This window comes from Bacillus sp. FJAT-27225, from assembly GCF_001685025.1.
Classification (GTDB): domain Bacteria; phylum Bacillota; class Bacilli; order Bacillales; family Cytobacillaceae; genus Bacillus_D.
Genome location: NZ_MAYU01000023.1, coordinates 1 through 230,686 on the forward strand (window position 1 = coordinate 1; position 230,686 = coordinate 230,686).

A 230,686-nucleotide genomic window follows, 5' to 3' on the forward strand; every position below is an offset into this window, starting at 1 on the left:
GGTAGTTGGGGTGCAAACCCCTGTGAGAGTAGGACGCTGCCGGGCAACAATGAAGGGCAACCCAATCTGGGTTGCCCTTTTTGTTTCGCGAAGATGTTTAAATTTGGTTGTATAGTGGCTTCAATATAATTCCTTTTTGCTTTGATACTTTAAAGAGACAGATACTAAGCCAATCCTTGAAGGGGTTAAAATTAAGTAATACTACAAATGACTGCCCTGCCTGACCGCATCTCTACTCCTTCCTGACCATGAAATTATAAATTCCCTTTTATCCATCTGGCCTGTTCCTCTAATCACACAAACTGCTTACTTTTATGAAAATCTCATCTTTTGTGCCAAAAGAAGGAATCTTAATCTTTTCTGGAAATGGGTAAATGGACAGAAAGAGATTGGGGGATGCCTTATGTTATACGCAACAATTGCATTAAAACTTGTAGTAGGATTTTTTGCCCTCGTGGCCATAACAAGAGTTCTAGGGAAGAAGGAAATGTCCCAAGTAACCCCATATGATTTTGTCTATGCGATTATTTTGGGTGGTATTATTGAAGAATCCATATATGATGATAAAGTATCCATATTTCACGTCCTATTTGGGGTTTTAGTATGGGGAATCGTTATATTCTCAGTAGAAAAACTCACAGAAAAATACGATAAAATACGCAAGCCTTTAAAGGGTACAGTATCTGTCCTGGTTAAGGATGGAGAAATTGACCATAAAGAAATGAGAAAAAACTCTCTTGAAATGGAACAGCTTCGCTCCATGCTTCGTACTCAAGGGTTATTTTCATTAAAAGAAGTAAAATATGTCTTTATGGAGACTGGCGGACAAATTAGTGTGATGAAGCATGCGAACGCAGACCCAGTTACACCTGAAACGCTAAACGTTGATGCAAAGGACGATCATCCGTCCTTAATGCTCGTAGATGAGGGAAAGATTAATGAAGATGCTTTAAGAACGGCCGGAAAGGATGAGAACTGGCTTCTGGAAGAATTAAGTAAAGAAGGCCATAATGATATTAGTAAAATTTATTATGCTGAATGGTCTGAGCAGCAAGGCTTTTATATTAAAGAATTTGAATTTGAAAAAGACAGCGAGTGAGGTACACATCACTGGGAACAATAGTATGTAAGATGAATGAAAGGGAAGGGCTCTATGGGGAAAAAGCAAATGTTTGAAGTGCTTGAAAATGAAAGCATTGATGAATGTCTCAACCGGATGAAAGCACAAGGGTTTCGTCCAGTAAGGAGAATTGAAAAGCCCATTTTCAAAGAAGAAGGTTCGGATATCGTTCCGGCTGGCCGACAAATTGTATTTGAAGGTAAGCCCTTGGATAACGAGTAGATTAATCCGGAGGATACCCCTAAAAGGCGAACGTTTAAATATCATTTTTTTTAATTGTTCGCTTATTCGTTTGACTAGCATCAGTATGGTTGTTAAGATGGAGATGGATTATTGCTGAGAGGTTTTCTTGGCATCATACTTATTGAAAAACGGGGGAGAAGGAATGATAGACCGTTATACCAGACCTGAAATGGGTAAAGTTTGGAATGAACAAAACAGATTTGGCGCATGGCTTGAAGTTGAAATTTTGGCATGCGAAGCTTGGGCTGAACTAGGTGAGATTCCCCATGAAGATGTACGTAAAATCCGCAAAAACGCTGGATTTGACGTAAACCGGATAAAGGAAATCGAAGAGGAAACTCGTCATGACGTTGTCGCTTTTACAAGAGCTGTTTCGGAAACACTAGGTGATGAGCGAAAATGGGTTCATTATGGCCTCACCTCTACGGATGTTGTTGACACAGCTCTATCTTATCTTCTTAAACAGGCAAATGAAATTATCAGGGAGGATCTCAAGAGGTTTATCATCATTTTGAAGGAAAAGGCCCAGGAGCATAAATACACTGTCATGATGGGCAGGACGCATGGGGTTCACGCTGAACCTACCACGTTTGGGCTCAAGCTAGCATTGTGGCATGAGGAAATGAAGCGTAACCTGGAAAGATTTAATGAGGCAGCAAAAGGTGTGGAAGCCGGAAAGATTTCGGGTGCTGTTGGTACGTATGCCAATATTGATCCCTTTGTGGAGAAATATGTTTGCGAAAAGCTAGGTCTTGAACCAGCCCCGATTTCAACGCAGACCCTTCAGCGGGATCGACATGCCCATTATGTTTCCGTATTGGCTTTGATTGCTACTTCTATTGAAAAATTCGCTGTGGAAATCCGCGGACTTCAAAAAAGTGAAACGCGGGAAGTAGAGGAATTTTTTGCAAAAGGCCAAAAAGGGTCATCGGCAATGCCGCATAAACGCAATCCGATTGGTTCAGAAAATATGGCTGGCTTGTCACGAGTGGTTCGCGGCCATATGCTGACGGCCTATGAAAATGTACCGCTCTGGCATGAAAGGGATATTTCCCATTCTTCCGCTGAAAGGATTATCCTTCCTGATGCGACAATTCTCCTAAATTACATGTTAAACCGATTTGCGAACATAGTGAAGAACCTGACTGTCTATCCGGAGAACATGAAGAGGAATATGGGGAAGACACTTGGGCTGATTTACTCTCAAAGGGTTCTGCTTGCACTTATCGATAAGGGGCTTTCCCGTGAGAAGGCATACGATACAGTCCAGCCGAGGGCAATGGAGGCGTGGGAAAAGCAAGTTCCATTCCGAAGCTTGTTGGAAGAAGATGAAACGATTACATCATTTTTAACAAAAGGAGATTTGGATAACTGTTTCGATTACAACTACCATCTTCAGCATGTTGATACAATCTTCAATAGGCTTGGCTTATAGCCGAAAAAGGAGCATCCACTACCGAGTGGATGCTCCTTCTCTTCTGTATTTTAAAGTGGAATGTTTGTCCTCATAGGAAGACGCGTCCCGATTGTTATTTTTGGAATTCTCCCCCCTGTTTCCCGGTTCCTTCTTTTTCTTGGCTTTGGCCGCTGCCCTCTTTCTGTTTATCCCCGCTTCTTTGAATGATATCTGTAATCGGGCAATACCTTACAATTCCCTCAGCAACTTTCATGGCTGATAGGAAGGCAAGGATAAGATAGGAGTCGCGCCACGGTTTTTTGACCATTTTGGACGTGCACCAGGAGAGGATAGTCAACCCTGCAGTAATTCGGATTAAAGCATTAACGATGCCAATGTTTTGTTTTACCTTCACTTTGTTCACTCCCTCACAATTTTGTTATTTAATACTTTTAAACACTACTGTACGAAAGAAAATTATGTGTTATTATTAAATGAAAGGGCTTTCTTTTTATTGAAATTTCAGAAAGAATATAGATATGACCTACTCAAGGGGGCGGGAATATGCTTGAACATCGCTATCGCTGGAAAAATAAGCAGCTGCGTGAACATGTTGAAGTGTTGGATGGCAAACGTGCCCCAACTATGGTATTACAAAATGCAACCTATCTAAACCAGGCGTTTAATAAATGGCTAACAGCTAATATCTGGATATACGATGACAGGATTGTCTATGTGGGGAATAAAATGCCGGCCAATCTTGTGAATTGCAGCACAATGGATTGTTCCGGCCGCTATCTTGTCCCTGGTTATATTGAGCCGCACGCCCACCCATTCCAGTTATATAATCCCCACTCGTTTGCGGCCTATGCATCACATCGGGGAACAACGACGATCATGAACGACAATCTTTCGCTCATTCTTCATTTGGATAAAAAACAGTCATTTTCATTAATGAAGGATATGCGCAGCCTGCCAGCGAGTATTTTTTGGTGGTGCCGATTCGATTCACAAACAGAAATCCGCAATGAGCAGGAGGTTTTTTCCCATGGGGCAATCAAGTCCTGGCTCGAGCATGACGCAGTCCTTCAAGGCGGGGAGTTAACAGGCTGGCCGAAGCTGTTGGCCGGAGATGACATGATGCTTCACTGGATTCAGGAAGCGAAGCGGATGCGGAAGCAAATTGAAGGGCATTTTCCTGGAGCGTCTGAAAAGACATTGGCGAAAATGATGCTGCTTGGCGCAGATTGTGACCATGAAGCGATGACAGGCGAGGAAGTATACGACCGGCTCCTTCAAGGCTACACTGTGTCCTTGAGGCACTCCTCAATCAGGCCGGATCTTCCTATGCTATTGGACGAAATGAAAGACTTGGGCATAGATGCCTATGACCGGTTAATTTTTACAACAGACGGCTCATCTTCACGGTTTCATCGGGATGGGGTCATTGACATGATGATTAAGATTGCCATCGAAAAAGGTATCCCTCCTATTGATGCCTATAATATGGCAACCATTAACCCGGCTAGGTATTACAATATTGGCCATATCCATGGAAATATTGGGACCGGGAGAGTCGCCAATATCAATTTCCTTGAAAGTATTGAAGAACCTTGTCCGGTATCGGTTCTCGCTAAAGGAAAATGGGTGAAAAAGGACGGGGAGGTTGTAGATTATTTCCCTGAACTGGATTGGGAAGGTTATGGCTTAACTTCTCTTGATCTGAATTGGGAATTATCAATGGATGATCTGCAATTCTCCATGCCATTCGGTATTAAGTTGGAAAATGCTGTTATTACTAAGCCTTACTCGATTAGTCTTGAGGTTTCGAGAGATACGCTTTCCGATAATCACGATGAATGTTTTTTTATGCTTATAGACCGGAACGGAAAGTGGCGAATAAATACAATCCTTAAAGGATTTGCAAATAAGCTCCAAGGTATGGCAAGTTCCTACTCTAATACAGGTGATATTTTGTTAATTGGGAAAAGCAAGGCCGATCTCCTTCACGCATTCAGGAGAATGAAGGAAATCGGCGGAGGAATTGTTGTTGCTGAAGGCGGGGAGACCATTTGCGAATTGCCTTTGGAACTTGGCGGGTTAATGACTAAACTGCCACTTGAAAAGTTAATTGAAAAAGAACAGATCCTTCATGATGTTTTAAAGGAGAGAGGTTATTCGTTTGGGGACCCTGTTTACAGTCTGCTATTCTTTTCGTCAACACATCTTCCCTATGTAAGGATTACACAGCAGGGGATCTATGATGTGATGAATAAAAATATACTCTTTCCGTCAATAATGCGTTAAAATGATAAAGTAAAGAGAAACTAGTTGCGATAGAGAGACAGACAAAAATTTGAGGTGTGGAAATGAGAAAATGGGCTGTGGCATTAGTGGCATGTTTGCTGCTCTTATCAGCATGCAGCAAGGACGCACCCCAGACTGCGGAGGAAGGTAAAAGAAAGGCTGTTGCTTCTGAAAAGCAAGGAAAGGTTCTCCCTTATACATTTCCGTTAACAGGCATTGGGTCAGAAACGCCTGCCGATAGCAGAGCGTTTGCTGTCATGATTAACAATTTTCCAAAAGCAAGGCCTCAGTCCGGGCTCCACAAGGCAGATATTGTGTATGAAATGCTTGCTGAAGGGGAAATCACCCGCTTCCTTGCAGTCTTTCAAAGTGAAAAGCCTGAAAATATAGGACCGGTTAGAAGCGCTCGGGATTATTATCTTCATCTTGCTAAAGGTATGGACAGTATTTTTATCGCCCACGGCTACAGCGAAGAAGCAAAACAGATGATTAGCAGCGGTTTCATTGATAATATTAATGGAATTTCCTATGATGGTACATTGTTTAAGCGAGCGAATTTTAGGGTTGCTCCCCATAATTCGTACATCACATATGAGAATATGATAAAGGGATCCAACAAGCTCGGGTTTGACCTTACTAAGCCACCAAAGCCATTTGCGTTTTTGAATGAAAACGAAGTGAAGGGCCTGCCGGGCCAGGAAGCCCTATATGCGAGCGTTGCCTATTTTTCAAATGATATTTACACCTCAATTTATGAATACGATTCTGCACTTGAAAAATACACGCGATATAGCAATGGCGAACTTACGATTGACATGGATACTAAACAGCCTGTCCTCCTGGACAATGTTTTTATAGCAGAAATGAACCATACTCCAGCGGGAGAGGGAGGCTTGCGTGATATTGATTTGGTGAGCGGAGGCAAAGGCCTTCTTTTGCAAAAAGGAAAAGCCATCGAGGTTGAGTGGAGGAACAGCGATGGAAGAATTCTGCCTTATTTGAACGGAGCTGAGGCAGGGTTTGTACCGGGCAAAACATGGGTCAATATTATTCCAAACAATCCGGGCATTGCAGGAAGCGTATCGTTCGAAGCAAACTAGGAACAAGAATAATAAATTATGTCTCAAAAAGGGGTAATATACATGCAAATTAATAAACTAAGAGGAAAAGAACTTGACCAGCTGTTTAATGCAATCCTATCCCTGGAAGATCTAGAGGAATGCTATCGGTTTTTCGATGATTTATGCACTGTGAATGAAATCCAATCACTTGCCCAGCGGCTTGAAGTGGCAAGGATGCTTCGTGAAGGCAAGACATACCATAAGATTGAAGGCGAAACCGGCGCCAGTACGGCGACTATTTCAAGGGTGAAGCGCTGCTTGAATTATGGGAACGATGCGTATGAAATGGTGCTTGAACGGGTGAAGGAACCAACAGGGGCAGGAGCAGAAGAATAAAGGGAATGATGGCCGGTGCGGAAAAGCTCCGGTTTTTCTGTTTTTGAGAATATTTAGCTCTCGCGACAGTGCATAAATTTTTATAGAGTATGTATACGTCTAGCTCCAGCGCCTATCGCCTAGCAAACTTCAGGCCTCCTCCCTACGATAAGTCATCATCGAATCGCTATGGCTCTTCGTGATTCCTTTATCTCAGTCGAAGTCCCTCCAGTTTGTACGGCGATGACCAAGGCGCTTCCGCTTTTGTATGCTGGTTATCATTTCTAAATCTGTTTTCCCTGTTTTGTTTTTTTATCGTTTTACCAGATGATATAATGGACTAATGAGTAGTGAATGGAGGATTCATGAATGTACGATTACCGCGAATGGCGCCATGTATTCAAGCTAGACCCGGCCAAGGAACTGTCTGATGCGGACCTAGAATTAATATGTGAATCAGGGACGGATGCTGTCATGATTGGCGGGTCTGACGGAGTCACCCTTGAAAAGGTGCTTGACTTGATGGCAAGAGTTCGCCGCTATACAGTGCCATGTGTCCTCGAGATTTCGAATCTTGAGGCTGTTTCACCAGGCTTTGATCTTTATTTTGTTCCGTCAGTCCTGAATAGCCGTGACCCAAAGTGGATCAATGGCCTTCACTTTGAGGCGGTTCGGGAATTCGGGCACATGATTGATTGGGACGAATTCGCCATGGAAGCGTATATTATACTAAATGAGGACTGCAAGGCTGCAAAACTGACAGAGGCCACTTCAAATCTTTCAACTGAAGATGTACAAGCCTATGCGATGATGGCCGAAAAAATGTTTGGCATGCCGATTGTCTATCTTGAATATAGCGGGGCCTATGGTGACCCGGAGCTCGTATCTGCTGCCAAAACAACCCTGGAGAATTCGATCCTTTTTTACGGCGGAGGAATCCGTACAAAGGAGCAGGCCGAAGAAATGGCCAATCATGCAGATGTGATTGTCGTTGGCAATATCCTATATGAAAACTTGAAACAAGCACTTGAAACAGTTAGTGCAGTTCGTTCTGGAAAATAAGTGCACTTTGTTCATGTATAGATTAAAATGAAATAAGAACATATGTTTGTTATGGTGGTGGAGAGATGCAATATCTTAAAGATAAACTGCTTGGCGGGCTTAACCCCCAGCAGCAAGAAGCTGTTAAGGCAACAGATGGCCCTCTGTTAATTATGGCGGGGGCGGGAAGTGGAAAAACCCGGGTGCTGACACACCGAATCGGGTATCTCATGCTGGAAAAAGCGGTTAATCCCTATAACATTCTGGCAATCACGTTTACGAATAAAGCTGCCCGTGAGATGAAGGAACGTATTTCAAGAATGATGGGTGGTGTAGCCGAGGAAATCTGGATTTCCACATTCCACTCGATGTGCGTGCGGATTCTGCGGCGCGATATAGACAGAATCGGTTTTAACCGGAACTTTACCATACTCGATACGACTGACCAGCAATCGGTCATCAAGGGTATCCTGAAGGAGCAAAATCTTGATCCGAAAAAATTTGATCCCCGCGCGATCCTCGGTTCAATTTCTTCAGCAAAAAACGAATTGACAGGCCCCGAGGAATATGAAAGTCTGGCCGGCGATTACTTCCAGAGGCAGGTTGCCAAAGTATATCAGGAATACCAAAAGAAACTGCGCAAGAACCAGGCGTTGGATTTTGACGACTTGATTATGATGACGATCAAGCTGTTTGACCAGGTCCCGGAAGTTCTCGAAAGGTATCAGCGCAAATTCCAGTACATCCATGTTGACGAGTACCAGGATACAAACCGGGCCCAGTATACGCTTGTTAAGAAGCTTTCGGCACGATTCAAGAATTTATGCGTTGTTGGTGATTCCGATCAGTCCATTTATAAATGGCGCGGTGCCGACATCGCCAACATCCTTTCGTTTGAAAAAGACTATCCGAATGCAAGAGTGATTTTGCTGGAACAAAATTACCGCTCGACAAAACGAATTCTTCTTGCGGCAAATGAAGTGATTGCAAAGAATTTAAATCGTAAACCGAAAAATTTATGGACAGAGAACCCAGAAGGCAATAAGCTCGTCTATTACAGAGCGGACAGCGAGCAAGGCGAAGCCCAATTTGTAGCAGGGAAGATAAAAGAGTTAATTGATTCAGGAGAGTATAGTGCTTCCGATATCGCGATTTTATACCGCACCAATGCACAATCGCGTGTAATGGAGGAAGTATTGCTGAAATCGATTATTGATTACCACATCGTTGGCGGCACCAAGTTCTATGATCGCAAGGAAATCAAGGATATTCTAGCTTACTTAAGACTCATTTCCAATCCTGATGACGATATAAGCCTTCTTCGGGTAATCAATGTCCCAAAACGCTCCCTTGGAGCTACTTCAGTAGACAAAATAATAGATTTTGCTGCCCTGCATGATTTGACACTATACCAGGCGCTCGAGTCTGTCGAACTGATTGGGCTTAGTCCAAGGGCGGTAAAAGCAGCAGCAGAATTCCGTGATTTGATAGGCAATTATAACCGGATGCAGGAATTCCTGTCCGTTACTGAAATCGTCGAGGACCTGCTTGATAAATCAGGATACAGGGAGATGCTTCGCGCCGAAAAATCAATTGAAGCTCAGAGCAGGCTTGAAAACCTGGAAGAATTGCTGTCTGTAACGAAAAATTTTGAGGAAACGAGTGAGGACAAGAGCCTGGTGTCATTTCTGACAGATTTGGCGCTTGTGGCTGATATCGACTCGATGGAAGAAGGACAGGAAAAGTCCGAAAAAGTAACGTTAATGACTCTTCACTCGGCGAAAGGCCTTGAGTTTCCGGTTGTTTTCTTAATCGGGCTTGAAGAAGGCGTGTTCCCGCACAGCCGCTCACTGATGGATGAAGGGGAAATGGAAGAAGAGCGCAGGCTTGCCTATGTTGGGATTACAAGGGCAGAAAAAATCCTGTTTATGACGAACGCCCAGATGAGGACGCTATTTGGCCGGACGAACATGAACCCTTCTTCCAGGTTTATAAAAGAAATTCCATCTGACCTGATTGATGAGGTAGAACCAGCTGAGCGGCAATATGGTTCGAGCCCTTTTGGGGGCAATAGAGCAGGTTTCGCCGGCGGCTGGCAGCCAGCCCGCCAAAATCAGCCAGCTCAGCCTGTTATTAGGAAGCCGGTAGCACGGCCTCAAGCAACCGGCGGCGAAGGAGTTGCCTGGCGTGCCGGAGACAAGGCAGAGCATGGCAAATGGGGAATCGGCACTGTTGTCGGCGTAAAAGGAGAAGGCGATGGAATGGAACTTGATATTGCCTTCCCAAGCCCGGTTGGAATTAAACGCTTATTGGCTAAATTCGCTCCAATTAAGAAAGTATAACGATGAATAACGCCATTTGTGGAAAGAGGGATTGTTGAATGGATTTGCAAGCAGCCGAATCGAAAATAAGGGAACTTCAGACCCTGCTGCACCAATATGGATATGAATATTATGTTCTGGACAAACCATCGGTTCCGGATGCCGAATTTGACAGACTGCTCCGGGAATTGATTGAGCTTGAAGAGGCGTATCCCCAATTTAAAACGCCCGACTCCCCGACTGTCCGGGTAGGCGGCGCTGTTCTTGATATGTTTGAAAAGGTCCGCCATACGAGTCCAATGCTAAGCCTTGCAAATGCATTCAACGAAGCAGACCTTCGTGATTTTGACAGAAAGGTCCGTCAGGTTGCAGGGAACAATTTTTCATACGTATGTGAGTTGAAGATCGATGGGCTGGCTGTATCACTAAGATATGAGGAAGGCCGCTTCGTGCAAGGGGCAACCAGGGGCGACGGTACGACGGGTGAGGATATTACAGAAAATCTCCGGACAATCAGGTCGATTCCGCTTAGGCTAAGGGAGCCTGTCTCATTAGAAGTGCGCGGTGAGGCCTATATGCCAAAGCGTTCTTTTGAAAAATTGAATGAACTTAAGGCGGAGCGTGGCGAAGAACCATTCGCGAATCCAAGGAACGCGGCAGCTGGCTCTCTCCGCCAGCTTGACACAAGCATAGCGGCATCGAGAAATCTTGATATTTTCCTGTATTCGCTCGCGGATGCACAGGCTCTCGGTATTGAATCGCATAGCGAATCCCTTGATTATATTGAAAAAATTGGATTTAAGACAAATAAGGAAAGACGCAAATGTGAAACCATAGAAGAGGTTCTTGAATATATCAATGCATGGGGTGAAGAACGGCCGAACCTTGATTATGACATCGACGGTATCGTCATTAAGGTTGATTCATATGACCACCAGGAGGAACTCGGATATACAGCAAAAAGCCCGCGCTGGGCAATTGCTTATAAATTCCCTGCTGAGGAAGTTGTCACAACCCTTCTCGATATTGAGCTGAGCGTTGGGCGAACCGGGGTTATTACACCGACTGCAATTCTCGAACCAGTCCGTGTCGCCGGAACCACAGTCGGGCGAGCTTCCTTGCATAACGAAGATTTGATTCGCGAAAAGGATGTAAAGATTGGCGACAAGGTTGTTGTCAAAAAGGCAGGCGATATTATCCCAGAGGTTGTCAATGTCCTTCCTGAACAAAGGACTGGCAGTGAGAAGGACTTTTTTATGCCTACCCATTGTCCCGAGTGCGAAAATGAGTTGATCAGGATTGAGGGGGAAGTAGCGCTGCGCTGCTTGAACCCAAAATGCCCCGCGCAGATCAGGGAAGGGTTAATTCACTTTGTTTCCCGAAATGCAATGAATATAGAAGGACTTGGCGAGAAGGTCATTTCACAATTATTTTCCCATAAATTGATTGAAGATGTCGCCGATATTTATAAACTGGACCGAGAGCAGTTATTGGCACTTGAAAGAATGGGTGAAAAAAGTGTCAACAACCTCCTGAACGCAATTGAAGCTTCCAAGGACAATTCGCTTGAGCGGCTTTTGTTTGGGCTGGGCATCCGCCATGTCGGTGAAAAGGCTGCGAAAACGCTGGCCCAGGAGTTCGAAGCAATGGACAAGCTTGCTGCTGCGACGGAGGAGGAACTGACGGCCATTAATGAAATCGGTGAAAAAATGGCCAGCTCAATTGCAGCATTTTTCGCTGAGGATGAGGTTAAAGACCTGATTAGCGAATTGAGGGAAATCGGCGTTAATATGGAGTATAAGGGTCCGCGAAAATCCTTAGTGGCGGCTGACTCTTTATTTGCCGGCAAGACGGTTGTGCTGACCGGGAAGCTGGAAAGACTGACGAGAAACGAAGCGAAGGAAAAGCTTGAGGCACTGGGGGCAAATGTGGCCGGAAGTGTCAGCAAGAAGACAGATCTTCTTGTCGCCGGAGCGGATGCTGGCTCAAAGCTTACGAAGGCACAGGAACTAGGGATAGAAATATGGGACGAAGAGAGGCTGCTTGAGGAAATCGAACAGTAAGAGGTGCAGGAAACGTGAGAAAGCTATCAATCGCGCTTATATCCCTGGCACTCCTGCTCGGGGCTTGTGCCCCTAACTTTGAACGGCAGGAGCAAGTTGTAGACAATACAAATAAATCCAAGGAAAAGGCGATTATCCCAAAATATCAGATATCGGACAAATTCTATAGGACCTTGCTTCCCTTTGAACCAAGTGAAGCAAGAGGCTTGACGGTTAATAATTTGAACACGCGCTACGACATCAATGAATTTGAAATGGGCCTGATGCGAATCGCTCAAAATACCTTTGACCCAGATACGTATGTTTTCCGGGAAGGGCAACACTTGAAGAAAAGAACCGTTCAGGCCTGGCTTCAGCGAAAATATACGAAAAAGCAGCTAGAGGAACGGAAGCTGAAAGAAGAGCAAAATCTTGGGCTGAATCCAATCGACCCGGGGACGGGATCAATCGAAGATCGAAATGAAAGAGCTCCTATTTACTTGGCGCATATCCTTGAACACAATTATTTGATCAAGGGTGAAGATGATAAAATGAAGCTTGCCGGTGTAACGATCGGGCTTGCCCTTAATTCGGTTCATTATTACCAAAAAGAACAATATGGTGATGTTTTTGAGGTAGATATTAAGAAGGCCGATATGGAGCGGGAAGGCAAGAAAATCGCCCAGGAAGTGCTGAAAAGGCTTCGGGACATGAACCAGCTTAAGAACATCCCAATTACCATTGCCCTTTTTGAACAGGCAAGCAGCAGTTCAGTTGTCCCGGGCAATTTTATCGCTTATACAACTGTCAAACAGGGAGATACAATTGGCAGTTGGGAGGCGGTAGACGAGAAATATTATCTCTTCCCAACAGATGATGAAGCAAAGAAGCTGCACCGTGAAGATGTTGTTGCCTTTGAAAACTTTAAAATGGACGTGGAAGAGTACTTTCCTAATTACAATGGCGTCGTCGGCAAGGCCCATTATCTCGAAGGCCAGCTGCAGGAATTGAGCATCACGATCCCGATTCAATTTTACGGGAAAGCAGAGGGAATTGGCTTTACCCAGTATGTAACAGGACTTGTGATGGAACATTTTCCTGAATACATTTCTGTGTCTGTTGATATCAATTCGGTAAATGGACCCGAGGCGTTGATTGTAAGAAAGGCAGACCAAAAGGAGCCTTTTGTCCATATTTATGAATAAGCATGTTCGTATCCAGGCGTTTAACGGCCTGGATATTTTTTATGGAAAAGAATTATAGTAGTCCGCGTTTTGAGTCTTATTTCCTATTTTTTAAAAAATGGAAAAAAACCACTCTTAACAGTTTCCTTTTATAAAACGCTGTTATATAATACTATTAGTTTTATAAATTTGTATTATAACAGTATTGAACAGGAGGAAATAGGGATGAGTGATTTGCGTGTAAAGCAATTGGAGGAAAGCTGGCAGCTGGACAGCCGCTGGAATGGAGTCGAAAGAACTTACACTGCACAGGATGTTGTCAAGCTGCGGGGGTCACTTGACGTTGAACATACACTTGCAAGAAGGGGTGCTGAAAAGCTTTGGAACCTTCTTCGAGAGGAAGAGTATATTAATGCTTTAGGAGCTTTGACTGGTAATCAAGCGATTCAGCAGGTCAAAGCAGGCCTTAAGGCAATTTACTTAAGCGGCTGGCAGGTAGCGGCTGACGCAAACCTGTCGGGGCATATGTATCCGGACCAGAGCCTTTACCCTGCCAACAGCGTGCCAAGCGTCGTCAAACGCATCAATCAGGCGCTTCAACGGGCTGACCAGATACATTTTAGTGAAGGAGACACATCAATTGATTGGTTTGTACCGATTGTCGCTGACGCTGAAGCGGGTTTTGGCGGCCAGCTGAATGTATTCGAACTGATGAAGGGCATGATTGAAGCAGGTGCGGCAGGCGTCCACTTTGAAGACCAGCTTTCTTCTGAAAAAAAATGTGGCCATTTGGGTGGCAAAGTTCTTCTCCCAACCCAGACTGCAGTCAAGAACCTGATTGCTGCCAGGCTTGCCGCAGATGTAATGGGTGTACCAACTGTTATCGTAGCGCGCACTGATGCCAATGCGGCTGATTTAATTACAAGCGACATCGATCCATATGATCATGAATTCCTGACTGGTGAACGGACACCTGAGGGATTTTTCAAAACAAAGGCAGGCCTTGACCAGGCGATTGCACGTGGGCTTGCTTATGCACCTTATGCAGACCTCGTCTGGTGTGAAACATCCGAGCCGGATCTTGAGGAAGCGAGGCGTTTTGCTGAAGCGATTCATGAAAAATATCCTGGCAAGCTGCTCGCCTATAACTGCTCTCCGTCCTTTAACTGGAAAAAAAAGCTCGACCAGGAGACAATTGAAAAGTTCCAGGTTGAGCTTGGAAAGATGGGTTACAAGTTCCAATTCGTGACGTTAGCCGGCTTCCACGCCCTCAACCACAGCATGTTCGAGCTAGCACGCGGGTACAAGGATCGCGGAATGGCAGCCTATTCTGATCTGCAGCAGGCTGAGTTTGCTAGCGAACAATATGGCTATACAGCGACAAGGCATCAGCGTGAAGTGGGGACTGGATACTTCGATGAGGTTGCAATGGTGATTTCGGGAGGAACATCTTCAACTGTTGCACTTAAGGGTTCCACAGAAGCGGAACAATTTACGGTAATAAAATAAAGCATAGGCGGCCCCTGATGGCGGGGGCTGCTTTTTTCATAGAAATTCGGGGAATGAACCGCAAAGCTAGCCGAAGTTGAGTTTTTTTACTAAGATGAAGTGGTTGCACCGTTTTTAGGGAACAATCATACATAGGTAGAAAAAGGAGACGGGGTGAAGCAGTGGGAAAGCCAACGGTGGAGGATGTATTGCAGCAAGGAATACATGGGCAAAAGCAGCTGAAGCCCGAGGAAAGGCGCAAATTTCTCGGAACGATAAGGGAGCGCGTCCTTATTGCGCTCAAAAAAGGCCAGGTTCTTGAGAAAGGAATATATCCACAAGTCGAACAGTTAATGAAAGAGCACCACGATTCTCATTTATACATGAACGGTACTCTCTCTTATGAGGATTTTTCCAAATATCTTAAAATCGCAAGGGAAAACAATATTGACTATACAATTGTAACCAATAAAGAGTACGATACGCACCTTGGCCTAGTTTTGGCCTGCCCCTATGCGGTTGATAAAGAAGAAATCTATGTTAAAGCCAAAGTCCTGCCGGAAGAAGCTCAGCCTGCAGCGAAAAAGGGACTCCTGGGAAAATTATTTGGCTGGATACGGAAATAATTGTGAACCCTGCAATGGGTTCTTTTCATTTGTATAGCCATTTTTGCAGGATTTGGCAAAAATTGCTCAGAAACCCCCCTTTTCTTTTTAGATAAAAGAGATTAGTATATGGTTTAAAAGATTCAAAGAAAAGGGGCCAAATCCATGAACATGGCGGAATTACGGCCAAAAGAGCGTTCTGAGTTAAGAATCAAGCTTGGTAAGACTTTTTATACATGGAAACGATATTTTGAGTGGTTGATAGACGGAAATAACTATGCAAACGAACGAGACAGGGTTCTTCTGCCTCATTCGGCCTTCGGGCATCAAACGCCTTTGATAAGAAAGCTCCAGGGTGTTGATATAAGTTACCAGCAAAATAAAATTACGAACCTCAAGCTTGCAGTAGAGAAGATAAACGGCATTATTATTAAGCCGGGTGAGACATTTTCCTATTGGAAACTGATTGGCAGCCCCACAAAAAGAAAGGGCTATGTGGACGGAATGGTCCTTCATTATGGCCGCTTCATGAAGGGTATCGGGGGCGGGCTCTGCCAGCTTTCTAATTTGATCTACTGGATGACGCTCCATACGCCTCTCACGGTGACGGAACGGCATCGCCATAGTTTCGATGTATTTCCTGACTCTAACCGGACACAGCCCTTTGGAAGCGGAGCAACCTGTTCCTATAATTATCTTGATTTGCGGATCAAAAATGAAACAGATGTGCCTTACCAGCTTCATGTCCGCCTAACCGATACACACTTGGTCGGAGAATGGCGATGCGAGGAACCACAGCTTTATGTGTATCATATTTTTGAAAAAGACCATAGCATCCTACCTGCGTATTGGGGTGGTTATATAAGGCATAATGAGCTTTGGCGAAAAGCATACAACCGTCAGCATAAGCTTGTCAGCGAAGAGTTTATTACCGAAAACAATGCGATCATGATGTATGAACCACTGCTTGAGCAGAAGGTGAAGTAAAGGGTGCCCGCCAATGTTTATGGTGGGTACCCTTCTTCATTAATTGGCCCTTCAAATCTTGTGCATAAGAGGGAGATTAATCTGATAAAGGATCCTAAATAGATTAATCTTAAGAACGTGCAAGCAGATTAATCTAATAGGGGGTTCAAAAAAATTAATACAGGAGATTACTCTAGTAGACCCCAATTGCCAAACCGTCTAAGGAAAGTGGCGGCTGTTTCTTAACTATATTAGCTATTCCAGAAATTCCAACTTGCCGTTATTTTAATCCTAATCGAATTTCTGTTATTATCAATAGTATTATGATTGAACGGGAGGAATGAAGGTGACGAGAATTTCATTAGATCAGGTCCGGCATGTGGCGAACCTTGCTCGGCTCGAGATTAACGATAATGAGGCGGAAAGGTTCTCGCAGCAGTTGGGAGCAATCATTACGTTTGCAGAACAGCTGAATGAGCTGGATACAGAAGGTGTTGAGCCAACTTCCCATGTGCTTATGATGACCAATGTCCTAAGGGAGGACAAAGCCGAAAGCGGGCTGCCGCGCGAACAGGTATTGAAAAATGCACCTGACAGGCAAGATGGCTATTTTCGGGTGCCATCAATTTTAGAGGAATAAGGAGGAACGTCTGTGAGTTTATTTGATCATTCTCTAGAGGATTTGAGAGAGTTAGTGCAAAAAAGGGAAATATCCTCCTTGGACCTTGTCGAGGAGTCGTATAAGAGGATTGGCGAGGTGGATGGGAAGGTACAAGCTTTCCTTACACTAAATGAGGAAGCTGCACGTGCCAGGGCACAAGAGCAGCAAACCCATAAAGGGATTCTTTCTGGGATGCCGATTGGCATTAAGGATAATATTGTCACAAAGGGGCTCAGGACAACGTGCGCAAGCCAAATCCTTGAAAATTTCGACCCAATATACAATGCCACTGTCATGGACAAGCTTGAAGCTGCAGGGACCGTTACAATCGGGAAACTCAATATGGATGAGTTTGCAATGGGTTCTTCAAATGAAAACTCATCGTATCAAAAGACTAGAAACCCTTGGGATCTTGACCGGGTTCCCGGCGGTTCATCTGGCGGTTCTGCGGCATCGGTTGCTGCAGGCGAAGTGTTGTTTTCACTTGGCTCTGATACAGGCGGATCCATACGGCAGCCTGCGTCTTTTTGCGGGGTTGTCGGCATGAAACCTACATATGGGCGTGTTTCGCGCTATGGCCTTGTTGCTTTCGCATCATCGCTTGACCAAATTGGCCCGATTACAAGGAATGTGAAGGACAATGCCTATCTCTTGAACACAATTTGCGGACTTGACCCGATGGACTCAACATCCGCAAACGTTGAAGTTCCGGATTTCACTAAAGGCCTAACCGGTGATGTTAAAGGCATGAAAATTGGGATTCCAAAAGAGTACTTAGGCGAAGGGGTTCAAGAAGAAGTTAAAAACTCCATAAAAGCAGCGTTAAAGGTACTTGAGAGTGAAGGGGCTATCATTGAAGAAGTATCCCTGCCACATTCGAAGTATGCTTTAGCTGCCTATTATATTTTGTCTTCATCAGAAGCTTCTGCGAATCTTGCCCGCTTTGATGGGGTGCGGTATGGGCACCGGACAGAGCATGCCGACGATCTGCTTAGCATGTACAAAAAGACGCGTGCCGAAGGATTTGGGGACGAAGTGAAGCGCCGAATTATGCTTGGGACGTTCGCCCTAAGCTCGGGCTATTATGATGCGTATTATAAAAAGGCACAAAGAGTCAGGACTCTAATTAAGAAAGACTTTGAAGATGTTTTTCAGAACTATGATCTGATTGTAGGGCCAACCACTCCAACACCAGCATTCAAAATTGGCGAGAACATTGATGACCCGCTGACAATGTATGCGAACGATATTCTGACCATTCCAGTCAATCTGGCCGGAGTGCCTGCCATATCAATACCGTGCGGATTTGACAACAATGGACTCCCGCTCGGCATGCAGATAATTGGCAAGCATTTTGATGAAGCAGCAATTTATCGTGCAGCATACGCGTTTGAACAGGGAACCAACTATCATAAACAGCGGCCGGCGCTTTAAGGGGGGAAAGAAATGAAATTTGAAACAGTCATCGGTCTTGAGGTCCACGTAGAATTAAAAACTGAATCAAAGATTTTTTCAACTAGCCCCAACCACTTTGGTGCCGAAGCAAACTCGAATACGAGTGTTATTGATCTTGGCTACCCGGGTGTGCTGCCCGTCCTGAACAAGAAGGCTGTTGAATATGCAATAAAAGCTGCAATGGCTTTAAACTGTGAAATCGCCCCGATTACAAAGTTCGACCGGAAGAATTATTTTTATCCGGATAATCCAAAAGCCTATCAAATTTCACAATTTGATAAACCGATTGGCGAAAACGGCTGGATTGAAATTGAAGTGAACGGCTATAAGAAAAAAATCGGTATTACACGGCTTCACCTGGAAGAAGATGCGGGGAAATTGAATCATGTTTCAGGTGCTTCGCTTGTCGATTACAACCGGCAGGGAACACCGCTAGTAGAAATTGTATCCGAGCCAGACATCCGTACTCCGGACGAGGCGTATGCCTATCTTGAAAAATTAAAGTCCATTATTTTGTATACAGGAGTGTCTGATGTCAAGATGGAGGAAGGCTCGCTTCGCTGTGATGCGAATATCTCCATCCGTCCTGTTGGACAGAAAGAGTTCGGAACAAAGACGGAATTGAAGAACCTTAATTCATTCAATTTTGTAAGAAGAGGCCTTGAACATGAAGAAAAACGCCAGCGGGAAATTGTGAGTGCAGGCGGAGAAATTCGCCAGGAAACGCGCCGCTATGATGAAGCGACCGGATCGACAATCCTAATGAGGGTAAAAGAAGGTTCGGACGATTATCGCTACTTCCCAGAGCCTGACCTGCTTGATGTGGTCATCGACGAGGAGTGGAAAGCAAGAATCCAGGCAGAGATACCAGAACTTCCGGATTCCCGGATTGAGCGGTATGTATCTAAGCTTGGACTGCCGGAGTATGATGCAAAGGTGCTTACGGCAACCAGGGAAATGGCAGATTTCTTCGAAGCCACAGTAGATGCAGGGGCCGATGCCAAACAAGCATCCAACTGGCTGATGGGCGACGTTTCGGCTTATTTGAAGTCCGAGCAGAAGGAACTCACGGAAACGAAGCTGACTCCAGACAATCTGTCAGGTTTGATTAAACTGATTGGCGATGGAACAATTTCATCCAAGATTGCCAAGACTGTCTTCAAGGAATTGGTTGAAAACGGCGGAAATCCGGAAGAAATCGTGAAGGCAAAGGGACTGGTCCAGATATCCGATGAAGGGGCCCTATTGAAGATCGTTACCGAGACACTTGATGCCAATCCGCAGTCGATTGAGGATTTTAAAAATGGTAAGAGCAAAGCAACAGGCTATCTTGTCGGCCAGATCATGAAAGCAACAAAAGGCCAGGCAAATCCACAGCTAGTCAATAAAATCCTCGTAGAGGAACTAACAAAACGGTAAGGGCAGGCGGGGGATCCCGCCTGTTTTTGTGACAATTCCTGCAGGCCGGGTTTTGCTAAAAAGCAACTCCCGCAGTCTTTTTGAGAAATTTAATCAAACGTTTGATTAAATCGACATTGTCGAAAAACAATTGAAAAGACTGCTAGATATTAGTGAAGTGAAAAGCTATACTAATGTTGAAGCGGGATGTAGCTCAGCTTGGTAGAGCACTAGCATGGGGTGCTAGGGGTCGCAGGTTCGATTCCTGTCATCCCGATCTATGGTTAAAATAAAGAAGGAGCCAGGCACTGTGAATGCCCGGCTCCTCTTTTCATTACTCATATTTCAATAATTGGATGCTTTCGTCAAACTCTTTCTCTATTTCTGGGTTCTTCTTATAGGTTGCCATGCTTACTGCCCAGGTAACCAGGAGGTTCAGCAAGAAGCCTGGGACAATTTCATAAAGTGTTTCACCGAACAATACTTTGCCAAGGTTAAGCTCTGCCCAGACAATGACCGTTACGGCACCGACAATCATACCAGCAATTGCACCCGAGCCTGTCATCTTCCTCCAGAACAAGCTGAGAAGAATGATTGGACCAAAGGAAGCGCCGAACCCAGCCCATGCATAGGCTACCAGATCCAAGATCGTGTTGTCAGGGTTCCAGGCAAGAACGGCCGCAACAAGTGCAACAACGAGGACTGCCATTCTGCCAAGAAAGACGAGTTGCTTATCAGAAGCGTCCTGTTTGATAAGGACTTTATAAAGGTCCTCAACCAATGCACTTGATGTAACAATGAGCTGAGAAGAGACGGTACTCATAATAGCAGCCAGAACCGCTGCAAGCATGAAGCCTGCAAGAAGGGGATGGAACAGAATCTGTCCTAACACAAGAAAAACAGCTTCCGGATTGCCTAGTTCAACGTCAGGATTTTGTTTAAAGTACGCAATACCGACCAGAGCAGTTAGGATTGTCCCAATTAACGAGAAAATCATCCAGCCCATTCCAATTCTTCGGGCGTTTTTCATTTCTTTTACATTTGTGATTGCCATAAAGCGGACGATGATATGCGGCTGGCCAAAATAGCCAAGCCCCCAGGCCAGCGCGGAAATCACACCAATTATTGTTGCGCCCTTAAAGAGGCTCATGAATTCAGGATTTACTGTACGGACTGTCTCAAATGTTTCAGATGGACCGCCTGTTGCAAAAAAGCCGATGGCTGGAACGAGCAGCAAGGCGATCAGCATCATCAGCCCCTGGATGAAGTCGGTATAGCTGACAGCGAGGAAACCTCCAAACAGGGTATAGGCAACAACAACACCTCCAACAATAAAGAGGCCTGTTATATAACTTGTATCAAAAGAGCTTTGAAAAAATACAGCTCCGGAAACAAGCCCGGATGAGACATAGAAGGTAAAGAAGATAAGAATAACAATTCCGGAAACAATCCTTAACAGTTTTGTGTTATCCTTGAATCTGTTTTCAAGATAGCTTGGAATCGTAATCGAATTATTCGACACCTGCGTATAAGTACGAAGTCGCGGGGCAACGAAAAGCCAGTTGATATAAGCTCCAATTGTCAAGCCTACCGCAATCCATGCACTAGCTAAACCACTTACATAAATTCCACCGGGCAGCCCCATCAATAGCCATCCGCTCATATCGGCAGCTCCAGCGCTTAAAGCTGTTACGGCCGGACCCAATGAACGTCCCCCAAGCATATAGTCGGTCAAGTTGGTTGTCTTTCGATAGGCATACCAGCCAATCCATAACATCGCGGCCATATAAATACCGATTGAGATAAGTTGTAACACCTCATTTGACATAAATTATCCCCCTTTGTAAATTCAGGAAATACTTTTTAAATATTCTTTATATAAAAAATATTCTCCACCTACTTTATAATATATTTCTATATACCCGTCAAATGTAAAAATATATCAGTATAGTAAAAGTAATGAAATGGTAAACTTTTAAATCAGGAATTTTGCTATATCCGACGAGTAAGGTATGATGGAAGAAAACAGGAAGGGATGGGTAAAATGGATTTGAATAGCTGGTTTGAAAAAGGACTTACTTTTGAAGAATACAGTGAAGGCATGGAGAAAAATAAGGAAAGCATGCTAAAGATTTTGGAACAGTTTGAATTGGCTCAGCCTCAGAAATCCAGGCTTGAATCGGTGAAGGAAAAAGCCTTAAGAGTGATTGCCCTGACCGAAGACTGGTGCGGGGATGCAATGCTAAACAATCCAATCCTTATGAAGATTGCAGAAGCAGGTGGGATGGAAGTACGCTTTCTTCTGCGGGACCAAAATCTTGAACTCATGGACCAATACCTTACAAATGGAACTGCACGAGCAATACCAATTTACATCTTCATTGACGTAAATGGGGATGAATACGCAGTATGGGGTCCGCGCGCCCAGCAGGTACAGGAACTGGTTGTTCGCGGAAGGGCCGGGCTGCCTGCCAAGGAAGAGCCTGATTTTGAAGAAAAACAAAGGGAATTTTATAAAAACCTGACAGACTCCTATGTAACAGATAAAGGAATCTGGCAGACGGTTTCGGAAAGTATCATTGAAAAAATTGGTTAATGAAAAAAAGCAGCCATTGGGGCTGCTTTTTCCGTTCTTAGCTAAAAGGCAAGGAGCCTCCTCCAGGGGGAGGGATCCGGTCTTTCTTCAAGTTCTTGTCATTGACTTTCGGTTCAATTCCAAGGATCAAATTCCGAATGTTTGAGCGGTGAAGATAAAACAGGAATAGGGTGAATCCGCCGAACAGCAGGGTAAATCCTTTGTTTGGCAAAAAGAAGGAATAAATGAATAAAGACAGCCCTACAGAAATTGAACCGAGAAAGACAAATTTTGTGACAAAAATGACGAGGAAGAACGATACATATGCAACCGCCAGCATCGGCAAGCTTGCAATAATGAGTGTACCAGCCGTCGTTGCAATTGCCTTTCCGCCGCGAAATCCTGCAAATACCGGAAAGCAGTGGCCGATTACGGCAACTAGTCCAAAATAAAGAGGATCGACTGGAATCGAAAACAGAAGCGGCAGAGCCGCAGCCAATGCCCCCTTGCCAAGATCGACTAGCAGTACGAAAATAGCCGCTGTTTTTCCGAAAACCCTTAAAGTGTTAGTTGCACCAGGATTGTTGCTTCCATGTTCACGGATATCCACTCCGTAAACCAGCTTGCCGATAATTAGTGCGGTAGGAAAAGAGCCGATAAGATAGGCTGCTAGAAAAGAAATTACAAACATATAATCATTCCTTTGCAAACCGGTTTGGGGTTTATTTTACCATAATTATCACAAAGAAATTGCCTTTTTTGGAAAAATAAAGGACTTTTATACTGATAGTCATTTTAACTATATTCATGGCTGGTCCGAATCAGAAGAATCTAGAACATGTAGAGACGAGAAAAAATATTTCCTTGTACCTGTAGTGATTATTATTTCTGTCACGTCTAATAGTATGGGAGAAGGGGGGAGAGAGAGATCGGTGATACTGTATTAATAGAAAAAGTGCTGGCAGGGAGTGATCATGCTTTCAGGCTTCTGGTTGAAAAATACCGCAATGACGTGTTCCGGACCGTCTATGCAGTTCTTCGCGACCAGAAGGAAGCAGAGGATGCCGCACAGGAAGTGTTCATTAAAATCTATCGGTCTCTCCCCCGCTATCAGCACCAGGGCTTCAAAACCTGGATAACCCGGATCGCTGTCAACCATGCGATTGATTGCAAACGGAAAATGGCCAGGAGGAAGGAAGAGGCAATTGACCAGCCAGGACTTGAGGTGTTATTGACCGAAAAGGACGGCGTGGAGCAAAACGTGTTTAGAAATGAAAGAAAACGCCTTGTCAGGGAAAGGCTTAACGATCTTCCGGAAAACTATAGAGATGTTATTTACGGTTATTACATAGAGGAGAAATCGTACCAAGAAATGGCCGAGGAGCAAAATGTCAAACCTAAATCAATAGAGGTAAAACTTTACCGGGCCAGAAATTGGATCAGAAAGCATTGGGAGGAGGAAGATTTTTCATGAAGCATTACGAACTGGCAGACTGGCAGTTGTACACATCTGGCAAGGTTAGCAGGAGCTATGAGGCTGAAATGGAAGACCATCTTTACTCCTGCAGCCAATGCCTTAATCTTTACATGCAGGCAATTGAACTCGCTGAAGGAAATTTACCAATAGTAGAAGACTCACGATTTACAGAAAAAGTTATGAACCAGCTTGGGAATGAGCAGGGCTTCTATAAAAGCAAAAACGGCAATTCAAAGGCAAATCAGTATAGTTATAAAAAACAGCTGGTCCATTATATTCTTGCAGCGGTTGCTACTCTAGTGCTGACGTTTTCCGGTGTCTTTCAATCGATAACCGGTCTTGCAGGGACCACTGGCAGTATAAAACCACAAACAAACAAACCATCCTACACCGAAGAGTTCATTGCAAAAACGTTTGCCTGGAAAGACTCACTGGAGAAAAACAAGGAGGAAGATAAATGAAAAATCCAATGGCAGCCTTAACTCTATCCGTTTTTCCGGGTTTGGGCCATATTTATATCGGCAAAATCTTTAAGGGGCTCTTTTACTTAATCGTTGTACTTGGATTAGAGCTTTTTTCCCTGCTGATGTTCATGGACTATGCTCCGGAAGTGGGATTCTTATCATTCTTTGCAGGCCTTGTCCTCTATATTATCAGCTTCATCGACATTGGCTTGCAAATATCGAAGTATAAAGCACGGAAGGCACAGGAGGCTTCTTCGGACGGTAGTCACCAGCAATCTAGCCAGGAGTCTGAGAGGTTTTACACGATTATCCTGTCACTCATCCCGGGTTTAGGCCACTTTCAGCTTGGGTTGATGAACCGTGGAGTAACTCTCCTTGCATCGTTTATCGGGCTTGCGGTTATGGTCATGTTTGTCACAGGACTTACCGGCCGTGGGGAGTTTCTTGTTTTCCTAGCAGTTTTGCCAATCATTTGGGTGTACGGCTTTTTTGATGCAACTCTACTGTTGTCTAAAAAGCAGCGAGGAGAAGAGCTTGTCGACCGAACTATATTTGAAGAGTTTGAACTGAGGCGCGAAGATGGTAAAAAGAGCAGGGCAATTGCAACGTTCCTGTCCATTTTCCCGGGAGCAGGGCATTTGTACCTTGGCCTTCAGAAGCGCGGCATTCAGCTAATGGCAGCGTTTCTGTTTGCAATTTATATCCTTGACATCCTTAGGCTCGGGATATTCCTATTTCTGATTCCAATTATTTGGTTCTACAGCTTCTTTGACGGCCTTCAAAAGGCTTCTCGTACAGGAGAGGATGAACGGTTGGAGGATATCCCCGTCATCACAAATTTTGTTAACCATCAAAAATGGGTCGGCATTGGGCTGATTGCACTTGGGGTGTATTATCTGGCAATGAATATTTTTCTGCCAGTCTTCCAGCCGATCATTTCGAGATTTGTGCACGTTGATTTGTATATGCTTGGTAGTTATCTTCAAACTGCACTTGTTTGTATCCTCTTGATTGGGGGAGGCATAAAGCTGTGGACAGGAAGCAAAGAGAAAAAGGGGGAACGCATATATGAACATAAATTGGATTAAAGTCCTGACAGGTATGGCGATGCTCACGGGAGCGCTCATGACGCTCCTTTTTCAAAGAAGAGGAAGGTCCACCGGGAAATGAGAACAACCGTTACCGTGTTTCCTCTAATGGTGATTAGGAATGTTTAAATATTTTTCCTGGATGTCGTCGGTACTTGCCATCCTGCTTGTCTTTACCAATCCTCTCCCCTTTTCTGACTGGTTTGCATTTGCAACGATCCTTTTCGGCTGTGGGTATGGCTTAATCAGTATTGTAAAGGAACGGGATGGCTTGGGAAAAATAGCATTCCGGTTAAATGTCATCATTAGTATCCTGATCTCTTTTCAGTTGGTTTAAAAGGATTTTTCGCTTATAATGGCGGGAATCCTTTTTTGCTTGCAGAGGGTTGGCAGCTATGCTGTGCAAGATATTCTTTTGCAAAAGAATTTCCATGAGAGTATGATAGGTATCGGACTTCCTGCTGATTGCGAAAAGGAGAGTTTTGGGATATGATGGTAAATGGTGGAATATGCTGCTGCGGTTCACTCTACTCTTAACAGTCAAGATTTTAGAGGATAAAGAAGAATTGTAAGGAATCAACTGCCCGTAAAGGTCCGATTGGTTCACCTAATCACCAGATAGGGTGTATAAACCCTCGCTGATGAAAGGTTCACTTTACTATAAGGATGATTTCGATATGAAAAGAGCACGAATTATTTATAATCCGACATCCGGAAGGGAAGTATTCAGAAGGCATCTCCCAGAGGTTCTTGAAAAGCTGGAAAGGGCTGGATATGAAACTTCCTGCCACGCAACAACCGGTGAAGGCGATGCGACGCTTGCTGCGAAGTTAGCTGTTGAACGGAAGTATGACATCGTGATCGCTGCCGGAGGAGACGGAACAATCAATGAAGTTGTAAATGGGCTGGCCCAGCAGGAATACCGTCCGAAACTGGGAATCATTCCAATGGGAACGACAAATGATTTTGCACGTGCCCTCCATATACCAAGGGATATTGAGGGAGCGACTGATATAATCGTAAAAGGTGGCCGAATCCCGGTTGATATCGGCAGAATGAATGAAAAGTATTTTATCAATATTGCCGGAGGCGGCCGGCTGACCGAGCTGACTTATGAAGTTCCAAGCAAGCTAAAGACTGTTCTCGGCCAATTGGCTTATTATTTAAAAGGAATGGAGATGCTTCCTTCCATCAATGCCAGCCATGTTTGCATCGAATATGATGGAAAGCTATTTGAAGGGGAAGCAATGCTGTTCCTGATTGGCCTTACCAATTCAATTGGCGGCTTTGAAAAAATAGCTCCTGATTCGTCAATCAACGATGGCATGTTTTCGCTGATCATTTTGAAAAAGGTAAACCTGGCCGAATTCATTCGGGTAGCAACTCTAGCATTGCGAGGCGACCATCTCAAAGATGAGAATGTCATTTATACGAAAGCAAATCGGATTAAAGTCCACTCGAAGGATAAAGTGCTTCTGAACCTCGATGGAGAGTATGGCGGCCTGCTGCCTGCCGAGTTTGAAAATCTGTACAGGCACATTGAAGTATTCGCTCCCTTGGATGAACTCCGTCCCGAAGATATCCCAGCCGACTGGGTACCTGGAAAAATCTATAGCTGAATTGAATCCTGCCCAAACGGCAGGATTTTTCTCTATGATGGAGAAAGGCTAACCTGAAAAATATGAAAATAGCTTTACTTTTATGGAATTGATAAAATGGTTAAAAGGATTCAAAATTTGCGAAACGGGGTGGCAAAATGTCAAAGAGAGCTTTACTTAATATCGATTATACATATGATTTCGTTGCAGATGCAGGGGCATTGACATGCGGTGAGCCGGGACGGGCAATTGAGAAAAAAATAACCGATTTGACCGAAGAGTTTATTAAGAATGGCGATTATACTGTTTTTGCCATTGATGTACATGATGAGGGAGATGAATATCATCCTGAGACGAAGCTGTTTCCTCCCCATAATATCCGCGGAACACGTGGACGAGACCTTTATGGGGCCCTTCAGTCCGTTTATGAAGCGAATAAGGATGCGGAGAATGTATATTATATCGATAAAACAAGATATTCTGCTTTTGCGGGAACAGACCTTGAAATCAAGCTAAGGGAGCGGGGAATAACCGAGGTTCATCTGGTCGGTGTATGTACGGATATTTGTGTTTTGCATACCGCCGTTGATGCTTACAATAAAGGCTTTAAAATTGTCGTATATAAAGATGCGGTGGCATCGTTCAATCAGGCTGGCCACGAGTGGGCATTGGGCCATTTTACCGGCTCGCTGGGTGCGGAAGTTAAATAACAGAAAAGCATGTTGCGGAGGTTTTGAGATGAATCACATATATATGGACGACAGCTATACCCTTCACACTGACCTGTACCAAATTAATATGGTCGAAACATATTGGAGGGACGGTGTCCATAACAGGAAAGCTGTATTTGAGCTTTTTTTCCGAAAGCTGCCGTTTGGGAATGGCTATGCGGTTTTTGCAGGGCTTGAAAGAATAATTGAATATGTAAAGGGCTTCCGATTTACCGAAGAGGATATCGACTATTTGCGAAATGAAGTTGGGTATGCCGAGGATTTCCTTGATTACCTGAAGGGGCTGCGCTTTACTGGCAGAATCAGGGCTATGAATGAAGGGGAGCTTGTTTTTGGCAGCCAGCCGCTTGTTAGAGTGGACACGACACTTGCAGAGGCTCAGCTGCTTGAAACTGCACTCCTGAATATCGTTAACTACCAGACCTTGATTGCGACGAAAGCATCCCGAATTAAGCAGGTCATCAAGGATGAAGTGGCGATGGAGTTTGGGACGCGCCGGGCTCATGAGTTTGATGCCGCCATCTGGGGTACCAGGGCTGCCTATATTGCCGGCTTTGACGGAACAAGCAATGTCCGGGCCGGGAAGAAGTTTGGTATCCCGGTCGCCGGTACACACGCCCATGCGATGGTCCAGGCTTACAGGGATGATTATATAGCTTTTAAAAAGTACGCGGAAACCCATAAGGATTGCACATTTCTTGTGGATACGTATGATACGCTCCGGTCCGGGGTCCCTGCCGCCATCCGTGTGGCGAGGGAGATGGGTGACAAGATTAACTTTAGCGGAATCCGTCTCGACTCAGGCGATCTTGCCTACTTGTCCAAAGAGGCAAGAAAGATGCTTGACGATGCTGGGTTTAAGGATGCGAAAATATTTGCTTCGAGCGACCTTGATGAGAACACAATTTTGCATCTGAAGGCACAGGGGGCGCGAATTGACAGCTGGGGAATCGGTACAAAATTGATTACAGCTTTTGACCAGGCCGCACTTGGAGCCGTATACAAAATTGTTTCAATTGAAGATGAGAACGGCGTGATGAAGGATACAATTAAGATTTCCTCCAATCCGGAAAAGGTTACAACCCCTGGTCTGAAGAGGGTTTACCGAATCATCAATAATACGAATGGCTATTCTGAGGGTGACTATATTGCGATGGAAGATGAAAATCCACAAGAAGAGGCAAGACTGAAAATGTTCCACCCAACCCATACTTATATTAGTAAGTTTGTCACCAACTATACAGCGCGTGAGCTGCATGCCGATGTTTTTGTAAACGGGGAACTTGTCTATGAGGTCCCATGCCTGGAAGAGACGAGGGAATTCCTCCGGTCCAACCTTGCTGAAATATGGGACGAATACAAGCGGACTGCCAACCCTGAGGAATATCCGGTTGACCTTAGCCAAAAATGCTGGGACAACAAAATGCGCAATATCGAGGAAGTAAAGGAAAAGGTCGAAGCGATGAAACAATAGAATAAACTTTCGGGGCGTTCCGTTGGACGCCTCTTTTGTCTTTGGAAAAGTAGAGGCTATGGAGATTCTCCTGCTAAAAAGGCCCAGAAAGTTTTTGTCTGGGCCATCCTTTTATTCATTGCTTTGTAATTCATATTGCACAACATCTGAAAGTTCCGGGTTTTGTCCTTGTACATACATGTCTGCAAACAGGAAATCAGCTGGCACTTCAAATCGTGTAATCGTAAAAAAATGCAAGCCAACTGTGTCTTTAAGCAAGCCGCTCTGTTTCCAGGGGACAGTGTAAAACAGGGAAAAGGTGGAGCTATTGTCAAAGAAGGCAAACTCATCATTCATGACAGGAGGTTGCCCGTCCTGGACTGCTTCTGTACTAGATGTGATTGTATGAGAAAACCTTGGTACAGTCCAAGAGATTTGCCGGGCCATGTGATCAATGACTGTATACTCGGGGCGTAATTGCAACTCGATGCCGAGAGGTTTACCGGAGGCCGGGTTATAATCGAAATGGTGCTCGGTAATCGCTGTAACTCTCCTGTTACCCTCGTCAATCAGTTTTAGATGGACTTGCTGCAGTGCCGAGAATTTGGGCAGAACAGATTCCGAAACCTCCTTGAGACGTTTCTCATAATTCTCTTTTGATAGATGTTCCGTGTCATTATTCCAGACTTCCCTATAGATATCCCTCTCTGCCACAACTTCTCCTTTTATTGCCTCAAATCGTTCAATCTCCCCGTCGCTCATATGGGAAATGGCCATTTCGGAAAAGCCGAGCTGTTTTAGATGCTGAGTGCTTTTATCCATCCTTTTAGGCTTTGAGAGATTGCTATAATCTGTGACAACTGATGTTTGGTAAACCTGATCCAGATACGTAACACCAGTAAAAACAAAAAGAAGAATTGTGGCGGCACTGGCAATACGGAGAAAGCTCAATTTATTTTTCAATAGCACCCCTGCTCTCCTGGAAAGGTAGTATAATGATACCAATATTATACAGTATGGATAGACCTGTATGTTAGGGGGAAGTTGATGAATTTCGGCACGCTGATAGCAGCTTATTTCTTTCTCTTTTTCAATTTCAATCTTGGCCCAATCAATATCTTTCCGGATTTTATAGGGTATATCCTGCTATGCCTGGGTGCTGTTGAGGTGAGCAGAAGGGGAAACAACAGCTATTTTTCCGTATTGCAAAAAACAAGCCTTTTGTTGCTGGCTCTAAGCTTGCTTGATTTATTCATTAGGCATTCTTCGATAGTCGATGGAATTCTTCGGGGACCATCTATTCAAGGAAGATTGTTTACGATGATCCTACTGATGACGATGGTGTCTTTATTGCTTTATTTTTTCTTCAAGCTAACAAGGGGGATAAAGGAAGAGGCGTTAAAGATAGAGGAAGCCACCCTGGCATGGAAGGCCGATAAGGTTTTTAAGCTATACTTCTGGTTTCAGGTGATTTATGCAGTTATCTTTAGTTTATCAATTTTATTTATTGAACATAATACCACGTATGAACTAGGTGGTGCAGGATTTTTTGTCGTCATCCCATTGTTCATTCTGTTTATATACCTCTTTGTCCAGGTAAGGGGTTTGATGAAGCTTGCAAATCGTAAACTGAAAACTCAACTTCCCGCAGGTTCGGGGAATAACTCTTATAGTTGAAGGGAAGGCCTTGTTTTGAGATAAACAAGGCCTTTCGCATTCCCTCGCCGGTTATGGTAAAATCCAACTAACACATTGTAGAGGACGTTAGTATGAACAAACAAATCCCTGTAAAGAAAAATGACGATCTAAATGTACGATTTGAAGATTTAACCCACGATGGGGCAGGAGTAGCAAAGGTCGACGGCTTTCCAATATTTGTGGCTGGAGCCCTGCCGGAGGAAACGGCAAAAATAAAAATAATCAAAACACAAAAAAATTATTCGATTGGCAAGCTGATCGAGCTTATTGAAACTAGCCCTTACCGAGTTGTAATACAGCCCGAGGAGACCCATAAATATGGCGGCTGTCAGCTGGAGCATATGTCATATGAAGGGCAGCTGAAATTCAAGGAAAACCAAGTGAAACAGGTTTTGGCGAGAATAGGAAAGCTTGAAGATGTAGTGGTCCATCCTGTTCTAGGCATGGAAGAGCCATGGCATTACCGCAATAAGGCCCAGGTGCCTGTCGGTGAAAAGGATGGCAGGATGGTTGCGGGTTTTTTTAAGCCAAGAAGCCATGAAATCGTTGATACAGATGAGAGCTTGATTCAGCTTCCTGAGGTGAATGAAGCAATCAATACTGTGAAGGATATCTGTGGCCAGCTTGGAATCCGACCATACGATGAGCAGGCCCATAAAGGCGATCTTCGGCACATTATGGCCCGATATGGAAAGAAAACCGGCGAACTCATGATTGTTTTAATCACTAGGACAGCCGACCTGCCCCATAAAAGCAAGCTCATTGAAGAAATTACAGCAAGGCTTCCGAAGTTGAAATCAATCGTCCATAACGTCAATTCAATGCGGACAAACGTGATCATGGGACCGAAGACCACGGTCATTTGGGGCAATGAGTTTATTTATGACTATATAGGTGATGTGAAGTTTGCCATTTCGGCATTATCGTTTTACCAGGTGAACCCTGACCAAACCAGGGTGCTGTACGAAAAGGCACTTGAATATGCGGACCTAAAGGGCGGCGAATCAGTCATTGATGCATATTGCGGCATTGGGACCATTTCATTGTTCCTTGCTCAAAGAGCAGGCAAAGTTTTCGGTGTCGAAGTCGTCCCGCAGGCAATTGAAGATGCAAAGAGGAATGCAGAATTGAACGGAATCATCAATGCCGAATTTGAGGCGGGGCCGGCGGAGGAAGTAATTCCGCGTTGGTATAAAGCGGGCAATGAAGCCGATGTGCTGGTGGTCGACCCGCCACGGAAGGGCTGTGATGAAGCCTTGCTCAACACTATTATCGAGATGAAGCCGAAGAAGGTTGTGTATGTATCGTGCAATCCGGGGACACTCGCACGTGACTTAAGGATACTGGAGGATGGAGGCTATAAGACTCTTGAAGTCCAGCCTGTCGATATGTTCCCGCAGACGGTCCACTGTGAAGCGGTAGCGAAAATAGTCTTAAAGAATGGCAACTGACCCATAGGGCGTTGCCATTTTTCTTTTTATTTATTGATTTTTTAATAATCCACGCTAGGCATTACTATGGAAACGGCGATTGCTTAGTGTTGAAACAAGGCAGGATATACCTTTACAGTAGAAGTCTCTTGCCTTCTGTTCACTCTAATTGGACAACTTCCGGGTAAAACTGTATAGGCAAACTTTTCATTATTGCTATCCACTTTAAAAATCCACGATTGTGGTCGAACCTAACTGTCTTCAATCCATATACTATTGAGAAAATGGTTCAGGAGAGTGGATATGAAGAAGACAACCTATTTAATCCCGCATTTGGTTCGGGCATTTTTGCTGAAACTTTAGGATTGGGCTTTTATCTACCAAACCACAATGCTGGACAAAAGATTTCTATGTCCAAGTATGCATAAGCACCATACAGCTGAATGTATAAAGGCATTGAAATAATTGAACCCATAAAAGAAAGAGGTTCCGTTATATGAGTGAAACTATTACAATCATTTATCCGCCGGCTATAGACTATAAGTTCATGCATCAAAGGCCTCAGCAAATGATGAAGGCGCTTGCCGAGCTTGGGGCTAATATCCTGTTTATTAACCCGCAAACTTTTTTTGATCAAAAAGAGCCGATAGAAACGCCTTTTCCTCATTTGCCAAACTTTAAAGTAATAAAAACAGATGTTGACATCGAGCCATTTATTAAAGGAAAGGTCGTCCTTTGGTGTGCTGTGAATCAAGAAAAGGCGATTGAACAGTATAAGCATGATTTAGCTATTTTGGACTCTTGCGACTTACCTAGTGATGAATTTTCTGTTTGGAATAAACTTATTCCTATCATGGAAGAGAAATGCGATTTAATTTTCGCTACAGCTCCTCCGATTTTCAATGAACACAAAAAGAATGGGAGAAATGTATATCTAATCCCCAATGGTGCTGACTTTGATCATTTTAAATCAGCCTCAAGCCCAATTGGAAAGCGGCCTGCAGATCTTCCTGTTACAAATGGGCTCCCCCTTATTGGCTATTATGGTGCTGTCTATTCCTGGCTGGATTTAGAGCTAATAGATACAATTGCTTCACACTATCCTGTTGTCCTTATCGGGGCTCAGACCATAAAAATAACGAATCCGAAGGTCAGTGCACTCGAAATGAGATTTTATGAGGACTTGCCTCATTATTTAAGCTGGTTTGATGTCGCAATCATCCCCTTTAAAATGACAGAAATGATTAAGGCTACAAATCCTATAAAATTTTACGAGTATATATCAGCAGGAAAGCCTGTAGTCAGTGTACCATTGCCAGAATTGAAAAATTTTCGGGATATTTGCACGTTTGCAACCAATGAGAACGTTCTTGGCAAAATTGAAGAGGCCCTTCTGACAAACACTGCAGAAAAAGTTAATAAAAGACGAATCGTTGCACAACAACATTCCTGGAAAAGCCGGGCTATGGTTGCTTTGAATATTATAAATAAAACTTTACGAATAGACTAAAGCGCATAAAAGGAGAGAGACATCCAAGTTGGCGACTGAAAAATGGGGAAGATATAGTGTTAATTTGACCCAGGAAGGTTATGGCGGGTCAGGAATCGTTCTGTTCGGTTATGACCCTGTTTTAAATAGAAAGGTAGCGATTAAACAAACGCATACGATTGTACGAGGACTAAGAGAAGCATGGATCATGAATGTATATGGAAAAAGTGAACATGTTGTAGAATTTTATGACTTTTTGATTCATGATGGAAAAGCATGCATTGTAATGGAACACATCGAGGGAAGACTCCTAACAGGAAATTATCCTATTGAAGATGCCCTGCAAATCACGATTAATCTCCTTAAGGCCTTAGAGCATATCCATTCTCAAGGGGTATTTCATGGAGACATAAGTCCTCGAAATGCGATTTTATGTAACAGGCATACTCTTGAGGTTAAATTATTTGATTTTGGGCGGGGGGCAATTAAGGATACACATGGAGTTTATAGAGGGCAGGTAAAGGCGTGGAAGGCTCCCAAGGTAGAAGAGATAAGTGATAATTATGATCTGTATGGAGCAGCCGCAGTCTGCACGTATATGTTAACTAAACATGTTAACCCAAAAAGAATAGAAAATGAGGAACTTAAACGAATATTAATAAAAGCGATGAATAAAGATCCGAATAAACGTTACCAAATAGCAAGGGAGTTTATTGATGATTTGAAAACTTTAAAACGACTTATAGAAGCTGAGAAACCAGCTGAAGCTGCTGTTCCTATTGATAAACTTATGGTTGTCGCACATCCGGATGATGAAATGTTGTTTGCAGGTGGTGAGCTCCTAAAGGAAAAAGGATGGAAGATCATTTCCGTGACCAATGGGGATAACTCTTATAGGGCTTCGGAATTCGCTAATATTATGAATAAAATACATGCAGAGTACGAAATATGGGATTTCCCAGACAGGTGGAATGGCGATTTTGATAGACCGGCACTAGTGAAACGATTAAAAAAAATATTAAAGGAACGGGATTACAAGAAAATCGTAACCCATAGCTTGATAGGGGAATACGGACATACACAGCACAAAGCTCTCTCTGAAGTCATGCATTCTTTGGTAAAGGACAATTTATATGTGTTTGGGTTTGGGGATAAAGAGCTGCCGCAGGATATTTATGATAAGAAACTCGAGCTTCTGGACCAGTATGAGGGTTTTGTATTCCAAAAAGATTTTTTTCTAAACCAGAAAGAATTGCGTTATGAAAAACTAGTGAAAGTAAACTAAACAAAATAAAATCCTTCAAAAGGATTGGTGATTCCTATAAAAATACTCATGATGGCTGATCATCTGGTCCAGGGAGGACTCGAAACTCATATTATTACAAATGTAAACCAATTGACGAGTCTTGGACACGAAGTTCTTCTGTATACCGCATCATGTAATGAGTCCATTCTAAAACAAATCAACCCGACGCGATTTCAGTTTCTTCCCTGGACAGATGACCACCAAAGAATAATAGATCAATTCAAACCTGATATATTACACTCCCATCCGTTTACAGCCATTGTGAAGGCCGCAGAGCTTGCCGAGCGCAATCAGCTCCCTCTTGTTGTAACGATGCATGGGTTATACGATTTTGGTTTTGATGATTCCCCGCTTGGCAATTCAGTAAGTAAGAAGGTAAAGCGAATTATTGCAGTTGATTTCAGGGTGGCAATTGTCTTGCTAAATAACGTGGTTGAACCTGAAAAAGTATCAGTAATCAGGAATGGAATAGATTTCAACAAGTTTTATCCAAAGAAAAAAAATAACGATAAACTAAAAAAACTGGGTCTTGATCCAAGTAAATTAACCATATCGATTGTAAGCAGATTTGCTGACGATAAGGAAATACCGATTATACAGTTCTTAAAATGTGCTCCTGATATTGCTAAAAATATTAAGGGCCTCAATGTTCTATTAATTGGCGATGGAGGGAAGATGAAGGACGTTCAAGATGCGATTCCCAATCAGAATCATGGTGATTTAAAAGTTAAGGTTTTGGGGTGGCAAGAGGATGTCGCAGAGTTTTACCGTATGTCGGATTTGGTTCTCGGAAGCGGCAGGGTTGCCCTGGAGGCGCTATCTTGCAAAATCCCTGTTTACTCCATGTGGGACGGATTTGGCGGCCTTATAACAAAAGAAAATCACGATTCAGTCATGATGGGTAATGCCTTTCGTAAGCTAAGTGACCATGAGCTAACAATGGAAATGGTGAATGTTTTAATGAACGAAAGCCTGTTAACTAAATCAGCCAAAGAATCCTTTAACTTTGTGCGGAAGATTTATGATATTAATAAATGCACAAATCAATTGGTACGGATTTACGAGCAATATATATAGGATCTGCAGAGAGGAGGAGAGCATCAGTGCTCTTCTCTTATTATTAGGAAACCTTTATGGAAGTCGGCTTTTATTACTGAGAACATTGAATTATTAATGTAAAATCGTCATAACAAGAGAGTCCATAAACGGAAGGAATCTTCTATATATTTCCTTCAGGAATTGAAGGACTCCCTCGATTCATCACTCGCACCAAGGAACATGCGATGCATTCCCGAGGAGACTTCGTGCCTTCTGTCCAATCAATAAAGTACCTGCTATTTGTTTAAGATAATAGAAAAGGCTTCCCCAAAGTTCAGATAATGGTCGCTTTGGGAAAGGTCTATTTTTTATCTAAGGACAACTGTCTTTAGCTCGGGTTATGGTATTTAGATAATATTTAGCCAAATAATTCCAGTCCTGTGAAAATAAAGGCCACAAGTTGGGGCGCCGTCTTACCGCAAGGGGGTGATAGGCTACAAATGTCCTAAATCCATTGACGTCATGTACCTTGCCGCGCAAAGATTTTACATCTGCCTCTTGATTTTGAAAAAAGGATTGGACTGAAATATTGCCAAGGCAGACAACCAATTGAGGCTGTTTGGAAAGCAGTTGCTGTTTTAAGTGATTTATACATATTTTCCGTGTTAATTCTTTATCGTATGCTTTAACAGGTCTCCTTTTTAACACATAGGTTACGTACAAGTCTTCTTCCTTTAATCCCGCTCCAAGCACGGCTTGCTGAAGGGTTTGCCTTGTCCCGCATACAAAGGGCTTGTTCTCCCTGTCCTCGCGTGCTCCGGGATTGTCCAATATAACCATGATAGGGGCGCTTGGATTCCCTTCGCCCCAGACCATACGTGTGCCGTGATGTACAAGTCCGCATTCACTGCAATCCTTTAGATCTTCAGGTGTTGGTTCTTCAGGCCATAACGAGGCGCAAAAGTTTCCCATATAATTGTCCGCTCATTCTTTTTTGCTTTTACTATACCCTTAAACTATGCTAGGAATTTCCTGCAGGCAGAATAATCGGGTTTGAGGTATAAATTGGTTACAATAATGTCATACCTTCTTAAAGAGAGGAGACGATTTTTTGTCTAATTTAAATATACCTGTTTCTGTTCTGAACCTTGCTCCAATTCGTCAAGGGGAGGGACCGAAGGAAGCGATTGAAGCAGTGATAGAACTTGCCCAGGCAACTGAAAGGTTGGGGTATGCCCGTTACTGGATCGCCGAGCATCATAATACACCAAACCTAGTTAGTTCTGCTACAGCAATTTTAATAAACCATACGCTTGAACATACAGAGCGCATTCGTGTTGGCTCAGGGGGAATCATGCTCCCGAATCATTCTCCTTTAGTTGTTGCCGAGCAATTCGGAACAATGGCGACCATTTATGGTGACCGTCTGGACCTTGGGCTTGGCCGTGCTCCCGGTACCGATATGCTGACCGCAAGCGCTTTGAGAAGGTCCAAGCATGACTCTGTCTATACATTCCCTGATGATGTGAAAAGCCTTCTGGGCTATTTTGGGCCTGCAGAGCAGCAGGGCTATGTGAAGGCATATCCGGGAGCGGGTACGAATATCCCGCTTTATATTTTGGGCTCGTCAACTGACTCTGCTTATTTGGCAGCAAATCTGGGTCTTCCGTATGTATTCGCATCACATTTTGCTCCCCGCCACATGGCTGAAGCAATTCAAATATATCGTAGCCGGTTTCAGCCGTCAGCTTATCTGGATAAACCGTATATGATGGTATGTTTGAATGTTATTGCCGCTGAAAGTGATGAGGAGGCGGAGCGTGAGTCAACTACGTTACAGCAGTTTTTCCTTAATGTCGTCCGCGGGTCCCAAACGCCGCTTCAGCCCCCTATTGAAAATATGGATGGACTCTGGAGTCCACAAGAGAAGGAAATGGCCATGTCAATGACCAGTGTTTCGCTTGTAGGGGCTAAAGAGACCATACGCAGCCAGTTACAGGAATTTCAGGATAAATACAATGTTGATGAGATAATGGCAGTAACGTATATGTTTGATCGGGAAAAGCAAATCCGATCATACGAGATATTAAAGCAAGTAGTAGATGGAAAATAAGTGTGATAGAACCCCTGCCGCGGCTGGGGTTTTTTCATTTTAGGGAAGCCGGGTTGCGTTTTAGGTCGATTTGCGTTATATCTGAAAGGATTCGAGTGGTTAGAGGGGAAAAACGCCTAGTAATTTTTTCATTTAGCCAACTTTCCTCTTTCATTTCGGAGCAGTAGTAGTATAGTAGTAGATTGAAGGAGAGTGTCGATTGCTCACCTTCTTTTGAATACTAGCGTAATGCCATTATATAAACACGGGTAAAAAGGAGGTTTCTGATGAAATCAACGATTATTCAATTCAAGAATGTGACGAAGCAATATGACAATGATCCGCCAGTCCTTGACGATGTCAGCTTTGAAATTGAACGCGGCAAGTTTTACACACTGCTCGGACCTTCGGGTTGCGGGAAGACAACTATCCTTAGACTGATTGCTGGATTTACGGAAGCATCACAAGGGGATATTTTTTTCAATGAAAAACGCGTAAATGACGTTCCTGCCAATAAGCGGCAGGTAAATACTGTTTTCCAGGACTATGCTCTATTTCCACATTTGAATGTCTTTGAAAATGTGGCATTTGGACTTCGGATTAAAAAGATGAAAAATGCCGAAATTACGGCAAAGGTGAAGGAAGCACTGGAGTTTGTGAACCTTGCGGGTTATGAAAATAGAGTAATCAGAGAGATGTCCGGCGGCCAGCGGCAGCGTGTGGCCATCGCGCGGGCAATTGTAAATGAGCCGGAGGTTATCCTTCTGGATGAACCATTGTCCGCGCTGGACCTTAAGCTGAGAACAGAAATGCAATACGAGCTGCGTGAGTTGCAAAGACGGCTTGGGATTACGTTTATTTTTGTTACTCACGACCAGGAAGAAGCGCTGGCAATGTCTGACGAAATATTCGTTATCAATAAGGGGAAAATCCAGCAAAGCGGCACACCTACCGATATTTATGATGAGCCTATAAATCAGTTTGTCGCAGACTTTATCGGCGAATCAAATATTGTCCAGGGTACGATGATAAAAGATTATCTCGTCGAATTTACGGGAAGGAAGTTTGACTGTGTTGACCAGGGCTTACATCCAAATGAGCCAGTCGAGATTGTCATCCGTCCGGAGGACCTCGAAATTACGTCAACAGAAAAAGGCAAACTACAGGTCCGTGTTGATTCTCAATTGTTTCGGGGTGTCCATTATGAGTTAAGCTGCTATGACAAGGATGGCAATGAGTGGCTGGTCCACTCGACGAAAAAGGCGGCGGTTGGCGATGAAATCGGGCTGTACTTCGACCCCGAAGCTATTCACGTCATGAGGCTGGGTGAAACAGAAGAAGAATTTGACCGCAGGCTGGAAAGCTACAAGGATGGGGAAGAGCGATGAACCAAAAGCTGAATCGCCAGTTGTACCTGCTTCCTTACTCGCTTTGGATGATTTTCTTTGTCATTGCACCAATCGTACTGGTTGTTTATTATTCTTTTTTGAATGTTGATGGAGATTTCTCGCTGGCAAATTACCAAAAGTTCTTCACACCTGTCTATTTGAAGATGACGTTGAACTCCTTTTGGTATGCATTTTTAATTACGTTTTTCTCATTGCTGGTATCGTACCCAACAGCCTATTTGCTAACCAAAACAAGGCATAAACAGCTCTGGCTTTTGCTGATTATTGTTCCGTCATGGATTAACCTTCTTTTGAAAGCATATGCATTCCTCGGCATTTTTGGGACATATGGTATGACAAATGCCTTTCTTGAAGCAATCGGAATCGGAACGCAGCAAATTTTGTTTACGGACTTCAGCTTCGTTTTTGTTTCCGTGTATATTTTCATTCCGTTCATGATTTTGCCGATTTTCAATTCCTTAAATGAATTGAATCCGACCTTAATCGATGCGGCCAATGACCTCGGCGCCTCCAAATGGACAACGTTCAGAAGGGTTATTTTTCCGCTTTCAATTGAGGGTGTGAAATCGGGCTGCCAGGTTGTCTTTATTCCTGCCCTTTCCTTATTCATGCTGACAAGACTGATTGCAGGAAATCGGGTTATTACACTTGGAACGGCGATTGAACAGCATTTCCTTGTTACGCAGGACTGGGGAATGGGATCAGTCATTGCAGTATTCCTGATTATTGCCATGTTTGCATTTATGGCCCTGACAGGTAAAAGTAAGCGGGGTGTGTTGAATGGAAAATAAATCATCTGTTCTGACGAAGTCATTCCTCGTTCTTGTATTTGCTGTACTTTATGCGCCAATTTTCTTTTTAATTTTTTATTCGTTTAACAGTGGCGGAACCATGTATGATTTCGAAGGATTCACACTTGATTGGTATAAGGAATTATTTGGTGACACAAGACTATTGATTATTGTGTTAAACACGTTGGTAGTTGCACTCCTATCGGCCCTTTTTGCGACAATCATTGGCGTCGTGGGTGCACTTGGCATCCATGCAATGCGAAAGCGTTCCGCAAAAAACACGATACTTTCCCTGAACAATGTCCTGATTGTCAGCCCAGATGTCATCATCGGGGCATCATTCCTGATATTGTTCACAATTTCCGGTTACAAGCTTGGGTTTTACTCAGTTTTGCTTTCTCATATTGCTTTCAGTGTGCCAATCGTCGTACTGATGGTCCTTCCAAAGCTATCCGAGATGAGTCCATCACTTGTCGATGCTGCAAGAGACTTGGGAGCAAGCAGCCGGGATGTTCTCGTGAAGGTTATCCTGCCATATATTGCTCCAGGAATCATGGCTGGTTTCTTCATGGCATTGACGTATTCCCTGGATGACTTTGCTGTAACCTTCTTTGTGACAGGTAATGGTTTTAGTACACTTTCCGTTGAGATATACTCTTTGGCACGCCGTGGGGTTTCCCTTAACATCAATGCTCTATCGACGCTTTTATTCTTGTTTACCACATTACTTGTTGTTATTTATTACTTCATCAACCAGCGCCAAAGGCCGAATTCAATGGGGGTGAAGAAATGAAGCAGTTAGCAAGAGTCTTTATTGGAGTCATTGCTGCTTCAGCAATATTGCTAACCATTATTACCCGGCTGAATGCAACTGAAGGCTATTCAGGAGATAATACATTGACTGTCTATAACTGGGGCGATTACATTGACCCTGACCTGATTGACCGTTTTGAAGAGGAAACTGGAATCAGTGTCGTCTATGAAACATTTGACTCAAACGAGGCAATGATGACAAAAGTCCAACAGGGCGGGACTTCCTATGATATAGCGGTCCCATCTGAGTATATGATTGCCAAAATGCGCCAGGAGGATTTGCTGATTCCGCTTGACCACAGCAAACTCCCGAACCTTAAAAATATTGATGAGCGGTTTATGGACCTTCCATTCGATCCGGAGAATAAGTATTCCGTTCCATATTTCTGGGGTACAGTTGGTATTGTTTACAATCCTTCAATGCTTGACGGGAGAACATTTACAAGCTGGAACGATCTTTGGGACCCTGATTTGAAGAATGAAATCCTGCTTGTTGACGGTGCACGCGAGGTCATGGGAATGGGGTTAAATAGCCTCGGGTATTCACTGAACGATACAAATAAGGAACATTTACAGGCCGCCAAGGAAAAGCTAGATAAACTGACTCCAAACATAAAAGCGATTGTTGGTGACGAAATCAAAATCCTTCTTGCAAATGAGGAAGCCAGCATTGGCCTTGTATGGTCGGGTGATGCGGCTGATATCATGTCCGAGAATGAAAATCTCGATTATGTAGTCCCGAGTGAAGGGTCAAATTTATGGTTTGACAATATGGTTATTCCGAAAACGGCTAAAAATATTGATGGAGCCCACCAATTTATCAATTTTATGCTTGATGCTGAAGTGTCGGCACAAAATACAGAGTGGGTAAGCTACTCAACGCCAAACAAAGAGGCAATCAAGCTGCTGCCAGAAGAGATAACAGGTGATGAACGCTTTTATCCTCCTGCCGAACTGACCGAAAAGCTCGAGGTATATGAGAACTTGGGGCAAAGGAATCTAGCCTATTATAATGAGCTGTTTTTGTTATTTAAAATGCATCGGAAATAAATCCTAAGTGAGAAAATATAAATTGTTTTTTGCAGTCTTGTTGATTTACGTTCCAGGCGTGAAGCTCGTTCGAAAATGCAAAAAATGCATTTTCTCCTGCGGTGCTTTTTCAGAGAAGATTATTCAACGTCCTGCGGGAGCAAGGGGCAGGTGAGACCCCCCAGACGCCATGGGCGACGAGGAGAAAGAAATGCGGAGGCGACTGCCCAGCTCCAACAAGCGCTGAAGGACCGAAGCGACCTAGAGGAGCTTGGGCCAGCTCACCGCACGCCCCTTAGGTCCGCGAAACGCCTCGCGACAGGCAAAAGGCGCCTGTCTCTGCGATGATTATTCATGGGAGCATTCCTTTGTGTCCCTTGCGATGAAAACTCTAAGAAGCTTCCCTTAGTGTAACGGAAATCAACAGACCACTTAGAAAATTTTATTTTCAATATATATAGTTGTATTCTAAGAAGTAAAACTCATACAGATTGGAATCAATGAACAGGAGGAAAAGGACATAATGCCTTTTCTTCTTTTTTTGAATCCAGGCAATTTGTTTGTAAATTATTCTGAAATAATATAAAATATAACATATATGAACTATATATTTTATCTCTTACATATAACGGGGGAGAATCATGGATGTAGTTGAATTTAAAAACCTCTTGTGGGACTACACGAGAAAAATTAATGAAAGCACGAACATCCTTATAACTTCTCTTTGCGGCCACCATGAATTGACTATTGTTCAAGTTAGAATTTTGGTTGAAATAAAGAAGGATGGTACCCATACAATTGGAAGCCTGGCACAGCGTTTAAATATGGCTGGCACCAATATTTCTACCATGTGCAAAAAGCTTGAAAGTATGGGTTACATGGAGCGAATCAGGGATCGTATCGATGAAAGAGTCGTCAAAGTAGCCCTAACCAATAAAGGGAAGATGGTAGTGGAGGAAATCGACAAAATGTTAGTGGAAAAAATATCTTCTTCAACTAGAGATGTTCCAGAGGAGAAACTCCAGGTCATTATCACAGGAATGATGAAACTAAATGAAATTCTTGAGAGTGCCAATAACAGTGAAAGTAAAAGAATTTGAATGAAATTGACATGCTATTTTTAAAAACAGTATAATTTTAATTAAAAATACTCTAAATAAAGATAGATAATAAATTTTCATTAGGGAGTTTGGTATATATGGTTAATTTGTATACATCACCTAGTTGTACTTCTTGCAGGAAAGCGAAAGCCTGGCTTGAGGAACACAATGTTCAATATATTGAACGAAACATTTTCTCCGAACCATTAACTATAGATGAGATAAAAGGAATTCTTTCAATGACGGAAGAAGGAACGGACGAAATCATCTCATTAAATTCAAAAACCTATAAAAACCTTAATGTAAATTTGGAATCTCTCCAGCTTAAGGAATTGTACACCATTATTAAGGAAAACCCCGGCATGCTGCGAAGGCCGATTATTAAGGACGAAAATAAGATGAATGTCGGCTATAACGAGGAAGAAATTCGCAGGTTCCTTCCACGGAGTGTTCGCACAATTATTCGCTATGAAACCCATCAAATGGCTGATGAATTGGAAAGCCAAAGTATTGGGGTATAACGGAAAAAACGAAAGTGTAAGGCTGGCCAAGTGCCAGTCTTTTTCCTCTTAATAAAGGTCTAGCTTGAGGCTTGGGGGACTCGAATCATTTATCCTTTTGAAGCAAATAATAAACCCTGACACTTAAAGAGTTGGGGGACAAACAATGCAAAATACGCAAAAAGGGCTTTCAGCGGTTCAGCTCACAATGATGGCACTGGGAAGTGTCATAGGAGGCTCCTTTTTCCTTGGGTCTTCGGTAGCAATTAATGCGGCTGGCCCTTCCATTTTACTATCTTATATCTTTGCGGGTATTTTGATATTTTTGATTTTGTACGCATTATCGGAAATGACTGTAGCCGCTCCAACAGTTGGATCGTTCAGTACATTTGCCGCACGGGAACTCGGGCCGGGAACAGGTTTCGTGGTCGGGTGGCTGTATTGGACAGGAACAGTCCTCTCCATGTCCAGTGAGGCAACAGCGATTTCAATCCTGGTTCGTGAATGGTACCCAAACGTGTCAATTGGGCTTTTGGGAGGAGCCATCATCATTGGTGTTACCCTAGTTAATCTTTTGGGGGCGGATAAGATAGGAAAGCTGCAAAGCGGGCTTTCTTCAATTAAATTATTGGCAATTGTCTTTTTTATTGTAACCGCCTTAGTACTGATTTTTGGCCTCTTCCCTGGAACTCCAGCAGTAGGAGCCGGAGAGCTTGCCCGAGAGCCGCTAATGCCGGGAGGGCTAGGAGGTTTGGCCGGCAGCATGCTTCTCGTCGTTTTTGCTTATGCCGGATTTGAAGTCATTGGTTTGGCGGCATCTGAAACCAGGGACCCAGTGAAAACAATTCCGAAAGCCATCCGCTACACCGTCTTCTCGCTTGTTGGCCTGTATATACTATATGCCGCAGTGCTATTGCCGCTTATTCCGACTTCTGCCTTGAATGAGAACGTCTCACCAATGGTTGCTTCCCTTGAGCGCTGGGGGATTGGCTGGGCTGGCAGAGTGCTTAATATCGTCCTAATTACGGCAATCCTTTCAGCGATGCTTGCCGCAATCTTTGGGCTTGGGAGAATGATTCGTTCTCTAACTGATGAAGGGCACGCACCGAATTTCCTAAGAGATAAAAGGGATGTGCCCTACCGCGGAATCCTGTTTTCAGGGGTGGCCATGCTGGTTGGGCTAGGCTTTGGCCTGCTTTTTCCAAGGGTGTATCTTGTCTTAATTACGACTGGGGGATTTGCCCTCATTTTTACGTATGGAGTCATCATGGCCAGTCATATCAAATTCAGAAAACGGAACGGATGCCCGCCGGAGGGGAAATGCCAAATGCCTGGTTTTCCCTATACTTCATGGATTGCTTTAGTTGCTATAGTGATTGTCCTCCTTTGCATGCCGTTTATTCCGGGCCAGGAAACGGGGCTTATCTCAGGTTTAGTCATGGTTGTTTTCTATATAGCCATCTATGTACTAGTATCGAGGACTAGGGCTCGTACCAATCAAACCGAGCGAACGGACAAAGGCAGACGAAATATTCGGGGGGAATTGCTGACGGAAGCTTCAACAGAATTGACAGGAAAAATAGATAGGGACGATGAATAAAGGCTTTCTCCTGATGGAGGAGGCTTCTTTTTTTTGAAAAAAGTGCTGAATCCCCTGAAATAATAGGACGACAAACGGCCCTATTTATAGCGCTCGGTTAAATGAACATATTGAGTCGGGCGTAAGGGCAACCGTATTATCAACTTATGGTTAACTTGATGCCCTTGGCCAAATCATTAGCGGGCCTATCATAGGATTTATTGCCTACAAGACTTCAATGGAGCTGTCCCTCAATGTATCAGGCTTGTTGCTTCCTCTTTGCTTACTTACTAAAGAAGGCGAGCAAGGGGAATCTTACTGAATAATAAAATGGCCGGCTCCTCAAGGCTGGATTGTCCGTGTATGGGGGGGTGGTTTTTTTCTGAAATCTAGCTGATAAAAAGGTTCGTGGACAATTCCTGTTCCTCAAACCGCCAATTCATCCACTAAATGCGGTTCGTGGACAAATCCCGTCTCCCGGACAATCGATTCATCCACCAAATGGGGTTTCGTGGACAAATCCCGTCTTCCGGAAAATCGATTAATCCACCAAATATCGTTTCGAGGACAAATCCCGTCTCCCGGACAATCGATTAATCCACCAAATACGGTTTCGTGGACAAATCCCGTCTGTCGGACAATCGATTCATCCACTAAATGCAGTTTCGTGGACAAATTCCGTTTCTCGGACTGCCAAATAATCCACCAAATGGGGTTTCGTGGACAATTTCCGTCTCCCAGACTAACAAATTAATCGACAAAATCTGGTTTAGCGTATTTTCCCGGACCATAAAGTGAAAATGGGTAAGAAAAACCCAGGGGGAATCAATTAAATTGGGAATTTTATGAACATTTTCATGGATATTGTCCATCTAATCTTTTAGTGTTATAATCTGATAGTGTGATAATATGGTAACGCACTAAAGGATTTTAAACTAATTCACTAAAAGGATGGGAATAGATAATGAAACGAACAGCTATGATGATGCTTCTCGTTACAGCACTAATGACAGTATTGGCAGCATGCTCGGGTAACTCTACCTCCGGGAAGGGATCCGACGATGCATTGATTATTGGTATAGATGATAAATTTGCTCCTATGGGATTCCGTGATGAAAACAATGAGATTGTTGGTTTTGATATTGATTATGCAAAGGCTGCAGCGGAAAAAATGGGAGTTGACGTAAAATTCCAGCCAATCGACTGGAAAACAAAAGAATCTGAGCTTTCAAGTGGCAGGATTGACCTGATTTGGAATGGGTATACTATCACAGATGATCGAAAGAAAAAGGTTCTTTTTACGAAGCCTTATCTAGAAAATGCACAAGTGGTTGTAACGCTTGCGGATTCAAACATTAAAAAGCTTTCTGACCTGGAAGGAAAGGTTGTAGGCCTGCAATCCCTTTCTTCGGCGGCAGATGCATTGAATAGCAACCCAATTAAGGACAAGCTTAAAGAAGTAACTGAGTTCTCGGATAATGTCATGGCTCTCAATGATTTGAAGAGTGGACGTCTGGATGCGGTGATTATTGATGAAGTTGTAATCAATTACTATATGGCAAAAGAGAAAGAGGCGTTCAAGGTGCTTGATGAATCGCTTTCACCTGAGGAGTATGGGGTTGGCGTGAAAAAAGGCAATGAAGAACTGCTTGAAAAATTGCAAAAAGCCCTCGATGAGTTGAACGAAGATGGTACAGCCGCCGAGATTTCAACAAAATGGTTCGGGGAAGATAAAATACTAAAATAATAGTCATATGTGGCAAAACAGGATTTCCTAGGGAAACCCTGTTTTGTTACGCTTGGCTAGGCTCACATACAAACGGAGGAAATTTCTATGTCACTTGACTATATTTTTAATATCCTCGGCCCAATGCTTGAAGGCGCCCAAATGACAATGTTGCTGTTTTTTATTGCCATTATCCTGTCGATTCCACTTGGTTTCCTGCTGACATTAGCCGTAAGAAGCAGCATCAGGCCGTTATCCTGGCTAGCCCAGGGATATATATATATCATGCGCGGAACACCGCTGCTCTTGCAGCTGTTATTTATCTGTTTCGGCCTGCCAATGATTCCTGTTGTGGGAGAATACCTGGTACTTGACCGTTTTGTAGCAGCAAGCCTTGGATTCGTTCTGAACTATGCTGCCTATTTTGCTGAAATTTTTCGCGGCGGACTGATTGCGATTGACAAGGGCCAATACGAGGCTGCACAGGTGCTGGGATTGAGCAAGTGGCAGACAACAACCCGAGTAGTGCTTCCGCAAATGTTCAGGATTGCCCTGCCTGCTGTAGCAAACGAATCCGTTACATTAGTAAAGGATACGGCCCTTCTTTATGCAGTTGCAGTCCCGGAATTGCTTCACTTTGCCCAGACTGCGGTCAATCGCGATTTTACAATTGTACCGTTCTTTGTGGCGGGTGTTATCTACCTGATTATGACTCTGGTGCTTACGATTTTCTTTAAATGGGTCGAGCGCCGCTTTAAGTTTGAATAGGAGGGCTAGTATGGCCATCATAGAAGTTTCCAACCTAAAAAAATCTTTTGGATCGCTTGAGGTTCTCAAACAAATCTCATTCGGGGTGAATAAAAACGACGTAGTAGCCATAATTGGCCCTTCCGGTTCGGGAAAGAGCACCATGCTCAGAAGCTTGGTTCATCTTGAAAAAATTGATGGAGGATCCATTCAGGTAGATGGCGAATATCTGGTTAAGGACGGTGCCTATCCGAAACCACAGGAAACAAAGAGGATCACCTCAAAAATGGGTATGGTCTTCCAACACTTCAACCTGTTTCCACATTTACCGGTAAGGGAAAATCTTGAGCTGGCACCGAGGCTTGTTAAAGGGGAACAGTCGGCTGATTTACAGCAGAGAAGTATCGAACTTTTGGAAAAAATCGGTCTTAAAAGCCATGCAAATGCATACCCCGCTAATTTGTCAGGCGGCCAAAAACAAAGGGTTGCGATTGCACGGGCCCTGATGATGGATCCCGACATTCTCCTCTTTGATGAGCCGACATCGGCCCTTGACCCAGAGTTAACAGGCGAGGTCCTGCAGGTTATGAAAAAGCTGGCCGAAGAACATATGACGATGATTGTCGTTACTCATGAGATGGGCTTTGCCCGGGAAGTTGCCAACAGGGTAATTTTTATGGATAACGGTGAAATTATTGAATCGGGCCATCCCTCTGAAATTTTTACAAACCCGCGCAATGAACGTACAAAGGCATTCTTGACTCGTACGTTGAAATAAATCACCCTGCTTGGAGAAAAGTTCGGAGCAATTTGGAAAATATTATGGCAGTGACGCTCTTGAGCCGCACTGCCTTTTCTAATAGGAAGGATTGAAGCCCCGTTGAATAATGAACATTACAAAGATGCCATGTTGAATATCAAGACAATTGGAAACCAAAAGGGCTTTTTAAAATCAATCCATTACCACCCTTATGAGCCTACGCCGTATAGTGCACTGGAGATTCTTTTTTCAGAATATGAGTTGAAGAAGTCTGATATACTCGTTGACTTTGGAAGCGGGAAGGGCAGGCTGCCGTTCTATGCAAACTACTTATTCAACGTCAATACAGTCGGGGTCGAGTTCAATGAACCCTTTTTTCACGAGGCCATTAATAATTTAAACGGATATCTTGCAAAATACAAAAAGCGTAGTGAAAAAATCAAGTTTCATTGTGGGCTTGCTGAAGAATACCAAATTCAGCCGGATGAGAATCGATTTTATTTTTTCAATCCGTTTACAGATTCGATTTTCGCGACGGTGGTAACTGGGATTCTGGAGTCCTATGAAAAGGCCCCCCGTACCATTGATATAATCTTATATTATCCATCAGGTGATTATGTGTTCTTCCTGGAGAATCAGACCCCCTTTAATCTCGTTCAAGACATCCCGATCCCCTGGCTGGCCGAAAAAAATATTAATGAGCGCTTTCTGATTTATCGTTTATAAAAATTGGACTTTCACCTTGCTATGGTGTACCGGATTAAAAACAGAGTTCTCCTGGATTGCTTAATTTTGATGTTTTAAGCCTTTATCTATTGATAGTTCCACCAGAAGATATGGTAAGATACACTGGAGGGAAGGTATACCAAACTAGTAGCAAAGAGGAGTTTGATAAGATGAAAAGACGCAGCCTATATATTGGCTTTTGTATGTTAATGGCGGTTGCTTTTGCGTTGGCTGGCTGCTCGGGGAATAAAGCTATTCTGGATGACCAGGGGAGAGAAGTTTCGTTTGACAATAAGGACAAACCTTCACTCGTGTTCTTTTTCACAGGTAATACCTGAGACTATTGTAAATCGCAGCTGGTCCAGCTGCAAAAGAACAAGGATTTATTCGCACAGTTCCCGGGTGAGGTGTATGCTTTAAGTGCCTCATCCCCTGAAGACCATAATGAAATGAAGAAAGAACTTGGATTGGACTATACGCTCCTTTCAGATAAATACTTAACGTTAATTGAAAAGGCCGAGCTAAAAGATCCAAGTGGGCCTAAATCTCTTAGAGGCTTCGCTATCCTTGATAAGGATGGAAACGTAATCGAGTCCCAGCAATTGGACCCATTCGGTGACCAAAGTACTGAAATTATCCCATATGCTGCCAGCAAGGCGGGCGGACATTAACTCTAGTAACTGCATGTCGATAAGGGCATGCAGTTACTTTTCGTAAACTTTCATAAGAAGATGAAAACCTCATTGTGATGTCACGTTAGATTTGGTATGTTAAAAATATAGGGAAAAATGTCGTTAATTGACAATCGAGGGAATCAAATGAGGTTAAAAAGACAGCTTTTCAAAGATAAAAGGCAAATCATACTTATTACTGCATTGGTAGTCGGCTTTATTGCGGAAGCTAGCACCTTACTTTTGCCGATGAATGAGAAGTTCGTTCATAGCTTTCTCTTAGTTGTAGCGGTTGTTATGATCCTAGTGGCCATGAATGGGATTGATCTGACCGCAAAAGAGCTTAAAGAAAGCAGGCAAAGGCTGAAAAACATCTTTGATACCCTGGATGTTGCCATCTGGTCGCATGATTTAAAGTCAAATCATTTAATGATCACGCCAGGTATTGAGAAGCTATATGGATATTCTTTAAATGAGTTTTATCTGGATTATGAACTTTGGAAAAAGGTCATCCATCCCGATGACGTGTATCTGTTAAAGGAGAGGGAGCGAGCGCTTGCTGAAGGCAGGGCTATAACGAGCATTTATCGGATTATCCGCTCTGACGGAGAAATCCGCTGGATACAGGATAGAGGCATTCCTACTTTAGAAAATGGGAAACTCATCGATTTTAGTTCGGTCCTATTCGACATTACTGATAGGGAAGAAAGTGAGAACCGCTACAGGACTCTTGTCGAAATGTCTCCGGACATCATAGCAGTATATAGCAGGGGACATATTGATTATATAAATGAGACGGGAGCCCGTGCTTTTGGATTCGACTCGCCAAAACAACTCATCGGCATCCCGCTCGCCAGGCTGATTCCGGAGGCTGTCCTGAATGAAATGCGAATTCGCGAATTGTCGATTGATGAAGAGGACAATAAAATTAGTATGGAATTTCAGTCCGAACGCCTGGATGGCGGACAAGTAAGTATTGAGATGGTCTCAATGCCGATATTTTTTGAGGGCAGGGCTGCACGGCAAATAGTTGGGCGGGATATCTCCAAACGGAAGAAGACGGAGGAAATGATTCAGCATATGGCCTTCTTTGACAGTCTTACCGGGCTTCCGAATCGGAATAAATTCAGGCGGCAGCTCACGGAAGTGTTAGAACGGAATCCAACCAGGACTTTGTCTGTCCTTTTTCTTGACTTGGACAGATTTAAAATGATTAATGATACAAAAGGCCATTCAGTTGGGGATATGGTCCTTCGGGCGGCGGCTTCCAGGCTCGCTTCGATTATTTTGGAGCCGGGAGTTGTTTCCAGGCAGGGGGGAGATGAATTTACCATCTTTCTAACAAACACTACCAGGGAAGAAACTGCCCAGGCAGCCCGGAGAATTCTTAATGAATTTTCAGCACCTTTCATTGTAAATGGAGAGGAGTTTTATATTACACCAAGCATCGGAATAAGTATGTATCCTGAAGATGGCTCTGATGGCGAATCATTAATAAAAAATGCGGACACAGCCATGTACTTGGCCAAAGATCAGGGGAAGAACAACTATCAATTTTATACATCCTTTCTTAATGGGGTATCCTCCCGTAAAATGGAGCTTGAAACAGGGCTTAGGAAAGCGTTGGAGCAAGAACAGCTGGCTTTGTTTTTTCAGCCGCAGGTAGAATTGAGAACGAACAATATAATAGGTGTGGAAGCATTGATTCGGTGGAAGCACCCTCTGAGAGGGATGGTCTCTCCGGCAGAGTTCATTCCTTTAGCCGAGGAAACCGGACTAATTGTTCCTATAGGCAATTGGGTACTCCGAAAAGCATGTGAACAGTATATGGATTGGCAGAAACTTGGTATTGGGCCAATCTCGATTTCGGTTAATATTTCCGTCAGGCAATTCCAGGATGACAATTTTCTGGAGTCAGTAAAAAAAATCCTTGAAAAAACCGAGATGGATCCCGCCTCTTTGGAACTTGAAATAACGGAAAGTGTCATGCGAAATTTTGAACGTTCCAGTTTTATTCTTAACCAGCTTCATAAACTAGGTGTAAGGCTAGCCCTTGATGATTTCGGAACAGGCTATTCATCCCTAAGCAATCTTAAGCATCTTCCCATTGATACGGTGAAAATTGACAAGTCGTTTATAGATGATATATCTGCCGACAATGCTCATCAGGGGGGTGCAATGGTGAAAACCATCCTTGATATGGGCCTGAATATGGGCTTTCATGTCATTGCGGAAGGGATTGAAAAGCCCTGCCAGGTTGAGTACCTTCTCGAAAAGGGTTGTAGAGTTGGACAAGGTTATTTATTCAGCCCTCCCCAGCCGGTCGATAAAATTGAAAAGCTGCTTCAACAAAAAAGCATGCCTGTTCTATAATGAACGGCATGTTTTTTTTGTTGGTTAAAAGATTAAATTAAACTGAGAATTGGATTGTGTCATCTTCAAAACTTTTTAGAAAACCCAGTTGATTGGAGCGGTAGGTGTGTAGCTCGTTCGAAAATGCAAAAAACGCATTTTCTCCTGCGATTTTAGCGACGAGGAGGCTCACCGCACGCCCCGCGGAAAGCGAGCATCCTCGTGACAGGCAAAGAGCGCCTGTCCCTGCGATGAATATTCTAAGAAGCTTCCCTTTGTGGAGCGGAAATCAACTACTACAAAAACAACAATCTTTTAGAAAACATCCTTATTAAAAGAATAGAATTTGAGAGTAATTAAGCATGATAAGTAGAAAAGGAGGTATAAAGTATAAGCCGCGCTGCCAATGGTCCTGAAAAACAAAACTAGACTTGTTATAAAAGGAAAACTTTTTGTAATTAGTATATGATGAGGGTACAAGGCCTCGGCTTCACATCATTTTTATGGGGAAAGATTACTAGGATACAACGATAATATGTGACAAAGGAGACTTGCGGAATGGAAATTACAAAACGGGTTTTTGGCGAAATAGATGGGCAGGCGGTTCATGCATATACAATAACCAACAGTAATGGGATGAAGGTGACCTGCCTTGACTATGGTTGTATTGTAAGTGAGCTATATGTTCCGGATAGTCAGGGAAATGCTGAAAATGTTGTACTCGGCTTTCATTCTGTTGAAGAATATGCGGAGCATTCCCCTTATTTTGGTTCAATTGTCGGACGAGTTGCCGGAAGGATTACGAAAGGCCGGTTCACACTTGATGGAAAGGACTATCAGCTTGCCCAAAATGATGGAGAGAACCATTTGCACGGGGGATTTAAGGGGCTTGACAGGGTGGTGTGGAAAGCGGAGCCACAAAATAATGGAGAGAATGTTCAGCTGGTATTTACATATGATAGCCCGGACGGTGAGGAGAATTATCCTGGGGCGGTTTCGTTTAGGGTGGTCTATACATTCACCGAGAACAACGAATGGATTCTTGAATATTTTGCAACCACTGACCAAAAGACAATCGTCAATCTTACCAATCATAGCTACTTTAATTTAAGCGGCAATTTTAAGACAACAGTTCTTGAGCATACACTTCAAATTGATAGTGATGGCTTCCTTGAACTGGGCAACGATTTAATGCCAACAGGACAGATTATTCCTGTTGAAGGGACAGTTTTTGACTTTAAAAACGGCAGAAAAATCGCTGAAGGTTCCAAATCGGACTATAAGCAAAATCTTCTTGCTGGCGGGGGCTATGACCATCCATTTGTTCTTTCCGGTGAAAGAGGGGGTGTTGTTTCCCTGGCATGTCCAGAGAACGGCCGTGTTCTCGAGATGGAAACCAACCAGCCAGCTGTCGTGGTTTACACCTCTAACCAATTGGAAGGGGATTTTGTCCTAAATGGCGGTGTAAAACCGGAGCCTTATCTCGCAGTATGCCTTGAGACACAGAAGCATCCAGATGCAATCAATCATCCGGAGTTCCCTTCAGTTGTGTTGGAAAAAGGAGAAGAGTATTACTCCCGGACAAAATACTCTTTTAAAACGAGATCATACTAAAGAAAGGGAAACAATGTGATGCAAGGGGGGCGATGGCTATTTTTAAAAAAACAGTCCGGCTGCTTTTCATTCCAGCCGGTTTTCTTTCACTCGGCCTTGGAATTGTAGGCATCTTCCTGCCGGTTATCCCGACCACCCCTTTGCTCTTATTGGCATCCTACTGCTTTATGAAGGGTTCGGAAAGGTTTGAGATTTGGTTTAAGGGCACCAAGATATATAAGGAACATCTTGAAGGTTTTGTCCAGAAGCGGGAGATGACAGCAAAACAAAAGGCAGTCCTGTTAATCTTTGCGGATAGCATGATTGCGATTCCTTTTATCCTGACTGACAGTTTGTTTTTAAGGATATTTCTTGCTGCAGTTGTTGTCTATAAATACTATTACTTCATTGCGAGAATTAAAACGATACAACCGAGAAAATCCCATCAAGGCTGATCATTATCAACCCGAGCTCCCCTTTCCAGGATGAAGAAAGGGGAGCTTTACTGCTTTAAGAGTCCGAGCAAACGGCTAGGAAGCTGGCATGTCCCTAGCTGCGATACCGGTCTCTTCATCATCCCCGATCTTCCCTACATAGTCTATTAAAAAGTGTAGTAAAATGAGTGGAATAACCGATCCCAGGCTGATATATAAAAGAGCAAAAAAGAGGCCAATCAAAGATGTCTTTATTACATTCCCATATCCTTGATAGGTATGGGCAAGGCCGAAGAGAACGGAACCTGCAATTAATACGAGCCATAGTGGCCATCCAGGAAATAACTGACCGAGTGCGAAGACCAGGAATCCGCGATAAATCAATTCTTCCGTTATTCCAGCTGTCCAGGAAACGAGTGTCCAGGCCTTTTTATCTTCTTTTGTAACAGGCATGATATCGGAAAAAGACGTTGTCGCGAGTGTCTTTTTCTTTGCTTTTTGAATATCTGTTCTTATCTTTTCACTGTATTTATAGCCAGCCCAATAATACATGAGGACCAGGATATAAAGAAGTGCCATGCCGATCACCGCATACGTCATCCCCTTGCCAAGCGGTGCCGTATTGATTTCAATCCACTTTAAACCAATATCACCCGCCGTGAGCGGACCGAATACCGCTGCAGCCAAAATGGCCAATGTTGGCAGCCAGAGCCCGGCCATAACCTTTTTATAGTAGGAAATTCTAACAGCCTGGTCGGTTTGTACCCTTCTTTTAAACGTTTGATAATCAAAGTAACCATAAACAGGCTCATAGGATAGCAGGAAAACAATCATCAACCAATAGAAAAGCTCCATCCCCAATTCCTCCATGTTAAGTTATTTCCAGCTTATTGCTAATTAACGTGCGAAATTGATCTTTATCATCTACAGAGAAAAAAACTCGGGAAATGTCTCTTTCTCCTCCTAGAATACTTTTTCTTTTCAGAGGCTTGGTTAACACCAGCTCAAATGCTGGCTCTTCAAAGCCCATCAAGGACAGGTCAAGCACATCTTTGCTTTTGCGATCATTTTCATAGTTTAGTTTGCCGCACCGAATTTCCTTAATATTGGATGTATCGAGGGATATACGGGGGCGGATGCCGACCTTAATGGTTAACTCATGCTCAATCACCATAATGGGATTTTTTTTCACTGCGTTTAGGTCAGCAAGAAGGAACACAACTACGGAAATTGAGAAAGCCAGATGCAGCCAGTGGAGAAAGGGGTTCCAATTGTAGAGTAAATAGGAAACCCCGGCTGCTTCGACGATCATGATAACGACCATGGCCCATGTAAAACCTATATAACCGGATTGGATATGATAGGTGAACATGTGAAAACCATGGTGTTTTGGGAAAAAATCCTCATTTTTCATATAAAAATTTCCCTCTTTATTCGGTATCCTCTTTAAGAACAATCCCATGCAGCTTCTTCAAAATGGAGTGGTAGGTAAGAATATCTTCTTCGGAAAGCTGCATAAAATATTTTTCAAAAACCTTCTCATCGACTTCATTCATTTCTTTGAAAAATTTTTCTCCTGTTTCGTCCAGGGTTACAAAAACCTCCCTTCTGTTTTCCTTATTCACCTCCCGCTTGACGTACTTCCGGCCTTCAAGTTTTTTAATAAATTGGCTAGCTGCACTCGGGGTTGCACTGATTAACTCGGCAACCTCATTCATTGTGAGCTTTCCTTTCATATCAAGCATGCTTAATACAACGGACTGCTTTCCGGACAAATCGTTTTCATCGAGGATTTTTTTATATTCTTTTATAAAAATCGCCTGTATTTCTTGGGTGTATCGGTTAGCTTCGATTAATACGCGTTTCAAATCCATTAGAGAACTCCTTTAGTTGAAGTTAAATTAATAGTTAACATTACTTAATAATTAAGTTAACTTAATAATAGCTGGAATTGTGAAAATAATCAACCCTAAAGAAAAAATAAAAAAACCAAACCGCGCAAGCGATTTGGCTCAAATTTCTATCCTATTAGTTTTTCAAGGTTGACACGTTTATGGATGGCATACATGATAGGTGCGCCAACGGCAAGAACGACAAATTCACCGATAGCCACCGTTAGCCATGTGTAAAAAAATGGGAATCCCAACGCGATGTTCAATTCCCAGGCAATCAGGAACATGGTTACCGTAAAGACTGTTGTGTTAATCGCCATTCGTGCCCAAATCCCTTTCACATAGCGGGAAGCAAAAATGGTAATCAGAAGTGCAATCACAGATTGGCCAAAGCCGAATATAAGGTCAAGTACACCGAGCGTTGAAAAGAACAAATTCGCCAGGAAAACACCGAGGGCGATTCCAAAAAAGTACTTTTTATTAAATACAATGAGATGATTAAACATCTCAGAAACACGGAATTGAACGGCTGAAAAAGCTAGCGGCTGGATTAGCATCGTCACCGCAATATAAAGAGCAGCAATAATTCCGTTTACTGCAAGTGTTCGAATATTCATTTCTTCTCTCTCCTTAGTTTTTTATCGTGGGAGGTTCTCGAACCACGCGGGCTTAACCCAAAGACATTATTATAGATCCAAATCAATTTCCCGTCAATGGATTCCGTTGGCATTTACGGTGCACCTTTTTCATATCGATAATATAGCAGAGGGGGGATTCAATGGTTTCTGTTATTGCCTGCTCAAAGCGCCCTGATTTTTTGGTTAACCTTTACAGAAATTTTGACCAGCAGCAAATTCCGGAAAAGCAGCTTGTCCTTGCCTTACATGGACTGGATGGGAGTGTTCCTGATGAAATCGGAAACGACCCCCGTTGCCTTGTATTGCATCTGCCAACAGAAATGCCGCTTGGGATGTGTTTAAATAAGGCCGTCAAACATTCGAAATTTGATGTAATAGCGAAGTTTGATGATGATGACTATTATGCCCCACATTATCTTTTTGAAGCGGTGGCTGTTTTGGAAAAGCGCCAGGCGGAGGTCGTTGGGAAGCAATCGTATTTGGTTTATTTTAAAGAAGAGCAGTTATTGGCCATGCTCAACCCAGGTAAGGGAGATAAACAAATAAGAGATGATAGTGATACTCTTGCTGGAGCAACGCTCGTATTTAAAAAGGGAGTTTTTGAAAAGGTGGAATTTCCTCGAATCAACATTGGAGAGGATTTAGCCTTTCTGGATGAGTGCAGAAAGCAATCAATACCCATCTATGCTTCGTCACCGCTTCACTATATTTATATCCGATATTCAAACACACACCATACCTCCGACTCGGGTAACAACCGGCTGCGGAAGCAATGTGTCCCATTATTAAGAACCAAAAACATTGCTAAATATGCCAGTGTCATATGGAAAGGGGAATAAGGATGGGGAATGGAGAACAGTTAAAGAAAAATCTAGAGTATAGGAAAAGGCTGCGTAAGACAAAAAATGTGATAGCAAAAACTATCCTTGAAGAATTGGAGCGAATTATTGGGAATCAGAGTGAGAAGATCATCATTGTTTTTCCTTCCTTGCTTGACTGGAATATCCCCCTTTTTCAACGCCCGCAGCATATTGCATTAAACCTTGCAAAAGAAGGGGTCATCTACTTATACGGAACAGTAAATATAAAAGACCAAATTGGGACTGTGAAAGAAATATTCCCACAATGTTATCTTGTGAATATGAAGGAACCAGAGATTGAGGAAGCGATACTCTCATTCTTACAGACGCTGAAAAATCGAATTGTTATCCATTTATATTCAGGGGATCTTTCAAGGGGAAAGGAATTTGTAAAGGCATGTTTAGGAAAAGGATTTGACATTCTTTACGAATATGTCGATGAACTGTCTTCGGAAATAGCAGGGATATCAATACCACGGTATGCAATCGAAAGGCATTCCTTTTTGCTATCAAATCCAGTATGTTATGTAGTTGCAACTGCAGATAAGTTATATACAGATATTTTACAAGCTAGACCCCCCGAACGATGTGCTCTTATAACCAATGGAGTGGATTATGATCATTTTAGCCAGGTATCTACTAAGATACCTGGCATAATGGCAGATTTGAAAAAAAACGGCACGCCAATCATTGGATACTTTGGTGCCCTTGCAAGCTGGTTCGATTACGAGCTTGTAAAAAAGCTTGCTGAGCAAAATCCCTCCTATAAAATAGTTTTAATAGGAGTCGACTATGATGGCAGCTTGAAGGAAAGCGGGCTTTTAATGTATGAAAATATTTTTTATCCTGGCTGCATAGCTTATTCTGAGCTTCCGTCCTATGCACAGCACTTCGATGTTTCAATCATCCCCTTTCTTGTAAATGAAGTAACGATTTCGACTTCCCCTATTAAATTGTTTGAGTACATGGCCGCAGGGATGCCTGTTGTTACAACTGCCCTTCCTGAATGCAGGAAATATGAAAATATATTTGTAGCAGTTAATCACTTGGATTTTCTAATGAAAGTTCAAGTGGCCATTACCATGAAGGATGATCGTGAATACAGGAATACATTAAAAAAAGAGGCTCTTAGGAATAAATGGGGGGATAAAGCGAAGGAGATTTTAAATCTTCTTAAAACCAAATAATCGTCCGCTTTTGTGTCTAAATACCAAAAGAAGGACGATTATTAGTGAGTCATTGGCTCTTGCTTGGCTACTAGATTATAACTGGTTTAACGATGTTTTATTTCAAATGAAATGCTCTCAATATCGGTACAGGAAATGATTGTTGCAACGGCTGGCAGCTTAGGCGAAATCATTTCTGGCTGAATAATGATGACACATCCGGTACACTTATCAAAGCATTTAATCATCCCTGTAATTTCATCTCCGGACTTTGTTCTAAAGATGAATGTTTTATGGGTCTTCTCCAGCTTTTTTAGAATGATACAAACACAATTATTTAGGTGCTTACAATGGCAATCCTCAGAGCAAATATCGTCTTTTTCATGGCATTCATGGTGATGATGTTCGTCTCTCACATGTTGAAATCCGCAGCATTCCTCCCATACTTCTTCCAGCAAATCATCATGGCGTTTATGGTTAAATTCCAATGGTCTAACTCCTTTCCCCCTAATCTGGGTAAGTATACACATTATCTTATTCCCAATGGAGAAAGGTGGTTGGGCAGATTCACTGCTTTTAGACATGGGACGGGTCTTTTTAATTTATTTTATAATGCATTTATCGCCTAGCTTATTTAGTCAAAATACAAACCTATACTCCTGATTGGTTGGAAAAGCTGTCATTATCCGCAGCCTTATTTTGTTATTCCTTATATTTGCCCCTATCCCAAAACGAGGCACTTACATATCTTAGCAGAGACAGCCTGGAAATGATTCTCATTCAGTAGCGGGTATCAATCATTTCTTGGAGTGGTATAGGATAAGGCTCAATTTTGGATAGAAGTTCGGAAGGTATTGTATATAACATGCAATAAGAAGAAGGCAGCAATAAGGTGAAGCTTTGGAGCCGCTTGCTTAATTTATCATACTTACCAAATACAGAAAGCAGGGATATAGTGAAAATTTTACTAACAGGAGGAGGGGGCTTTATTGGTTCTCATGTAGTTGATCTGCTGTTGAACGAAAAACATCAAGTGGTTGTAGTTGATGATTTCTCCTCGGGAAAAGTTGAGAATATATCCAAGGGCGCTGCCTGTTATTCGATTAATATGAATGATACAAATTTAGAGAATGTCTTTTTGGCAGAAAATCCGGATATCGTGATTCATCTTGCTGAGCAGGTATCAGTAACTAAATCGATGGACAATCCACTTAGTGATTGTGTGCAAACTATTAATGGAACAATCAATCTTTTGGAATGCTGCATAAAATACAAGGTAAAAAAAATCATCTATTCATCATCCGCAGCTGTGTATGGAAAACCAACCTATGTACCGATAGATGAAAATCATGTACTGGCTCCAAAGTCGTTTTATGGGCTTTCCAAATTGACTGGTGAGGCTTATGTTCAGCTTTACTCAAAGCTATATAACCTGAACTATACAATTTTACGATATGCGAATGTATATGGGCCGAGGCAAAGTAATATAGGAGAAGCTGGGGTGATTCGGAGGTTTTTGGATAGTTTTATGCTGAACCAGCCATTGACAGTATATGGTGATGGAAATCAGCGAAGGGATTTTGTTTACGTAAAGGATGTGGCTGAAGCCACTCTTCAGGCAATCCATCACGGGGATTATGAGACATTTAATATAAGTTCAAATACAACTAAATCCATCAATGACCTTATTTTTCTGCTATCGCTATTTATGGATACCAAACCGGAAATCATTCATTTGCCAGAGCCACTTGGTGATATACGGATTAGCTGTCTCTCGAATGAAAAGGCGAACAAGCTCCTTCATTGGCAGCCCAAAATTACACTAATTGAAGGAATTGAGGAGACCATCCTCTCACTGCAATCATAGGATAAAAGGCAGAGTGGAGGGAATGATTATGAAAAAAATCTTATTTACAAATCCTCCTCCCATTATCAAGTACGGTATACAACCTGGATTTGAAAAAAATGGGTGGGAGACAGCCAGGCTAGAAGTGCCAGAACAGTCAGTTGATGGGTTACTAAAGAAAATCGATGAATTTAAGCCGGATTATTTGTTTACAGAAGGCGGCGTTGATACAAAACGATTTGTTTTCCCGGTATTGGAAAAGGTGGATATCCCACATATTTATTGGGCCATTGAGGATCCAGTTGCCGAAGGATTAGCAATGGAATGGGCCGGAAAATCTGTCCTAACACTCACTCCCTGTGTAGAAATGCTCGATAACTATAAAAAGAAAGGCCACAAGGCTATTTGCATTCCGTTCGCAATGGATCCTGATTATTACAATCCAAAGCCTGCAAAAAAGGAATATATCGGGCTTGATGCTGTTCATATAGGCAATAACTATGATTGGTTTGAGGAAAGACGGAAAGCTTATGGTTATATCATTCAGCCTTTCATTGATAAAGGAAAGAACATTGCAGTTTATGGAATGGATTGGCAAAACCCAACACATCGCTTCAACGTTCCTGATTCCTTTTTAAAAGGTTACCTCGCACATGAAGAATCAGTCTATGCTTACTCGGCAGCCAAGATTACCCTCGGAGTTCATTCTATTACCGATTCAAAAACGATGCAGTCAATGAGGACATTTGAAGTTCTCGGTTGTGCCGGCTTTTTTTTAACCCAGCATACAGCGGCAATTGAATCAATGTTTAAAAACCATAAGCATCTGGTCTGGTCGAAAGGCTATGATGAAACCGTTGAACTCATGGACTTTTATTTAAAAAATGACTCAGCAAGGGAAAAAGTCGCCAAAAAAGGACAGCGGTATGTTTATAAATACCATACGTATGAACAACGCGCAGCCGAGATTATAAGCGCGTTAAAAGAATCATAAAGAACAGGTTCCGATATAATTGCGTACCTGGTTGTTAAAGGGTATTGAAGTCAAAAAAACAATTAAAAGTCAGGGATAGAATGGAAACTGGTCCAAGATGGTACCAGTTTTATTTTTATACAATGAGATTCCAAAAATGCTTTTCATCCAAGGAAAGTTTAGTATATAGAAATAGTCTTTTGTAATGGTGAAGCTTTAGAGCATCTTTTTGTCCTTTGGCATACACTGACAGAAACAAGAGACCGTGCCATCCTTACATAAAGGTGTGAAAGAAGTGGGGTTATACCGGAAACTGGCTCAAAGCGTACACTATACAATACGGGGAACAAAGGTAACGGTGTTGAAGCAAGATGCCAGTCTTAAAGTTGTGGGAGCAGGCCGAAGCGCATATGTGTTTAAAATAGGCGGAACAAACAAGGTGCTGAAGGTATATTACCCTTCCCATGCCTACCTTGCCCAGGAGGAGGCGGAAATTTATAACAGGCTTGAAGGACTGTCAGCATACCCAAAGCTCCATGAGTCGGGATCGAATTATATCGTTATAGATTATATAGACGGGAACACACTTTTTGATTGTCTTGTAAAAGGAATACCTATAAACGGGGGTAAGCTTGCGGAGATAGATGAAGCACTGACGAAGGCACGTTACCGCGGACTAAATCCTTCCGATATCCACTTGAAGAATATTTTCATTACCCTTGGCGGAAACATAAAGATAATTGATGTTGCCCGGTTCAGACAGGCAAAGCAATGCCGGCAATGGAAAGACTTGAAGAAGGGGTATCAGCTGTTTTATAAACATCGATGGTGTCCGAAGAAATGGCCCCCAGCCTTGCTCAATTTCGTTGCAATAATTTATAAGAGACGGTTCGTCCCGAATAGTTTAAGGAGCCATTCCGGCATTGCAAAGATTGGAAAGGCTGAAGAAATGTAAGTGCGATTCTCTTGACGGTTTAACAAGACTATTCATGCAAAATACGATACAATATAAAAATAAATTCATACTTATAATTGGTTTCTTTTCTTTCGGAACCATTATCCACCAATTTGGGAGCTGGTCTTGTTGTTAACGGAAATATTAGTGCTTTTGATTCTGATCGTTCTGAATGCGTTTTTTGCTGCTTCAGAAATAGCATTGATTTCACTGAATGATAATAAAATTAAACTGATGGCTGAAAGCGGCCATAAAAAAGCAAAAGCACTCGAAAAGCTATTGTCAGAGCCGAGCAGGTTTTTGGCTACAATTCAAATTGGAATTACGCTTGCCGGTTTCCTGGCGAGTGCGTTCGCCGGACAAAGCTTTGCCGGCGGGTTTGCGGATTGGCTATATGAAGTCGGGGTCCCGCTCAACCGGGGGGTTTTGGCATCCTTGTCCCTGATTGTTATTACACTTGTTATTTCGTATTTTACACTTGTCCTTGGTGAACTTGTACCAAAGCAAATAGCCATGCAGAAAGCTGAGCCGATCGCATTTTTTGCTGTGGCTCCACTTACGTTTCTCTCAAAGATAACAAAGCCGTTTGTAAAATTCCTGACACTATCCATGAATGCGGTCGTTCGTTTGTTTGGGATTGATCCAAATGCGGAAGAAGAAAATGTTACCGAAGAGGAAATCCGGATGATGGTTGATGTCGGCAAGGAGAAGGGGACAATCCAGGAAGGCGAAGGGTTAATGATTAATAATATTTTTGAACTGGACAACAAAACAGTTTCGGATATTATGACACATCGAACCAATATTATTGCCCTCCCGATTGACTCAACACTGCTTGAAACAGTCCGGCTTGTAAATGAAGAAGGATATACCCGTTTCCCTGTTTATGAGGAACATATTGATAACATCGTGGGAATCCTCCATGCAAAAGACTTAATTCAATTTATTGAAAAACGCGGGGAAGATGCTTTTAACATGAAGAATTTGCTACGTGATCCGTTTTATGTGCTGGAATCACAGCGTATCGACCATCTATTCAAGGATATGCAGACAAATAACGTCCACCTGGCAATTGCAATTGATGAATACGGCGGAACCGATGGAATTGTAACAATTGAAGATGTGATTGAAGAGATCGTCGGGAACATCTTTGACGAATATGATGAACCTGGTGTGGAAGAGGAAGAAATAAAGCAACTTGATGAGCGAACATACATGATTGACGGTACAACCAATCTTTATGAGGTTGAAAATCTGTTGAAAATAGACCTTCCAATCCATGAATATGATACACTCAGTGGATTTATCATTGGCCATCTTGGTTATATCCCGAGTGAACTTGAACAGCACACGGTCTTGCATGGCAATGTCCTCTTTACTGTCGAGGATATGAACGACAGGCGGATTACAAAAGTTCGTGCGGAAGTGCAGGAAGCTGAACAAGAAGATAGAGATTAAATAATAAGGGCTTGTCAGGAACAACTATCCTGACAGGCCCTTGCTTTTTGTTTTTCTAAAAATTTAACGGCTACATGTTACTTATTGTCACCGCGAAACTATTTGAAGTTTTTGACGGAGTGATCTTAACCTGGGTTTAGCTCATTCGGACTATCTGGTGCAAAGATAAGAAAAAATGTTTCCTTCCCCGGTAAACTATTTGTTTTGCCGGGCGAGGAGGAGCTTGGGCGCTGGCGCATTCAGGGTTTTGGAAGGTATAGAGGAACCTAGGAAATACTAATAAAGCAGGGGCTTTGCGGCAATTAAGCTGCAAAGCCCTTTAGTATGTAGCCATTTATCTATGGGCTATTATAAAAATTCACGGCTTTTTTAATACAGCTTCGTAAACATACTGTTTAGTGCTGCTTATTTGGCAGCTGGCGGCTTGGATTTCCTTTTCCCTGGCGTTTTTTATTTTGTTCATCTTTCCGTTGCTTTTCATGAATCTTTTCAACAAACTCGTGTGTGTTTTCCATATTAGAATTCCCTCCAGTTTAGTGGCATGGAGTTATTTTTGGCAGAAAGGAAAGGAACAATACACGGTTGTGTGTAATTAAGTACTATACGAATGCTACCATATTATTATCCGGAATCGAAGTAGTTTAACATTCGGGTACTAACTTGTGTGAATAAGGATAGCAATAACTACCGAACAGGAATTATCAATGAAGCCGCTAATCAGGCTGTTTCTGGAAATCCTTATCACAGCTGCTTTTATAGCTATTTAATCAAACGTTTGATTAATAAAATTTTACTAAAATTTTACTGACTTTTTCCTAAAAAAAGTCTTTCCTGAAAAATAGGAAAGACCATTTGAACATGCTATTTCACTTCTATCACAAACGCATATCCGGAAGAACCTTTCTCCCAGCTTCCATAAATACTGTAGATGTAAACTCCTTTTTCAAGGGGAGCGATTAGGATATTGCCGTTCAGGGAGGCGGCTTTTGCATCTATCTCACTGACCCAGCGGCTGACACCGACTGTATCTGTGAGCGGAACCTTTTTAAAGGCAATATTCACTTCTTCTCCAGGAGAGACGACGATTGGCTTGAGATTATGAACCTTTACCAATTCTGGAGGGGATAGTGTATCCTCACACTTCGAACTAATGTAGCCCTCCCAGCAAAAGGACCCACGTGCTGCTGACACACTTTGTTCTCCCGCTGTTACGGAAAGTGCAGGCGGTCCGAACGGAATTAACGATAATCCACCATATATAGCTGCCATCAGTGACAGCACCACCGTTACATTTTTTAAAAGCTGATCCATGTCCATCCCTCCGGATGAATTGTTCTTACCTATTAGACGTGGCAGGCATATGCAAGGTTGCTGCGAGTAGAATCAATTTTTTATATTTTCTTTTAAAAAGGCCCCCTTCCCATTAAGGGAAGAGGGCCACACGGAAGGAGAAGAAAATAAACTATAAGCTTAGCATTCAGCCGCCATTGCATTAGTTGGTCATTGGTCAAGAGTGACAGAGTAAGCGGGCATCGGTCATTGGTTTGCCATTGCCATTACTTAGGTCCAATTAAATGGGGAGACTCCTTCCGCGCCTTGAAGAAGAGTCTCACCTCTTCAAGGTCAGAAATATTTATCTGCATCAAAAGCAAGTTCAATTGAGTAGTTCTTCCCATTAATTAGGTTGGAAAGCCTGTTGGCCTGCCGCTCTGCCTCAATGCCTTTTTGCCTGTAATCCTCGGGATCAAAAAGGGCTACCTTGATAATCGAGTTATTTTCAGCATAGGAATAAGGAAACTCTTCCTTCTGGGCCGAGCCAAACTCCTTGTATTTCCTTGCTTTAGCCCTTAACTGTGTGGCAAGTTCAATCGCTTCAACAATTGGAAGCTCCTCACCGTTAAAGTTGACAGCATGCCCAATATTGGCTGCATATACCAGTCGGTCAAGGACTCGCATGTCTTTTCGGATATCCTCAAGGTCTTGCTCGACTTCCTGAAGCGACCTCGGTTGCTTTGGCGGCTTTGAACCTTTTTCGATTTCTGCAAATGCAACCCGGTCCATTTCCATTTCAAGCTCATGTACGCGTTTATTAAGGATACTTTTTAGTTTAACCGCTTCCGCAAGTGTCAGGTTCGCCATTCTCCCTCAAACTCTCCTTTAAAGTAAGTCAAAATAAGATTAGCATTTTCCTGCCGCATCTTCAAATATAATCCAAATTGCCAGCTGCTTTGTTATGATAGGAGAAAAAATAGGCTATTTTGTGAATCTGCAAAGTCATTTAGTTTTTTAAATCATCGAAACAAGATTTGCGAAACTGCTAAAAAATATTTAAATAAGCGAAAACTTTTTCTTAAATCGTGTGTCTAATGTGTAGGAAAAGGGGGCGGGAGTAATGGACGGCATTGAACAAACAGCGAAGAAGGCAATCAAAGGGGATGATGATGCTTTTCTTCATTTGATGAATGTATATAAATTGGATTTATATAAAACAGCGCTGGCTTTTTTACGTAATGACGAGGAAGCGCTTGAGGCAGTGCAGGAAGTCACGTTTCGTGCGTATAAAGGGATTAGAAAGCTTCGGGATGCAACCTATGTCAAGACATGGCTTATCCGGATCATGATCAATTATTGCAATGATGTTTTGAGAAAGAAAAAGCGTTTCGTGCTTGATGAAGAGTTTATCCTGGCACAAGGGAAAGCAGAGAACAAGGAAAGTCTTGAACTCTGGGATGCGATGCAAAGCCTTGATCCTCGATCACAGGAAATATTGGCCCTAAAATATTTCCAGGATTTGAAGATTAAAGAGATAGCTGCTGCACTTAATTACCCGGAAGGAACGATTAAAACGTGGCTAAACAAGGCATTGAAGTCTCTCAAGGGAAAACTCGAAGATAAGGGAGGAAGATATCATGCGTAATCTTGAGGAAGAAAAGCTCGCTAACTATAAAAAGTATGTCGATGAAACCGCCGTCCCGGTTAACCGATTGGATGCTGCAATCCTTGCTGGGTTTGAAAAGGCAAAGCGAGAGGATGGAAAACGGCGTTCACTAAGGAAAAAAAGCTGGTTCACGGTTGCTGCTGCTGCAGTCATACTAATAGGGTTTTTTACATCAATTAGGTTGTCTCCGGCCTTTGCAGGATATGTATCGGATATTCCAGGCATCGGCAAAATTGTCGAATTGATTCACCAGGATAAAGGGTTGATTGCGGCCTTTGAGTCTGAATATGACCAGGAAGTAGGGGTAACGAGTAAAAATGGCGGTGTTACATTTACAATTGACAGGGTCATTGCCGATGAAAGCGGGCTTGCTTTATTTTACTCAATCGAAACGGAAGAGAAACAGGAGAATTTGCTAATTGATAAGCCAAAGCTAGTCAGTACAGACGGTTCGAAGCTCCTTGTTGGCAGTATCGGCTCCAGCTCACCGGCGAATGAAGATGTAGGTATTTCCTATACCGGGATATTGGATATCCAATACCAGGAACCAACGAAGGCAAGGTCATATAAACTGGATGTAGAGGTTGGAGGGACAACGCATACTCTTAACTTTACGCTTAAGGAAAAAATTCATGGCAAAAAGGACTATGCTCTAAACAAAACAATCACAGTTGATGGGCAAGAAATCACAATAAAAAATATTGAAGTCTATCCATTGAGGGCAGCCATCCATGTTGAAATGGGGGATGCAAACAGTAAAAAGATACTGAACTTTGATAACATGCGCCTGATTGATGGATATGGCGAAGTGTGGGGGAAAATTACTAACGGAACGTCGATGGCTAGCTTTACAGACAATCCTGATAAGAAAATTGTATATCTGCAAAGTAACTATTTCCGGGAGCCCAAGGAACTGTATTTGGTTATTGGGAACGTACAGGCGGTTAACAAAGATGAAGCTGAAGTTGTCATCGATACAAGCGTACCTTCAATTGTAAAACAGCCTGCTTCTAAGAAGTTCAGTGAGGTAAAGGTAGAGGACGGAAACTTATTGATTCAGATCGATCATGAAAAGCCGTTTCACTACTTCCCTTTCAGTACAATTAAAGATGCTGATGGGAAAGAAGTGAAACAAGATTTCAGCTTTTCTCAAAATGATAACCAGTATGGGTTCAGCATTCCCCAAATGGGGAGTTATGGCAACCTGCTGACATTAGAACTAAACTTTTATCCAGAGTGGATTAAGTCGAATAAAAAAATCCGGATAAAGTGAAACTTCAACCAGTGGGGGCTTTTCCCCCACTGGTTGTTAGTCCCGTTCTAGTGCCGCTAATCCGCCAAAGTACAGCGAATAAGCGGCACTACGAACCCGATTGGTTCAACTATGCCGCTGAAAAAGCACAGCGGCAAGTTTCACTGTATTTCACCAATCGGGCTCATGCGGCTGTTGTCCCACGTGTACTTCTTCGATTATGCCTAGGACTTAAGGTGGGATTTACAGCCCGTTAATGCGGGATAAAATAAAAATTGGCAGAATCACAAGTTGATTCTGCCAATTTTTATAGCAGGTGTTTCGTACAATTATACAGCCCGCACTCCCAGGCCTCGTTTGAATGAGTAATAATCGTGACCGCTGTGTTATTCAGCGGGCCTTCTTCCTTTAGGGAAGGAACGAGCTCTGAGAGAACCCTTCTGATTAAAGCACCATGGCTGACAATCAGAATGTTTTTGCCAGGATGTGCAGATTGTATGTCTTCCAGAGCTGCAAAGCCCCGTTCCAAGACATGTTCATTGCTTTCGAATCCAAGGTCAAGCTTGCGCCAGCCGCTTCCCCACTTGGCGACTCGTTCAGCTTCTGTAGTGCCTTCGATCTGGCCGCCGCTAACTTCGCGCAGCCGGGAATCAAATTGGATTTCTTTAATACCAAGCTGTTCTGCGATCACTTCGGCTGTCTGTCGGGCACGCATGAGAGGGCTTGAGTAAATGATGTCCCATTCTTCACTGGAAAGTCTTTCGGCAAGCAGCCGTGCCTCGTTTAGTCCGTCCTGATCAAGCGGGATGTCCGAACTGCCCTGCGCACGGCCTTCTTTATTCCACGATGTGCTTCCGTGGCGGATAAATCCTAATTTCGTCATATTTCCCTCCATAATAAAGTCGTAAGGTAGATGATTCGCCACTAACAGTCCGAACTCCTGCAGTTTATTTCCATTTGATTTAAAAGTTGTTTTTCCCATGTACGAGTCTTGGAAGAGTTTTCGGCGTTAATAAAAATGTCCTCATCCTTTGTTTTGATATGGAGGTACGGAGGGACTCCTTTTTGAATGAACAGCAGGCTTGTTCCATAGCCGGTCACCTTGAATTTCCCCTTTGAGACGGTTTCAAGCCCAAAGCCGTTCACCCTCCAGGTAACTTCGGGCATTTTATCGAGAAGCTTGATTTCCTCAATGTCCGAATATTTCCAGGTACTCCCGTACATGCCGGTTACTTCAAAACTTTCTTCTTTTAAAACAAGCTGAGCATCCTGGTATCCAAGAAACAGGAGAATCCCAATTGGAATAAATGTTACCGCCGCAATGCTTATGCTGATGATATAGCTCTTTTTCCGCTTTTTTGGAACCTCATACCGTGAAAGGTACATGATGCCGCCCAACAGATAAACAAGCATAAATCCGAAAATCATTTCAATGGCATATTGGAATGATGAAAACATGAGGGGGAGCAGAAGGATTATTCCGGCTGCAGTACTGATCAATAAATTCCCCATCTTTTGCGGGTACTCATTTTCAATCAATAGCTTCTGTTCCTCTTCAGGCCGTGTTGAAAAACCGGAAATTAGCCAAAAGGCTCCTCTTTTTATAGCCCAGCCAAGAAGAAGGAATAAAAACGCTGTACCGAGCTGAATAGCGAAAAGCAGCCACATTTATAACCCTCCTTATATATGTTTGTCCTTGCACTCATCATACTACAAACCTGCAAAATGGGGTCGTAACTTATGGGGTAAAGAAAGGGAAATAAAATACAGAGCGAATACGAAAATGCCGGGTTCCCTTTTAGAACCCGGCATCTCGCTTACTTTCCTATTTACCGATAAACATTTGTGTCCAGTGGTTGCCGTATTGTTCAAACCCAACTCCAATATGGGTAAACTCCCGGTTCAATATGTTACGGCGGTGTCCTTCAGAATTCATCCAGGCCTGGACAACTTCCTGCGCAGAACGCTGCCCTACTGCAATATTTTCTCCAGCAGTCCGATATGAAACACCGAAATCGCGCATCATATCAAACGGTGAGCCATACGTAGGGCTTGTATGTGAAAAGTAGTTGTATTGAGCCATATCCACGGATTTCCATTGGGCAACCCCGCTTAACTGTGTATCTGCCTGTAATGGCGGCAGGCCGTTTTGCTGGCGCTGTATATTGGTTAAGTCTATTACCTGCTGGGCCATTTGGCTAATTCCAGGAGCTGCAACAGGCTGTTGCCGGTTCGTTGTCCGCTGCTCGGGGGCAAGTTGTTGTGCTCCACCCTGGGCCTGGCCAAGCTGAGGATAAAAATCCTGACCTTGTTGCCCGGTGCCTGGCAGTTGTCCTTGATTCGATACTGGAGGCATTGCTCCGGAGTTTTGAGGAACCGAAATTTGCTGGCGGCCCTGATTTGGTTGTCCGTTTTGGCGGTCCGTCCGGATAAACTGATACTGAGCTGGCTGGACTAGTATTGGCTGTGTATGAGGGTAATTTTTGCTGGACATGGATGTTTGAATGCTGGAAAGGTGATTTCGGCCGAACCAGTTTCCATTATTGTCACGATTCCTGTCTTCCCTGTCATTTCTAAATGTTCCGGTCCGTCCATCACGGTCATCATCGTTATGCCCTGGGTCCCATTCTTCGGTTAATAGCCCCTCATTATCCATTCCGATAAAATCGTTGTTATGATCCCTGTTCCCGTTGTCACGGACATTGTACGCGCCGGTTCCGTGATCGGTTGCATTGTCGTTCCCATTATTGTTGCAGGCTGCGAGGCCGAATAGGAGTACGCTGGCCATAGCTATGCCTATCGTTTTCTTTATCAAGTAAATTCCCTCCCTTTTGGTGGTGTGGTACCTCTATATTTTTTGGCTCTCATGCCCAAATATGAATGGTAATAACTTCGAGAAGTGCAACTGGCTAAAAGAGAAATGAATGTGATTGAAAGTTTTAATCCTATGTACAAGGGAATCGGAATGATGTGCCTTATCGGAAAGTGGACAAACTAATGCTATACTGAAAATTTCAGGCTTAACTAAGAGGTGGGCCTTTTATAAAAACTGGCTGGAAGAGGAGTCAATTTTATGAAAAAGAGGGTAAAAGGGTATGCAATACAGTCAAGATAAGATATGATAACAAAATGGCGTTTTAGTGCATAAAAGCATAAAAGCGCAAAAGTGTTTAAGGGGTGCAATAATGAACGGAACGAACAACATGAATAACCCTTCGAGTCCGCCAGGGAAAAATACAGATCAATTGAAGAGGGGTTTAAGCAATCGCCACATTCAGCTAATCGCTCTTGGTGGTGCAATTGGGGTCGGGCTTTTCTACGGCTCCAGCTCGACAATCCAACTAGGCGGCCCTGCCATCCTGCTTTCCTATGCTTTGGGTGGTCTTGTGATCTTCCTGATTATGAGGGCGCTCGGAGAAATGGCGATTACCAATCCGGTTTCGGGATCATTTAGTGAATATGCAAACAAGTATCTTGGAAATTTCGCCGGATATGTCACTGGCTGGACATACTGGTTTAACTGGGTAGTTGTCGGCATGGCTGAAATCACGGTTGTGGGGGCGTATATCCAGTATTGGTTCCCCCAAATTCCTTCATGGGTGACTGCGCTTGCAGCGCTTGCAGTCATGACAGCAATTAACCTGATAAATGTAAAAGCATTTGGCGAGTTTGAGTTTTGGTTTGCGATGATCAAAGTTCTTGCGATTATCGGATTAATTGTTGCCGGCCTCGGAATCATCTTCTTTGGTTTTGGGAATGGGGGCAATCCAGTCGGCTTTGAAAACCTATGGGCCAATGGAGGCTTTATGCCAAACGGCATAACAGGTGTCATTCTGTCATTAGTCATGGTCATGTTCTCTTTTGGCGGAATTGAATTGATCGGGCTTACCGCAGGAGAAGCAGATAATCCGAAAAAGACTATTCCATCGGCCATTAATACGGTCATCTGGAGAATTTTAATATTTTACGTGGGTGCCCTTGGTGTAATCATGACTTTATATCCATGGAACAAAATCGGCACTGAAGGCAGCCCATTCGTTCTGATTTTTGATAAAATCGGCATGCCTGCCGCAGCTGATATTATAAATTTCGTTGTCCTGACCGCAGCACTTTCCGCATTCAACAGTGGTATGTATGGGACAGGCAGGATGCTATTCAGCCTTGCCGATCAGGGAAATGGTCCAAGATTTTTTGGGAAGCTTAATAAACAAGGTATACCTGCAAGAGGAATCCTGTTTACAGCCGCCATTCTCCTTATCGCTGTCTACCTTAATTATGTTGTCCCTGAAAAAGTGTTTTCCTATATCATGTCGATTGCAACCATTTCTGCTGTGACAAGCTGGACCATCATCCTTCTGACCCATATTAAATTCAGGAAAGTGACAGGAGGAAGCAGCTTTTTCAGAATGCCGCTCCATCCATTTACATCGTATTTTGCGCTAGCCGTGCTGGCTGTTGTTGTAATATCGATGGCTTTCATTGAAGATACTTTTGTAGCTTTGCTGATTGCGCCGGTTTGGTTTGCACTATTGACAGTTGGATATTTCATAAAAAAATCATGACTAGTCGTTTGATGTCCTTGCTGTAGTTCCTGGCAACAGAACATTCAGCAAGGATTTTTTTATAAAATTGACAAACTTTTCTGGGAGTCATTGATCAACTTTGAGTGGCTTAAGTAGAATCAGGATGGGCTTGATAGAGGAAAGATCGAGGCTATTGCAAGAAAAATGAATAGTGGAGAGAAAAAAGGCTGGCACTTTTCAGTAAGGTGCCAGCCTTCAACGCTTTTTACGAAACTTTAAGGTTTTTTGGAAGTGAGGCAGGCTCTTTCTTTCCGCTAAAGGTAAGGCCAATCAGCGCACCTGCAAGAGCCGGAACAACCCAATCCATGCCTGCTGAAGCAAATGGCAGCAAGTTCCTAAACGTTACCAATGGGCCAAGGTCAAGGCCAAATGTCGTTAAACCGCTAATTGCTGCAAATACCCCTGTAAACAGTATTGTCGTCCCATACACCATGCGCGGATTTCGGAAGTACCGATGGAAGAAGCTCAGTGTTACAAGAACAATTGTTAATGGGTAGGCAGTAACCAAAAATGGTACAGATACCTTCAGGATTTGAGCAAGGCCAGCATTGGAAAGAGTAAACCCGATTAATGTAATAGCTGTTACGACTGCTTTGTAGCTTGCCTTTGGAATGACGTTTGAGAAATATTCACCGCATGCAGATGTCAGGCCGACCACGGTTGTAAAGCAAGCAAGTGTGAAAATAAGCCCAAGCAGTGCTGTCCCCGGTGTTCCCAGTACAAGAGTCGAAACGGCAGCTAGCAGCTCAGCTCCGGATTCAAACGGGCCAGCAGCCCCCATTCTGGCACCAACCCAGCCAATTGATACATACACAAGAGCTAGCAGGGAACCAGCAATTACAGCGGCTTTCATCAAATAACCTGTAAGCTGCTTCTCTTCTTTAACACCTTGCTGTTTGACAGCGGAAATGATAACAATTCCAAATGTGAGTGCAGCAAGTGCGTCCATTGTGTTATACCCTTCAATGAAGCCTTTAAAAAATGCTCCAGCTTCGTACCCACCTGTTGGAGCAAGCAGGGAACCATCCAGCTTGACAAAGCCGACCACACATAGAACGACGATGGATACAAGCAATACAGGAGTAATCCAACGGCCCATATATTTTTGCATTTTGTCTTTGTTTAAAGCTGTGTAAAAGGCAACCAGGAAAAATAATGCCGAATAAACAAACAATGCAACATTTTGATTCATAGATTCAGGTGCGAATGGCATGATGCCCATTTCAAATGCAACAGATGCATTCCTTGGAATAGCCAGGAATGGCCCGATTGAAAGATATACAACTGCCATAAAAACAGCACTGAATATAGGATGAACCCGATTTCCGAGTTCGGCCGTTCCGCCTTTGATACGCGCAACGGCAAGGATGACCAGCAGTGGCAGCCCAACAGCGGTCAGAATGAATCCTGCCATTGCAAGCCAGTACGATGTACCGGAAAGAGCTCCGAGGAAAGGAGGGAAAATAAGGTTTCCTGCTCCAAAAAACATTGAAAATAACATAAAGCCAATAAACAAAGTATCTAACTTTTTCATCTCTTCAGTTCTCCTTTACTTTTTAGAATGAACAGATTTGTGTCAATCTGTTAAATTATTATTTTAAAATAAAAAAACTCGTCCCTGTTAAACAGGGACGAGTTTATAGACTCGCGTTACCACCCTAATTCCGCGACGCTAAAAAGCGTGCAGCACTCAGCAAACGTACAACCATACGTCTTCCTTGTAACGGCGGAAAACCCCGTCAAAGCTTACTCTTATTTCAGCTTTGCATCTCGGAGATGATTTTCGGACAGGCACTGGACACCGGCTTGCACCACTTGCCGGCTCTCTGGGGAACAGTCTTCCTGACGTACTCTTCTCGTCATCAATTTTTATTTTTTAAAATAATGTAAACATAATTTATCAGAGAATTCGGGAAGGGTCAACAGCTTTTTTAGACAATTTGAAAAATTGATTCCCTTTTGAAGAACGATAGAAGTGGAAGATTGCTGATATATCAATTATGTAAGCGCTGCGCAAAAGGCTGTATTTTCCAATTAAAAAATTAGTCGAAATAGAACTTTTTATTGTTAGAGACCTTTAAAGCCAATTTGGCATTGAGTAGGCCTTGAATCATTTTCTTGAGGATGTCTTTATAAACATGATCAACGGGTTTTGTATGAAGAATAAAGCTACCTTTGCTTCCATAGATAGCTAAACCTCCTTAAAGAACAAAAAGATATACGCTTAAGAAGTGAGCAAGGCTTCCGAGCAGGATGAAAATGTGGAATATTTCATGAAACCCCATATGCTTAGTCCTCAGGAAATCAGGCTTTGCTCCATAAATGACTCCCCCAATCGTATACAAAATCCCGCCAAGAATAAGAAGTAACATGCCTCCCCAGTGAAGATTTCCTGAAAGCAGCGGAGCAACAAATACAACCATCCATCCTAGGATGATGTAAAGAGAGGTAGAAAGCCAGCGGGGACAGTGGAACCAAACCATTTTGAACAAAATGCCTCCTGCCGCTGCTCCTGCCACAATGCCGAATAATATCCAGCCAATCGTACCGTTCAATGAAATAAGGCAATAAGGTGCATAGGTTCCGGCGATTAATACAAAAATCATGGAATGGTCGATTTTGCGCAGAAATCCAATGACTGAATCCCTGGCAATAACCAGATGGTATGTGGCAGAAGCTGAATAGAGCAGAATCATGCTAAGTCCAAAAATGGCAACTGCCGTAATGGCCAATACAGAAAGACCGGCCTGGACTGCTTTGATAATCATGGCCGCTAGCCCTGCAAAGGAAAGAATCGCCCCAGCAAGATGTGTAAACCCATTAATAGGCTCTCTTACGTATCTATTCATTTTAAACACCTCTTTATATAGTTTCAATAACTACTTATCATGATATAATTATAGCATGAAGTAGTCAATGTTTAATATGGAGGTTATTTCTTGTATACTAAAAAGAAGAAACTTGTGTACTGGAGGATCTGAATGGACGAACTTAAGAAATTGATGGATAGTCTTGGCCTGGAAAAACAGCTAAGCGTGAATGAGATGCCCGGTGTAGATTTGTACATGGACCAAGTCATCCAGCTATTTGAAAATAAATACGGAGATACGAAGCGGTATGAGGATGAAAAAATACTTACCAAGACAATGATTAACAACTACGCCAAAGGAAAGCTGTTTTTTCCGGTGAAGAAAAAAAAATATACGAGAGACCATTTGATTATGATTAGCCTGATTTATCAGCTAAAGGGTGCCCTTTCAATCAATGATATTAAAGGCGTCCTTGATGGAGTCAACACTCAGGCAGTCAGTGGAGAGCTGGATTTAGAAGCATTCTATTCGGCTTATTTGGAAATCTGCACCAAGAATAATGCCGGTTTTACAAATGAACTGGAAAAGCGTGCTGAAGTGGTTGATCTACTATGCGATTCGGGGAATTCTGAAGAGGATAACCGGATTGTCCTGTTGATTGCATCCCTCGTTCATATGAGCAATATGTATAGGAGAGTTGCTGAGAAGCTTGCAGACCAGCTGCGGGAGAACACTCATTCTGAAGAAAATGAATAAAAGGACCCGGAAAATTCCGGGTCCTTCCTGTCTTTATCATCACCCAGTTTTGGATTGAGTGACAGGGTGGTGTTTCTCGGTTGGCAGTTCAATTTGAACCTTGGTGCCTTTATTTACCTCACTTGCAAATGTCATTTTTCCACGATGGAATTCAATGATTTTATAGCTGACAGTCAGGCCAAGTCCAGTTCCTTTTTCCTTGGAGGAATAAAACGGCTGGCCGATTTTTTCAAGCCTTTCTTTTGGGATCCCGACTCCCTTATCTTTTATTGATACAGCAACCGTTCCATGTCCTGTATTTGTTGCCGATACGCTTACCTTGCCGCCGGGATTTGAGGCTTCGATAGCGTTTTTAATTACATTAATAAACAATTGTTTTAGCTGGTTCGGCTCACAGTCAAGGAATAAATCCTGTTTTTCGATTCTTGTTTCAAGCTGTACATTATTAAAAGCAGCTTCTGTTTCAAGTAATGTGATCACATCGAGAAGGATAACCGATAAATCTGAATGGAGAAATTTCACTTCCTGCGGCTTGGCCAGCAGGAGCAGTTCACCGACAATGGAGTTAATCCTATTTAATTCGTTTTTCATAATTTTATAATAGGACCGATGTTTTTCATCCTCTGAATCGAGGAGTTGTACAAACCCGAGCAGGGAAGTCAATGGGTTCCGTATCTCATGGGCTACGCTCGCTGACATTTCCCCGACAACCGATAGTTTCTCGGAGCGCCGAAGCTGCTCTTCTGTTTCTCTTAGCTTTGTAACATCCTTGCCATATCCGATTAGGCCTGTTATAGTCCCGTTAATGATAATAGGCATTGAGGTACACTCTACTATAATCGAAGCACCCTGGCTTGTTTTCAATCCAAGCTCAATCGTCTGGGGTGTTTTGTCATTCACAACAGCAGATAGGTATCGCCCAAGTAGTTTTCTATCTAAATTGGGCATTAAGTCGAAAATGCGTTTGCCAATAATGGTAGATGGTTCATAGCCAGTTACTTCCTTGAGGCGGGCATTCACATTGGTAAATACCCCCGTTAAATCGGTCATATATACGATATCCGGATTGTATTCAAACAGGGATTTGTATTGCTGCTGGCTCTCCTCGAGGAGATTGATAAGCTTCCGGTTCTCTGTAATATCTCGGCCGATAACGACGAGTCCTTTCCGGCTCCCGTCAGAGTGAAAAAGAGGGATTTTAAAGGTGTCAAAAATCCTCCTGTCCCCTGAGGGTGTCTCAAGAATTTCTTCAACTCTAGTAACCTTTCCATTCTCCCATGCTTCTTCATCAGAAATCTCACAATATCGAAGCGCCTCTGCATAGTCCCTGGAAAACTCGGCAAGCTCTGAGTCCTTTTTTTCTCGATAATCGAATCCTTTAAGTTGAAAGAGTTCAAGGCCGTATTCATTTACCTCAATCCATCTTCCGTTGCCATCCTTGAAGTTAACGAAATCTACCATCGAATTAATTAGCGTAGAAAGGCGCTGCTCTCCCAATTTGGCCTGACTTAATTCTTTTGACTTTTTTATTAAAAACCAAATAAGAATTCCTATAGCTGAAATATAAATAGAATCTTTTAGAATACTGATTGAGAGAATTGGAATTGAAGCCCCATGTTGGGCAAGTACATAGTTTGTTCCCAAAGCCAAAACGACAATACTGATCAAACTGAGGACAAGGGAAATTTTACTATTCATGAGTCACCCCCTGTGAAATATGTATGCCTGCCTGCTTTAAAGGCATACATTCTAATACTACCATAGGGGAATACCTTGGGGAAAAGGTAGTTGGAAAAGAGTTCATTAGGCAAAGGGGAGGCCCGCCAAGCAGGAGCCTAAAAGAAGAGGGGTGGATGCCCAGCACCCACCCATCTCCCAAGATAGATTAGCCTCTTTTTCTGTCTGGAGTGTGCCTCTCGCCAAGTGCAAGCACTTTTCCAACGCGTGCCTGCTTGACCCCTTTTCCAATCTGGACGGCCTGCCGTGCTGAATCCCGCACTGTTAAATTTCGGACTGCAACCCAATCTGCACAGTTGTCACCGCCAAACACTTTGACATCAGCTCCGGCAGTACGGAAGTTGCTAACCGAAATATTATCGAAGACGACATTTCGGGATCTGTACTGAATCGCCATTACTGGTTCCCTACCGTAATCATAATCAGGGTCACCGATTGCAGTGAAATGGTTTATCACTACATTTCGATATGCGGAAACTACGAGTGCCCGCGGTTTTGAACCGACATATAACTCTGAATAAACAGGTGCTACCGAAATAAGGTTTGTTGCCTGTATATCAAAGGCTGTTCTTGATACGGGGTCGGTACTTTTATGATGGCCGATATGGCGGAAATTAAAGGAACGGTTATCATTGATCGATAAGTGGCCGATAATATGGACGTTTGATGCAGCGGAGGAATTATGGTGCGCTTTAATTTCTACTCCCCCGAAACAGCGTGTTGATGAATTGTTGACGAGCCATACGTTTCTCGAACCATCGTCTGCTTCAAAACCGTTCGAATTTGAAAACCCTTTTTTATGCGACCGCCCGCTTGGATCACACATATGGCAGTTGGAAATCAGGATATTGTCACTATGGTGGGTCGTGACCCCATCATCTCCAAAGCCATAACCGTTCAAGCCATCAAGCCAAATATAGTTGCTTCCGCCCCGTGCCCGGTAACCGTCGCCTGAATAATTGTAAATGGTTGACGAAACATCAAAACAATGAAGGCCAGGGTTGATTGCCTCTACATCTTTTACCCAGCCAAACGTTACATTTGCAAACAGCAGGCAGCTGGACAGGTTATTGCCTGCGGCTGTTTTTGGAACATTGCCCAGCCTTTCAACATTCCAGTCAAGGGTCATTCCTTTTACAAGGATATTGCGATTCCCTTTCCAGTGAGACAAGTTCGTTACAAGTTGGGATGATTTAGCGGCCTTATCATGAAGCCTAAGGATGGTTTTACCTTTTCCTTCGCCAATTAAGCATGTCCAGGATGGCAGGCGGATTTCCTTTGTCATAAAGGTGCCTTCTGGAATACGGACGATCACCCGCCCGCTGCCAATTGCCTTTTTGAAGGCTTCTGTGTCATCTGTAAGACCGTCACCTACTGCACCGAAGTCCTTGACATTCACTTCATTCGCAGCTACGGACAGCAGGTGTGCGTATTCCTCATCCAGGATCGGTTTCCAGGAAGGATACACATTTCCAAGTGCATCGACCTGGGTGGATGATTCCTGCAAGTTTCGTCTCGATCTTTTTGCCAAAAAGAAGGAAGGCATTCTATGAAAGATTTGCCAAAGGCTAGAGGATATTGATTTTTTTCTGACAATGTCCCTTCCGCCTTTGTTCAAATTTTGAAAAAGGTATTCGGTATGGGCGACAGCCTCCTGAATATCAGGTTTGCCCGCCGATATCTTGTCAATTAATTGTTTATTTTTTCGAGGGTCATGGTATTTATCTAGATAAAGCAACCTTCCACCTCCTCCTGAAGAGTTTCCACCTCTATTATTCCCCGTCTGAAGGTTGGTAATCTTTTAAATACATGCAGCCCGGGCTTAGAAAAAGAAGGCCCGGGCGAAATGTTTAAAATTCCCCATCAAATGGGGTGAACGGGATGTTGAACCTGTTCTCAAGGGCGCGGAGACGCTGATTAACGCGCTGAAGCCTGCGCTGGGTTCGGTCAAGCTGATTATTAAGCCTGGTGATTTCTCTGGATTGGCGAGTGTTTTCCTGTTCAATTAATGATGTCCGTCTTTCCAGTTGAGCAATTCTTCTCTCAAGCTCTTGGGGGCGCTGGCGGTCAGGATCGTCTTGCTGGGTTTCAAACTGCATAAATTCCTGTGGCTGCTGAATAAATTGGTCATATTGATAGAAAGGCTGTGTTGCAAAGTCAGGTTGTTGGGGGACAAACTGTGGAACGTAACCATAAGGGTACATAGGGCATTTCTCCTTTGTTTGTAATGGGCAAAGTCCCTATACACTATGCCGGATGGCCGCTCTTGGCACGGCATTTGCCTATTCTTTTTCCAATACGGAATATCAAGGCGGTCGTGGCATGGTTGCCAATAAACTGCCCTATATCTTTGCCCCGATATGGTACGGGCAAAAAGGCTTATCTATTTTCGTACTTCTATTGGGTAGAAAAGGGTACTCCTTTTAAGACTCTGGTAGAATAGGATTGAAGAGTACAAAAGTAGTTAATGAATAATTCAGTACCAAATAAAAACGCACGTATTCAGGGGGCTGCTATGAATCTTGAAAAAATGCTGATTGAAAAGACGTACTATGAGAGTTTAATGGAAGGACAGGACGGCTATCCTGCAGCCGTTCTGGCGGAAGCGTATCATGCCGCAGTACAGAAGGGGGACGCGGGGCTTCAGGAAATCCGCTTTGCCCAAGGTGAGGTGTATTTTGGATTCCGTGACTATGAATCTGCCATATATAAATGGCAAGGTATAGAAGGTTCGCTAGTACAATGGGCCATCAAAAATACAGGTGATGCCTATTACGAGCTTGGCGAGCTTGCTAAAGCAGAGGATCTTTACAAATCAGTTAGCTCCGAGAATCTTTCTTTGAGGGCAGAAGTGGCCCTGCAGCTTTTCTCTCTCTATATAGAAAGAGGGAAAGAAGACTCTGCATCCCAAACCATCAAAGGCTTAATTGCGGAAAACCCGGGCTATCCGGATGCATCTGTTCTGGCCCGAAAGTTTTTTGAGGGAAGGAAGGATTGGGTAAGCGCTACGGAGCTTGCCGCGAATGAAACAGTAAGGACAAAAGATGGGGAATGGGCCGACATCCTTATTTCCTACGTTGAGCAAGGGGTAACCGTAAACCGTGAACCATCCTATTTCAATCAAGTATTGAAAGCTCTTTATGAAGTTGATAAGGAACGATTTGGTAAACTTGCGGCCGCGCTTTGGAACAGCTACAAGGAGCAAACAGGGTATTTTGCGTGGATCTCCAACTGGAACGCGCTGCTTGGAGAATTAAGAGATGTGCCTTCAGGTATTTGGCCTGAATTATCGGCCTTATACAAAGAGGCTTATCTTGATTTCACAACTTCCGGAAACTATTCAATTTTATCTTTGTCATCCATCATGCCGCCGCTTTTAACGAACTGGCTTATGATTGCGGACGAAGCGACGCTAAGTCTTGCTGCTTCAGCATTGCTGGCTTGGAGTGGCAAATTTCCGGCAGGCATCTCCGGGAGTTCAATTGAAGCGGCCGAGCTTGCCCTGACAAACTCCAAACGCTCTGAGAATGATTTTGTTGAAGGCCTCGCCCTTCTCTCCGAAATAGCCTCATGGACAGAAATGAGAGGATTACAGATTGGTCCAAGGCTTGAATGGATTGCAGAGGAGCTTGCCAATTTCAGGACAAGACATATCGTGACTGCCGGTATGAAAGGAAGTGGAAAGGCTTGGGCTCTTCGCCTAATACTGGGGGATGCTTATCCGGAGGAAACTGAAGCCTCTCGGAATGCTCTTGCTTTTCAGTATCAGGATGAAGCAGCCATTGGCCTTGTAACGGATAAGGAAATCGTTGTAACGGAGGAACTGGAAAGGATACAGGAAGAGGATCTGGAAAACGGAATATTTACATTCTCCCTTCCTATCCCATTCCTTCGGGATGCTGGTTTGTCGCTCATTGACCTTCCTGAGTTTGAGGAGGAATCAATCGGACAGGAAGACCTGAGCTATATTCATTTGGCAGACAGCCTGTTCTTTGCAGTTAATTCTGCTTTGCCACTGACAACTCATGAACAAGTTGTGATTTCCCGTATTCGTGAACTTGTGCCGGGACTTCCAATTCACTTCTTGCTCACACAGCAGGGCGAGCCAGACCCAAATGAATTTGAGCAGGCGGCTATCATGCTGAAGAGTGTTTTCCCTGAATCGGAAGTCATTAAAGCGGGTCCTATGCCGAACAAAGAAAGACTCTTTGAGAGCATTGTCAAAGCGGCAGTCATTGGTACGCCCGAACGAAGCATTATTGGCAGCCGCACAGATAAATTGCTCCTTTTGATCAGGAAGACGCTTGACCATCTTCTGCTGCAGCGGATGGAGCAGGAGAAGGGAATTCACGATACGATTGAAAATCGTGAGCAGATGGCGGCCAAGCTGACAGGCGCCATGAATCAACTGGATGATATAGAGGTGGAACGGATAGAAAAGGTTCAAAAGTCCTATCGGGAAATACTTGATGAAGCAAGAGCAGAGGCAATGGCAGACATTCCTGCTTTGCTGAGGGAGACATCCGACTTCCTGAAGGAAACAAGCGACTTCCGTACCATCCATCTCGATATGAATGATGAGATGAACAGAAGGCTGAATACCTATTTAAATGAAAAGCTTCTGCCAAAACTGAAAGCCTCACTTGCTGAATGGATTGAAGAGACTGGCAGGGAATTGTCTACAATCCAGGAGTTTCTCGATGAAATGGCTGAAAGTTTCAATTCCCTTTACGGTAAAAATTGGATTCAGCTTGATTGTGATTTCAGGGTCCTTGAGGACTGGAAGCGTGATATTGACCGGTTGACGAACCGTTATCAATTGGAAAAAGTAAATGTCCTGTTGCGCCGTACCCCATCCCAGATTCTTTTGAAGGGAGCGGGCAAGCTGCTCGGGGCACTTCCCCAAAACAATGCCATGCTGTATAACAGGTATAAGTCCTTTGTTGAAGGCGAGGATTATTCCGATACTGTAAAAATTGTAAATAGCCGGTTTTTCCTGCAATTTGACGTGTTTGAAAATGCGATTGCCCATGATATCTCTATATTCTTTAAGAATCCGCGTGAGGTATTGGCTGAAACTCTCGCTGATACGGAAGTGAAATTGGCGGAAACAAGGGAACGCGCAGCAGACATGAAGAAAAATCCTGAAAAGTTCCACGATCCAATGTCACTGTTCACGATTAGGCTAAGACAACTTGAATGGCTTGAAATGACAGGAAAGAATCTAGTTTAATTCTGCATTCCCTCCGGATATCCGGGGGGATGCTTTTTTTTGAAAAAGGGTATATAGTGTTATCATCTGAGAATGGAAATGTCTGTTTCATTTCTTTCTCCGGAAAAAATATGTCATATCAAATGCAAGAGGGTTTTCTATGAAAACGAAATTCGACCAAGTAACCGCCAGGCTCACATCTGTCCAAATTATTGTCCTTTACTATTTGACGGCAATTATTATTTCGACCTTTTTACTGATGATGCCGATTACGTTGAAGGAGTCTGCAGAGCTTTCTTTCATTGATGCTCTTTTTACAGCAGTCAGTGCTGTCAGTGTCACTGGACTGGCAACAGTGCCAATTCATGAAGTATTAAGTTATCCTGGTACATTTATCCTTGCACTCATCTTGCAAATAGGTGGAGTTGGGGTGATGACACTCGGAACCTTTATTTGGCTAATTCTCGGTAAAAAAATTGGCTTGAGGGAACGGATGCTCATCATGACTGACCAGAACCAATCTGCACTTTCCGGGATTGTGTATCTGATGCGGGAGATCGGGCTTTTAATCATTGTTATTGAAATCATAGGTGCATTTGTGCTAGGGATCCACTTTTTAGATTATTTCCCTACATGGCAGGAAGCGTTCAGGCAGGGCTTCTTTGCATCTGTCAGCGCGACAACAAACGCAGGATTTGATATTACCGGGCAATCTTTGATTCCGTTTGCGAATGATTATTTTGTCCAGACCGTCAATATGCTGTTAATTGTTGTTGGGGCTATAGGGTTTCCTGTCTTGCTTGAGTTCAGGGAGTATCTGACCTATAAAGGCAAATACCCATTCCGATTTACGCTATTTACAAAAATCGCTGTTTCAACGTTTGCTGCATTGCTTGTTTTCGGTACATTGTTAATCTATCTGTTTGAATATAACCATCTCTTTAAAAGCATGACCTGGCATGAGTCGTTCTTTTATTCCGCCTTCCATTCATCAACGACAAGAAGTGCGGGCCTGGCGACCATTGATATTAATGAGTTTTCACATCCGACCCACTTGCTTCTCTGCCTGCTTATGTTTATTGGTGCTTCTCCAAGCAGTACCGGCGGGGGGATTCGGACAACTACCTTTGCAATTGCGATTTTAGCAATTATTTCGTATGCAAAAGGCCACACAAATATCAAAGTTTTCAAGCGGGAAATCATGCCTGAAGACGTCGTAAAGTCATTTATTATCATTATGACAGCTTTCCTGATTTGTGGATTCTCGATTATTTTGCTCTCATTTATAGAGCCGGCTTTTAGTTTAATGCAAATTGTGTTTGAGGTGTCCTCGGCTTTCGGGACGACAGGGCTATCGCTTGGAATTACACCTGAGCTGAGTACAGCTGGGAAATGGATTATTATGATTCTTATGTTTATTGGGCGGATTGGAATCTTTTCGTTCCTGTTCATCGTGAGGGGAAAACCGAAAAAAGAGAAATTCCATTATGCGAAGGAACGGATTATTATCGGGTAACTAAAAATAGGCAGGGCCTTTGTGGCTCCTGCCTATTTTTCTTCTTCTTCATATTCTGAGATGAACGGTTTGTTTACGTAATAATACATCCCGGCCATAAAAACGGCTCCGCCAATTAAGTTTCCAATTGTGACTGGAACTAGGTTATGGATGACCCCATCCCAGGAAATCGTGCCAGGATGATTCAGAACTAGTGCAATCGCGAACGTACACATATTGGCAATGCTATGTTCGTAGCCGGAAATGAAGAAGCAAAAGACAAACAGCATCATCGTAAATAATTTCGGGCCATCACCTTTTAAAGTAGTCGGAATGAAAAAAGCAAGACAAACCAGCCAGTTACAAAGAATAGCCCGAAAAAACAATTCGTCGGTTGGAACGTGCATCTTTTTCTCAACAACGTCCAGCAAATATTGATTAACTGAAGACTCGGCAAACAGGCCGGTTGACCAAATTAGGAACGCGAAGGAAACGGCTCCCAGTATATTGCCCGCATAACTGAAAATCCAGAGCTTGATTACGTCCAACCAGGCCATCCTACTCCGAAGGGCTGCATACGTATAATAAAAGGTATTGCCAGTAAATAAGTCTCCACCGCCATAGGCGATCAAAATAATCGCAGATCCGAACGTAATCGCAGCCATTGGGTAAGTAAGCGGTGAGTGCTCCATGTAGAAGTAATTCCCTGTTTTAAAGGCAACAATAACGCCAAACCCAATAAACATGCTGGCGAGCATGGCTCGAAGTATGTAACGTATTATACTCTGCTTATAGATTTTAAGCTTTTTCAGTGCAAGGTTTTCAATTTCAATTAGAGATTTAACTTCCAACGTGCATCCTCCCAACTCGAATCGTTCTATTTTTTGCTGGGCACCAAATGATATGTATTTGGACATTTTACCCTTCCTGGTAACCGGTAAACGACATCAATATGAAAAAACCGGAGGCTTGGACTAGCGCCTCCGGTTTCTTTAATGTGCATTCTTGTTGGAATATATCTTATTCTTCTTGTAACGGCAAGCAAGGCGAAACCGCTTAAAAGGAGCAGGATGCTCGTAACGAGGAACACCGATGGAAAGCCATAGCTGCCTGCCAGAACTCCGCCAAGGACCGGGCCAATGATGTTGCCAAGAAAACGCAAGCTTTGATTATATCCCAGCACCTCACCTTGAATAGCAACAGGTGCTTCCTGCCGGATAAAAGCCATTCTGACCGGTATGATCCCTCCTATAGTAATCCCGAGGCCAAATCGGATTAGTACAAGCTGCCAGACTTCTTGAACAAACATTCCTGGGATGTACAAGATGCCACCGGCAAGCAGAAGCAGAATCAAGATTTTAATGTACCCTTTCTTGTCGGCCAATTCTCCCCATTTTCTCGCCATCATTAAATTTCCGAAGCCTGCCGCTGAAAAAGCCAAACCGGAAAAGAATGCAAGATTTTCAGGGCCGTGAATTTCGCTGACGAAAAGGGCTAGGATCGGCTGGATGCTGAATAAAGCGATCTGGATAAACATCGAGATTAAGAGGACAGTTGTTAGAGTTGGGTTGCGTAAGATTAACTGGACAACATCAAGCCGGCTGTAATTGGCCTTTTTTCCTCGCTTCATATCAACTCTGAACTCTTTCACCATTGTAATCAGCAAAACCGAAATCAGGATAATGCTTGAGGTTCCTTTAAATGTATCTGCATAGCCTATTGAATCGGCTAGAAATCCACCAATTAATGGACCGAGTAATGTCCCGGTAATGTTCCCGGTCTGCAGGGTGCCTAATACCTTTCCTGCCATTTCCTTTGGGGTTTGGGTCGAAATAAAAGCCTGGGTGACAGGAATGCTTCCAGCGAAAAATCCCATGAATAACCGTAGCAGTAGAAGCTGCCAAACAGTAGTAACCATACCCATCAGGAAGAGGGATAACGACATCCCAAGACCAAGGAAAATCAGAATTTTTTTCCGCCCGTATTTATCGCCCAGCCTGCCAAGGATCGGCGAGAACAGGAAGGCAGTCACGAATGTAGCAGCAAAGGTTATTCCTGCCCAGCGTTGGACATACTCCTCAGAAAAGGTTCCGAAGCTTTCAATATAAAGAGAAATGAATGGCATGACCATCGTCAAGCTGCCGCCAATGAAGAAGTTGGAAAACCACATGATGGCTAAATTCCGTTTTAACATTGATTGTTCATTCAAGCTCATCACTCTTTCAGATCCATGCTTTTATCCCGCTTTAACGGGCTGTAAAGTCTGTTGATTGAAATTCTAGTTTATTTCGTTACCCTAAATATCATATCAGAATTGCCACGGGATGGAAAAAGAACGGGCTTATAACAGAGAGGGCATCTAAAAAGATCTTTTGGAAAATGACGATCGAAAGGAGTGTGTGGACAACTTATATAAGGAAATTCACAATTCAGCCACCTTGTTTTGTCCTTGAAACTCAAATTACACTTGCCCATGTCAAGATTGTCCTTCCAAACATGCTTAATAAAAATTAGCAAACTGGAATTGCTGCGAACGTAAAAAAACCCCCTCTCGACTAGAGAGGGGGTTGGTTAAAATGTATATTACGCTGCTTTCTGGGCTGAGACTGCGTCTTTTCTCTGATAATAGTACCAATTCAAAGCAAGTGATACAACATAGAATGCAATGAAGAAGTAGAAAGCTGTTGCATAAGAACCAGTTGACTCAATAGACCAGCCAAACAATTTTGGAATTAAGAACGAGCCGTATGCCGCGAATGCAGCCGTAAATCCAAGAACAGGTGCCGCCTCCTTAGGGATGAAAATGGCCGGTATCATTTGGAACGTTGAACCCGAACCAATCCCTGCTGCCACGAAAAGGACTAGAAATGATGCCAGGAATCCTGAAAATTGATTTGTACCCAGGAAGTAAATAACACCCCCGGCACCGATAGTTTGAACAACGAGTACATAAGCTGTTACTCGTGCTCCGCCAAGTTTATCGGCGATCCAGCCGCCGACCGGACGGGCAGATGCCGCAAGCAATGCACCTAAAAAGGCGAGTGAAACATGCTCAGGGAACTGCGTTTTCAGCAACAGCGGGAACGCTGCGGAATTTCCAATGAATGAACCAAATGTTGCAACATATAGGATAGTCATAATCCATGTATGTTTACGTTTAACAATAACAAACTGATCAGAAACCGATTGCTTTGCTGTTGGGAGATTATCCATCCCGAAATAAGCAGCAATTGTCATGATTACAATCGGAATGACCCAGATAAAGGCAGCATTTTGTAAATATACCTTTGTGCCATCTGCCATTACCTGATTGTCACCAACAAGGGCAAAAGTACCGGAAGCGATAATAAGCGGTGTTACGAATTGGACGACGGAAACCCCCATATTGCCAAGGCCGCCGTTAATTCCAAGTGCTGTTCCTTTTTCTTTTTTAGGAAAGAAAAATGAAATATTGGCATTTGAGGACGAAAAGCTACCGCCTCCAAGTCCGCACAACGCTGCCAAGAGCAGCATGATACTGTATGGTGTTTCAGGATTCTGGACAGCAAACCCGATTCCGACCGCCGGGATAACAAGAACGCCTGTTGAGATAACGGTCCAGTTTCTTCCTCCAATTGAGCCTACTGCAAACGTATAGATAAAACGCAGAGTAGCCCCAACTAATCCAGGCATTGCCGCGAGTGTAAATAATTGTTCTGGCGTAAAAGTAAAACCAACATCGTTAAGGCGAACTGCAACAACTGACCAGATTTGCCAGACGATGAACGCGAGCATAAGAGACGGTACTGATATCCATAAATTTCGGGTTGCGTGTTTCTTTCCTTCTTTTTTCCAGAACTGTTCGTCCTCGGGATTCCAATTCGTAATTCTTGCCATGAAAATCTCCCTCCATCCAAGACGAGTTATCACTACGTCTGTATTAACAATCTTAATGATAGTGAGATAGTAGCACGAAAAATGTGACTAACATCACACTAGTTTTGGATGATTTGTGAAAATGGGGGTCAGTTCATAAAGTTGTAACTTTTAGGCTTTCCGGGAAGGTGTAACAAGAATTTTTAAAGAGCGGAGGGTATGAAGAAAAAAATTAAAATGAAATTCACACGATTCATTTTTGGAATGCGGCTAAAAGGATTATAATGATGTGTAATCTTTTTAAACAGCTTGAGAGGGAAATTAATATGGAAAACCAACAGCATAAAGAAGTGTATAAAGTGATGGACCTTTGTCTTCAAGCCGGGCGTATCATGCTGCAAAGCGGAGCTGAGACGTACAGGGTTGAAGATACAATGACAAGGATTGCTTTGTCGTTTGGCGTAAGCAAATCTCATTCATATGTCACGCCAACCGGGATTATTTTTACGGTTGAAGGTACTGAATCCGGAATAACTAAGCTGATTAGGATATCGGATCGATCGACAGACTTGAATAAGGTGGCCTTGGTCAATTCGATTTCGAGAAGTATACATGAAGGAAACTTAAACCTTGATCAAGCAGAGAAACGGCTGGAGGAAATCGAAATAGTAGGGCATACGTTTCCATTATCTATTCAGGTGGCTGCTGCTTCACTGGCAAGCGGATGTTTTATGATAATGTTCAAGGGAGTCTGGTTCGACTTTTTTGCGGCAATGGTAGCCGGAGGGTTTGGCTTATTAACAACCCATTTTCTTCATAAAATTGTGCCGATAAAGTTTTTCGCTGAATTCTCTGCATCATTTGTGATTGGACTTATTTCTCTTTTATTTGTATCAACGGGCCTTGGGCTCGAGCTGGATAAGATTATAATCGGTTCGGTTATGCCGCTCGTACCGGGGCTGCTTTTAACGAATGCGGTACGTGACCTAATTTCCGGACACCTTGTGGCAGGCCTGTCAAAAGGAGCAGAGGCTTTTCTGACAGCCTTTGCGATAGGAGCGGGGATTGCGGTCGTCCTAATTTACTTATCTTAAAAATAGGACAACAAATGCTACTAAAGGAGAACGAAAAAATTGGAAGTATTCGAACAGCTTATTACAAGTTTTGTAGCCACGGCAGCGTTTGGCATCCTGTTTAATGCTCCGCGAAACTCTTTGATTAAGTGCGGCATGGTCGGAATGATTGGCTGGTTAATTTATTTTCTTATTGAATTGAATACAGGAGATGCCGCCGGTGCTACGTTTGCCGCAGCGTTTATAGTTGGTGTTATCAGCCATACACTTGCAAAGGTGTACCGCACTCCCGTTATTGTTTTTAGCGTGGCTGGAATTATTCCGCTCGTACCAGGCGGAATATCCTATGATGCGATGCGCCATTTTGTTGAAATTGACTATTACAATGCAATGAACTTGGCGGGGAGAGCATTCCTGCTTTCCGGTGCGATTGCAATGGGACTCGTTTTTTCCGAAGCATTGAACTTAATCCACCGACGAATATATTTAATAAAACCTTCGACACGGGTAAAACCCTAATAAATCATAGTTTCAAGGGAGTTTAATCAAACGTTTGATTAATAAAAATTTGATAAAATTCGACTTTAGCTGGCATCTCCAAACGGGTGCCAGTTTTCTGTCTGTATACGATTAAAGGGGCAGCTGAATTCCAATAAATGTATAAATGCTCATATCCACATTAAAATGGATCATATATGTTGCATGAATTGGCTCATAAATTTGTGCGGTATTAAAAAAGGCTTCACGTTAGGAAAGAAAAGTTGCGAAATCGAGCCTGTCAGCATCCTTTTTTCATAATGCTGGGATTAAGCAGCAAACTAACTTTAAATGGCAATTTGAAATATATTTGTAATTTTATGGAGGATTAGTGGACAGGGCTGGCGGGTATCTAATCCTTGTATCAACCTTTAAAGGAGGAAGATCAATGGATAAACGAATTGTTGGTGTTTATGACACTGGAGATGAAGCTGTACAAGCCATCGAAGAGTTAAAATCACACGGTTATGACAGGGATTCAATTTCGGTTATTGCAAAAGACAGAGATGACGTCGAAGATATACACGATGAAACTGGTACGAAAACGGAAGAAGGAATGGCGACAGGCGCAGCAACAGGCGGGGTTCTGGGTGGACTAGCCGGATTCCTTGCCGGTGTCGGGGCGTTAGCAATTCCTGGAGTGGGCCCAATTCTTGCAGCTGGACCGATTGCGGCCACACTCACCGGGGCAGCGGTTGGAGCAGGTGCCGGTGGTTTGGCTGGTGCCCTAATTGGGATGGGCATCCCTGAAGATGAAGCAAATCGCTATGAAAGTGATGTCAAGTCGGGTAAAATTCTTGTCCTTGTAGATGAGGAGGGAAGGAATTTTGACACGACGGATGGTGCTGTTACCCGGAACACAAATGATTGGTCGGGAAGCACAACAATGGATGAACCAATAGGTCGTAATCGAAGCGGCCTGGAAGCAGGAACAGTCGATGCCAATTACGACACCCTTGGCGGAAACCTTCATTCAATCCATGATGCAAATCTGGACGATTCAACTCGTAAAAACCAGGGTCCAATGAACAGCTCGGATGCATCCAGAAGTGGCCTGCTGCATGGCGGTGCAACGATGGGCGGTTCACGCCAAACGGACACAGGTGACACTGGAATGATGAATGGATTTGAAGGCGGCCTAAATACTGGGGGTTCTCTCCAAAATGATCAGCATCATGATTATGGTACAGGAGGTTCTGGCAAAAACGACTTCATGGCCGGCAATTCATCATTGGATAATGCAGATACAGGTTCATCGGACCCATCCGCCATCAACCAGAATACCGCCGGAGCGGCTTTTGGCACTGATGAAGATACAATCGTCGGTGGAGCTGGCGGTCCTGGCGGAAACTCGTCAATCGGCAATAACACTGGATTGGATGTTGGCTATAACGCAGGGCTTGGCGGTGACCCGTCGCTTTCAAACACCCCAAATGCCAATCCAGATTCCAGTTTCGGGGACTCATTAATTAGCAATGACCCGTTTAAAGGAACCGATGATACCCTGAGGGAAACAAATAAGAATCGGGATAGCTTTGATGACCGTTTCGACGGTGAAGGCCGCGATAGGTCAAAACGCTAATCAACGCATTGAAAAAGGCAGGGGGACCATATCCCCCTGCCTTTTGTATGTGATAGGCTCTTCCTATCAGGTATCGTGCTTCGTTTTTTTAGAACGAAGCTTCTCTAAAGTAACTTGCAGCATATCGCAAGGTAATAAGTTTTCATTTAATTGATTGTTTAACGTGAACAATCATAAGCCGCGGTTCAATATCCCACCTGGTTGTTTAAACCTAAACGACGTAAGCCCTACCTCTCTTACATCCTTACGGCTCCGAAGCCGCGCCAGTGTGAATAAGTCCCTTTATAAAAACAAAAGCAGAATGCCAGTCTATATTACATTGCAATCCGCATATATTTCAAGTTACTTTTGCGTTGACAAATTATTATTATATACCTTAGAACATATAAAGTCAAATGTATTTTTTAGAAAAGAATATAGCAAATCAATTTATTAAATAACGAAAGTAAAGTATGATGTTAATCAAGAATATTTAGATAATCGAAGGAATGCCGGCGCAACGTGGGTGCTTATGCAGCCAAGACTTAAGAAATCAGGCAGGTGTGGGACAGTGTCGAAACTATTCAGCTTTCTAATGCCGTACCGTTTACATATGGCGATTGCAATTTTGCTAATGCTTGTTGAACTGATTGTTGAGCTATGGCAGCCGCTCTTGATGGCAAAAATCATCGACGATGGCATCATGAAACAGGATATGGGAGTTGTTACAAAATGGGGATTTGTCATGCTTGGGGTATCTGCGCTTGCTTTCATTGCGGGGATTGTCAATTCCTTTTATGCAGGGCATGCGAGCCAAAGTTACGGCTATGATCTCCGTAAGGCACTTTTTGAAAAGGTTCAGTCTTTTTCGTTCTCCAATTTTGACAGATTCTCAACATCCTCACTCGTTACGAGGATGACGAATGATGTTACGATGATTCAAAACACTGTTTTCATGAGCCTGAGAATCATGATGAGGGCACCTTTGCTTATATTTGGTGGGCTTATTATGGCTCTTGTTGTCGATTTGAAACTCGGTCTTATTCTTTGTGCAGTCACCCCGTTTTTAGTTGTCTTTCTTGCCTGGGCGATGACAAAAGCACGAGGTTATTTTCTGGATATGCAGAAGAACCTTGACCGGGTCAATTCGGTTCTTCGGGAGAATTTAACCGCTATGCGTTTAATTAAGGCATTCTTACGCGGGAAACATGAAGTCGGCCGCTTTACGGAAGCAAATGATCGATTAAAGCAAAAAACCGTATCAGCCTTCCGGTTAATTGAATATACAACCCCAGTGCTGATGCTGTTCATGAATGCGGGCATCCTTGCCGTCCTCTGGTTTGGAAGCTTTGAGGTGAACGATGGAGAAACAAAGGTCGGCGAAGTGGTTGCAATTATTAATTATGGAACACGAATTACCGGGGCTCTTGGAGTTGTTTCGATGATCGTCATGATTTTTTCCAGGGCAAGAGCATCAGCACAGCGGGTTGTGGAAGTGTTTGATACGGAAGTAGACCTGTATGATGCTGTAGATGCAAGGAGCCTTAAAAAGGAAGCAGCCACAGGCGAGATTAAATTTGAAACAGTTTCCTTTCAATACCCCGGCACCCAAAGCCCGGCCATTGAGAATATTTCTTTTACAGCAGAAGCGGGATCGACTGTCGCTATCCTTGGTGCTACAGGGTCGGGGAAAACAACGATTTTTCAGCTGATTCCAAGGCTCTATGATGTTACTGCCGGGAAAATCCTCCTTGATGGAACCGATATCCGAGAATTAAAGCTCGAGGACCTAAGGCGGCAAATCGGCTATGTACCCCAGGATGTCCTATTGTTTACCGGGACTGTTGCCGAAAATATTTCATGGGGAAAAGAAGGAGCAACGAAGCAGGAAATCATTGAGGCCGCTTCCAATGCACAAATCCATGAATCGATACAAAAATTCCCTCATGGCTATCAGTCGTTGATCGGCCAGAAGGGTGTAAATCTGTCCGGAGGCCAGAAACAGAGAATTTCAATTGCGAGGGCGCTCGTCCGCAAGCCCCGGATTCTGCTTCTTGATGACAGTACAAGTGCACTTGATTTAAATACGGAGACAAAGCTTCTTAAAGCGCTAAAGAATTATCGATGCACGACATTCATTATTACACAAAAAATATCAACAGCTCTTAATGCAGATTCCATCCTTCTTGTTGAAGAAGGAAAAATAAGGGCCGTTGGTACTCATGCCGACCTGCTTAAGGCAGAACCGCTCTATAGGAAAATTTACGAAACACAGCGGGAAGAGGAGAAAGAAGTATATGCTGAAGGGATTAACTAAGCCATTCATGTATCCAAAGCCTGTAATCGAGGCAAAAGGGACTGCCAGGAAAAAGGCTGAAAAGGCGAAGAATTGGACTTCAACTGTCAAAAAGCTTTGGGATTATCTTTCGGTCCAAAAAGGCGGCATTGCCGCTGTGCTATTCCTGGTCATCCTAAGTACCGGCCTGTCGCTTCTTGGCCCTGTGCTTATCGGTAGAACAGTTGATCAGTATATTGTTACGAAAGAAATAGATGGCCTGCTTACTCTGCTCCTGTTCATTCTCATTGTATACGTCCTATATTCAGTTGCTGTGTTCCTGCAGGGATATATCATGATTGGAATCGCCCAGAATACAGTTTCTAGGATGAGAACCGATTTGTTTACTCACTTGCATCGGCTGCCAATTTCCTTTTTTGATAAACGGCAATCGGGTGAATTAATGAGCAGAGTCACCAATGATATTGAAAATGTCAGTTCAACACTGAATAGCTCGGTCATCCAGGTGTTTTCAAGTATTCTCATGCTTGTCGGAACAATTTCGGTCATGGTGTGGCTAAGCCCGCTGCTCACCCTCATTTCCTTGATTATCGTTCCACTTATGTTTTTAGGAATGAAATGGATTACAAACCGGACAGGGGTGCTTTTCAAAGCCCAGCAGCGCAACTTGGGAGAGTTGAATGGTTTTATTGAAGAAACGATTTCCGGACAGAGGATTGTCAAGACGTTCTCCCAGGAGCATAAGGTAATTGATGAATTTATTAAAAAAAACGGCCGTCTACGGGAATCAGGCTTTTGGGCCCAAACATTTTCGGGCTTCATTCCTAAATTAATGAACGGTCTGAACAATGTCAGCTTTACCATCATAGCAGCAATCGGAGGAATCTTTGCTCTTAACGGTATGATAACGATCGGTGTGATTATTGTATTTGCAGAATACTCCCGTCAGTTTACACGCCCGCTGAATGATTTGGCCAACCAATTCAATACTCTTCTTTCAGCAGTTGCAGGGGCTGAGCGTGTCTTTGAAATTCTAGCCGAGGATTCTGAATCATTGGACGAAACCGATGCGATTGAACTTGAAAAGGTCAAGGGCAAGGTTGAGTTCCGGGAAGTATCCTTCTCTTACAATAAAGGTGGCGACACAGTCCGGAATATTACCTTCATAGCCGAGCCTGGCCAAATGGTTGCGCTTGTCGGGCCAACAGGAGCCGGGAAATCGACCGTTATTAATTTATTGTCTCGTTTTTATGATCCTGACAACGGATTGATTCTTCTTGACGGACATAATACCGCGCTTGTTAAAAGAAAAAGCCTTAGAAGCCATATGGGTTTTGTACTGCAGGATTCGTTCCTGTTTGAAGGGCCAATTATCGAAAACATCCGTTATGGCAGGCTGGACGCTACAGACGAAGAGGTGGTTGAAGCGGCAAAGATGGCCAATGCCCATTCCTTTATCACAAAATTGCCTAACGGATATCAGACTCTGTTAAAACAAGATGGAGGCGGCATTTCGCAAGGGCAGAAACAGCTCCTGTCGATTGCGAGGGCGATTCTGGCAAACCCATCGGTCCTGATTCTTGATGAAGCGACAAGTTCAATCGACACGATTACCGAATTAAGTATACAGGAGGCCCTTGGGCGGCTGATGGAAGGAAGAACCAGCTTTGTCATTGCCCATCGGCTGAACACCATCCGCAATGCTGATGCCATACTTGTCTTAAACGATGGGCAAATTGTTGAACAAGGAAGCCATGAGTCGCTTCTTAAACAAAAAGGCTATTATTACACTTTGCAAAATAGTAAAGAATAGCAAACTGCCAGGGTTTCCCGGCAGTTTTTTTGTGATGGAAGCCGTCGGGTTAGCGGCAGGGGAGTTTTCTATTGAATAGCAGCATGTTTATGGCATGATAATTAGATTGATTCTCATCCTTGCGGTAAGTTGATTCCTTCATTCGGGAAACCATGTCGTTTTTTGCTGGAAATAGCTGTTAATTGTCGTACGAAAGAGGTATGAAAACGTTTCGAAGAGTTGGGGAGTTGTCGTAAAATAATGGTAGAGAGGAAACTTACCGAAGGGATTAGGTGCATAAGATGGTTGCAGAAAAATTACTGCTTCAAATGCTAATAATAGTAGCGCCTATCCTTCTTTACAGCATGTTGTCAGACGGAAATAGATTTAAGAAGGATAATTTGGTGTTTACCCTGCTCCAGTGCGGAGCTGTGTTTTTAAGTGTGGCTTTTACGTATCAAGCTCATGGATTTTACTGGGATTTGAGATTTGTACCATTAGTTTTAACTGCCTTATACGCCGGCCCTGTGTCCGGGTTTGCTGTGTTTAGTGTGCTATTACTGACAAGTGGCTATATCGGCGGCGAAACGGCTATTTACGGCTATCTTTCAAGTATATGTGTATTACTGGTGTCGATTGTGTTCTCAAAGAGGTTCTGGCTATTAAAGCGGGAAAATAGAGTAAAATATACAATGGTTACAGGAATCAGCTCTATTGCTGCGGCTTTTATGACTCTTTTTTTGTTTGACGTTCTCGTTGTAAATAGTTTAGCTGGAAACAGGATTCTTCGTACCCAAGATTTTGTGATTGATGCCTTGATCCATATTATTGCCCTGGGTGTAGCAGCCAGGCTGATGGAGGAAATCATAGAAAAGCACCAAATGAGAGTAGAGATACTTAGAGCTGAAAAATTGAATACGATGGCAGATTTGGCTGGGTCGTTTGCGCACGAAGTTAGGAATCCCCTCACAGTCGTCAAAGGGTTCATCCAACTCTTGCATAAGGATGCAAAAGGAAAAGAACATGACTATCTAACCCTGGCATTAAGCGAAGTAGGCCGCGCAGAAATGATCATTAACGACTATCTGAGCTTCGCCAAGCCCGAATTTAATAAAATTGATGAATTTAATTACAAAAAGTTGCTTGCGGAAATTGTTTCCTTGCTCGATCCGCTGGCTGCAAAAGGCGGAATCACGCTGGAAGCACAGTTGAAGGAAGAGGATTTATATGTAGTTACTGATCGGAATCAATTAAAGCAGGCAATTGTCAACCTGGTTAAAAATGGGATTGAGGCTACCCCTTCAGGAGGGAAGGTGATCCTATCGCTTGGAATTCATGATGGGCAAGCTGATATTAGGATTCGTGATAACGGAAGAGGCATGACAGAGGAACAGCTTTCAAGGATTGGCACACTCTTTTACACAACGAAGGAAAGAGGGACAGGCCTTGGAACAACCGTGGCAATACGGATTATTCATGTCATGAAAGGTGAAATTCAATTTAAAAGTGAACTGGGGAAGGGAACGGAAGTGGCGGTTAGGCTGCCAGCCAGCAAGAAACAGGCGTATTCCCCCCAAAGCCAAAGCAATGTATTGAGTGTCGCCAAAGGATAAAGGAAAGATTCTGTGGAAATCACAGGGTCTTTTTTTATAGATGATTGATTTCAAGGCTGGATATACGAAATATACTAAATTATTTTTGTTTTTTGTGACTATCGGCACAGCAAAACGTTTTAATAGATGTTGGGAAAATGTCGAAAAAGAGAGTTTTTTGCAGAACTTCATAGAATATTCTTTAAAAGGTGGTAAAATAAAGGAGAAGACTATTGATTAAACAAGGAGTACTTGTATGCCTCAATCTATCCGGTCCTTTGGGAGAATGGAAAAAGAAGAAATTAAAGCCCTGAAACTTTCAATTTGGCTGTTTTATATTATCTTTCTTGGGTATGATGCATTTTATTATCTTATCTTTTATCCTATGAAAGCTGGAAAGCCGGACATTTCTTTTGGGGATGGACTAGGTATTTGGTACCATATTATCGGTATTTTGTTTTTGCCGATATCCTTGTTCCTTTTTCATAAGGGAAAGCTATATGCGATAAAATATTTTTTCTTTATAGGTCATAGTTTGCTTGACTTGGTGAATAATCTCCTAATCTTTTACAACACGAATGAACAATTTCGTGCAGGAAATTTTACTGAAGTAGTTTTTCTTTTTTTTGCACCGATTTTTATAAATAAAAAGTATTTTTGGACAGTTTCCATAGGCTTGTCAATTAAGTATTTAGTTACGGGTGTTGCCCTGCAATCAACAGATGTGATTCTTCCTATAGCTTTAATGCTTATTATTTCAGTTATTTCCTATATCACCCTTATACGGTTTAATTCGTATATCAATGCTTTGATTGCGGTAAATAATGAAATGAACCAGAAGGATAAATTAATAAATATTGGGCAAATGGCAACGGGAATTGCCCACGAAATTCGGAATCCATTAACATCTCTTAAAGGTTTTATTCAGCTCCAACACGAGGTCCAGGGAAATAATAAAAAATATACGTCTATAATGAAGAAGGAAATCGACCGTATTGCGACAATTGCTGATGATTTAATGATTCTCGGAAAACCAAAACCTGAAATTGGCTCCTGGGTCAATGTGGCGGAGATCGTTGATTATGCTCTTTCAATTTGTGAGCAATATACGCTAGGCTCAGATATCAACCTGATAAAGGAATATGAAAGGTCTTCATATCCTATCAAGGGTGATGAGAAGCAATTAAAGCAACTAGCAATAAATCTCATAAAAAACGCTGTAGAGTCTATGCCCGGATTCGGAGAGGTCCGGATTTTGATTAAGGAACAAGAAAAGAACTGGGTTATACTTTCGGTTTCCGACCAAGGTAACGGAATTCCCCAGGAACATATGGACAAATTATTTGATCCTTTCTTCACTACAAAAAAAGATGGTACTGGACTGGGGTTAATGGTAACCAAACAAATCGTTCAAGACCATAACGGAAAAATCGACATCGAAAGTAAATTAAACGAAGGTACAACTATTAACATTTTTCTTCCAAAAGAGTGAAAAAGGCAAAAAATTGATGAAGCATAGCTTATTTTCTCTTAATATACATAAATTAATAGACTTGACCTATGTATTGAAAGAAAGAATTGATTTATAATGTAGAAGGATGTCTTAATTTTTACCAAAAACCCTAAAAGTTAACAGGTAGACACCCAATAAGTTGGTGAGGTATTGGAATGCAGAAACAAGTGTACAGAAGCATTTTAAATGAAGAAGAGAGATCACTAAAGTGGTTTATTGCCCTGTTTTATATAATATCTTTAGGGTTTGACCTGTTTTATGATTTTGTTATGCCAAAATTGAGTCAGGATATAAATATAGATGATGTAATGGGGTATACGGTATATATAATTCTGTTATTGCTTATACCGATTGCGTGGTATCTTTTTAGGACTGGGCGTTCCTACTATGTTAAGTATATATATTTTATAACATATACAGTCCTGAGTCTTTTAAATGATGTTCTAACCTTTTTTGGTAACGATGCTGAACTGAGAAGCGGAAATCCTGTCGAAATTTTCTGGTTGCTGTTAGCTCCTATTTTTGTAAGCAGTCCGTTCTTTTTTACTGTATTGCTGGGGCTGACGGCTAAATACCTTCTTCTGGGGATTATTCTCCAAGAAGCAAATGCAATTTTTGGGCTTGCAATGGTTGGTGTAATTGCGATTTTTTCTTTTATAATTATGAGCAGGTTTCAGGCCTATGTAAATGCTGTTAAATCATCCTATGACATTCAGCTTATTGGTATTGTTAAAGGTGTTATATCTACACTTGAATTAAAGGACCCGTATACAAGGGGCCACAGTGAAAGAGTAGCAAGTTATGCTCAAATACTAGCAAAAGAGCTGGGGAAATTCTCCAAAGATGAACTAAAAATGTTCAATTATGCATGCTTGCTCCATGATATTGGAAAGGTTCATATTCCAGACAATATCTTGATGAAACCAACAGCACTTACAAAAGAAGAATATGAAATAATAAAAACACATCCCGTTGTTGGTGAAAAGGCAGTTGCAAATGTCGAGGGATTAAGTTCCAGTATATCGGTTATCCGTTCCCATCATGAAAGATGGGATGGAAAGGGCTATCCAGATCAATTGAAAGGGAAGGAAATTCCTTATTTAGCCCGGATCTCCTCCATAGCAGATGCGTTTGATGCAATGACCAGTTCAAGGTCTTATCGCGCTGCCTTATCAACTGAAGAGGCGTATAATTCGATAATTCAAGGTAGTGGGTCGCAATTTGACCCCGAATTAGTAGAGGCCTTTAAAAGAGTATACCCTTTATGGAAAAAGGTCCACGAAGAATGGAATAGTAAGCCTATGAGTCAATTTTCAAATTTTAATATAAGCTAGGATAAGGAGGTGATATGATTGAAAATCCGCAAGCTTAACAAAGTAAAAGCAACGGGAATTCCATGCTGGTGGTGCTGGTGGCTAGGTTAATAATATTGTAGGATGAGGGGTGCTTAGTTGCATCCCTTTCCTTTTAGGCTGGTGAACGAATAGGAATGAATTTAAATAAATTATCAAAATTGGTATTAGTGCCGTTTGAAATCCGAAATGACAAAAAGAATTATATAATAGAAGACTTAGAATCTGGCGATTTTTACGAGATGCCCCATATGGCAGTTGAGGCTATTCAAAGAATCAGTCAATGCCATGATTTAGGTTCTATCGAGAAAGACTTGCAAGCCATGTATCCAGAAGAAGAGGTTGATATTCTTGATTTTGCCAACCAGTTAGTAAAGTTAGGATTGGTTATTAAAATTGATGGACAGGAGATAACCCTTAATAAAGAGAAATCTTCAGGGGCCCAAGGTTTTTTGTGGATACCGCAATCACTGGGGAAACTGATTTTTAATAGATTTAGCAATTTTATATATGTACTCTTGTTTATTGTAAATATATCATTCTTCATCATAAATCCTGAATTATTTCCTACTTATAAGGATTATTTTGTTTTTGACTGGATGTCATTGAATATACTTCTTTGGATGGGAATAGGGACGGTTCTATTAATAATCCATGAGTTGGGCCATATATTATCTGTTCGATCCAAAGGATTGCCAGCCAAGTTAAGCCTTGGCCACAGATTGATGTTCATTGTGTTGGAAACGGACCTTACTGCGGCATGGAAGCTGCCATCCAGAAGCAGGAATGTTTTATACCTAGGTGGTCTGGCTTTGGATATGGTGATTTTAGCGGCAGCGTTAACTATACAAGTGCTATTTCCTGCGGGCCCTGAGCTTTTACTTTCTATTTCAAAGATTATTGTGATTGATATCTTTATACGTTTTGTTTTCCAGTGCGGGATCTATATGAAAACAGATCTGTATTATGTCCTTGAGAATGTAACAGGCAGTTATAATTTAATGGAAAATGCCCATTACCACATAAGGAACATGTTCAGAAAGAAAGAGCGAAACATTGGAGAAGTCTCATATAAAGAGGAAAAACAGACAATAGCCCTGTATAGTATCTTTTACTTTATTGGCGTATGTTTGACAGTGGCGATTTTTGTATTTTATTCTCTGCCACAAATGGCATATGTCATGGCAGAATCGATACAAAGGTTGAGCAGCCCACTCCTTTCAAAACCTTTTATAGATGGGACACTCATTATACTTGAAACACTCATTAGTATAGGAATTCTTGTTTTCTCCTGGTCAAGAAATTACTATCGGAAAGAAAAGAACAACTAAATAAATGTACTTATAACAAAGCCATTCAGAATTATTTTTCTGAATGGCTTTATTTTGCCTAATTTTGAGGTTTGTGTCTAAAGTTTGTCAAAACGGCGGGAAGTAGGGGAATTTTCCACCAAGGATAGGGGAAAACCCCGATACAGGCGAAGAGGCGTTTTTTCTTACAATAAGAGTAACCAATAAGACAGTGTTTAATTCGGGGAGGAATTCTCATGCAAGTAAATCTTAATACGGCCAAAAAGCCTGGCAAGTCAGTAAATGATGCGTTTGCATCTCACTTTGCGAAATCAATGTTTTTAACAGTAAGCGGTATTGTCATCTTATCGTTTATTGCAACCAGGATGTTTACTCATGTTGACTTGAACCTATATGGATATATGGTCGGAACAGTGGTTTTTCTTGGAGGATTCTTTTACCGGTTCATTTCGTGGGGAGAGCGGCCGCCAACAAAGCTTTTTATTAAAAAGGGCCTGAAACTTCTATTTAGAAAAACGACTCCCAAGACAGCAACAGAACAGCTCGTTACGTACCGGTTCATCTGGAACCGGGGCCTGTACCGCTGGACACAGCACATCATGATGGGCTGGGGCTGTGTGCTTGCACTGATGGTAACATTCCCGCTCGTATTTGGCTGGATGTACTTCACGATGGCAGACAACGGTATGTACACCATCGTCTTTATGGGAATGAATTTAATGACAGTCCCTGCCGACGGCTTTATTGCTTTCTTGTCCTATAACGCATTGAATATTTCTGCGGTCATGGTCATTACTGGTGTATGCATGGCATTGTACCGCCGTTTGAAAAATATGCAGGCAAGAGCGGAACAGACGTTCATGTATGATTTCATGCCGCTTTATCTGCTCCTTTTCGTCTCGATAACTGGCCTGGCATTGACATTCATCAATATCTTCCTGCACGGTTTTGGCCACCAGGCAATGTCATTGATTCACCAGTACTCAGTCATTATCACATTAATTTATATGCCATTTGGAAAATTGGCGCATATCCCGTTCCGCCCGATGAGTGTCCTGGCACGGAACTATCGTGAGCATTACAGCGAACAGGCGATGAAAGAATGCAAGGTGTGCGGAACCGAATTTGTATCAGTTGAACAATCGAACGATGTAATAGATGTATTGGGAACAAACGATATCGAATTTGCTTCCAAGGAAGGCTTCCATCTTGCTGAGCTTTGCCTGCCTTGCCGCCGCAAATATCGGATTGCCCAATTCTCGGGGTTTGCTACCCACCAAGTGAAAGTCAAGGAGGCCAACCAGAATGCAAAAGGTTGAGTTCAGGAACGAACGCGATAAATATTTCAAAGAAGTAGAAAATGTCATTCATCCAAATGAAACTCTTGTTCCTACACACTGCAGCTATTGTGCAATGCAATGCGGAATGAACCTTCGCGTTAATACTGTAACCAATAAGATTATTGGAGTTGAACCTCGGTACGACTGGCCGGTGACACTCGGGAAGATGTGTCCGAAAGGCGTAACTGCATACCAGCAGGTTAACCACCAAGACCGAATCCTGAAGCCGCTCATCCGTGACGATGCTTCCTTGAAAGGAACAAAAGAGGGGTTCCGTGAAGCTACATGGGAAGAAGCATACGACCTGATTGTGAAAAACTTTAAGAAACTCCAGGGTGAGTATGGAAAGGATAGCGTTTCTGTGTATGGCGGGGTTTCAATGACAAACGAGAAGTGCTACTTAACTGGAAAATTCGCACGTGTTGGCCTTCAAACAAGATACATCGACTATAATGGCCGTTTCTGTATGTCCAGTGCGGCTGGCGGATTGAACCGTTCTTTGGGAATCGACCGCGGCTCGACTGTGCCTTGGACTGATGTCCATGAAACGGACTTACTGTTTATTGCTGGAAGCAACACGGCTGAATGCCACCCGACTTCGATGTTTCGTGTATGGAACGTTCAGGAGCGAGGAGGCTACTTGATCATTGCCGACCCGCGCGAAACTCCAATTGCAAGAAGGGCGGATGTCCATCTTGATCTAAGGCCGGGAACTGACCTTGCACTGGCAAATGGAATTGTAAACCTGCTCATCCAAAATGGCTATGCTGATAGTGATTTTGTCAATCACCATACAAATGGCTTTGAAGAGCTGAAAGAACTAGTAAAAGAATTTACTCCTGAATATACAAGCTTGATCACAGGCGTTTCACCTGAAAAAATTATCCGTGCAGCCGAGCTGTTCGGAAAGGCGCCAAATGCGATTGTCATGTTCGCCCGCGGAATTGAACAGCAGCAAAAAGGCGTTGATAATGTTTCCGCTTATGTGAATATGTCTCTTGTTACTGGTAAAATCGGCCGTCCGAAAGCAGGGGTTGCAACAATTACAGGACAGGGTAATGGACAGGGAGGACGCGAACATGGCCAGAAGGCTGACGCGCTTCCAGGCTATCGTAAAATTGCCTATCCGGAGCATGTCCGAGAGATTGCCGAAGTGTGGGGGATTCAGCCGGAAGAAATGCCGCAGGCCGGAGTTTCCGCATACGAAATGTTTGGGCTGATGGAACAAAAAACAATCCGCGCCCTCTATCTGCTCTGTTCAAACCCTGCTGTATCGGCGCCAAACCTGAACTATGTCAGGGAACAAATGAAGAATCTCGATTTCATGGTCTGCGTTGACTTCTACATGTCTGAATCAGCCGAGTTTGCGGATGTAATCTTGCCTACAACAACATGGGCCGAGGATGAAGGAACAACAACGAACGTAGAAGGACGGATTATAAAAATCAACCAGGCTCAAAAGCCTCTTGGAGAATCAAAGCCAGATTGGAAAATTCAGATTGAGATTGCTGAGAGGATGGGCCGCGGGCAGTATTTCTCTCATTTAAAAACGCCGCTTGATATATTCAATGAGCTTCGCCGTGCCTCTAAAGGCGGAATCGCGGATTATTCCGGTGTAACATGGGAAAAGATTGAGAAACAGGATGGCGTCTTCTGGCCTTGCAAGAGCGAAGATGACCCGGGAACACCACATTTGTTCCTAGATAAGAAATTTTATCATCCAGATGGAAAAGCGAAATTATTTGCGCTTCCATATACACCACCGGCGGAGGAGCCAGATGAAGAGTTCCCGCTTCGACTGACAACTGGCCGTGTTGTGTATCATTATCTATCAGGCAACCAAACTCGCAGGATACAATTCTTGCATGATATGTGTCCGGAGCCTTTTGTAGAGGTTCACCCTGAAACTGCTGCAAAATACGGCATTGAACATGAAGAAAGAGTGCGCCTATACACACGCCGTGGTGAAGCGGAATACCCGGTTAAAATTACCGAAGCAATCAGAAAAGATACAGTATTTGTCCCATATTCATGGGGACATGAGAAGGCAGTTAACCTGCTGACAATACCAGCCCTGGACCCAATCAGCCGCATGCCGGAATTCAAGGCTTGCGCCGCGCAAATTGAGAAGATAGAAAAACGTAAAGTGGAGAAGGTGCACTAAATGGATAAAAGGTTATATCTAGAACTTGAAAACTGCATAGGGTGCCGTTCGTGCCTTGCCGCCTGTACACAGTGCGGCGGGCACGAAGAAAAAAACCGGAATTACGTTTATGACGTAAATCCGTTGGTTGACCGCCAGACGATGCCTCTTATGTGCCTTCATTGCGTGAATCCGGCATGTGCAAGAAGCTGTCCGGCACAAGCAATCCAAATCCATGAAACAGGCGCAGTTCTTTCCGCACTCGTTGAAAAATGCATTGGCTGCCAAAACTGTACGATTGCCTGCCCTTATGGAATCCCGAAATTTGATACCGAGCAGAACTTAATGTATAAATGCGACCTCTGCATTGACCGCTCAAAAGATGGCATCCCGCCAATGTGCGCGAGTGTCTGCCCGACAAACACGCTTCAATGGCTAACTGATGAGGAAATTGATGCAAAACGAAAGCAATTCAATCTGGATAACGGCGGAAAATGGGTAACAAGCCTTCCGTATCTAGAGGGAGAAACAAATGTAAAAGTGAACCTGCCTGGCATTCTGCAGGGCGTTACGAAATTGTTTTAAGGAGGGATTGGCATGTCAGAGAAAAATAATATAATCCCGTTCGAAGAAGATAATTATACCCATAATATAAATCGCAACAACGAACGAAAGCTCGACCGTCGCGGCTTCATGAAAACCCTTGTCGGGGCGGCTGGCGTTTTCGCAGTCTCTTCCCTGCCTTGGGGAGCGATGGCTGCCAAGGAACTGATCGGACTTGGCGAAAAAGAATACCCGCGCCAGAAAATTGCTGACCTTGATTCTGTGGCAATCGGTGATGCTGTGGAATTCAATTTTCCTGGTGAACACGATAGTGCAATTATGATAAGGCTATCGGAAAAAAAGTTTGTTGCGTATCAAAATGCATGTACCCATCTTCGCTGCCCGGTTTTTTGGAATAAGGAAGAAAATGATTTGCTTTGCCCATGCCATCACGGCAAATTCAATGTTGAAACCGGTGCGCCAACAGCCGGCCCGCCAAGAAGGCCGCTTCCGGAAATATTCGTGCAGGTGGATAAAGGTGCAATTTATGCAACAGGGGTGAAACGCTATGAAGCCTAGCAAAGTTAACTTTTTCATCCTTTGTGCAATTTTAATGCTGAATATCATTTGTACCCATTACATGGTCCAGCAATACTTTTTCGAAAACTATGCCAACTCCCTCATATTTGGCACACTCAATGTTTTGCTTTTTCCAGTTGCCCTATTCGTGTATAAGCGTGACCGCAAGAAGGAGCGTGAAAGCAGATGATGAACAGCGAAACGTACATCGACTTTATTTTTGCCAGGAAAGCAGCAGACAGCGGGTTTTCACAGGAAATCGATTCATTGCTGGCCGAGTTGTTTCCAAGCAAGCGGATCTCCTGGTACTTGGATGAGAAGGTTTCCGAAGGTGCGGATGTAGTGATCGCTGAAATCAAAGGGATGAGTCCGTTCCAAAATGAAGATGAGGCAATTGAATTTATTGAACAGAGGGCTGGAGACACATTCTGGGAGTATCTCCAAGGCTATAAAATCTTCATTTATCCAAATAAAAGAGGGTGTGGCAGCTGTGGAACCCACTAGATTGAAACAGTTAAAACGATTTGAAGGCCGAACGGTTGAACTGGCTATTAAAGATTCCGAGGGCGATGACCAGGCCCCTGCAATCCGCAAGACAATCAAGTATGTCCTTATGTGTCCGGACGGGACCCATATCCGCTTTTATTTTGATTCCAATAAATTCCTTGCGATTCCGTATTCCAGTGAGTTTGCGGGCAGCGAGAATGAATTGACCGCCTATGATGCGGAAAGCTCATTATTATATGTAGTAAGGACGATTTAGCGTTACACTTCTGGGAGGTAGGAAGCATGATGGAGCTTTCAGCAGGAAGCAAGGAAATCAGCTCATATATTATTCAGGCTCAGGAGGATGAGCTAAAGCGAATTGCACTTGATCTTCATGAAGGGGTCGGGCAAAACCTATATAGTGTTTTTAATGGGCTTCAGCTGATCCAAAATGCTGTCCAGGACCCTTCGATGAAGGCCTACGTAAAGGAAATGTCCCAGCTAATGGAAAGAACGATTCAGGAAATCCGCCTGCTGTCCGTCGAGCTGCACCCGCCGACATTGGGAACTCTCGGCCTTGTTCCTGCAATTAAGAGCTATATTAAGCTTTATACCTCCACTTACGGTATCGTTGTCAATGTAATGGTGGATGGAGACGAAAAGCCCGTATATGAAATGGGCAGGGTTGCAGTCTTCAGAGTATGCCAGGAAGCACTTGCAAACATTGCCCAATATGCCGATGCCTGCCATGTTGATATGAAAATCAGTTGGGCTTCTGACGAGCTTTTAATTGAAATAAAGGATTTTGGCAAAGGATTTGAATTTAATCAAGGTGTCCATCCTTTTAAAACATCTGGCCTTGCTGCGATGAAGGAAAGGATGCTTCTGGCTGGCGGGGATTGCAGGATTTCCTCTACAATAGGGGAAGGTACACGGATCGAATTAGCCTTGCCGCTTGCGTAAGTCCAGAATAGGTACGATGTAAAGGGGAGTTTGTCTTGATTAATATCCTGCTTGTCGATGACCATGCTGTCGTAAGAATGGGGTTATCCATGCTGCTCAATTCCCATCCTGATATGAGGGTGGTTGGAGAAGCATCAGAAGGAAACGAGGGAATCCGAAAGGCACTTGACCTAAAACCAAATGTTATCATTATGGATCTCAGCATGCCGCATGGAAAAGACGGTCTGTCGGCGACAACAGAGTTGAAAAAGCTGATGCCTAATGTAAATATCCTGATTCTCACCATGCATGACGATGAAGAATATTTGTTCAGGGCAATCCAAGCCGGAGCCTCAGGTTGTATTTTAAAAAGTGCTCCGCATGATGAGCTATTGGGTGCGATCCAGTCTGTTGCAAATGGGGAAGCATACCTGCATCCCGCAGCGACAAAACGGCTGATGGAAGAATATATGGGGGCCATGAAACAAGGAAATCAGGATACAATGAACCTTTTATCGGATCGGGAAAAAGAGGTATTAACCTTGATTGCCAAAGGGTTTTCCAATAAGAAAATTGCTGAACAGCTTGTGATTTCTGTCAAAACAGTCGAGACGCATAAAAGTAAGGTCATGGAGAAGCTTCAACTAAAGACGAGGCCGGAGCTTGTCCAGTATGCGATTAAAAAAGGATTGTTGGGCTATGGGCTGTGAAAGGAGTAAACCCCGATGGATGAACTTAGGAACCTGCAGCCAATCGGTGACATATGTGAGAAGCTAAGGCAGGCTATCGGCTGCGACTTTGTTGGCCTGGCCATCCAGAATCGCATTGGCCCGGATATCCGCTGGCATTTTGCCTCGGGAAACTTGAATGACAAATATGAACGGATTACGGTCCGGTTCGGAAAAGGGATTGCCGGAAAGGTCCTATCAAGCGGAAGCCCGATTCTTTCAGAGAACTTCCCTGAAAAAATACCCGGTAAAGCAACCGATTATCCAATCATGCTAGCTGAAAAGCTAAAGTCCGCATATGCCGTTCCATTATTTTTCAATGGAATCCCGAAAGGTGTTTTGCTTGTGGGGAACCGTACAAATGAGTCTTTCGCCATTCATTGGTGTGCTGAAGTGAAGGAAGCTGCGAGTACCCTTGAAAAAATGCTTGAAGGATATATACAACATTAATGCAGGAGGCTTTTTTAATGGTGGAAGAAGGAGCAGCGGTAAACAGGATGGATTTTGGCGATGGAGTTGTTCTTTCTGACTTCAGCGGCAGAATTTCGTTTGTAAATGGCAAAGCGTGTGAGATTTTTGGTTTAACTTCAACAGGTTACATCGGGCAAGGCCTGCATATTCATTCTCTTTTACCCGAAATTGACATTGAGGGCTGCCCACAAGGGTTAGTGATTAGTACATATGGACTTAATGCAGAGGGGGAAACATTTCCGCTCTTTTTCAGCATGAACAGCTTTGCATTGGATGGGGAGACATACTCCCTATTTGTATTTCAGGATATTAAAAATCGGGCCCGCCTGGACAAAGAGCTCTCGCAGCCGCTAAATGAGCTCGTTGATTATAAGTTCGCGCTCGACCAGTCAGCGATTGTCGCGATTACCGATAGGCGCGGGACAATAAAATATGTGAATGATAAGTTCTGTGAAATATCAAAATACCGGGCTGAAGAATTGATTGGTGAGGATCACAGGATAATAAACTCGGGCTTTCATCCAAGGGAATTTTTCACCAATCTTTGGAGGGCGATTTCCAAAGGAGAAGTCTGGCAAGGCGAAATCAAAAACCGGGCCAAAGATGGCAGCTTATACTGGGTTGATACAACGATTGTGCCTTTTTTGGATGAGTCAGGCAGACCGTATCAGTACTTGGCGATCCGCTTTGAAATTACAGAGCGAAAACGGATGGAGGCTGAGCTCCAGCGAATGATGGCTCGGATTATTGATGTCCAGGAAGAAGAGAGGAAACGGTTGTCGAGGGAGCTCCATGACGGGCTTGGGCAAAATTTATACAGCCACCTTATCACGATTAATAGGCTTTTGTCCGAGCTTGACCACCCGCTGCTTGTACAAATGCAAGAGGAAGCCATGGAACTGATTGAGGAGATCCGAAGCTTATCATGGGAATTGCGCCCATCCGTCCTGGATGATCTTGGTTTGGTTCCAGCCATCCGGTCATTCTTGAACCGGTATTCAACCCATTATAATATTGATGTCCACTTTGAATGTGTACTCGGGCGCCGGCTTTCTGCCGGCACCGAGACAACGATTTACCGGGTAATCCAGGAAGCATTGACGAATGTCAGGAAGTATGCCGAGGTGAATGAAGCGCTGGTTGTGATTCGGGAATATGACGACGCTGTCCGGGTCATGATTGAGGACCGCGGCAAGGGATTTGACCCTGAATCGGCTTCACGGGGAGTCGGACTGTTTAGCATGGATGAGCGCGCACGTGCATCAGGCGGGGAACTCCAAATTATCTCCTCACCTGGTAAAGGGACAAAGGTGATATTGGAAGTGCCTGCTGGGTGATTCTGTGGGATTCATTCCGAAGCTGGTTTGGCGTTGATTCTCTGAACTTGACGTATCCTAAATCGTTCAGAGTGGCATCCAAATAGTAGAATATTGGTGTTTTGCAGCAGTTTGTTCCGAAGAGGGCAGGCTGTTTTTTTGTAAGAAGAAGAGTAGTGCTAGATGAAGGGTTTCGTGGACAATTCGGTTGGCCGAGAATGGTGAAATGTCCACCAAATGGGTTTTCGTGGACAATTCGGTTGGCTGAGAATGGTGAAATGTCCACCAAACAGGTTTTCGTGGACAATTTAGGTGTCCGAGACCGAGGAAATGTCCACGAAACGATTTTCGAGTGAAATTTGATTCGCCCTTATGATGTCATAGAAGGTTTTCAATTGCCTGTTCAATAGAAAAGAACGAACCGGCTGCGAAAAACCGCAAACCGGTTTGAAAAACTAGTATCAATGCCCTTATTGGCTCCTGGACCGCTTTTCGGTCGTTGATAGACTTTAGCGAATTAAATCCCAGTATTGGCCCTAACCAGAATTTCATCAAACTTTTTAACGTCTTCTTTTTTCGAGGATAGGATGGTGCCGAGATATGCCCCGATAAAGCCTAGCGGAATCGAAACAATACCAGGATTGGTCAGGCTGACGAGCGGCTTCCCAACCAGGATGGCGGCTCCGGCTTCAGGCGACCAAATGTTTGGAGAAATAGCAACCATAATCAATGCGCTTGCAAGGCCAACAATCATTCCGGTAACCGCGCCCGCTGTGTTGAATCGTTTCCAGAAAATCGTGAACAGGATGACTGGAAGATTTGCACTGGCCGCAACAGCAAAGGCAAGGGAGACCAGGAAAGCAACATTCATCTTCTGGGCAAACAGGGCAAGCAGGATTGATAAGATCGCCACACCAACAGACGCATAGCGCGCTACTTTTACCTGCTGCTTTTCTTCAGCCTTCCCTTTTTTAATAATATGGGCGTAAAAGTCATGGGCAAAGGCAGAAGCGGCAGAAAGCACAAGCCCGGCAACGACCGCTAAAATAGTCGCAAATGCAACGGCCGAAACGAAAGCAAACAAGAATTCCCCGCCAATGGCTTCAGCCAGTAATGGGGCTGCCATATTGCCGGCAGCGTTTGCGGCAACAATTTTATCAAAGCCGACAAACGCGGCTGCACCAAAGCCAAGGAATACAGTCATGACATAGAAAATTCCAATAATCCAAGTCGCATACACAACTGATTTTCTGGCAGTAATTGCATCTTTAACCGTGAAAAAGCGGATAAGAATATGTGGTAATCCCGCAGTCCCTAGAACAAGCGCAAGGTTCAGGGAAATAGTATCGAGTGGATTTTTGAACTTGTTGCCAGGATTCAAAAATGCCTCGCCAAGTGGTGTAGCCGCTTTCATTTCATTGAACATTTTAATGACGCTGAAATCAAACTTTGCAAATACAATGAATGAAATAATAAACGTACCCGCCATGAGCAGGACTGCCTTTACAATTTGCACCCAGCTTGTTGCAGTCATCCCGCCAAACACCACGTAAATCGTCATCAAAGTCCCGACAATCAAGACCGAGTAAATATAGTCAATTCCCAATAATAATTTAATAAGTGCACCCGCGCCAACCAGCTGGGCAATCATATAAAAAATCGAGATTGTAATCGTATTCAGGGCAGCCACACCGCGTACCTTTTTATCATTAAAGCGGGCAGCAATCATATCGGCCATCGTAAATTTCCCAAGATTTCGGAGCGGTTCTGCTACGAGATAAAGAACTACCAGGTAAGCAACAAGGAAACCGATACTATAGAAGAAACCATCAAATCCGGACAAAGCAACCATTCCGGCAATACCAAGGAATGAAGCGGCTGACATATAATCTCCGGCAACAGCAAGTCCATTTTGAAAGCCGGTTAAGCTGGAGTCGGCTGTATAAAAATCACTGGCGGTTTTTGTTCTTTTTGACGCGTAGTACGTAATAACTAGAGTTAAAGCGACGATTGCCAAAAACAAAATAAATGCCATTGTGTTCATCCGTTAGTTCCCCCGCACATAAATTTCTTTAATCTCCTTAACGAGTGCATCAAATTTAGATGCCTTCCGGGTATAAATACTGCAAAGCGCCCATGTCATAATAAATTGGGCAAATGCAAACACCCATGCCCAGCTTACCGGGCCGAATGCAGGGTTGTTAAGGACAGTTGAATACGCTGTTAAAATTGGAAGAGTGAAGTAAAATGCCATGAAGAACAAACAAGATGGAAGCAGAAATTTGCGTTTTTCCTGGAGTAGCTGCTTAAAGGCACGGGACTGGACGATCGCTGTGTAATCTGGAGAAGCGGATTTGGATTTTTTACCAACTAATTCTTCCTTCATTGCCATGTGTAATCCCCCCTTAAATTCAAACTCATGTAAAAAAGTATCCTCCTTTGTAGTAAAATCAAAGTAATTATAAACTTGTCCGAATAATTTGTAAATTCTAATATTATTTTCCCAACATTGAAATCATTCAACCGTTTGAAACAACAATAAGACTTAATACGTCAATTTAATAGAACATAGTAGGAGGAGAAAAGGTGAAAAAGGTGTATATGATTCGCCATTGCCAGGCGGATGGACAGGAGCCGGATGCTGCCCTGACTGTGTTGGGGAAAGTACAGGCAGAAAGCCTTGCAGACTTATTATCAAGTAAACAAATAACCTATATCGTTTCAAGCACATATGAAAGAGCCATTTCAACGATTCAGCCATTTGCAAAAAAAACAGGGCTGCCTATTCACACAGATGCGAGATTAGCAGAACGGGTATTGACGTCAACTCCGACACGCGATTGGCTGTCCATGCTTGAGCAGTCATTCGCCAATCCAGACCTGGAATTTGAAGGGGGAGAGTCCAGTAAAAAGGCAATGAAAAGAGGGCTTGCCGCTCTGAATGACGTTCTGGCACATTCTGAAGGGAATGCTGCCGTCGTCACACACGGAAACTTGCTCGCTCTTATTCTAGGTTACTATGATAAACACTTCGGATTTGAGCAATGGAGGTCTCTATCAAATCCCGATGTGTTTGAGTTAAATCTAAACGAGGACAATGTCCAAATAAAAAGAATGTACGGCTGAAGTTTATGAAAATAAGTAAGAGCAAGGGGAGAAGATGGTGGAAAAGAAGCAGGAAACACTAAAAGTGGTTAATGAGCTATTCGGGAAAGGATTTAAACTGTTGTATGGATTGCCGGAGTCATTGGTTATTGAACAGCAGTCCGATCCGGGCTTAGTTCAGAACTGGGGCGATAAAGTCGAACTGGGGCGATAAAGTCAGAATGTTCGTCCGGATTGCTTCTGGGGTTAGGGCAAAACGGGCAGGCTTTATGTTCCAAAAAGGGACAAGTAATGAAAATCTTATTATTGATGCTCTACTAGGAAACGGATTTGAACATCACTCATCAAGTATCGAAGTATATAAGCCTTTACTTGATCTGCCGAAACCGGGGGAGGAATTCAACTGGCTTTCACTTGAAAGTGGAGGCTTGGCCGAAGAGGATTTCAAACGGTACTGGAATCAGTCAATGAGCTTTTCTGCCAATCAGCAGTCGACTCTATCGATGGAGGAACAGCTCGAGTCGGTAAAGGCTGAGCCGGGTGAAGGCTGGCGCAGTGCCTGCCGGGTATTTTTTGAAAAAGATATACCGATTGGAGTCGTAATCCCGCATATTGAGCCTGGTACAGACGAGGAAGGCAGGCTATTCTATTTCGGCATTCTTCGTGAAGCAAGAGGGCGAGGACTGGGACAGGTTCTGCATGAACAGGCTCTTTATATGCTTAGGGACCTCGGGGCTAGCTATTATATTGGCAGCACCCATCAGGCAAATACGGCTATGCAAAAGGTTTTTAAGAAAAATGGCTGCACAGTGACTCGAGGCACTGAATCCTATTATATTTATTTTTAAAAACTTGCAGTCTATTTTTTAAATTGGCGTGTCATAGAGAAAAAGATTTCCCGTCTAATCTAATAAGAGGGGAAAACGGGGGAAAACCTATGTCGAGAAAAGAAATCATCTCAGAGTGGTTTCATATGTATAGCCATGATGTGTTTAATTTTTTGATTTATTATACGGGCAAGCGTGATGTCGAGGATTTGGTCCAGGAAACATTTATCAAAGCACTGAAAGGACTCGACAGCTTCAATTACAATGCAAGCCCAAAGACATGGCTATTTACCATTGCCCGGAATGTGGCAATTGATGAAGCCAGAAAAAAGAAAAATAGAATATGGGAAACAATCACGAAACTGGATAAGAGACATGAAGGCATATCAGGTGATACCCCGGAAACCATTTTTGAGGGAAATGAACAGGCACAGGAGCTGTTAACTGCCATACAAAAGCTGAAGCAGAACTACCGGGATGTTGTCATTTTAAGGGGGATCAAGGAAATGAGCGTGGCTGAGACAGCCGAAATTTTAGATTGGACCCCGGATATGGTCAGGACGAATTATCATCGTGCTTTAAAAGCCCTTCGCAACCAGAAAGGAGGCGGCTTCAGTGAGCAGACAGGAAGAATTTCATGAGCTTGAGCTTGCGTTAAAGAATATACCAGAAAAAAAGCTGGACCTAACGAGATTTCATACGATTCATACGAATTTGATGGAAGAGGCCAGCCTGCTCGACAGAAAGGAAGCGAGAATAAAAATCCTGAAGAAAGCGATGTGGGGGCTGACGGGTTGTGCAGCACTATTCCTGTTATTCTTTTTTGGACTATCAATCACAGGGCCACTAAATTCAACAAGCCAGCAGGAATCTGCTAAAGTTGCCCATGACAGCGGAGGAGCCTCTTTTGATGGTGAGAAAAATGCCAGCACCATTCCGCTGGAGTTGGAGGTTGTTGAGGAACATCTTAAGGCGTCAGGGTTGGTCCTTGCCGGGCAAAAGCGCGATTCTCAAAATGTCTTCCATCAGGTGCGAAATGGTGTATCGCCGTCAGTTTATTCACTTTCCCACGGTGAACTATCCGTTTACGTTTTCGAAACTGAACAAGAAGTCCAGGACGCAATGGAGGAGTTCAATGAAGCTACAGCCACCATGGATTTAGTGGACTATCAGCCGTTCGAAATAAGAAATGTGTTGATGTTCTATATAGGCGACGATGCGGGCATACGCGAAAATATAAGCCGGGCAATAGCGGCCATGAATAAGAACAAACAATAAATATCCTTCCGCCCCGCTGGCGGAAGGATTTCTTCAATTCTGGCTACCCTCTTTTTGCGAACAGAATGCCTCCAAAAAAACCGAGTGCTGTAATAAGGATGATGTAGCCACTGGTTGTAAGTGAGAAAAAGGACAATACCTGGTTATATCCTTCACTGCTTACCCCCGTCTGCAAAATCGGCAAAAGGGGATGGTATATGAATATATAGGGGACCAGGACAAAAGGAGCGGCCAGCCACTTTTTTCCGATAAAGCGCCGTGTAACATAAAAAATGGTCCCGCCCAAAACTACTGCCAATATGAAAACCAGCCAGTCAATATATGGCATTGTCCGGTTTGAGTAATTAACTAGAGCAAGGATGTTCAAATAGATGAGCCAGCCAAACGCAAAGGCTAATGCAAAAAGCTGGGTTTTTCCGAGAAATTTCATGTAGTTTCCTCCGTGATGAGTCAAATATAGTTGTTTTAAGGTGCAGGCTAAATGCTCGTTTCTTTCTTATTATACCTAAAAGGCGTATACTCCTGTATTGTAAACGGAAGAGTGAGGGAGGGCTCCTTTTGATAAAAGTTATTTTTCCACTCCTTGCCTTGCTGGGTGGGATGGCGGTCAGTATTCAATCTGCGGTAAACGCCAGACTTGGAAAATCAGTGGGGACGATAGAGGCGTCGCTTGTATCCTTTTTAGTTGGAACCATTGCCCTGTCAATTATTATGCCAATAATCGGCAAAGGAAATATCCTTCAAGCCGCAAGTGTGCCGAAATGGCAGCTTACAGGGGGATTGCTTGGAGCATTTTACGTATTTATTCTTGTCTTCCTCGTCCCGCAATTGGGGGTAACCACAACCATGGTGTCCGTAATGGCTGGGCAGATTCTGCTAAGTGCTGTCATTGACCATTTCGGCTGGTTTGGGGGGAAACAGGTCTTTTTTGGGACTGATCGGCTAATTGGAGTAATCCTTATGATTGCAGCAATCTATATGTTTTTCAGAAAAGCATAGGTTAATAGGCCCGCTTAGGCAGGGTCTTTTTTTAATATATACAAATGGAAACTTTCTCCTCTGCTATTCGTATGTATATAGATAAACTAGCATTAGAGGGGGGAGTTTTGATTAATGATTGTTTAAAATTCGTAAAAATACGACATATCTATTTATTCTTTTACCTGAAATATGGTAAGTTTTGCATAAGAAGTTAAAGAGGGGGATAAACAGCTATGGAAACTCAAGTAGAAACAAACGAAAAACAACCATCGCCATCCTTGATCGGAATCATTACAAGTCCGGTCGAGACGTTTGAAAGGATCCGCAAAAAGCCGAAGATTTGGGTGCCGCTATTAATTGTGACAGTGATAGAAGTTCTTGCTATGTGGCTGATGGGCCGATTGCTGAAGCCGAGTGATCTTGCAGGCCAGGGGATTCCTGATCAGGATTTGGGCATGGCGGTTGAATTCACCAAGTATACAATGATTGGTTCAGGTGCAATTACCCCAATCTTGACCGTACTGGTTTCAAGCGCCATTTATTTGGCAATTGCCAAGATTGCTGGCTCGCCAGTATCGTTTAAACAATTGTTTTCAATGAATACATATCTTGTATTTGTTACATCTATTGGACATCTATTGAATATGATAATTGGAAATTTAATCGGGACAAGCTACGATACCCATGTCACCTCGTTAGCCGGCCTGCTTGGCAAGGACGGGGCTGGCGTGCTTGCAGCAATCGAGGTCTTTACAATCTGGTCAACCATCCTTACAGCCATAGGTCTCCATAAGGTCGCCGGCTTGTCAAAGTGGCTTTCGTGGACAGTTGCAATCATTTTCTTCCTGCTTGGTATTTTGTTGGCCGTAGTTGGGTCAATGGTACCGGGAGGCGCCTAATATCTGATGAAAAAGAAAATTTTAATCGGTACATTGATTTTTTTGCTGCTGGCGGGAATGATTGGTGTCAGTGTTTATCGTGAAGTGTATGCGGAAGGCCCTTCAGTTAAGGTCGTGGAGGTGGCTGAGGATGAAATATCGTCATTTTTGATGGTGCCGGGCACTATCAGCCTCGAACAGGAGCAAATTGTCTATCCTTCGCCCGAACGGGGGACTTTGAAGGAAATCACCGTAGAGGAAGGCCAGGCAATCAAGAAAGGCACCGTGCTTGCCAGGTTTGAGAACGCCCAGCTCCAGCTTGAGAAGGAGCAAAATACTCTATCCCTGGAATCAACGAATCTTAGAATCTCCCAAACTGAAAGCCAGTTGACCGAGTTAAGAGCGCAGGAAGAGGCCCTATCCGGTGGCATTCTCCCAGACCAAACAGCGCTTGCCCAGGTAACTGCGCAAATCAGCCAGCTTGAAACTGAATTGCAGATTGCCGAGCTCGAGCTGAAACAGGCCAATCTGCAAAAGGAAAGCATTGGGAAAAGAACAGCAGAGTTGGAGATTAAGAGCACACTGGACGGCACTGTTTTACTAGTGAATGAGCATGCATCCGCAGCAGGTGCGGAGCCTGCTGTTGTGGTCGGGAAAATGGATGGCTTGGTAGCCAAGGGCCTTTTATCAGAATATGACACATTAAAGGTCAGTGTCGGGCAAAAGGTTAAAGTTCGTTCCGACGCAGTTCCAGATCAGAGCTGGGCTGGTGAAGTGACAAAGGTTGGAACCTTGCCAGAATCGCAGGCTGGAGCAGCCGGTGTTTCCCAAGCCGTGCTATACCCGGTATTTGTGAAGCTGTCCGCAACTAATTCCGTCCTGAAACCCGGGTTCCAGGTAATTATGGAAATTGAGACGGAAAAAAAGACAGGGATAATTTTGCCGGATTCAGCACTTGTTGACGACGGGGATACACAATTTGTGTTTGTAGTAGAAAAGGGAATTGTCTACAGGCGTGAGGTGCAGACAGGCATTATCTCTGGTAATCAAGTAGAAATAACTAAAGGACTCGAACTGAAGGAAAAGGCAGTCACGAACCCGAATGACAAGCTTGAGGACGGGATGGAAGTGACCGTTAAATGATTGAACTTCGGTCCATAACGAAATCATATGTAATAGGTTCAGAGAAAATTGATGTGTTGAAAAATGTAGACGTTACGATTGAAAGTGGCGAATTTGTTGCAATAATGGGCCCGTCTGGATCCGGCAAGTCGACACTCATGAATATCATTGGCTGCCTCGACAAGGCGTCCGAGGGAACGTATTTTCTTGAAGGAGTCGATATTTCCGATTATTCAGAGCCGGAGCTGGCAAGGGTCCGCAATAAATCAATCGGGTTTGTGTTTCAGCAGTTCCACCTGCTGCCAAGGTTGACAGCCCGCAAGAATGTCGAGCTGCCGATGATATATGCAGGGATTCAAAAGGATGAGCGGGAAAGGCGGGCCGAAGAGGCGCTTGGAAAAATGGGCCTATGGGATCGGATGGACCATTTGCCGAACGAATTATCCGGCGGCCAAAAACAGCGTGTCGCAATTGCCCGTTCAATTGTAAACGAGCCATCGCTCATCCTTGCTGATGAACCGACCGGGGCACTTGATACAAAAACAAGCATGGCGATTATGGAGCAGTTCAAGCGGCTGAACGAGGAAGATGGGGCTACTGTCATCGTCGTCACCCATGAACCCGAAATCGCCGAGTATGCAAACAGGATAATCTTCGTCAGGGACGGCGAGATTGTCCGGACCGATTTTGAGGATCGGGGGCCGCGCGGATGAGTGTAATGGAAAATTTAAAGATGGCGCTCAGTTCGCTGAAGGCACATAAACTAAGGTCAATTTTGACAATGCTCGGCATCATCATTGGTGTCGGGGCGGTCATCATCGTCGTTGCAATCGGCCAGGGCGGCGAGGCGATGCTTAAGGAGCAGATTACCGGGCCGGGAAACACAATAGAAGTATTTTACCAGCCTTCAGATGAGGAAATTCGGTCCAATCCGAATGTCATGCTAAAAGCGCCGTTCACTCAGGAAGATATCCGGGCGCTTGAACAAATTCCAGAGGTGAAGCGGGTTGTTGCCTCGAGTACCCAGTTTTCCAAAGCGAGGCTGCAGGAGAAGACAGTCGATGTGTCCTCTGTTGGGATTACAAAGGACTATATAGACTTGTATGAATTAAAGGTAGAAAAGGGGAGAGAGCTGTCTTCCTCTGACTTCCTAGGCGGACGGCGGGTCGGGCTTGCCAGCAATAAGCTTCAGGAAGAACTGTTTGATGGGGAATCGCCCGTCGGAAAAGTTGTTTTGGTGGCAAATCAACCAATTGAGATTATAGGCGTGCTTGAAAAGCCAGAAGGATTGTTCTCGTTCGGCTCGATGGAGGTCTATATGCCGTTCCAGACGTGGCGGATGATGTATGGCAGCTCGGATTACACTCAGCTTACACTTCAGGCGGATGACCCGGACCATATTCAGGCAGCCGGGAAAAAAGCAGCCAGGATATTGAATGAACTCCATAATACGGAGGAATCGTACCAGGTTATCAATATGGAAGAAATTGCAGCCGGGGTGGGCCAAATTACCAAAATCATGACTCTGATCATCGGAAGCATTGCCGGAATTTCACTGTTTGTAGGCGGAATCGGCGTTATGAATATCATGCTTGTCTCGGTCACAGAGCGGACGAGAGAGATTGGAATCCGGATGGCGCTCGGTGCCACACGTAAGCAGGTACTGACACAGTTCTTGATTGAGTCTGTAACGCTGACTTTGATTGGCGGGATTCTCGGGATTGGCTTAGGTTGGGGTGTAGCGACTCTTGTCAGTTTCTTTGCTGGCTGGCCTTCGCTCGTCTCCTGGCAGGTCGTTGTTGGCGGTGTCCTGTTCTCGATGATCATTGGTGTGATTTTCGGAATCCTGCCGGCCAATAAAGCGTCAATGCTCGACCCGATTGAGTCGTTACGATATGAATAAGAGTGGCGGGGTGAATGGATCCCCGCTATTTTTATGATTTGTGTTTTCTGAATCCCAAAACCGCTGAATTAACTTGGAAATCGCTGAATTATTTCTAAAATCGCTGAAATATCTCGAAAAGCGCTGAATTACATGTCTAATATAAAAAATGACCCCTTCCCAAAATGGGAAGGGGGCTCAATATTTTATAGCTTAAACGAACTCTTCAACGAAACAATCCGGTTGAATACCGGCTTTTCATCAGTTGTGTATTTCGGATCCACATTGAAGTAACCGTGGCGGAAGAACTGGAACTTCTCCTGAGCGGCGACACCCTTCATGTTCGGCTCGACAAAGCCCTGTAAAATTTGAAGCGAATTTGGATTCACTTTATCCAGGAATGTCTTCGTATCGTCTTCACCATCTTCCTCACCGTTGTCATCAAGGATTAGAGGCTCATACAAACGGAATTCGGCCGGAACAGCCTGGGATGCTTCAACCCAGTGAATCGTTCCCTTTACCTTACGGCCTGTAAAGCCGGTACCGCTCTTCGTTTCCGGATCGTATGTGCAGCGAAGCTCGACAACATTGCCGTCCTCATCTTTAACAACTTCCTCGCACTTAATGAAATACGCGTGCTTCAGGCGAACTTCATTGCCAGGGAAGAGGCGGAAGTACTTGGCTGGAGGATTCTCCATAAAGTCGTCCTGCTCGATATAAATTTCGCGTGAGAACGGAATTTGCCTTGTGCCCATTTCTGGGTTTTCTGGATTGTTCTCTGCCTCGAGCATTTCTACTTCACCTTCAGGATAATTGGTGATGACAACCTTGAGCGGATTCAGAATGGCCATCGTCCTATGGGCCTTCAGCTTCAAATCCTCGCGTACAAAGTGCTCAAGCATTTGCTCATCGACTGCACCGGAGCCTTTTGAAACACCTGTTTCACGGACAAACGAACGAATCGATTCAGGGGTGTAGCCCCGGCGGCGCATTCCGGAAATTGTCGGCATCCGTGGATCATCCCAGCCATCGACAAATCCTTCGTCAACCAGTTGCTTCAGCTTGCGCTTGGACATCACTGTATTGGTAACGTTCAGGCGGCCGAACTCGATTTGCTGTGGCGTTGCCTCCATTTCGCATTGCTCGACAACCCAATTGTAGAAAGGGCGCTGGTCTTCGAACTCAACCGTACAAATCGAATGGGTCACACCTTCAATGGCATCCTCAAGCGGATGGGCAAAAGCATACATCGGATAAATGCACCATTTGTCACCCGTGTTATGGTGAGTCGCATGGGCAATCCGGTAAATGACCGGGTCGCGCAGGTTAATATTTGGCGAACTCATATCAATTTTGGCACGAAGCACCTTCTCTCCATTCCCGAACTCGCCTGCCCTCATCCGTTCAAACAGGTCAAGGTTTTCGTCAATGGAACGGCTCCGATACGGGCTGTCTTTGCCCGGCTCGGTCAACGTCCCGCGATATTCGCGGATTTCATCGGCAGACAGGTCATCGACATAGGCGAGACCCTTTTTAATAAGGAGAACAGCCCGGTTGTACATTTCCTCAAAATAATCGGAAGCAAAATAAAGATTGTCCCATTCAAAGCCAAGCCACTCGACGTCTTCCTTGATTGAATGGACATATTCTACGTCTTCCTTCAATGGGTTTGTGTCATCGAAACGAAGATTGGTTGTTCCGCCGAACTCATCTGCAAGACCGAAATTAAGGATAATCGACTTGGCATGGCCGATATGCAGGTAGCCGTTCGGCTCAGGAGGGAAGCGGGTAACAACTTTGTCACGCTTGCCCGATTCCAAATCCTTTATGATGATATCGCGTATAAAATTTGATGAAGTATGCTCCACAGTTCTCTACCTCTTTCACAAAGCGCGTTAAATGATACTTGTATATATATCATAAATAATACTATTTTTCCATAAAACCTGCTATTTAATAAGGAGTAGGCTTGGATTTTGACATCTAGCGACAAAAGGCTAACAATGAAGGAAAACCTAGGGGGTAATCACCATGATAAAACTTGCAACAATTGGAACGAGTTGGATTACAGAAGCTTTCATTTCAGCGGCTCTCCTGAGTGGAAAACATGAGTTAACGGCTGTCTATTCAAGGTCAGAGAAAAAGGCGAGTGAATTTGCAGCTAAAACAGGAGCGCCCAATTATTACACAAACCTCGAGGAGATGACACAAAGCCCGGACATAGATGCGGTCTATATAGCGTCTCCAAACTCCGAACATTTCAGGCAGGCACTTCTTTTTTTAAAAAATAAAAAGCATGTTATTTGTGAAAAACCAATTTTCTCAAACTCAAAAGAGCTTGAGGAAGCATTTCGCGCCGCAGACGAAAATGGTGTCTATCTGTTTGAGGCGATTCGAAACATCCATTCTCCAAACCTTGAGGCCTTGAATCAGGAGCTCCATCGGGCAGGAACTTTGAGGAGCGCAGTTCTCGCCTATATGAAATATTCATCCAGGTATGACCTTGTGTTAAAAGGTGAGGAGCCCAATATTTTCTCATCAAAATACTCCGGTGGTGCCCTGATGGACCTTGGTGTCTATACAATCCATCTTGCCGTCAGCCTGTTTGGCAAACCGGAAAAGGTATCGTACGCACCAGTCATGCTTCCTACAGGGGTCGATGGTTCGGGTACTATGGTTCTCTCCTATCCTGGTTTTGTTTGTACGATAATGTGTTCGAAAATATCCGATTCAACGATTCCTTGTGAAATTCATGGAGAGAAGGGGACCTTTATTATTGGGGACGCTGCACCGATTTCGTCCATTGATTTTCTCGACAGAAGCAGCGGAGAAAAGATTAGCCTTGGAAGTAAGCCTGCTGATGAGGATATGGTTTATGAAGCTGCCAGGTTCGCCAGCATCATTGAGAATAAGGAAGATGAGGCCTATGCTGCATTGCAAGAGCAGTCCCGGTATGTACTTGGAATCATCGACGAGGCAAGGCGGCAGAACGGGATTGTTTTCCAGGTGGAAAAGAAATAACCAGTTTTGATTGGTTCGTACTGTACCGGAATGTGACAGTTTTCTGAATTAAACCCAGATTGTTAGTTAAATCACATACTCTCTCCGTTCCATTTCTTATAGTGAATATAGGCCGAACTAAAGAAATGAATCGGAGGGAGAGGCATGGCTGCATTAACAAAATATTATAAGCGCATAAAGAGGCATCCTATCCAATACACAAGGATAGCGGTGCAAATCCTGTTTGCATTATTCATGCTGTTTGTCGGATTTCGCTTTTTTCAATTTTACCAGCATTTCAATACAATGGGTGTGGAGCCGCTTGTTCCTAGGCCGCCTGCAGTTGAAGGATTCCTTCCAATATCGGCGCTCGTTGGCTTAAAGGTTTGGATTGTGACTGGGATTTTTGACCCAATCCATCCGGCAGGGCTTGTTTTATTCGCCTTCTTTATCGCTTCAGGCTTTCTTTTTCGAAAGGCATTTTGTGGCTGGATGTGCCCAATTGGAACACTGAGCGAATGGCTTGCGAGGCTTGGCAAAAAAATATTTAAAAGGAATTTTGAGATCCCGCGCTGGCTAGGTTGGATCCTGACACCGCTGAAATATTTGCTATTGCTCACTTTTCTGGTCATGGTCGTGTTTTTCATGCCTACATTTTATGCAATTGATTTTATGGCTGGCAATTACAATAAAATTTCTGATGTAAAAATGATGCTGTTTTTCCTGAACATTGGAGGCGTTGGATTGACGGTTTTGGTCGTCCTTACAGTCCTGTCACTGTTCTTTAAGAATTTTTGGTGCCGCTTCCTCTGTCCGTATGGCGCTCTAATTGGGCTGGGTTCCGTTTTTGGAATTACAAAAATCAAGCGGAACGAAGAAACATGCATCGACTGTAACGCGTGTACAAGGGTATGCCCGCAGCGAATTAAAGTCTCAACAGTAAAGGCAGTCACAACCCCTAATTGCTCCGCTTGCATGTCCTGTGTAGAGGTTTGTCCGGTTAAAGATACGCTAAACATGACAGTTGCCAATAAAAAGGTGAACAAATGGGTCATACCGGTGGCTTTCTTCGCTGCCTTTTTCGTTGTTGTCGCAATTGCCAAACTGACCGGCCATTGGGACACAATGATTACGTATGAGGAATTCAGAATGCTTATCCCATCTGTCAATAATATCGGCCATTAAAAAGAAAAATGCTTGGAGGACTCCAAGCATTTTATTTATATGTCTTTATTTTCCTATGTACTATATACATCGAGAGTTATTTTTGAATGTTCTCATAGAAGACAATTCTGTTTCCAAATGGGTCTCCAACCCTAACCTCTCGAGTATTCCAATCGGTAGTTTCGAGCCCGGGACGTGCGTACTTGTATTTCTTTTCCAGAAGATTGGAATGAAGCATCTCCAGATTTTCCACTTCAATTCTAATCGAGGATCCTGGAGTTGAATCACCATAGTTCTCAGAAAGGTGAAGGATACAATTGCTATGGGAAATTTGCATATATAGGGGTAAGTCGTCCTCAAATCGATGCTCCCAATCTACCTTAAATTCCAAAAATGTTAAATAAAATTCTTTGGTTTTCTCTTCATCAAAAATACGGAAGATTGGTATGGGGCTTTTCAACCTAAATTTAGATGAGCTCATTTTACTATCACCTTTCACTTGTATATAAAATTATCTTTATTTTAGCAGTTTTTCCAAAAGAAACCTGCCTCGTTTGAATAATCTTTTTTATCAACTCAACCTTTAATTAGCATTACAATTAATATACAAAATCGCACGTTGAAAATAATTTCAGTCAGCCCGTCAAATGGACTGCGAATGTATTGGTGAAAAAATCCTTATATATCAACAAAAAAGCAGTCTAATTCTGTTTCGAATTGGACTGCTTTTTGTGTTTAATTTAGTTTTAGTAAAAAGTATATACTAGGGCAATTTTTGTTTAAGTGAGTCTTTTTCTTAGGAATATCCAGTAAAATCCAAGTCCGACAATAATCAAGCCGGCCGCTCCAATTGGAATGATATAGGACTGAAAGGGAACAGCCCCTTTTTCGGTTTCGGCATGAGTTTTAGCTGAAACAGGAGTATCCTGAGGGGAAGATAGTTCAATTGCTGCAAACGATGAAGGTTTTATATTTATATGAAGATCTGCAAATGCTTTATTGGTAACCATTAAAAAGAGCAGGATGATAATGACAAGCGATTTTTTTAACATTAGTCTCAACTCCGATATGTTGGTATCGTCTATATTTATCTTATCATTGGTTGGCTCTCTAAAGTTTTTGTTAGGCCATTGTTCACAATAGTTTCAAATTTAGATTGACAAAAATGTCAATATTGAGGAAAAGGGGGAGGCCTCTTTTTCAAAAAAATGGCGTAAATGGATTTATCATCGATTTATCCTTATAATAAGGACCATCAACAGTGAAAAAGGAGCAAGTTATGCTGAATATACAAGAGACTTTCAAGCCATTCATATCCACCGTCTGGGAGAGGTCAGATTTTAAGCAGCCGACGGCCATTCAAGAAGCTGCGATACCGGCTATCCTGGAGGGGCGCGATATTATTGCTGAATCGCCGACAGGTACCGGTAAGACGCTAGCCTATTTGCTGCCGGTCCTTGAGAAAATTGACAGTTCGGGGCTGGCGCTTCAAGCAGTCGTGCTGGCCTCGAGCCAGGAACTGATCATGCAAGTATACCAGGAATTCCAAAAATGGTCGGAAGGAAGCGGGATTCGCGGCGCTGCATTCATTGGCGGGGCCAATGTAAAGCGGCAGCTTGAAAAACTGAAGAAAAAACCACATATTGCCTTTGGAACGCCCGGACGAATGAATGAGTTGATTAAACAGAAGAAACTCAAGATGCATGAAGTGAAGGCAATTGTCCTTGATGAAGGTGACCAGCTGCTTGTCCGGGAACATTTTGGCCAGGTTCAGGATATTGTTAAATCGGCGCTTAAGGAGCGGCAGGTGGTTCTGTTCTCGGCAACGATGAAACCGGAAACGGAGGAACTAGCCAAGAATTTGACTGAAGACCCTGAAGTTATCCGTATTAAAAAAGACACATCGATTCCAGATGGAAAGGTCGAACATATTTATTTCTCATGCGAGCCGCGCGAAAAAATGCTGCTCCTTGAAAAAATAGCCCGGCTTGAAAATACCAAGACACTCGCTTTCATTAACGATATAACCGAGATTCCAGTTATTACTGCAAAGCTTCAGTTCAAGGACCTGTCTGTTGGCCTGCTTCATAGCGAACTGGATAAAACCGTCAGGCAGCGGGCTGTTAAAGATTTCCGTGATGGAAAAATCAACATGCTCGTAGCAACAGATGTGGCCGCACGCGGACTTGATATCCAAGGTGTAACCCATGTGGTCCATGTCGATTTTCCAAGGGACATTGAACAGTACATTCACCGTTCCGGCCGGACAGGCAGGATGGGTGCGGATGGAACCGTCATCTCGCTGGTAACCGAGCGGGAAGAGCGCGAGCTGAAGGTGTTCGCGAGAAAACTGGACATTTCGGTTGAGAAGCGGATTTTTTATAAAGGCACGATTGCAGTCGAAAATATCCGCCAGCTTGAACGGCCGCGGAGGAAATAACATTTTGGCTATCGGATGCAGACGAACGGAATCCAGCATAGCTACCTTATCAGGCTCCCTTATTGGGGGCTTTTTTTAATTTGAAATGCAGCGACTCGAGGGTGATGCGTTTCAAAGTCAATTAGGAAAAGGACCAGAATAAACTTTTGCGTATTCAGTAAATTTCCTAAGCGAGGACAATTTTTTCGAGATGCAGGACCATTACCAAACTTTTCAGGACAGATTTAATTTGTAGAAGGTGCACTGTTTAGTAATGAGAGGTGTTCGCGGGGTCCAACAGAGTGTTTGTGTATCAACGCGCCAACCCATATGAATATTAAATTCAATGGTTGATAGGGGGCCAGGCCACATGCTCCAGAGATAGAGCTCTTTGCGCATTAATTAGACCCTAGTTCCGTTAAAGGATAATGCAAACTCTGTAGCGAATATAAAATGGAGATATAATCAGTAAAGGGGTAGGGGAGTTTGCAAAATCCAAAACTGAAGCATTTATATGAGACATGGCTTGAAGAAGCGACGATTACGGATATGCAGGAGAAGATGGAATCGGGGGAGTTGACTTCAAAGGAGCTTATCTTGATGTACCTATACCGGATTGCGGAGTTTGATCATAATGGTCCCGGGCTTAGGTCAGTACTAGAAATCAATCCTGATGCCCTCCACATTGCAGAGGCACTGGATGCTGAACGGAAAGAGTCAGGCCCGCGCGGCCCGCTGCACGGTATTCCCGTCCTGCTGAAGGACAATATTGACACTGCCGACAAACTGCATACGAGCGCGGGTTCAAAAGCGCTTGCTGATTCCTATGCACTTGAAGATTCCGAGGTCGCGTCAGGCCTTCGGATTGCCGGTGCGGTCATTCTTGGAAAAACCAATATGACGGAATGGGCAAATTTTATGTCGTATACAATGGAAAGCGGCTACTCTTCACGAGGAGGGCAGACGTTGAATCCGTATGGGCCTGGAAAATTTAATGTGGGCGGATCGAGTGCGGGTTCCGGAGCCGCTGTGGCCGCGAACTTTGCGGCAGCCGCAATCGGGACGGAGACTTCAGGGTCCATCCTTAATCCTGCATGCCAAAATTCTCTTGTCGGTATTAAACCGACAGTCGGCCTGATCAGCCGCCGCGGTATTATACCAATTGCCCATTCGCAGGATACAGCCGGTCCGATGGCACGCACTGTTGAGGATGCCGCCTTGCTTTTGACCGCATTAACAGTCAGTGATACCGCAGATCCCGCAACGTTGGCTAATCAGCTGCAAAACGTTGAATTTACTGAGTTTTTAAAAAAGGGGCTGGCAGGGAAGAAAATTGGAGTGGCCCGTGATTATTTTTTCTCTCAAGCTGGTGAAGAAAAAGCCCGTATCGCAGATCGTGCCTTAGAAGTGCTTGAATCTCTTGGTGCTGAGGTAGTCGATATTGTTATCCCGTCCGCGAGATTAATGTGGGATTGGGAAGTATTGAAATACGAGTTTAAGGCCGGCGTCAATGCATATCTAAAAGGGCTTGCACCATCGGTTAAAATTAGGGCGCTTTCTGATGTAATCCGGTTTAATGAAGAAAATCCTGAGGAAATGCTCCGTTACGGTCAACAAATCCTCATTAATTCAGATGAAACGAGCGGCGGGCTTTATGAAGACGAGTATATCCGTTCCCTTGAATTCAACGAATACCATGCAAAGGAAAACGGAATAGATTCGGTGTTGCAGGAATATGGCTTGGATGCGATTCTTTTCCCGCATGACGAAGGCTGTGACCTGTCTGCGCGTGCAGGATATCCGTCGGTTTGTGTACCTGCAGGTTTTACAGATGAAGGGGAGCCGGTCGGAATCACATTTGCCGGAACAGCCTGGAGCGAGCCGGTGCTTATCCAGATTGCCTATGCCTTTGAACAGGCGACACTAGCCAGAAAGGCGCCAGTACTAAACAGTGAAAAAGAAACAACAGGCCTGGCAGAGCAATGAAGAAACTGCCAGCATAAACACGTAACTTAAGCCCAGACTAAAAACACATCCTGGTGAAGGAGTGTTTCGTATGGGCAGACAAAAGCTTGGGAACCGCAACGCGCAAGTAAACAACAACAAGAAAATAGGCAAAACAAGCTCTGAGCTTGTAAAATTCACAACTGGCCAGGACAGGCTGATCCGCAATCGGCCGAACGATGATTAAGACTAGTCGCCCATGGAGAATGGGCGGCTTTTTATTTTTTTGCAATTATTTCCATAAACTTAATTTGGAATAGGTAAAAGCGGTTAAATAGTTTTTCACTAGTTAATGGCGCCGAAAAGTGTTAAATGCAAGAAAACAACCCCTCATTAAATCCTGCCCATCAAAAATGGCAACCCACCCTTATGGATTGCCACTTTCTACTATCCTTCCAGCTTTTTCAAATCTTCCACTGCGGGGCCTTCAACAACAGAGCCGCCATACGAGAACCGTGAGCCATGGCAAGGGCAGTCCCAGGTTTTCTCGGCATGGTTCCATTCGCACTCACATCCCAAGTGTGTACAGGTTGTATCAACAAGATACAGCTTGCCAGTCTCATCCTTATATCCGCCGGCCCGCTTTCCGTTCACAAGGACAACTCCGCCTTCCCCAACTTTCAGGTCATCTGGATCCTTCGGGATGTACTCAAGCTTCCCTTTTACAAAATGACCTGCAACCTCCAAATTGAACTTTGCTGCCTTCTTCAGAGCTGGGTCCATTTCAAAGCGCGAAGGATGGTACAAAGCCTTATAGGGGCTTTCGCGATTCAGGATATAGTCAGTCAAGATATGCCCGGCAAGGGTCGATGTTGTCATTCCCCACTTTTTATAGCCTGTTGCGACAAGGATGTTTTCCTCATCATCCTTCAACGGCCCGATATACGGAAGTTTATCAAGCGTCTCCAAATCCTGAGCTGACCAGCGATATGAATAATCATGGATGCCAAAAACCTGCTCGGTCCATTTTTCGAGCGCTTCATAATGTTCAAGTGTGTCCTTTCCAGTTCCTGTCCTATGGTTTTCCCCGCCGATGATCAGCAGGTTTTCACCATCAACGGGTGTATAGCGGATTGACCGTGACGGTGAATCAGCGCTGATATACATTCCGCCAGGATACTCCTTCTCGCTCTTGACCCCGATTGCATACGAGCGTGTCGCATACATACGGGCGAAATACAAGCCTCTCTTGTCAAAAAATGGCCAGTGCGAGGCAATAACGGCATGGCCGCAGGAAATTTTCCTGTCTTCCTTTGTATGAACAACAGTCCCGCCTTCAACGGTGATATCTTTTGCGGTCGTATTTTCATACACCATGCAGCCGGCGTCAACAGCCTTTTTCAAAAGCGCCCGCAAATATTTGAGCGGGTGGAACTGAGCCTGGCCTGGCATAACCAGCGCATTTTTCACTTCAATATCAAATGGGATGCTGCCTCTTAGTTCCCCTGGAATCCCCAGCTTCTGATAGGCTTCCATCTCAGTCTCAAGCTTGGTTTGATACTCCTCGGTCGTTGCGTACATGACGGCATCCTGATCACTGAAATCACAATCTATTCCCTGTTCGTTGACTGTCCTTCTAATAAAGCCAAGCGCATCGGCATGTGATTCGTAGTAAAGTTTTGCGTTATCCTCGCCGAAATGATTGATCAGTTCATCGTAGAGAAGACCGTGCTGGGCGGTGATTTTTGCAGTTGTGTGCCCGGTTGTGCCATTCAGAACACTGCCAGCTTCAATGATGGCTACCCGCTTTCCTTGCTGGGTAAGCAAGTAAGCAGTGGTTATTCCTGTCATTCCTGCCCCAACAATCGCTACATCAACTGATATGTCTTCGTTAAGCTTCCCGAACTGCGGCAGGTCAATTTCCCGCCAGTATGTCCTTGGATATTTTGGCATCTTGCTTTGGCCGCTCATTCTACTCCTCCTTTAACACGATAGATATATCCTTTATAGTTCCCCATATCCGGTAAATGAATCCAAGAAAGTGGAGGAGAAAATATGAATGGAATTTACATGTGAGGTTTTCTGACATGGATTATTGACTAAGCCACTTTGGATTGGTATACTCCAGCTATCAATAGATATATACAGAAGAAGGTGTCGGGTATGGCAACAGAATTCGAAACAAGAGTATTGCATGGCGATAAAATAGGAGACAGAGAGATTGCCAGCAAAGTGACGCCGATTTACCAGACGTCTGCTTTCACATTTAAAGACCTCGATGAACTTGAGGGTTTCTATCAAGGCAGCGGTCGCTACTTGTATTCACGCACAGGCAACCCCAACACGGACGAGCTCGGTGCAGCTGTGGCCCGGCTGGAAGGAGCTCCTGCTGGTGCAGCAGCAGCATCGGGATTAGCGGCCATCCTCGCTGGCATTCTTGCAGCAGCCAAGGCTGGAGACCATATCATTGCCGCTGATGACCTTTATGGGGGGAGTTACCATCTCCTTAAGGAAGAGCTTCGTGATTTTGGCATAGAAACAAGCTTTGTTTCTTTTTCGAATCTATCGAATGTGGAAAAGGAGCTCCGGGATAATACAAGGCTTATTTATACAGAATCGATTACCAATCCGCTTCTTCGGGTTGAAAATCTTGAAGCGGTTATTGAGTTTGCCAAACAAAATGGTTTGCTGACGTTAATAGACAATACATTCGCAACACCCCTTCATGTCAGGCCATTTGAGCTTGGAGTAGATATGGTTGTACATAGCTCAACAAAGTATATAGGCGGGCATAGCGACGTTACTTCTGGTGTTATTGTTGGCAGGGAGGATTTAATTGCAAGGGCAGGCGCGAAAATCTCCAACCTCGGTTCCAATTTAAGTCCATTTGAGGCGTGGCTCACCGTTCGCGGCCTTAAAACGCTTGCACTCAGAATGAAAACTCAGTCAGCGAATGCGCGTAAGCTTGCAGGGGCTCTTAAGGAGAATGCTGATGTCGAACGAGTCTATTACCCGTTTGAATATGGCGGCGAGAATGGGTATGGCGCCATTGTCACTGTTGAACTCTCAGAGAAAGCCGATATGAATGGATTCTTCCGGGCATTGTCCTGGATTAAAATAGCCCCGACGCTGGCAGGTGTTGAAACAACCGTTTCACACCCGGAGGTAACATCCCACCGGGCGCTTTCTCCAGAAGAAAGGGCTGCACTTGGAATTAACCGCCAAGTAGTCCGCATCTCAGTTGGCATCGAGCATGCTGAGGACATCATAGGCCAATTTGAAAAAGCAATTAAGGAATCGATCAACAAGTAATCGTAGTGAGCACCGGGCAGTCATGTCCGGTGCTTTTTCCGTCCCTCGAGTATGAATGGACGGAATAGAGTTCTGACAGTGAGTTCCGTCCAATAGGTGGGTTTTAATGGACGAATCGGAGTCTCGACAGTGAGTCCGTCCAATAAGTAGGTTTTAATGGACGAAACACAGTCTCGGACAGTGAGTTCCGTCCAATAAGTAGGTTTTAATGGACGAATCACAGTCTCGGACAGTGAGTTCCGTCCAATAAATAGGTTTTAATGGACGAATCGCAGTCTCGGACAGTGAGTTCCGTCCAATAAATAGGTTTTAATGGACGAATCGCAGTCCCAAATAATGAGTTTCGTCCAATAAATCAAAGTTTAGTGGACAGACCATGAATGTCATTTCGGGAAAAAAGCAGACGCCTTGCCAGTCAGCGGTGCAGAGAATGGGCATCAGATAAAAAAGTTTGCTTTGTCAGAAGGGATATTAACGGGAAGCCGCCCCGGGCTGGAAACTTCCTCATGTTTCAGAACTTCCTCAAGAATGGTAAATAAGTAGGGAGTAAGAAATTCGAGGAGGAACCTAGACATTGGACAAAAAAGAGATTAAACGCCAAAGAGAAAAATCGGAACGCTTTGAGGTTGCGTTCAACCAAATACATACTGAACTGAAGAAGCTTGCGAACAACGGGGAAACAGACAATTTTGTTGAGCTTCTCCATAAAGTAAAAAACCGCCATGTGCCAATCCGGCGATATTTTGACGATTTGAAAAGCTATGCCCGTCTCAGGAACGCTCTTGTTCATGAGAAGAACCGCAAGAATTTTTATATTGCTGAGCCTCACATGGAAGTGGTTGAGCAAATTGAGAGCATCGCGGAGTTCCTATCGGTTCCGCCATCCATCCTGACGGCAGCCTCAAAAGAGGTGAAGACGTTACAGGCGGATGAAGAGGTAAGCAAAGCGATTTTAAAGATGGAAAAGCACTCGTTTACACAGTATCCGATATATGATGGAGACCAATTTAAATTTTTAATGACCGAGACCGGTCTTAACAGATTTTTTGCCAGCAGATTGAGGGGCTCAGTGATTGACCTCGAAGGGCAGAAGCTTGCTGATGTCCAAAAATTTGAGAATACGAATACGGTTAAAGTTGTTTCGAAAGACATGAACGTCTTTGAACTGGAGGATTTATATGATTCCCGGACTGATGAGGATAGCAAGCTTGAAGCGGTCATCATAACCGAGAACGGCTCCCATAAAGAAAAGCCAATTGGAATTGTTTCCTCGTGGGATTTAATTAAGATGGAAACGGACTAATTACACAATCATATAGGAAAAATCTAAAAAACGGGATTCCATTTTTCAACGGAATTCCGTTTTCCTTTTATCCGCATTAAAGGGAAGTCAAGCCTACTCAGAGCCAAGCCAAATGTCCCTAAATGCCCGATTGGTTCAACTAACCATCAGCAAAAAAAGCTGATGGAAGTTTCACTTTATCCCTTAGGATTCTCTTTAGGGGGTGCTGCGGGAGCATCTTTCTTTTCATGCTCAAGTGCCGAATAATAAGCAACCTTCTTTATATTGACACCGACAAATGTCTCGATGATAGACTGGCCGCCTGCAATTGCGAAAATGAATGCCACAATAAGTGCGAAATTCGGAAACAGTATATAAAGGCCGCCAAATAAAATGGCACTCCACACCCCTGCGCACCAATAACAATTTAGCAGGTAACCAAACATATTCTTCGGCACACTTTTAACCTCGCTGCCGTGAGCTGTGTTGATGCGCTTCTTTTTCATGAAAGGCTTGCGGATAAACTCTGTAATTTTGTCGAAAACAATCAGGTGTGTAAGCCGATAGCTGGCGAGTATGAGAATGATCAGTTCCAACCAGGACAAGTTTTCTACTATATCCATTGATGCGCCTCCTAAGTCCTTCTGTTCTATAGTGTTAGCCCGGGCCATTTTTTCAATCAGATGCCCCTGTCTATCTGTTTCCCTGCCGGTGAACGGAATAATCGTTAACCGCTATATTTTCTGGAAAAAACCGTTCGCGAAAATTTCGGCATTATATAGAGAGAACATTGCGCGGGCCCCAGTCTCCGGCAAAACTGGCAAGAGGGTAAACTGGCCCGGCCAAAGGGTCACTTTGGTGGGTCCTGCCTGTCCTCGGTCTCAGGTCCTAGTTAAAAATCTGGCTGAGGTTCGTTATGGGAAAACCGCAATGGAGCTAAGATAGAGACATAGAAAGGAGATGGAAGAACATGAAAAAATTTGGGTTACTAGTCGCTGGAGGAATCGCGGCGATTATCTTGCTGTCAACCATCGGGCCAATTGCGGGAATGGCAATCAGCCTGGCAATTTTGTACTTTGTCATTAAGCAGTTCCTCAAGACAGATTCAACGATGGGGAAAATCGGACTCGGCATAATCGGCTTGATTGTCCTGTCAGCTGCGGCAAGCAACGCCCCTGCCATTATTGGGGTAGCCGCTGCCTATGTGCTGTACCTTGTGTATAAACAGTGGAACGGAGCGAAGTACGAGGAGCCAGTAAAAGCTGATAATGGTGATCCCTTCGCCAACTTTGAACGGCAATGGAACGAACTGAACAAAAACTATAACTAAAGGAGAGAATGGAAATGGCAAACATCTTTACGAAACTGAAAAACACCGTAATGGCAGACCTTCACGAAGCATTGGACAAAAAGGAAAAGCAGAATCCGGTTGCAATGCTGAATGAATACTTGCGCCAATGTGAAAAAGAAACTGAAAAGGTCAGGAAGTTGGTCGAGCGCCAGCATGCGTTGAAAGAAGAATTCACACGCGAGTACCATCTCGCAAACGAAATGGCGGATAAGCGCCGGCACCAGGCAGAGGTCGCAAGCCAGGCGGGCGAAAGGGATCTAGTTGAGTTCGCAAGCCGTGAGCAGCTGCAATATACGGAGCGGGCAGCACGCCTGGAAGAGGCAATTGCCCATGCTGGAAGGCAACTGAACGAGCTTGAAGCCAGATATGAAGAAATGAAGCATAAACTGAAGGACATGAACCTTCGCCGTCTTGAATTAATGGGCCGTGAAAATATGAGCCGCGCCAACCATCGAATCAATCAGGTTGTTGACACAGGTGAAATCAAATCGGCGAACAAGTTCAGGGAGATTGAATCCTATCTGGATAATCTGGAGCACGAAGTCAACGGCTCCTATTTCCGCAATACGATTGATGCCAGGATCGCCCAGCTTGAAAAAGATCTTAAGAACAAGGAAATGAAAGACGCGCAATAGCGGATGTGAGGGAGACCCGGGTGTAGCGGGTCTCCTTTCAGGCAGAAAATCGTGATGGTCTCTTCCTGAAAAACCTTGGTAATGATATCCTAGAAATGATAAAAGCAGACAGGATTAAAAATGACTATGAATGGTACGCCAGTGTGATGGCGATTATCGATATACAGCAAACCTGCGGGGAGGAAACAAGATGGATAGAAAAATGACGGGGGATAATATGGGCTGGCTAATCATTGCTGGTGCAATCGTGCTTCTATTGGAGATCGCGTTTTTCAATAGCGGGCTGCTTTTTTCCATCTTCCTCTCAGGAGCGATGATTTATTTAGGGAGGAAGAAGCGGCATTCGAAGTTCTGGAGGCTGCTTTTCTGGGTAGGGATTGTCATCCTTGTCACAAGCATTATCAATATGATGACCTTCAAGCTTATTCTCATTGCGATACTGATTTTTGTACTGACCCAATTTATGCAGTCGAAAAAGGCGCCAAAGCAACTTAAGCCTGAAATCAGCCCATCCGCTGCTATGCCGGGGAAGCCTTTGATACGGACTCGTCCGCTTTTTGAAAATGTAATCTTTGGATCGCAGAAGACTCCTGATGGGGTTTATGACTGGAATGATATCAACATCCAAACAGGAATTGGCGACACGGTAATCGATTTGAGTTATACGCTTCTTCCAAAAGGGGAATCGGTCATCTTTATCCGTAATTTGGTTGGCAATGTCCGGATTCTTGTGCCCTATGAGCTGGAAGTGAGCATCCATCATTCTGTCATTGCCGGCTCAACAACTGTATTCGAGCATGAGGAACCAAAGGTATTTAACCAGGTTCTGCAAATGAGGACTGCTGATTACGAAATCGCGAGCCAAAAAGTGAAAATATGTACCTCGCTAATTGTCGGGAACCTTGAGGTGACGAGGATATGAGTGCGATTCAGCGCCAGGTAGTTTGGGGCCTCGGTTTTGCGTTTCTTTTAACAGCGGCCAGCACGGCGGCGTTTTTTGCCGTGTATCCGTTAGAGAAATGGTCCTATTTATGGACGAAGGATGTAATGGGGATTCCATTCCTTATCTTTACCCCTCTGTTCGGTTGTGTGTTAGGAACAATTGGCGGATTCCTTGCCGGCCAATACTGGAGGTCACAGTTTGCACTTGTAGAACAATCGCTTCGCCAAATTGAAGAAGGCCACTATTCGGAACAGAAAGGCAGCAGCAATCTTTATGAAATGAAGCAAATTCAGGAGCGGATCGGCAATTTGAACCGGCAGCTGACTGAGAAAGCAAAAATATCACAGCGGCTTGCAACTGAAAAAGCGGAAGTTCAGGAAAATCGCATCCAGGAAATTATCTCCCAGGAACGAAACCGGCTCGCCCGTGAGTTGCACGATTCTGTTAGCCAGCAGCTTTTTGCAGCATCGATGATGATGTCTGCCATTACGGAAGGGAGACGGGATGGGGATCCGCATGGACAGCAGCTAAAGTTGGTTGAGGGCATGATTCACCAGTCACAAATTGAAATGCGTGCGCTCCTTCTCCACCTCAGACCAGCGGCATTGAAAGGCAAGTCATTGCAGGAAGGAATTGCCGAGTTGATGAATGAACTTGCCCAAAAGGTGACGATTGACATTAGCTGGAAGGCTGAGGACTTCCTTATGGATAAAGGGGTTGAGGATCACTTGTTTCGGATTCTTCAGGAATCGGTCTCCAATACGCTTCGCCATGCTAAGGCTAATTCCTTGAGTGTCCTGTTAGTAAAGCGTGACGGGCTTATTATCCTGCGCGTAACTGACGATGGGGTAGGTTTCGATGAAGCAGACAGAAAGGCTGGCTCCTACGGAATGCAAAACATGCATGAACGTGCCTTGGAAGTCGGCGGAACATTAAAGGTAATTTCAGTTAAAAATAAAGGGACGCGGCTTGAAGTGAAGGTTCCGGCTGTGTCGAATGGGGATGGGGAAAATGATTAATGTAGTGTTTGTGGATGACCATGAAATGGTACGGATTGGTGTTTCATCCTATCTTTCTGCACAGCCTGATATCGAGGTTATTGGTGAGGCAGACAACGGAAAGAAAGGAGTCGAGCTGGCCCTGTCACTTAGGCCGGATATCATCCTGATGGACCTTGTCATGAAAGAGATGGATGGAATTGAAGCAACAAGGCAAATTATCGAGCAATGGCCAGAGGCGAAAATCATTATAGTAACAAGCTTCCTGGATGACGAAAAAGTATATCCGGCACTCGAGGCTGGAGCGACCAGCTATATGCTAAAGACCTCCAAGGCAAGTGAAATTGCCAACGCCGTCCGTGCTACATACAATGGCCAGTCCATCCTGGAGCCGGAAGTGACCGGAAAAATGATGATGAAGATGCGCCAGAAAAAAGAAATCCTCCCCCATGAAGAACTGACAGAGCGTGAAATGGAAATCCTCCTTCTTATGACCACAGGCAAAACGAATCAGGAAATCGCTGATGAACTGTTTATCGCTCTAAAAACAGTAAAGACCCATGTCAGCAACATTCTTTCTAAGCTTCAGGTACAGGACAGGACCCAGGCAGTTATCTATGCGTTCAAACATCATCTTGTTGAATAGGGTGCCTGCCCAAGTAGAACCCGAATTAAGCCTTTCGTTTAGTGCGAAGGCTTTTTCTTTAAGGAAAACTTTCGATTTCGTTATTCGGATTAACTTTTTTATTGAGTTTTTCTACGTTCAGCTACAGCGCCTATCGCCTAGCAAACTTCAGGTCTCCTCCCTACGATAAGTCATCATCGAATCGCTATCGCTCTTCGTGATTCCTTTATCTCAGTCAGAGCCCCTCCAGTTTGTACGGCGATGTTCAAGGCGCTTGCGCTTTTGTTTGTTGATGCGCCTTGGCTTCAAGCTTTTTTTCCTTAAGTTCCTTTTGGGCTTTAATTTCATCAGCAAAAAAATCCTGCAGGAAATCTTTGTCGCCATAAAGAAGAAGCTGATCACCAGCCTGTATTTCTTCTTCGTACCGTTTTTGACGAAGAATTACATCCCCTCTCCTAATAAATAGAACATTGATGTCCTCTTCGCCCTTTATAAACTCCTCAAAGGGTTTTCCGATAAATCTAGACGTTTCATGGACATGGATATCGGCAAAAAAATCATTCTCCTGCTGTAAAAAAACATCCTTGATGGGTAAATCTTCGAGGTTGTAATCTTCCTCGAGCTTTATATGAAGTCGGTCAGAAAGCTTTTTTTGGACAGTTGGGAGTTTTAATATAATCAGCAAGGCTCCCATGATTCCAGCGACGATGCCAATTTCTTTCATATGAAAGCTTTTTTGGAGAATGCCACTAATAGCAGAAATAATGACCGCAAGCGAGAAGACTCCGAACAAGATTAGAAAAGCGCCAAGCCGTCTCCTTAAAGGATGTGCAATGATTAACTCTGATTCACCGGTTGTAAATCCTGTTGCAGTCAAGATCGAAATAACCTGGAATCGTGCAACATGTTTATCCAGGCCAGTCAATACGAAAAGGGCAGTACATACTTCTACAACCAATAAGATGATTCCTATATAAAGGGCAATAAATGCGTAGCCCATAGTCGTCCTCCTGACTTTATCCCGCATTAAGGGGAAGTAAGCCTACTTAGAGGCAACTGTCCCTAAATGCCCGATTGGTGAACTACAGTGAAACTTGCCGCAGAGGGTTTCAGCGGCATAGTTGAACCAATCGGGTTCATAGTGCCGCTTAGTCGGCGTCTTTTGGCGAATTAGCGGCAGTAGAACGGGACTAACCATCAGTGGGAGTTCACCACTGATGGAAGGTTCACTTTATCCTTATCGCCAAAAAAGCCTAAAGGAAATGATCCTTTAGGCTTCGTCTTGCTTGTTTTGGTTATAATACTGGACTCCGTATTGGGAGCCTTCACTCACCATCTTGTTGTCATCAATATCCATCGGATCCGACAAACCTGCTTTTGCAACTACAGGCTCTTGGCTCGTCTTTCCAAAAGGCAGTTTATTTGCAACTGTTTCATACATGCCCTTCATGTCCACTTTTGAAGGCTTAAACGCATACCAGAGAAGGGCTCCAATCCCGGCTCCTGCTACTAAAAAGCGTGTATTTTTCTTCATGCTGGATCCTCTCCTTTATTAATATGTCCCTTTATAGATTCTTAAGCTTGTGCCTTTTCAATACCCGGTTTTATAAAAATAGAAACCAGAAACGTAAGATGAGTTTTGAAAGTAAGGGAGATGGGGATGGATAAAGTATGATGATCCTTTAGGATGTGGTGTATTTGAAAAAAATGTATAAGAACAATTCTTGGTGCTGGTATGACTTTGAAAGGTTCAATCTTGGGGGTTTACAGGAAATTGCTGCTGCCGAGCCAGACTATGACTTGGAATATTGGATCAAAAAAATACAGGAAACAGAGGCGAACAGTATTGTCGTTAATACATTTAAACCGGGTGCTGAATGGGTTTGCGGCTCATTGGTTTTTAGGCAGGAATTAGCGGATAGGGAGGATAACCATATTTTCTATTTTTTTATTGCCAAGAATTTTATGGTTACTTCAAACCTGGAATACAATTTATTGGGAAACCACAAAGATAAAAAGGTATTAAATCCACAAATGGAGAAAGCTGGAAATGCAATTGAAGGCTTTTCCGTCCTGCTTGGTGAAATAATGACAAACAGCCTGATTAAAATAGATCCTTTTGAAGAAAAACTTGATAATCTGTTATGGAAAATGAAAGAGGAAAACAGCACTGAAATTCTCGAAGAGATTTATCAAAGCAGGCATGAATTGCTAGTTCTGAAGCGTTTGATGATTCCGATTAGGGAAATTAAAATTGCGCTGGAGGAAGCATTTGCAGAATTGATAACAGATAAACCTTCTTACAGGAGAATTTGTTTGAAAATTGAACGAGGGTTCACAATTATCGACGATTATCAAACTGAAATCGATACTTTGATTAATCTGGAAGAGGTTGTTTCCTCTCACCGAGGCAACGAGATCATGAAGACACTCACCGTCCTTACAACATTATTCACACCAGTGACGGCACTTGGAGCGATATGGGGCATGAACTTCAAGCATATGCCAGAGCTGGATTGGGCGTACGGATATTTGTTCTCTTTTGTGGTCATCATTATTTCAACTTTCCTTTTATATATTATTCTCAAAAAGAAAGGCTGGTCCGGGGATATTTTACGAGGTAAAAAGAAGAATTCATTCTTTAAATGACTAAAAAAGAACCCGGCATATAGCCGGGTTTACTATGTTGCTGGAAAACAGGGCGGGGGTATAGCCCATCTTTCCTTTATCAAATTAAAACAAGTTCAAAGCATTTGAGGAGTATTAATCATCGCTGCCTAGGATTCCAAATATACGCAGGATACTCGTGAACAAGTTGAGGAAGTCCAGATAAAGGTTCAATGCCATCAACGGAACTTCCTCTGCAGTCACACCATAATGTTTCATCCTGCTAAAATCAAATAAAATAAAACCACTGAACACGAGTACGCCGATAAATGAAAAGGCAAGCATACCTGTTGAGCTAAGCGGCCAGAAAATATGGAAGATGGAAATTGCAATCAGGGCAAGCAGGGCTGCGAGCAGCATACCGCCCATCCATGAGAAATCCCTTTTTGATTTAGTAGCATAGACGCCAAGGCCTGCAAAGACAACCGTTGTTGTCGAAAGCGCTAAAATGACCGTCTGGCCGCCTGATGCAGCAGTATAATAGGCAACCAATGGATATGTGGTAATACCGGTAAGGAATGTAAATGTATAAAGGAATGTGTATGATATCAGCTTTTTCCGGCGAATAAGGAACGCGAACAACAGCATGCCAAGTTCCACAAAAACAAGTGGCATGAAAAGTGCCGGCGGGACGAAGATACCTGCCATGGAGCCAAGCAATGCAAATGCAATCGACATGGCGAACGTCCTCATAACTGAGGGTAAGTGTTCAGAACTTGTTTGAGCGTACATTAAATAAGATCACCTCTGAATGATTAGTAATGTGTTGTACGGGCAACTTTATGAAAGGTTTCAACCTTCATTATATTTTTTTGAAAAATTTTAGTCGGATGTTAAAATTACTATTCTAGTCCGCGTTTGCCGGATTGTTCCTTCAACAAGTCCCTGATTTCCACTAGCAATTCCTCGGTACGGTTGATTTTCTCTTCGACCTTCTCTTCTTCCTTCCTTTTGAAACGGTTAATAATTCTTACAAACATAAAGATTGAAAAAGAAATAATTAAAAAATCAATAACGGTCTGAATGAATTTACCATAGTGTATCTCTGCTTCACCGAACGGGTACATCAAGCCAGCAAAATCAACCCCGCCCAAAAGCAGACCGATAAGGGGCATTAGCACATCTTCAACGAGCGAAGTAACAATTTTGCCAAAAGCTGTACCGATAATGACCCCGACAGCCAAATCAATGACGTTCCCCTTTATTGCAAAGTTTTTAAATTCCTGAAGCAATTTTACATTCATTTTTCTTTCCTCCAAATTTATATAAACGATAAATTTACTCTACCAATTGGGAAGTGAAAAGTCACTGCATGATATTGGGAAAAAAAGTGTGTTTACATAGTTTCCTAGCTGCCTATGGACACTCTATTCAAGTTGGTCAAAAGGAAATACACATTTCATAACGAATTGATAAAGTAACGAAAAGTTTAAGGGGGAAAGAGGATGGACAAGGATTTGAAACGTAAACTGGAACAGGCGGAGGCGTACATAGCAACACATGGAAGAGGGGTGGAGAGAGCACGCTTTGACTTTCTTTTTCAAAACGGAAGTAAAGAGAAAGTTATTGAAGAGTTAAAGAAATACCAAAACGAAGATGGCGGATTTGGGCATGGTATTGAACCTGACTTTTGGCTTCCGGCTTCTTCAGCAATCGGAACATGGACAGCCGGACAAATCCTGCTTGAAATTGGTGCCGGTCAGGAAGAACCGATGGTGATGGAGATGTTAACCTATCTTGTTAATACGGCAGATACAAAGACAGGGATATGGGAAACCGTCCGGCCAGCAAATAATGAGTATCCGCATGCCCCATGGTGGCACTGGCAGGAAGGGGCACAGGAAAACTGGATGTTCAATCCTGGAGCGGAACTTGCGGGATTCTTGGTCCATTGGTCTGCATCGGAAACGGAGGCTTGGCACACAGGCTGGAACAGTATTGAAAAAGCAGTGAACCATCTAATGAACCAATCCGAGATGGATTGGCATGAGGTTAACAATTTTCTTCATTTGATGAAAATAATTAAACCGTTTGAACAGGAGTTTAACTCAAAGCTGCCCTATCGATTGGAAGATGCTGCAGAAAAAGTGTTTTCTCTTGCTGAGAAGGCAGTCGAAAGGAACGTGGCCGAGTGGGGCAATGGCTATAAAGCACTGCCGCTTGATTTTGTAGATGGGCCAGACAATCCGCTTTCTGAACGATTCGGCCCACTAGTTGAACAAAACTTTCATTTTTATCTTGAGACGATGGATGAAGAAGGAGTCTGGGACACGTCCTGGAGCTGGGGGATGTATCCCGAAGAGGCTGAGGCAGCCAGACGGTACTGGAAAGGCATTCTCGCTGTTAGGAGATACAAGCTGTTTCAAGCATTCGGATACTTATAACATGAAAAAGCACTGGATTCGGGGTAGAATCCAGTGCATATGTTTTTTAATCAAACGTTTGATTAAATTGCCTTATACCCGCACCAGGCTTAGATTGCCCAGTTGCCGGATCGGAAGACAGGCACCCGTGCGCCGTCTTCGGTGATGCCGTCGATGTCCATTTCAGCAGAGCCGATCATAAAGTCAACGTGGGTAAGGCTGTCATTCAGTCCGGCTTGATCGAGCTGTTCCCGGCTCATTGTCTTGCCGCCTTCCAGACAGAATGCATAAGCAGCCCCGAGAGCAAGGTGATTGGAAGCATTCTCATCGAACAGTGTATTGTAGAACAAGACATTGGAGTTCGAAATCGGTGAGTCATGCGGTACTAATGCAACCTCACCAAGGTAGTGTGAGCCTTCGTCTGTTTCAACGAGCTGCCTGAGGATTTCCTCGCCTTCCTCTGCTTTTACATCAACGATACGGCCTTCCTGGAACGTAAGGCTGAAGTTGTCAATGATATTGCCGCCATAAGACAGCGGCTTGGTTGAAGAGACAACTCCGTTCACACCTGTTTTTAAAGGAACGGTGAACACTTCTTCAGTAGGCATGTTAGCCATGAACTCATTGCCCTGTTCGTTGACGCTGCCAGCCCCAACCCAAAGGTGGCCTGCTGGAAGCTCGATAATTAAATCTGTGCCAGGAGCTTTATAGTGAAGGAACTTAAAGCGTCTGTCATTTAAGACGGCTACCTTTTCATGCAATGTCTGGTCGTGCTGCTTCCAGGCGAGCACTGGATCTTCGGCATCGACTCGGACAGAAGCGAAGATCGCATCCCAAAGCTTTTCGACCTGCTCGGATTCTGGTACATCAGGGAATACCTTTGCTGCCCATGCGGCAGATGGAACCGCAATAACCGTCCAGCTGAATTTGTCAGCCTGCATCATTTGGCGATAGCGAGAAAGAGCTTTCCCGGCAGCCTTTTGGAAGTTGGCAATCCGATATGGATTTACACCCTTCAACAAATCTGGTGACGAAGAAACGATTGACATAAGGGCAGCGCCTTTTTCCGCCAATTCTTCAGATTCTTTTGCGCGCCACTGCGGGTATTCATTGAACGCTTCATCGGGAGCAAGCTCGTATTTCGTACGGGATACCTGGTCGTCATTCCAATTGACAACGACGTTATGGGCGCCCGCTTCATATGCTTTTTTCACAGCCAGCCTGACGAACTCGGCTGCATCAAGCGTACAATTGATTACGAGGGTCTGGCCCGGCTGAACATTGACTCCTACTTTAACTGCAAGCTCGGCGTACTTCTCCAATCTGGTTTGAAAATCACTCATACTATGTACCTCTTTTCTTGGTTTCGTTCTCTTCAGTTTAGCGTGTTTTTAGGCAAAAAAGAAATAATAACTGCTGAAATTTCAGAAAAAAGGACAATAGGCTGGGCCTACTGTCCGATATCATTATAGAGTTTAATATTTAGAAAAACACCCCAGGAAAATAACGCTGCAAATGTGATGATTCCAGACAAAGAGGTGGGGGACAACCAATCCACTATAATCACCATCCCAATATTGAAATCTACTGTTACTTGCAGTATACGCTCGATTCCAGCGGGATACAATCAAAAGTTCACAAAATGTTCAGAAATATGTTGGTGATTATAATTTTACATTGCAAAGGCAACCCCGTGAAAAGAAATCCCGGGGTAAATAGGACCCCATGAAGGATGGAAAGACCACATTTTTCTGGTTGTTCCCGTCTTCATAGACCCCATGAAGGATGGTAAGACCGCATTTTTCTGGTTGTTCCCGTCTTCATAGAACCCATGAAGGATGGCAAGACCACTTTTTCGAGGCTGTTCCCGTCTTCATAGAACCGATGAAGGATGGCAAGATCACTTTTTTCTGGTTATTCCCGTCTTCATAGCCATGAAGGAATGTGAGAGCACTTTTTTCAGTCTGTTCCCGTCATCATGCCTCCAAAGTTTATTGATGAAAGACGTGCTGGACAAGCTTTTTGAGCAAACCAGGCAATGTGTCGAAAGAGAAATTAAGCTCCAGACGCTCGGTTTTTTGATGGGCATCCGCGCCATATGGTCCGATATTAAAGACCGGCATTGTTAATTTGTTGATCGACTCGAATGGGATGCTATATCCGTTTTTATAGAGAGGCGTATTGCCTGTCAAAAGCTCAATATCCTTCCTGGAAACAGAGGAAGTCGCATAGCTCAAATCGCACAATCCAGGGAAAAAGGCCCGTTCCTGAAGCTCGGGATGTTTTCTTATCACAAAATCCGCAAGCTCCCTGACTAATTGATTGCTCCGGGACGAAACTGCGGGATAAAATGGCGGGCTGAAATAAAAAACGATGAACGGCTTTTCCTCTATATACATTGAAAACTCTTGAACAATTCTCAGGCTTTGGCCCCGTTCGTCCTCTCCGGCATGTAGGCTCATCTCACTTATACTCCGCAGTAAGTCCTGCGCCTGTGAGCTGCCAATACTTTCTTCAACCTTTAAAAACAGTTCTGCCCACGTATACACTGGAATAGTAAAAGGAAGTCCCTGAACAGCTGCGGATTCCGCTTTACCGTGATAATGGTCCAGAACCCTTCTAGCGGCCTTGCGTGCTTTTTCCACTGCTCTTCTAGCAATGGCCTCGGGTTCCTGTTCCATGTAGAGAAGATTAAACATGGCAACTGCCGATGTTGGTGTCTGGACGTTATAGCTTTCCTTCAGGTCGCGGAGCATCAAGTTGGTAAGTGGTGGTGTAGCTTCAGACCCGACTTGCTCTGCAAAGTCAGTGCTCAGTTCAAATTCCATTGTTATCGCAGCAGCCAGTAAGGAAGCGTTCAATCCGGCAAAAGGCTCGCCAACGTGAGTTTCCTGGCCTGCACAGTAGAAGGTGGGCATGATTTTGCCAATTGTGCCGGTGTAGAAGTACTTCGTTGTATCAAGAGGGTGCTCCCTGAACGATGGCTCCGAATTAAGGCAAAGCACGTAGTCCAGGCCACATTCCTCCTGAAGGCGGACAACTTCTTCAACTGCAGCGAGCATCCCTTTAGATCCGACCTCTTCATCCGAAACAGTCACTAATAGTAAATTTCCATCAATTTCGCCGTAGGATGCTTTTTCTAAAAGGGACATCTGAACAACGAGTCCAGCCTTCATATCCATTGTCCCGCGCCCAAATATCCACTCACCGGATTCGAACTCCGAACACGCAAATTCTGTAAGCATGGAGGGATCCTCATGAAAATGCCGGGTCATTCGTTCAGTTGAAAATGCATCCTCCTTCAATTGCCCGTAATCCTCTGTGCCAACGACATCAAAGTGGCTGATCATTACAATTGTCTTCCTTGTTCCCGGCTTTTCGACAAAGGCCGTAAGAAAAGCTGTGTCTGTTGATTTATGTACATGTAAATGGTGGCTGTTTTGCTGAAAATAAGGAAGAGATTTCAATTCAAGTGCAAGCATCTCAGGAAAAAGAAGCTCCGCATCCGAGCCGGTAATGCTCGGAATGCTTACCAGCCTTGTCAGCAGCTCCGTCATTTGGTCCTTTGTCTGCCAAAGCATATCCATTCCTCCAGTAAACATAATAAAAAGCACACGCGGTAGAATCGAAGAACCAGCGTGTACCGTTTTTATTACTATTCGATTTGAGACTGGAGAAAACCTGCTTTTGTTTTTCAAAAAAATCCTCAAGCCAATGCCTTCCGCCTATCATAATGCTTAAATGTAAGCCAGTAGATCCAAACGCTAGATAGCGACAACAGTGAGAGAATGAAAAAGGTCCAGTCATATCCTACCCAATTGGTCAGCGGAATTGAAAGGGGAGCAATGGTCCTGGCAATTGTAAAGCGAAGGCTGGCCGCTGCAAAGTACTGCCCGCGCAGGTGCTCCGGTGCAAGATTAGAAACGAAGCCCTGCTGAATACCAACTGTAGCCAATTCCCCCAGGGTAAAAATAGCCATTGCGATGATAAGCCCCCAAATCCAAGTTGTCTGCCCAAACATAAAGATGGCGGCTGCATACAGAACAGCCGAGGCGATAAACACGTCCCGCTCCTTATATTTGAGCATCCACTTGGTAACGACGACTGTGAATAAGGCAACCAGAAGCCCGTTTTCCGCCAGCACAAGCCCAAATGCCCGGTCGCCGTTGACGCTGAATGACCAATCGCCAAGACTAAGGAGTTTTTGATTGCTTACCATTTCGCTCATATAGACTGGCAGCAATAAATCAAGCTGCATAAATGTCTGGCCAAGCACAATCCCTGCAATAATGAACAGCAGGAATGTCCTGTCCTTAACAATAACCGTATAATCCTGAACCTGGTCCTTAAGGAAGTGATACCACTTGCCATCCTTATTATTCCTTGACTCGTTTACAGATACCGGCAGTGTCTCCCGAACCCATCTTGAGAGGATGAAGGAGAGCAAAAAGCCGATGATTCCCGATACAACGAGCAGTTCAAACGGATAGTCGATGTAAAAAATTGAACCAAAAATCGGACCAACGACTACAGAAATATTGGTTGATGTATAGAAGACAGCGAACACGCTACTGCGGTTCTTTTCATCGACGAGGTCAGCAACCATCGCCTGGCTTGCCGGCCAGTAGATCGAGACGAATATCCCAGCAACCGTAAAACAAATAAATCCCATCAGCGGAGAATCGAGCCATGGCGACTGTGCAAATCCAAACAAGAGAAACGAAAGCCCCTGCCCTGAAGCGGATAAAACCATCATTCTCTTACGGCCAAAACGATCCGCCCAATAGCCGCCCAGCAGGTTGGCGAAAACCGAAAATAGTTGTGAAAAAATTAACAGCAGTCCCGCCTGAGTTTTCCCGAATTCCTCTGCAAAATAAATCGTCAAAAACGGAAAGAACATCCAGAACAACGTATTCATTAAGGCCTCCGACACAAGCCGGATCCGCAAATTCGCATCCCAATCCCTTAATCTCATTACAAAAACTCCAATTCTATTTTTAAGCAATAGCTTCATTATCATACTCCCGGTGAAGAGGAAGATTCAAGAAGAAATAATAGAAGAAACCTTCTTTGTGGCATTAGTTTAAAAGAGTGATAGGCAGGCTATATAAGAGTTGGAGAGATTTGTCGCACATTTTAAAATATTAAGTCTATTATTTCGACAAAAAGCAAAAAAGACTTGTACTACAATCTTTCTATGCGTGTATTTTACACGCAAAAACCATACATAAAGGGGAAGTGTGAATGAAGAAGAAGCTTGCGATTTTTGGTTTGTGCTCGGCACTATCATTTTCTTTGCTGATAGGAGCTGTGCCGAATAAAACAAAGGGAGAAGCTGAGCCGCAGCATTATGTCGTGGCTTATAAAGGAAAACTGCCTGGCAATTTCTCTGAATCTATTAAGAAGGCAGGCGGGGTTGTTGAGCGGGTGATTCCTGAGATCGGAATCGTCGAAGTGGCCTCCTCCAATCCTTCATTCTTGAAAAGTGTCAGCAAAGACTCAAGTGTCCAAGCAGCCGGACGGGAGCTTGAGGCCTATTTGGAAGGCGACCCGGATGATAAAATTGGTTTTACCCCGGGAACTCCAAACGGACAAAAAGTGACTTTGGATGCAGATGCTGCAAGCTATTGGGACAAACAGTGGGATATGCATCGACTCACTGGGGAAGGAAAATCGTATAAGCTAAATGATGGGTCTCCAGAAACTGTTGTTGCCGTCATTGATACCGGAATCGACTTCGGTCATCCGGACTTGAAAGAAAATGCTGATCTGGCAGGATCCAAAACATTCGTGCCAGGCACAAAAGATGCATGGGATCAAAATGGCCACGGGACACTGTTGCGGGTTCAATTGCAGCGAATGGAAAGGTGAAAGGGGTCGGCCCTGATTTAACTGTCCGCGCCTACCGTGTATTCGGAGCAACTGGCGGGGCTCAACAATCGTGGATTACCGATGCGATTGTCGCTGCTGCAAATGACGGTGTTGAAGTTATTAACATGTCAATCGGCGGCTGGCGCTGGATGGCCCACAACTTAGGGGAAAAAGGCGACTCTGCATCGATGGTTGCCTATCAGCGTGCTGTCCAATACGCAATTCAAAAAGGCGTTACAGTCGTTGTGTCGGCAGGTAATGATTCAAGGGATTTAAACAACCAGCATGACATGCGGGCATACTGGAAGGCTACGTACGGACTTGATATTAAAGGCCCGTCTCGTGTCGTTCCTGCTCAAATTCCTGGAGTAATTACAGTTTCTTCGTCCAACGAGTGGTCAGACGAATCTATTGCCTTTTATTCAAACTATGGAAATGCAATCGATGTTGCCGGTCCTGGAGGCGATAATGGCCCGTTGTATGATTCCCTGTATCGCCAAGATCCAAAAGGGAACCATTTGGATAAGCGTGATTACACGTACCGGACATTATCAACGTATCCATCTTATCCAGTAGGTGGCGGAAATAATGCGACAACCCAATTCAGTGATGGCCAGTGGCATGGTTATTCCTACCTGCATGGAACATCCATGGCCGCGCCAAAGGTTGCGGGTGTTGCGGCTGTCATTAAGTCAGCTCATCCTGAATACACTCCGGCACAAGTAGCCGCTGCGGTCAGGAAATCCGCTCTCGACTTTGGCAAGGTCGGTTCTGACCCACTATACGGTGCTGGTGAAGCGAACATCTATAACTTCCTTAAAAACAATAAGTAAAAGGTAAATTGAAGGACATTACATTTGTTAGATGGTGTAATGTCCTTTCTAATTTAGCAGCAAGAAAGTGGGTGAGGGATTACAATCATAAATATATTGACGAATACTCCGGCACAAGCCGGAAGCAAAAATTTGTACCCAATACTAAAACATCAATTCTATTTTTTAGAAAAATCCTAAAAGACAGGTGGAGCAATACTATTTTTGTAGAGTCTGACAGAGTATAATGGTATGGAAGAATATAGAAAGGAGGAATCCCGGGACGACTATTACAAATCTTCACAGTTGCTCTTCCACTAAAAAAAGAAAAGAGTGTGGACCAATGCTTCATAAGGCCCGAACTAAATCGGAAGAACTTAAGATTCTCGAATACTTGGATTCTCGTATGAACTTGGAAGAGGGTGATAAAAACCATCTCATTGCCTTAAACAAGGGCTACGAAGGTGAGGTATTGTTTGACAAGCTAACCGCAGGACTTACCAGCCAGGGAATTGTATTAAACGATTTACGGTTCAAAGTGAAGAACACAAATGTCCAGATCGACACAACCATTATTTTTCAAAAAACTCTTAAGTTCTATGAAGTCAAAAACCATGAAGGAGACTATTACTTTTCTGAAGATAAGTATTTCTCCTGGAATGGTACCGAATGGGCGAATCCTCTCCATCAAATGAGGCGCGAGGAAACCTTTTATCGGTTATTGCTTGATGAAATTGGTTGTAACCTGAAGCTTGAACCCTCACTGTTGTTCATCAATCCTGCCTTCACCATGTACAACGCTCCCTTTAACGAACCTATCATTTACCCCACTCAATTGCAGCGCCATATGGATATGCTAAATAATGTTTCCTCCAATTTAACCTCCCATCACTGGAGTATAGCGGATAAACTCTTATCAAGGCATATCGAAAAGTCAGACTTTATCCAACTCCCTTCATATAACTTTAAAACTACCCGGAAAGGGTTTACGTGTGCTAAGTGCAAGAACTTTTCAGTGTATTTAATTGGGAGAAAAATATTGGTCTGCTCACTTTGTACCCATGAAGAAGGAATTGAAGCTGCTGTCTTGAGGAGTGTGGAGGAGATAAAATTATTATTTCCAGACTTACCGATTGGGACAGGTGTCGTCCAGCAATGGTGTGTAATTCTTTCTACAAAGGTAATTAAGGCCATCTTAGATAAACACTTTAGAGCTATATGTAACAACCGGTGGACATATTATATTTAGGCTGTCGTTTATTTGATAGTAATATATCGGAAATAATTAGTCGTATAATTATCAACGCCCAAAAAGCCTGTGAGAGAGTAAAAAGGTCGTTGATACAAAGTTATCAACGCCCAAAAAGCCTGTGAGAGAGCAAAAAGGTCGTTGATACATAGTTATCAACGACCAAAAAGCCTGTGAGAGAGTAAAAAGGTCGTTGATACAAAGTTATCAACGCCTAAAAAGCCCGTGAGAGAATCAAAAGGTCGTTGATACAAAGTTATCAACGCCCAAAAAGCCCGTGAGAGAGTAAAAAGGTCGTTGATACAAAGTTATCAACGCCCAAAAAGCTTGAGAAAGAGCAAAAAGGTCGTTGATACATAGTTATCAACGCCCAAAAAGCTTGAGAAAGAGCAAAAAGGTCGTTGATACAAGTTTATCAACGCCCAAAAGGCTTGAGAAAGAGCAAAAAGGTCGTTGATACAAAGTTATCAACGCCCGAAAATCCCGTGAGAGAATCAAAAGGTCTTTGAGCACCCAAACCGAAAGTCTTCTTTGTCACAGTCTTACCTCCTTAATCGTCATGAGAGTGAACGAATATAAGGAGGCTAAGTTATGAGGGATATATGGGATGTGATAATAATTGGTGGAGGCTTGGCGGGCTATATAGCAAGCAATTATCTGGCGCGTGAGGGGCTATCCGTCTTAATCCTGGAAAAAGGGAACTCTGTTGGGGGAAGGGCGGTAACAACGAAGAATAATGGACATTTTTTCAATCTGGGGCCGCATGCTCTTTATAAAAAAGGAAAAGCCAAAGCTATTCTCGAAGACTTAGGTATTCAGCTTAATGGAAGGACACCAAAGCTAGGCGGCATTTTAACTGAAGGTCATATGGAATACGCTGCTCCTTTTTCTCCAATAGGCACCATTACAACAAGATATATTAATTGGAACGAAAAGCTGGAGTGGGGATCGGTTCTGCTTAAATTAATGCGTGTTGATACTCAGCAGGTGGCTGGGACTACATTTCTGGAATGGGTGACCCAAACAGCCCGTTTCAAAAAGGTTCAGTCATTGCTGTTGATGTTAGGCAGACTTGCGACGTATTGCCATGCGCCCGAGCGGGTTAGCGCTGCGGTGATTTTGGGCCATTTGAAAAATGTCCTCGGAGGTGTGCTTTATCTTGATAGGGGTTGGCAGACGATTGTTGATCAGCTCCACAATCAAGCAGTCATCCGGGGAGTACTGATACAGACGCGTAAAACTGTAAAACAAATCGCTCCAAATCAAGAGGATTATAGTAAGGTGACCCTATCAGATGGAGAGGAAATCCTTTGCAGGAACGTAATTTGTACGGCTGGCCCCAGTGAATTAGCTGGGATGCTAGGGCGGGGTGAGGGAGACGTATTAAGCAGTATGATTCCAGTAAGAGGGGCGACATTGGATGTTTCGTTAACGCATCTTCCAAGGCCTAAACAGCTGTTTGCCATGGATTTAACGAATCCTATTTACTATTCGGTGCATTCAGCCTATGCAAAGCTTTCTGAAGACAGAAACAGTACTGTATTGCATGTTTTCAAATACCATCATCCAGATGAACAAATTGATGGAGCTAGAGTGAAAAACGAGCTTGAACAGTTTCTTGACAAGATTCAGCCATGCTGGAGAGATCAAGTTATTACAAGCAGATATCTCCCTCAGATTACTGTAAACAAACGGCTTCCCCAGGTAGGCGACGAGTATAAGTTAAGAAGTTCTAATATAGGAATTCGAGGATTATATATAGCAGGAGATTGGGCGTGTCCTGATTTTATCTTGGCGGATGGTGCGGCGGCCAGTGCAAAACGGGCTGCTGAGGAGATTATCCGTGAGCGAACGAGGTGTAGTCATGCAAATCAGCAATGAAGAGTATCTGCAGTTTAAGCCGTTGTTGTTCTCCATCGGTTATCGAATGCTAGGTTCAGTAACGGAGGCTGAAGATATTGTTCATGATACATTCCTAAAAGCTTATCAAATTGATGAGGAAAAAATCAAAAATAAAAAGGCCTTTCTCTGCAAGATTCTGACAAACCGATGTCTCGATTTTTTAAAGTCGGCACGATTCAAGCGGGAGCAATACATTGGGCCATGGAATCCGGAGCCATTGCTGCTAGAATGTCCACAACTGAATAACCCATCAGAAGTGCTGCTTGAAAAAGAAGGACTGAGCATTGCTTACCTTCGGATGATGGAGAACCTGTCCCCTGATGAACGTGCGGTATTACTTTTAAAGGAAGTGTTTGGCTTTCAGTATGAGGAGATTGCGGAAATGGTTGAAAAAAAGGAGGATAACTGCCGTAAAATTTTCAGCCGTGCAAAGCTTAAGATAGCAGCTGTGGAAGGGGAAAGCCTTGATTACACAAAGAACAAATCAATTGTTGACCGCTTTATTAAAGCTTTTCAACTAAACAATTTGAATACTCTGCTTGAACTGGTTTCTGAAAGTGTCACACTTTACTCAGATGGCGGTGGAAAGGTCAAGGCTGCAGTCCGCCCGATCCTCTCCAGAACCAATGTTTTGGCCTTTTTAAATGGCATCGTCAGCAAGGCCCAGAGCGATTTTACTATTGAAGTAAAGAATGTCAATGGCCAGCCGGCAATCATTGTTTACATGGAAGGCACAATTCATAGTACGATTAGTTTTTATATCCTTCACAATAGAATTAATGAAATCTATATTACGATGAACCCTAAAAAGCTGGTTTCAATCCGTGAATAGACACCCAACACGCAAAAGGAGCGGCCCGAGGACCGCTCCTTCAACATTTATTAATCTTTTTTCTCCAGCGCCTGCTTGAGCAAATCACCCAAAGAGGTTCCAAAGTCATCCTTTTGCGTATATTTCTGCACAAGTTGCTTTTCCTCGCGCTTATTGACTGCTTTCTTGCGCTCTTCTGCCTTCTCAACAACATTGCATGGACGGCACTGGAAGTAGGTGCCGGCCTTGCCGTTATGAATCTCCATTTTCTTATGGCACTGCGGGCAGCGGCGGTTCGAAAGCTTGGCGTCCTTGCGCTTCCGGTAAGAGCACTCGGGGCTAGAGCATACGAGGATTTTTCCGTCCTTCGTATTCCGTTCCTTCAGGAACTCGCCGCACTCAGGGCACTTAGAGCCAGTCAGATTCGGCGGGCGGTACGATTTGTCGCTTGTTTTTACCTCAGCAACCAGCTTTGCTGTCATCTCGCGGATTCGCCTTCCAAACGCTTTAGGATCACCTTTACCTTTGGCAATCTTCTCAAGTTCCTCTTCCCACTTAGCAGTCAGCCCTGGTGATTTCAAATCATCGTTCACCAACTCAATCAGCTGCTTGCCTTTCTTTGTAGGATGGAAACGGCTGTTTTGGCGCTCAACAACTTCCGTTTCGACGAGCCGTTCAATAATTTCGGCGCGGGTGGCTGGTGTACCGAGGCCAAACTTCTCCATTTGCCCTAAAATATCTGATTCGGAGTAGCGGGCAGGCGGCTCTGTCCACTTCTGGTTCATAGCTGAAGAAGCGACAGACAACTGCTGGCCAGCCTTCAAGGCCGCAACAGCCGGTTTCAGTGGAACATTCTCCTCTTTGCCCAGCACTTTTTTGAACCCAGCTTCAATTGTGACAGTCTCGCGAGTGGAAAGTGTTTCGCCAGCCGCCTCCACTTCAAACAAAATCGTTTCGTATTCATAAGCCGGATAAAACAGAGTCAGGAACCGGCGGACAATTAAATCATAAATCTTGCGCTCATCCGTATCGAGTTCGGACAAGTTCGGCCGCTCCTCGGTCGGAATGATCGCATGGTGGTCTGTTACCTTCGCATTGTTGAATACACGCTTCGCTAGTACTGCACTTTTACCTAAAACAGGCTTTGCCTCATCGCGATATGCTCCGGCCACCGCACCAAGCCGGTCGGCCATCGTCGCTTCCATGTCGGTCGTCAAATAGCGTGAATCAGTGCGTGGATAGGTAACTAATTTGTACTGCTCATACAAACGCTGCAATGTGCTTAATGTTTTTTTAGCCGAAAAGCCAAACCGTTTATTGGCATCCCGCTGGAGTTCTGTCAGGTCATAAGGAAGAGGCTGCGGTTCGGACTTCTTCTTGCGGTCAATTTTTTTAACAACTGCCTTCACGCCCTGAATCTTGGAAACAATCTCCTCAGCTTTAGCCTTATCAAAAATCCGTTTCTCGCCATTCTTTTCCCATTCAAGTGAAAGCGGGCCGGCAGTAGCTGATATGGTCCAATATTCTTTTGGCTGGAACTTTTGAATCTGCTCCTCACGCTCCAGCACCATTGCTAGCGTCGGAGTCTGGACACGCCCAGCTGAAAGTGGATCGCGGTATTTAGTTGTCAGTGCACGGGTCACGTTCAATCCAATCAGCCAGTCGGCCTCAGCACGGCACACTGCAGATTGATACAAAGAATCAAACTGTGAGCCCGGCTTCAACTGGCGGAATCCATCACGAATCGCCTTATCGGTTTGCGAGGAAATCCAAAGCCGTTTGATCGGCTTTTTCCATCCGATCCGGTCAAGAATCCAGCGTGCAACCAACTCGCCTTCGCGGCCGGCATCGGTTGCAATGATAACTTCCCCAATATCCTTCCTGCCAGCCAATTTCTCTATAGCTTTGAATTGGTGGCTTGTTTGCTTGATGACCTTGATGCCCATCCTATTTGGAATAATTGGCAAGTCTTCAAGGTTCCAAACCTTGTATTTTGTATCGTAGTTCTCGGGCATCTTCAGCTCAATCAGGTGGCCAAGCGCCCACGTTACGATATATTTATCGCCTTCTATATAACTCTTCGTTGATTGCCTGCAGCCAAGGACCCGGGCGATTTCCCGCGCCACACTTGGCTTTTCGGCAAGAACTAATGATTTCACAGTATTCATTCCTTTCAGTAACGGCTTTGTGATCGCCTCTTTACAGTATAACGGAATTAGCAGGACTTTTAAATTCGGGGAAACCCTCCAAGAGTGTCCAAATAAAAAAGCCAATTCCTCTTAAAAGAAACTGGCACTCTGTTTTAGCTATGCATCTAGCGTGAAGCTTTGGGCGGCTGGCAGACGTCGCATTTTCGCTGGTGATTATTTTTGAATTTCGTAAATGTTTTTTCGAAATTGTTGCCGCATGCACATTTAAAAAGCAGCTTTTGGGAAAAGCCGTGATATTCCGTCGACAGCAGTTTGCTATCTGAATTCTTCTCAACAAATTCTTTAATTTTACTAATTGTCCATCGTTTGTTCATTCGTGACATCTCCGTATCTTAAGCTTGGAACCTTGCAAGTGCCTTATTATAACATGGGCCTGGCCTACAATGAAACAATTCTTGCAGACGATGACATACAAAACCAGGGAATACGAACAGAGAAGTAAGCTGCTTAGGAATGGAAAACACGTTGTTTATTTTTCAAAAAACACAATAGCCTCCACATTCTCAAGCCACTTCTCCGCCTTGGATCCGTCTGCATTGGCACGCCACAATGTCCGGTTTTTGTCCAAAATAGACTTCCCCCTCAGCCAGACAAGCTGCCGGATGTTCGGAATGTAATCCGGTGCATAGTCGCCGAACCCAGCCGGCGGGCTTGTCAGCTTCGTCTGTCTGCCTGTAGGAATGTCTATGGAGAAGAGCGAGGGGTGCGGATGCTTGCTGAAATCGTTCGACCATTCTTGTTCCCTGACCCTCGCTGCGACCAGAGAATAATTTGTTATCCAGTCAAAGTCAATATCAGCATAATCAGGAGGTGTAAGCGTACCGGATGCCGGCATTTCCCGGACCTTCAAATCTTTATTTTTAAAACCGAAAACAATCCTGCCCCCGCCCGCAATAAAGGCAATCGTGTCTTCTGAAGGAGCCCACTTTGGCGCCCCTACTTCAAAAATTACTTCATCCAGAACTGTGAACCCTTTTCCGTCGCTGCCGATCACACAGAGCATATTACTGTCCATGGACCAGGATGCTGTTGGTGAAACAATAAATGAAATCCACTTTCCGCTTGGTGAGTAAGAAAGCTGGTCTGCATATACAGCAATCAGTTTGTTGTCTTTTGTTGTACCAACCTCTTTTGGCAACTGAAAGAACGGCTTTACTCCTCCATACAAAAGGATGTCCTTATACTCTTCACCGATATGTTTTGTAAACAATGTTGCGCTCGTCCAGCCATCGGGCCGTAATGTGCCTGGAGCAGACAGCAAAAAGCCGCTTCCGTCTGGCAGCCATGTGTAATCACCTACACCCATGGCAATATTATAAAACCTCCTGAAATCAGATATATTCAATATCCCCTCGTTCTTAAAGGCAATCACATTTTTGTGGGGTGACCATTTTGGCGAAGTTCCATCGTGAAAGATCTTCTTGTTTGTACCAGTCGCAACCTCATAGACCCATAGCTCGGACTGTTCGCCAGACTCCTTAAACTCGGCTGGTGCAGTTTCCTGATATGCAATCCACTTTCCGTCCAAAGACCAAACAGGCTTTGAATGTACGTTTCCGGATTTGGTAATTTGCTTCTCTTTCCCCTCCATGAACACCCAGAGGTTTCCGTTCCTAAGGAATGCTGCTTTTGCTTCGTTAAGTGGAGCTGTCGAAGGGGCAGACTGTGTATCCGATGAAGCAGAAGGGTTCAAATCCAGCTCGGAAACAGAGGACGGGTCAAGCTTTATCCCGAATGAAGATGAAGGTCCTGATTCAGGGTCCATAGCTTCGGAAGGCATTGAACCAGGTTCTGAAACCCTGGACGGCTTTGGAATATCCGGCTCCGCCACTGACTTCGTACCTGCCTCATCTCTTGATTTTGTTGAGTGTGGGGGTGATTCGCTTATACCTGATTGACCTGCATTGGAAGCTGACCCAGTTGCAGCAAGACCAGGATGTGGTATACACAACAAGATAGCAAATATAAGGAAGATCGCCCTTTTCATAAAATCAACTCCTATCTCTTTTACTTTGTTCCGTGTATCAGCATTTATCCACTTTTAAAGTCGGATGATGAGCTAAAGTGAAACTTGCCGCTGAGCATAGTTGGACCATACGGCCCGTACTGCTGTTTGGTCTCCGCTTAGTATGAGGGCAGTAGAAGGGGATTAACCATCAGTGGGGATGAACAAAACCTCACTGAAGGAAGGTTCACTTAATTTTGGGTAAAGTTATTTTTCCATTGCATTGACAGTACCAACCGCCGGACATACAATAAGGGTAGTTATCACTATTTTCTGATAAAATAAGGATGATTCCCATGAACATAAAACAAACAGCAATTATAAAAAAGAGGCTGGGCCCCGAATCGTAACAGGTTTGGAGTCCAGCCTCTTTCTTTATTCTGCTAAATTGGTAGAGGTGAAAATCATGATAGAGTTAACAGGGAATACGCTGACTTTGAATGAGGTAAAAGAAGTGTTATATAAGGACGCCAAAATCTGTGCTTCCGACGTGAGTCTCGCGAAGGTCGCAAAAAGCAGGGAGGCGGTTGAGCGGATTGTTGCCGACCAAAAGGTTGTTTACGGTATCAACACCGGCTTTGGCAAATTCAGTGATGTTCTGATTGATGCAGCCCATGTCCGGGACCTGCAGCTTAACCTTATCCGTTCCCATGCCTGTGGGATTGGCGAGCCTTTCCCGGAAGTGGTTGCAAAGGCAATGGTGCTGCTGAGGGCGAATGCACTTTTGAAAGGATACTCGGGTGTCCGCCCGGTTGTAATTGAACGCCTGATTGAAATCGTTAACGCGAACATCATCCCGGTTATCCCGCAGCAAGGATCACTGGGAGCAAGCGGGGATCTTGCTCCGCTCTCCCACTTGGCGCTCGTCCTGATTGGGGAAGGGGAGGTTTTTTACAAAGGGAGCCGGATGGAGGCTGCTGCAGCACTTCAACAGGAATCAATTTTACCGATAACGCTCGAAGCCAAAGAGGGGCTAGCACTAATTAACGGTACGCAGGCGATGACCGCGCAAGGTGCCGTTAACTACATTGAAGCGGAGCGGATTGCCTATCAGGCAGAGTTAATTGCAAGCCTGACAATTGAAGGCTTGACCGGCATTATAGATGCATTCGCTGATGAAATCCACCAGGCGCGCGGATATGCGCAGCAGATTGCAACAGCAGCCAGAATCCGCAGCTACTTGCGCGACAGCGGGCTGACAACAAGGCAGGGGGAGCTTCGGGTCCAGGACGCCTATAGCATCCGCTGCATCCCGCAGGTACATGGAGCTTCGTGGCAGGCACTCGAATATGTTCGTGAGAAGCTTGAGATTGAGCTGAATGCCGCGACTGACAACCCGCTTATTTTCCATGACGGAAATATGGTGGTATCTGGAGGCAATTTCCACGGCCAGCCAATTGCCCTCGCAATGGATTTTATGAAAATTGCCGCTGCTGAGCTTGCAAACATTTCCGAACGCCGGATTGAGCGGCTCGTCAATCCCCAGCTGAATGACTTGCCGCCGTTCCTGAGCCCCGAGCCAGGGCTGCAATCCGGCGCGATGATTATGCAGTATGCAGCAGCATCTCTAGTATCGGAAAATAAAACGTTGGCCCATCCGGCAAGCGTCGATTCAATCCCTTCTTCCGCCAACCAGGAGGACCATGTTTCAATGGGCACGATTGCAGCCCGCCATGCCTGGCAAATAATCCAAAACGTCAGGCGGGTACTCGCAATTGAACTGATTTGCGCGCTTCAGGCCGCTGAGTACCGCGGAAAAGAGCAGCTTGCAACCGCAACACGGGCCTTATATGAAGAAGCCCGCCGGATTGTTCCAAGCATTACCCATGACCGGGTTTTCTCGATTGATATTGAAGCAGCTTCAGGCTGGCTGAAGGAATTTGAAGTAAGCTCACTTATCCTATCCAAGGAAGAACAGGTTTAAAAGGCTACAAAAAAGAGTTCGGAGGCAGCCCTCCGAACTCGGATAAACGGATTAATGGAATCTGTTGCCGTCGCCTTGCTCGACCCGGTTTTTGAACGCTTCCCGCACAACGAGGAATTCTTCATCTCCAATAGCTTCTTTTGTGTGTTTTTCAGTCAGGGTATCCTTGGGAAAGTTTCCGGGATGCCCTTTCTTCTTATGATCAAAATTTTTGCCGCGGCTCATATATTGCGCTCCTTTCAATAAATCTCCTTCCAGCCTAGTTTCCCCGAACCTTTGCCGATTATGAGGCGTGGATGTATGAAGGTTAACTCATTTGGAATGGTGGAAAATGGTATAATGAAAATGGAAATAATAGTGATAGGTTACTCGGTCATACAAGGAAACCTTATATAAGACTTTTAGGAGGGGCTAAAGTGGATTTTTTTCAAATTATTTCAGAGGACCGTATAAAGAAGGCTTATGAAAATGGAGAGTTTGAAAATTTGCCCGGATTCGGCAAGCCTCTCCCGAAAGATGATCTTGTTGGAGTACCCGAGGATCTCCGGATGGCCTACCGTATTATGAAAAATGCCGGCTATACAGAAGAGGAAACGGGATTGCGGAGGGAAATGTCTACAATTGAAGGCTTAATTGCCCACTGTACAGATGATGGAGAGCGTGCATCGCTGCAGAAGAAACTGAACCAGAAAATGCTGCGCCTCAACAGTTTGGTGTCAAAACGCGGGGGCAGCACAAATTCCTCGAAGTTCAAAAACTACACAGAAAAAGTTTTGAAAAAACTGACGTAAGAAAGGGATCAGCATGTAAAACTGGTCCCTTGTGTTCCTAGCTTGTACCTTGTTCCTCAGGTGTGTCTATTTTCAGAAGCTCCTGATGCTCCGATGTTCCGTCTGCTTCTGTTGGTACTGGTTTCAACAGCCGATCAAGCCAAAAACCTAAAAAAATCATAAAAGTAATCGGAATCGTATAGTTCAGTATATGAATGAGCGTCAAGCTTAACCCTCCTTCACAAATTTGCTGTTTTATCCCATTTTCATGTTGTTAATATTATATTCAAAGTAAGAAGAATATTCAAAGATTATTTACAATTTTCTGAAAATGAAACTTTGTTAAAACTAGACACTGTGAAAAAAGGTGAACCATTTAAAATAAGAGTGATGTTTTCAACATTGTTTACGACATAAACCTACAAGGTCTACCTTCATCTGGAAGGGAAAACTAACGCTAAGCACCACCTTGCTGAATAGTTAAAAAATTATTTGGCGGTTCTTGTATGATATTGGGAAAATATATTGGTAGCTTTTGTAATTGCTCAGACAAAAAACAACACCCTATGACTAAAGGACTATCTATAATAGACCTATAGCTACTACTTAAGTATGCGTCCATGGTCATACATATAGAACAGGCTTGAACTTGCTTAAGTACAAACAGAAAAAGGCAAACCGCTTGAAAGAGCGGGACGCAAAGCTTCAGGTCTAATGCAGGAAGAATTACTTTGCGATGATGGCTGGGCTGCCTGGAATACGAATGTATTTTAGGGGTGAGTACAATTAAAATTGTCGAAAAAGGTCTGGAAAACTTGGATCAGGAATGGATGTCACTTATCATGGAAGCAAGAGAGATCGGGCTGGGAACCGATATTGTGAGAGATTTTCTAAGCAAACATGACAACGAGTTGCTGCGGGCTGCAAAATAAAGAGGGCTCCATTCCTAAAAAGGATGGAGAAACAAAAAAAACGCAAAAAAAGTCCAATGAGAATTCTCATTGGATTTGTTTTTTGGAATCAATGAAGGTTATTTCTTTCTACTATCATTGCTCTGCTCGATTCTCCATCTATTGAATTCGAGAAATTCCCGAAACTGCTCCTTGGAAACACCTGAATCCATTGCCTCTTTTACAAGGTTCATCCAATCGCGGTCAAGCTCTTCATCACTTGGCGATTCGTGAATTAAATGATCAACAGGAACCCCTAATACCGCTGAAATCTTCTCCAGGAATTGAATTGAAGGATTCCGCTGTAAATTCCTCTCCAGTGAGCTGATATAAGACTTCGCTACCCCTGCCTGCTCGGCAAGCTCCGATAGCGACATTTTTCTTTCCATCCGAATCTTTTTAACGCGGTCACCTATCATAGACGTTTCACACACCTTGATTATTATATCTTTTTTTCATGATAACAAATTGACTCCAAAAGTACCATATAATCTGCACTTTATAAAAATAATCGACAAAAATCCGCACGTCGGCGAGACGTTTTGCCTTTCTAAGTTAAGGGAATGAAAATGATGACCAAAAGAAAAAGGAGCTGTTGAAAGTGTCGAAGAAAATCGCATGCTTAATTACGGACATGTTTGAGGATTCCGAGTACACCGAGCCAGCCAAAGCTTATGTTGAAGCCGGCCATGAGGTCCTGACCATCGGTACCGAAAAGGGTAAGGAGGTAAAAGGCAAGCAAGGCGAAACAACAGCCAATATTGATTATAGCATCGATGAGGTCAATCCAGCCGATTATGATGCGCTGTTCCTGCCAGGAGGCTTCTCCCCTGACATTCTTCGTGCTGACGATCGATTTGTTGAATTCAGCAAATCATTCATGGATGAAAAAAAACCGGTCTTTGCTATTTGCCACGGACCTCAATTGCTCATTAATGCAAAAGCACTTGATGGCCGAACCATGACCGGTTACAAATCTATCAAAGTGGATTTGGAAAACGCCGGAGCTAACTATAAGGATGAAGAAGTCGTCGTCTGCGGCAACCAGCTCGTCACAAGCCGCACACCTGATGATATCCCTGCATTTATCCGTGAATCCACAAAGCTGCTGAACTAATTTCCAGGAGGGGGTCAGACCCCTTAAACAGGCTGTACCATTAAGGGTACAGCTTTTTATGTGGCGGAAAAAACCGTTTAGCTTGCTGTATCCTAGGCAGGCACGATTGCCCTTGCACGATGCTTTGAATTTTTTATAAAGAAGGATACTATTAGAATTGGAGCAGCTAATGCAGAAAAGCATATAGTAAACATGAACTCCAACTTCATTAAAGGCGGGAAAAGCATGATTGTTTTAAAATCAGCGCGCGAAATCGACAGGATGAAAGAGGCTGGAAAAGTCCTGGCCGCGTGCCATAAGGAAATAGCAAAATTAATCAAACCGGGAATCACCACCTGGGAAATTGACCAGTTTACAGAAAAATTTCTGAAAGAGCATGGGGCAACGGCAGAACAGAAGGGCTACAGAGGGTATGAATTCGCCACCTGTGCCAGTATAAACGATGAGGTGTGCCATGGATTTCCGCGCAAGGAACCATTAAAGGACGGGGATATTGTCACCGTTGATATGGTTGTAAACCTGGGGGGCGCACTCGCTGACTCGGCGTGGACCTATGCAGTCGGCAACGTGAGCGAAGAGGTTAGCAAACTGCTTGACGTGACCAGACAGGCGCTATATAAAGGAATTGAGCAGGCTGTGCCTGGCGCCAGGATTGGCGATATCGGCCACGCAATCCAATCGTATGTTGAAGGGGAAGGTATGTCAGTTGTCCGCGATTTTATCGGCCACGGTATTGGCTCAGTCATTCATGAAAAACCGGATGTCCCCCATTACGGATTACCAGGCAAAGGCGTCCGGATTAAAGAGGGCATGGTGTTCACGATTGAACCGATGGTGAACCTCGGGGCATGGCCGACCAAGATGGATTCAAACGGCTGGACAGCAAGAACCGTGGACGGAACCTACTCTGCCCAATACGAGCACACCATCGCTATTACCAAGGACGGCCCTGTTATCCTTACCGACCAGGGTGAGGAATAAAACTTTGAAAGTACTCCGGGTTGGAAATGTCCTTGGGATCAAGGTTTAAGGGCATTTAAAGGTTCTTCGCGCTCGGAATGTCCACGAAAGCAAGGCTAAGGGAAATTTTAGTGCTGCTGACTGCAGAAGAAGAGAAGCGATATAGCTTTGGACTTATAATTTTAGAGTAACATTACACACTTTGTTGAATATGGTTTTGTATCTAGTTGATTGGAGCGGAAGGTGCGAGCTCGTTCGAAAATGCAAAAAACGCATTTTCTCCTGCGGTACTTTTTCAGGGGAGCTTACTCAACGTCCTGCGGGACAAGCGGGACAGGTGAGACCCCACAGTCGCTTTAGCGACGAGGAGATAGAAAAGCGAGGCGACTGCCCAGCTCCGAAAAGCGCTGGAGGGCCTGAAGCAAAAGTCGCTTTTTGACTTCAGCTGAGGGACCGAAGCGGCTCGAGGAGCTAGGAGCCGCAGCTAGACAGGCTCAACGCACGCCCCTAAGGTCCGCGAGCATCCTCGGTGACAGGCAAAAAGCCGCCTGTCCCTGCGATGATTACTCTAAGGAGCTTCCCTTTGTGGAGCGGAAATCAACTGCTAAATATAAAAACGAACAGGCCAGCGCCTGTTCGTTGCCATCGGCAAATGATCAAATCACTGCTTGCGCAAATTACCAAGTTCTTCAGCAAGCGCCTGCATTTCACTAGTCGAGAAAGTATTCTTTCTCATCACCATTTCATAGATTTCCGTCAGTTCTTCGTACATATTTTCATCGAAATGGGAGGGCTTGATGGCCCCTAGGTTCATCACTTTTAACTTATCCTTGATTTTCTCAATCATATATTCAACATTTTCTGGGGATTTTTTCGATAAATCCATTCACTATTCACCCTTCCTGAATTCGTAGTTCCATCTTTCCATGAGGGAGGCAAATTGTCAACAGCAAGCAAGGACAGGCAAGGTTTGCCCCGCCGCCAAAGCGGGAAGGATACAAGCAAGAATTCGGGAATAATAACCGTAAACCTATCTATTTAAAAATGAAATGATATAGAAGAAGGAGAGATTCTTATGGCAGGAACAAGCAGATTCTGGAAGTCAATGGCGTGGGGTGCGCTGGCAGGTGCAGCATACAGCCTCCTGAACAGGGAAACGCGCACAGCTGTAGTGGACGGGGCAAAAAAGGTATCCGACAATGTGGCCTATGCCGTGAAAAACCCACGCGAAATCACAGACACCATCCGTGAAACAGCAAAGAAAATCCAGAATACCGTTGAACAAATGAACGACGACATCGCATACATCGCTGGAAAAGTGGATGAACTGCGCGAAACAACACCACAGCTTGTCGGCATCCTAAAAGAAACTAAAGAAGCCTTCGTGAAGCCTGAAGACAGCGATGCTACAGTATCATCCATACCGGGCGGCGGTATTTCCGGAAAGGATGGAAACGACCCGATCCTGAGCGAAGTTGTCCTGAAGGAAGCTGATACTGTTGGCTCATAACCCGGCCCCTACAGCGAAAAAGGAAGAGAAAATCGAAAACGTCCGGGGGTTGTTCTCCAAGAACATCTTCAAGCAACTTTTGCATCGGATAAAAGAAGATGATCTGCCCGGCCTTTCTGCCCAATTGGCGTACTACTTCCTGCTATCGCTGTTCCCGCTGCTCATATTCCTGCTCACATTAATGCCATACCTGCCAATACCACAGCAGGATATTCTCGGGGCAATTGAAGATTTTGCACCTCCGGAAGCTTATGCGTTAATTGAGAAAAACCTGAACAGCATCATGGCAAACAGAAGTGGCGGCCTGCTGTCCATTGGTATCATAGGTACCATCTGGTCGGCCTCAAACGGAATCAATGCGCTTGTCCGCGCCTTCAACAAAGCCTATAATGTCGACGAAACAAGATCCTTTATCGTAGCACGCGGGATGTCCATCCTGTTTACTTTTGGAATCGTATTTGTCTTTATTGTTGCACTCGCACTCCCGGTATTCGGGGAAGAAATTGGGATATTCCTGTTCTCGTTCCTTGGGCTCGATGGTGCATTCCTGACGATTTGGAATCTAATTCGCTGGGCACTGACGCCACTCATCCTGTTCGGGATCTTTACTATCCTCTACTGGGTGGCACCGAACTTGAAAATGAAATGCAAATCGGCCATACCGGGTGCGATTTTTGCAACAGCCGGCTGGATTATTACATCACTAGGATTTTCATTCTATGTCAGCAACTTTGGCAACTACACATCCACCTACGGAAGCATCGGGGGTATCATCATCCTGATGATCTGGCTCTATCTGTCGGCATTTATCATCCTAATTGGCGGCGAAATCAACGCCTTCTACGCCGAAAAAGCCAAACAGGACAAAAACTGCTAACTGCCTTTTTTGAAAAAAGAACAAATGAATTCCAAGCATACCGGGTCCGGCCATACAATGGCCGGGCCTTTTTCATGGAAAATTTTTTTGCAATAAATCCGAGCGCGTACCCGTCTACTCTTTAAAGGGGGACGATAAAGATGAAAAAGTGGATTATTCTTTTACTCACAATTATATTGGCAGGCTGTCAGAATCCGTTTCAGCAAACACATGTTGAAATTGACTGGGTGGATTTTATTAAATGGAATGGCGAAGAATACAACGGGATCCTTGAAGGGGTCATTTCGGATAGCAGCCACATTGGCAAAAAGGTAGGGGAGGTTAAATTTAGAGTTGCCGACAACGTGTCAGACACAAACTACAAAATCAAAAATGGGGATGCAGCCTATCATGAAAAGGGAACCGCACTCTATGAAATCAAAGGTCTGCCTGGCTATCTGGCCGTAAAAGATTCGGAAGCAATAAACGGATATCGCGTTTACTATGCAAGGGGAGAAAAAGACGAGTATAAGTGGCATTTTAAAGACATGCCGGTCGATAAGGTGAACAGAATTCAACTTTATCAGTCCTACACAGCAGAAGGGAACAAGTTGCTGAAAGATTTGAAGGATGTCGAGGAAGTTGGGCGGTTTATGCAAATGTTAAAAGAAAGTGAACCGAGGTCGTCCTTTCAGCCGAATATGCAAAATGGGGATCCCACCTACTATGACATAGTCCTATATACCGGTGAAACAATTGCTTATAAATATGGGATGGCATACGACGGCCAAACCTATTACTGGTCACCTTGGGATACATCGATCCTATCCAACGACATTGAACAATTTATGAATTAAAGTTCTTCAAAGCTCGGAGGCAGACTGGAACGCTGTAACCAAAGGGATATTGAGCTTATAAGAAATATCCCTAATAAAGTTTATTGGTAACATTTCAGGTTCGTAAGACGTGCGAAATGTAGCCAATAGAGTGTATTGGTAACATTTCAGGTTAATGAAACTGTCAAAATGTGTCCAATAGAACCTATTGGACACATTTTATGGTCTTAAGCAGGTGAAATGTAACCAATGGAAAATTCATAACATTTCGGGTTTTGAGTGGTGAAGGTCTCATTAACCCTAGACAATTGTCCTTCGCGAAAACTGGTTTGGTGGACACTTCCTCGATCTCAGCAACCCGAAACGTCCACGAACCCCCGATTGGTGCACATTTCCACAGCTTCGGACACCCAAAATGTCCGCGAAACCCTGTTTGGTGGACAATTCCTAGGCCTAGGTAACCCAAAGTGTCCACGAACCCCTGATTAGTGGACAATGCTACAGCTTGAGACACCCGAAATGTCCACCAAAACCTTTTTAAGAGAAGCTGTGAAACTAATAAACTGGGTGTCCCACTCATCGATTGGACACCCAGTTCTCATTACGACTTCAACAGCCGCAAGCTATTTAAAATAACAAGAATTGTACTTCCTTCATGTCCGATTACGCCATACGGCAGGTCGAGCAGCTGCAGGAAGTTTGAAGAAATCAACACCGCAATGACCACGATCGAGAATACGATATTTTGCTTGATGATTCGGTTCATCCGGCGCGACAACCGAATTGCCTCGGCAATCTTCGGCAAGTCATTTTTCATCAGGACCACATCGGCCGTTTCAAGCGCGACATCCGTACCTTCGCCCATCGCAATCCCGACGTTTGCCGTTGCAAGCGCAGGTGCGTCGTTAATCCCATCGCCGACCATGGCAACCGTTTGGTAGCGGCCCATCAGCCCTTTCAGGCGGTCGACCTTTTCCTCAGGAAGGCATTCTGCAAAGTATTCGTCAACGCCGCTTTCACCGGCAATCGCCTTTGCCGTCGTCTCGCTGTCTCCGGTGAGCATCACTGTGTGGACGCCCTCCGCGGCAAGCTCGCCAATCGCAGCTTTTGTCCTGTCGCGGACAACATCTTTTAGCGCAAGCATACCGGCCGGTACATCGTCAATCGAGATGAACACCAGCGTATTACCTTCCGCTGCAAGCCGGCCAGCGTTTTCGCCAGCCAACCCGGCAACAGCATCCTTGCCAATAAAGCTGGCTTTGCCGATTTTCCACGCTTCACCGTCAAGTTCAGCAGTAATCCCCCAGCCTGGCTGGTCTTCCATTTTATCAGGCTCAACCAATGGCGTTGAAATTTCTTTTTTAGAAAAAGAAACAATCGCCTTCGCGAGCGGATGGTTTGATTGGTTCTCGATTGAAGCAAGCTTCCAGAGAAGCTCCTCGCGTGAAAAGCCTTCTGCTGCAAGAAATGCAGTTACTTCCGGCTTGCCTTTCGTCAAGGTGCCGGTCTTATCAAACGCAATCGCGTTCAGATTCGCCAGGTTCTCAAGGTGAACGCCGCCTTTCACAAGAATCCCGTTCCGGGCACCATTGGAGATCGCCGAAAGGGTAGCGGGCATGATCGATGCGACAAGCGCGCATGGGGAAGCCACAACGAGCAGCACCATGGCCCGGTAAAATGTTTCCTGCCAGCCCCAGCCGAGCAGATAGTGCGGAAGGAACATCATCAAAACGACCGCCAGCAGGACAATCTTTACATACTTGCCTTCGAATTTTTCAATGAACAGCTGGGAAGGGGATTTCTCACTCTGCGCGCTTTGCACAAGCTCGATAATTTTTGAAAAAAGTGTATCGGTACTCGATTTCGTTACTTCAACCGTAATTGCCCCGGACAGGTTCACGGTTCCTGAGAATACCTCATCATGGAAGCTCTTTTCCACAGGAATGGATTCCCCGGTAATCGCAGCCTGGTCGATACTCGATTCACCTTTTTGAATCACTCCATCGGCAGGCACACGCTCGCCTGGTTTTACTAAAATACTGTCGCCAATCCGAAGTTCGGAAACAGGGACCCGCCGCTCAACGCCATTCTTGATAAGCAGTGCCTCTTCAGGCTGAAGTTCCATCAGCGCCGAAATTTCCTTATGGCTTTTGTTCATGGTGTACGATTCAAGCGCACCGCTGACAGCGAAAATAAAAATTAAAATCGCACCTTCAGCCCAATAGCCAATAATTGCCGAACCGATCGCCGCAAACACCATTAGCATTTCGACATTTAATTCCTTGTTCTCAATCGTTGCTTCGATGCCTTCCTTCGCTTTGAAGTATCCCCCGATTACAAAGGCAGCAAGATAGGAAACAATACTTGGAGTTCCTTCAAGGAGCCAGCCGGCCAATATCAGGATGCCGCTCATTGCCGCACAAATCAGCTCTGCATGCACTGCAAACTTTTCAAAAAAGCCAGGTTCTTCTTTTCCTTTGGCATTTACTTGAATACGCGCTTCCATTTTCAATTTCTCCCCTCTAATTGAGAATAATATTCAACCTCATTAACCCTATAAAAAGACGAAAGCCGCTATCCAAGGGAGAATAGCAGCATAAAGCATTTGGTTTCTTATTTAGAATTATTCTATCATGGGAATTGTTATTTGAAAAGGAATACATGTTATGAATCTACTATTATTCTATTCACATGAACACATAATTAGCCTTTGGCAGGGCTAGGTTGTTTAAAAAGGGCCAGTGACATAAATATGACCAATAAAATCGCGCTTATTAAGTAGAAGAAACTTCCGCCTTCAAACAGCTGAATCGCAAGCCCTCCGAAAAAAGGTCCGCTAACACTGCCGAGACTAAAGAAAACTCCGCACATAATATTTCCTGCCGGAAGGAGCTGCCTTGGAAGCAGGTCCGCCATATAGCTGATCCCAAGTGAAAATGTTGTTCCAACAGCCATCCCGGCTAAGAAAAATGTGATGAGAAGCCCAAGTGCAGAATCATAAAAAATTCCGGCTGCAATGAAGCAAAAGAACCCTGTCAGCATGATTCCCATCAGGACATTCCGCCTGCCATATTTATCGCTCAATACCCCGAGCGGGAACTGAAAGAGGATACCGCCAATTGAAAATGCAGGCAAGATGATGGAAACGGCTGAAACATCAAGACCATTCCTCAATGCGAGAACCGGGAAGTTTCCATTTAATGATGCTTCAAGGAAACCATACCCAAGCGGAGGAAGCAGTGAAACCCAGGCGAATTTCAGGACCTGCCCGAATCGTGAGAATGATCCTCTATAAGTACTGGTCACACTGCCATCCGACTCGGGAAAATCATTCCTGAGCAGCCATACGAACAGCCATGACAGAAGCGATAAAGCTGAAGAAATCATAAACGGAAGTGCCTCGTTTATAGAGACCAGCCGTGTCATGATCGGGCCGGCAGCAAAGCCAATTCCGAAGAAAAGTCCGTATAGGGAAATATTTCGGCCACGCCTATTTGCAGGGGAGGCCGCAGTAATCCATGTCTGCGCGCTAAAATGCAGGAAATGGTCGCCTATCCCAATCGCAAACCGGAGGAGAAACCAAAACCAGAAGCTTTTCCATGCAGGGAACAGGGCGAGTGCAATTACGACGGTTATCCCCCCGGCAAGCATGATTGGCTTGTATCCAAACCGTCTTAGCGGCCCCTCCATGAATGGTGAAACAAGCAGGATGGCGATATACAGTGCCATTGCGTTAATGCCGTTTGATAAGGAAGAAAATCCTTCCCTTTCTAAAATAATGGCCACAAGTGGAAGCAGCATTCCCTGTGACAAGCCGGAAACCCCGACCGTACTGACAAGAATCCAAAAGTGTCCCGCAGGTGTATTTTTCATAAGCCTAAACCTCGATTGTTAATAGATTACATGATGTTGATGGTATCTGTTGTGGAGGGGGTTTGCAAGCAAAAATTTAGGAACTCTTTTTTATCAAAAAAACTTTCCCATCAACTCGATTTGCGGTACTCTCTAAACAGTGAAATAATTCCTTTTTAGGAATGAGGTGGGAAAATTACAGAGGAGGGCGTGAATTTGAGACTTCTCATACGGATGGCTCGATTTTAGGATACAGTCCGGCAGCCTTAAATAGCAGTATGCAGGGAGACATCTGTATTAGCTGGACCTCAAAATGAGAGACTAGAATAATAAGCAATAACGCGGGTATATAAATTGGGAACATATTTGGAAAAGAATGAGAGGGAGTAAATATGGCCAATAAAGTGTTTATGATTATGACCTTCGTTGGGGTCCCGCTTTCAGTCATCGGAAGCCTAATGGAATGGCCAAGTACGATCTTGTTTGTCATTTACTGTTTGACGATCGTGGCTTTGGCAAGTTATATGGGACGTGCGACCGAAAGTCTTGCGATTGTAACCGGCCCAAGGATTGGCGGGTTGCTTAACGCTACTTTCGGAAATGCTGTCGAACTGATTATCTCCATTTTTGCGCTAAAGGCCGGGCTGACAGGCGTTGTACTTGCGTCACTCACCGGTTCGGTACTGGGCAACCTCCTGCTGGTTGCCGGGCTTTCATTTTTTATAGGCGGAATCAAATTCAAACGCCAGACGTTTAATGTCCATGACGCCCGCCATAACTCCGGGCTCCTGATGTTTGCAGTTGTTGTTGCCTTCGTCATTCCTGAAGTTTTTTCAATGGGGATGAGTGAAAGCAAGACCATTTCCTTAAGTATTGGCATTTCAATCATTCTAATCGCTCTTTACCTTGCAGCACTATTTTTCAAGCTTGTTACTCACCGTGGGGTTTATCAATCCGAAAATAACACCAGCCATAGCCATGAAGAGCCTGAGTGGAGCAAAGGGAAGGCAATTCTCATTCTTGCGCTGGCTACTGTTGCAGTCGCATATGTGTCGGAGAACCTTGTCCATACCTTTGAGGCAGTCGCCCATTCGTTCGGTTGGACGGAACTGTTTATTGGGGTTATTATTGTCGCAATTGTTGGGAATGCTGCCGAGCACGCATCAGCAATTATATTTGCTTATAAAAACAAAATGGACATTGCCGTCGAAATTGCAATTGGCTCTACCTTGCAGATTGCCATGTTCGTTGCACCAGTACTTGTCCTAATATCCTTGTTATTTGCTAATAAAATGCCGCTCGTCTTTACACTTCCCGAATTGGTCGCGATGGTGTCATCAGTCCTGTTAATGGTCATTATCTCCAATGATGGTGAATCAAACTGGTTTGAAGGATTAACCTTGCTCGCCGCCTATGTCATCATGGGAATAGGATTTTTCCTTCTTTAATGAAAGGATCGAACTATTTCTGCAACCTTGGAATGTCCTCGAGCGCCTAGTTCAAGGACATTTTCACTATACTGTCACCATGAAATGTCCTTGAGCGACTTGTTCAAGAACATTTTCACATTATTGTCATCATGAAATGTCCTTGAGTGCCTTGCTTAAGAACACTTTCAATTTCTAAAACAACAATGACTCCAGGCCTTTTGAAATTGGCCTGGAGTCATCTTTGGTTAAGTATTTTTTTCATTTTTATGATCAGGGTATCAATCAAGTCGCTTTATTTTGGGAACGACCACCAACCTTCTCACATAATATGGTAAAATTAATGTCAGTTAACATAAATTAGTGTATTCCCGCCTCCTTCTTAGGTTTGATTGAGCGATTGATTCTGCCCTCCTTTGAATAAGATAAGGCAAGTATACAATATTATTTAATTTTTGTAAACATTCAGATTATTATTTTTTAAGGGGAAAATGATGGCAATTTTCTACAGAATACTATTCTTTATTATCGGCCTCATGATTTTAACCTTTGGGGTTTCCCTGACAATTGTCGCGAATGTGGGAGCTGGGGCCTGGGATGCACTAAATGTCGGCTTATCGAAAACGTTTGGCCTTACTGTGGGCAATTGGGTAATGATTGTAGCAGCGATCCTAATGGTTATAAACGCGTTCCTTCACAGGCGGAAACCAGAGCTGCTTGCGGTACTCCTGCTCTTTACGGTCGGCCCTATGATTGATGTTTGGATGCTGTACGTCTTGAACGGGTGGAGTCCGGACGCGTATATGGCTAAAATGATAGGCTTTTTATTGGGATTGGTCATTATCGGCTTTGGGGCAGCAATCTACTTGCAGGCGAAATTTCCGCTGCTGCCAATTGATAACTTCATGATGGGCATCAAGAAACGCTTCAATCTCAACATTACTGCCGCAAAAACAGCCACGGAACTTTTTGCGCTTGTATTGGCCCTGCTCGCCGGGGGGCCGATTGGGGTTGGGACTCTCATCGTCACATTTGCTATTGGTCCCATCATCAACTTTTTTTTCCCGCCATTCGAACGGCTTTTTCAAAAGATGCTTGCAAGCACAGAGTTGAAAAAGGAACAATTCTAATTCTGTAAAATGGGATAATATTCTCGAACTCCGATAACACTAAGTGCAAACAAATGCACTTCGTTGAAAGGAGTTCTTTTTGTGAAAAAAATAGCTGCGATTATTCTAACTGTTACAATGGCGCTTGCTGTTATTTCTCCAGCTTTGGCTGAAAAAATGGGTTCAAAGACGGTTGTTCCTGAAGGGGCTATGAATATCACCAAGGAAAATACGTACCCAAACCCAAATCAGGATGAACCGCTCCTCCAGCCAAGTGAGCTAGCCCAAAGGCTTATTGATTCCACCAAGGTAAATATTGAAAATCCGAACCTAATCCGGATGCTCAATGAGACAACCATTAATGGTACACCGTTTGCGTTTGGCTACAAGGCTATTATCTATTTAGGCCAATGGCCGCTAAATTACGAGTCAGCTGAAACCTCGCCAAACTGGGAATTTCAGAAAATCAACACCAACTATTACGACAACCGCGGCGGCCAGAAGCCATACCAAATCCATTATGTCCAGGAATCACAAAAGGTCATCAAGGGAGGGCTGACAGCCAAGATTCCGAATGCCGATGAAGTAAAGCGGATGATGTTAATTAAAGCATCGAGCAAAACAAAACTGCCACTCGCATTCGAGACCGTTGTTGGCTTAGGCACCAAAAAGGATCAGATCTATAATATTCCGCGCAAACGCCTTGGCTACCTGTATGCTTATGCGCCAGCCATCAATGAAAAAGGAAAAATCACCTATGGCGAGGTATACCTTGTCTTAAAAGGAAACAAAAAATCGCTCGTTATTAAAAATGTAACCTCCCAGGGAATCGGAGCCTGGATTCCAATTCAGGACTATGTTTCCTTTAGCTTTGCCGCAAGCGAACGGCCAAGGTAGGTTAGTTTAGAATCGGTAAACTTTGTGAAATGATAGGTGCGGAGCAAGTAAATTACTCCGATGCAAAACCCCGCCAAGAATCGGCGGGGTTTTCGTTTATACGTAAAAAATCTACCGATAAATTCCTAATCCAACTCATCCTTTGTCGAAAAATAGGATTTTTTACCCTTGCTGAAAGAGGAGGGGATATGCAAATCAGTTGTTTAGCTTCCCTCCAATCCGGGAAATACACAAACAGGTCAAACTTTACTAATTAGGATTGAGGAGGGAACCACATGAATGAATTCGAAAATCAAAATCAGTCTTATAACCAGTCTTATAGCTACACGGAGAATGAAAAAAACAGCAAGCTGCTAAAAGGAATTGTCATTGGAGGAGTAATCGGGGGAATCCTGACACTGCTAGATTCGTCCACCCGAAGCAGCCTGAAGGAAACAGCAACCAATCTGAAAGACACATCCAAGAATATGTTTACTGAGGTAAAAAGCAACCCAACTGAAGTGAAAGATCAGATGATGAATCAATTTCAGCAGGCATCCAATGTTCTAAAGGAAGCGATATCGGATGCGCAGGCATTATATGACCGCGTGAACGGAGACTTGTTTGGCAAGGTATCCGAGGTAAAGGATATTTCAAAGGAAGCCATCGACACAGTGATGGGGGTTAAGGGCGAAGTGAAGTCAATCGGCTCAAAGGTAGCCGAGGCTGGCACTGAGCTAAAAAGCGCAGTTCCCGATACATCAGGTGGGTCAACATCAGGCAGCACGTCACCTAGTGCAATGGCAGGCTCCACCGGAACGCACCTTGGGGAAGCTTCCGGATCGTTAACAGGGACAAGCTCTACATCTTCCTATGGAGATAGCACCACCACAACTGACTATGGAATGGGCAACACAACCGGTTCAATTGAAGATGTAGTTGGCGGCGATGCTAATGCGACTCCAGACGGTTCTGGCGGACTTGGCTATGACAACCAGGATGGAACACACACAACTGGCGGCCAGGAATCCCCATTCCATGACGAAGACGAAAAGAAAAATTATTAATAATGAAGTTGAATTGAAAACCAGCAGGAGTGCTCCTGCTGGTTTTTTTGATTTTTGAAACAAGACAGGATTAGGACACTTTTTCACATAATCAGGACAACTTTTTCGATAATTAGGACAGATTCCACAATTATTAAGACAGTTTCTAAGCTTATTAAGACAGAAAATAAATTAATTAGGACAAACTCCATTCCACCCATCAAACTAAGTACTGCAACTCTAATCCGCTTCAAAAAAACTTCTGCCAGCCTCGCCCAGTTTCAGCTAGAGAACTCCCGGGTACAGATATGCATAGGTATTTAGTATGGAAGGGGAAATTAAATTGCCACGTTCATATAGATGTTTGCCAGAAAGAGAAACGGCAAAAGGAAAATTTGGGATGGTAGCGACAGCCCATCCACTTGCAACCGAGATCGGTAAAAATGTACTAGAAGATGGGGGCAATGCGATTGATGCAGCAGTCGCCATTCAGTTTGCCCTCAATGTTGGTGAACCATCGAATACCGGAATCGGTGGTTCAGGATTTTTTATGGTTTATCACAAGGAAAGCGGAAAAATAAAAATCTTCGACGGCCATTCCCAGGCACCTGCTGCGGCGCACCCTGAGATGTTCCTGGATGAACACGGCGAAATCATTGATTTCAAAAAACGCTCGACTCATGCCACTGCGGTCGGCATTCCTGGCATTTTGAAAGCAATGGATGCAGCCTTGATGGAATATGGAACAAAGCCGCTTTCCGAGCTTGTCGAACCAGCTGCCAAAGCGTGTGAAGAAGGCGTGCCTATGAACTGGGTTCATATCGATATGCTTGATAAGTTCCAGTATCGTCTTGGCGAAGAAGCCAAAAAGTTATACTTTGCTGAGAGCATTAAAGAAGGACATATCCTCAAGAAGCCAGAACTCGCAAGGACCTTCCGCCTTATCGGAAAAGAAGGAGTCGAAGCTTTTTATGAAGGTGAAATTGCTAAGGCAATCGTCAACACCCTTCAGGAATTAGGCGGGTTCATAACGCTTGATGATTTGAAAAATTATCGTCATACTATCGACCAGCCAGTCCGTGGCACGTACCGGGGCTATGAGATTGCGGCCGCCAGCCCTCCGACAGCAGGAGGGCCAATCCTCCTTTATATTCTCAAACTACTGGAAAAATACGATTTAAAATCGTACGGCCTCCATTCCTGGGAAAAATATTATTTGTTTGCAGAAACGATGCGGCTTGCCTTCTCGGATAAAATAGCCTATATGGGAGATCCCCGCTTCACAGATATTCCATTAAAGGGACTTGGTGATGAGCGCTATCTCGCCGAACGGCTGAAGTATATTGATTTTGAATTTCGCAATCAGGATATCGATTTTGGGAACCCATGGAAATTTGAAGGAAGACCTGGGCCAAAGGTTATCAGGCAGCCAATGGACGCTGAACAAAGTGAGACAACCCACTTTACCGTAGCTGACGCTTTCGGAAATATTGTAGCATGCACTTCGACTGTTGAACACCCGTTTGGGACGGGGATCCTTGTGCCAGGTTACGGGTTCTTTTTAAATAATGAGCTTACTGATTTTGACCCGCGTCCTGGGGGAATTAATGAGCCTGCCCCAGGAAAACGCCCCGTCAGCTGCAAGTGTCCTACGATTTTATTTAAGGATGGTGAACCGGTATTGACGCTTGGTTCACCAGGCGGTCCGACAATCATTGCGTCCGTGTTCCAGACAATTGTCAATATTGTCGATTTTGGAATGGATTTGAAAGATGCTATCGAGGAACCACGTATCTTCTGTTCTCCTGGCCAGTTGATATCGTGGGAGGAAGGGATTGACATGATCGCAAAAGGGAAGCTTGAGTCGATGAACTTTGAATTCGGAGAAGTCCCGCATGTGATTGGCAATGTACAGGCTATTCAATTTAACTGTGAAACCGGTGAAATGGTAGGGGCTGCAGATTCCAGCAGAGAGGGAAGTGCTTCCGGGATTGATTTTTTGCCGATAGTGGAATAATACGACTGGACGAAACGTTTCCGTTTCGGTAGGATGGTTACGAGACGAAAGGAGCGAACCACTTGGGCAAAGATATTACTGATAAGGATACGCAAGTTGTTTTCCTTAAGCAGAGGCTCAATATGTTCATGGACCTGCTGGATGCGATTGAACCAGAAGAGGCCGATATTGACGACATTGACAGACTGCTTGAAATAATTGATGAAATCGAATTGAAAGTACGCGAATTTAATAACCGCGACGTATAACCCCCGCCTCGTGCGGGGTTTTTTCTTGGCGCTTGTACAAAATAAGGTATTGAGTGGGTATACAAATACTATAAACTAACGAAAAGAGCCAGTTAAAGGAAGGGAATTCAATGACAGAAGAACGAGATAAGCGTGAAAAAAGAAAAGATGAACATATAGGGTTGGCCCTTTCGGATGAGACCCCGGCGGACTCTCATTTTGACCAGCTATCCTTTGTCCACACATCCCTTCCGGAGATTCGTCTAAAGGATGTTGATTTACAGGTGAATCTGCCAGACTTTGTGCTGGAAACACCATTTTATATTAATGCAATGACTGGCGGCAGCAGCCGGACTGGTACGATAAACAAAAAGCTGGCGGAGGTAGCTCGAGCAACAGGGCTGGCGATGGCGGTCGGGTCACAGCATGCAGGACTGAGAAACGAACAGCTTGCAGAAACGTATACAATCGTTCGAAAGGCCAATCCGAAAGGGATCCTATTTGCCAACGTCGGTGCCGATGCCTCGCCTGAGTTTGCGTTGAAGGCAGTTGAAATGATTGAAGCCAACGCCCTGCAGATTCATCTGAATGCTCCGCAGGAACTCATTATGCCGGAGGGGGAGCGCGACTTTTCCGGCTGGCTTGAGCGGATTGAATACATACAAAGCCGTGTAAGAGTACCTGTCATTGTCAAAGAAGTCGGGTTCGGGATGAGCAGGGAGACGATAGCCAGATTGCATGATGCCGGCGTTGCCTACGTAGACGTTAGCGGGCGGGGCGGAACCAATTTTATTGGCATTGAAAATAAAAGAAGGATCCACCAGGAATATGCCTATTTGGAAAACTGGGGCCAGACAACCGCTATATCATTGGTGGAGGCCCAAGAATTTATGGATCGGCTGACTGTTTTTGCCTCGGGCGGAATCCGAAACCCCCTTGATGCGGTAAAGTGCTTGTCACTTGGCGCCAGAGCAATCGGTTTGGCAAGCCTTGTCCTAAGAGCAGTAATGGATGAGGGAACCGATTTTGCTATTGCAGAGATAGAGCATTGGCAGGAACAAGTCAAAACCATTTGTACCATGCTCGGTGCAAGGAACCCCGTTGAACTTACCAGGTGTCCGCTCGTTATTGGTAAAGAAGTACGCGAATGGTGCGAGGCGAGAGGAATCGACTGGCGAAACTATGCAAGTCGGAAATAAACGTGAACTGCCTCGCCGGGATTGGCGGGGTTTTTGTGTCGGAGTGGTTTGTCCAGAAAAATAAAAAATCTGTCCCGCATTAGGTCATTAACATCTAATCCGGGAGCGTAAAAATTCCTTATTCTCCAGCTTTTATGTAAATCAATTACTTTAATCCCCCACATATCAGCGGTATAATGGACAAGGATGGAATTGTTTCAAAATTCATACTAGACTGGTTCAGGACAAGGGGGAGCAGACAAGTGAACATAGAAAAGTTTCAGGAAAGCATGTACAAGCTGATTGTTGAAACATCGACGAATTTGCCAAAGGACGTGCGCAGGGCGATCCAGGGTGCTGCTGAGCGAGAGAATGCAGGTACCCGTTCGGCAATGAGCCTTGCGACCATTACAAATAATATTCAAATGGCGGATCAGCACGTTTCGCCGATTTGCCAGGATACAGGGCTGCCAACGTTTAAAATCAAGACCCCGGTTGGCGTGAACCAAATCCAACTGAAAGCCGCAATCCACGAAGCATTAGCTTTGGCAACGAGGGACGGGAAGATGCGTCCGAACTCGGTGGATTCGCTTACTGGGAAGAATAGCGGCGATAACCTTGGTGGCGGCACGCCGGTCATTAAGTTTGACCAATGGGAAAACGATTACATAGATGTCCGCCTGATTCTAAAAGGCGGCGGCTGTGAAAATAAAAATATTCAGTACAGCCTTCCGTGTGAACTGGAGGGACTTGGACGCGCCGGCCGTGACCTTGACGGTATCCGGAAATGCATCATGCACTCCGTTTACCAGGCACAAGGGCAGGGCTGTTCGGCCGGCTTCATCGGAGTTGGCATCGGCGGCGACCGCTCATCAGGCTATGACCTTGCGAAGGAGCAGCTTTTCCGTTCCAATGATGATGTGAATCCAATTGAGGAACTTCGCCAGCTTGAGGAATATGTAGTCGAGAATGCGAACAAATTGGGAATCGGCACAATGGGCTTTGGCGGCGAAACTACGCTGCTCGGCTGTAAAATTGGTGTCATGAACCGGATCCCTGCCAGCTTCTTTGTTTCTGTAGCCTATAACTGCTGGGCATTCCGCCGCCTTGGCGTCAATGTTCATCCGGAAACTGGAGAAATCATTGACTGGATGTATCAGGAAGGCGAAAAAATCGACTTCAGCAAAGAGCATCAGCTTGCATCTGCGGAATCAGCCGCGACTGTTGAGGCACCTAGCGTCATCACTCTTCAGGCACCAATTACAGAAGAGCAGATTCGCAGCCTGAAGGTCGGAGATGTTGTTCAAATTAATGGAATGATGTATACAGGGCGGGATGCCATTCATAAATATTTATCGGAAAATGACTCCCCTGTTGATTTGAACGGGCAGGTCATCTACCATTGCGGCCCGGTCATGTTAAAAGATGAAGAGGGTAACTGGCATGTGAAAGCAGCCGGTCCGACTACCAGCATTCGCGAAGAACCGTATCAAGGCGATATCATGAAGCGCTTCGGCATCCGTGCCGTAATTGGCAAAGGCGGAATGGGCCCGAAAACACTTGCTGCTCTGAAGGAACACGGCGGGGTATATCTGAACGCAATTGGCGGAGCCGCCCAGTACTATGCAGACTGCATCAAATCGGTCGAAGGTGTTGACCTCATGCAGTTCGGCATACCAGAAGCCATGTGGCATCTAAAAGTTGAGGGCTTCACAGCGGTTGTCACAATGGACGCGCACGGCAACAGTCTCCATGCAGATGTCGACAAATCCTCCTTGGAAAAATTGGCTCAATTTAAAGAGCCAGTCTTTAAATAATCAGTGAAAGGGTGCGGTTCCTAATAGAACCGCATCTTTTTGTTATTTGTCGAAATTGCCCGGGAAATGCTGAACTATGAAATATTTTGTGAAATCCTTCAGCTCAATTGGTTTTAACCTAACAGTTCACCAGGAGAAAATATTGCCATACTATAAACGCTAAAGATTCCAAACACTAAAGAAAAATTGGGTTTGGAGGAATTGTTTTATGAAAAAGTTGTACATGCTTCTGATTACAATTAGTATCCTTCTTGCCTTCATACCGGGGATGGCATTAGGTGAAACGAATGGTTCATCCTTCGGCTGGGGCTTCAAACGAGGAAAAAACGAAATGCAGGCGGATGCCGGCTGGCAATATGAAACCATTCTCGAAAAGAACGGAGCTTTTTACAAAGGAAGTCCGGACGAAAAGGTCATTTACCTGACATTCGACAATGGGTATGAAAATGGCTATACAACCCAGGTTCTTGATGTCCTGAAGAAGCATAAAGTCCCTGCCGCCTTTTTCGTGACTGGCCACTACATCGAAAGCGCTCCTGAATGGATTGAAAGGATGGTTGAAGAAGGGCATATTGTCGGCAACCATTCGTGGGGCCACCCGGACTTTACAAAAATTCCTGATGCGCAAATCAATGAAGAGCTTGAAAAAGTACGTGCCGCTTACGAAGAATTGACAGGCAAAAAGAAAATGAAATATGTCCGACCGCCGCGCGGAACATTCAGTGACAGATCAATTGCTGCCAGTAAAAAGGCTGGCTATACCCATGTGTTCTGGTCGCTTGCCTACGTCGACTGGAACGTTAATCAACAACGCGGGGCCCAATACGCCTATGACAACATCATGAAGCAAGTCCACCCTGGCGCAGTCATTCTGCTCCACTCCGTTTCGAAGGACAATGCAGACGCTTTGGAAAAAGTAATTGTCGACCTGAAAGCGAAAGGCTATTCGTTTAAAAGCCTCGACCATTTAGCGAAAGATAAAGGGAAGAAGTAAAGAAGAGGCCGGATTCCAGATGAATCCGGCTTTTCGCCCTCAGATATCCACTAAACTAATAAGCGAGACCACCCCAAGAATCACAATTACCAGTCCGGCAAGCTTGTTCACCAACCCAAGGTGCGGAGTGATTTGTGTTCGGAAAACATTTGCCATCACACTTAAAAAAATCCACCATGCCGCCGCACCAATCGCAACTCCTGCAACCAATGTGAGAGCAGTCCCTTGAGAGCCCCCGCTTCCCTCGATTCCCAGCCCAGCAAACATAGCAGTGAAATTCAGAATCGTGACAGGGTTGGTAATCATCAGCAAGAAAGTAGAAGCATACATCCTCCAAAGGCTTCCCCCGGAAAGATTCGCTGCCTGCCCGGCAGGCTTTTTCCAAAAAGTCTTCATGCCCAAATAGACTAGGAACGCTGCCCCCACTATGCGCAAATGTGTCTGCTGGTCGAGCAAAAACGTGGATACCGCAGAGATTCCAAGCGCGGCGATGCTGGCGTATATTACATTTGCTGTAACTGCACCCAGTCCTGTACTGATTCCTGCTGCAATTCCCCTATCCAAAGTCCTTTGGATACACAACAAGCCAATTGGTCCGATCGGTGCTGAAACTGAAAACCCAAGCAAAATACTTTTAAGAAGCAACATAACGAAAATCCTTTCAATTCTAACTCCAGCTAAACATAACAAAATAATAAGTCCGAAACAATTCCTCAATTTCCTGATAGTTAGGATTGTGGTTATATAGTAAAATTAAGGAAATGAAATCATCTAACGGACGGTGGTCTTCAATGATAACCAATAAGCTGTATTTGTATATCGGCATTATTCTTTTAGCCGCGGCAATGGCCATAAGTTTTCCTTTCCCGGATGAGCAGCCACTGGGCGAGGCGAGAGAATCAATTTTAAATATGCCGATTAGAACAGCAGAGGGCTTTTCCGTTGTCGGGGTGATTGGTGTTGCTATGTTGATTACAGGACTCTTTTTCTTCGTGAATTCCTTTCGTCAGTACAAGGGCAGGGTATTGGTTATCAGCCTTATTATGGTTGCGGCAGGCCCCCATCTGCTGGCAAATGCTTTTCAGCAAACATTTGCTTCAGGCATTTATGCAATTGATTACAAGAAGTCCGGAAGCAACTGCACATATGAAATGGTCAATGCCACGACTTTGCATGGAGAATGTGAACTTTCGTTTGAAAATTACAGCAAGGATGAAGTCTGGTTTGAAGTTGAATTTTATGAAAATCAACTAGTCTCATTTATGAATAAAGGGGCTCCTTACAACGTATCAGTCGGTCCCGGTGAAAGTACGACAATAAAGATTGAAACTGATATCAACGTTTCAAATATGAGGGATTATGCAGGTGGATCCATTGAAGTCGGAATCATCATTAAGTCAGGAGAAAAAACAAGGAGACTCTAAGATACTTTAAATAAAAGGTGTGGCGGGTATGAGTATAATTGGTGAGATTGTCGATTCAGTCCGTTCAATTCCGCGAAAGCAGTCAACCTTGCTGCTTGGCATAGATGGCTGTGGCGGGTCTGGAAAGAGTACGCTGGCGAAAAAGCTGCAGGAGGATATGCCCAACGTTAGTATTGTTCATATTGATGACTTTTATTTTCCAACAAATGAACATATTAATGCTCCTCCAGTAGAAAAGCCGATTGGTGCTGATCTTGACTGGAGGAGGGTAATGAAGCAGTTGCTCCAACCGCTTTCCGAAAACCAGGAAGGGTATTATCAACGGTATGATTGGGAAAGCGACAAGCTCGCAGAATGGCATAAGGTTCCAGTTGGGGGAATTGTAATAATTGAAGGAGTTTACTCCACCCGGAAGGAGCTGGCTGATTTTTACGATTATACAATATGGGTGGATTGCCCAAGGGATATACGCCTCAAGCGCGGGCTTGAACGGGATGGCGAGGCTGCCAGGGATAGATGGGTGAACAACTGGATGGTGGCAGAGGATGTGTATGTGGAAGCACATAGTCCGGCGGAGAGGGCCGACCTAAAAATTTCTGGCACAAGCTAGAAAAGCCAGGGGGCACTTATAGCCCCACTGACGACCTTAGCTATATGTATTCTTTTAAGGTTTGTTCCTCAATGAACCCAAGAGGTTTCTTGTCTTTCGAATATGCAATAATTTGGTCTTTCATATTCGGATAGAGCACGATATTCTTTAATTCCGTAAGTTTGACCCATGTAACGTCAGTCTGATATAGATCCGGCTGTTCTGGCATCATAGGAATAGAACCCTCTTTTATTTTGCAGTCAAACATGAGCCCTAAAGAATGTGTGTCTCCATACCTTTGGGGAGTAAGATGAGGGGCATATTCATAAACAAACGCCAATGGACCAACCTCAACATCAACCGACGCCTCTTCCTCTGCTTCCCTCCGAACTGCTTCGATAATCGATTCACCCGGCTCAACTCCGCCGGATGGCAGATTATAATGCAATCCCTTCTCGTCCTTGAATTCAACTAAAAGAATCGATTCATTTTCTAAAATCAGCGCCCCGGCTCTTACTCGAATATGATAGGTCAATCAAATTCCCCCATTTTACATAATTAAATCGAACACTTTTTGAAAGCCAATAGGAAGGAGAAGAGAAACAGCAACCCCAATCATGAAAGTGGCCGCAGCTGCACCGATATATTTTTGGCGCGTAATCTCTTTCCGGTTATAGCCGATATGCAACACCTTTATAATCGAAAAAACAGTCATGAAGACAATAAATATCGAAAAAATACTCGCCAATATGACAGGCATCCCAAGGGTCCTCCTTTAGAATTTTTCCCAAAATATACTATTAGTTTATCTGAACCCAAATTGATTAGCTACCTCTATATAGATGTAGAGGCAATATCCTCCCGCAGATTTAAGGTTATTTCCAACTTTATGTTATCAAAGTAAAACATGTTATAATACGGAAAACTAGACTAAAGGGGAAACCAATGTGTGGCAGGAAACGATTGAAATAGAAGGTCCATATAATTTTGACAGAATCCTCGACCGCCTTTCGATGGATCCGCTCAATGCGCTTGACCTTGATAAAAGGACAATCCATGTGCCAATAAAATTGAATGATGAAGCTTTTACCGCAAGGGTAACGGCTATCGGGACCACGGAGCAACCAAGTTTCGTCATTGAAGCTGAATCCGGGGATAAAGCCCGTATGATCAAGCGGCTTAGCGAAGTATTTCAGTGGGAGGTTCCGTTAAAGGACATCCACGATCATTTTGGAAAAACTGACCTGAATCTGATTTTTGAAGAGCATGTCGGCACACCGCTCATTCTCGACTTTGATCCGTTTGGCTGTCTGCTGAAGTGCATCATCCACCAGCAGCTCAACATGGCTTTTGCGATCAAGTTAACAGGGCGGTTTGTAAAAAAGTATGGTTTTGAAAAAGATGGAGCCTGGTTCTATCCAGACCCAGAAACAGTCGCTGCACTAACCGTGGAAGAGCTTCGCGAACTGCAGTTCAGCGGCCGCAAAGCAGAATACGTCATTGATATTGCCAAAGCCGTAACCGAAGCCGGGTTGGACCTAGAAGCCCTTAAACAAGAGGATGAGCAAATTATCTTCGACAGGCTAATTAAAATTCGCGGGATTGGCGCATGGACAATTCAAAACTTCCTGCTATTCGGATTGGGTAGACAGAACCTGTTCCCGATGGCCGACATCGGCATCCAGAACGCCTTGAAAAAACTGTACAACCTTGAAAAGAAACCAACCTACGAAGAAATGGAACGCTACAAAACCGGCTGGGAACCCTATCTCAGCTACGCCTCCCTGTATCTCTGGCGCAGCATCGAATAGCAGAGGGGGATGGTACTCCTTTGCCAAATAGTAGAACGAAAAGAGTGAGCAACAATGAAACAAGACCAGGCAATTAAGATAAAAGAAAAGCAGGAATTTCCGTTAACAATAAAGCGTCTGGGCATCAACGGCGAGGGTGTCGGCTATTTCAAAAGGCAGGTCGTTTTTGTTCCCGGAGCACTTCCAGGCGAGGAAGTGGTTGTCGAGGCAACGAAAATCAACCCGAAGTTCGCCGAGGCCAGGATTAAGAAAATCCGAAAGCGGTCACCTCATCGGGTTGCACCGCCATGCCCAGTATACGAGCAGTGCGGAGGCTGCCAGCTCCAGCACCTCAGATATGAACAGCAGCTGGTTGAAAAACGGGACATTGTACTGCAGTCACTTGAACGCCATACGAAACTGAACCTTGATGAAATCGACGTCCGCCCAATGATCGGCATGGAAGACCCGTGGGCTTATAGAAATAAAAGCAGCTTCCAGGTTGGCGTCCATAAAGGCAAAGTACTCGCAGGCCTGTATGGCTTGAATTCGCACAAGCTCATCAACATTGAGCAATGTGCTGTCCAGCATGGTGCAACAACTGATGCGACCTTGAAGGTAAAGCGGATTCTCCAGGACTTGAGGATTCCTATTTATAATGAAAAATTGCGGAAAGGAATCGTCCGGACGATTGTCACCCGCGTGGGCATTCAGTCGAAGGAACTGCAGGTTGTCCTTATTACAACTCAGCGAGACCTTCCGAGAAAAGACTTACTGATCGAAGAAATTACAAAGAGGCTACCAGAGGTAAAGTCGATCGTCCAGAACATCAACGGCGAAAGGACTTCATTGATTTTTGGAAAAGAGACTTCCACCCTTGCAGGAAGTGACTTTATCCAGGAAACGTTAGGGGACTTGCAGTTTGAGCTGTCAGCCCGGACCTTCTTTCAGCTCAATCCCCTCCAGACAATCAGGCTATACGATGAGGTGAAGGCAGCCGCCGAACTGACAGGAACAGAGAAAGTCGTTGACGCCTATTGCGGGGTTGGCACAATCGGACTCTGGGTTGCAAACCAGGCAGCCGAAATCAGGGGAATGGACATCATCCCCGAATCCATCGAAGACGCCAAGAAAAATGCTTCCCGACATGGAATTAAACATTCGACCTATGTGACTGGCAAAGCGGAGGAATGGCTGCCAAAATGGACGAAAGAGGGCTGGCGCCCAGACGTCGTTATCGTCGATCCGCCTAGGACCGGCCTGGACGGAAGCTTGCTTCAAACTTTGCTAAAGGTAAAACCAAAGAAAATTGTTTATGTTTCCTGTAATCCATCGACATTGGCAAGGGATATCCAGACATTGAGCAGTAAATACAATGTAGAGTACATCCAGCCTGTCGATATGTTCCCGCAGACGGCACATGTGGAGTGCGTGTCGCAGTTGGTATTAATATAGATATTGAAAAAGTTGTAAAAAGTGCCTGTAACTAACCATTTCTTGTCGTATTTTTAGACAGAAATCGGGAAGTGACAGGCACTTTGTTTTAATCAAAAATATAGCTGATGACTTCTATTGCTTGATCGACAGTTTCGACGGTTACATTTGCTTTGTTTGAAAGCTCTTTTAGGGGATGAATCAATGATTCAGGCCGGATGATAATCGTCGGCTTGTTCATGGCAATGGCCATGCTTGCGTCCATTGCTGTATTCCATTGTTTATACTTTTCACCAAATAAGGCAATGACGATGTCCGCTTTCTGCATTAAGACTTGGGTTCTGAAATTATTAATATCTGATGCAGCATCATCTTTATTAAGATTAGACGGCTGTTTTCCTAGAATCTCTTCGCCAATATTGTCTGAAAGATCGTGGTTTGTCTGCGGGGCTACAAATAGGAGAGGGAGATTTTTTTCCTTAGCTTTTTGTGCCACTTCCTCTCTCCAATTATCATGAATTTGACCTGCTAAATAAACAGTAAGTTCCATTCTAATTCCTCCAATATCTTTGATCATAACAATATAGTATCTAATTTAACCAAGTTTTCAAAGTAATCACCAAATAAACCCACCAGTACCATGATGTACATACACTAAAATGTTAAAAGCTAGAAAGGCCATGTAACTTTTCTAGCTTCTTGTAATTGCATATTCTAACTGTTCAATATATTTTCCATCTTAATAAGCACGCATGTTGCCACCAGATATTTCATCTGTCAAAACAAATTTGTTTATCTTCACCTGTACGACGATATATGTGAGCATTAGTCATAATTATGCTATGTTTTAAGCTTGTAATGCCTTTAAACTTCACCAGCACCTCATGTGTTGCCACATACACTTGGCACATGTGGAGTGCGTGGCGCAACTCATATTGCAAGAACAATAAGTTGTGTGCCACATTTACTCAACACATGTAGAAGTAGTTTCCAAAGTGTAACCATATAGACCGGTTTTTGCCAATTTGATTTTATTGGCTGGAACTGTTTTTTTGTTTGTCCTTATCCTTCTGTCTATTCGAGTTTTCGGAACAAATTTTAATGCAAGTGGATAACAATTGATTGTTTTAAACACAAAAAGCAGGTAACTAGCCTTAGGTGTTCTTTTGCTTAGTCCGAAAATAGCAGGGCATGTATTAAGGTTTCAAAAATAAAATTCACCCCTTATCCCTTTGAAATTTTACGGCCAAGAAAAATGTGAATTTTTTCTTTTGGCCGTGGACAACATAAAATTTGGAAGGGGGTCATTCATTACAAATACTTAATTTTTTGAGCCGTTAATTCATATGGAAATTATGCAGATAAAAAGCGAATCGCTTTCAAAGGAGAAATCATCAAGGAATCAGACAATATAGTGGGAAGGATAGCGGGTTTTATGGAAAAAAGTGTTTCTGAACGGTTAGAAATTAACCCTGGTATTACAACACACATAAAAAATTCGTTTTTACAATCAAGGAATTTAGACCGGTTTCTTCGGTGTAAAACTGCGATTAAATAAATTAAAAATTTATTTAAAAGGGGATAATATTATGAGCGGCTATAACGAAGTATTAGCAAGAAATACGGAAAATGCTCCAAACGGTAACGGTCTATATTCACAAACTGTAGCTTTCTCTCATTACAATAATCTTTCAGCACAATTACCTATCGATCCAAAAACGGGTAAATTGGTAACTGGCGGTATAAAAGAGCAGGCTGAGCAATGCTTTAAAAATATCAAGGCAATTGTAGAGAGCATCGATCATGATATGAGCGATATTGTTAGAATCACTGTATTCGTTAAGAATATCAAAGATGTTGACGCGGTAGACGAAGTTTATAAAACATTCTTCCCAACCTATGTTCCTTCACGGACAACAGTTGCAGTTGCAGCTTTACCTATGAATGCTTTGGTGCAAATTGAAGCACTTGTTTCACATGGAGAAGGTACAATTCCAAACTCACCACAAGCAGGCGACCTCATAAAGCTTACAAATAACACGGCAAATGCACCAACAAGTTCTCTATCTACACAAACTGTGGCTTTCTCTCATTACAATAATCTTTCAGCTCAATTGCCTATCGATCCAAAAACGGGTAGATTGGTGGCTGGCGGTGTAAAAGAGCAGGCTGGACAGTGCTTAAAAAATATCAAGGCAATTTTAGAAAGTATCGACGTTCCTTTTGATGATATTGTTAAAATTACTATCTTCCTTAAAAACCTCTCGGATACTGAAGCTGTAAATGAAGTTTACAAAAAATTTTTCCCAGACTCGGCTATCGCCAGATCCGCATCCTATGTCCCTGCACGGACAACAGTTGCAGCTTCCGCTTTACCTATGGATGCTTTAGTGCAAATGGAAGCAGTGGTGTCACACGGAGATGGTACACCCCCACAAGCTGTTGAAGACAGACATGGAATCGTTATATGGGCAAACAACACTGAAAATGCACCAACAAGTTCTCTATCTACACAAACAGTAGCTTTCTCTCATTACAATCACCTTTCAGCTCAATTACCTTTGGACCCAAAAACCGGTGAATTGGTAGCTGGTGGTGTAAAAGAGCAGGCTGAACAGTGCTTAAAAAATATCAAGGCAATTATAGAGAGTATCGACCACGTTATGGACGATGTGGTTAAAGTAAATATCTTCGTTAAAAATATTGGAGATATTGATGCTGTAGACGAAGTTTACACAACATTCTTCCCAGGCGGTACTCCTGCACGAAGAACAGTTGGCGTATCTGCTTTACCTAAAGATGCTTTAGTCCAAATTGATGCAATTGTATCAAACGCGGAAGGAACACCTCCAAAAGCATAACAGGCATTTGTCTGTTAATGCCGATGGTAAATACGAAATCGTATATCCTATTCACAAAAAGGGGCTGTCCCAAATAAAAATTGAGACAGCTTCCAACGCCTAAACTTTGTATTTGGATACTTTTGTGAAGTTGTTCCGTTTATAGCCAAACACAGAAGCATAAACTCAACCTTTACACTTTGTTCATCTCTTGTTAAAAATCATCGAAATCCGTAATCCTCCTTCAAAATTTGAAATACACGTTCCGCTTGGATTAATGAATTCTTTAGTAAGACAATTCCAAGCGGGCAGGTAATGTTTTCAAGGACATGTAAATAATATTTGAACGTTTTATTGTGCACAATTTTTACTAAATAGTTGTCGCATTTCGCTAGTAATGGGACATTCTTATATAAACTTTTTGTTGCAAACCACCTGCATCCCATGTGTTGCCACACACACTCCACACATATGGAGTGTATTGTTAAGCTTAAATTTATTAAAGAATAGAAACATAATTTGTTCATTTATTATTAATGACATAGGTAATCGGTCGGATAGTACATCTGCTTTATTCTGTGGAAAAACTTTTTCATGTATGGGCTGGGAGTCGCCGCTCATACACGTTTTTTGTCTAATCCTACGGTTAGTAAATAATGCTGCCGTTTTGAATTCAATTATCAAAAGGGCAGCATTATTATTATATTATCTTTATTTTGATTGTTTATAAACAACATTAACCTGCTTTACATTTAATCTGGCTCCTTGGCCAAATAATCGACTTGATTCTAAGCTCTGTTCATCCACAAAGGATAGAGGTGTCTGGCCTGTTATTGGATGGTAGTAGAAATTTTCTTCCGTCGACAGCTTAACCAATCCCTTTCCGTTATCAAAGGCATCAAGCAATGTAAACATCCCAATTCCCCCAACTAACTGATCGGGCTTAACCAATTGTTCTTCCCCGCCATGATCTAAAATCATATATTGCGGGTCTATTTTATATCCAATTTTATCAACACTGAACACTTCCGAGTTATTTACATACCATTTAACCGTCCCTTTATCTTTGTCATAAGAAATTCTTAAATAATGAACATCCGCAGGGTTCCGTTTTCTAACGGGGATTTTGTAAGAAAATGCAGCATAATTGCCAAGAGTTCCCCCACGGCCAAATGGAAGCCGCTCGTAAAATGCATAGATTTGATTATTAGTAATGAAAAAGTCAAATACCATAAAGGATTCCATATCCATTGTATTAAAAGCGAAACTTGCTAGACGAATATCATTGGGATCCTTTATATGATCACCAAAAGGGTGAAATTGAGTTCCATAGGTTTGCCCAGAAATCCACGTTTCAAACGATAGCTCCTTTCCAGAGACAGCATCAAAACCGGGATATCCTTTTGAAGAGGTATTGTTCATATAGGCTAGCCATTTAACATGATCAATTCCACCTGAGAGGCCTCCATTTACATGTTCTTGCGCAAGTGTATTGGTAAATGCCGGTTCTCCGGTAATTGGATTTTTTCCGCTAGAAACCACTTCAAGTCCTTTGTTTGAGGTAGTAACAATTCCATCGTTCCCTATATAAGAACCTGCACTAAAATAAAACCACTTTTCCTCAGTAAACCCTTTAGAAAAATCATCCCATGTAATCTTCGTAGTTCCAAGCAATGTAGAAGCCATTGCAAAGGAACTAGAAAAGAAAATTAATAAAATTGATAAGGAACCAATTTTCAACAATTTCAATATCATCCCACCTTAATTATTTATCAATCTCCTGTTAAAAAAAGCCATCATGTAGACAATATTAAGTATATTTTCGAGAATGATAAACTTGTTAAAATCAATACGACAAAAAATTAAACTTCTAAGCATTAAGATAATTTATATATAATACTCGGATTCCGATTATTGTAATAATTGATATAGTGTTCGAATAAGTAAGTATTTTATAACTCACCAGCACCCCATGTGTTGTCACATACACTCAACGCATGTTGAGGCTGTTACGAAACTAGTATTGGAAAAACCAACTAACCCCTAAGGGAGTTCCTTTTAGATGCCTTGTAAAAAATTAACGAAGTAATAAACGATGATACTACGTCAAGTAAATAGACACAGATTTCTACCGCGCTATTAAAAGCGAATAAACTTTTTTATGAGGATGAAATCAGCTGCTTTCCTTCGATACATGCGTCCAAAATCATGGGCGTATGGTAAGCTAATGTGGTAGATCTATATCAAATTTTAAGTAGTTAACCAATTTATATGGAGGAAATGTATTATGCTAGGCGCGATTGAGGCGGGTGGAACTAAATTTAATTGTGCTGTTGGGGATAAAAATGGCCATATAAACGAGCGGATTCAGATTCAAACGACGACCCCAGAGGAAACGATTCCGCAGGTAATTGCTTTTTTTAAGCAATTTGAATTAGAAGCGATAGGAATCGGTTCTTTTGGTCCAATTGATGTGAATCGGGAAAGTTCTGACTACGGCTCCATTACTTCTACCCCTAAGCCGGGTTGGATGAATTATCGGTTTGTCGATGTGATGAAAGAGGCCTTTGGTGTTCCTATTGGTTTTCATACGGATGTGAATGCGGCAGCGTTAGGAGAGGCAACATTTGGGGCCGCAAAGAATTTGGACAGCTGTTTGTATATAACAGTCGGTACCGGCATTGGAGTTGGTGCCATTGTAGAGGGCAAGCTTCTTCAAGGGCTGTCCCATCCGGAAATGGGCCATATCCTTGTAAGGCGCCACCCAGATGATAGTTTTCAAGGAAAGTGTCCTTATCATTATGATTGTCTGGAAGGGCTTGCTGCGGGACCTGCAATTGAAGCGCGTTGGGGAGCCAAAGGCATTTACCTGGCAGACCGTCCGGAGGTATGGGATTTAGAAGGATATTATATTGCTCAAGCTCTTATGCAATATATTTTAATTCTTTCACCGAAAAAGATTATCCTCGGCGGGGGCGTGATGCACCAGACCCAAGTATTTACTTCTATTTATAACTATCTCCCCCAAATGATACAGGGGTATGTTACTCTACCTGAGCTCTCAAATTATATAGTCAAGCCTGTTTTGGGAGATGACGCTGGACTTGTAGGTGCATTGTTGCTTGCGGATCTAGCGTTAAAGGAAAGCTAAATTTATCTATTTGAAAGGCAAAAATATTTTTGGGGGTAATATTTTGGAACCGTTATTTTTAACACCTGTTTTTAAGGAACGAGTTTGGGGAGGTATAGCTTTAAAAGAAAAATTTCATTATGAGATTCCATTTGAAAACACGGGGGAGTGCTGGGCCATTTCTGCACACCCTAATGGTCCATCGGTTGTTAACAATGGAACTTATACGGGTTGGAAGTTAAACCAACTTTGGAAGGAGCACCCCGAACTGTTTGGAAACTCGACGGGAGAGGTATTTCCCTTATTGACGAAAATCTTGGATGCAAACATGGATTTATCTGTTCAAGTTCATCCTGATGATTATTATGCCACGGTTAATGAAAATGGAGAGTTGGGTAAAACTGAATGCTGGTATATTATTGACTGCAAAGAAGATGCGGATTTGATTTTTGGCCACAATGCCCGCACTAAGGAAGAATTGATTCATAAAGTGAAGGAAGGAAAATGGGACGAATTGCTTCGGAGAGTAAAAATCAAACCGGGGGATTTTTTCTATGTTCCTAGTGGTACCATTCATGCATTATGTGAAGGAACGATTGTTTTGGAAACCCAACAAAGCTCTGACACAACCTACCGGTTATATGATTATAACCGGAGAGACTCGGAGGGAAATCTTCGCGAGCTGCATTTGGAGAAGGCCATTGCCGTAACGAATGTTCCTCATCAAAATCCAGTCAATTCACCACGAGTCGAAGAACGAACCGGTGTAAAGATAACAACCTTCATTCAATCCGACTACTTCACAGTTTATAAATGGGATATAGACGGTAAATCACAGTTCTCCATTAACGAACAATACCTGTTATTAAGCGTTATAAAAGGAGCTGCCACTTTAACCCATAAAAAACAACAATACAAACTAACAAAAGGAGCACATCTCATCCTCCCAACGGGATTTGGCAGCTTCCAATTAGAAGGCACTTGCGAAATCATTGTTTCCCACACGTGATACAGGGATGGTTGTTTAAGGGGACGATGGGAAATGGAAGATCTGCGCTTTAACAAACGGATAAGAGTCCGTTATCTCTACTAATCTATTAAAAAACCAAGCCAGCAAAAAAGATGGCTTGTTTTTTTGTATTCAGTGCAATTGGTTTCCTGGCTATGAGTGGAATATACAAATAATAAGATTTTTTTAAAAAAGTTTAACCGGGGTCGCACACCCTTTAATCTGGATACCATTGAAAGTGTTATTTACAAACCTGTTAAAGATAAGCAAAGGCTTACCTTCAAGTTCCTTCAGATCTTCTATACATCCTTCATCTTGTTATACAAAAGCAAGCAACTATTTTCCATGAATCAGGTGAATTGCTTATCCTATTTATGGGCGATATAATTGAAACTATATTTAAATGGATTAAGGTGAATAAGATTCTTTTTGTGAGTTGTTAAATAGTGAATTATAATGAAAAATGAAGAAAAAATAGGAATGGGGATAGAGTATGAGCGATCAAATTAAAGTAGGAATTGTAGGCTACGGTAATCTTGGCAGAGGAACGATTGAAGCAATCAAGCAATGTTCAGATATGGAGCTTGTGGCTATTTTTACAAGAAGGGCACCTAAAACCCTTTCAGTAAATGAACCAAATGTAGAGGTTTTGCCTATTGCGAGTGCAGAGGAATATAAGGACAAAATTGATGTGATGATCTTATGTGGAGGTTCAGCAACCGATCTTCCAGAGCAAGGTCCATATTTTTCCGGGATGTTTAACACAATCGATAGTTATGATACACATGCAAAGATTCCTGAATATTTTAGTGCAGTGGATCAAGCGGCTAAAGAAAGTGGAAAGATCAGTATTATTTCTGTTGGCTGGGATCCTGGTTTATTTTCATTGAATCGTTTAATGGCCGAAGCCATTTTACCAAATGGTGAAACTTACACATTCTGGGGGAAAGGACTGAGCCAAGGGCATTCAGACGCGATTCGCAGAGTTGAGGGTGTAGCAGGTGGTGTTCAGTATACAGTACCGATTGATGAAGCAATAGAGAAGGTCAAAAGTGGAGTGAATCCTGAATTATCTACAGGCGAAAAACACCGACGTGTTTGTTATGTCGTAGCACAAGAAGGATATGACAAAGCAAAAATTGAACACGATATTAAAACAATGCCGAACTACTTTGCTGACTATGAGACAGAAGTAAACTTTATTACAGCAGAAGAATTAAAAGAAAACCATTCAAAATTACCACATGGCGGTTTTGTCATCCGAAGCGGAAAAACAGGAAATGACAATAAACAAATTATTGAATACTCGCTTGACTTAGGGAGTAACCCTGAATTTACAGCTAGTGTACTAGTGGCATATGCAAGAGCCGCTTATCGTTTAAATAAAGAAGGACAAGCTGGTGCAAAAACTGTTTTTGATGTTGCACCTGGTTATCTGTCTCCAAGGTCCGCAGAGGATTTGAGAAGAGATTTATTGTAATAGAGGTTCCTGCCCTCGGTACGTTAATTAAATGCTTTGGGGTTCAGGACTGTGAATTTTTTGTTTTTAATGATAACACTCACTAACTCCCCATTTGCTGTCACAATCTGACATGTTGAAGCGGTTACGAATTTGGTATTAAAAGAAGGCAACTAACCCTTTTGGGCGTTGCCTCTTTTCTTATAATAATGTAACCCCAATGGTTGATTAGTAATTGCAAAATAATTCAAGGGGGACTAAAAGCCAATGGAACCGTCCCTGTGGCCTCCAGTACTGAATTTATTGGAGCTGCCATCATCAATAAGTTCTTTCTTGCCTTTCACAACAACCTTATATGAACCCCAGGCAACAAACAATGAAATCGAAAATAAGAAGAGTGAGAATACTGAATGAATGGCACCAAGCCAGCCGTAGGTAGTGTAGTATTGGAAGTTGATTAAAAAGAATAACAGAAAGCTCGTTGTGGTATACATTTTAGGGATTCTCCCGGCAAGGCCCAAAATAAACATGAAGGATGGAACGAATTCAATTACCTTTACTACAGTTCTGTGTGTTTGCCAGAGTGTACCATCAACAAAAAAAGCTAAGCCTGCTAAAGAAACTTGAGTGACGATTCCTAGCAGAAGAATCCATGCGAACAGTAAAAATAAGGTCCGTAAATATTTCTGTATCCTGCTCATAATTTTTTCGCTTATTCTCATAAAAAATCCCCCCATTTTTACTACTGGTACCCGGGTATCCTCACCTCTTAAAATGCTTAACGATAGTATATGAAATTCTTTAAAGGTCTAAATATACTATATGATTAAAAAGTCAAGAAACCGTTTAGAACTTTTGAACTTTCTATGTCTATAGTCCCGTGGTCTAAAAAATGCGGCTCGAATATTGATTTTCAATTGGGAACATTTCTTTGTTCAAACTTCCAGCAATTCCTTTCAATAGTATCTTTCCGACTTTCTCACTCCTTCATCCAGTATTAACCATATCTTACAGATAAAACTTATATCACTTCATACTATATTTTATTGAAGTTTTTACTTTAAATTGTTATCATTCTCCTATTGTTTAAAAAAGAATAGATATACCTTGTATAAATTCAAGAATACGGCTTGAAAGTTTCTACCAGCTACCTTAAATAGCTTGTCTACAAGGAATGGGAAATAAATGAAGGTTTATATCCCTTTTCGGTAGAAAAAACTTTGGCTAAACTGTGGTCAAAGTTTTTTTATTTTAAAGGGAATTATAAAAGGGATGGCTGTAAAACTAACCTCGGAATCATTCCCGTTTATTCTTTAATTCATCCCGCATTAAGGGGCAGTAAGACCCCACCTCAAGTTTCAGAAGTCGAAGATGATAAGTGGGGGTCAACTGCCCCTAAAAGTCCGATTGGTTCAACTAACAATCAGTGGGGATGGAACCCCCCACTGATTGAAGTTTCACTTTATCAGAATAGGAGATTACAACATGAGAAACTTTTTTAAATTTGCAGAACGGAATACTTCCTTTAAGCAGGAAACGGTAGCAGGACTGACAACCTTTCTATCCGTAGCATATATATTAGTCGTAAATCCACTTATCCTAAGCCAATCCGGGATGGATAGTGGGGCCGTATTTACTGCAACTGCTCTTACTGCAATCATCGGTTCACTGCTCATTGGGTTGCTTGCTAACTACCCAATCGCAATTGCGCCAAGTATGGGGTTGAATTCATTTTTCACTTTTTCTGTGTGTATTGGGATGGGAATAGCATGGCAAGTCACTTTGACCGGTGTTTTTATTGCAGGAATCATCTTTATGTTATTAAGTTTAATGAAAATCCGAGAGAAGATCATTAATATCATTCCATTGAATTTAAAACATGCAATAGCTTCTGGAATTGGATTCTTTATCACGTTCATTGGGTTAAAAAATGGAGGAATTATTATTTCCAATCCTGATACATTTGTTTCGATTGGAAATTTAAGCTCACCTACGACCTTACTGGCTATTTTTGGCCTGTTTATTACGATTGTTATGTTAGTACGTGGAATAAGTGGAGGAATTTTTTATGGAATCGTCATTACCACGATTATTGGAATGATTGTCGGATTAATTAATGTTCCTTCAACCATTGTGGGAGATATACCGAGTATGGAACCAACATTTGGTGTCGTGTTTTCCCATTTGGATGAGATTTTCACCCCTGAATTAATGGCGGTTATTTTCACATTTTTAATTGTTGCCTTTTTTGATACGGCTGGTGCATTAATTGCACTAACCAGCCAAGCGGGAATGATGAAAGGTAATACTGTTCCGAATATAGGAAGGGCATTGCTTGCCGATTCTACCGCTGGTGCAGTTGGAGCTATTTTGGGAACATCCACACCTGCTACGAGTGTTGAATCTTCCGCTGGAATTGCTGTAGGAGGAAGAACGGGCTTTACGGCTGTCGTTATTGCTGCTTGTTTTGCGATTGCTTTGTTCTTCTCACCAGTTCTTGCTGTTATTACATTAGAAGTTACAGCACCTGCCTTAATTATTGTGGGGGCATTAATGGCAATGGAAATAAGGAAAATAGACTGGACCAAGCTTGAAATTGTCATTCCATCCTTTTTGACGATTATCATGATGCCCCTCACTTCTAGTGTGGCAATAGGTCTTGCATTTGGTTTTATTCTTTATCCAATTTGTTTAGTAGCACAAAAGCGGTATAAAGAAATTCATCCAATTATGTATGTGCTTTGTTTGTTATTTATACTATATTTTGCTTTTATAGTGTAGTTTTAGGAAAGAGAATTAGGCACTATCCGCTTACAATTGCCGGGGTGTATAGAAGGAACATACTATCTCCATGTAACATTCCTCTTCCTCTGTTCCAACTGAACATAGTTGGTTTCCGGCAGGCAGGAGATCAGGGATGGTTCTGATCAGCACAATTGTTGTCATAACTGGTAGAATTATATATAAACACTGAGAACTTAGGGGGGATGCCACCTAGGTTCTTTATTTTTAAATAATTTGGAAGGTGAAGGTAATGAAACGAATTGCAGAAATATGTTGTGGAAGTTTGGAAGATGCTATAAACGCACAAAATGCAGGGGCAGACCGTATAGAACTTACTAATGCCATGTATTTATCGGGATTAACTCCGTCAATTGGAACAATAAAGCAGGTCGTAAACAATTGTACAATCCCCATTGTAGCTATGGTCAGGCCGCGTCCAGGTGGATTTTTCTATAATGACTATGAATTTAGAACGATGTTAGCAGATACTGAGGCTATCATGGACTTTAATGTTGAAGGAATTGCGTTTGGCTGTTTAGATGAAAATTGTCATATCGACATAGATAAGAGCAAGGAAATAATAGACATGATTCACCAGAAGAATAAAGATGCTATTTTTCATAGAGCATTCGATTGTGTCAAGGATCCCTATCAATCTATGGAGATTTTGATTGACTTAGGTGTAAAAAGAGTATTAACAAGTGGATTAAATAATACAGCAATGGAAGGGATAGAGTTATTAACAAAACTGCAGGACAAATATGGAGATAAAATTGAAATATTAACCGGAGGAGGAGTAAATGCTGAAAATGCATCCGTACTAATGAATAAAACCGGTATTCTTCAGTACCACAGCTCTTGTAAGAATTGGATGAGAGACAAGACCACAATCAGCAATGATGTTTCATTTGCCTTTGCCGAACCACCTCATCAGGAAGAGTATAATATAGTGGATCCTGGTATAGCCACCGATTTTGTAAAAGCAATAAAAGGTGCCTCGTAACTCACTTCATTAGAAGGCAACTAACCTTTATGGGAGTTGCCTTTCCGTGTTTCTTGGTGAGAATAAAGGTACCGTAAAAAGGCGTGATAAAGGATGCGGAAAAGGGCATATAAAGAAGGATTAGTGTGAGTTCAGCAGTTTTGTGTGTTTTATAAGGGTGTTTTAATATCACGCAATGGGGTAGAGTTCCGGCAATATAGTTGAACGATTTAGCAAAATATACTCTATAGAAAGGATAATAAAATGTCAGAAATGAAAGATGAAATTATTTTAAGAGGGCTTAAAGAAAATAATTTAAAAAATGTCGATTTGAACATACCAAAGGAAAAAATCGTCGTATTTACTGGTCTTTCAGGCTCAGGAAAGAGTTCTGTCGCTTTTGATACATTAGCAACAGAAAGCAGACGGCAAATGACTTTGAACTATCCTCACTATTTAAGATATCAAATGCCAAGGTACGAACGGCCCCATGCTGATCTTATGCAAAACTTAAGTCCTGTTGTAGTAGTGGAACAAAGACCTATAGGAGGCAATTCCCGTTCAACAGTAGGGACCTATATGGATATTGATCCATTAATCAGGCTTTTGTTCTCGAGAATCGGGGATCCGCCGATAGGTTCTGCGACCGATTTTTCAAGCCAAAGCTCCTTCGGAAGATGTCCTGAATGTGGCGGATTTGGGGAGGTCATTAGGCCGGACATAAATAAGCTTATTGATTTTGATAAATCACTTCGAGAGTATGCTGTTAGATTTAAGCCATTATCTCCTTCAGGGTGGCAAGGTAATTGGATGATGACGTGCGGATTATTTGATCCAGATAAACCATTAAAGGATTACTCGGAAGAAAAACTACATCTGTTTTTATACGGTCCCCGGGAAGGTGAAAGAGCCTATGCGCCGTTTCATACAAAAAATGGGCCTCACAATGCAGAGTGGGATGGGTTACTGCCAAGATTTACGCGCGTCTATATAAATAGAGATATCTCAAAGCTAAAACAAGTATCCCAAGATGATGTATTAGCAGTTTCAACACATTCATTGTGTCCAACCTGCCAAGGTTCAGGCCTAAACCCAAAGGTATTGGAATGTAGAATAAATGGTTTAAATATCGCTGAATACGATCAACTAGAGCTTCCGGAATTACTGGAAGAATTAAAGAACATAAGGGAACCAATGGGAGAATCGATAGCTAGACAAGCAATCCCATATGTTAAACAATTAGTCGACATGGGACTTAGATATTTAAGTCTGTCCAGAAAAATGGGCACCCTTTCCGGCGGAGAAGCTCAAAGAGTGAAAATCGCCCGCCATTTAGGGAGCAGCCTAAACAATATTACTTACATTTTCGACGAACCAAGTGCAGGACTTCATCCGGAAGAAGTAGATATGTTAATCCAGATGCTAAAAAGGCTAAGAGACCAACATAATACTGTCATCGTAATCGAACACAATCTATCCGTCATTAAAGTAGCGGATGAAATAATCGAAATGGGACCAGGAGCAGGAGTAAATGGAGGAAAAGTGGTTTATCAAGGGAAAGTGGAAGGAATAAAAAACTCTCCAACTGCAAAGGCCTTAAAGCAAGATCTAAAGATAAACAAAAGTCCGAGGGATAGAAAAAGTTATTTTACAATAAGAAGAGCAAGTAACAATAACTTGAAAAATGTAAGTATAGATATTCCTAAGAATGTTTTGGTCTCTGTATGCGGAGTATCTGGTTCAGGAAAAAGCTCATTAATACTGGAAGCATTGGCTCAAAAGTATCCAGATTCCATTTCGGTAGGACAAGGCGGCATAGGAATCTCTAACCGTTCGACCATGGCTACATATATGGGAATAATGGATGATATTCGCACAGCATTTTCAAAAGCAACGGGACAACCTGCGGGATTGTTCAGTTTCAACTCATTGGGAGCATGTCCTGTCTGCAAAGGAAAAGGAGTACTAACGCCTGAAGTAGCATTTGCAGATCCAGTGACAATTCCTTGTGAAGCATGTGGCGGTACCAGGTACTCAGACGAAGCGCTTTCGTATCAATATCAAGATAAAAACATCGTAGAGATTTTAGATTTAACAATAGATGAAGCTATGAACTATTTTAAGGCGCCAAAAATCCTAAAAAGAGTGGATACGCTAAAAGAGGTAGGATTAGGGTATCTAACCTTGGGACAGACGACAAGTTCTTTAAGCGGAGGAGAAATCCAACGTCTAAAACTTGCAAGCCATTTACAAAAGGAAGGACAAATCTACCTGTTAGACGAACCTTCCTTAGGATTACACGCAGAAGATGATGCAAAACTCCTGAATGTATTTCAAAATATTGTAGACAGAGGAAATTCTGTCATCATCATCGAACACAATCTAGATTTTATAGCAGCGAGTGATTGGATTATAGAAATGGGTCCGGGAGGAGGAAAACAAGGCGGACAAATTATATTTGAAGGCACACCAGAAGAAATGCTAAACGCAGAAACATTGACAGCGAAATGGTTAAAGAGTTAGTAATGTGATACCGGGTGTTAGGCAATCACAAAATTAGCGCTGAAGGAAGAGACTGGCCCAATGTAACCTTTTGGGCCTCTTTTTATGGTTGAATAATACCTTGTTGGTTCGCTCCAGGGCTTCGCTTCCTGCAGGCGTCCGGGAAGCCCAACATTCTTATTTCGCTCTGTAGTTATCTCCAATAAGCACCGCTATCAAATAATTAGTTAAAGGCGGATTCCAGAAGTGTAGCGACCTTTTGAAGGGCTTATGCATAGTTATTTTAATTAAGTATCTAGAATAAAACTTTTATTTTACCCCACGGTGAAATATCTTGTCAATAATAAATTTGCAATATTTCCAAATAAATGTTACAATAGTTTTACAATTGTTTTTTATCGTATTCCGAATTCAGCTGTCCTTTTTGCAGAAAAAATTTTGGATACGTTTTTTTAATATCCTTTTTTAAACCGAAGATAAAATCAAACAGTTGTGTGAGCTTTAAAGGAATTTAGGTGGATAAAATGATCAATTTACTATCTAGTAGTAATCGAATTTTTATTCTACAAGGAGGACTAATATATTGAATCTAATCAATAAGAAAGTTACACACAAGCGTTTTGGTACGGGTAGTATAGTTAAACATAATGACTCTGTTATTGAAATACTTTTTGCATCGGAGAATAAAAAGTTTGTTTTCCCTGATGTATTTGGACAGCACCTAAAACTGCATGATAAAGTTGCTGCTAATTCACTCGAAAAAGTTATACAAAAAATGGAAATCGAACGAAAAGAGGAAGAATGGAAGAAAGAAGAAGAAAAAAAGCTACAACAAAAAAACCGGGAACTTCGCTTGGAACATGAAAAACTTATGAAAAATCATAAACTTCATCCCGAATCCCAAATGGTTTTTTGGTGTGACACAGAAGAACAGAATAGCTCTTTTTCAGAGTGGAAGGTTTTTTCAGGCGTAATAAAAAGTGGTACTAACAAAGGGAAGCCAAACAAACCGATTCGCTTGCACCAAAATAGCGCTGTCTTGTTAACAGCAATAGATTCCAGCATGCCTGAGAAAGACAGGCGTATCTTAGGTGTTTATATGGTGAATGAAGACTTTATCGGTAAGCTTTGTGAAGATGGATATATTCCTGCTCATTCAACATACAGACTCCAACTTACAGAACAAGAATCGGATAAGATGCTCTTCTGGAAATACTACGTAAATGAGAAATTCCCCCACAAAATGACTTGGAATACAGGTAAATACCGTTATTTTGATAATGTATGGATGGCTCAAATTTTGCGTGATATCGTTTCGTTGAAAAGTGAACCGAAGGAACAAGAGCTGGCACAGCAATTCTTTGAACATTTTTGTAAAATGAATCAGATAACAGAACGAGAGTTACCAAAGCCTAATGGGGCATTATTGCGTAATTAATATAGAATGACTGGGGGTGGAACATTTTTCCTGTTCATCGCGAATGGTGATTCTATTATGAAGGAGTGAGGCTCAAGCCCACTCCTTTTTAGTTCTAATTCATTGATTGAACATGCATGAACACTAACACCATATTTACAAGAGCGTGAACGAAAAACCGATTGGAACGATTACGAATTAGTTTGAAACGTGGAAGACTGTCTCTAGTGGCAGTCTTTTTTGTTTTGAAAAAGTGTCCATTCGGGGTTATTCCAAATTTTCCTTTCTCCTGCTTAGTTTGATAAAAAGTACTCAAAAATGGTATAAGTGTAAAAGGAGCAGGAACATCTTGCTTTTCAATTTTGGGATAAGTGGTTGGTATCCCATAATGAAAGGATTTGAATTCAATCATGACAGACAATTTTTGGCGTGATTTACCACGGCCATTTTTTATACTTGCACCAATGGAAGATGTGACGGATGTTGTTTTTCGCCATGTCGTTAGTGAAGCAGCCAGACCTGATGTGTTTTTCACTGAGTTTACAAACAGTGAGAGTTATTGCCACCCAGAGGGGATGCGCAGTGTGCGTGGGCGTTTGGCTTTTACAGAGGATGAACAGCCGATTGTAGCCCATATCTGGGGGGACAAGCCTGAAAATTTTCGGCAAATGAGTATTGGTATGGCGGAACTCGGCTTTCGGGGTTTGGATATCAATATGGGCTGCCCGGTGCCTAATGTGGCGGATCATGGAAAGGGAAGCGGTCTTATTCGCCGTCCCGAAGTTGCAGCAGAGTTGATCCAGGCTGCAAAGGCAGGAGGACTGCCTGTAAGTGTAAAGACAAGGCTTGGCTACACGGATATAGNCCTGCAAAAGCAGGAGGACTGCCTGTAAGTGTAAAGACAAGGCTTGGCTACACGGATATAGACGAATGGCGTGACTGGCTGACACACATTTTGAAGCAGGACATAGCCAATCTTTCCATTCATCTGCGTACAAGAGAGGAAATGAGCAAAGTAGATGCTCATTGGGAACTCATCCCGGAGATTAAGAAACTCCGAGACGAAGTGGCACCCGATACACTTCTAACGATCAATGGAGATATTCCTGACCGTCAAACCGGCCTTAAGCTTGCCCAACAGTATGGTGTTGATGGGGTTATGATTGGCCGTGGGATTTTTCATAATCCGTTCGCCTTTGAAAAAGAACCGAAAGATCATAGCAGTAAGGAATTGCTGGATCTCTTAAGGCTGCATTTGGATCTTCATGATAAATATGCAAACTTGGAGCTGCGTTCATTCAAGGCTCTTCATCGCTTTTTTAAGATATATGTGAAAGGATTTCGAGGGGCAAGTGAGTTGAGAAATCAGTTAATGAGCACGGAATCAACAGTTGAAGTGCGTGCATTGCTCAATGATTTTGAGGCTAAGAATCCTGATGTAATGGGGGAACGGTAGAAGTAGCCTCTTTAAGATAAAACGAAGTGAGACGCTTCCCGAAAAAGACGGGGTTTATATAAGCTGTAATTGGCTGGTGTGAAGGCGGTATTGAACCGATTCATCCCAGCCAATTTTTTCTTAAATCGTATAAGATTGTTCATATAATTGTAAAAAATCAAAGGTACATGCTGAATATTGGAAAAATGAATATGATATAATTTTCAAGGAAGGAGGCAAAATATACCATAAACAAATGTCCAGCAAATCCAGCTCCCTCTTAAAACTGCACTTCCCCCTTTATATTCATCATCTAGCCCGCTATCATTTCAAAAAAACTTCACAAGCAAAATCACAAAGCTGAAATTTAATAATTGAATTGTTGTCTTTACACACCCATTTAGAAAAGGAGTGTTTTTATGCATGCTGTGCTGAGGAAGATTTCAAGAAATATTACTGTTTGTTATGGAGAGATTTTTCCGGACGACGAAAATAGTTATTTGCATTTTGCCTATAACGGAAAGTTGTTTCTAATAGCAGATTCTTATTGCCTGAACCCCGATTGCACATGCCGGGAAGCTGTGCTGAATTTCGTCCAGGTTTATCCAAGACGATCAGAAAAGGAAACTGACAGTTTTATGGTCAGAACTAAACTAAATGGCAGGGGATACAAAATCCACGAGCGGAACAGATTCTCTAAATTCGAAATCAAGGCCATCATGGTGGATTATACAGATGATGGGACCTTGTTATCCTTATTGAATGCACGATATAAGGAAATGAAGGAGAAAGTAAATGAGATTCTGGGTTGAGTGTACGAGTGAATAGAATGAAGGAAACAAGGTGGTTACCGTATAGCCATCGTTGATACGGTAACAGAATAGTCAACTGAACATAAAGACTCAATTAAATGCATTCATGTTTAAATCCTGAATGCATTTTTTATTGAAAGTTTTTGCAGCTTATCCAGGTAGCTTTCGACAGCCCCAAAAACCAGTCCCCTCGGGGCTTCAGTCCAATTTAATCAAACGTTTGATTAACAAAAATCCGACAAGATATGAGGGGAGTGATGGGTGTATGAATGACGTCAATGTACTTGGTACCACTGTCACTCTGGTTTTTATTGATAGAGCCTGAAGGGGTTACCAGCGGGTTGGGGCTTTTGTAGGGTTTTATTTAAAATGTAGAAACACCCCATCGATATAGGTTGAAACTAGCCTTTAAGGGACCAAAATATTAAAATGAATATGATATAGTATAAATAATCTGATTGTCTATGACCTTTGTCACAGATATGTTCCTTTATGTAGGAATTTCAGATTATTTTTTTTGTACAGCTATTCTTATATAATTGAAATGATTATGGAAAGTTTTTCTAGATGCTCTCTATGACAAATTGACTATACTTAATTTTTTTCAAATGAGTAGACTATAACGCTTAAAAAGGAAGTGAGACCCTTGTCGTCAAAAATTGCGTTTAATGCTAATGCGGTGAATAGTTCCATAGGAGATTTGAATCACAGCCTGGCAAAATTGAACAGTGTCCAAGCGAGTATTGCCACTTTGAGGGGCAGCATCGATCCGAGGATTCTTTATCGGGGAGGAATTGGTTCCAGGCTTGCAGGGGTAAGCCGGGAATTGAATGGTGTAGAGGATAGGGTGAATCGGCTTAAAACGTTTACTTCTTCATCAGTTGAAAAATACTCAAGTGCTGAGGCACAGATCAAAAGGCAAGCTCATGAACTTATGTCTGAGAATAATTTGCTAAAACAGGCTTTAGATTCGCGGACGGCTAGTGATTTATATGAATTCTATAATAATACGGTTGGCCGTTTACAGGATTTGCTGCACGGCTTGCAGTATTCCGCCGGGGCTGGCATTATGCATCTGCTTGGGTTCAAATATGCAGAGATAGGTGGGATTTTTCGCCAGTTTGACCTTGCCGACGAGGCTAAGTTTGGAAAATATAAACTTCCATTTGGCAAATACATTAAAGGTGTCGAGAATTCGAAGGCGCATTTTTTGTCAAAATTAATGGTGGATCCCATTGGAGCGCTAAAGTATAAAGACAAAGCCTTATCAGAGTTTTTATATAAGAGGTTTGCAAACTTCTTCCCTAGTGACATTGTTAACCTTAGTAATAATGTAGCGGTGTTAAAAGAGGCTATAAAACGAGATGGGACGTCATTTAAAAATGGGCTTTCAGTAGTGAAAGACCATGCCGGTAAAATTGTGGGGTCAGGACTGAAGGTGGTTAAATCTAATGCCATATTGGCAGGTGTGATTACTGCTGGAACTGAGGCAGTCGGTGCCAGCATTAAAATAACCGAAAACTATTCCATGTACGGTGGAGATGTTGAAAAGTTGAAGGTGGAAAATGCAAAGGTCGTCGGTGAAGCAGCCTGGAAAACAGTGGTTGTATCGGGCATATCCGTAGGAGGAGCTGTAATTGGAGGCACTATAGGATCCCTCGGTGGGCCAGTAGGAACGGTAATCGGTGCAACCGTTGGGGGCATGGTTGGCAGTTGGGCCGGAGATATTATTGCCGGAAAAACATCGGGTTGGGCACAGGATGTGGCTGTTCATTTTAAAGATGGAATTCATTCAATGACAGAAGGCGTCCGGACAGAGATGGCGAAAGTAACGAACGGGTTTAATAATGTCAAGAACTTTGCGGAAGGTTTATTGAGTGATAGCAAAAAAATCTTGGGCTCACTTTCCTTTGGCAATTAAAAGGGATTGAAATTCACTAAAAGGAGTAAAATATGGAACCAATTTCACTTTCAATCGAAGAATTAATTTATTGTTTTTATAGTGAAGGATATTTCGAACAAGGAAATGCCCTTAAGCAAGTATATTTTGGAGACCTTGAAGATGAAAAAATGGATTTGCTGCTGCAAATCACATGCCGATCCCTATTGGCTAAAAAACTAGTAAGTTATGAAAATCACAAGTTTACTTTATCAGAGGACCTAGTAAGTGTAATTTCTACATTGAATTATTCAGAACAAACCATTAAAGCTTCCCGTCATGCTGATGGTGGGAAAGGGGAGGAACAACTATCCTTTCACATTGGTGAAAAGGGTATTATTAAACATGCTTTGATGTTTGATGAAATGGTACATGAATTTTCTTTTGTCACATTGGAGGATGTTAGTGAGGCAATAAGTGAGTATTATCGAATAGAAAATAGTTCGGAGAATAATCATGATGCCTTTCAATTAACACAGAATGAGTTTGAACAATTGCTCTTAGCGTTAACCGATAATAGAAGTAAGTTTGAAATGCCGCTGCTCAAAGGAGAGAAGAAACAGTTTAATGACGTATTGGAAAAGACAAATGGTTTATTAAATACATTGCTGTTTCTGAAGTTTAATGAAAACAAAGAGCCTTATGCAACAAATATTGTCATGTTTACAAATAGTAATCATAATAATTGGATGATCGAAAAAAAGGATGACATATTTCAAGTTCAACTGGGCAGTGCAAGAAGTGTTGATCTCCTCATACAAGGAAACATAACTGCTTTCAAGGGAAAAGAGGAGGAACTCACACATGGATAATAATATTAGGATAACCGATGATAAAGTCGAAGTGGTCTACCTGCCATTCTGGGCAGGGTGTATGGTAACTGGTACCGGGATCATGACCATTGGCGGACTATTCACCCTGTTTTACATAGCGCCGAACTCTGGTATTGTAAGAGCCTTCTTGGCGGTCATTATCGGTATTGTTGGTACACTGTTTTTCGGCGGGATTTTATTAAGGGTTATATCTCTCTTGCTTAGTGGAAGGGCAGTATATACTGTTGAAGATGGGAAACTGAAAGGCCGGAAAAAAGCCATCCCGATTAGGGAAATTAAAGATATTTATTGGGGCGGGGCTGCTTCTGTAAAATATATCATGGTCAAGACTTTAAATAATAAAAAAGTTAAACTTTCGACATATAACCTCGTGTCCGAAGAACCTGTCAATCATGTCATAGAAACGTATGTCCTTCCCTATGCAAATACGGAGTTAAAAACCAATTGGGAAAAAAGGAGACAACGGGACAACGCTGACACTATGAGCATATCAAAATGACAAGATTTCATTTATAGGACCAGTGGCTATGCAGAGATTGAAAAATTGTTTATCCACTGGGGCTCAGGCAGCTTATCTTACATAAATCAAGGTGGTTTATCAGAATTTATTTTGATCTCATAACACGCCGTTGTGTTGCCGTGCACTTCACAGATGTGAAGGTGGTCGAACTGTTAGTTTGAAATAATTCTTTAAGGGACCAAAATGGAATTGGTCCCTTTTGTACTAAATTGAAGAAGGAGCTATAGACCACTTCAAAGTTGTCATAGTGATCCTAATGTATTTTCCACCCCGCCATTTTGGGCAGGGTGTACGCTGTTTGGTAAAATTACACCTGATAAGTTGAAGGTTTTGAATTACACGATAAAGAAAACCCTACGGATAACGTAGGGTTCAGTACAGTCTTTGAATCTAGTAATATATTATGTTTCATCCTCTGTTTATGTCAATTTTCAGCCTGGATTATTCAATTGCAAGTACAATTTCTGAATTCAAAAAGAATGGACGATAATAACCCAGTGTGCTTGCAAGAGGTAAGACCTCTGGTTTTAAATGAATATTCAAGTTCTCTTTAAGATAGTTCCGACGTGATTCAATTCGTTCCCATAATTCAGGATACTCTGTTTGAATTTCTTGGATAAGAACATTATCTGCTAAAGCAATCGTACTTTCTGCTGAAACTCCGTTATGTCCTTCTTGAACCGGAATGAAGTCTACCTGAAAAATATTTCCACTTTGAACAATTGCATCTGATCCTTTATAAAATGGTGAACTTAGCCATTCTTCATCTGCAGTCAAATGCCCAGGACATAATTCCCAACCGTACTTATCCTGCGGGTAATACTCTGCAAACCTATCGTAGAAATCGCTCCCTCTTATACCGATCATAATATTTTGGAGCCACCAGTTATAAGCTTTAAAGTAAGGAATGACAACTTCTTCAAGATATCCTGAATCAACACTCTCCAGTTCTTCGCGGTTGGATACAGCATAACCTGATCGACTTGATAGACCACCCTTATAACTAACTGTTAATGCAACTTTATCGCCTTTTTTAAGTTGGCGATTCGTTGGATAAAGGTTTGCTTTTATAAAGCGCTCTCCAAACGCTGAGATGGTCACTACATTTTGGTATTGGCCATCACGAGTTAACAGATTCCCTATTTCTGTTTCGCTGACCCCTTCTTCTAGCTCATTCAAAGCTGATAAGACTGCATCAGAAGCTAGTGAAGCACCATACTCATAATGAGCAATTTCATTGGCATTATTGGTTACACGCGCACCTCTTCCTGGATGCATATAGATTTGTGTTGCATTCACTAACTTTTCCTTACCAGCCACTTCAGCTAAGGCATCAATGATGAAAGCCGGCAGATCAAAGTTCTGGTGGAAATCATTAAAGTCATTCGATAATAACTTCCATCCAACTACGCCAACTTTTTGGGAAGTATCAAAATTCACTTGGCGCAAGTAGTCTGTCAATGGACGGAAATCCCCCATCGGCTGATTCGGCAGGGAGAAGAGTGGACAATGAACCCCCTCGCTTTCCACACGGGAAAACTTCACTTTGTTGTAGTTCTCATTTCCGAGCACTAGCGTACTGCTGCCATCTTGATTCAGTATTTGTAAACCTTCCTCAAAGCGGGGGATAAATCCAGTTAAGTATTCAAAATTACTCCCATGTTCTTTATCAGCATAAACAACTAATGAGCTTAGGTTTGCTTCTTGCATCAAATTTAAAACTTTCTGTTTACGAAATTTAATTGTATGATCACTTAATAGAATTGGTTTACCTGAATGATCTAGTTCTGGGGATAATGCTTGTTTAAGTATAATATTCAACTTTTAATAACTCCTCCTCTAAATTAATGGCGGTTGTAAAATAAAAAAGTGTTGGAGTAGATTGTGGATATGTTACTGGCAGTTGTTTGCGTTTCTTCCCGCGTTAATAATCGTGAGTTTTCATTCGTCTTCATTAACTGCAACAATTTGGGTAATTTCTTTTATATCTTGATATGTCTTTTTCTCTATTTTGTTATCAGTAACGATAAAATCAAAATCACACACTTCTCCGATTTTATAAAGAAATCTCTTTCCAAATTTACTGCTATCTGTTACAAGAATTTTGCATTTTGATTGCTTCATAACAGCTCTTTTTGTGAAGGCATCATCTTTATCAAAAAGAGTGACTCCAGAGGTAACACTAATTCCTTCGGCTCCTATTAAACAATAATCAAAATTAAAGTTGGAAATATATTCACTCGTTTGGATGCCTAAAAAACCTTTAGAAAGCTCTCGATATTTTCCGGGAACTGAATGCAAATTTATTTCATTATATTTTGAGAGTGAATTCATAACTAACAATGAGTTTGTAAAGAATGTACAATTGTTTTTTTGAAATATTTCTTTTGCTACTGCGAGGGTGGTTGTTCCGGTTTCAATAAAAATCGAACTTCCAGGTGCAATAATAGTATTGCAATATTTGCCAATCGATTTTTTTTCATTAATATTTACTAATTCTTTTACAGACATTGGATTTTCCACATTACTATCTTCCTTATATGTTGCACCTCCATAAATTAGATTGATTTCCCCCCTTTTTGCTAACTCATTTAAATCTCTACTAATAGTCATTGTTGATATCCCGAATTTTTCAGCAAGCTCTTTAGAACTTACTTCACCATTTACTTTTATCATTTCTAATATTAATTTTTGTCTTTTAGTCTGCTTCAATCTTAAGACCTCCAAGTTAACCTTGTATATTTTTACTAAAAAATACCAGATTTACTTATATCACTCAACAATCAATCCGAAGAATTACTATAAATTTAAACAAAGTTAAAATGAAGTAAATATTCAGTATAAACGTCCTAACACCACAAACGATAACATTTATTCAAAATAATCACAACAAAAGATAACACTAGAGACGAGAAATGTTTACTTGTGTTGTTTTTTTAGTTATACTTTAGATGTAAACAGTTACATTATTAAAAGGAGGAGGAAAAAATTTCTTACCCTCGCTAAAGTATTTTTTGTTTCAACTGATAAAACACCATATAGTTACTGATTTAAAAAAGAAATGGAGTAGGTCGAATGGTCCAATCAATCAATACAAAAGTCGATTTAGTAATTGACGCAACCTCACATCTGGGACTTCCAGAGTACGGTAAGATTATGATTGGGGACAAAGGTTTTGAATTTTACAATAGTCGCGACACTCGGAAGTTTATTCAAATTCCTTGGGAAGAAACTGATTATGTTATTGCTTCAGTCATGTTCAAAGGGAAATGGATTCCACGTTATGCTATCCAAACTAAGAAGAATGGAATGTATACATTTTCTTCTAAAGATCCAAAAAAGGTTTTACGAATAGTTCGTGAATACATTGATCCAACTCGCATAGTCAAATCATTAAGTTTCTTTGATGTAATCAAACGCGGCTTGAAGAGTACTTTTAAAAAGTAATAGTTTTATATGCTAGACAATTTGGATACTTGAAATGTTCTTGTTTAGGTTAAAAAAATCAACTGTGATGGCCCGACGTTTTTGTTGTTTGCTTCACAAAACAATTTAATAGAATAGTTAAAGATGGCGTTATTTGAAAACGGTTAAACATTTGCAGCATGTTTTTTTCTAAAGGCAAATAGAGGACTATTAATATTTATACACGATTAAGAGGTATAACCTATTGTGAACTTATGAGCATAAAGAATAAATGCTGCATAATTACTTGTTGGGTACAGGGTTTTTAAACTTTTCTATATTATTTACCTGTATTAACTAAAATAAAGGAGGTAAAAAGATGGTTGGGATTATCCTTGCTAGTCACGGTGATTTTGCTAAAGGAATCTTGCAATCCGGGGCCATGATCTTTGGAGAACAAGAAAATGCGAAAGCTGTCACACTGATGCCAAGTGAAGGGCCTGATGATATAAAGGTGAAAATGAAAGAAGCAATCGCCTCTTTCGATAACCAAGACGAAGTATTATTCTTAGTTGATCTTTGGGGTGGAACCCCTTTCAACCAAGCCAGTGGTTTGATTGAAGAACTTCAAAAAGACAAATGGGCAATTGTTGCTGGTTTGAACTTGCCAATGTTAATTGAATCGTATGCATCACGCTTTTCGATGAACACAGCACATGAAATTGCCGCACATGTTCTGAACACAGCGATAGAAGGCATTAAAGTAACACCTGAAAAATTACAACCAACAGCACCAGCAGCATCAACAGCAACACCTGCTGCTAAACCGTCAAATGTAGGTGCTCCGGGTAAATTTAAATATGTGTTGGCACGGATTGACTCTCGTTTACTTCACGGACAAGTCGCAACTTCTTGGACAAGATCTACAAATCCTACACGTATCATCGTTGTATCTGATACTGTAGCTAAGGATGAACTGCGTAAGAAATTAATTCAACAAGCTGCTCCTCCAGGAGTAAAGGGACACGTTGTTCCAATTAATAAAATGGTTGAGCTTGCAAACGATGACCAACACTTCGGAGGCCAGCGCGCGTTACTTCTTTTCGAAAATCCGCAAGACGTGCTTAAAGCGGTTGAAGGCGGTGTTCCTATAGAGACAATCAATGTTGGTTCGATGGCACACTCTCCTGGTAAAGTTCAACCTAATAAAACGTTGGCCTTTAGCCAAGATGATATTGATACATTCGCTAAGTTGAAAAAACTGGGCCTGAAATTTGATGTGCGAAAAGTTCCAGGTGATTCAAAAGAGAACATGGATGAAATTCTAAAGCGGGCTCAAGAGCTGATAAACAAAAAATCCTAATTATTTGAGTTAAGGGAGGATTAAACATGGATTTAAGTGTCATTCAAATAATATTAATCTTGGTTGTAGCATTTTTAGCAGGCGTAGAAGGAATTTTGGATGAATTCCACTTCCACCAACCAATTATTGCCTGTACGTTAATCGGTTTAGTTACAGGGCAACTAGTACCATGTCTTATTTTAGGCGGTACTTTGCAATTGATTGCTTTAGGCTGGGCAAATATCGGAGCTGCTGTAGCACCGGACGCTGCACTAGCGTCGATCGCATCTGCATTGATATTAGTTTTAAGTGGACAAGGTGAAGCTGGTGTTGCATCTTCAATCGCTATTGCTGTTCCGCTTGCAGTTGCTGGCCTTTTGTTGACAATCATCGTTCGTACAATTGCAACAGGTATTGTACACATTATGGATAGAGCAGCTTTAGAAGGAGACATTAGAAAAATTGAAATTTGGCAAATGATCGCTATCTGTTTGCAAGGGTTGCGTATTGCTATTCCAGCTGCATTAATTATAGCGGTAGGAGCAGGTCCGGTTAGAAGCTTACTAGAAGCTATGCCAACTTGGCTGACAGAAGGTTTGGCAATTGGCGGGGGAATGGTTGTAGCTGTTGGTTACGCAATGGTTATTAACATGATGGCTTCAAAAGAAGTATGGCCATTCTTCGCAATCGGTTTTGTATTAGCAACTATTTCAGAAATCACACTTATCGGTCTTGGTGCTATCGGTGTGTCGCTTGCCCTTATTTACCTGGCTCTTTCTAAACAGGGTGGTTCTGGTAATGGCGGTAACGGTAACTTTGGTGATCCTGTAGGCGATATTATTGATAATTACTAAGAAGGAGGCTTACATAAAATGGCGCAAGAAATAAGATTATCTAAACAAGATCGTATTGCTATTTGGTGGCGTTCAACGTTCCTTCAAGGTTCTTGGAACTATGAACGTATGCAAAATGGCGGTTGGGCATACGCAATGATTCCTGCAATCAAAAAATTATATAAAACCAGAGAAGATCGTTCAGCAGCATTACAACGGCACTTAGAGTTCTTTAATACTCACCCATATGTAGCCTCACCTATTCTTGGTGTAACCCTGGCACTCGAAGAAGAACGTGCAAATGGTGCTCCTGTTGATGACGTAGCAATTCAAGGTGTTAAAGTTGGTATGATGGGACCTTTAGCAGGTATAGGAGATCCAGTTTTCTGGTTTACTATTAAACCAATCCTTGGTGCATTAGCGGCTTCACTCGCTATGACCGGTAACATTCTTGGTCCAATTATTTACTTTGTTCTATGGAACCTTATTCGGATGGGATTCATGTGGTATACTCAAGAATCTGGTTACAAAGCCGGTTCTAAAATAACTGAAGACTTATCTGGCGGCATACTTCAAGATATTACCAAAGGCGCATCAATCCTTGGTATGTTCATCCTCGGGGCATTAGTTAACCGTTGGGTTTCAATCACGTTTACGCCAATTGTATCTTCAGTAAAACTGAGTGATGGTGCTTTTATCGATTGGAAAAACTTGCCTTCGGGAACAGAGGGAATTAAAACTGCGTTGGAACAGCAAGCTGCTGGCCTTTCGTTGAGTGATACCAAAGTAACCACACTACAAGACAACTTGGATTCGTTAATCCCAGGTTTAGCCCCATTGCTGTTAACACTTCTTTGCATGTGGCTGCTTAAGAAGAAAGTTTCTCCAATAACGATCATTCTTGGATTGTTTGTGGTTGGTGTTGGTTTCCACTTATTAGGCATAATGTAATAATTAAAGACTCATATTTTAAAAATTTGTACGCCAAACAACCTTCAGTTACCCTGTCATAGAGGGTTTTGAACAATATTTTATATTTCATATAGTACTATTGTATGATTGACGCGGCCACCTGCAAGGGTGGCTGTTATCGTATTACTGGTAGTAAAAATGTGGATTGTAAAGAAATTTAGTAGTAAATCACCAAGGTTATTAATTTAAGGGGGACACCATGTTAACGATTGGTTATATTGGAAATGGAAAAAGCACGAATCGATATCATCTGCCCTTTGTGCTGCAAAGAGAGAATATTAGGGTGAAGACCATTTATCAAAGAAATCCTAAACATGAAAGTTGGGATAGGATCCCAGGAGTAAATTATACTTCCGACTTAGATGAGCTATTAAATGACAAAGAAATTCAGCTCATTGTGGTTTCTACAAGAGTTGACAGTCATTATGAATACGCAAAATTAGTATTGGAACATAATAAGAATTGCTTGGTTGAAAAGCCTTTTACAGTAACCTTAGAACAGGCAAAAGAGATATTCTCATTGGCAAGAGAGAGAGAGTTAATTGTTCAGGCGTATCAAAATAGACGTTTTGATAGTGACTTTTTAACAGTTCAAAAGGTCATTGAAGAAGGAAAACTAGGGGACTTGCTGGAAGTGGAAATGCATTTCGACTACTATCGTCCTGAAGTACCCGAGTCTGTTCATTCTTTTAATCCTGTTACGTCATTTTTATATGAACATGCCTGTCACACACTTGATCAGGTTATCAGCTATTTCGGTAAACCGGATGATATCCACTATGATGTAAGGCAATTATTAGGACAAGGAAGAATGAATGATTATTTTGATTTGGATTTGTATTATGGTCATTTAAAGGTATCTGTCAAATCCAGTTATTTTAGAATTAAAGAGAGGCCCAGCTTTGTCATTTATGGCAAAAAGGGCTGCTTTGTGAAGGAATCCAAAGATCGTCAGGAAGAACATTTAAAGTTATTTTACATGCCTGATAAAAAGGATTTTGGTGTAGATACAATAGAACATTATGGTGTACTGACATATATTGATGAAGAAGGTACAATCCACGAAGAGAAAGTAAAATCCGTAAATGGCGATTATGGAAGAGTATATGATGATTTATATGAAGCTATTATAAATGGCAAAGAAAAAACGATTACAGATGAACAGACATTGTTGCAAATGGAAATATTAGAAACGGGAATTAAAAACTTAAAGTAAAATTTATTCGCGATTCTGTTATAGGCTCTAATAAAAACTCTTCTTGTCAAATAGTTGATTCGGTTGTAAAAATAACTCCGAAAGAAGGCACTTAACCATATTGGAAAGGGCCTTCTTTTTTCTTTGCTGGTTTGTCTTGGGAAGGAAAGATGAAAGAAAGATGATAAGGAGGAGGCTGTATTTTTTTATAGTTGGTTAATCACCTGATAGAAAAAAGTAGAAATGGTTCAATTACTTAACAGAGAGGGCTAAAACAAATACAATAAGTATGATATTTACTTTTTTATATAAGATAATAGATAAAACGAGTAAGGAGACCTATTATGGCTAAGACCGATGAAAAAAAGTTATCACTCGAGCAAAGTGAAGAATTAATGGGAATATTGAAAGACCGGTTTGAGAAAAACATGCATCGCCATGAAGGCTTGGACTGGGACAAAATCCAGGCGAAGCTGGATGAAAATCCGGAGAAACTGTGGTCGCTCAACGAGATGGAAAGAACTGGAGGTGAGCCGGATGTTGTTGGTTATGATGAAGAGAAGGATGAATACCTTTTTTATGATTGTTCAGCAGAAAGCCCTAAAGGCCGAAGAAGTGTTTGTTACGATCGTGAAGCACTGGAGGCAAGGAAAAAGCATAAACCTGAAACGAGTGCTATGGATATGGCAACAGACATGGGCATTGAACTCCTGACCGAAGAACAATATCGAGCACTGCAGGAACTTGAAAGTTTTGATAAAAAAACCTCGAGTTGGGTGAAAACTCCGTCTGATATACGAGAACGCGGCGGTGCCCTTTTCTGCGATTGGCGCTATGGGCACGTTTTCCTCTATCACAACGGTGCGGATTCCTACTATGGAGCTAGAGGTTTTCGTGGCTCGTTAAGGGTTTAAAAACAATTTATACATTGCCCCCTTAGGAAAAGAAGCAGGCATCCGATAAAGGATAGCCTGCTTTTATTCGGATTGAAAGCTGAAAATTTATTAAGAATATAAAAAGCCATCAATACATCAATCCAATAAGGAAGAAGGAATTCAACTAAAGTTATAAAGTCTTTGTTCAACCGGGTATTGTAAATAACTTCCTTTGCCACTATGATTAGATAAAAAGAGACTTCTAAAGGGGGGAACATATTTATGATCCCAGCAAAAATAGAGCCAGTTTCAATTACTCCCATAAGAAAGAGAGACCTTGAGTTCATCGCCGATTGGGTTGAACAGCATGAAAAATCGTTCTATCTTTTAGGATGGCCCTACGCTAAAAGTCAGACGCAGATGGAGGAGCTTTTTTACCGTTCCATCCTAAACGTACATAAGCAATTGCCCCGTTTTAAAAATGAGATTTCATTTGAAACATGGGTGATATCTATTTTCCTGCAAACCTGCCGGGAGTTTTCTGTCGAGGGGAATTTACAAGATTCAGAGGAAAACGGACCGAGCCAGGATTTAGTAAAAGCAATAGTCCACTTGAATGAGAATGAAAGAGAATCCATTATTCTTACCTATATACAGGGTTTCTCCCGGGAAGAGGCAGCCTATGTTCTTAACGTTTCGGTGGAAAAGGTAAAAGAGCATCTGTTTTCAGGAATCCAGTCACTTAAAAAAGAACTGGGGTATGGGGGCTTTAACGGCTGTAAAGAGTATCATACGAATTACATTGATTACTTTGAGAAAAAACTGGACAGGCCGAAGAAAATAGATTTTGAGATACATATTTATCATTGTAAAAACTGTCAGGAAGATTTGGCTGCCTTCCAGGATGTTATGTTCCTGATGACTGACTTTACCGATAGGCTTAACGATTTCGTTTTGCCCGCCAACTTTATAGAGAACGTCAAAGCCAGGTTGGCGGAGAGGGAAAAAAAGAGGCAGCTTAAGAACAGAAAACGGTTAAGAATCGGAGCAGTTGTTGCGAGTGTTCTTGCATTATTGCTGAGTATTGAAGGTGTGACAGGCGCTTTTTCCGGCCTCTACTATAGCTATACAGAAGAAGATCAGCAATTGCGTTCGTTCCTTCAACAGGACCTCGGAAAAATGCTGAACCTGGAAGCAGAAAGCAATGGGATAAAAATCAGGATTAAAAGTGTCATTGCGGATGATTCCCAGACACTCATTTTTTATGAAATTGAAGATACGGCTGGGGATAATCAATATTTAATGAATTATCATGAAGGAGTTTTTGTGGAGAATGAGTATAAGATCATGAACCGGGAAAAATATCCGAGGTACTATCCCCCCGACTTTGAATCAAAGTTGAATAAGGAGAAAAAGAACGTATACCGAGGAAAAATGGGTTTGCCGCCACTTACCGGGGAAAATGCCACGATTAAACTTAAGGTCAAACAGATAATGAAATTGATTCGGAATCCCTCTTCTAATTATTACGACACTATAGAGAATAAAATCGGAGAGTGGAACTTTGAAGTCCCTGCCACAAAAAAACCATCTACCGAATATGCCTTGGATAAAGAAACTGAAATTGACGGGATTCCGGTTCGGTTTGAAAAATTGACCATTGCCCCGACAGCGACAATTCTGGACTATGCTATTTATTATGGGTCAAAAAAACGAATTGATTTTCTTGAATTTGACCATCTAGAGGTCAATGATAAAAAAATAAAGTCTTCTATGCATGGCGGAAATATGTTTAATCAAGAGATGGACTGGTTAACATTTCAAATGCACTTTGATTCGCTTTATGGAGAAAAGGCAAAGGATGTCGGCATTCAGCTCAAATCAGCTCATTTAACGGTTGAAGACCAGAAAACGATTGAACTGGATCCTTCACAAACATATCCCCAAACGTTTGAATATGCGGGCAGTACCATTTCCATCGACAAGTTTGAAGTTGGAAAGCCTACCTCTATTGTCATAAGCAACCATGAAATCGAGGGCCGGGCATTTGAAACGCTTCAAATGGATGTGGTCGGAGAGGGTATAAATGGTTCGGAAATGGACTCTGAAGGTGTGCTTATTGATAGAAACGGGAAAAAATATGATACAACTGATCCCATCAATTATGAAAAAATCCAACCGCGTTATTACTTTACAGTTCACAGGATAAAGGTACACAGCAACACCGGGGAGGAAGATGGCATTCCCAAAAGCCTTACTATTTTTGGTTATAATTCGACAAGATACTTGGATGAGGGTATAAAAATTTCAGTGGAGTAGCCCTTGGATAAACCTGAAATTGAAATTTTGATTTAACACCTTTTGATGATAGTGTAAAATACGTAACCAGTTACTTATTTCCTTAGGAGGCAAACGAAATGGACAAGCAAGGACAGGAAATGTTTTTGAATTTTATTCTGCAAAGGGTTCAAGAGGGCAAGGAAGAGGAAGCAAGGGAAATTCTTTTGGAAAACTTTAGAAAACAGAATGAAGGCACTTTTACAAAAGATGATATTCAGCAGTTCATTCCAAAGATGCTTGGATTATTAAAACCTGAAAAGGTAGATGAAATCAAAGCAGTAGCACAGCGGTTTGCCGGGGATTTTGGCAATAAATAACCTTCCGCAATTTGTCGGAGATGAAAAATGAAGCGGTTTTTAGCTATTTCGGTCAGTTATTTTTGTACAGGAATCGGGAGTTATTACTTTTTTTCCTCTCATGCTACCTTTTATAGCAAGATGGTTTTAACGGTTGGCTTCCTTGGTATTCTATTTGATGGTTTTTATAAAAAGATGAGAGAATAAATTTAATAGTGATTAAAAACAAGGGTTAATTAAATTGTCCCTGGTTTTTTAGCTAGTAATAAATGAATGCGTAAAGTCAGCACAAGGCAAAAAGGACAAGGGTGAACGTCCCTTGTCCTTTAGGTTTCTGTCATTATTGAACTGCAACGTCTGTGAATTTTGCACTGTATGAGTCAAAGCTATAGTCGAAATCGATAACAGTTAAACTTCCGGATACTTTTTCTGGAGTACCAACGTCAGCTAATTGGGACGTTTTTGCTACTGCAAAGCCTTTGGATTTAGGAGCAATGTCGTCACTCATAGTAATATCGTTAGCACTGAAACCATTCACAGCTACACTGTCTGCTTGAATAGTAATATTGACATCCGTTTTGTTTTCAACAAGGAATTTCACACCTTTTGATTCCAAAGCTAGGAAGCTGATCAGTACACGGTCATCTTCAAACACTGGAACTGGAACTGGAGCTTTTTCCTCAGCTTTAGCTGCTTCCTCTATAGGCTTTTCGGTTTCTGCCGATGCTACATCCTCTTGTTCTACTACTTCTTTTACAGTTGCAGTAGAATCCTCTCCGCTTGGAGCAACCATGAAACCAAGAATAAATCCAATAAAGATTAATCCAATCATTTTTAGTGCCTTCTTCATTTCTCATTTCCTCCATCTATTTCTCTATGTAGTCAATACATTTCATATTTTACAATATTATTTCAATTTTGTTAACACTTTGTAACATGGTACTTATTAACTAAAAAAGGTTTTAATTTACTATTCTGAAATAATGAATGGAAAAAAGGACTTTTATCATTTATTACTATTGCCATCGCATGTCCAGTAAGATTACTGTATAATTTAGTCAGTATAATCGGCTGTCATGACAAACAGAGAAATGACTTTCCCCTGGCGACGAACAATTATTTCAGCCATACTAACAATGAATAGAGTGGTTACCTGCCACAAACCAGTTGACGAAATCCCTATTGTTGAATAATCTAGTGTAGTTCAATTAGAGCTGTTAACCACATGGCCCACTCAAAGCAACCTATGTGTTGCAACATGCATACTCGAAATGTTGAGAGAGAAGCCAACACTCATTTTGGTTGAAGACAACTAACCGCTATAGGAGTAGCCTTTTTTATTTCATATAAGTGAGAGGTATAAATGTATGGAGGATAAACGCTTCAAAATCGCACACCGGGAAGCGTTAATCGGTGTTGCACTTGTTCTGCTCAACTTTGCCATTTGGTATGGCTTTGCATATGGCCTTGGGAACGAGGATCCAAATACCTATGCGTACATACTCGGTTTTCCCGCATGGTTTTTCTATAGCTGCATTGCTGGGACGATTTTTATGATTGTGTTAATTGTGTTGGTCATGAAATTCTTTTTTACCGAAGTTTCACTTGATGAGGAAGATGAAGAATGCACTGGCAAGTAATTATTCCGCTTGCACTATTTCTTGTTGTTATTTTTTATATTGGCTTTTGGGCAAATGCGTACGTCCGGCGCTCTGACTCGTTTCTTTCAGATTATTTCCTTGGCGGACGTGAGATGGGCGGCTTCCTGCTTGCGATGACGATGATGGCGACATATGGAAGTGCGTCAAGCTTTATTGGCGGCCCTGGTGTGGCATATCAGACAGGACTCGGCTGGGTGCTGCTCGCAATGGCTCAATTGCCAGCGGGCTATTTTGTCCTGATGATTTTGGGGAAAAAATTTGCAATTATTGCGCGCAAATATGAAGCTATTACATTAATTGATTTTCTAAAGGCTCGTTATCAATCCAATGTGATTGTCCTGCTATCGGCGGTTGCGATTCTTATCTTTTTATTCGCGTCGATGACAGCGCAATGGGTAGGCGGAGCACGGTTAATCGAGTCATTAACAGGTCTATCCTACAGGGGAGCATTGTTAATTTTTGCAGTTGCAGTTCTGGTATACGTCATTGTTGGGGGCTTTGCGGCCGTTGCCTTAACTGATGCATTACAAGGCTCAGTGATGATTATTGGAACGGTCATTCTGCTTGTTGCGGTTATTATTGAAGGAGGCGGTGTTTCCTCTATAATGGCAGAGCTTGTAGCGGAAAATCCTAATCTGGTTTCGCCGTACGGTGCAGATGGAAGCCTTTCGCCACTCTATGTATCAACATTCTGGATCTTAATCGGGATCGGTGTAATAGGCTTGCCGCAAATCGCCGTCCGTGCGATGAGCTATAAAGACTCCAGAGGGATGCATCGTGCCATTATTATTGGGACCATTGGGATCGGGACCATCATGTTCGGAATGCACTTAATCGGTGTATTCGGACGGGCTGTTATGCCAGGGATTGAAATTGGCGATAAAGTAATGCCGACATTAACACTTGAAATACTCCCGCCTGTTCTGGCCGGCGTTGTACTGGCGGCGCCAATGGCAGCCATCATGTCGACCGTAAATGCTTTATTGATTTTAGTAAGCTCGACGCTTGTGAAAGATGTGTATTTAGGTTTTATAAAACCGGAGGCTAAGGATGCTGAAATAAAACGGATTAGTTTTATTGTAACGACAGTTGTCGGGATTGCAGTCGTTCTTTTCGCATTAAATCCGCCAGATTTATTGATTTGGTTAAATTTATTTGCATTTGGCGGGCTTGAATCGGCGTTTTTATGGAATGTCGTACTGGGGCTTTATTGGAAAGGCGCCAATAAATACGGAGCTCTTGCTTCAATGATTGTTGGACTTGTTTCGTATATTTATATTTATCACTTCCATGGCAATCTTTTTGGCATGAACAGTGTCACCATTCCTATTGTTGTATCGCTCTTCGTTTTTGTCCTAGTCAGTATGTCTACAAAAGGAATAGTCAAACAACAACATAGCATGTAAGGAGAAGCCACCTATTGAATTAAATAGGTGGTTTTTTGCCGGAAAACAGCAAAATCCCACTTTGTATGCATTTATTTATTGTCGATAAGGGAATATAATAAGAATAATAGACAAAATTTTCTTTATTTTTAGTATAGTAGGATGAAAACTGGAGGGTCATATGAGAAGAATTAGGAAAAGTTCTATTGTCTCTTACAGCCACTATGGACATACGAAAGTTCCAAACATGATTCAAACCGCATGCCCCAATTGCCGAAAAACAAGTAGTTTCACCCTTAAAGCCAACTATCAGACAGGCAAGAACGGGTTCCTGACAGAAGGGACGTGTTCAACATGTAAAAAGGATTCCACATTTGTAATGATTTTAAAAGGTGTTCCAGATGATATAGGAAACCCAATAGATGTTTATATCTATGACCCTCAATCTTCCAAACAGCCAATCAACCAGCTGGAACAATTGCCTCACATCCCTCCCGATTTAGTCAGGGCCTACCGCTCTGCTTTAAATATTTATCAGTGGAAGGATAATGCTGCCACAGCCGTGATGTCAAAACGTGTAATCGAAAGCATCTATAAGCATTTTGCAGGGGATAAAGGAAATGCAAAGCCACTTGCTGAGCAATCGGACCAAATTGTCGAGAATCTGGACTTAGTGAAGCCTATCCGTTATCTTGACCTGCTTCTTCGTCCCGACAATCCTTTTTATGAAATTCTGGAGCTGGAAAAGGATCTTGATGATGAAACAGCTGCCCACTTAATGGACCTCCTTGAGAATCTAATCGATTACCTTTTTGTCCTGCCTGGGAATATAGAAATTACCTATTCGAACATCCAACAGAAAATTAAATAGTGCTTTCAGTTTAGAAGGTGCCCTTCTGCCCGGTAGCTAGTGTCTGGGAAGCGGGCATCTTTGTTTTTTCAGGAGGCTGAAAGGTGTCCAGGGACGGGGCGCTTTTATTTTTTATATATGTTAAAATCTACTAGGTGTTTTCTAATCACTGATTGTCCTTTATACTAGGTAAGATGTGTGCATAATTTAACAGACTATAAAAGCCTTTTTATAATAGATAACTTTATTTCTGCAACAAAGGAGGAGACTTCATTGACAACAAGTGCCGAAACAATGGTTGCCGATATCCACCGGTTGGATGAGAAGGGTTCAGGCCAGGCTGCAATTTGGCGTGAAAACGAACATGGCAACTTGAAAAAGCTGAAGCTGACAATCCCGCAGACTCTCCCAGGTGAAAAAGTGAGTGTGACGGTGGACAGACCTGAAAAAAGGCGATGGAGAGCGCTTCCTAATGAGATTTTGGAGGCCAATCCCGAAAGAACTGCTCCGCCTTGCCCCCATTTTGAAAAATGTGGCGGCTGCGTATGGCAGCATTGGCAATATGAAGGACAACTGAAACAAAAAACAAATCATGTAAAGCAGGCGATAGAATCACAAGGTTTCGATCCGGATTTGGCCCTCGATACGATTGGTATGGACAATCCCTGGCATTATCGTAACAAAATGGAGTTCACATTTGCTCCCGATGGAACGCTTGGCCTGCATGAGCAAGGGAATTTCCGAAAAATCATTTCTTTGGAAACATGTTTGATTGCTGGCAAGGAGATGGTTGCTGCTTCAATGGAAGTGGCAAAATGGGCAAAAAGCCATCAATTAAGCGGCTATAATAAGGACTTGCATGAGGGCTTGCTGCGTCACTTAATGGTAAGGCAATCGTTTGCAACTGGGGAAATCATGCTCGCCCTGTTTGCAACGGAAGGACCAGCTGCCCATCAAGAGGCTGCTGATGATTTAGTGCGGCGGATTACGACGGCGTACCCACAAGTGAAAAGCTTGTTGTGGCTTGAAAACAGAGATTGGGCGGACCGTACGCAATCGGAAAACACGCATATCCTGGCTGGACGGGACTTCATCTATGATGAAATGGATGGATACAGGTTCCGCCTTTGGTTTGATACCTTCTTCCAGACAAATCCGACCCAGGCTCAAAAGTTGGTCGACCTTGCAATCGAGATGGGCGAGCCGAAAAAATCAGAAAAAATGATTGATTTGTTCTGTGGTGTTGGTACGTTTTCACTGCCGTTCGCGAATAGGGTAGGAGAATTAGCAGGCATCGAAATTGTCGAAACGTCGATTGAATCAGCGAAACGCAACGCTGCTGATAATGGCATCCACAACACTACCTTCCTTGCGAGGGATGCGAGAAAGGGAATCGACGAAATTCTTGAGAGCTTTGGAAAACCAGAACTATTGCTGCTTGACCCGCCAAGGTCAGGTGCAGGCGGAAAGGTCATGAGGAGAATTGGGCGTGCCAAGCCGGAACGAATCGTATATGTATCATGCAATGTAGATACGTTCGCAACCGATATTAAGGAGCTTGAGCAGTTCGGATATGTGCTGGAAGTTGTCCAGCCAGTTGACCTTTTCCCTCACACCGTCCATGTTGAATGTGTTGCGAAACTAACTCTTATGTAGTAACTAATCATTAAACCATTAACCCGTAAAATTCGGAGATATAAGGGACAAGGCTCTGTAAAAATGTAATACAAATAGTCCTCCAGATTACATGGTAATTTGGAGGACTACTTATGTTGATATAAAAGAATCACCTTCTATAACTGAATATTCATTTCACTGCGTATGAATACTAAGCGGAAAAATTCCGGCTAAATTGGGAAATATCCATATTTCTTTAAAAATTAACGGAGATTTTCCGTTTATTTTATCCAAACCGATGGATATTAACTTATTTAGAGCAGTTAAGCGGAATATCTCCGCTTATAAACGCTTCGTAAGTCTCCCGTATATACATTAACAGGAATTTTTCCGCCTATGATCATTCTTATACCTGAACAAAAATCGGTACGGAGAAGGAGGAAATAGCGGGGACCCAGAACAGCCATGAAAAGTGGTCTTGCTATCCTTCATGGTCTTTGAAGAGGGGAACAGCCTGAAAAAGATGGTCTTACCATCCATCATGTTCTATGAAGACGGGAACAGCCAGAAAAAACCGGTCTTACCATTCTTCATCAGGTCTATGAAGACGGGAACAGCCAGAAAAAAATGGTTTTACCATCCTTCATCAGGTCTATGAAGGTGGGAACAGCCAGAAAAAAATGGTCTTGCCATCCTTCATAGGAATAATGGTTACCAGCAGAAAGATGACGGACAAATTTTAAAAAGAAAATATATATGAAATAATGAAAAGGAGTAACAGCCTAAGTTACTCCTTTTCCATTTGACATACCTATTTTAGCGGGCCATTTGTAATTTCAGTAAGTTTAGGATTTATAGCAAGGATCTTTGCGTTTACTTCGGTTATGCCAAAGCCCGCCAATCTTTTGGAGTGGATATAGATTCCACCTGCTTCACTTGTTTCAGGACTCTCAGTCCAGATTTTCCACTTGAAGCCTTCTTCTTCATTGATGCTTTTTGCTAAATCAGCAAAGCCTTCTGCCATTTCATCTCCGAATGGTCCATTCATCTTAAAATCTACTTGCAATACGTATGCTATCGTCATTCTCCTTTATCAAGTAGTAGGTTAAATAAAAATCCCCGGATTTATACCCACTACATTTTAGTCAATCACGTTCATATAAAACCAATAGTTTATTGGATTTGTGGTTATACAACACATTGAAGAAATTGTTGAAATTTACTGCGGGGAATAGGGGGAATAATTTAATATTTAGGTGAAAAAGCTAGTGTAAAAAGAACGTTTTAGAATGGTAGGGTTTATTGCTTCGATTATTCTTTTTAATTTGATAGCCTTTACTACAAATAAACGGCTTACGAACAATCAGATTGTCCATGTTTGGACTTTTACAATTGCTGTCCAGGCGGTTACTGAGACGTTTATAGACTTTAAATACCATGGTTATGGGTACTTTACGAAGGAGATTAATTGGTGGGTGCTGCCTGCTTTTACGGTCTTGATTCCCCCGGTAAATATGATTTTTTTAAATTGGTATCCGTATGAGCAATTGATCTATAAACAAATGCTTTATATTCTGTATTGGACAATTGCTATAACATTGTATGAATTGCTCACCTTATTACCGGAACCATGGGGCTATTTTCAACATAATTGGTGGCGAATCGAGTATTCATTATTGGTAAACCCGTTTTTGCTACTCAGTGTATTGGGTTATTATAAATGGGTCTGCAAAGTTGAAATCTCATAATTCATTATCAAAAAAGCAACGACTTCCGTTTGGTGAAGTCGTTGCTTCTAAAAAATAGGCAGAAGGTACTGGGTTAAGCTTCCTTCAATGCTCCTTTGATATCCAGTTCGTGACCGGCAAAGGAAATTTCCTGAATGGTTACCGTAAGCTGTCCACTTGGGATTTTTATTGATACTTGATCACCGACTCTCTTAAGTAGAAGTTGTCTGCCTACCGGTGACAAAAACGAAATAATCCCTGAATCGGGGTCCGTTTGTTCCGGATAGGAAATGATGTATTCCTCAGTGTCATCTTCGTCCTCGAACACGACTGTAACCTTGGAGCCAATGAAAACCTTTGGTATAGACGTAATTAAATCATTTCGCTGATTTTCTTTTAAAAAGCCCTCAACCTCCAGGGTGTATTGAGCAAAGAAATCCTTTACCCGCTCCCCAACCGGGGTGGATGAGATATAGAGTTCAGTTAATTCCTTGATATGTTCATCAATATATACTAATTGGTGGACGAAGTAATCTTTGCTTAGAAGTACACTATGGCTCATAGTAGATGACCCCCAGACTTGGATTGAACTTCTCGCCAAATTTCATGAATACTTTCATTCCTTTCGCCTCCTAAAAAAATGATATCTTTCACCCAATAAGGAGGGCCTGCTGCCTCCTCATTAAAGAAAGATATTAGGACTATTTTATCACAAAAGTGAAAAAATTTCATGAGAATTAGGAAATCATAGGAAATTTGGTATTTTCTTCAGTTTTAGACAAATGGATGAATGAATAGCCATTCACTTTCTGTTAACATGAAAGAAGGAATGATTTAGGGGGAACAGTTATGCTGATTAAGAAGTATTTTTCTGAAAAGACAGCGAATGGTGTGCATATGGGTAACGGCACTGTATCTATAAAACGGTTTAAAATGAATGTTCATTCCTTTTTCATTGATGGTGTGCTGATTGACACAGGAAGCAAGTCATTGGAGAAGTATTTCAAGCCGTTCTTCAGCCAGCTTGAAATTGATAAAGTGGTCATTACACACCACCATGAAGACCATACTGGCGGTGCTGCGTTTTTGCAGAAGGATTTCGATTTGCCGCTTTATATGAATCGTATTAAGATTGGGGATTGCTCGGAAAAGGCGGATTATCCGCTTTATCGACAGGCGTTTTGGGGAAAACGCCGTCCTTTCCACGCCGAGCCTTTAGGCGGAACTTTTCAGTCTCCCTATGCAACCTGGAGGGTCATTGAAAGTCCTGGCCATGCCGTTGACCATGTTTGTTTTTTAAATGAGGAGACAGGCCAAATGTTTACTGGTGACCTTTATTGCCAAGAGAAGACAAAAGTTGTCCTTCGCGAAGAAAGCATCCCTGAGATTATTCAATCATTAAAAAAGGTTTTAACTTATGATTTTGATGATGTGTTTTGCTGCCATGCTGGTTATTTGCGCAATGGGCGGACTGCCTTGAAGAACAAACTTGAATACTTGCTGAACCTGCAGGGAACAGTCTTAAAGATGTATTATGAAGGCAAAACTCCTGAAGAAATTAACAATACTTTGTTTTCAAAACGATATCCCATTATGTTCTTTTCAGCAGGGGAATGGGATTCGATTCATATGGTACATTCTATCCTTAAAAATCAGGCAGCTTCTGTTAGTTAATTCGGATCTGCCTGTTCTGCTGTTAAAAATGTATCCCCTGGCTCTCCTCATGGGATTATCCTCAAGCATCCACCTTATAGGCAAGGCACTTTTTCGGTACCACCCATTTGATATAGTTAAGGAAGGAGGGATTTCCATGTTAAATCAAAAACGAATCAGAGAGTATGGGATCAAAATCGGAAGTATGAAGCCCGGGATTCATAATGCAATAACGGACGTTGAAGGAGTGTCGGTCGGCCATGTAACCCTAAGTGATAAAGGAATGCAGACGGGAGTCACGGCAATCCTGCCGCATCAAGGGAATCCATTCAAAGAAAAATTAATTGCCTCAAGCCATATAATCAATGGATTTGGCAAAACAGTCGGCACGATTCAAATGGCTGAGCTGGGTACATTGGAGACTCCGATTATCCTCACGAACACGTTAAGTGTCGGAACTGCTGTAGATGCTCTGATTGACTACGCCTTGGAACGAAACCCTGAAATCGGACGGACAACCGGAACAGTGAATCCGGTGGTTGCTGAATGCAATGATATGTTTCTCAATGATATTAGGGCAAAGTATGTTAAGCCCAACCATATTTTTGAGGCAATTGAGAACGCCTCTGTTGAGTTTGAGGAAGGTGCAGTTGGAGCTGGCCGGGGTATGCTCTGTTATTCAATGAAAGGTGGAATAGGCTCGGCCTCAAGAATCGTTGAATTGGAATATGGTACATATATGATGGGAGTCCTGGTATTAACGAATTTCGGAAGTATGGCTGATTTTCGGGTAAACGGCAAGCCTGTCGGCAAGGAATTGCAAGATGCAATGGAACACCGTTGCGAAATGGAGGATAAGGGCTCGGTTATTGTTGTCGTTGCCACTGATCTTCCTGTTTCGGAGAGGCAATTAAATAGGATTTTGAAACGGTCCGTAACCGGGCTGGCACGGACAGGTTCAATTATCACAACAGGTAGCGGAGAAATCGTCATTGGATTCTCAACAGCAACGAAGATTCCCCATGATAAACCATCTGGCCTCCTAACCATACCGTCCATCCATGAAGAGGACATAGACTTCGCCTTCCGGGCAGTCGGCGAAGCCACAGAAGAAGCAGTCCTGAATTCCTTGATTACCGCTGAGGAGATAGTGGGAAGGGATGGAAATACCAGGCCGGCACTAAAGGATTTGCTAAGGAAGTTTTCGATTTCTTTGTTGAATGAGTAGGGTTTCGAATAAGCCTTTGGTGCAAAAAATTAGTGACTGTTTTCCTTAAGTTATAGAAGGAATTCATATGGGTTATCCTGAATTACTATTATGCAAGGATTAATTCAATCTGGAGGGGAAGTATGGGCCGATTAATTCATTTTGAGATTCATGTAAGTGACATGGAGCGCGCAATGAAGTTTTATGGAGAAGTATTTGGCTGGTCGTTTCAGGATTGGAGCGACTATGCGGGGATGCCTTACTTCGGAGCGGTCACAGGGGATGAGGGGCAGCTGGGAATCAATGGAGCCTTGATGAAGCGTCATGGTGCTCCGCCTGAACCAGGACAAGCGATGAATGGCTTTGCTTGTACGATGGGCGTAGACAATTACGATGAAACGGAAACTAAAATCCTTTCCAATGGCGGCCAGGTTGCTCTGCCTAAACACGCTCTTCCCGGAATGGCTTGGCAGGGATATTATTTAGATCCCGAAGGCAATATATTCGGTATCCATCAGCCTGATGAGAATGCTAAATAATAACAAAGAAAACGAATAATAATTTTACAAAATTACCATTTTATGTGATAATAAAGGAAATTTCGGAGGAGGGAAGTAAGTTTATGATGGAACCAGCTAATTGCCAGAATTAATTTTTTGAAAATTAATATCGATTTTGTAGTGAGTATCAAAAGGGTCTATTTGAATAGGTTTCTTTGTTGTACTCTTTATGGAATCATGGCAATTGGAAGGTAAACTTACTTACTGATATCCGAATATGATTGAATGGAATGGCGTACCGCGTTTATTGATGGTACCAAGCAGGTACAGCCGTGTACTCTTATTTGGCTGGTGCTAATCCTCTTGATTATATTCACGATGAACAGGCTGTAAGAAGCAACCGTCTTCTTATGGTCTTTTTTATTTGGCTGTGTTAATGAAAATTAGTTTTCATGGAGAAGGACCAGACTCTTTATACGTACGAGGTTTAGTGTG

General features: G+C 43.1%; 214 protein-coding genes, 1 tRNA gene, 4 pseudogenes, 3 riboswitches and 1 other annotated feature. Of the genes and pseudogenes, 158 read left to right on the top strand and 61 right to left on the bottom strand.

All coding sequences use genetic code 11. The features are described 5' to 3' along the window. The first annotated feature begins 403 nt into the window (after positions 1-403). The 3 genes from A8F94_RS18955 (at position 404) to purB (ending at position 2,798) form a co-directional block, all read left to right on the top strand. Complete coding sequence (locus A8F94_RS18955) at positions 404-1,099, top strand: DUF421 domain-containing protein (RefSeq protein ID WP_066204095.1); 696 nt, start codon at positions 404-406, stop codon at positions 1,097-1,099. 54 nt (positions 1,100-1,153) lie between these two features. Then, on the top strand, positions 1,154-1,342 hold the full coding sequence (locus tag A8F94_RS18960; RefSeq protein ID WP_066204097.1) for an NETI motif-containing protein: 189 nt from the start codon (positions 1,154-1,156) through the stop codon (positions 1,340-1,342). A 163-nt stretch (positions 1,343-1,505) separates the two neighbouring features. Further along, positions 1,506-2,798 carry an adenylosuccinate lyase gene (purB, locus tag A8F94_RS18965; protein WP_066204100.1) on the top strand — a complete coding sequence of 431 codons (1,293 nt, stop codon included), beginning with the start codon at positions 1,506-1,508 and terminating at the stop codon, positions 2,796-2,798. Positions 2,799-2,892: 94 nt separating this feature from the next. Here purB and A8F94_RS18970 read toward each other — a convergent pair whose 3' ends face one another. Further along, a complete protein-coding gene (locus tag A8F94_RS18970; protein ID WP_066204102.1) occupies positions 2,893-3,174 on the bottom strand; it encodes a YgaP family membrane protein in 282 nt (93 codons plus the stop codon). Positions 3,175-3,323: 149 nt separating this feature from the next. Here A8F94_RS18970 and A8F94_RS18975 point away from each other — a divergent pair, with 149 nt between their 5' ends. From A8F94_RS18975 to A8F94_RS19040, 14 genes are all read left to right on the top strand, one after another. After that, complete coding sequence (locus A8F94_RS18975) at positions 3,324-5,066, top strand: adenine deaminase C-terminal domain-containing protein (RefSeq protein ID WP_066204104.1); 1,743 nt, start codon at positions 3,324-3,326, stop codon at positions 5,064-5,066. Between the two features lie 62 nt (positions 5,067-5,128). Beyond that, positions 5,129-6,166: a DUF3048 domain-containing protein gene (locus A8F94_RS18980; protein WP_066204106.1), complete on the top strand. Its 1,038-nt coding sequence runs from the start codon at positions 5,129-5,131 to the stop codon at positions 6,164-6,166. A 42-nt stretch (positions 6,167-6,208) separates the two neighbouring features. Further along, positions 6,209-6,523, top strand: a complete 315-nt coding sequence (locus tag A8F94_RS18985) for a YerC/YecD family TrpR-related protein (protein ID WP_066204108.1) — start codon at positions 6,209-6,211, stop codon at positions 6,521-6,523. A gap of 348 nt (positions 6,524-6,871) precedes the next feature. Then, positions 6,872-7,564, top strand: coding sequence for a heptaprenylglyceryl phosphate synthase (locus A8F94_RS18990; RefSeq protein WP_066204110.1), 693 nt, complete (start codon positions 6,872-6,874; stop codon positions 7,562-7,564). A 65-nt stretch (positions 7,565-7,629) separates the two neighbouring features. Continuing rightward, the gene (pcrA, locus tag A8F94_RS18995; RefSeq protein WP_066204113.1) at positions 7,630-9,885 is read left to right on the top strand and encodes a DNA helicase PcrA; all 2,256 of its coding nucleotides are present in this window, start codon (positions 7,630-7,632) and stop codon (positions 9,883-9,885) included. A 38-nt stretch (positions 9,886-9,923) separates the two neighbouring features. Further along, positions 9,924-11,927 (top strand): NAD-dependent DNA ligase LigA, encoded by a 2,004-nt coding sequence (gene ligA, locus A8F94_RS19000; RefSeq protein WP_066204114.1) that lies wholly within the window; start codon positions 9,924-9,926, stop codon positions 11,925-11,927. A 14-nt stretch (positions 11,928-11,941) separates the two neighbouring features. Next, a complete protein-coding gene (locus A8F94_RS19005) occupies positions 11,942-13,111 on the top strand; it encodes a CamS family sex pheromone protein (RefSeq protein ID WP_066204116.1) in 1,170 nt (389 codons plus the stop codon). Positions 13,112-13,315: 204 nt separating this feature from the next. Continuing rightward, the gene (gene aceA / locus A8F94_RS19010; protein WP_066204118.1) at positions 13,316-14,599 is read left to right on the top strand and encodes an isocitrate lyase; all 1,284 of its coding nucleotides are present in this window, start codon (positions 13,316-13,318) and stop codon (positions 14,597-14,599) included. A gap of 161 nt (positions 14,600-14,760) precedes the next feature. Continuing rightward, complete coding sequence (locus tag A8F94_RS19015; protein ID WP_066204119.1) at positions 14,761-15,204, top strand: YueI family protein; 444 nt, start codon at positions 14,761-14,763, stop codon at positions 15,202-15,204. A gap of 144 nt (positions 15,205-15,348) precedes the next feature. After that, positions 15,349-16,170: a VanW family protein gene (locus A8F94_RS19020; protein ID WP_066204121.1), complete on the top strand. Its 822-nt coding sequence runs from the start codon at positions 15,349-15,351 to the stop codon at positions 16,168-16,170. A 325-nt stretch (positions 16,171-16,495) separates the two neighbouring features. Next, positions 16,496-16,789, top strand: a complete 294-nt coding sequence (gene gatC, locus A8F94_RS19025; protein WP_066204123.1) for an Asp-tRNA(Asn)/Glu-tRNA(Gln) amidotransferase subunit GatC — start codon at positions 16,496-16,498, stop codon at positions 16,787-16,789. 12 nt (positions 16,790-16,801) lie between these two features. Further along, positions 16,802-18,244 carry an Asp-tRNA(Asn)/Glu-tRNA(Gln) amidotransferase subunit GatA gene (gene gatA, locus A8F94_RS19030; protein WP_066204127.1) on the top strand — a complete coding sequence of 481 codons (1,443 nt, stop codon included), beginning with the start codon at positions 16,802-16,804 and terminating at the stop codon, positions 18,242-18,244. Positions 18,245-18,256: 12 nt separating this feature from the next. After that, positions 18,257-19,684 carry an Asp-tRNA(Asn)/Glu-tRNA(Gln) amidotransferase subunit GatB gene (gene gatB, locus A8F94_RS19035; RefSeq protein WP_066204129.1) on the top strand — a complete coding sequence of 476 codons (1,428 nt, stop codon included), beginning with the start codon at positions 18,257-18,259 and terminating at the stop codon, positions 19,682-19,684. Positions 19,685-19,866: 182 nt separating this feature from the next. Then, positions 19,867-19,940: transfer RNA gene (locus A8F94_RS19040), tRNA-Pro, on the top strand. 57 nt (positions 19,941-19,997) lie between these two features. Here A8F94_RS19040 and putP read toward each other — a convergent pair. Further along, the gene (gene putP / locus A8F94_RS19045) at positions 19,998-21,491 is read right to left on the bottom strand and encodes a sodium/proline symporter PutP (protein ID WP_066204131.1); all 1,494 of its coding nucleotides are present in this window, start codon (positions 21,489-21,491) and stop codon (positions 19,998-20,000) included. Between the two features lie 216 nt (positions 21,492-21,707). Between putP and A8F94_RS19050 the strand changes: the two genes are divergently transcribed. After that, positions 21,708-22,259, top strand: coding sequence for a thioredoxin family protein (locus A8F94_RS19050; protein ID WP_066204133.1), 552 nt, complete (start codon positions 21,708-21,710; stop codon positions 22,257-22,259). 37 nt (positions 22,260-22,296) lie between these two features. Here the strand turns inward: A8F94_RS19050 and plsY are convergent, their stop codons facing one another. After that, complete coding sequence (plsY, locus tag A8F94_RS19055) at positions 22,297-22,929, bottom strand: glycerol-3-phosphate 1-O-acyltransferase PlsY (protein ID WP_066204135.1); 633 nt, start codon at positions 22,927-22,929, stop codon at positions 22,297-22,299. Between the two features lie 264 nt (positions 22,930-23,193). On the opposite strand from plsY, the gene A8F94_RS19060 reads away from it, so the two are divergent. From A8F94_RS19060 to A8F94_RS19090, 7 genes are all read left to right on the top strand, one after another. Beyond that, entirely contained in the window at positions 23,194-23,712 is a 519-nt protein-coding gene (locus A8F94_RS19060) for a sigma-70 family RNA polymerase sigma factor (protein ID WP_254660904.1), read from the top strand. Next, positions 23,709-24,176: a hypothetical protein gene (locus A8F94_RS19065; RefSeq protein WP_066204141.1), complete on the top strand. Its 468-nt coding sequence runs from the start codon at positions 23,709-23,711 to the stop codon at positions 24,174-24,176. The genes A8F94_RS19060 and A8F94_RS19065 overlap by 4 nt, the downstream gene beginning before the upstream one ends. Then, entirely contained in the window at positions 24,173-25,267 is a 1,095-nt protein-coding gene (locus A8F94_RS19070; protein WP_066204143.1) for a hypothetical protein, read from the top strand. Before A8F94_RS19065 ends, A8F94_RS19070 begins: the two co-directional genes overlap by 4 nt. Before the next feature lie 121 nt (positions 25,268-25,388). Next, on the top strand, positions 25,389-25,604 hold the full coding sequence (locus tag A8F94_RS25465) for a hypothetical protein (protein WP_139070138.1): 216 nt from the start codon (positions 25,389-25,391) through the stop codon (positions 25,602-25,604). 340 nt (positions 25,605-25,944) lie between these two features. Further along, on the top strand, positions 25,945-26,886 hold the full coding sequence (locus A8F94_RS19080; protein ID WP_066204148.1) for a diacylglycerol kinase: 942 nt from the start codon (positions 25,945-25,947) through the stop codon (positions 26,884-26,886). 137 nt (positions 26,887-27,023) lie between these two features. Next, entirely contained in the window at positions 27,024-27,575 is a 552-nt protein-coding gene (locus A8F94_RS19085; protein WP_066204150.1) for a cysteine hydrolase family protein, read from the top strand. Positions 27,576-27,603: 28 nt separating this feature from the next. After that, the gene (locus A8F94_RS19090; protein ID WP_066204152.1) at positions 27,604-29,070 is read left to right on the top strand and encodes a nicotinate phosphoribosyltransferase; all 1,467 of its coding nucleotides are present in this window, start codon (positions 27,604-27,606) and stop codon (positions 29,068-29,070) included. Between the two features lie 111 nt (positions 29,071-29,181). Here A8F94_RS19090 and A8F94_RS19095 read toward each other — a convergent pair whose 3' ends face one another. Next, positions 29,182-30,012 carry a hypothetical protein gene (locus tag A8F94_RS19095; RefSeq protein ID WP_139070139.1) on the bottom strand — a complete coding sequence of 277 codons (831 nt, stop codon included), beginning with the start codon at positions 30,010-30,012 and terminating at the stop codon, positions 29,182-29,184. An 84-nt stretch (positions 30,013-30,096) separates the two neighbouring features. Between A8F94_RS19095 and A8F94_RS19100 the strand changes: the two genes are divergently transcribed. The 5 genes from A8F94_RS19100 to A8F94_RS19120 all read left to right on the top strand — a co-directional run bounded on the left by A8F94_RS19100 (position 30,097) and on the right by A8F94_RS19120 (position 36,049). After that, positions 30,097-30,726 carry a hypothetical protein gene (locus tag A8F94_RS19100; RefSeq protein ID WP_066204156.1) on the top strand — a complete coding sequence of 210 codons (630 nt, stop codon included), beginning with the start codon at positions 30,097-30,099 and terminating at the stop codon, positions 30,724-30,726. A gap of 92 nt (positions 30,727-30,818) precedes the next feature. Further along, the gene (gene rlmD, locus A8F94_RS19105; RefSeq protein ID WP_066204157.1) at positions 30,819-32,198 is read left to right on the top strand and encodes a 23S rRNA (uracil(1939)-C(5))-methyltransferase RlmD; all 1,380 of its coding nucleotides are present in this window, start codon (positions 30,819-30,821) and stop codon (positions 32,196-32,198) included. Positions 32,199-32,673: 475 nt separating this feature from the next. After that, a complete protein-coding gene (locus A8F94_RS19110) occupies positions 32,674-33,687 on the top strand; it encodes a hypothetical protein (protein ID WP_066204159.1) in 1,014 nt (337 codons plus the stop codon). 64 nt (positions 33,688-33,751) lie between these two features. Next, on the top strand, positions 33,752-34,951 hold the full coding sequence (locus A8F94_RS19115; RefSeq protein ID WP_254660920.1) for a protein kinase domain-containing protein: 1,200 nt from the start codon (positions 33,752-33,754) through the stop codon (positions 34,949-34,951). Between the two features lie 27 nt (positions 34,952-34,978). Next, positions 34,979-36,049, top strand: coding sequence for a glycosyltransferase family 4 protein (locus A8F94_RS19120; protein WP_139070140.1), 1,071 nt, complete (start codon positions 34,979-34,981; stop codon positions 36,047-36,049). A 333-nt stretch (positions 36,050-36,382) separates the two neighbouring features. Here the strand turns inward: A8F94_RS19120 and A8F94_RS19125 are convergent, their stop codons facing one another. After that, a complete protein-coding gene (locus tag A8F94_RS19125) occupies positions 36,383-36,982 on the bottom strand; it encodes a uracil-DNA glycosylase (RefSeq protein ID WP_066204165.1) in 600 nt (199 codons plus the stop codon). A gap of 139 nt (positions 36,983-37,121) precedes the next feature. Here A8F94_RS19125 and A8F94_RS19130 point away from each other — a divergent pair, with 139 nt between their 5' ends. From A8F94_RS19130 to A8F94_RS19165, 8 genes are all read left to right on the top strand, one after another. Beyond that, positions 37,122-38,123, top strand: coding sequence for an LLM class flavin-dependent oxidoreductase (locus tag A8F94_RS19130; protein ID WP_066204167.1), 1,002 nt, complete (start codon positions 37,122-37,124; stop codon positions 38,121-38,123). A 266-nt stretch (positions 38,124-38,389) separates the two neighbouring features. Then, positions 38,390-39,490, top strand: coding sequence for an ABC transporter ATP-binding protein (locus tag A8F94_RS19135; protein ID WP_066204168.1), 1,101 nt, complete (start codon positions 38,390-38,392; stop codon positions 39,488-39,490). Next, a complete protein-coding gene (locus A8F94_RS19140; RefSeq protein ID WP_066204170.1) occupies positions 39,487-40,302 on the top strand; it encodes an ABC transporter permease in 816 nt (271 codons plus the stop codon). Before A8F94_RS19135 ends, A8F94_RS19140 begins: the two co-directional genes overlap by 4 nt. Beyond that, positions 40,292-41,095, top strand: coding sequence for an ABC transporter permease (locus tag A8F94_RS19145; RefSeq protein ID WP_066204172.1), 804 nt, complete (start codon positions 40,292-40,294; stop codon positions 41,093-41,095). The genes A8F94_RS19140 and A8F94_RS19145 overlap by 11 nt, the downstream gene beginning before the upstream one ends. Continuing rightward, positions 41,092-42,165 (top strand): ABC transporter substrate-binding protein, encoded by a 1,074-nt coding sequence (locus A8F94_RS19150; RefSeq protein WP_066204173.1) that lies wholly within the window; start codon positions 41,092-41,094, stop codon positions 42,163-42,165. Before A8F94_RS19145 ends, A8F94_RS19150 begins: the two co-directional genes overlap by 4 nt. Before the next feature lie 620 nt (positions 42,166-42,785). Next, positions 42,786-43,244 carry a MarR family winged helix-turn-helix transcriptional regulator gene (locus A8F94_RS19155; protein ID WP_066204174.1) on the top strand — a complete coding sequence of 153 codons (459 nt, stop codon included), beginning with the start codon at positions 42,786-42,788 and terminating at the stop codon, positions 43,242-43,244. Between the two features lie 98 nt (positions 43,245-43,342). Continuing rightward, positions 43,343-43,765 (top strand): transcriptional regulator SpxA, encoded by a 423-nt coding sequence (gene spxA / locus A8F94_RS19160; RefSeq protein WP_066204176.1) that lies wholly within the window; start codon positions 43,343-43,345, stop codon positions 43,763-43,765. 145 nt (positions 43,766-43,910) lie between these two features. After that, positions 43,911-45,344: an amino acid permease gene (locus A8F94_RS19165; RefSeq protein ID WP_066204178.1), complete on the top strand. Its 1,434-nt coding sequence runs from the start codon at positions 43,911-43,913 to the stop codon at positions 45,342-45,344. A gap of 405 nt (positions 45,345-45,749) precedes the next feature. Here A8F94_RS19165 and A8F94_RS25470 read toward each other — a convergent pair whose 3' ends face one another. Then, a complete protein-coding gene (locus A8F94_RS25470; RefSeq protein WP_139070142.1) occupies positions 45,750-45,998 on the bottom strand; it encodes a hypothetical protein in 249 nt (82 codons plus the stop codon). A 289-nt stretch (positions 45,999-46,287) separates the two neighbouring features. Between A8F94_RS25470 and A8F94_RS19170 the strand changes: the two genes are divergently transcribed. From A8F94_RS19170 to A8F94_RS19205, 9 genes and pseudogenes are all read left to right on the top strand, one after another. Next, positions 46,288-47,070, top strand: coding sequence for an amino acid ABC transporter substrate-binding protein (locus A8F94_RS19170; RefSeq protein ID WP_175384473.1), 783 nt, complete (start codon positions 46,288-46,290; stop codon positions 47,068-47,070). Between the two features lie 87 nt (positions 47,071-47,157). Beyond that, positions 47,158-47,817: an amino acid ABC transporter permease gene (locus A8F94_RS19175; RefSeq protein ID WP_066204183.1), complete on the top strand. Its 660-nt coding sequence runs from the start codon at positions 47,158-47,160 to the stop codon at positions 47,815-47,817. Between the two features lie 10 nt (positions 47,818-47,827). Then, positions 47,828-48,574, top strand: coding sequence for an amino acid ABC transporter ATP-binding protein (locus tag A8F94_RS19180; RefSeq protein ID WP_066204185.1), 747 nt, complete (start codon positions 47,828-47,830; stop codon positions 48,572-48,574). 129 nt (positions 48,575-48,703) lie between these two features. Beyond that, positions 48,704-49,282, top strand: coding sequence for an SAM-dependent methyltransferase (locus A8F94_RS19185; RefSeq protein ID WP_066205052.1), 579 nt, complete (start codon positions 48,704-48,706; stop codon positions 49,280-49,282). A 170-nt stretch (positions 49,283-49,452) separates the two neighbouring features. Further along, on the top strand, positions 49,453-49,620 hold the full coding sequence (locus A8F94_RS25915) for a hypothetical protein (protein ID WP_175384474.1): 168 nt from the start codon (positions 49,453-49,455) through the stop codon (positions 49,618-49,620). Positions 49,621-49,635: 15 nt separating this feature from the next. Next, positions 49,636-49,953, top strand: a pseudogene (locus tag A8F94_RS19190) (redoxin domain-containing protein); the annotation flags it as partial. Positions 49,954-50,100: 147 nt separating this feature from the next. Continuing rightward, positions 50,101-52,326 carry a sensor domain-containing protein gene (locus tag A8F94_RS19195; RefSeq protein WP_066204190.1) on the top strand — a complete coding sequence of 742 codons (2,226 nt, stop codon included), beginning with the start codon at positions 50,101-50,103 and terminating at the stop codon, positions 52,324-52,326. 537 nt (positions 52,327-52,863) lie between these two features. Continuing rightward, on the top strand, positions 52,864-53,919 hold the full coding sequence (locus A8F94_RS19200; RefSeq protein WP_066204192.1) for an aldose epimerase family protein: 1,056 nt from the start codon (positions 52,864-52,866) through the stop codon (positions 53,917-53,919). A gap of 32 nt (positions 53,920-53,951) precedes the next feature. Next, on the top strand, positions 53,952-54,353 hold the full coding sequence (locus A8F94_RS19205; protein ID WP_066204195.1) for a YbaN family protein: 402 nt from the start codon (positions 53,952-53,954) through the stop codon (positions 54,351-54,353). 75 nt (positions 54,354-54,428) lie between these two features. Here A8F94_RS19205 and A8F94_RS19210 read toward each other — a convergent pair whose 3' ends face one another. The 4 genes from A8F94_RS19210 to A8F94_RS19225 form a co-directional block, all read right to left on the bottom strand. Next, positions 54,429-55,187, bottom strand: coding sequence for a CPBP family intramembrane glutamic endopeptidase (locus tag A8F94_RS19210; protein WP_066204197.1), 759 nt, complete (start codon positions 55,185-55,187; stop codon positions 54,429-54,431). 16 nt (positions 55,188-55,203) lie between these two features. Then, positions 55,204-55,746 (bottom strand): hypothetical protein, encoded by a 543-nt coding sequence (locus tag A8F94_RS19215; protein WP_066204199.1) that lies wholly within the window; start codon positions 55,744-55,746, stop codon positions 55,204-55,206. 16 nt (positions 55,747-55,762) lie between these two features. Then, positions 55,763-56,206: a MarR family winged helix-turn-helix transcriptional regulator gene (locus A8F94_RS19220; RefSeq protein ID WP_066204204.1), complete on the bottom strand. Its 444-nt coding sequence runs from the start codon at positions 56,204-56,206 to the stop codon at positions 55,763-55,765. 146 nt (positions 56,207-56,352) lie between these two features. Further along, complete coding sequence (locus A8F94_RS19225; protein WP_066204206.1) at positions 56,353-56,841, bottom strand: QueT transporter family protein; 489 nt, start codon at positions 56,839-56,841, stop codon at positions 56,353-56,355. A gap of 7 nt (positions 56,842-56,848) precedes the next feature. Next, a riboswitch (PreQ1 riboswitch) is annotated at positions 56,849-56,893 on the bottom strand. Positions 56,894-57,002: 109 nt separating this feature from the next. On the opposite strand from A8F94_RS19225, the gene A8F94_RS19230 reads away from it, so the two are divergent. After that, positions 57,003-57,701 carry a glycosyltransferase gene (locus A8F94_RS19230; protein ID WP_066204208.1) on the top strand — a complete coding sequence of 233 codons (699 nt, stop codon included), beginning with the start codon at positions 57,003-57,005 and terminating at the stop codon, positions 57,699-57,701. Positions 57,702-57,703: 2 nt separating this feature from the next. Then, positions 57,704-58,909, top strand: a complete 1,206-nt coding sequence (locus A8F94_RS19235; protein ID WP_175384475.1) for a glycosyltransferase — start codon at positions 57,704-57,706, stop codon at positions 58,907-58,909. 86 nt (positions 58,910-58,995) lie between these two features. Here the strand turns inward: A8F94_RS19235 and A8F94_RS19240 are convergent, their stop codons facing one another. Beyond that, on the bottom strand, positions 58,996-59,376 hold the full coding sequence (locus A8F94_RS19240) for a hypothetical protein (RefSeq protein ID WP_066204214.1): 381 nt from the start codon (positions 59,374-59,376) through the stop codon (positions 58,996-58,998). A gap of 467 nt (positions 59,377-59,843) precedes the next feature. Between A8F94_RS19240 and A8F94_RS19245 the strand changes: the two genes are divergently transcribed. The 4 genes from A8F94_RS19245 to A8F94_RS19260 all read left to right on the top strand — a co-directional run bounded on the left by A8F94_RS19245 (position 59,844) and on the right by A8F94_RS19260 (position 64,120). Next, positions 59,844-60,755: an NAD-dependent epimerase/dehydratase family protein gene (locus A8F94_RS19245; RefSeq protein ID WP_066205055.1), complete on the top strand. Its 912-nt coding sequence runs from the start codon at positions 59,844-59,846 to the stop codon at positions 60,753-60,755. 28 nt (positions 60,756-60,783) lie between these two features. Next, entirely contained in the window at positions 60,784-61,728 is a 945-nt protein-coding gene (locus A8F94_RS19250) for a CgeB family protein (RefSeq protein ID WP_066204216.1), read from the top strand. A gap of 274 nt (positions 61,729-62,002) precedes the next feature. Next, positions 62,003-62,662: a hypothetical protein gene (locus tag A8F94_RS19255; protein ID WP_066204218.1), complete on the top strand. Its 660-nt coding sequence runs from the start codon at positions 62,003-62,005 to the stop codon at positions 62,660-62,662. A gap of 129 nt (positions 62,663-62,791) precedes the next feature. Continuing rightward, a complete protein-coding gene (locus A8F94_RS19260; protein ID WP_066204220.1) occupies positions 62,792-64,120 on the top strand; it encodes a hemolysin family protein in 1,329 nt (442 codons plus the stop codon). A 395-nt stretch (positions 64,121-64,515) separates the two neighbouring features. Here the strand turns inward: A8F94_RS19260 and A8F94_RS19265 are convergent, their stop codons facing one another. From A8F94_RS19265 to A8F94_RS19275, 3 genes are all read right to left on the bottom strand, one after another. Continuing rightward, complete coding sequence (locus A8F94_RS19265) at positions 64,516-64,635, bottom strand: DUF4023 domain-containing protein (RefSeq protein WP_066204222.1); 120 nt, start codon at positions 64,633-64,635, stop codon at positions 64,516-64,518. A 346-nt stretch (positions 64,636-64,981) separates the two neighbouring features. Beyond that, positions 64,982-65,431 (bottom strand): hypothetical protein, encoded by a 450-nt coding sequence (locus A8F94_RS19270; protein ID WP_066204225.1) that lies wholly within the window; start codon positions 65,429-65,431, stop codon positions 64,982-64,984. A gap of 312 nt (positions 65,432-65,743) precedes the next feature. Next, positions 65,744-66,259, bottom strand: coding sequence for a hypothetical protein (locus A8F94_RS19275; protein ID WP_066204227.1), 516 nt, complete (start codon positions 66,257-66,259; stop codon positions 65,744-65,746). Positions 66,260-66,512: 253 nt separating this feature from the next. Here A8F94_RS19275 and A8F94_RS19280 point away from each other — a divergent pair, with 253 nt between their 5' ends. Beyond that, on the top strand, positions 66,513-67,037 hold the full coding sequence (locus A8F94_RS19280) for a sigma-70 family RNA polymerase sigma factor (protein ID WP_066204229.1): 525 nt from the start codon (positions 66,513-66,515) through the stop codon (positions 67,035-67,037). Further along, entirely contained in the window at positions 67,030-68,331 is a 1,302-nt protein-coding gene (locus tag A8F94_RS19285) for a DUF4179 domain-containing protein (RefSeq protein WP_066204231.1), read from the top strand. Before A8F94_RS19280 ends, A8F94_RS19285 begins: the two co-directional genes overlap by 8 nt. Positions 68,332-68,617: 286 nt before the next feature. Here A8F94_RS19285 and A8F94_RS19290 read toward each other — a convergent pair whose 3' ends face one another. The 3 genes from A8F94_RS19290 to A8F94_RS19300 form a co-directional block, all read right to left on the bottom strand. Further along, the gene (locus tag A8F94_RS19290) at positions 68,618-69,193 is read right to left on the bottom strand and encodes a histidine phosphatase family protein (protein WP_066204233.1); all 576 of its coding nucleotides are present in this window, start codon (positions 69,191-69,193) and stop codon (positions 68,618-68,620) included. A 41-nt stretch (positions 69,194-69,234) separates the two neighbouring features. Beyond that, a complete protein-coding gene (locus A8F94_RS19295) occupies positions 69,235-69,978 on the bottom strand; it encodes a DUF3784 domain-containing protein (RefSeq protein ID WP_066204236.1) in 744 nt (247 codons plus the stop codon). Between the two features lie 157 nt (positions 69,979-70,135). Beyond that, positions 70,136-71,125 carry a CAP domain-containing protein gene (locus A8F94_RS19300; RefSeq protein WP_254660905.1) on the bottom strand — a complete coding sequence of 330 codons (990 nt, stop codon included), beginning with the start codon at positions 71,123-71,125 and terminating at the stop codon, positions 70,136-70,138. Between the two features lie 370 nt (positions 71,126-71,495). Between A8F94_RS19300 and A8F94_RS19305 the strand changes: the two genes are divergently transcribed. After that, positions 71,496-72,872 carry an amino acid permease gene (locus tag A8F94_RS19305; protein ID WP_254660906.1) on the top strand — a complete coding sequence of 459 codons (1,377 nt, stop codon included), beginning with the start codon at positions 71,496-71,498 and terminating at the stop codon, positions 72,870-72,872. 226 nt (positions 72,873-73,098) lie between these two features. On the opposite strand, the gene brnQ is transcribed toward A8F94_RS19305, so the two are convergent. Together brnQ and trhA are read right to left on the bottom strand one after the other, a co-directional pair. Further along, a complete protein-coding gene (brnQ, locus tag A8F94_RS19310; protein ID WP_066204238.1) occupies positions 73,099-74,427 on the bottom strand; it encodes a branched-chain amino acid transport system II carrier protein in 1,329 nt (442 codons plus the stop codon). A gap of 90 nt (positions 74,428-74,517) precedes the next feature. Then, positions 74,518-74,765: a binding site (T-box leader), on the bottom strand. A 329-nt stretch (positions 74,766-75,094) separates the two neighbouring features. Then, a complete protein-coding gene (trhA, locus tag A8F94_RS19315; RefSeq protein WP_066204240.1) occupies positions 75,095-75,742 on the bottom strand; it encodes a PAQR family membrane homeostasis protein TrhA in 648 nt (215 codons plus the stop codon). A gap of 132 nt (positions 75,743-75,874) precedes the next feature. Between trhA and A8F94_RS19320 the strand changes: the two genes are divergently transcribed. Further along, entirely contained in the window at positions 75,875-76,459 is a 585-nt protein-coding gene (locus A8F94_RS19320; protein ID WP_066204242.1) for a DUF1836 domain-containing protein, read from the top strand. Between the two features lie 39 nt (positions 76,460-76,498). On the opposite strand, the gene A8F94_RS19325 is transcribed toward A8F94_RS19320, so the two are convergent. The 3 genes from A8F94_RS19325 to A8F94_RS19335 all read right to left on the bottom strand — a co-directional run bounded on the left by A8F94_RS19325 (position 76,499) and on the right by A8F94_RS19335 (position 80,400). Further along, positions 76,499-78,157 (bottom strand): PAS domain-containing sensor histidine kinase, encoded by a 1,659-nt coding sequence (locus A8F94_RS19325; protein WP_066204244.1) that lies wholly within the window; start codon positions 78,155-78,157, stop codon positions 76,499-76,501. 187 nt (positions 78,158-78,344) lie between these two features. Then, the gene (locus tag A8F94_RS19330) at positions 78,345-79,934 is read right to left on the bottom strand and encodes a glycosyl hydrolase family 28-related protein (protein WP_066204246.1); all 1,590 of its coding nucleotides are present in this window, start codon (positions 79,932-79,934) and stop codon (positions 78,345-78,347) included. A 112-nt stretch (positions 79,935-80,046) separates the two neighbouring features. Continuing rightward, a complete protein-coding gene (locus A8F94_RS19335) occupies positions 80,047-80,400 on the bottom strand; it encodes a hypothetical protein (RefSeq protein ID WP_066204248.1) in 354 nt (117 codons plus the stop codon). Between the two features lie 311 nt (positions 80,401-80,711). Between A8F94_RS19335 and A8F94_RS19340 the strand changes: the two genes are divergently transcribed. Next, positions 80,712-83,429, top strand: a complete 2,718-nt coding sequence (locus A8F94_RS19340) for a tetratricopeptide repeat protein (RefSeq protein WP_066204251.1) — start codon at positions 80,712-80,714, stop codon at positions 83,427-83,429. A 139-nt stretch (positions 83,430-83,568) separates the two neighbouring features. Beyond that, complete coding sequence (locus tag A8F94_RS19345) at positions 83,569-84,924, top strand: TrkH family potassium uptake protein (protein ID WP_066204253.1); 1,356 nt, start codon at positions 83,569-83,571, stop codon at positions 84,922-84,924. Between the two features lie 32 nt (positions 84,925-84,956). Here the strand turns inward: A8F94_RS19345 and A8F94_RS19350 are convergent, their stop codons facing one another. The 3 genes from A8F94_RS19350 to A8F94_RS19360 form a co-directional block, all read right to left on the bottom strand. Then, positions 84,957-85,754 carry a formate/nitrite transporter family protein gene (locus A8F94_RS19350; RefSeq protein ID WP_066204255.1) on the bottom strand — a complete coding sequence of 266 codons (798 nt, stop codon included), beginning with the start codon at positions 85,752-85,754 and terminating at the stop codon, positions 84,957-84,959. 26 nt (positions 85,755-85,780) lie between these two features. Continuing rightward, positions 85,781-87,118 (bottom strand): MFS transporter, encoded by a 1,338-nt coding sequence (locus A8F94_RS19355; RefSeq protein ID WP_175384486.1) that lies wholly within the window; start codon positions 87,116-87,118, stop codon positions 85,781-85,783. Positions 87,119-87,486: 368 nt separating this feature from the next. Next, on the bottom strand, positions 87,487-88,779 hold the full coding sequence (locus A8F94_RS19360) for a NarK family nitrate/nitrite MFS transporter (protein ID WP_066204259.1): 1,293 nt from the start codon (positions 88,777-88,779) through the stop codon (positions 87,487-87,489). Positions 88,780-89,084: 305 nt separating this feature from the next. On the opposite strand from A8F94_RS19360, the gene A8F94_RS19365 reads away from it, so the two are divergent. From A8F94_RS19365 to A8F94_RS19465, 20 genes and pseudogenes are all read left to right on the top strand, one after another. After that, the gene (locus tag A8F94_RS19365; RefSeq protein ID WP_066205061.1) at positions 89,085-89,852 is read left to right on the top strand and encodes a threonine/serine exporter family protein; all 768 of its coding nucleotides are present in this window, start codon (positions 89,085-89,087) and stop codon (positions 89,850-89,852) included. A gap of 39 nt (positions 89,853-89,891) precedes the next feature. Further along, positions 89,892-90,350, top strand: coding sequence for a threonine/serine exporter family protein (locus tag A8F94_RS19370; RefSeq protein ID WP_066204260.1), 459 nt, complete (start codon positions 89,892-89,894; stop codon positions 90,348-90,350). Positions 90,351-90,756: 406 nt separating this feature from the next. Continuing rightward, positions 90,757-91,183 (top strand): annotated as a pseudogene (locus A8F94_RS26250) (general stress protein); the annotation flags it as partial. 1,317 nt (positions 91,184-92,500) lie between these two features. Next, positions 92,501-94,246 (top strand): ABC transporter ATP-binding protein, encoded by a 1,746-nt coding sequence (locus A8F94_RS19380; RefSeq protein ID WP_066204262.1) that lies wholly within the window; start codon positions 92,501-92,503, stop codon positions 94,244-94,246. Then, on the top strand, positions 94,227-96,038 hold the full coding sequence (locus A8F94_RS19385) for an ABC transporter ATP-binding protein (protein WP_066204264.1): 1,812 nt from the start codon (positions 94,227-94,229) through the stop codon (positions 96,036-96,038). The genes A8F94_RS19380 and A8F94_RS19385 overlap by 20 nt, the downstream gene beginning before the upstream one ends. A 281-nt stretch (positions 96,039-96,319) precedes the next feature. Then, on the top strand, positions 96,320-97,630 hold the full coding sequence (locus tag A8F94_RS19390; RefSeq protein WP_066204266.1) for an ATP-binding protein: 1,311 nt from the start codon (positions 96,320-96,322) through the stop codon (positions 97,628-97,630). A gap of 235 nt (positions 97,631-97,865) precedes the next feature. Beyond that, positions 97,866-99,101: a two-component system sensor histidine kinase NtrB gene (locus A8F94_RS19400; protein ID WP_077247832.1), complete on the top strand. Its 1,236-nt coding sequence runs from the start codon at positions 97,866-97,868 to the stop codon at positions 99,099-99,101. A 176-nt stretch (positions 99,102-99,277) separates the two neighbouring features. After that, positions 99,278-100,456, top strand: a complete 1,179-nt coding sequence (locus A8F94_RS19405; protein WP_066204270.1) for an HD-GYP domain-containing protein — start codon at positions 99,278-99,280, stop codon at positions 100,454-100,456. 155 nt (positions 100,457-100,611) lie between these two features. Next, positions 100,612-101,805: a hypothetical protein gene (locus A8F94_RS19410; RefSeq protein ID WP_066204272.1), complete on the top strand. Its 1,194-nt coding sequence runs from the start codon at positions 100,612-100,614 to the stop codon at positions 101,803-101,805. Between the two features lie 215 nt (positions 101,806-102,020). After that, complete coding sequence (locus A8F94_RS19415; protein WP_066204274.1) at positions 102,021-103,103, top strand: hypothetical protein; 1,083 nt, start codon at positions 102,021-102,023, stop codon at positions 103,101-103,103. Continuing rightward, on the top strand, positions 103,090-105,288 hold the full coding sequence (locus tag A8F94_RS19420; protein WP_066204276.1) for a molybdopterin oxidoreductase family protein: 2,199 nt from the start codon (positions 103,090-103,092) through the stop codon (positions 105,286-105,288). Before A8F94_RS19415 ends, A8F94_RS19420 begins: the two co-directional genes overlap by 14 nt. Next, positions 105,289-105,852: a 4Fe-4S dicluster domain-containing protein gene (locus tag A8F94_RS19425; protein ID WP_066204277.1), complete on the top strand. Its 564-nt coding sequence runs from the start codon at positions 105,289-105,291 to the stop codon at positions 105,850-105,852. Positions 105,853-105,864: 12 nt separating this feature from the next. Continuing rightward, the gene (locus tag A8F94_RS19430; RefSeq protein ID WP_066204278.1) at positions 105,865-106,389 is read left to right on the top strand and encodes a Rieske (2Fe-2S) protein; all 525 of its coding nucleotides are present in this window, start codon (positions 105,865-105,867) and stop codon (positions 106,387-106,389) included. Continuing rightward, on the top strand, positions 106,379-106,579 hold the full coding sequence (locus tag A8F94_RS19435) for a hypothetical protein (RefSeq protein WP_066204280.1): 201 nt from the start codon (positions 106,379-106,381) through the stop codon (positions 106,577-106,579). Before A8F94_RS19430 ends, A8F94_RS19435 begins: the two co-directional genes overlap by 11 nt. Next, positions 106,576-106,893, top strand: coding sequence for a hypothetical protein (locus A8F94_RS19440; protein WP_254660907.1), 318 nt, complete (start codon positions 106,576-106,578; stop codon positions 106,891-106,893). The genes A8F94_RS19435 and A8F94_RS19440 overlap by 4 nt, the downstream gene beginning before the upstream one ends. Beyond that, positions 106,880-107,152 carry a hypothetical protein gene (locus A8F94_RS19445; protein WP_066204282.1) on the top strand — a complete coding sequence of 91 codons (273 nt, stop codon included), beginning with the start codon at positions 106,880-106,882 and terminating at the stop codon, positions 107,150-107,152. The genes A8F94_RS19440 and A8F94_RS19445 overlap by 14 nt, the downstream gene beginning before the upstream one ends. Positions 107,153-107,178: 26 nt before the next feature. Then, positions 107,179-107,838 (top strand): sensor histidine kinase, encoded by a 660-nt coding sequence (locus A8F94_RS19450; RefSeq protein WP_254660908.1) that lies wholly within the window; start codon positions 107,179-107,181, stop codon positions 107,836-107,838. Between the two features lie 35 nt (positions 107,839-107,873). Further along, on the top strand, positions 107,874-108,527 hold the full coding sequence (locus A8F94_RS19455) for a response regulator (RefSeq protein ID WP_066204284.1): 654 nt from the start codon (positions 107,874-107,876) through the stop codon (positions 108,525-108,527). A gap of 15 nt (positions 108,528-108,542) precedes the next feature. Then, positions 108,543-108,995, top strand: coding sequence for a GAF domain-containing protein (locus A8F94_RS19460; RefSeq protein ID WP_066204286.1), 453 nt, complete (start codon positions 108,543-108,545; stop codon positions 108,993-108,995). 17 nt (positions 108,996-109,012) lie between these two features. Beyond that, positions 109,013-110,353 (top strand): PAS domain-containing sensor histidine kinase, encoded by a 1,341-nt coding sequence (locus tag A8F94_RS19465; protein ID WP_077247834.1) that lies wholly within the window; start codon positions 109,013-109,015, stop codon positions 110,351-110,353. A gap of 496 nt (positions 110,354-110,849) precedes the next feature. Here A8F94_RS19465 and A8F94_RS19470 read toward each other — a convergent pair whose 3' ends face one another. Together A8F94_RS19470 and A8F94_RS19475 are read right to left on the bottom strand one after the other, a co-directional pair. Beyond that, positions 110,850-112,376, bottom strand: coding sequence for a solute symporter family protein (locus A8F94_RS19470; protein ID WP_066204288.1), 1,527 nt, complete (start codon positions 112,374-112,376; stop codon positions 110,850-110,852). A 3-nt stretch (positions 112,377-112,379) separates the two neighbouring features. Continuing rightward, complete coding sequence (locus A8F94_RS19475) at positions 112,380-112,724, bottom strand: DUF485 domain-containing protein (protein WP_066204290.1); 345 nt, start codon at positions 112,722-112,724, stop codon at positions 112,380-112,382. A 194-nt stretch (positions 112,725-112,918) separates the two neighbouring features. Between A8F94_RS19475 and A8F94_RS19480 the strand changes: the two genes are divergently transcribed. The 5 genes from A8F94_RS19480 (at position 112,919) to A8F94_RS19495 (ending at position 115,542) form a co-directional block, all read left to right on the top strand. Then, positions 112,919-113,458 carry a histidine phosphatase family protein gene (locus A8F94_RS19480; RefSeq protein WP_066204292.1) on the top strand — a complete coding sequence of 180 codons (540 nt, stop codon included), beginning with the start codon at positions 112,919-112,921 and terminating at the stop codon, positions 113,456-113,458. A 37-nt stretch (positions 113,459-113,495) separates the two neighbouring features. Further along, complete coding sequence (locus A8F94_RS25920) at positions 113,496-113,651, top strand: hypothetical protein (protein ID WP_175384476.1); 156 nt, start codon at positions 113,496-113,498, stop codon at positions 113,649-113,651. A 7-nt stretch (positions 113,652-113,658) separates the two neighbouring features. Beyond that, the gene (locus A8F94_RS19485) at positions 113,659-114,285 is read left to right on the top strand and encodes a GNAT family N-acetyltransferase (RefSeq protein ID WP_077247835.1); all 627 of its coding nucleotides are present in this window, start codon (positions 113,659-113,661) and stop codon (positions 114,283-114,285) included. A gap of 89 nt (positions 114,286-114,374) precedes the next feature. After that, complete coding sequence (locus A8F94_RS19490; protein WP_066204294.1) at positions 114,375-114,905, top strand: RNA polymerase sigma factor; 531 nt, start codon at positions 114,375-114,377, stop codon at positions 114,903-114,905. Continuing rightward, positions 114,880-115,542, top strand: coding sequence for a hypothetical protein (locus A8F94_RS19495; protein ID WP_066204298.1), 663 nt, complete (start codon positions 114,880-114,882; stop codon positions 115,540-115,542). Before A8F94_RS19490 ends, A8F94_RS19495 begins: the two co-directional genes overlap by 26 nt. 43 nt (positions 115,543-115,585) lie before the next feature. Here A8F94_RS19495 and A8F94_RS19500 read toward each other — a convergent pair whose 3' ends face one another. Then, entirely contained in the window at positions 115,586-115,972 is a 387-nt protein-coding gene (locus A8F94_RS19500; RefSeq protein ID WP_066204300.1) for a hypothetical protein, read from the bottom strand. A 128-nt stretch (positions 115,973-116,100) separates the two neighbouring features. Here A8F94_RS19500 and A8F94_RS19505 point away from each other — a divergent pair, with 128 nt between their 5' ends. From A8F94_RS19505 to A8F94_RS19525, 5 genes are all read left to right on the top strand, one after another. Beyond that, positions 116,101-116,541, top strand: a complete 441-nt coding sequence (locus A8F94_RS19505) for a DMT family transporter (protein ID WP_368072799.1) — start codon at positions 116,101-116,103, stop codon at positions 116,539-116,541. Between the two features lie 215 nt (positions 116,542-116,756). After that, the gene (locus A8F94_RS19510; protein ID WP_066204302.1) at positions 116,757-117,422 is read left to right on the top strand and encodes a Yip1 family protein; all 666 of its coding nucleotides are present in this window, start codon (positions 116,757-116,759) and stop codon (positions 117,420-117,422) included. Positions 117,423-117,428: 6 nt separating this feature from the next. Continuing rightward, positions 117,429-118,544: an efflux RND transporter periplasmic adaptor subunit gene (locus A8F94_RS19515; RefSeq protein WP_066204304.1), complete on the top strand. Its 1,116-nt coding sequence runs from the start codon at positions 117,429-117,431 to the stop codon at positions 118,542-118,544. After that, positions 118,541-119,236: an ABC transporter ATP-binding protein gene (locus tag A8F94_RS19520; protein WP_066204306.1), complete on the top strand. Its 696-nt coding sequence runs from the start codon at positions 118,541-118,543 to the stop codon at positions 119,234-119,236. Before A8F94_RS19515 ends, A8F94_RS19520 begins: the two co-directional genes overlap by 4 nt. Next, positions 119,233-120,426 (top strand): ABC transporter permease, encoded by a 1,194-nt coding sequence (locus A8F94_RS19525; RefSeq protein WP_066204308.1) that lies wholly within the window; start codon positions 119,233-119,235, stop codon positions 120,424-120,426. Before A8F94_RS19520 ends, A8F94_RS19525 begins: the two co-directional genes overlap by 4 nt. A gap of 185 nt (positions 120,427-120,611) precedes the next feature. Here A8F94_RS19525 and A8F94_RS19530 read toward each other — a convergent pair whose 3' ends face one another. Then, positions 120,612-122,273, bottom strand: a complete 1,662-nt coding sequence (locus tag A8F94_RS19530; RefSeq protein WP_066204310.1) for a glutamine--tRNA ligase/YqeY domain fusion protein — start codon at positions 122,271-122,273, stop codon at positions 120,612-120,614. 166 nt (positions 122,274-122,439) lie between these two features. On the opposite strand from A8F94_RS19530, the gene A8F94_RS19535 reads away from it, so the two are divergent. Both A8F94_RS19535 and A8F94_RS19540 read left to right on the top strand, forming a co-directional pair. Then, entirely contained in the window at positions 122,440-123,426 is a 987-nt protein-coding gene (locus A8F94_RS19535) for a Gfo/Idh/MocA family protein (protein WP_066205076.1), read from the top strand. 144 nt (positions 123,427-123,570) lie between these two features. Further along, positions 123,571-124,590 carry a 4Fe-4S binding protein gene (locus tag A8F94_RS19540; protein WP_066204311.1) on the top strand — a complete coding sequence of 340 codons (1,020 nt, stop codon included), beginning with the start codon at positions 123,571-123,573 and terminating at the stop codon, positions 124,588-124,590. A gap of 76 nt (positions 124,591-124,666) precedes the next feature. Here A8F94_RS19540 and A8F94_RS19545 read toward each other — a convergent pair whose 3' ends face one another. Both A8F94_RS19545 and A8F94_RS19550 read right to left on the bottom strand, forming a co-directional pair. Continuing rightward, positions 124,667-125,050, bottom strand: a complete 384-nt coding sequence (locus A8F94_RS19545) for a glyoxalase superfamily protein (protein ID WP_066204313.1) — start codon at positions 125,048-125,050, stop codon at positions 124,667-124,669. Positions 125,051-125,348: 298 nt separating this feature from the next. Further along, positions 125,349-125,621 carry a hypothetical protein gene (locus A8F94_RS19550; RefSeq protein WP_066204315.1) on the bottom strand — a complete coding sequence of 91 codons (273 nt, stop codon included), beginning with the start codon at positions 125,619-125,621 and terminating at the stop codon, positions 125,349-125,351. A gap of 227 nt (positions 125,622-125,848) precedes the next feature. On the opposite strand from A8F94_RS19550, the gene A8F94_RS19555 reads away from it, so the two are divergent. The 3 genes from A8F94_RS19555 (at position 125,849) to A8F94_RS26415 (ending at position 129,179) form a co-directional block, all read left to right on the top strand. Next, positions 125,849-127,009 (top strand): DEAD/DEAH box helicase, encoded by a 1,161-nt coding sequence (locus A8F94_RS19555; protein WP_066204320.1) that lies wholly within the window; start codon positions 125,849-125,851, stop codon positions 127,007-127,009. Positions 127,010-127,474: 465 nt separating this feature from the next. Then, a complete protein-coding gene (locus A8F94_RS19560) occupies positions 127,475-128,974 on the top strand; it encodes an amidase family protein (RefSeq protein WP_066204321.1) in 1,500 nt (499 codons plus the stop codon). A gap of 70 nt (positions 128,975-129,044) precedes the next feature. Next, the gene (locus A8F94_RS26415; RefSeq protein ID WP_302621322.1) at positions 129,045-129,179 is read left to right on the top strand and encodes a hypothetical protein; all 135 of its coding nucleotides are present in this window, start codon (positions 129,045-129,047) and stop codon (positions 129,177-129,179) included. A gap of 200 nt (positions 129,180-129,379) precedes the next feature. Here A8F94_RS26415 and A8F94_RS19565 read toward each other — a convergent pair whose 3' ends face one another. Beyond that, positions 129,380-130,903: an FAD-dependent oxidoreductase gene (locus tag A8F94_RS19565; protein WP_066204322.1), complete on the bottom strand. Its 1,524-nt coding sequence runs from the start codon at positions 130,901-130,903 to the stop codon at positions 129,380-129,382. Positions 130,904-131,095: 192 nt separating this feature from the next. Here A8F94_RS19565 and A8F94_RS19570 point away from each other — a divergent pair, with 192 nt between their 5' ends. Together A8F94_RS19570 and A8F94_RS19575 are read left to right on the top strand one after the other, a co-directional pair. Next, positions 131,096-132,244, top strand: coding sequence for a trans-sulfuration enzyme family protein (locus A8F94_RS19570; RefSeq protein WP_066204324.1), 1,149 nt, complete (start codon positions 131,096-131,098; stop codon positions 132,242-132,244). Positions 132,245-132,818: 574 nt separating this feature from the next. After that, complete coding sequence (locus A8F94_RS19575) at positions 132,819-133,547, top strand: CBS domain-containing protein (RefSeq protein WP_066204326.1); 729 nt, start codon at positions 132,819-132,821, stop codon at positions 133,545-133,547. A 176-nt stretch (positions 133,548-133,723) separates the two neighbouring features. Here A8F94_RS19575 and A8F94_RS19580 read toward each other — a convergent pair whose 3' ends face one another. Beyond that, a complete protein-coding gene (locus A8F94_RS19580; protein ID WP_066204327.1) occupies positions 133,724-134,149 on the bottom strand; it encodes a DUF1360 domain-containing protein in 426 nt (141 codons plus the stop codon). A 347-nt stretch (positions 134,150-134,496) separates the two neighbouring features. Here A8F94_RS19580 and A8F94_RS19585 point away from each other — a divergent pair, with 347 nt between their 5' ends. From A8F94_RS19585 to A8F94_RS19605, 5 genes are all read left to right on the top strand, one after another. After that, entirely contained in the window at positions 134,497-134,856 is a 360-nt protein-coding gene (locus A8F94_RS19585) for a lmo0954 family membrane protein (RefSeq protein WP_066204329.1), read from the top strand. 14 nt (positions 134,857-134,870) lie between these two features. After that, on the top strand, positions 134,871-135,512 hold the full coding sequence (locus tag A8F94_RS19590) for a PspA/IM30 family protein (RefSeq protein ID WP_066204331.1): 642 nt from the start codon (positions 134,871-134,873) through the stop codon (positions 135,510-135,512). Positions 135,513-135,702: 190 nt separating this feature from the next. Beyond that, positions 135,703-136,434: a cell wall-active antibiotics response protein LiaF gene (gene liaF / locus A8F94_RS19595; protein ID WP_066204333.1), complete on the top strand. Its 732-nt coding sequence runs from the start codon at positions 135,703-135,705 to the stop codon at positions 136,432-136,434. After that, on the top strand, positions 136,431-137,474 hold the full coding sequence (locus A8F94_RS19600; protein ID WP_066204334.1) for a sensor histidine kinase: 1,044 nt from the start codon (positions 136,431-136,433) through the stop codon (positions 137,472-137,474). Before liaF ends, A8F94_RS19600 begins: the two co-directional genes overlap by 4 nt. Further along, a complete protein-coding gene (locus A8F94_RS19605; RefSeq protein WP_066204335.1) occupies positions 137,467-138,099 on the top strand; it encodes a response regulator transcription factor in 633 nt (210 codons plus the stop codon). Before A8F94_RS19600 ends, A8F94_RS19605 begins: the two co-directional genes overlap by 8 nt. A 244-nt stretch (positions 138,100-138,343) precedes the next feature. On the opposite strand, the gene A8F94_RS19610 is transcribed toward A8F94_RS19605, so the two are convergent. Together A8F94_RS19610 and A8F94_RS19615 are read right to left on the bottom strand one after the other, a co-directional pair. Next, on the bottom strand, positions 138,344-139,078 hold the full coding sequence (locus tag A8F94_RS19610; protein WP_066204337.1) for a TrkA C-terminal domain-containing protein: 735 nt from the start codon (positions 139,076-139,078) through the stop codon (positions 138,344-138,346). Between the two features lie 270 nt (positions 139,079-139,348). After that, positions 139,349-139,612, bottom strand: coding sequence for a hypothetical protein (locus tag A8F94_RS19615; RefSeq protein ID WP_066204339.1), 264 nt, complete (start codon positions 139,610-139,612; stop codon positions 139,349-139,351). 173 nt (positions 139,613-139,785) lie between these two features. On the opposite strand from A8F94_RS19615, the gene A8F94_RS19620 reads away from it, so the two are divergent. Continuing rightward, a complete protein-coding gene (locus tag A8F94_RS19620; RefSeq protein ID WP_066205079.1) occupies positions 139,786-140,727 on the top strand; it encodes a magnesium transporter CorA family protein in 942 nt (313 codons plus the stop codon). A 114-nt stretch (positions 140,728-140,841) separates the two neighbouring features. Here A8F94_RS19620 and A8F94_RS19625 read toward each other — a convergent pair whose 3' ends face one another. Beyond that, on the bottom strand, positions 140,842-141,477 hold the full coding sequence (locus A8F94_RS19625) for a Bax inhibitor-1/YccA family protein (RefSeq protein ID WP_066204341.1): 636 nt from the start codon (positions 141,475-141,477) through the stop codon (positions 140,842-140,844). Between the two features lie 110 nt (positions 141,478-141,587). Further along, complete coding sequence (gene mscL / locus A8F94_RS19630) at positions 141,588-141,977, bottom strand: large conductance mechanosensitive channel protein MscL (protein ID WP_066205081.1); 390 nt, start codon at positions 141,975-141,977, stop codon at positions 141,588-141,590. Between the two features lie 213 nt (positions 141,978-142,190). On the opposite strand from mscL, the gene A8F94_RS19635 reads away from it, so the two are divergent. Continuing rightward, on the top strand, positions 142,191-143,129 hold the full coding sequence (locus tag A8F94_RS19635; protein ID WP_066204343.1) for a hypothetical protein: 939 nt from the start codon (positions 142,191-142,193) through the stop codon (positions 143,127-143,129). An 89-nt stretch (positions 143,130-143,218) separates the two neighbouring features. On the opposite strand, the gene A8F94_RS19640 is transcribed toward A8F94_RS19635, so the two are convergent. The 3 genes from A8F94_RS19640 to A8F94_RS19650 form a co-directional block, all read right to left on the bottom strand. Then, positions 143,219-144,451 (bottom strand): aminopeptidase, encoded by a 1,233-nt coding sequence (locus tag A8F94_RS19640; protein ID WP_066204345.1) that lies wholly within the window; start codon positions 144,449-144,451, stop codon positions 143,219-143,221. 648 nt (positions 144,452-145,099) lie between these two features. Next, complete coding sequence (locus A8F94_RS19645) at positions 145,100-146,689, bottom strand: M20/M25/M40 family metallo-hydrolase (protein WP_066204347.1); 1,590 nt, start codon at positions 146,687-146,689, stop codon at positions 145,100-145,102. A 125-nt stretch (positions 146,690-146,814) separates the two neighbouring features. Then, positions 146,815-148,083, bottom strand: a complete 1,269-nt coding sequence (locus A8F94_RS19650) for an MDR family MFS transporter (protein ID WP_066205084.1) — start codon at positions 148,081-148,083, stop codon at positions 146,815-146,817. 671 nt (positions 148,084-148,754) lie between these two features. Between A8F94_RS19650 and A8F94_RS19655 the strand changes: the two are divergent. Together A8F94_RS19655 and A8F94_RS19660 are read left to right on the top strand one after the other, a co-directional pair. Then, positions 148,755-149,812 (top strand): annotated as a pseudogene (locus A8F94_RS19655) (S8 family serine peptidase). 322 nt (positions 149,813-150,134) lie between these two features. Further along, the gene (locus A8F94_RS19660) at positions 150,135-151,040 is read left to right on the top strand and encodes a nuclease-related domain-containing protein (protein WP_066204348.1); all 906 of its coding nucleotides are present in this window, start codon (positions 150,135-150,137) and stop codon (positions 151,038-151,040) included. A 415-nt stretch (positions 151,041-151,455) separates the two neighbouring features. Here the strand turns inward: A8F94_RS19660 and A8F94_RS26420 are convergent, their stop codons facing one another. Then, complete coding sequence (locus A8F94_RS26420) at positions 151,456-151,578, bottom strand: hypothetical protein (RefSeq protein ID WP_302621323.1); 123 nt, start codon at positions 151,576-151,578, stop codon at positions 151,456-151,458. 53 nt (positions 151,579-151,631) lie between these two features. Here A8F94_RS26420 and A8F94_RS19665 point away from each other — a divergent pair, with 53 nt between their 5' ends. Then, positions 151,632-152,921: a phytoene desaturase family protein gene (locus A8F94_RS19665; RefSeq protein WP_066204349.1), complete on the top strand. Its 1,290-nt coding sequence runs from the start codon at positions 151,632-151,634 to the stop codon at positions 152,919-152,921. Next, complete coding sequence (locus A8F94_RS19670) at positions 152,884-153,774, top strand: RNA polymerase sigma-70 factor (RefSeq protein WP_368072800.1); 891 nt, start codon at positions 152,884-152,886, stop codon at positions 153,772-153,774. Before A8F94_RS19665 ends, A8F94_RS19670 begins: the two co-directional genes overlap by 38 nt. A 50-nt stretch (positions 153,775-153,824) precedes the next feature. Here the strand turns inward: A8F94_RS19670 and A8F94_RS19675 are convergent, their stop codons facing one another. From A8F94_RS19675 to A8F94_RS19685, 3 genes are all read right to left on the bottom strand, one after another. Then, on the bottom strand, positions 153,825-155,912 hold the full coding sequence (locus A8F94_RS19675) for a DNA topoisomerase III (protein WP_066205086.1): 2,088 nt from the start codon (positions 155,910-155,912) through the stop codon (positions 153,825-153,827). Between the two features lie 155 nt (positions 155,913-156,067). Next, positions 156,068-156,277 (bottom strand): hypothetical protein, encoded by a 210-nt coding sequence (locus A8F94_RS19680; protein ID WP_066204352.1) that lies wholly within the window; start codon positions 156,275-156,277, stop codon positions 156,068-156,070. A gap of 155 nt (positions 156,278-156,432) precedes the next feature. Continuing rightward, positions 156,433-157,950, bottom strand: a complete 1,518-nt coding sequence (locus A8F94_RS19685; RefSeq protein WP_077247838.1) for a TolB family protein — start codon at positions 157,948-157,950, stop codon at positions 156,433-156,435. Between the two features lie 424 nt (positions 157,951-158,374). On the opposite strand from A8F94_RS19685, the gene hutH reads away from it, so the two are divergent. Continuing rightward, positions 158,375-159,892, top strand: a complete 1,518-nt coding sequence (gene hutH / locus A8F94_RS19690) for a histidine ammonia-lyase (protein ID WP_066204353.1) — start codon at positions 158,375-158,377, stop codon at positions 159,890-159,892. A 51-nt stretch (positions 159,893-159,943) separates the two neighbouring features. Here the strand turns inward: hutH and A8F94_RS25925 are convergent, their stop codons facing one another. Next, positions 159,944-160,117, bottom strand: a complete 174-nt coding sequence (locus tag A8F94_RS25925; protein ID WP_175384477.1) for a hypothetical protein — start codon at positions 160,115-160,117, stop codon at positions 159,944-159,946. Positions 160,118-160,308: 191 nt separating this feature from the next. Between A8F94_RS25925 and A8F94_RS19695 the strand changes: the two genes are divergently transcribed. Next, complete coding sequence (locus tag A8F94_RS19695) at positions 160,309-160,683, top strand: J-domain-containing protein (protein ID WP_066204355.1); 375 nt, start codon at positions 160,309-160,311, stop codon at positions 160,681-160,683. A 37-nt stretch (positions 160,684-160,720) separates the two neighbouring features. Here the strand turns inward: A8F94_RS19695 and A8F94_RS25930 are convergent, their stop codons facing one another. Next, positions 160,721-160,888, bottom strand: coding sequence for a hypothetical protein (locus A8F94_RS25930; protein ID WP_175384478.1), 168 nt, complete (start codon positions 160,886-160,888; stop codon positions 160,721-160,723). Positions 160,889-161,324: 436 nt separating this feature from the next. After that, positions 161,325-161,418, top strand: a riboswitch (cyclic di-GMP riboswitch). 20 nt (positions 161,419-161,438) lie between these two features. On the opposite strand from A8F94_RS25930, the gene A8F94_RS25475 reads away from it, so the two are divergent. Then, positions 161,439-161,594 carry an anti-repressor SinI family protein gene (locus A8F94_RS25475; protein ID WP_254660909.1) on the top strand — a complete coding sequence of 52 codons (156 nt, stop codon included), beginning with the start codon at positions 161,439-161,441 and terminating at the stop codon, positions 161,592-161,594. Between the two features lie 98 nt (positions 161,595-161,692). Here A8F94_RS25475 and A8F94_RS19700 read toward each other — a convergent pair whose 3' ends face one another. Next, on the bottom strand, positions 161,693-162,031 hold the full coding sequence (locus A8F94_RS19700) for a helix-turn-helix domain-containing protein (RefSeq protein WP_066204357.1): 339 nt from the start codon (positions 162,029-162,031) through the stop codon (positions 161,693-161,695). Between the two features lie 182 nt (positions 162,032-162,213). On the opposite strand from A8F94_RS19700, the gene A8F94_RS19705 reads away from it, so the two are divergent. Beyond that, entirely contained in the window at positions 162,214-162,729 is a 516-nt protein-coding gene (locus A8F94_RS19705) for a type 1 glutamine amidotransferase domain-containing protein (RefSeq protein ID WP_066204359.1), read from the top strand. Between the two features lie 225 nt (positions 162,730-162,954). After that, positions 162,955-163,710 carry a type I methionyl aminopeptidase gene (map, locus tag A8F94_RS19710; RefSeq protein WP_066204361.1) on the top strand — a complete coding sequence of 252 codons (756 nt, stop codon included), beginning with the start codon at positions 162,955-162,957 and terminating at the stop codon, positions 163,708-163,710. A 640-nt stretch (positions 163,711-164,350) separates the two neighbouring features. On the opposite strand, the gene A8F94_RS19715 is transcribed toward map, so the two are convergent. Beyond that, positions 164,351-164,575, bottom strand: a complete 225-nt coding sequence (locus A8F94_RS19715) for a DUF1128 domain-containing protein (protein WP_066204362.1) — start codon at positions 164,573-164,575, stop codon at positions 164,351-164,353. A gap of 189 nt (positions 164,576-164,764) precedes the next feature. Between A8F94_RS19715 and A8F94_RS19720 the strand changes: the two genes are divergently transcribed. The 3 genes from A8F94_RS19720 (at position 164,765) to A8F94_RS19730 (ending at position 166,912) form a co-directional block, all read left to right on the top strand. Further along, positions 164,765-165,199 carry a YtxH domain-containing protein gene (locus tag A8F94_RS19720; RefSeq protein ID WP_066204363.1) on the top strand — a complete coding sequence of 145 codons (435 nt, stop codon included), beginning with the start codon at positions 164,765-164,767 and terminating at the stop codon, positions 165,197-165,199. 31 nt (positions 165,200-165,230) lie between these two features. Continuing rightward, the gene (locus A8F94_RS19725; RefSeq protein ID WP_441294208.1) at positions 165,231-166,076 is read left to right on the top strand and encodes a YihY/virulence factor BrkB family protein; all 846 of its coding nucleotides are present in this window, start codon (positions 165,231-165,233) and stop codon (positions 166,074-166,076) included. 140 nt (positions 166,077-166,216) lie between these two features. Further along, on the top strand, positions 166,217-166,912 hold the full coding sequence (locus A8F94_RS19730) for a hypothetical protein (RefSeq protein ID WP_066204365.1): 696 nt from the start codon (positions 166,217-166,219) through the stop codon (positions 166,910-166,912). A gap of 580 nt (positions 166,913-167,492) precedes the next feature. Here the strand turns inward: A8F94_RS19730 and A8F94_RS19740 are convergent. Continuing rightward, complete coding sequence (locus A8F94_RS19740) at positions 167,493-169,397, bottom strand: heavy metal translocating P-type ATPase (RefSeq protein ID WP_139070145.1); 1,905 nt, start codon at positions 169,395-169,397, stop codon at positions 167,493-167,495. A 197-nt stretch (positions 169,398-169,594) separates the two neighbouring features. Next, positions 169,595-170,764, bottom strand: coding sequence for an MFS transporter (locus tag A8F94_RS19745; RefSeq protein ID WP_066204371.1), 1,170 nt, complete (start codon positions 170,762-170,764; stop codon positions 169,595-169,597). Between the two features lie 371 nt (positions 170,765-171,135). Between A8F94_RS19745 and cax the strand changes: the two genes are divergently transcribed. The 9 genes from cax (at position 171,136) to pdaA (ending at position 181,434) form a co-directional block, all read left to right on the top strand. Continuing rightward, positions 171,136-172,191 carry a calcium/proton exchanger gene (gene cax, locus A8F94_RS19750; RefSeq protein WP_066204372.1) on the top strand — a complete coding sequence of 352 codons (1,056 nt, stop codon included), beginning with the start codon at positions 171,136-171,138 and terminating at the stop codon, positions 172,189-172,191. A gap of 473 nt (positions 172,192-172,664) precedes the next feature. Next, a complete protein-coding gene (locus A8F94_RS19755) occupies positions 172,665-173,300 on the top strand; it encodes a YczE/YyaS/YitT family protein (protein ID WP_066204374.1) in 636 nt (211 codons plus the stop codon). Positions 173,301-173,456: 156 nt separating this feature from the next. Continuing rightward, positions 173,457-174,176 carry a YfkD family protein gene (locus tag A8F94_RS19760; protein ID WP_441294209.1) on the top strand — a complete coding sequence of 240 codons (720 nt, stop codon included), beginning with the start codon at positions 173,457-173,459 and terminating at the stop codon, positions 174,174-174,176. Positions 174,177-174,451: 275 nt separating this feature from the next. Continuing rightward, positions 174,452-175,222, top strand: a complete 771-nt coding sequence (locus A8F94_RS25935) for a hypothetical protein (protein ID WP_066204376.1) — start codon at positions 174,452-174,454, stop codon at positions 175,220-175,222. Between the two features lie 322 nt (positions 175,223-175,544). Continuing rightward, entirely contained in the window at positions 175,545-177,218 is a 1,674-nt protein-coding gene (gene ggt / locus A8F94_RS19770) for a gamma-glutamyltransferase (protein ID WP_254660911.1), read from the top strand. Between the two features lie 62 nt (positions 177,219-177,280). Further along, positions 177,281-177,466: an SE1561 family protein gene (locus tag A8F94_RS19775; protein WP_066204380.1), complete on the top strand. Its 186-nt coding sequence runs from the start codon at positions 177,281-177,283 to the stop codon at positions 177,464-177,466. Positions 177,467-177,576: 110 nt separating this feature from the next. Continuing rightward, the gene (gene fni / locus A8F94_RS19780) at positions 177,577-178,644 is read left to right on the top strand and encodes a type 2 isopentenyl-diphosphate Delta-isomerase (protein ID WP_066204381.1); all 1,068 of its coding nucleotides are present in this window, start codon (positions 177,577-177,579) and stop codon (positions 178,642-178,644) included. A gap of 248 nt (positions 178,645-178,892) precedes the next feature. After that, entirely contained in the window at positions 178,893-180,440 is a 1,548-nt protein-coding gene (locus tag A8F94_RS19785) for a fumarate hydratase (RefSeq protein ID WP_175384488.1), read from the top strand. A 208-nt stretch (positions 180,441-180,648) separates the two neighbouring features. Next, complete coding sequence (gene pdaA, locus A8F94_RS19790; RefSeq protein ID WP_066204389.1) at positions 180,649-181,434, top strand: delta-lactam-biosynthetic de-N-acetylase; 786 nt, start codon at positions 180,649-180,651, stop codon at positions 181,432-181,434. Positions 181,435-181,473: 39 nt separating this feature from the next. Here the strand turns inward: pdaA and A8F94_RS19795 are convergent, their stop codons facing one another. Then, positions 181,474-182,082, bottom strand: coding sequence for a LysE family translocator (locus A8F94_RS19795; RefSeq protein WP_066204391.1), 609 nt, complete (start codon positions 182,080-182,082; stop codon positions 181,474-181,476). A gap of 143 nt (positions 182,083-182,225) precedes the next feature. On the opposite strand from A8F94_RS19795, the gene A8F94_RS19800 reads away from it, so the two are divergent. Together A8F94_RS19800 and A8F94_RS19805 are read left to right on the top strand one after the other, a co-directional pair. Further along, positions 182,226-182,858 carry a hypothetical protein gene (locus tag A8F94_RS19800; RefSeq protein WP_066204393.1) on the top strand — a complete coding sequence of 211 codons (633 nt, stop codon included), beginning with the start codon at positions 182,226-182,228 and terminating at the stop codon, positions 182,856-182,858. Positions 182,859-182,886: 28 nt separating this feature from the next. Beyond that, positions 182,887-183,468 (top strand): uridine kinase family protein, encoded by a 582-nt coding sequence (locus A8F94_RS19805; protein ID WP_066204395.1) that lies wholly within the window; start codon positions 182,887-182,889, stop codon positions 183,466-183,468. Between the two features lie 40 nt (positions 183,469-183,508). Here A8F94_RS19805 and A8F94_RS19810 read toward each other — a convergent pair whose 3' ends face one another. After that, positions 183,509-183,982: an NUDIX domain-containing protein gene (locus A8F94_RS19810; RefSeq protein ID WP_066204399.1), complete on the bottom strand. Its 474-nt coding sequence runs from the start codon at positions 183,980-183,982 to the stop codon at positions 183,509-183,511. Positions 183,983-183,997: 15 nt separating this feature from the next. Next, positions 183,998-184,207 (bottom strand): hypothetical protein, encoded by a 210-nt coding sequence (locus A8F94_RS19815; RefSeq protein ID WP_066204403.1) that lies wholly within the window; start codon positions 184,205-184,207, stop codon positions 183,998-184,000. A gap of 187 nt (positions 184,208-184,394) precedes the next feature. Between A8F94_RS19815 and A8F94_RS19820 the strand changes: the two genes are divergently transcribed. Together A8F94_RS19820 and rlmD (A8F94_RS19825) are read left to right on the top strand one after the other, a co-directional pair. Then, on the top strand, positions 184,395-185,258 hold the full coding sequence (locus tag A8F94_RS19820) for a DNA-3-methyladenine glycosylase family protein (protein ID WP_066204405.1): 864 nt from the start codon (positions 184,395-184,397) through the stop codon (positions 185,256-185,258). 54 nt (positions 185,259-185,312) lie between these two features. Then, on the top strand, positions 185,313-186,692 hold the full coding sequence (gene rlmD / locus A8F94_RS19825; RefSeq protein WP_066204408.1) for a 23S rRNA (uracil(1939)-C(5))-methyltransferase RlmD: 1,380 nt from the start codon (positions 185,313-185,315) through the stop codon (positions 186,690-186,692). Between the two features lie 88 nt (positions 186,693-186,780). On the opposite strand, the gene A8F94_RS19830 is transcribed toward rlmD (A8F94_RS19825), so the two are convergent. Then, positions 186,781-187,221, bottom strand: coding sequence for a YtoQ family protein (locus tag A8F94_RS19830; RefSeq protein ID WP_066204409.1), 441 nt, complete (start codon positions 187,219-187,221; stop codon positions 186,781-186,783). A 1,039-nt stretch (positions 187,222-188,260) separates the two neighbouring features. On the opposite strand from A8F94_RS19830, the gene A8F94_RS19835 reads away from it, so the two are divergent. Further along, positions 188,261-189,532, top strand: a complete 1,272-nt coding sequence (locus A8F94_RS19835) for a RidA family protein (RefSeq protein ID WP_066204410.1) — start codon at positions 188,261-188,263, stop codon at positions 189,530-189,532. 690 nt (positions 189,533-190,222) lie between these two features. Here A8F94_RS19835 and A8F94_RS19845 read toward each other — a convergent pair. After that, positions 190,223-191,260: a DUF6081 family protein gene (locus A8F94_RS19845; protein ID WP_066204414.1), complete on the bottom strand. Its 1,038-nt coding sequence runs from the start codon at positions 191,258-191,260 to the stop codon at positions 190,223-190,225. A gap of 538 nt (positions 191,261-191,798) precedes the next feature. On the opposite strand from A8F94_RS19845, the gene A8F94_RS19850 reads away from it, so the two are divergent. From A8F94_RS19850 to A8F94_RS19860, 3 genes are all read left to right on the top strand, one after another. Then, positions 191,799-192,662, top strand: coding sequence for an ROK family protein (locus A8F94_RS19850; RefSeq protein ID WP_139070146.1), 864 nt, complete (start codon positions 191,799-191,801; stop codon positions 192,660-192,662). A gap of 40 nt (positions 192,663-192,702) precedes the next feature. Beyond that, positions 192,703-193,650, top strand: a complete 948-nt coding sequence (manA, locus tag A8F94_RS19855) for a mannose-6-phosphate isomerase, class I (RefSeq protein ID WP_066205097.1) — start codon at positions 192,703-192,705, stop codon at positions 193,648-193,650. Between the two features lie 493 nt (positions 193,651-194,143). After that, positions 194,144-195,130 (top strand): diaminopimelate dehydrogenase, encoded by a 987-nt coding sequence (locus tag A8F94_RS19860; RefSeq protein WP_066204418.1) that lies wholly within the window; start codon positions 194,144-194,146, stop codon positions 195,128-195,130. A 236-nt stretch (positions 195,131-195,366) separates the two neighbouring features. On the opposite strand, the gene A8F94_RS19865 is transcribed toward A8F94_RS19860, so the two are convergent. Next, complete coding sequence (locus tag A8F94_RS19865) at positions 195,367-195,831, bottom strand: DUF6220 domain-containing protein (protein ID WP_066204419.1); 465 nt, start codon at positions 195,829-195,831, stop codon at positions 195,367-195,369. Between the two features lie 365 nt (positions 195,832-196,196). After that, positions 196,197-196,297, top strand: a riboswitch (purine riboswitch). A gap of 297 nt (positions 196,298-196,594) precedes the next feature. On the opposite strand from A8F94_RS19865, the gene A8F94_RS19875 reads away from it, so the two are divergent. The 9 genes and pseudogenes from A8F94_RS19875 to A8F94_RS19915 all read left to right on the top strand — a co-directional run bounded on the left by A8F94_RS19875 (position 196,595) and on the right by A8F94_RS19915 (position 208,312). Continuing rightward, entirely contained in the window at positions 196,595-197,890 is a 1,296-nt protein-coding gene (locus A8F94_RS19875) for an NCS2 family permease (RefSeq protein ID WP_066204420.1), read from the top strand. Between the two features lie 253 nt (positions 197,891-198,143). Beyond that, a complete protein-coding gene (locus tag A8F94_RS19880; RefSeq protein WP_066204422.1) occupies positions 198,144-198,896 on the top strand; it encodes a copper homeostasis protein CutC in 753 nt (250 codons plus the stop codon). Positions 198,897-199,139: 243 nt separating this feature from the next. Continuing rightward, on the top strand, positions 199,140-201,398 hold the full coding sequence (locus tag A8F94_RS19885; protein ID WP_066204424.1) for an ATP-binding cassette domain-containing protein: 2,259 nt from the start codon (positions 199,140-199,142) through the stop codon (positions 201,396-201,398). A 562-nt stretch (positions 201,399-201,960) separates the two neighbouring features. Beyond that, the gene (locus A8F94_RS19890) at positions 201,961-202,815 is read left to right on the top strand and encodes a malate synthase (protein WP_066204427.1); all 855 of its coding nucleotides are present in this window, start codon (positions 201,961-201,963) and stop codon (positions 202,813-202,815) included. A 389-nt stretch (positions 202,816-203,204) separates the two neighbouring features. Further along, a pseudogene (locus A8F94_RS19895) lies at positions 203,205-204,250 on the top strand (tRNA dihydrouridine synthase). A gap of 398 nt (positions 204,251-204,648) precedes the next feature. Then, positions 204,649-205,041: a hypothetical protein gene (locus A8F94_RS19900; protein WP_066204428.1), complete on the top strand. Its 393-nt coding sequence runs from the start codon at positions 204,649-204,651 to the stop codon at positions 205,039-205,041. Between the two features lie 646 nt (positions 205,042-205,687). Then, positions 205,688-206,962 (top strand): hypothetical protein, encoded by a 1,275-nt coding sequence (locus A8F94_RS19905; protein WP_066204430.1) that lies wholly within the window; start codon positions 205,688-205,690, stop codon positions 206,960-206,962. Between the two features lie 32 nt (positions 206,963-206,994). After that, entirely contained in the window at positions 206,995-207,792 is a 798-nt protein-coding gene (locus A8F94_RS19910) for a hypothetical protein (RefSeq protein WP_066204433.1), read from the top strand. Next, a complete protein-coding gene (locus A8F94_RS19915) occupies positions 207,785-208,312 on the top strand; it encodes a YfjD family protein (RefSeq protein WP_066204435.1) in 528 nt (175 codons plus the stop codon). Before A8F94_RS19910 ends, A8F94_RS19915 begins: the two co-directional genes overlap by 8 nt. Before the next feature lie 462 nt (positions 208,313-208,774). Here the strand turns inward: A8F94_RS19915 and A8F94_RS19920 are convergent, their stop codons facing one another. Together A8F94_RS19920 and A8F94_RS19925 are read right to left on the bottom strand one after the other, a co-directional pair. Next, positions 208,775-210,154: a M24 family metallopeptidase gene (locus A8F94_RS19920; protein ID WP_066204439.1), complete on the bottom strand. Its 1,380-nt coding sequence runs from the start codon at positions 210,152-210,154 to the stop codon at positions 208,775-208,777. A gap of 120 nt (positions 210,155-210,274) precedes the next feature. Continuing rightward, positions 210,275-211,045 (bottom strand): DeoR/GlpR family DNA-binding transcription regulator, encoded by a 771-nt coding sequence (locus A8F94_RS19925; RefSeq protein ID WP_066204441.1) that lies wholly within the window; start codon positions 211,043-211,045, stop codon positions 210,275-210,277. Between the two features lie 363 nt (positions 211,046-211,408). Here A8F94_RS19925 and A8F94_RS19930 point away from each other — a divergent pair, with 363 nt between their 5' ends. From A8F94_RS19930 to A8F94_RS25940, 9 genes are all read left to right on the top strand, one after another. Beyond that, positions 211,409-211,780, top strand: a complete 372-nt coding sequence (locus tag A8F94_RS19930) for a DUF956 family protein (RefSeq protein ID WP_066204443.1) — start codon at positions 211,409-211,411, stop codon at positions 211,778-211,780. 337 nt (positions 211,781-212,117) lie between these two features. After that, entirely contained in the window at positions 212,118-213,101 is a 984-nt protein-coding gene (locus A8F94_RS19935; RefSeq protein ID WP_066204445.1) for a mannose/fructose/sorbose PTS transporter subunit IIA, read from the top strand. Between the two features lie 26 nt (positions 213,102-213,127). Beyond that, the gene (locus A8F94_RS19940; RefSeq protein WP_066204447.1) at positions 213,128-213,934 is read left to right on the top strand and encodes a PTS mannose/fructose/sorbose transporter subunit IIC; all 807 of its coding nucleotides are present in this window, start codon (positions 213,128-213,130) and stop codon (positions 213,932-213,934) included. A gap of 18 nt (positions 213,935-213,952) precedes the next feature. Beyond that, a complete protein-coding gene (locus A8F94_RS19945) occupies positions 213,953-214,864 on the top strand; it encodes a PTS system mannose/fructose/sorbose family transporter subunit IID (protein ID WP_066204449.1) in 912 nt (303 codons plus the stop codon). A 220-nt stretch (positions 214,865-215,084) separates the two neighbouring features. Next, positions 215,085-216,101, top strand: coding sequence for an oxidoreductase (locus A8F94_RS19950; protein ID WP_066204450.1), 1,017 nt, complete (start codon positions 215,085-215,087; stop codon positions 216,099-216,101). 323 nt (positions 216,102-216,424) lie between these two features. Continuing rightward, positions 216,425-216,994 (top strand): DUF4256 domain-containing protein, encoded by a 570-nt coding sequence (locus A8F94_RS19955; protein WP_066204452.1) that lies wholly within the window; start codon positions 216,425-216,427, stop codon positions 216,992-216,994. A 243-nt stretch (positions 216,995-217,237) separates the two neighbouring features. Continuing rightward, the gene (locus tag A8F94_RS19965) at positions 217,238-219,274 is read left to right on the top strand and encodes a sigma-70 family RNA polymerase sigma factor (RefSeq protein WP_066204458.1); all 2,037 of its coding nucleotides are present in this window, start codon (positions 217,238-217,240) and stop codon (positions 219,272-219,274) included. 98 nt (positions 219,275-219,372) lie between these two features. Next, positions 219,373-219,612 carry a hypothetical protein gene (locus tag A8F94_RS19970; RefSeq protein WP_066204459.1) on the top strand — a complete coding sequence of 80 codons (240 nt, stop codon included), beginning with the start codon at positions 219,373-219,375 and terminating at the stop codon, positions 219,610-219,612. Positions 219,613-219,639: 27 nt separating this feature from the next. Then, positions 219,640-219,798 (top strand): hypothetical protein, encoded by a 159-nt coding sequence (locus A8F94_RS25940; RefSeq protein WP_175384479.1) that lies wholly within the window; start codon positions 219,640-219,642, stop codon positions 219,796-219,798. A gap of 133 nt (positions 219,799-219,931) precedes the next feature. Here A8F94_RS25940 and A8F94_RS19975 read toward each other — a convergent pair whose 3' ends face one another. Further along, positions 219,932-220,441: a hypothetical protein gene (locus A8F94_RS19975; protein WP_066204461.1), complete on the bottom strand. Its 510-nt coding sequence runs from the start codon at positions 220,439-220,441 to the stop codon at positions 219,932-219,934. A gap of 517 nt (positions 220,442-220,958) precedes the next feature. Here A8F94_RS19975 and A8F94_RS19980 point away from each other — a divergent pair. The 4 genes from A8F94_RS19980 to rlmD (A8F94_RS19995) all read left to right on the top strand — a co-directional run bounded on the left by A8F94_RS19980 (position 220,959) and on the right by rlmD (A8F94_RS19995) (position 225,143). Continuing rightward, the gene (locus tag A8F94_RS19980; RefSeq protein WP_066204464.1) at positions 220,959-221,231 is read left to right on the top strand and encodes a YhdT family protein; all 273 of its coding nucleotides are present in this window, start codon (positions 220,959-220,961) and stop codon (positions 221,229-221,231) included. Next, positions 221,216-222,658 (top strand): sodium/pantothenate symporter, encoded by a 1,443-nt coding sequence (gene panF, locus A8F94_RS19985; RefSeq protein ID WP_066204468.1) that lies wholly within the window; start codon positions 221,216-221,218, stop codon positions 222,656-222,658. Before A8F94_RS19980 ends, panF begins: the two co-directional genes overlap by 16 nt. Positions 222,659-222,818: 160 nt before the next feature. Next, positions 222,819-223,508 carry a hypothetical protein gene (locus tag A8F94_RS19990; RefSeq protein WP_066204470.1) on the top strand — a complete coding sequence of 230 codons (690 nt, stop codon included), beginning with the start codon at positions 222,819-222,821 and terminating at the stop codon, positions 223,506-223,508. A gap of 273 nt (positions 223,509-223,781) precedes the next feature. Next, complete coding sequence (gene rlmD / locus A8F94_RS19995; RefSeq protein ID WP_066205104.1) at positions 223,782-225,143, top strand: 23S rRNA (uracil(1939)-C(5))-methyltransferase RlmD; 1,362 nt, start codon at positions 223,782-223,784, stop codon at positions 225,141-225,143. Positions 225,144-225,915: 772 nt separating this feature from the next. Here the strand turns inward: rlmD (A8F94_RS19995) and A8F94_RS20005 are convergent. Next, complete coding sequence (locus A8F94_RS20005; protein ID WP_066205107.1) at positions 225,916-226,182, bottom strand: YdhR family protein; 267 nt, start codon at positions 226,180-226,182, stop codon at positions 225,916-225,918. 211 nt (positions 226,183-226,393) lie between these two features. Here A8F94_RS20005 and A8F94_RS20010 point away from each other — a divergent pair, with 211 nt between their 5' ends. Next, positions 226,394-226,852: a hypothetical protein gene (locus A8F94_RS20010; protein ID WP_066204475.1), complete on the top strand. Its 459-nt coding sequence runs from the start codon at positions 226,394-226,396 to the stop codon at positions 226,850-226,852. A 73-nt stretch (positions 226,853-226,925) separates the two neighbouring features. On the opposite strand, the gene A8F94_RS20015 is transcribed toward A8F94_RS20010, so the two are convergent. Next, positions 226,926-227,393 (bottom strand): GreA/GreB family elongation factor, encoded by a 468-nt coding sequence (locus tag A8F94_RS20015; protein WP_066204478.1) that lies wholly within the window; start codon positions 227,391-227,393, stop codon positions 226,926-226,928. Between the two features lie 287 nt (positions 227,394-227,680). On the opposite strand from A8F94_RS20015, the gene A8F94_RS20020 reads away from it, so the two are divergent. The 3 genes from A8F94_RS20020 (at position 227,681) to A8F94_RS20030 (ending at position 230,230) form a co-directional block, all read left to right on the top strand. Next, the gene (locus A8F94_RS20020) at positions 227,681-228,505 is read left to right on the top strand and encodes an MBL fold metallo-hydrolase (RefSeq protein WP_066204481.1); all 825 of its coding nucleotides are present in this window, start codon (positions 227,681-227,683) and stop codon (positions 228,503-228,505) included. A 136-nt stretch (positions 228,506-228,641) separates the two neighbouring features. Continuing rightward, positions 228,642-229,712: a DmpA family aminopeptidase gene (locus A8F94_RS20025; protein ID WP_066204484.1), complete on the top strand. Its 1,071-nt coding sequence runs from the start codon at positions 228,642-228,644 to the stop codon at positions 229,710-229,712. 122 nt (positions 229,713-229,834) lie between these two features. Then, entirely contained in the window at positions 229,835-230,230 is a 396-nt protein-coding gene (locus tag A8F94_RS20030) for a VOC family protein (protein WP_066204487.1), read from the top strand. The last annotated feature ends 456 nt before the right edge of the window (positions 230,231-230,686 follow it).

What these genes read in the sequence shown, in the direction of transcription:
- A8F94_RS19645 (WP_066204347.1), bottom strand. Translation starts at nt 146,689, where the DNA reads ATGCTTTGGCAGACAAAGGACCAAATGACGGAGCTGCTGACAAGGCTG.
- A8F94_RS19410 (WP_066204272.1), top strand. Translation starts at nt 100,612, where the DNA reads ATGAATTTAAATAAATTATCAAAATTGGTATTAGTGCCGTTTGAAATC.
- panF (WP_066204468.1), top strand. Translation starts at nt 221,216, where the DNA reads ATGCACTGGCAAGTAATTATTCCGCTTGCACTATTTCTTGTTGTTATT.
- fni (WP_066204381.1), top strand. Translation starts at nt 177,577, where the DNA reads ATGACAGAAGAACGAGATAAGCGTGAAAAAAGAAAAGATGAACATATA.
- A8F94_RS19550 (WP_066204315.1), bottom strand. Translation starts at nt 125,621, where the DNA reads ATGTTAAAAAAATCGCTTGTCATTATCATCCTGCTCTTTTTAATGGTT.
- A8F94_RS19200 (WP_066204192.1), top strand. Translation starts at nt 52,864, where the DNA reads ATGGAAATTACAAAACGGGTTTTTGGCGAAATAGATGGGCAGGCGGTT.
- A8F94_RS19730 (WP_066204365.1), top strand. Translation starts at nt 166,217, where the DNA reads ATGAAAAAGTGGATTATTCTTTTACTCACAATTATATTGGCAGGCTGT.
- A8F94_RS19970 (WP_066204459.1), top strand. Translation starts at nt 219,373, where the DNA reads ATGGACAAGCAAGGACAGGAAATGTTTTTGAATTTTATTCTGCAAAGG.
- A8F94_RS19425 (WP_066204277.1), top strand. Translation starts at nt 105,289, where the DNA reads ATGGATAAAAGGTTATATCTAGAACTTGAAAACTGCATAGGGTGCCGT.
- A8F94_RS19185 (WP_066205052.1), top strand. Translation starts at nt 48,704, where the DNA reads ATGTTGAATATCAAGACAATTGGAAACCAAAAGGGCTTTTTAAAATCA.
- A8F94_RS19420 (WP_066204276.1), top strand. Translation starts at nt 103,090, where the DNA reads ATGCAAAAGGTTGAGTTCAGGAACGAACGCGATAAATATTTCAAAGAA.
- A8F94_RS19720 (WP_066204363.1), top strand. Translation starts at nt 164,765, where the DNA reads ATGGCAGGAACAAGCAGATTCTGGAAGTCAATGGCGTGGGGTGCGCTG.
- map (WP_066204361.1), top strand. Translation starts at nt 162,955, where the DNA reads ATGATTGTTTTAAAATCAGCGCGCGAAATCGACAGGATGAAAGAGGCT.
- A8F94_RS19900 (WP_066204428.1), top strand. Translation starts at nt 204,649, where the DNA reads ATGCATGCTGTGCTGAGGAAGATTTCAAGAAATATTACTGTTTGTTAT.
- A8F94_RS19110 (WP_066204159.1), top strand. Translation starts at nt 32,674, where the DNA reads ATGAGTGAAACTATTACAATCATTTATCCGCCGGCTATAGACTATAAG.
- rlmD (WP_066204408.1), top strand. Translation starts at nt 185,313, where the DNA reads ATGAAACAAGACCAGGCAATTAAGATAAAAGAAAAGCAGGAATTTCCG.
- A8F94_RS19320 (WP_066204242.1), top strand. Translation starts at nt 75,875, where the DNA reads ATGGACGAACTTAAGAAATTGATGGATAGTCTTGGCCTGGAAAAACAG.
- A8F94_RS19980 (WP_066204464.1), top strand. Translation starts at nt 220,959, where the DNA reads ATGGAGGATAAACGCTTCAAAATCGCACACCGGGAAGCGTTAATCGGT.
- A8F94_RS19555 (WP_066204320.1), top strand. Translation starts at nt 125,849, where the DNA reads ATGCTGAATATACAAGAGACTTTCAAGCCATTCATATCCACCGTCTGG.
- A8F94_RS19585 (WP_066204329.1), top strand. Translation starts at nt 134,497, where the DNA reads ATGAAAAAATTTGGGTTACTAGTCGCTGGAGGAATCGCGGCGATTATC.
- pdaA (WP_066204389.1), top strand. Translation starts at nt 180,649, where the DNA reads ATGAAAAAGTTGTACATGCTTCTGATTACAATTAGTATCCTTCTTGCC.
- A8F94_RS19275 (WP_066204227.1), bottom strand. Translation starts at nt 66,259, where the DNA reads ATGGCGAACCTGACACTTGCGGAAGCGGTTAAACTAAAAAGTATCCTT.
- A8F94_RS19435 (WP_066204280.1), top strand. Translation starts at nt 106,379, where the DNA reads ATGAAGCCTAGCAAAGTTAACTTTTTCATCCTTTGTGCAATTTTAATG.
- A8F94_RS19325 (WP_066204244.1), bottom strand. Translation starts at nt 78,157, where the DNA reads ATGAATAGTAAAATTTCCCTTGTCCTCAGTTTGATCAGTATTGTCGTT.
- A8F94_RS19020 (WP_066204121.1), top strand. Translation starts at nt 15,349, where the DNA reads ATGAACATGGCGGAATTACGGCCAAAAGAGCGTTCTGAGTTAAGAATC.
- A8F94_RS19525 (WP_066204308.1), top strand. Translation starts at nt 119,233, where the DNA reads ATGAGTGTAATGGAAAATTTAAAGATGGCGCTCAGTTCGCTGAAGGCA.
- A8F94_RS19740 (WP_139070145.1), bottom strand. Translation starts at nt 169,397, where the DNA reads ATGGAAGCGCGTATTCAAGTAAATGCCAAAGGAAAAGAAGAACCTGGC.
- A8F94_RS19625 (WP_066204341.1), bottom strand. Translation starts at nt 141,477, where the DNA reads ATGTACGCTCAAACAAGTTCTGAACACTTACCCTCAGTTATGAGGACG.
- hutH (WP_066204353.1), top strand. Translation starts at nt 158,375, where the DNA reads ATGATAGAGTTAACAGGGAATACGCTGACTTTGAATGAGGTAAAAGAA.
- A8F94_RS19450 (WP_254660908.1), top strand. Translation starts at nt 107,179, where the DNA reads ATGATGGAGCTTTCAGCAGGAAGCAAGGAAATCAGCTCATATATTATT.
- A8F94_RS19065 (WP_066204141.1), top strand. Translation starts at nt 23,709, where the DNA reads ATGAAGCATTACGAACTGGCAGACTGGCAGTTGTACACATCTGGCAAG.
- gatB (WP_066204129.1), top strand. Translation starts at nt 18,257, where the DNA reads ATGAAATTTGAAACAGTCATCGGTCTTGAGGTCCACGTAGAATTAAAA.
- A8F94_RS18980 (WP_066204106.1), top strand. Translation starts at nt 5,129, where the DNA reads ATGAGAAAATGGGCTGTGGCATTAGTGGCATGTTTGCTGCTCTTATCA.
- A8F94_RS20010 (WP_066204475.1), top strand. Translation starts at nt 226,394, where the DNA reads ATGGTAGGGTTTATTGCTTCGATTATTCTTTTTAATTTGATAGCCTTT.
- A8F94_RS19500 (WP_066204300.1), bottom strand. Translation starts at nt 115,972, where the DNA reads ATGAAATTTCTCGGAAAAACCCAGCTTTTTGCATTAGCCTTTGCGTTT.
- A8F94_RS19305 (WP_254660906.1), top strand. Translation starts at nt 71,496, where the DNA reads ATGAACGGAACGAACAACATGAATAACCCTTCGAGTCCGCCAGGGAAA.
- A8F94_RS19125 (WP_066204165.1), bottom strand. Translation starts at nt 36,982, where the DNA reads ATGGGAAACTTTTGCGCCTCGTTATGGCCTGAAGAACCAACACCTGAA.
- A8F94_RS19085 (WP_066204150.1), top strand. Translation starts at nt 27,024, where the DNA reads ATGTCAAAGAGAGCTTTACTTAATATCGATTATACATATGATTTCGTT.
- A8F94_RS19515 (WP_066204304.1), top strand. Translation starts at nt 117,429, where the DNA reads ATGAAAAAGAAAATTTTAATCGGTACATTGATTTTTTTGCTGCTGGCG.
- A8F94_RS19795 (WP_066204391.1), bottom strand. Translation starts at nt 182,082, where the DNA reads ATGTTGCTTCTTAAAAGTATTTTGCTTGGGTTTTCAGTTTCAGCACCG.
- A8F94_RS19090 (WP_066204152.1), top strand. Translation starts at nt 27,604, where the DNA reads ATGAATCACATATATATGGACGACAGCTATACCCTTCACACTGACCTG.
- A8F94_RS19800 (WP_066204393.1), top strand. Translation starts at nt 182,226, where the DNA reads ATGATAACCAATAAGCTGTATTTGTATATCGGCATTATTCTTTTAGCC.
- A8F94_RS19460 (WP_066204286.1), top strand. Translation starts at nt 108,543, where the DNA reads ATGGATGAACTTAGGAACCTGCAGCCAATCGGTGACATATGTGAGAAG.
- A8F94_RS19815 (WP_066204403.1), bottom strand. Translation starts at nt 184,207, where the DNA reads ATGCCTGTCATATTGGCGAGTATTTTTTCGATATTTATTGTCTTCATG.
- A8F94_RS19875 (WP_066204420.1), top strand. Translation starts at nt 196,595, where the DNA reads ATGAGAAACTTTTTTAAATTTGCAGAACGGAATACTTCCTTTAAGCAG.
- A8F94_RS19175 (WP_066204183.1), top strand. Translation starts at nt 47,158, where the DNA reads ATGTCACTTGACTATATTTTTAATATCCTCGGCCCAATGCTTGAAGGC.
- A8F94_RS19940 (WP_066204447.1), top strand. Translation starts at nt 213,128, where the DNA reads ATGGATTTAAGTGTCATTCAAATAATATTAATCTTGGTTGTAGCATTT.
- A8F94_RS19715 (WP_066204362.1), bottom strand. Translation starts at nt 164,575, where the DNA reads ATGGATTTATCGAAAAAATCCCCAGAAAATGTTGAATATATGATTGAG.
- A8F94_RS20020 (WP_066204481.1), top strand. Translation starts at nt 227,681, where the DNA reads ATGCTGATTAAGAAGTATTTTTCTGAAAAGACAGCGAATGGTGTGCAT.
- A8F94_RS19265 (WP_066204222.1), bottom strand. Translation starts at nt 64,635, where the DNA reads ATGGAAAACACACACGAGTTTGTTGAAAAGATTCATGAAAAGCAACGG.
- A8F94_RS20015 (WP_066204478.1), bottom strand. Translation starts at nt 227,393, where the DNA reads ATGAGCCATAGTGTACTTCTAAGCAAAGATTACTTCGTCCACCAATTA.
- A8F94_RS19385 (WP_066204264.1), top strand. Translation starts at nt 94,227, where the DNA reads ATGCTGAAGGGATTAACTAAGCCATTCATGTATCCAAAGCCTGTAATC.
- A8F94_RS19520 (WP_066204306.1), top strand. Translation starts at nt 118,541, where the DNA reads ATGATTGAACTTCGGTCCATAACGAAATCATATGTAATAGGTTCAGAG.
- A8F94_RS19225 (WP_066204206.1), bottom strand. Translation starts at nt 56,841, where the DNA reads ATGAATATTCGAACACTTGCAGTAAACGGAATTATTGCTGCTCTTTAT.
- A8F94_RS19485 (WP_077247835.1), top strand. Translation starts at nt 113,659, where the DNA reads ATGTTCGTCCGGATTGCTTCTGGGGTTAGGGCAAAACGGGCAGGCTTT.
- A8F94_RS19830 (WP_066204409.1), bottom strand. Translation starts at nt 187,221, where the DNA reads ATGGAACTTACTGTTTATTTAGCAGGTCAAATTCATGATAATTGGAGA.
- A8F94_RS19945 (WP_066204449.1), top strand. Translation starts at nt 213,953, where the DNA reads ATGGCGCAAGAAATAAGATTATCTAAACAAGATCGTATTGCTATTTGG.
- A8F94_RS19755 (WP_066204374.1), top strand. Translation starts at nt 172,665, where the DNA reads ATGGCAATTTTCTACAGAATACTATTCTTTATTATCGGCCTCATGATT.
- trhA (WP_066204240.1), bottom strand. Translation starts at nt 75,742, where the DNA reads ATGAATAGATACGTAAGAGAGCCTATTAATGGGTTTACACATCTTGCT.
- A8F94_RS19580 (WP_066204327.1), bottom strand. Translation starts at nt 134,149, where the DNA reads ATGGATATAGTAGAAAACTTGTCCTGGTTGGAACTGATCATTCTCATA.
- A8F94_RS19930 (WP_066204443.1), top strand. Translation starts at nt 211,409, where the DNA reads ATGGTCCAATCAATCAATACAAAAGTCGATTTAGTAATTGACGCAACC.
- A8F94_RS19565 (WP_066204322.1), bottom strand. Translation starts at nt 130,903, where the DNA reads ATGAGCGGCCAAAGCAAGATGCCAAAATATCCAAGGACATACTGGCGG.
- A8F94_RS19080 (WP_066204148.1), top strand. Translation starts at nt 25,945, where the DNA reads ATGAAAAGAGCACGAATTATTTATAATCCGACATCCGGAAGGGAAGTA.
- A8F94_RS19295 (WP_066204236.1), bottom strand. Translation starts at nt 69,978, where the DNA reads ATGTGGCTGCTTTTCGCTATTCAGCTCGGTACAGCGTTTTTATTCCTT.
- A8F94_RS19545 (WP_066204313.1), bottom strand. Translation starts at nt 125,050, where the DNA reads ATGAGCTCATCTAAATTTAGGTTGAAAAGCCCCATACCAATCTTCCGT.
- A8F94_RS20030 (WP_066204487.1), top strand. Translation starts at nt 229,835, where the DNA reads ATGGGCCGATTAATTCATTTTGAGATTCATGTAAGTGACATGGAGCGC.
- A8F94_RS19640 (WP_066204345.1), bottom strand. Translation starts at nt 144,451, where the DNA reads ATGAGTGATTTTCAAACCAGATTGGAGAAGTACGCCGAGCTTGCAGTT.
- A8F94_RS25940 (WP_175384479.1), top strand. Translation starts at nt 219,640, where the DNA reads ATGAAGCGGTTTTTAGCTATTTCGGTCAGTTATTTTTGTACAGGAATC.
- A8F94_RS19135 (WP_066204168.1), top strand. Translation starts at nt 38,390, where the DNA reads ATGAAATCAACGATTATTCAATTCAAGAATGTGACGAAGCAATATGAC.
- A8F94_RS19975 (WP_066204461.1), bottom strand. Translation starts at nt 220,441, where the DNA reads ATGAAGAAGGCACTAAAAATGATTGGATTAATCTTTATTGGATTTATT.
- A8F94_RS18955 (WP_066204095.1), top strand. Translation starts at nt 404, where the DNA reads ATGTTATACGCAACAATTGCATTAAAACTTGTAGTAGGATTTTTTGCC.
- A8F94_RS19220 (WP_066204204.1), bottom strand. Translation starts at nt 56,206, where the DNA reads ATGGATTTGAAACGCGTATTAATCGAAGCTAACCGATACACCCAAGAA.
- A8F94_RS19415 (WP_066204274.1), top strand. Translation starts at nt 102,021, where the DNA reads ATGCAAGTAAATCTTAATACGGCCAAAAAGCCTGGCAAGTCAGTAAAT.
- A8F94_RS19665 (WP_066204349.1), top strand. Translation starts at nt 151,632, where the DNA reads ATGAGGGATATATGGGATGTGATAATAATTGGTGGAGGCTTGGCGGGC.
- A8F94_RS19165 (WP_066204178.1), top strand. Translation starts at nt 43,911, where the DNA reads ATGCAAAATACGCAAAAAGGGCTTTCAGCGGTTCAGCTCACAATGATG.
- A8F94_RS19955 (WP_066204452.1), top strand. Translation starts at nt 216,425, where the DNA reads ATGGCTAAGACCGATGAAAAAAAGTTATCACTCGAGCAAAGTGAAGAA.
- A8F94_RS19390 (WP_066204266.1), top strand. Translation starts at nt 96,320, where the DNA reads ATGGTTGCAGAAAAATTACTGCTTCAAATGCTAATAATAGTAGCGCCT.
- A8F94_RS19475 (WP_066204290.1), bottom strand. Translation starts at nt 112,724, where the DNA reads ATGGCAATGAAGGAAGAATTAGTTGGTAAAAAATCCAAATCCGCTTCT.
- putP (WP_066204131.1), bottom strand. Translation starts at nt 21,491, where the DNA reads ATGTCAAATGAGGTGTTACAACTTATCTCAATCGGTATTTATATGGCC.
- A8F94_RS18960 (WP_066204097.1), top strand. Translation starts at nt 1,154, where the DNA reads ATGGGGAAAAAGCAAATGTTTGAAGTGCTTGAAAATGAAAGCATTGAT.
- A8F94_RS19365 (WP_066205061.1), top strand. Translation starts at nt 89,085, where the DNA reads ATGGAAAACCAACAGCATAAAGAAGTGTATAAAGTGATGGACCTTTGT.
- spxA (WP_066204176.1), top strand. Translation starts at nt 43,343, where the DNA reads ATGGTTAATTTGTATACATCACCTAGTTGTACTTCTTGCAGGAAAGCG.
- A8F94_RS19335 (WP_066204248.1), bottom strand. Translation starts at nt 80,400, where the DNA reads ATGTACCCTTATGGTTACGTTCCACAGTTTGTCCCCCAACAACCTGAC.
- A8F94_RS18975 (WP_066204104.1), top strand. Translation starts at nt 3,324, where the DNA reads ATGCTTGAACATCGCTATCGCTGGAAAAATAAGCAGCTGCGTGAACAT.
- A8F94_RS19990 (WP_066204470.1), top strand. Translation starts at nt 222,819, where the DNA reads ATGAGAAGAATTAGGAAAAGTTCTATTGTCTCTTACAGCCACTATGGA.
- A8F94_RS19860 (WP_066204418.1), top strand. Translation starts at nt 194,144, where the DNA reads ATGAGCGATCAAATTAAAGTAGGAATTGTAGGCTACGGTAATCTTGGC.
- A8F94_RS19070 (WP_066204143.1), top strand. Translation starts at nt 24,173, where the DNA reads ATGAAAAATCCAATGGCAGCCTTAACTCTATCCGTTTTTCCGGGTTTG.
- A8F94_RS19100 (WP_066204156.1), top strand. Translation starts at nt 30,097, where the DNA reads ATGAATTTCGGCACGCTGATAGCAGCTTATTTCTTTCTCTTTTTCAAT.
- A8F94_RS19145 (WP_066204172.1), top strand. Translation starts at nt 40,292, where the DNA reads ATGGAAAATAAATCATCTGTTCTGACGAAGTCATTCCTCGTTCTTGTA.
- aceA (WP_066204118.1), top strand. Translation starts at nt 13,316, where the DNA reads ATGAGTGATTTGCGTGTAAAGCAATTGGAGGAAAGCTGGCAGCTGGAC.
- A8F94_RS19180 (WP_066204185.1), top strand. Translation starts at nt 47,828, where the DNA reads ATGGCCATCATAGAAGTTTCCAACCTAAAAAAATCTTTTGGATCGCTT.
- A8F94_RS25935 (WP_066204376.1), top strand. Translation starts at nt 174,452, where the DNA reads ATGAATGAATTCGAAAATCAAAATCAGTCTTATAACCAGTCTTATAGC.
- A8F94_RS19430 (WP_066204278.1), top strand. Translation starts at nt 105,865, where the DNA reads ATGTCAGAGAAAAATAATATAATCCCGTTCGAAGAAGATAATTATACC.
- A8F94_RS19650 (WP_066205084.1), bottom strand. Translation starts at nt 148,083, where the DNA reads ATGAGATTAAGGGATTGGGATGCGAATTTGCGGATCCGGCTTGTGTCG.
- A8F94_RS19885 (WP_066204424.1), top strand. Translation starts at nt 199,140, where the DNA reads ATGTCAGAAATGAAAGATGAAATTATTTTAAGAGGGCTTAAAGAAAAT.
- A8F94_RS19700 (WP_066204357.1), bottom strand. Translation starts at nt 162,031, where the DNA reads ATGATAGGTGACCGCGTTAAAAAGATTCGGATGGAAAGAAAAATGTCG.
- A8F94_RS19865 (WP_066204419.1), bottom strand. Translation starts at nt 195,831, where the DNA reads ATGAGAATAAGCGAAAAAATTATGAGCAGGATACAGAAATATTTACGG.
- ligA (WP_066204114.1), top strand. Translation starts at nt 9,924, where the DNA reads ATGGATTTGCAAGCAGCCGAATCGAAAATAAGGGAACTTCAGACCCTG.
- A8F94_RS19620 (WP_066205079.1), top strand. Translation starts at nt 139,786, where the DNA reads ATGTATAAGAACAATTCTTGGTGCTGGTATGACTTTGAAAGGTTCAAT.
- A8F94_RS19440 (WP_254660907.1), top strand. Translation starts at nt 106,576, where the DNA reads ATGATGAACAGCGAAACGTACATCGACTTTATTTTTGCCAGGAAAGCA.
- A8F94_RS19340 (WP_066204251.1), top strand. Translation starts at nt 80,712, where the DNA reads ATGAATCTTGAAAAAATGCTGATTGAAAAGACGTACTATGAGAGTTTA.
- A8F94_RS19290 (WP_066204233.1), bottom strand. Translation starts at nt 69,193, where the DNA reads ATGACGAAATTAGGATTTATCCGCCACGGAAGCACATCGTGGAATAAA.
- A8F94_RS19600 (WP_066204334.1), top strand. Translation starts at nt 136,431, where the DNA reads ATGAGTGCGATTCAGCGCCAGGTAGTTTGGGGCCTCGGTTTTGCGTTT.
- A8F94_RS19400 (WP_077247832.1), top strand. Translation starts at nt 97,866, where the DNA reads ATGCCTCAATCTATCCGGTCCTTTGGGAGAATGGAAAAAGAAGAAATT.
- A8F94_RS19490 (WP_066204294.1), top strand. Translation starts at nt 114,375, where the DNA reads ATGTCGAGAAAAGAAATCATCTCAGAGTGGTTTCATATGTATAGCCAT.
- A8F94_RS19270 (WP_066204225.1), bottom strand. Translation starts at nt 65,431, where the DNA reads ATGGATCAGCTTTTAAAAAATGTAACGGTGGTGCTGTCACTGATGGCA.
- A8F94_RS19345 (WP_066204253.1), top strand. Translation starts at nt 83,569, where the DNA reads ATGAAAACGAAATTCGACCAAGTAACCGCCAGGCTCACATCTGTCCAA.
- A8F94_RS25465 (WP_139070138.1), top strand. Translation starts at nt 25,389, where the DNA reads ATGTTTAAATATTTTTCCTGGATGTCGTCGGTACTTGCCATCCTGCTT.
- A8F94_RS19610 (WP_066204337.1), bottom strand. Translation starts at nt 139,078, where the DNA reads ATGGGCTACGCATTTATTGCCCTTTATATAGGAATCATCTTATTGGTT.
- A8F94_RS19835 (WP_066204410.1), top strand. Translation starts at nt 188,261, where the DNA reads ATGAGCGGCTATAACGAAGTATTAGCAAGAAATACGGAAAATGCTCCA.
- A8F94_RS19215 (WP_066204199.1), bottom strand. Translation starts at nt 55,746, where the DNA reads ATGAAAAATGAGGATTTTTTCCCAAAACACCATGGTTTTCACATGTTC.
- liaF (WP_066204333.1), top strand. Translation starts at nt 135,703, where the DNA reads ATGGATAGAAAAATGACGGGGGATAATATGGGCTGGCTAATCATTGCT.
- pcrA (WP_066204113.1), top strand. Translation starts at nt 7,630, where the DNA reads ATGCAATATCTTAAAGATAAACTGCTTGGCGGGCTTAACCCCCAGCAG.
- A8F94_RS19685 (WP_077247838.1), bottom strand. Translation starts at nt 157,950, where the DNA reads ATGAAAAGGGCGATCTTCCTTATATTTGCTATCTTGTTGTGTATACCA.
- A8F94_RS19850 (WP_139070146.1), top strand. Translation starts at nt 191,799, where the DNA reads ATGCTAGGCGCGATTGAGGCGGGTGGAACTAAATTTAATTGTGCTGTT.
- A8F94_RS19635 (WP_066204343.1), top strand. Translation starts at nt 142,191, where the DNA reads ATGGACAAGGATTTGAAACGTAAACTGGAACAGGCGGAGGCGTACATA.
- purB (WP_066204100.1), top strand. Translation starts at nt 1,506, where the DNA reads ATGATAGACCGTTATACCAGACCTGAAATGGGTAAAGTTTGGAATGAA.
- A8F94_RS19250 (WP_066204216.1), top strand. Translation starts at nt 60,784, where the DNA reads ATGAAAAAAATCTTATTTACAAATCCTCCTCCCATTATCAAGTACGGT.
- A8F94_RS19950 (WP_066204450.1), top strand. Translation starts at nt 215,085, where the DNA reads ATGTTAACGATTGGTTATATTGGAAATGGAAAAAGCACGAATCGATAT.
- A8F94_RS19360 (WP_066204259.1), bottom strand. Translation starts at nt 88,779, where the DNA reads ATGGCAAGAATTACGAATTGGAATCCCGAGGACGAACAGTTCTGGAAA.
- A8F94_RS25925 (WP_175384477.1), bottom strand. Translation starts at nt 160,117, where the DNA reads ATGAGCCGCGGCAAAAATTTTGATCATAAGAAGAAAGGGCATCCCGGA.
- A8F94_RS19760 (WP_441294209.1), top strand. Translation starts at nt 173,457, where the DNA reads ATGGGTTCAAAGACGGTTGTTCCTGAAGGGGCTATGAATATCACCAAG.
- A8F94_RS19570 (WP_066204324.1), top strand. Translation starts at nt 131,096, where the DNA reads ATGGCAACAGAATTCGAAACAAGAGTATTGCATGGCGATAAAATAGGA.
- A8F94_RS18985 (WP_066204108.1), top strand. Translation starts at nt 6,209, where the DNA reads ATGCAAATTAATAAACTAAGAGGAAAAGAACTTGACCAGCTGTTTAAT.
- A8F94_RS19155 (WP_066204174.1), top strand. Translation starts at nt 42,786, where the DNA reads ATGGATGTAGTTGAATTTAAAAACCTCTTGTGGGACTACACGAGAAAA.
- A8F94_RS19805 (WP_066204395.1), top strand. Translation starts at nt 182,887, where the DNA reads ATGAGTATAATTGGTGAGATTGTCGATTCAGTCCGTTCAATTCCGCGA.
- A8F94_RS19680 (WP_066204352.1), bottom strand. Translation starts at nt 156,277, where the DNA reads ATGAACAAACGATGGACAATTAGTAAAATTAAAGAATTTGTTGAGAAG.
- A8F94_RS19150 (WP_066204173.1), top strand. Translation starts at nt 41,092, where the DNA reads ATGAAGCAGTTAGCAAGAGTCTTTATTGGAGTCATTGCTGCTTCAGCA.
- A8F94_RS19050 (WP_066204133.1), top strand. Translation starts at nt 21,708, where the DNA reads ATGGATTTGAATAGCTGGTTTGAAAAAGGACTTACTTTTGAAGAATAC.
- rlmD (WP_066204157.1), top strand. Translation starts at nt 30,819, where the DNA reads ATGAACAAACAAATCCCTGTAAAGAAAAATGACGATCTAAATGTACGA.
- A8F94_RS19230 (WP_066204208.1), top strand. Translation starts at nt 57,003, where the DNA reads ATGGTTTCTGTTATTGCCTGCTCAAAGCGCCCTGATTTTTTGGTTAAC.
- A8F94_RS19510 (WP_066204302.1), top strand. Translation starts at nt 116,757, where the DNA reads ATGGAAACTCAAGTAGAAACAAACGAAAAACAACCATCGCCATCCTTG.
- plsY (WP_066204135.1), bottom strand. Translation starts at nt 22,929, where the DNA reads ATGTTTGTAATTTCTTTTCTAGCAGCCTATCTTATCGGCTCTTTTCCT.
- A8F94_RS19195 (WP_066204190.1), top strand. Translation starts at nt 50,101, where the DNA reads ATGAGGTTAAAAAGACAGCTTTTCAAAGATAAAAGGCAAATCATACTT.
- A8F94_RS19170 (WP_175384473.1), top strand. Translation starts at nt 46,288, where the DNA reads ATGAAACGAACAGCTATGATGATGCTTCTCGTTACAGCACTAATGACA.
- A8F94_RS19910 (WP_066204433.1), top strand. Translation starts at nt 206,995, where the DNA reads ATGGAACCAATTTCACTTTCAATCGAAGAATTAATTTATTGTTTTTAT.
- A8F94_RS25915 (WP_175384474.1), top strand. Translation starts at nt 49,453, where the DNA reads ATGAAAAGACGCAGCCTATATATTGGCTTTTGTATGTTAATGGCGGTT.
- A8F94_RS19205 (WP_066204195.1), top strand. Translation starts at nt 53,952, where the DNA reads ATGGCTATTTTTAAAAAAACAGTCCGGCTGCTTTTCATTCCAGCCGGT.
- A8F94_RS19745 (WP_066204371.1), bottom strand. Translation starts at nt 170,764, where the DNA reads ATGAAAAATACACCTGCGGGACACTTTTGGATTCTTGTCAGTACGGTC.
- A8F94_RS19210 (WP_066204197.1), bottom strand. Translation starts at nt 55,187, where the DNA reads ATGGAGCTTTTCTATTGGTTGATGATTGTTTTCCTGCTATCCTATGAG.
- A8F94_RS19590 (WP_066204331.1), top strand. Translation starts at nt 134,871, where the DNA reads ATGGCAAACATCTTTACGAAACTGAAAAACACCGTAATGGCAGACCTT.
- A8F94_RS19915 (WP_066204435.1), top strand. Translation starts at nt 207,785, where the DNA reads ATGGATAATAATATTAGGATAACCGATGATAAAGTCGAAGTGGTCTAC.
- A8F94_RS19280 (WP_066204229.1), top strand. Translation starts at nt 66,513, where the DNA reads ATGGACGGCATTGAACAAACAGCGAAGAAGGCAATCAAAGGGGATGAT.
- A8F94_RS19405 (WP_066204270.1), top strand. Translation starts at nt 99,278, where the DNA reads ATGCAGAAACAAGTGTACAGAAGCATTTTAAATGAAGAAGAGAGATCA.
- A8F94_RS19355 (WP_175384486.1), bottom strand. Translation starts at nt 87,118, where the DNA reads ATGAGCTTGAATGAACAATCAATGTTAAAACGGAATTTAGCCATCATG.
- rlmD (WP_066205104.1), top strand. Translation starts at nt 223,782, where the DNA reads ATGGTTGCCGATATCCACCGGTTGGATGAGAAGGGTTCAGGCCAGGCT.
- brnQ (WP_066204238.1), bottom strand. Translation starts at nt 74,427, where the DNA reads ATGAAAAAGTTAGATACTTTGTTTATTGGCTTTATGTTATTTTCAATG.
- A8F94_RS19540 (WP_066204311.1), top strand. Translation starts at nt 123,571, where the DNA reads ATGGCTGCATTAACAAAATATTATAAGCGCATAAAGAGGCATCCTATC.
- A8F94_RS19615 (WP_066204339.1), bottom strand. Translation starts at nt 139,612, where the DNA reads ATGAAGAAAAATACACGCTTTTTAGTAGCAGGAGCCGGGATTGGAGCC.
- A8F94_RS19880 (WP_066204422.1), top strand. Translation starts at nt 198,144, where the DNA reads ATGAAACGAATTGCAGAAATATGTTGTGGAAGTTTGGAAGATGCTATA.
- A8F94_RS19605 (WP_066204335.1), top strand. Translation starts at nt 137,467, where the DNA reads ATGATTAATGTAGTGTTTGTGGATGACCATGAAATGGTACGGATTGGT.
- cax (WP_066204372.1), top strand. Translation starts at nt 171,136, where the DNA reads ATGGCCAATAAAGTGTTTATGATTATGACCTTCGTTGGGGTCCCGCTT.
- A8F94_RS19935 (WP_066204445.1), top strand. Translation starts at nt 212,118, where the DNA reads ATGGTTGGGATTATCCTTGCTAGTCACGGTGATTTTGCTAAAGGAATC.
- A8F94_RS19140 (WP_066204170.1), top strand. Translation starts at nt 39,487, where the DNA reads ATGAACCAAAAGCTGAATCGCCAGTTGTACCTGCTTCCTTACTCGCTT.
- A8F94_RS19470 (WP_066204288.1), bottom strand. Translation starts at nt 112,376, where the DNA reads ATGAACACAATGGCATTTATTTTGTTTTTGGCAATCGTCGCTTTAACT.
- A8F94_RS20025 (WP_066204484.1), top strand. Translation starts at nt 228,642, where the DNA reads ATGTTAAATCAAAAACGAATCAGAGAGTATGGGATCAAAATCGGAAGT.
- A8F94_RS19965 (WP_066204458.1), top strand. Translation starts at nt 217,238, where the DNA reads ATGATCCCAGCAAAAATAGAGCCAGTTTCAATTACTCCCATAAGAAAG.
- A8F94_RS18990 (WP_066204110.1), top strand. Translation starts at nt 6,872, where the DNA reads ATGTACGATTACCGCGAATGGCGCCATGTATTCAAGCTAGACCCGGCC.
- A8F94_RS19660 (WP_066204348.1), top strand. Translation starts at nt 150,135, where the DNA reads ATGCTTCATAAGGCCCGAACTAAATCGGAAGAACTTAAGATTCTCGAA.
- A8F94_RS26415 (WP_302621322.1), top strand. Translation starts at nt 129,045, where the DNA reads ATGGGCAGACAAAAGCTTGGGAACCGCAACGCGCAAGTAAACAACAAC.
- A8F94_RS19235 (WP_175384475.1), top strand. Translation starts at nt 57,704, where the DNA reads ATGGGGAATGGAGAACAGTTAAAGAAAAATCTAGAGTATAGGAAAAGG.
- A8F94_RS19285 (WP_066204231.1), top strand. Translation starts at nt 67,030, where the DNA reads ATGCGTAATCTTGAGGAAGAAAAGCTCGCTAACTATAAAAAGTATGTC.
- A8F94_RS19465 (WP_077247834.1), top strand. Translation starts at nt 109,013, where the DNA reads ATGGTGGAAGAAGGAGCAGCGGTAAACAGGATGGATTTTGGCGATGGA.